Origin of the sequence: Agrobacterium vitis, assembly GCF_014926405.1 — a bacterium.
In the GTDB taxonomy this organism is placed as follows: domain Bacteria; phylum Pseudomonadota; class Alphaproteobacteria; order Rhizobiales; family Rhizobiaceae; genus Allorhizobium; species Allorhizobium vitis_H.
On record NZ_JACXXJ020000003.1, the window covers coordinates 170571 to 350000 of the forward strand.

The following is a 179430-nucleotide window of genomic DNA, read 5'->3' on the forward strand; positions in this document are numbered from 1 at the left end:
GCCGTTTACACCGACACCACGCTCGTCCAGCACCCGGCCATGCACCAGAATGCGCTGGCCAATCGCCATTTCACCTGGTTTGGCATAGTTGAGGATCAGATCGTTATCGGTCTCATTCAACAAGCCGTGCCCGAAGACCGGTCCGGTAATTTCGCTCTTGGTACCCTCAAGCGAAATCAACGCCCGCTGTGGCGAACGCAGCACACTGGTCTTGTACCAGGGGGCATAGGCTGGCGGATGCATATCCCGGTCACGGGCAAAAAATGGCCCGGTTTCCGGCAGGGAATTCTTCATATCTTTCCTCCTCAAGTTTCTCCGTTGCAGTCACCCTGATCCCGGTCAGGCTCAAACTGCTTCGGCATCCATCTGCGCGTAAACGGCCTTGGCAATCTTGAACGCATGGTTTGCGGCCGGAACGCCCGCATAGATCGCCACATGCATCAGCGCTTCGCGTATATCCTCGCGGGTTGCCCCGGTATTGACCGTGGCGCGAATATGCATGGCCACTTCCTCATCCTGGCCAAGGGCGGCCAGCAGCGCGATGGTCACCATCGACCGCTCGCGTTTCGTCCACTGTTCACCCGACCACACCGTTCCCCAGGCGCTTTCGGTAATCAGCGTCTGGAAGGGTTGATCGAAGGCGGTTGCCGCCGCTGTTGCCCTATCCACATGGGCGTCGCCAAGCACGGATCGCCTGGTTTTCATACCGCGCCGATGTGCCTCAGATGCTGTGTCTGTTTTATCCGTCATGTCCGCTCTGTCTCCGCGACGATCTCGTTTGTTGTTTTTTGGTTAGGCCAACTCATCCAAAAACGGCAGCAAGGCCGCCACATAGGCGTCCGGTTGCTCAACGCAGGGAATATGGCCCGCATCAGCCACCACAGAAAACCGGCTACCGGCAATCAAGGCGGCAAGCGATTGCACCAGAGCCGGCGGCGTAGACCCATCCTGGTCGCCAACGACACAAAGCGTCGGAACAGCGATAGCCGTTGCCTGCTCCGTGAAATCGGCATCGCGCAGCGCAGCGCAAGTGCCGCAATACCCTTCTGCTGACTGGCGCAGCAACATGGTGCAGCAGCCCGAATAGACCGAATTATCCGTCGTGCGGAACGGTGCCGTAAACCATCTCTCCATGATCGGTTCAAGCAAGGCTCCGATGCCGTTGTTTTGAATGGTCGCGATGCGGGTGTTCCACATTGCGGCAGAGCCGATCTTATGGGCGGTGTTGCTGAGGATAAGCGCCCGCACCAAATCAGGACGGCTGGCGTAAAGGCCTTGGGCAATCAGACCGCCGACAGAAAGACCGACGACAATCACCTGCTTCAACGAAAGATGATCCAGCAGTGTGGCCATGTCATCGACATGGGCGGCCATCGAATAGGGAGGATTTCCGAGATCCGAAAGGCCATGACCGCGCTTGTCATGCAGCACAAAGGCGAACCGATCCTTGAGGCGTTCGATCACCTCGTCCCAGATCCGGAAATCGGTGCCGAGTGAATTGGCAAACGCAATCACCGGCTTGCCACTCTCCAGGCCAATCGCGTGGTAATGAATAACTGCGTCCGTCGTCTTGAGAAATTTCATCACTTATCCTCCGAAAGCGATCTTGCAGCAGCCGATCGGTTAAGTAAAATGACATTATCGCCACTAATGATAACCTGTGGGTTATGGAAAATATGATCGATCAGCGCATTAAGTTTCGTCATCTTCAGACCTTTGTCGAGGTTGCGCGGCAGAAAAGCGTGGTGAAATCCGCCAATCTGCTGCATGTCAGCCAACCCGCTGTAACCAAAACGGTTCGTGAGCTGGAAGAAATCTTGGGCGTCAGCCTGTTTGAGCGCGAGGGCCGCGGCATCCGCATCACTCGCTATGGTGAGGTCTTTCTGCGTCATGCGGGCGCAACGCTGGCGGCTCTGCGTCATGCGGTTGATTCGGTTTCGCAGGAGGCCGCCAAAGCCGGGCCGCCGGTGCGGGTCGGCGCGCTACCAACTGTTGCCACCCGCATCATGCCCCAAGCCATGACGGCGTTCTTGGCGGAGAACACCGGAAGCCCGATCAAGATCGTCACCGGCGACAACTCGGTTCTGCTCGAACAATTGCGGATTGGGGAACTGGATCTCGTGGTCGGGCGGCTGGCCGCACCGGAGAAAATGGCAGGATTTTCCTTCGAGCATCTCTATTCAGAACCCGTGGTTTTCGTCGTCCGGTCGGGCCATCCATTGCTGACGGGAGAAAGGGCACCGTTTGAGCGGATGCGTGAGTTTCCGGTGCTGATGCCGACCCGCAACTCGATCATCCGTCCCTTGGTTGACTATTTCCTGATCGCCAACGGCGTCGCCACCCTGCCCAACCAGATCGAAACGGTCTCCGATTCCTTCGGTCGCGCCTTTCTGAAAATCAGCGATGCCGTCTGGGTGATTTCCGAGGGTGTCGTGGCGCGCGACATAGCAGAAGGGACGATTTGCGCCCTTCCGATAGACTGCTCCCCGACGCGCGGCCCGGTCGGATTGACCGTCCGCGCCGATGCCATGGCAACGCTGCCGCAATCACTGCTTATGCAAGCAATCCGTGATGCGGCAGCAGCCATTATGCCTTGATCCCCTGATCAGTAAGGCAGGCCGACATAGTTTTCTGCCAATGACGTAGACGCCGCACGAGAATGAACAAGATAATCCAGCTCGGCTTCCTGAATGCGCTGTCCGAAATCGCCGGTATCGGGAAAACGGTGCATCATGGTGGTCATCCACCACGAGAACCGCACAGCCTTCCACACGCGAGCCAGCGCCCGTACCGAATAATCATCAATCCCGGCACTCGACTTATCGCCGTAGAATTCAATCAGGCCTTCGCTGAGATAATGGATGTCACTGGCCGCAAGATTAAGCCCCTTGGCACCGGTCGGCGGCACGATATGCGCGGCGTCCCCAGCCAGGAACAGTCGGCCGAACCGCATGGGTTCGGTGACGAAAGAGCGTAGCGGCGCAATCGATTTCTCGAAGGATGGCCCAGTCACCATGGCTTCGGCATGTTCTGCGGGAAGCCGACGGCGCAACTCATCCCAGAACCGGTCGTCGCTCCAGTCTTCAACCTTGTCTTCCAGCGGGCACTGCACGTAGTAGCGGCTACGGGTGTTGGACCGCATGGAACACAGCGCAAAGCCACGCGGATGGTTGGCGTAGATCAGTTCATGGGCCACTGGTGGCACCTCGGCCATCACACCCAGCCAGCCGAAAGGATAGATCCGCTCGAATTCCTTGATGGCGCCCTGGGGCACGGATTTGCGGCTAACGCCATGGAACCCGTCACATCCAGCGATGAAATCGCAGTCGATCCGGTGGCTTACGCCATCTTTTTCATAGGTGACGTAGGGGCTTTCGCCCGAGAAATCGTGCGGTTCAACGTTTGCGGCATCGTAGATGGTCAAGGCACCGGCAGCGTCGCGCTGGTCCATCAGATCGCGGGTCACTTCGGTTTGGCCATATACCATAACCCGGTCGCCGCCGGTCAGATTGAAAAGATCGATGCGGTGATCACGCCCATCGAATGCCAGCGAAAAACCGTCATGCGGAAGGCCTTCCCGGTGGAGGCGGTCGGCAGCACCGGCCTTTTCCAGCATGCCCACCATGCCCTGCTCCAGCACGCCGGCGCGGACCCGACCAAGAATATAGTCGCGGCCAACACGGTCGATTATGACGGTCTCTATGCCTTTGAGATGCAACAATTGTCCCAGCAACAAGCCAGAGGGGCCTGAGCCAATAATGACGACTTGAGTACGCATGAATTCCTCCCGAATTTGCTCGTGGTCAAGAAATTGATCGTTTTGGGTCGTCAGCTCAATGGACTTTTCAATCCAAAACTTGCACTATTTGACCATCAACGAAGGATGCTGCGACCATGGCTGCCATACCGACTTACAAGCTATATGGCGAAAAAACCGAGATTTCCGGTGAGTTTTTGCTGCATTGCGAAACACTTTTTTCCCGCAGCAGCCTCTATCGCTTCGAGATCGACCTCCACCGCCATGAGAATTTTCTGCAAATTCTGTACATTTCAGAGGGTCAGGGAGATGCAACACTGGACGGAAAGGTGATAGCCATTACCCCACCCGCCGCCATCGTCGTTCCACCGCTTTTTAGCCATGGATTCCGGTTTTCGCGTAGCATTAAGGGCATGATCATCACCGTTTTGCCAGCCGCCCTGCCGCTTGCCGTTCGAACCAGCCTGAAACAGGCTTTGCCCCTGCCTCTCCATATGCCTTTGGAAGGCGAGCCGTGCGCAATCGAAATCGGCCTGTTGATGGAGCGGATCGCCGAAGAATATGCTGGCGCAAAGCCGGGCCGCAACGGATTGCTTGAGGCTTATCTTGCGACCGTCGTGCTTCTGCTGGCAAGGCAGGCCGCGCCGGACGCATCCCAAGACCTGATGACACTGACGGCCAATGACCGGCGGATGGAAAAGCTTGCTGCACTGATTGCTGCCAATTTTCGCAGCCACAAGACTGCTGCTTTCTATGCACGGGAAATGGGCCTTTCGCCGACCCATCTGAACAGGCTTGCCAAAGCGGGAACCGGCGCAACTCTGCAACAATTGATCGCTCGCAAGCAGTTGGAAATCGCCCAGCAGGAGTTGATCTTCAGTCAAACCAGTATTCAGGCTATCGCGCTCAACCACGGCTTTACCGATCCCGCCTATTTCACCCGTTTTTTCACCCGGGAAACCGGCCTCACACCACGGGCCTGGCGCCTCGCCGAACGGCAAAAACTCCAAAACCTGAGCGACCGCGCGCAGGCAGAGATCAGCGCAGCAACGGCTTCAGAATAGCTTGTGCCGCCAGCAGCGCTGGAAGGTAACGCTCAGCCATTTCCGATGCAGGGATAAGAGCGGCTGGCGCGCCGATATTGATCGCCGCTGCCATCTGGCCGCGACTGTCATAAACCGGTACGGCAATAGAGCACAGGCCGATTTCCAGCTCCTGATCGATGATTGCATAGCCTTGGCGCCGCACATGGGCGATTTCGGCAATAAGGTCTTTCGGGTCCGTTCGGGTGAACACCGTATTGGCCTTCAACACCGACGCCTCCAGAACGGCCCTGACCTCTGTATCGCTCATTCCGGCCAACAGAACCCGCCCCATGGAGGCGGAATAGGCTGGCAATCGGCTTCCCGGCATGAGGTTGATGGACATGACGCGCCGTTGTGACGCTCGGGCGATGTAGACGATCTCCGTCCCATCCAGAACGCTCGCCGACGCGCTTTGACCGACTTTCTCACTGAGCTGATCGAGATGCGGCTGTAGAATGGCAGGCAATGGGGTCGCCGAGAGCCAGGCATGACCGAGCCGCAGGATCTTTGGTGTCAGAGAGAAGAATTTCCCATCATAATCAGCATAGCCCAGTTGGGAAAGCGTCAGCAAACATCTGCGAGCTGTTGCCCGGTCCAGACCCGACAGCTTTGCTGCCTCTGCGATGGAAAGGCGTGGGGCTGCCTCCTCGAAAGCCTCGATGATCTTCAGGCCTTTGGCAAACCCGCCCATGATATCCGTTTCGCGCATCATGCCCTCCTCGTTGACATGCAGATTGTGCGTTATTCGAACAAATGTCAATTATCGCACAAACCTGTTGCGAGGTCATCGGTCCGGTCCTATCTTCCATGTCGGAGGCGCGCCTGACTTTTCTCTGGCGCAATCGCAAACGGGAGAATCCCATGGATAAGACTATCGCCAGCACGGCAGACGCCGTTGCCGGTATACATGATGGTGCCGTCGTCATGATCGGCGGCTTTGGCGGCTCCGGCGCGCCTATTGAACTCATTCACGCCCTGATCGACAAGGGGCCGAAGAACCTGACGGTCATCAACAACAATGCCGGTAATGGCCGGATTGGCATCGCCGCAATGATTGATGCGGGCATGGTCAAGAAGATGATCTGCTCCTTTCCGCGCTCTTCCGATCCACGCGCCTTTACCGACCGGTATCTGGCTGGCGAAATCGAGCTGGAACTGGTGCCACAAGGCACGCTCGCGGAGCGCATTCGGGCTGGCGGGGCTGGAATTCCGGCTTTCTATACGCCAACCGGTTACGGTACGGAACTGGCCGAGGGTAAGGTGATTGCCGAGTTCGATGGCCGCCATTACGTACAGGAACGCTGGCTGAAGGCGGATTTCGCCATTGTCAAAGCCCATCTTGGCGATTTGCATGGCAACCTCACCTACAGCAAGGCGGGTCGCAATTTCAATCCGCTGATGTGCATGGCTGCGACCAAAACCATCGTGCAGGTCTCCAAGATTGTTGCACCTGGCGAGATCGATCCCGAAATTATCGTCACACCCGGCATTTTCATCGATGGCGTCGTTGAAGTCGCCAATCCGCAACAGGAAGAAGCGCTGATCCGCGCCGGAGTGGCCTACGCATGACAATAGACACCCGCGAAGACATCAAGCTCTCCAATGCCCAGATCGCCTGGCGCGCCGCCCAGGACATTGCCGACGGCGCCTATGTCAATCTCGGCATCGGCTTTCCCGAAATGGTGGCGCAATACCAGCCGCCGGGCCGTCAGGCGATTTTCCACACGGAAAACGGCATCCTGAATTTCGGCGAAGCCCCTCCGGAAGGCGAGGAAGACTGGGACCTGATCAACGCAGGCAAAAAGGCGGTCACGCTGAAACCGGGCGCTGCGTTTTTCCACCATGCCGACAGCTTTGCCATGGTGCGCGGCGGCCATCTGGATGTCGCCATTCTCGGTGCCTATCAGGTCGCGCAAAATGGTGATCTCGCCAATTGGCGGGTCGGCAGCAAGGGTGTGCCTGCCGTGGGCGGCGCTATGGATCTGGTGCATGGCGCAAAACAGGTTTTTGTCATCACCGAACATGTCAGCAAAAAGGGCGAGTTCAAGCTTTTGGACAAATGCACCTTCCCGTTGACCGGCGTTGGCTGCATTACCCGTGTCTATACCAGCCACGCCGTGATCGATATCGCCAAGGGTCACTTCGTGGTACGCGAAATGCTCGCCGCCATGACGCTGGACGAATTGCAGGCAATGACTGGCGCAAAGCTACACGTGGATGGGCCGATTGCCGATCTCACTGTGCCAGCGCTTTGAGGAGATCCCGATGACCGAAGCTTTTATCTGCGATTATATCCGCACGCCCATCGGCCGATTTGGCGGCGCACTTTCCTCCGTTCGCGCCGATGACCTTGGCGCGGTACCACTCAAGGCTCTCCTTGCCAAACACACCAATCTGGATTGGGAAGCCGTCGATGACGTGATCTTCGGCTGCGCCAACCAGGCCGGTGAAGACAATCGCAATGTGGCGCGCATGTCGTTGCTGCTGGCAGGCCTACCGGTTTCAGTGACCGGCACGACCATCAACCGGCTTTGCGGCTCAGGCATGGATGCCGTGATCGCGGCGGCCCGCGCCGTCAAATCCGGCGAGTCAGAATTGATGATTGCCGGTGGCGTCGAAAGCATGAGCCGGGCGCCTTTCGTCATGCCAAAGGCAGAGACCGCCTTTTCCCGCAATGCCGAAATATATGACACGACCATCGGCTGGCGTTTCGTCAATCCGCTGATGAAAAAGCAATATGGCGTCGATTCCATGCCGGAAACCGGCGAAAATGTTGCCGAAGATTACAAGATCTCCCGCCAAGACCAGGATGCGTTTGCCGTCAGAAGCCAGAACAAGGCATCGGAAGCGCAGGCCAATGGTCGTTTGGGTCGGGAAATCACCCCAGTGACCATTCCCCAGCGCAAGGGCGATCCGGTCATCGTGGACAAGGATGAGCATCCCCGCGCCACGACAATTGAAACGCTGGCAAAGCTTGGCACACCTTTCAAGAAGGAAGGCGGCACAGTCACCGCTGGTAATGCCTCCGGTGTCAACGATGGAGCCGCCGCGCTGATCATCGCCTCTGAAGCTGCCGCTCGCAAATATGGCCTGACCCCGATTGCCCGCATTCTGGGCGGCGCTACCGCCGGTGTGCCACCCCGGGTGATGGGCATTGGCCCTGCCCCCGCCAGCCAGAAGCTGCTGGACCGGCTCGGCCTCACTCAACAACAGTTGGATGTGATTGAGTTGAACGAGGCCTTTGCCTCTCAAGGGTTGGCAACCTTGCGTCAACTGGGGATTGCCGATGACGATCCACGCGTCAATCGCAATGGCGGCGCCATCGCCCTTGGCCATCCGCTCGGCATGTCCGGCGCACGCATTACCGGCACGGCGGCGCTGGAATTGTCGCTGAGCGGTGGACGCTACTCGCTGTCCACCATGTGCATTGGCGTCGGCCAGGGCATCGCAGTGGCGCTGGAGCGGGTGTAATCCGGTTTCTAACCAGCAAGACGACAGATTAAGGTGGAGGAGGATTTCTCCACCTTTTTCGTCTTTAGCGTCGTTTGATCAGATGTTACGAATGCCTATCTGCGCGATGGTTGTTTGCATTTACACAACAGCACTTGACCTTGCTCGCATGGCTGGTAGTTAACATATGCTGCCGCATTGCCAGACATCGGTCTCTGCGGAGTGAACTTATGGTGCCGGGCCCCTCTGGCGAGAGTTTACGGCGCTCTCGTGATGTCGGTACCGCCAGCAATCATGGCCGGCGGATTATAACGCAATGACAATTTCATCCACGTGTTTTTCGCGTGATCGGTCCGGCATGGCCGGTGCTCGTTCACGCACCACCCCGCGTTTCCATCGTGTTTTGGAGGTGCGGGCATGAGCACGGCAACCCCTTCCAATTCCGTTCTCAGCTATTTCAAATGGGCCTTCATCGTCACCATCGCCGGTCTTGCTCTCGGCGCTTGGCTCGGCTGGAACATGACAGGCACGCTTGGCGGCATGGCCAGCGTGTTCTTCATCTGCACGGTGCTGGCCGTTCTGGAAATCTCGCTTTCGTTTGACAATGCTATTGTCAATGCGAACAAGCTGAAGGAAATGACCCCGGTTTGGCAGCAACGCTTTCTGACCTGGGGTATCCTGATCGCCGTGTTTGGTATGCGGATCATTTTTCCCTTGGCAATCGTCGCCATCGCGGCCAAGATTGGTCCGATCGAAGCCCTGAAACTGGCAGCCGCTGAACCGGCGGAATACGCCAGAATCATGAATGAAGCGCATCTGCCGATTGCAGCCTTTGGCGGCACATTCCTGATGATGGTTGGCCTTAATTACTTTTTCGATCAGGAAAAAGACGTCCATTGGATCGCCTTTATCGAAAAGCATATGGCAAGATATGCGAGCATCAAGGGTATCGAAGTGGCCTTCGTCCTGGTGCTGATCCTGCTGTTTTCGTCCTTCCTGGATGGAGCGGAAGCGATTACCTTCCTTTACAGCGCCATCTATGGCCTGTTGACCTTCCTGGCGGTCGAATTGGTCGGTGGCCTGCTCGACGCGTCGCAGCAGACGATGAGCGCTGCGGCCAAAGGAGGCCTAGGCGCTTTCATCTATCTCGAAGTGCTCGACGCCAGCTTCTCCTTCGACGGTGTGATTGGTGCGTTTGCGCTCACGCAAAACCTGTTCGTGATTGCCATCGGCCTTGGCATCGGTGCCATGTATGTCCGCTCGATGACGATCATGCTGGTCGAGAAAGGCACACTTGCGGAATATCGCTATCTGGAACACGGCGCTTTCTACGCGATCCTGATCCTCTCGGTGATCATGTATTGCCAGACGCTGGTGCATATTCCCGAAGTGGTTACCGGTCTCGGCGGTGCGGCACTGATCGGCATCTCGCTTTGGTCATCGATCCGTTACAATAAACGCGAACACCAGAACGACTGAAAAGCCTTTACGGAATAAATAAGAGCTTTTCACGAACCAAAAAGCCCGCCAGTTTGAACAACTGGCGGGCTTATACATGCGGATATGAAAAAATTCAGTCAGCGCGCTTGATATTGCGGAAGCTCAGGGGATCGATACCCAGAAGACGCAGGTCGCGGTCACGCGGCTGGCGATGCCCATCTACAGCCGCGGCAGCGGCGGTTGCTGCGCCGAACACGGCGATGGCACGACCGATAAAGCCTTTACGGGGGAGGGAAGCCATTTTCGTTCTCTTTCCTTGTTAAATCTTACAGACGAAAGATGGGCCTTCCATTAGCTTGCTTCAATGCACACAAACGCACTGTAGCCATGCAACCTGAACAGATCGAACTGATTTACCCCTCAGATTTTATGGGTATAGCCAATAGCATCGCTTCTTTCGCGCCTGGAAAAGCCTGAACTCGCCCATTTTGAGAGAGATTTGCAGAGAATTTGCCCGAATGAAACAGAACAGCCCCCTGCGCCATAATGGCGCAGGGGGCTGTTGGTTGTTCATTTTTGCCCGGACTGAAACTCAATCTTCGTTGGCAGCAAGCTGCGACAGAACCTGCCCACGCCCTCTGATTCTCATAATCAACGGAATGAAGAAGGCCGCCGCGGCCACGAGGAAAAGGCCAACAGCAATCGGTGACATGAAGAGCACCGTGAAGTCGCCCTGCCCTATTGCCAGCGCCCGGCGCAATTGCTGTTCTGCCAGTGGTCCAAGAATGAGGCCGATAACGACAGGCGCAATCGGATAACCGAAGATGCGCATGACATAGCCGAGAATTCCGAACGCCAGCAACATGCCAAGCTCAAACACCGACGGATTGGCGCCAATCGTGCCGAGTGTGGCAAACAGCAGGATGCCAGCGTAAAGCCAGGGCTTCGGGATGGTCAGCAGCTTTACCCAGAGACCAATCAACGGCAGGTTCAAAACCAACAGCATGAAATTGGCGATCAACAGGCTGGCAATCAGGCCCCAAACCAGCTGTGGATTGGTCGCAAATAGCAAGGGGCCGGGCTGAAGGCCGAACTGCTGGAAACCGGCCAGCATGATGGCCGCCGTCGCCGTGGTCGGCAAGCCCAGCGTCAGCAGAGGCACCAATGTTCCGGCAGCCGACGCATTGTTGGCCGCTTCAGGACCAGCCACACCCTCGATGGCACCATTGCCAAATTCCTCAGGATATTTGGTCAGCTTTTTCTCAGTGGCGTAAGACAGGAAGGTGCCAATCTCAGCGCCGCCAGCTGGCATGGCCCCAATTGGAAACCCGATAGCCGTGCCGCGCAACCAGGGCTTCCACGACCGTGCCCAATCCTGCGCACTCATCCACACGGAGCCTTTGACCGCTTCGACCTTATCGGGGCCAAGATTGCCCTGGGCGACAATGTACAAGGTCTCGCCAATGGCAAACATGGCAACCGCCAGCGTCGTGACCTCGACCCCATCCAAGAGATCCGGCACACCGAAACTCATCCGGGTCTGGCCCGTCAATTGGTCAATGCCGATAATCGCCAGCGTGAAGCCAATGAAAAGTGAGGTCAGTCCGCGCAATGCCGAGTCACCGAATGCAGAGGACACGGTTACGAAAGCCAGAACCATCAGCGCGAAATATTCGCGTGGGCCAAACACCAGTGCAAGCTTGACGATGGTCGTGGCAACAAGCGCCAAGGCAATTGTTGCCAGAAGCCCGGCCACGAACGATCCGATGGCAGCCGTTGCCAGAGCGGGGCCACCGCGCCCGGCCCGAGCCATCTTGTTGCCCTCCAATGCCGTGACAATCGAAGCGCTTTCTCCCGGCGTGTTGAGTAGGATCGACGTGGTTGAGCCGCCATACATGCCGCCGTAATAAATGCCAGCAAACATGATCAGCGAGCCAGCAGGATCCAGCTGATAGGTCACGGGCAGCAGCAGCGCCACGGTCAGGGCGGGTCCGATACCCGGCAACACGCCAACGGCGGTGCCAAGCGTCACCCCGATCAAGGCATAGAACAGGTTCATGGGTTGCATTGCAACGACAAGACCCTGCATCAGGAATTCGAAAGTACTCATGAAGTTAAGTCCCTGTCGGGTATCAGAAAAACAGATTTTCCAGCGGCCCGGCGGGCAGCGACAATTGCAACAGGCCAGCAAAGACCAGCCAAACAGCAAGGCTGAGCGCTATGCCTATTGGTATCGAGAACCACAATTTGCGTTTGCCGAAGGCCCTGGCGGTAGCAGCAAAAAGAAGACCGGTCGCAATAGAGAAGCCCGCAACATCGAGCAGAAGCATCTGCGCGGCCAAACCACCCACGACCCAGATCACCGGGGCGATTTCCTGCTTTACGCGTTCAGGAAACTCACCGCGCCATGCCTCAAACACGGTCCAGATCGCCAGTCCGATCAAACAGATCGCGATTGCATAGGGAACGGTCGCGGGGCCGACGGGCGAGTAGCCTGCCACAGCGCCAAGCCGGGCAGAGTCCCACAGAATGACACCGGCGATGGCAACGAGAAACACTGCGATTGCAAGCGCCGCCCAGTCAGGGCGGCGCTTCTCATTGGTCAAGGGGTTAGGGCCGGTGCTCATTTCACCAGACCGATATCTTTGAGGATTGTCGAGGTCGAGGCAATGTCCTTGTCGAGCTGCGCGTTGAAAGCATCGCCCGCCAGATAGGTATCCTGCCAGCCCTTGGTCTTCAGCAGGTCTTTCCAGCCTTCGGACTTGGCCAGTTTATCAATATCGGCCGAAACAGCCGCTTTCTGTTCGGCCGACAGCCCAGGAGCGGCAGCCACCATACGCCAGTTTTCGACCACGACGTCGAGACCGGATTCCTTCAACGTCGGCGCATCGATACCGGCGATCCGCTCCGCGCTCGAAATGGCGATCAGCCGCAGCGTTCCCGATTTGACCTGGGATTCGAATTCCCCGTAGCCGGAAATACCCGCCGTCACCTGCGCACCGAGAATAGCGGCCAATGCCTCACCACCACCGGAATAGGCGATATAGTTGATCTTGGTCGGATCGACCCCAGCAGCCTTGGCGATCAGGCCAACAGCGATATGATCGACACCACCGGCAGAACCACCTGCCCAGGAAACCTTGGCCGGATCTGCCTTCAGTGCAGCCACCAGATCCGCAGCATTCTTGATCGGCGAGGAAGCTGGCACAACGACCGCCTCATATTCGCCGGTCAGGCGGGCAATCGGCGTTACGTCCTTCAGCGTCACCGGCGCATTGTTGGTCAGGATTGCGCCCACCATGACATAGCCGCCGATGATCAGGGCATTGGATTTGCCCTTTTGCTGGCTTGCGAATTGCGCAAGACCGATGGTGCCGCCAGCACCTGGCACATTCTGAACCTGAACCCGCTTCGAAATGCCTTCCTTTTGCAGGACGGTCTGGAGCGAGCGGGCCGTCTGATCCCAGCCGCCGCCGGGATTGGCAGGAGCGATAATGGTGTAATCGGCCGCTGCGACCGGCAGCGCCATGGCCCCGGCCAGGATGGTTGCGAGAATGAACTGCTTCAAAATAATGTCCTCCTTCGAGTGCGCCTCTATGCGCAGTGTTCGTCGATGCCGAAGGAAGAGTGTGTCACGGGACCCTCCTGCAAGCCGCGGCAAGACACCGTGCTCGTCCATCCCTTGAGTATCCTCCCTCAAGCCGCAATCATCCGCCTCCACGGATAATCGAGACCTGGAACGCACCATACAAAGCTGTCATCGAGCTGACATTGCACTGCGTTTTATCAAGCGGCGGCGCACGCCCCACAATTCAATGGGTTATTGCAATCGCAAAACCTCGTTCCAGCGGGCGATGAGACGCATACGCTTGACCTGATCGAGATAGACCATCAATCCGGGACTGACGGGCACGGGCCGCAGCTGTGCGCCCAGCAGGGATTGCATGGTATTGGCGGTGTTTTCGCCGCCGACATCGGGACTGACCGCCGCAATATGCAGTTCGCGCGCCATGATGCCCTGTCCTTCCTTCGACATGAAGAATTCCAGATAGCGCCGACCAAGTTCCGGCGATGCGGCCGCCTGTGGCACAAGTCCGATTCGTGACATCACCACGGTATAATCCTTGGGCAGCACGATGCCGACATCGGGATGGCGCGACGCCCAGTCGGCAGCGTAGGAGCCCAGAATATTATAGCCAAGCACGAATCGCCCATCGGCGACGCGCTCCAGAATGGCCGAGCTGTTGGAGTAGAGCTTGACGCCCGCCGTGCCCATGCTGCGGATCACCGACCAGATATCGCCAAATTGTTCCTGGTCGCGGGCCATGAACAGAAAGCCGACCCCTGAACGCTCGATATCGTAGGTTCCAATCCGGCCATAGACGGCATTTCCCTGGCTTTTCAGGTAATCCACGAATTCCGCCCGCGTCGAGGGCGGCTTCTGATTGGCGAAACTCGGCTTGTGGTAGACGAAAACCGCAGGTTCGAATGTGAGAGCATAGGCGGTGTTGCGCCAATTTGCCCAGGCGGGCCAGCTTGCGCTCATCGGCAGGTCACTGCGCTGGGCATAGCCGTCATTGCTGAGCTTGACTTGCAGATCCATCGCCGATGAAAATGCAAAATCCGCTGTTGTCTTGCCCGCATCGGTTTCCTGAACGATCCGGTCGTAGATTTCGCTGGTCAGCATGTCCTCGTAGCGCACCGCGATATCGGGATTTTTCGCCTGGAAGCCCGCAATGATCTGCTTTGCCATCGGCTCATCAAGCGAAGAATAGACAAGCAGCTCGGGAGCTTTCGCATTACCCGACAAGGCAGGAAATAATACGGGGCTGGCAGCCGCTGTCCCGGCCACGTATGGCAAGGCAAGGCCCAGCAGGATTGAAATATACAAGATAAAACGCATAGACGGATCATGCCGCAGCCCAGCGTTGTTCACAAGCACCATGGACGGCACCATAGCATAAATGCTTCAAAAGTCCTCGAAGTGGAATGCGAAGTGTCATTTTCAGCGTTTCATCGTATTCCAGACCAAATATAAAATGCTAGAGCAGTGACTCAGGAGGCATTCCCCAGTGCGCATCTTGCTCGTTGAAGACAATAAGGCTCTGGCCGATGGCCTGTCTGCCATTCTGCGCGGCACCGGCTATGCGGTCGATACCGTCAGCGACGGCGCGTCTGCTGACGCCGCGATTGCGACTGAAAATTTCGATCTTGTCATTCTGGACCTCAACCTGCCGGAAATGGACGGCATAGAGGTGCTGCGCTGCGTACGCGCCCGCCATGACAAGGTGGCAATCCTGATCCTGACGGCGCGCGGCACACCGGAAGACAAGGTCAAAGGCCTGGATCTCGGCGCTGACGACTACATGATCAAGCCTTTCGATATTGGCGAATTCGAAGCACGGGTGCGCATGTTGTTGCGTCGGCAGGCCGGACTGCGGTCTTCGATGGTCAGCTACGGAGCGGTTTCGCTCGATTTGAATTCGCGCAGCTTTTCGGCAGCAGGCGTGCCCCTCGACATTCCCGCCCGGGAACTGGGACTGCTGGAAGTGCTTTTCATGCGGGCGGGCAAAGTCGTGGCGAAAGAAGCTATCATTCAGTCGTTGGCGGCCTTTGACGACGATCTCAGCGCCAATGCCATAGAACAATATGCCAGCCGGTTGCGCAAACGGCTTGCGCCTCACGGCCTCACCGTGCGCACTGCGCGCGGCATCGGTTACTACCTCGAAAAAACCCTGACCGAGACGGCATGACCGGGGTCGCCTACTCGCTCCGTCGCCGTTTGCTGGGCTGGTTGCTGCTATCAACCGCACTCATCGGTGCAGTCGCCCTGATCGATACCTATTACGAGGCCGTCAAAACTGCCGATACAGTCTCCGACCGGGTTCTGGCCGGGTCCGCATTGGCGATTGCCGAACGGGTCATCGTCTCGGAAAATGGAGAGTTGGCGGTCGATATCCCCTATGTCGCGCTGGAAATGCTGACATCAGGAGCGCAGGACCGGGTATTCTACCGCGTCGACGGCCCTGGTGGCCGCTTCATCACCGGTTACCAGAACTTACCGACAGTTTCCGATTTCAAGGGGCAATCGGCTGTGTATATGGACGCAGCTTTCCGCAACGAGCCGATCCGCATCGCGGCCCTGCAACGGTCTGCCTCGACCGGTATCGATTCGCTGCCCTTCGTGGTGACCGTGGCTGAGACGACGATTGCGCGCAATCAGCTCACCCAAGCCATTCTGTTGCGCTCGGCCTTGCGGTTGTTGCTTATGATTGCCGGTGCTGGCGCGATTGTCTGGGTCGCCGTCACCTATTCACTACGCCCGCTTTACCGGCTGGGAGAAGCCATTGCCGAGCGCAGTCCGAACGATCTGCATCCCATTGAGCAATCCGTTCCAAGCGAAGTCGAAAACCTCGTTGAAACCGTCAATTCCTTCATGGTGCGGCTGCAATCGGCGCTGGATGCGCTTCGCCATTTCACCGGCAATGCCAGCCATCAATTGCGCACCCCGCTGGCGATCATCCGGACACAGTTGGCGCTGTCTGCCCGCGCCACAAGTCTTGGTGATGCGCAATCGGCAGCGCGCAAAGGCGATGAGGCGCTCGCCCACGCTGAACACATTCTGGCGCAACTGCTGTTGATGGCCCGTGTCGACGCCGCCAGTTCCAACGAGCCACAAATATCGCCCCGGATCGATCTTGTCCAACTGTCTCAATCGATCACCGCTGATCATGTGCCACGCGCCGCCGATGCCGGTATCGATCTCGGGTTCGAGGGGCAGGATGGCCCTGCTTTCGTGCTGGCTGAACCCTTACTGATCGGAGAATTGCTCAGCAATCTGATCGCCAATGCCCTTGCCTATGCAGGGAATGGCGCGGAAGTCACTGTGCGCATCCGCCACGACATGCGAAACGTTTCCCTGATCGTCGAAGACAATGGTCCGGGTATTGCTCCCGAACGGCGCAGCATCGTGCGCCAACGGTTCGCCCGGGGGGAACACAACCCCTCCCCGGGTTTGGGCCTTGGCCTGCCGATCGTTGAGGAAATCGCCAATCTCTTCAATGCCAAACTCACGCTTCAAGACACATCCGAGGGGCGTGGCCTGACGGTATCGGTCACATTTCCCAATGCCGCAAAAGTAGCGCAGGCATAAGCCTTCCAAGGTCTTGCAGGAGCATCAAAGCACCCTGTCCGCCCTCGACTGCTTGCGGGTCTCTGCCAGTTTACTCGCTGTCCAGATGCAATCTGCAATCAGTCTTGGAGCCAGTTTAACTGGGACAGAGTGAATGACGCTGGCTGGAGCCATGGCGATCTCACCGACTTTCAGCAGGTCTTCCGCTGTGACCGTCTCCAGCCCGAGATCGCCAAGCATTGTCGGCAATTTCAGGTCCTGGCAGAAGTCGATGGCCTCGTTGATCTCATCCAACGGACGGTTTTCCAGCACCAGCAGGCCGATAATGCCGAAAGCAACCTTTTCGCCATGGAAGAAATGATGGGTCGGTTCCAGCACGGTCAGTGCATCATGGATGCCGTGCGCGCCGGAGACACCGCAATTTTCAAAGCCAAGACCGCTCAAAAGCGTATTGGCCTCGATGATATTTTCAACCGCCGGTGTCAGCTTGCCATCGATGGCGGCAGCGTAAGCGGCCCGGCCGTCGCGCATCAGCACCTCATGGCAACGCCGGGCAATGGCTGCCCCCGCCGCCGTGGTTCCATAGCCATCGCCGATATAATTGTTTGACTGGCTTTCAAAATTGGACCGCGCCTCATACCAGGTCGATAGCGCATCGCCCATGCCGGAAACCAGAAACCGAACGGGCGCCTTGATAATCAAGGCACTATCGACCAGAACCACATCCGGATTACGGCCACAACGCACCACCCGGTCATAGACGCCATCCTCGCTGTAAATTACGCCCAGCGCACTGGTCGGGGAATCGGTCGAAGCGATTGTTGGAACTGTTACCGTGCGTGCACCAATATGAAGCGCAGAAATCTTGGCCGTATCGAGCGCCTTGCCGCCGCCGATGCCAATCACAACGCCAGCACCAGCAGTTTTGCCAAGGCTGACGGCGCGCTCGACCTCTTTATCCGTCGATTCGCCTGAGAATTTCAGGAAATGGCTCTTCACTCCATGAGCCGCCAGGTTTTTCTCCACGTCGGGCCGCAAAGTATCCCAGAAAAACGCATCAATGACGATCAGTGCCGAGTTTGACAGCGGCGCGATATAAAGCCCGATCTCATCGATGACGCCCGGTCCCTGAACATATCGCAGCGGTCCGCCATAGCCTCTTGAAGTCATGGTTTTATCCTTTTTCTAAAAATGCAATGATCAACGCAGCGTCAAGCCGCCATCGATCGTGATGATTTCGCCTGTGGTGAAGGAACCGGCATCGCTGGCCAGATAGACGACCGAACCGGCCAGTTCCTCGACGGAACCGATTCTGTTTTGCACGGCACCTTTTGCCCAATGATCCCTGACCACATCGGGATGCTGCCGCAGCACGTCATCGGTCAGTTCCGTGCGGACATAGCCCGGCGCAATCGCGTTGACGCGGATATTGTGTTCAGCCCATTCCGTTGCCAGCGCCTTGGTCAACATATGGACGCCCGCCTTGGAGACGTTATAGGCGGCATGGCGGAAAGGCCAATTGACGATCCGCCCTGACATCGAACCAATATTGATGATTGAGCCACTTTTCTGCGCGATCATTTGCCGTCCAACATGTTTGGAGACAAGGAAAACGCCATCCAGATTGACCGCCATGGTCTGGCGCCACTGGTCGAGGCTGCAATCTTCCGCTGCTGCGGGCAGAACAATACCAGCGTTGTTGATGAGAATGTCGATACGCCCGAAGCGATCAACCACCGACTGGGTCATGCGCTCGACATCTGCCTCCTGTGCGACATCGGCCTGCAAGGCAAAACTTTCGCGCCCTTCCGCGCTCAGTCTGGCGGCCAGTTCTTCGGCGCGGTCCAGCGTCGAGCGCACAACGATGGCGACATCTGCGCCATGGGCCGCAAGCGCCTCGGCCAGCGCCTTGCCAATGCCCCGCGACCCACCGGTCACAATGGCCTTGCGTCCGGTCAGGTCGAACATTTGACGGTAATCTGATGCTGTGTTTGACATGTAGGCTCCTCCCTATCTGTCTTGTTTTTGCCGATCAGGCCACGGTTGGTGAAGCCTGTGGCGTAACGGTGGTTTCGCCCCATTGGGCCAGAATATGTTCGGCGGTCCGCTGCGCCTGCGCGACAATGGTCAGCGACGGATTGACGGCGGTGGAGGATGGCAGGAAGGACGCATCGACGACATAGAGATTATCGACATCCCAAACCTTGCAATGCGTGTCCAGAACCGAGGTTTCCGGTGCCTTTCCAAAGCGCGCGGTGCCGCATTGATGCATGGACACCTTGATATCCATCTTGTTGGTGATGATCAGCGGATAGCCCAACGCGCGCATATGACGTGACCAGACCTTCACCAATTCATTGTGCGATTTGAGATTGTTGGCCGTATAGCTCAGGCGAATGCGGCCATCCGGATCGACGGTGACGCGGTTTTCAGGATCGGGCAGATCCTCCGACATCAGCCACCAATCGACACTGCGGTCGGCGAAGATCGACATCAACCATTCAGGTGCCCAGGCCGCCCCAGCGGTCAGCATGCCGCCCTGCAATTTGCCAAGCCCCTGGATATTGCCGAGTGGGTAGGGTTTTTCGGTATTGGCGAGATAATAATCGTTGATCGCCATGGATTTCTGGAAGATGACCCGGTTCTTCTTGAAGGGCGAAATCGCCATCAACGCCGTATTGTTATGCGCCATGTAATTGCGGCCGAGCTGGTCGGACATGCTATTGCCGATGCCGCGCTTATGGACCTGATTGGCTGATCGCAAGAGAAGGGCAGCCGAATTGATCGCACCTGCACTGGAGACGAACAGGTCGGCTTCGATCCGCTTTTTCTCACCCGCATGGGTCAGTTCAACGCCCGTCACCATCTTGCCAGTCGGATCGGTCAGCAAGCGATGCACGAAAGCTTCTGTGACAAGCTCGATTTTACCTTTGCCACGGGCGAGCGCTGGATTGACGAGACGGACTTCCGCATCCCCCTTGGCGCCCAGCTTGCAGGCAAAACCATCACAGGTCCGACATCGGATACAGCTGCCGCCTTGGTGGTAATCGATAGCAATCGGCAGCGGAAAGGGATGAAGCCCCCTTTCCTTCAGTTTCTTTTCAAAGAAGGCAATTTCCGGTTCATGGCCAATGGCCGGATGCGGCATGGGGCCGGAGCGTGGCGGCTCGGTCGGGTCGATGCCCGCCGTTCCATGCGTCCCCATCAGCCGTTCTGCCACAGCATAATAGGGCTCAAACTCATCGTAGGAAACCGGCCAAGCCGGGGCAATGCCACCTTCATGCGGCAAATCCTCGAAATCCTCCCGGCGAAAGCGAAGTGTGGCGGCACCGAAGAATTTGCTGTTGCCGCCGACATAATAAAACGTGCTGGGCCTGAAGGACTGACCATCCTTGTCGCGCCATTCTTCCGTCGTTGCATATTTTTTCTGGTGGAAAACCGCATCGACGCTCCAGTTGTCGTCTTCGCGTGGCAGCCGTGGGCCACGTTCGACCATCAGGATATTGCGGCCCGACTCTGCTAACCGGTTTGCCAGCGCGCCGCCGCCGACACCTGATCCAATAATGATCACGTCGTAAAATCGCTTCAACTCACTCATGTCTCTCTCCCGTGCCTGCCCTTGGCTGCACCTGCGTCTGAATGAATGCCTTTCTCCTCCGAAAGGCGCTTTTCTACCAAGGCTTGAAGATGCTCCAATGCTCGTTGGTGTTACATGATCGCGCCGACCTGCCAGGGGACGAATTCGTTGTCGCCGTAATTGTAGATCTCGCTCACGGTCCGTTCTCCCGAGGCTGTAGCGATCACAGCCTCGAAAATCCGTTGCCCGACCGCCTCCACCGTCTCATCACCGGTGACGATGGTGCCGCAATTGAGGTCCATGTCTTCCTGCATCCGCTCATACATCGGTGTGTTGGTGGCAAGCTTCAGCGACGGCGCCGGTTTGAAGCCAGACACCGAACCGCGCCCGGTGGTGAAACAGATGACATTGCAGCCGCCCGCCACCTGGCCGGTCACGGCAATCGGGTCATAGCCAGGGGTATCCATGAAGACGAAGCCGGGTTCCACGATGCGCTCGGCATATTCATAGACGGCGTTGAGCCTGGTCGTGCCGCCTTTGGCCACCGCACCCAGCGACTTCTCCAGAATTGTGGTAAGCCCACCGGCTTTATTGCCATGGGATGGATTGTTGTTCAGCTCGGCCCTGCCCCGCGCCGCGTAATCACGCCACCATTCGATGCGCTCCAGCAGCTTTTGTGCCACATCAGGGCTTTTGGCCCGCCGGGTCAACAGATGTTCAGCGCCGTAGATTTCAGGTGTCTCGGCCAGACAGGCGGTTCCACCATGGCGCACCAGCAGATCGGCGGCATAACCAAGCGCCGGATTGGCGGAAATGCCGGAATACCCATCCGATCCGCCGCATTCGAGTGCCAATTTCAGCTTCGACACCGGTTGCGGCGCGCGCTCCAAGGCATTGACGGCGGGCAGCATTGAATCGATGGCCGCAATTGCGGCTTCAATGGATTTGCGGGTGCCGCCGGTCGCCTGGATGGTCAGCGTGTGAAATCTATCGCTCTCGGTGAGGCCATGAGCGGCAAGCAAAGCCGGAATCTGGTTGGTTTCGCAGCCAAGGCCGATCATCACCACGCCGCCGACATTGGCATGGGTGGCATATCCGGCCAGCGTGCGGGTGAGATAGAGATACCCCTCCGTCGCGGTATTGATGGCACAGCCACCTGCATGGGTGAGTGCAATCACACCATCGACATTGGCGAAATCGTCAAGCCTGCCCGGTTGTGCATAATGCTGCGCCACGGCCTTGGCCACGGTGGCGGAACAGTTCACGGAAGAGACGATGGCGATGTAATTGCGCGTACCAGCCTCGCCATTCTCTCGCAGATACCCCATAAACGTTGCGGGCTGTGGCACAAAAACCGGCTCCTGCGCATCCACGCAAAATTCATGGGCCAGTTCCACATCCCCCATCGCCATATTGTGGGTATGAACATGATCGCCAACGGCAATGGGCTGTGTGGCAAAGCCAATGATCTGGCCATATTTGATGATGGCCTGCCCCGGCTGAAGGGCCGTGATGGCAACCTTGTGTCCCTGGGTGATCCGGGTCGAGAGCTGCGCGCCGCCAAGTTCGGGCAGCGCCACCGGCTCCAGCGTCAGCCGGGCAACGGCAACATTGTCGCGCATATTGAGCCTAAGCAGCGGCGAAGAAACCGAAGTCACTGTCATGAGCCTTCCTTTCCATCAAAGAGCGCACCCTGGTCCTCATGCATTTTGGCCATGACCGCGAAGGATGAATCGAGGTGAATGCGCATGGCCAACTCGGCCTGATCGGCATTGCGGCTGGCCAGCGCCCGCACGATCGTGTCGTGCTGCTCGGTCACCACAGCCAGATGGCCCGGCACAGGTGCGCTGAGCTGGCGCATCCGGTCGAGATGAACCTTGGCGAGCGTTATGAACTTCCAGATACGCGGATAGCCGCTGATCGTGGCAATGGCACTGTGAAAGGCATCGTCACAATCCAGGTATTTGTCCAACTGGTCGCTATCGAGGATGGCCTGCATCTGCGTAATGATCGACTTCAGCTGCGCAACGTCGCGATCTGTTACATTGGCCACAGCCTTTCTGACACTTTCGATTTCCAACGCACGGCGAATGACAAAACCCTCTTCCGCGACGGTGAAGGAAATACGGCTGACATAGGTGCCGGAATGGGGAAACACATCCACCAGACCCTCATCCGCCAGCCGCTGCAACGCCTCTCTAACCGGGGTACGCGACACCCCGAACTCGGCGCAGAGGTCCTTTTCGGAGATAATCGCGCCCGGTTGCATCTCTAGATGGACGATGGCTTGCCGCAACAACCAATATATCTGTTCAGCCTTGGGAATTGTCTTCATTTTTTCCGTACGCATATCAATCTCGTTATTATCAGGGCTTTTAGCACGAGAAGAGAAGTTTTCGAAAGCCTGTTGACAGGCGAATAATCATCTGACTTAGATAACTCATATATTGGTTGAGGGCGCAAGTGAAATTTTCAGCCCGCAGCCAGGAGGACTAAACCGAGCTGGCGAGGAGGCCGGCAGGCGCTTTCAAAATTTGGGAATGACGATTCTGGCCGACACTGTTTGCGCGTTGCGTGATGCAATGGCGACGGGAGATCTGTGTCTCACCTCGGCTGACAAACAATGGATACAAGCGATCATGGCGACAATCAATTATTTGACGCGGATTGAATTCAACGAGGGCGCAATTTCCACATTGCCTGCGTTGCTGGCTGAACTTGGCGTGAAAAAGCCGCTGATTGCAACCGACAAGGGACTGGTTTCGACTGGCCTTGTTGCGAAAGTCCTCGACCTGTTTGATGAAACACCGGCGGTGTTTGGCGGCACTCCGGCCAATCCGACGGAAGAGGCTGTTACCCAAGCTTATGACCTCTATAAAAGCGCCGGATGCGACGGCATTGTCGGGCTCGGCGGCGGGTCATCGCTGGACCTGGCAAAAGCCGTCCGGCTTTTGACTGGCCACGCCGCACCACTGGCGCAATATACGGCGGTAGAAGGCGGTGCCTCAAAAATCCATGGGCGCATATGTCCGATGATAGCTGTACCGACCACCTCAGGCACCGGCTCGGAAGTCGGGCGCGCTGCCGTCATCATCACCAAGGAAGGCCGCAAACTTGGCATATTGAGCGGCCACATGCTGCCCTCTATTGCGCTCTGCGATCCTGAACTGACCTATGGCCTGCCGCCCTTCCTGACGGCGGCAACCGGCATGGATGCCCTCTCCCATTGCCTGGAAACCTATATGGGGCCATCCGTCAATCCTCCTGCCGATGCGATTGCGCTCGACGGATTGAAGCGGGGCTTTCCGGCCATTCGCAAGGTGGTTGCCAATGGAGGTGACCGGCAGGCGCGCTGGGACATGATGATGACTGCGCTCGAAGGGGCCATGGCCTTTCAGAAAGGTCTCGGTGCTGTCCATGCCCTGACCCATCCGCTGGGCGCCATCCGCGAGCTTAATCTGCACCATGGCACGCTGAATGCGGTGCTGATGCCCGCCGTGTTGCGCTTCAACCGTTCGGTCATCGGCGCGAAATGGGAGGTGATGGCAGACATCGTGGGTGGCGCGCCGGATGAGGTCACCGCAGCGCTGAACCAGGATATCGGCATGCCCTCCGGCCTGAAAGCCATGGGTGTGACGGACGCGATGATGGAAAAAATCGCCGGAGAAGCCCTGAAAGACCATTGCCATGCCACCAATCCCCGGCTCGCCAGCCGTGAGGATTACCTGGCGTTGCTCCAGGAATCGGCCTGAAAACCGAGGAAAACGACAACAATCGAGTGGGAGGAGAACACAATGTCTGACTTTGAGGAAACCAGGGATCGCGGCCGGTTTATGGGCGATCTGAAACTGAGCCGTCGTGGCGTGTTGAGCGCCGGTGCGGCACTCACCGTGGCCGCCGCCCTGAGCAGGCCACGGCTAGCCGGTGCAGAAGACCTGAAATTCTGCGCCTCGCTGGGCTGGACCGTCTGGGAATCCGGTCGCCATATCGTCAATGGCTATAAGGATGCCGTCTCGCGTCTGGGCGGAACCTTGACTATCGCCGATGCCAATTACGACATCAAGAAACAAGCCGATCAAATCGCCTCCTTCGTGGCGTCCAAGCCAGCGGCCATCTTCATAACACCAGCCGATGCCGCCGCGATCTCGCCTGCCGTACAGGCTGCGGTTGCCTCCGGCATTCCGATTTTCTGTGGTGACAGCTATGTGCCCAACACCACGGTAACATCCACGGCCATGTCGAATAATTTCGGCCTCGGGGCCGCTGGCGCGGAATATATTGCCAAACGGCTGAACGGCAAAGGACAGGTCGCGCTCGTCAGCCTGCCTTCCAACGAATCCTGGGACCAGCGCACCTTGGGCGCAAAATCGGTCTTCGTCCGCTTTCCGGATATCAAGGTCGTTTCAGAAATCGCCTTTGCCTTGGGCGGTACGACAACGCCCCGTCAGGTGGTGGACAATATCCTGACGGCCAATCCTGAATTAAATGCCATCTGGTGTGCCTGGGATGGCGCAGCCTCCGAAGGCACACTCGCCATTCGCGCCGCAGGCCGCAAGGTGTTCATCACCGGTATCGATGGTGGCCGCCAATCCTTTGAATATATCAAGGCCGGTTCGCCCTTTGCCATGACCATGGCCCAGAGCTTCTACGAAATGGCCTATATGAATGCCTTTTATGCCCATGAGGTCGTCGCAGGCCGCAAGGCACCACGCTTCGTCATCACCCCGTCCTATGCGGTGACCGAGGACAGTCTGAAGCCCCTCAAGGACATTCCCGACAATTACGACCAACCGGGCGAAGCCATCAAGCTTGGCTGGGCGCGCGCGCTTTAATCTGTCACTCCGGCAGGCCACCAGGCCTGCCGGCTCCATAAAGAAAGCCGGCCAGAAATACAGCCGGAAAGGCGTGGGTGCAGGATATGACAGCAATTCTCGACATGAAGGGAATCGAAAAGCGGTTCGGCGTCGTCAAGGCGCTGGACAACGTCGATTTCTCGCTGGACGCGGGCGAAATCCACGCGCTGCTGGGCATCAATGGCGCGGGCAAATCGACCTTGATCAAGATCCTTTCCGGCGTCTATTCCAAGGATGCTGGTACAATCGTCATCGCCGGGGAAACGGTGGAACTTGGCAGCCCGGCAACAGCAATTGCCTGCGGCATCGCGTCTGTGCAGCAACATCCGGAACTGGTCGATGATTTTACCGGGGTGGAAAACATTTTTCTTGGCCAGGAATCGAACAAGGCGGGTCTTGGCCGCCGTATAGATCGCAAAGCTCTGAAGACCGAAGCGGCCTTGCTGCTGAAACGCTTTCCCATCGACGTCGATCTTGACCGGCGTGTCGGAGAAATGCCCGCCGTTGACAGGGAAATTGTCGCCATTCTGCATGCGCTCCGGCGCGAGGATATCCGCATCCTCATTCTCGACGAGCCAACCTCGACACTGACCGAGCGCGAAAAGACCTCCCTGTTCCAATTGATGCGCCATCTGAAGGCGGCAGGCATCGCCATTATCTACATCACCCACCGGTTGGAAGAGGTTTTCGAGATCGGCGACCGCTTCACGGTGTTCCGGGCAGGCAAACGTGTCGCCACCTTCACCTGCCGTGAGGCGCGCGACAGCAATATATCCATCCCCGAACTGATGCTGGATGAAAAGCCGGGCAATATCTTTCCTCCCAAGGCCGTGAGCGCCGCAGGGGAAGCACTTCTGGAAGTCGAAGGTCTTGAACGGCCTGGCCTGTTTTCCGGCGTAAGCTTCACCCTGCGGCGCGGCGAGATCCTCGGTATTTTCGGCCTGGTCGGCTCCGGTGCCGATGAATTGTCAAAGGCGCTGTTCGGCGTCATCCGGCCAGACGCAGGCACGATCCGCATCAAGGGCAAGCCGGTGACGTTGAAAGACCCGCATGACGCCTTACGCAAGGGTATTTTCCTGGTTCCCGGTGATCGCCGCACGGAAGGCCTGACACTGTCACGCAACGTGATTTTCAACATGACGCTGGCCCATTTGAAAAAAGCCTCGTTTTTAGGCGGGCTCCTGAAATTCTCCTCCAGCCGCAAGGTTTCCGAACAATTGGCCCGGCGCGTCGCTCTTCATCCGCTGACGCTGGACCGCCCGGCCAGTGCCTTTTCCGGCGGAAACCAGCAGAAGATCGTGATCGCCAAGGGCCTCTACCGCGATGCTGACATCTATATTTTCGTCGAGCCGACGGTGGGCGTCGATATCGGCGCAAGAGCAACGCTCTATGCGCTGATGCGGGAATTGTCGCAGCATGCGGGCGTGCTGGTGATTTCATCTGACTGCGACGAAGTGCATGGCGTCGCCGACCGGATGATCGCCCTTTACAAGGGCCGCCCCGTCGCCGTCGCCGACCAACGCCCCAGCCGCGATCAGCTTCTGTCTGCCGGAATCATGGGAGCACGTACATGATTGCCTCGTTCAAATCCTCACCACTTGCCTTGCGGCTTTCCGCCTTCCTGATCCTGCTCTGCGTCATCGCTGCGGTCTTCCAGTCTTTTGCTCCCACCTATCTCAGTGAAAACAATCTGCATGCCCTGCTGCGCCATATGTCGGTCAATGGCCTGACGGCGATAGGTCTGACCTTCGTCATCGTCGTTCGCCATTTCGACCTCTCCTTTCCAGGTGTTGCCTCGTTGGGCGCGATGACACTCGGCTGGCTGCTTGCCAATGACTACAGCCTGTCTGCGAGCGTGCTGGGCGGCATCGGCGTCGGGCTGATGGCCGGGTTGATCAACGGCACGGTCATTTCCTATCTGCGCCTGCCCGATATTGTCACCACCATCGCCACCGGCGGCGTGGCAGTCGGATTGTCCTATTTCTACAGCAACGGCACATCGATTTCGGAAAACTTCTTCATGTCGGGCATTCTCGACCTGAACGATTCGAAATTCCTGGCGCTCGACATGCCCGTGGTCATCCTGCTGGCAACGGCGATCGTGGCTTTCGTTATCCTGCACTGCACCCGCTTTGGCAGGGCGTTTTATGCCACTGGCGAAAACCGGCGTTCAGCGGTGTTTTCCGGTATCAGGGTGAAGACCTATATCCTTGGGGCTTTCGGTATTTGCGGCGCGCTGAGCTGTCTTGCCATCACGCTGCTGGTTGCCTCATCGGGGGCGGCCAATGTCACAGCGGGCAACCAACTGATGATGCCAGCCTTTGCCGCCGTTTACCTGGGGGCTGCCCTGTTTGGTTCCCCCTCCATTTCGGCGACGCTTGCCGGAGCGCTCTTGATGTCGGCCATGCTGAACGGCTTCACCCTGCTTGCCATTCCCTACTACTATAGCGACGCCATTGTCAGCACCGTGCTGATCCTTGCCATTGGTATTTTCGATCCGAAGCTCACCACACTGCTTGGCGACATTTTTGGCCGCAAGACAGCGAGCAAAGACGGGAGATAGTGGATGAAAAACGCAACGGATATCACCATGACGACTGTGCAAAGCGCGGCAACTCCTGGCCGTTTAGACATTCAGGGATTTTTCCTGCGCTACGGACTGTTCCTTCTCTTAGTATTGCTCATCCTGCTATTTGCTTGGCTGCGGCCAAGCTTCGTCAGTGGTGGTAACATCAATGACATGCTGCGCTCGGCCAGCATCGCAGCACTGATGTTTTTGGGGCTGACCTGGATCATTGCGGCAGGTGAAATCGATGTCAGCTTCATGTCCGTTGCAGCGCTTGCCAATATGGTCGTGGCAGCGCTGGTTGCGGCAGGCCAAGGCTGGGCGGTGGCCTGTCTTGCGGGCCTGTTGGTTGGTCTTGTCTTTGGTCTCGTAAACGGATTGCTTGTAGCGATCTTCAAGCTTCCGGCCCTTGTCATCACCATTGCCACGGGCGGGCTGGCCGGATCGATTGCCGCCGCCATCGGGCTTGGCACATCGATTTCCCTCTCATCCACCGGCTTTGTCGGCTCTCTCCTGCATGTCAATTTCGGCATCATACCGCTGCTGACGGTGATCGTCGCGCTTCTCTATGCCGGTGCCTGGTTTATCCAGGAAAGGCTGACCTTCGGCCATTATCTCTATGCCATGGAACAGAACCGCGCCGCCGTGATCGAAGCGGGCGTGCCAGTCAACCGGTTATTGCTGATGCTCTATGTGCTGTCTGGCCTTGTGTCGGCGCTGGCGGGTATCCTGCTGACAGCCGATCTCTCGTCCGGCCAGCCCTATATCGGCAGTTCCTATTTCATTGACGGCCTGACCTCGGTTCTGCTGGGAGGCATGGCGCTGAAATACGGCAAACCCAATGTCATCGGCACCGTCACCGCCGTTCTCCTACTGGCCACGCTTTTAAGCGGTGCCGCCCTACTCGGCTGGACGGATGCGCAACGCCAGATCGTGCGCGGCCTGCTCCTGCTATGCGGTGTCGCCACGGTTGTCTGGGCAAGGCGCAAGACACGCGCCCACATTTAAAGCCAAGGAAAATAGTATGAAAGCGACTGAGAAACGCCCCATCGGCAAGACCGGCCTGACTGTCACTGCGCTTGGCGTCGGCACGGCCCCTCTTGGCGGACTATATGCAGCGGTCTCCAAGGACGATGCCACCGCCATGCTGGATCATGCCTGGGAAGCTGGTATCCGCTATTTCGATACCGCCCCCATGTATGGCAATGGCCGTTCCGAACATCTTGTTGGAGCGTTGTTGCGAGAGAAAAATCCCGAGCAACGAGACTGGACGATCAGCACAAAGGTCGGACGCTTGATGACAACGGAGCGCGCAGGCCGAAAGCTTCCCCCCGCCCCGCCGAAAAACCCGCTTGATCCCGGCTGGTGGAACGGCTTGGATTTCCGCGAGGTGTTCGATTACAGCTATGACGGCATCATGCGCAGCTTCGATGACAGCCAGCAGCGCCTAGGCTTTCCAAATCCCGACATTCTCTATGTGCATGACATCGGCAGAGTTACTCATGCCGATTTGCATGAGCATCACTGGTCGACCTTGACCAAGGGCGGCGGCTTCCGGGCATTGACGGAATTGCGCGATGCAGGTGACATCAAAGGCTTCGGCCTTGGCGTCAACGAATGGCAAATCATCCGAGATGCGCTGGAAGAAGCTGACCTCGATTGCTCCATGCTGGCGGGCCGCTATACGTTGCTCGACCAAGACGCGGAACAACAGTTCCTGCCAATCGCCCAAAAGCGCGGCATGGCGCTGGTGGTCGCAGGCGTCTTCAATTCCGGCATTCTTGCCTCCACGACCGGTCGCCGCAAGTTTAACTACGCCGATGCTCCGCAGGAGATTATCGATAAAGCGGAAAGGCTGAGGGCAATCTGCGACAGTTTCGCCGTGCCGCTGCCTGCCGCCGCCATCCAGTTTCCGTTGCGCCATCCGGCTGCGACCTGCGTGGTGATCGGCGCAAAAACCGCAGAGCAGATCTCCACCAATATTGGCTGGTTCGAACAGGACATTCCCGAGGATCTTTGGGCGCAACTGCGCGCCGAAGGCCTTATAAACTCCTAGCATATCCTGGAGGACGACCATGCTGAAAACCATCAACCCGCTTTTGACCGGCGATCTGCTCGCTATCCTCGCCGATATGGGCCATGGCGATGAAATCGTTATCGCCGACGCCAACTTCCCCGCCATCACCGCCGCCAACCGTCTGGTGCAAATGCCGGGCATCGATGCCTGTGCTGTGGTGGAGGCCATTCTCACGCTGATGCCGCTCGATGACTTTGTCGACTATCCAGCTGGCGTCATGGACGCGCCGGGCGAGCGGCCCTCCATCTATGCCGAGTTCGAGACACTGATTGAACGCGCCGAAAATCGGAAAATCGAACTGGATCTCATCGACCGCTTCGCTTTCTACGACCGGTCCAAAGCCGCCTTTGCGGTGGTCTCAACCGGCGAGCGTCGGCTGTACGGAAATATCATCCTGAAAAAGGGCGTGGTTCGTCCCGCATAAGCCAGAGTGGAAAGTTTCAGATGCTCGACAGTCATCAACATTTCTGGAAAGTTGAGCGTGGCGATTACGGCTGGCTGACGCCCGATCTCGGATCGATTTACCGCAATTTCCTGCCAAAGGATCTGGAACCCGAAATGCGCCGGGCCGGAATAACCCGGACCATTCTGGTCCAGGCGGCGGAAACCCAGGCAGAGACCGATTTTCTGCTGACGATTGCCGCGAAGACTGACTTCGTCGCAGGTGTTGTCGGCTGGCTCGATCTGGAAGCCGATGATTTTGCCACACGCCTGAAACACTATCGCGCAAATCCACACTTCATCGGCATCCGTCCCATGCTGCAAAGCTTGGCCGACGACGCCTATATCCTGCGCGCGAAGGTGATCGATAGCCTCAAAGCCATCGCTGACAGCGGTCTGCCTTTCGATATCCTGACCTTCCCACGCCATTTACGGCATGTGATCGCGGCATTGAAACAGGTGCCGGATCTGAAGGCTGTGGTCGATCATATTTCCAAGCCGGACATTGCCAAAGGCACACTTGATCCCTGGCGCGAGTATATGACGGAAATTGCCAGTTTCGACCAAGTTTACTGTAAGGTTTCCGGCATGGTCACAGAAGCCAGTGCCGATTGGACGCTTGACGATTTTCGTCCCTATGTGGACCATGTTATCAAATGTTTCGGTCCCAACCGGCTGATGTTTGGCAGCGATTGGCCGGTTTGCACGCTGGCCGCCAGCTATGGCGAAGTTGCCAATCTGGCCCGCACCTTGTTGTCCGCCCATTTCGGCCCTGATGATCTCACGCTGATTTTCGAGACCAATGCGCGCCGTTTTTACGGTGTCTGAATGGGATGTCTCAGCGAAGGGGCAAAACGTCCCTTAACGTCAAACGCCCACCTTGGTCTTATAAACAGACCGAGGTGAGCATTTGATTTTACGTATTAAAATCAGAACGGTGCATCAATATCAACGACATCGATCAACTTGTGGTTGACGAATTCCTTGATGCCGAGGCCCAGCAATTCGCGGCCATAGCCCGAACGTTTGACGCCACCGAACGGCAGGTCCGCCTTGACCATGGTCGGATGGTTGATGAACACCATGCCCGTGGTGATCCGGTGGGCAAGAGCAACCCCGCGCGCGGTGTCACGGGTAAAGATCGAGCCACCCAAACCATAGGGCGTATCATTGGCGATGCGGATCGCGTCATCGTCATCCTTGGCGCGAAACAGCATGGAGACCGGGCCGAAAAACTCCCAGTAACGGGCCGGATTGTCATCGGCCAGATCGGTCAGGATGGTTGGCTGCACGAAAGCGCCCTGGTTTGGCACCGGCGGCCCGACTTCCGTGGCCGTTGCCCCATAGGACACGGCTTCGGCAATCTTTTGACGGATCTCGTCGGCAGCACCTTGCGAGGACAGCGGCGCAAGCGTCGTTTGCGGATCGAACGGATCACCGGCTTTCAGCCCGGCCACGCCGGTTTTGTATTGTTCCAGAAAGGCATCGTAGACCGCATCAACGATAATCATCCGCTTGGACGAGACGCAGACCTGACCGCCATTCCAGTGGCGACCGAAGACTGCCCATTTCACGGTCTTTTCCATATCGGCATCGGCCAGAACCAAGAAGGCATCAGCACCTCCCAGTTCCATGGTGGATTTTTTCAGCGCCTGCCCTGCCTGCGCGGCAATGGTGGCGCCCGCGCCTTCCGAACCGGTCAAAGCCACGCCATGGACGCGCGGATCATTGAGGATCATTTCCACCTGGGTCCGCGTCGCATAAAGATTGGTGAAGGCACCCTTCGGCAGACCGGCCTCCAGCATCAACCGCTCAAAAGCGGCTGCGCATTGCGGCACATTCGACGCGTGTTTCAACAGCATGGTATTTCCGGCCGACAGCTGCGGCGCGATAATCCGGGCGATCTGGTAATAGGGGAAATTCCAGGGCTCGATGGCCAACAGCACACCGAGCGGCTCATGCACCAGGATCGCCTCACCTTCAGCCTTGTCGGCGACGGGAAGCTGTTCCGGCTTCAACAGGCGCTCGGCATTGACAGCGTAGTAATCGAGGATGTCGGCAGAAAGCCCCACCTCGGCGCGTGCTTCAGACATCAGCTTGCCCATTTCCAGGGTCAGCAGCTTGGCATAATCATCCGTCTGTCCGCGCAGGATTTCGGCGGCAGCATGCATGACCTTGGCGCGCTCGGCAAAGGATGTCTGTCGCCATTGCTGAAATGCGGCATCCGCCGCCGTGATGGCCGCCTGAACGGCCGCATCGGTTGCTTCGGGAAAAGTGATAAGAGTTTCGCCAGTATAGGGATTGGTTGTTGCGTAAGCCATGGAACCGTCCTTTGCAGTCATTGCTGCGGCGCGCATTAAACCGACATCGGTCGCGTCGATGAGGCAATGATAGCGCTAAAGGTGGTTCTGACTGTTGATCCTAATCAAGATCGTAAAAGTTGTAGATTATAGCATTTCCAGGATATGGTTCTCCCAAAACGCTAGTCTGCGAAAACATGCGCTGATGCCGGATCGAACCCCAGCGCCACCGGCGCACCGATCGTCAATCCATCCAGTGCGGCATGGCCGAAGGGCAGACGCACGGACAGGCCATGCCCGCCTTCGCTCAATAGCGCGATATGAATCGTGTTGCCGAGAAACGTAATGTCCTCAATCTTGGCAGCAAGCATTCCCGGCTCTTGAGCAGAAACCAGCGTCAACCGCTCCGGGCGCAGCATCAGCATGGCATTGCTTCCATTCTGCGCTTTCCCATGCAACGGAATATTTCCTATGGTCAAATCACTGCCGAGCCGAATTTCAGCCTTACCGTCCCTGGCACCCGTCACCACGCAGGGCAGAAAATCGCTGTCCCCGATAAACTCCGCCACAAACCGCGTCGCCGGATTGGCATAAAGCTCGGCACCGGTGCCGATCTGGTCGATCACCCCTTTGGAAAACACCGCAATCCGGTCGGAAAGCCGCAGCGCCTCTTCCTGGTCATGGGTGACGTAGAGGATGGTGACATCCGTCTGGTGATGGATGCGGCGGATTTCGTGCTGAATTTCCTCGCGCAGTTTCTTGTCCAGCGCCGAAAGCGGCTCGTCCATCAACAGCACAGGCGGATCGTAAGCCAGCGCCCGTGCCAGTGCGACACGCTGCTGCTGACCGCCCGACATTTGCGCCGGTTTGCGATCCTCATAGCCTTCCAGCCGCACCAATTGCAGCATCTTGCGGACGCGCTCGGTGATGTCAGCCTTCGACCAGCCGCGCATTTTCAGCGGAAAGGCGATGTTCTGACCAACAGACAAATGCGGAAACAACGTATAGCGCTGGAAGACCATGCCGATATTGCGTTGGTGCGATGGGGTCTGCAAGACACTCTTTCCCGACAGCAGCATATCGCCCGCACTCGGCTGCTCGAAACCGGCCAGAATATAAAGTGTCGTGCTCTTGCCGGACCCGGATGGGCCGAGAAAGGTCATGAACTCGCCCTTTGCCACCTCAAGATTGACATCCTGCACCGCGACCACCGGGCCATATTGCTTGCGGATACCGCGAATTTCCAGAAAAGGCGTCATGCTTTCAGTCCTTTGCGCACCAGGGCGGTGATCAGCATCAACGCGATGGTGACGACGATCAGAAGGGTGGAGGCCGCGGCAATCACCGGTGTCAGATCCTGACGCAGCGTTGCCCAGATCTTCACCGGCAGCGTTTGTAGGGTCGGGCTTGCCATGAAAATTGCCAGAACGACCTCATCCCAGGAAGTTAGGAAAGAAAACACCGCCGCCGAAAACAAGCCATGACCAATGCAGGGCAGCGTGATCAACAGCCGCGCCTTCAGCGGCGAGGCCCCGCACAGCACCGCCGCATCCTCGATGGATTTATCAAAACCTTCCAGCGCATTGGTCAGCGCCAGAATAGAGAACGGAAGCGCGACAACCAAATGGGCGATGACGAAACCGAGTGTCGTGCCGTTCAGACCGATGCGCAGGAAAAACGCATAGAGCGCCACGGCCAGCACCACAACGGGCAGGATCATCGGTGTCATGAACAGAGCCCGCAGCGCGTCCCGCCCCAGAAACCGTCCGCGCACCAGGCCGAACGACGCACAAAGCCCAATGAGCACCGACAGGATGGTGACGATGACAGCGATGCGAAAGCTGGTCCAGGCGGCATCCAGCCAGCGCGGATCGGCAAACAGCTGGCCATACCATTTGATGGTCCAGGTCGGTGGCGGAAAAATCAGCCATTGCGAGGAGCCGAAGGACAAGGCGGCGATGAACAGGATTGGCAGCAAGAGAAACGCCGCTGTCAGCAGCGTGATGACCAGCAAAATCCATTTCCAGGCACCAAGGCTGTTGAAATTCAAAAGCATGTCAGCGCCCTCCCTCACCGGCTGCACCGAACAGCTTCAATTGCAGGGCGTAGAGGCTCAGCGTCACCACCAGCAGCACCAGCGCCGCCGCACCGCCCATGCCCCAATTGACCAGGGATTGCACGAATTGGGCGATCAACTCGGCCAGCATCATATTGGATGTGCCGCCAAGCAGCGACGGCGTAACGAAATAACCAAGTGACATGACGAACACCATCAACCCGCCCGACACCATGCCCGGCATGGCGAGCGGCAGCAGTACCGTCACCAGCGCCTGCCAGCGCGTCGCGCCGCAAAGTGCTGCCGCCTGCAACAGCGCCGGATCGATCTTGCGGATCACCCCATAGAGCGGAATGATGATGAAGGGCAGCATGATATAGCTCATGCCAATAGTCACGCCGACGAGGTTGTTGACCATCACCAGCGGTGTATCGATTACGCCGAGACTGATCAGCGTCTTGTTGATGACCCCGGTGCGCTGTAACAGCACCATCCAGGCATAGGTGCGGGCCAGAAGGTTGGTCCACATCGACAGCAACACGATGGCAAAGATCACGGAGGCCAATCGTTGCGGCATGATCGCCAGCGCCCAGGCGACGGGAAAGCCGATCAGCAGCGAAATTACTGTGACCAAGGCCGAGACGAAGAACGTGTTGAAGAAGATTTTCAGATAAGTCGCACTTCCCAGCAATGCGGCATAATTGCCAAGGCCGAGAACCGGCTCCGTCACCGAGCGCGTCAGCAGAGCCAGCACCGGCAGGACGAAGAAAATCAGGATCAACACCAGCGCCGGCAGGGTCGCGGCTTTATTGCCGAAACCAAACCGGTTCCTACTGGGCTGCTCAATGGTCGAGGTCGGGGACGACATACCGTTTCCTTGCGAAACCAGTCCGGCATTTTGCATTGTAAACATGCATCATGCCGTAACGCTGAGGACGCTCCGGCACCGGATGTTTACGGTGCCGGAAATGCCTTACTTTAGAGTTTGTCAGGGAAAAGTAGAATCCGGTTTTCCCGAAAAGACAAACGAAAACAAGAGAATCTAGAGTCTGCCTGGTTCAATCTGAACCTGACAGACTCTAGAGTATGGCTTATTTCGACTGCCAAGCGTACCAACGCTCACCAATCTCGTCACGGTGCTTGGCCCAATAGGCCATGTCGGCATTGACCTGTGACGCGGTCTGCTGGTCCGGCAAGGTCTTGGCGATAGCGGGGTCCATCAGCGCTGGTGACTTGGTATTCACAGGCGCATAGCCTGTCCCTGCCGCCATCTCGGCCTGACCAGCAGGCGAGGTTGCGAAAGCGATGAACTTCATCGCTGCTTCCTTGTTCTTGGTGCCCTTCGGCACGACCAACGCATCGGCTGCCGTGATATTCTGCGCCCAGGAGGTTTCAACCGTAACCCCGGTCGCGGCCAACGCCGTCAACCGGCCATTCCAGAACGAGCCGAACGGGGCTTCGGCAGAGGCCAGCAATTGCTGCGACTGCGCACCTCCCGACCACCAGATGATGTCGGATTTGATCGTGTCGAGCTTCTTGAAGGCGCGGTCGAGATCGAGTGGATAGAGCTTGTCCGGGGTCACGCCATCCGCCAACAGCGCGGCTTCAATCACGCCCGGTGCAGACCATTTGTAGAAGGTTCGCTTGCCGGGAAATTTCTTGGTGTCGAACAGGTCCGTCCAGCTTTTCGGGCAAGCGGCGACAGCGTCCTTGTTGCAGCCGACCACGAAGGAATAATAGAAGCTGCCGACCGAATAATCCGTCACAAAACGCGGATCGAGTGTGGTCTTGTCGATGGTCTTGAAATCAAGCTTTTCCAGCAGGCCCTTGTCGCCAGCCTGAATGGCATAGTCGCCTTCGACATCGACGACGTCCCAGCTCACGCCCTTGGCCTCGACCATGGCTTTGATCTTGCCGTAATCGGTCGGGCCGTCCTGAAGAACGTTGATGCCTTCTTTAGCGGTGAATTTATCCGCCCAGGCGGATTTTTGCACGTCCTGCGTGGTGCCGCCCCAACTGGTGAATACCAGGTCGGCAGCGAGTGCCTGGCTGGAGACGCCTAAGAGCAAAGCCAGCGATGCGATAATGGTTGTGTTTTTCATGTTCCCTTGTCCTTGTTTGATTGTGCCTTACCCGGATGCCGGTTGCTTCTTTTGGGCCATCCATCCGGGGCATGTTCTTTTCACCGCATCACGAACGGATCGGGAAACGGGTCATCTGAGGTTTTCAACCAGACCGTCTTGGTGCGGGTATAATCCAGCACCGCAGCCATGCCGCCTTCCCGTCCATGGCCGGACAGACCAAAGCCGCCAAACGGTGCAATCGGCGAAACGGCACGGTAGGTATTGACCCAGACGACGCCAGCGCGAAGCCCGCGTATCATCCGATGCGCGCGTGCCAGGTTTTGAGTAAACACGCCGGATGCCAGGCCATAGGCTGTGTCATTGGCCAGATGCAGCGCTTCCGCCTCACTCTCAAAAGACACCACGGACAGAACCGGTCCAAAAAACTCCTGCGCCAGAGACGAAGAGTTGACGCCATCGCAATCGAGAATGGTCGGCGGATAGAAATTGCCCGGACCATCCGGGCGCTGCCCTCCCGTCACCAGCCGCGCACCTGCGGCGACCGAGGCCATGACCAACGCATCGACATGATCCTGCTGGCGACGGGTGGCCAGCGGTCCCACCTCTGTTGCCATATCCAGTGGACTGCCGATGCGGATTGCTTCGGCCTTGGCCTTCAACCGGGCCAGGAATTCATCCTTCACTGAGCGGTCGACAATCAGCCGTGATCCGGCAACGCAGGACTGGCCGGTCGCGGCAAATATGCCGGAGACCTGCGCATTGGCAGCACTTTCCAGATCCGCGTCGGCAAAGACGATGAACGGCGACTTGCCGCCAAGTTCCAACGAGGTGGAGGCCAGATTTTCCGCCGAATTGCGCACCACATGCCGCGCTGCTTCTGGCCCACCGGTAAAGGCAACATGAGCGACCCTGGGATGGCGGGTCAGCGCTGCACCGCAGGACGGCCCAAATCCGGTGATGATATTGATGACACCAGGCGGGAACCCCGCCTCATGCACCAGCCGGGCAAATTCCAGCATTGGGGCCGGACCGTCTTCCGAGGCTTTCACCACCATCGTGCAGCCAGCAGCCAGCGCCGGGCCGATTTTGACCGCCGAGAGAAACAGCTGGCTGTTCCACGGAATGACCATAGCAACCACACCGACCGGCTCACGCCGCAGCCAGACATCCATATCCGGCTTATCAATTGGCAGCGTCGAGCCTTCAATCTTGTCGGCGAGCCCCGCATAATAGCGATAGTAATCCGCAACATAGGCAATTTGCGAGCTTGTTTCGCGGATGATCTTGCCGGTATCGCGGGTTTCCAACTCCGCAAGTTTTGGTGCATTGGCGGCAATCAGGTCGGCCAGTCGGTAGATCAGCTTGCCACGCTGGGTGGCTGTCATTTTTGCCCATGGCCCGTCATAGAGTGCGGTATGGGCCGCCTCGACAGCGCGGTCCACATCGGCTTCGCGCGCTTCCGGCATATCCGCCCAGACCTCGCCAGTGGCCGGATCGAGGCTTTCAAACCGCGCCTCGCCGTCACTGAAGGTACCATTGATGTAAAGCTGGAAACGTTGCATCGCTTTACTCCGCAAACGCCGGCATGACATCAGCAATGAAGCGCTCCAGCGAGGCTTTCTTGCGCTCGAAGCTCATGCCTGTGTCGATCCAGAAGGAAAATTCGTCATAGCCCAGCGCCTCATAGCGTTTCAGCCGGGCGATGACCTCATCCGCCGTGCCAACAGCCATATTGGCCCGCATCACCTCGGGTGCCAGCATGGCATTGGCGTCGATATCCTCCTGGCTCAACCGCTCGATCAGGCCCTGGTGGATTGGACGCTCGTTTTTGAACCATGCGAAAAAGTAATTGTAATAGGTGCTCAATTCCTTTGCGGCCTGGGCAATATCGGCCTCATTGGAGCCGACATAGCTATGCAGCAGTAACATGATTTTCGGACGCGGCAGGTCAGGCGACTTCTCGCAGGCGGCATTGAACCGCTGCATCAGAGTTTCGATTTCGCCGTCACCATTCCACAGCGGCGTCACCTGCACGTTGCAGCCATTGGCCACGGCAAAATCATGGGAATTGGGATCACGCGCCGCCACCCAGAGCGGGATCGGTTCCTGCAAAGGTTTCGGTGCCGAGGTGGTCGCCGGGAAGGACCAGAATTCGCCCTCATGGGCATAGTCGCCAGCCCAGACGCCTTTGACGGCTGGAATAAGTTCGCGCATCCGCTGCCCGGCGGTCCAGGCATCAAGGCCCGGCATCAAACGCTCATATTCAAAGGAATAGGCACCCCGGGCGATGCCGATATCCAACCGGCCATTGGTGATCAGGTCGGTCATCGCCGCCTCGCCTGCCAGCTTGATCGGATGCCAGAAGGGCGCAATCACCGTTCCGGTTCCAAGGCGGACGTTTTTCACCCGGTTGGCCAGATCGGCAATGGTCACGAACGGGTTGGGCGCAATGGTGAAATCCATGCCATGGTGTTCGCCGGTCCAGATCGCATGCATGCCACCCTTATCAGCGATCTCACAGAGTTGCAGAAATTCCTCATAGAGGCTCTTGTGGCTCTGGCTGGCATCGAGCCGTTCCATATGGACGAAGAGAGAGAACTTCATGGATCAAGCCTTCCTGGCAATGGAGTGAACCCGGCCTGCCGCCTCGTTGCCAACATAGACGCCAAAATTGCCAATGGAGCTTTCCGCCGAGAACCGGTTGAGAATATCCGCCGTGGCCGAGCCGCCCGGACCAGCAAGCTGGTCAACCGGAACGAAATTGCCGTATTTTGGCGCGCCGGGACCCGCAAAAGCCCGGTAAACGATATGCTGGCATCCCTCGCTCTTGTCTTCGTAGACGGAATACAGAAACCCGATGGTAATGCTGAGCCCTGTCACGTGTTCGAGATGGGCTTTCAAATCCTGCAAAGGCTCACCGCTAATCGCATGGCAACCCGGCAGGTTGCGGCCACCCTCACCCACCACAAGAACCTCGCCGTCACGCTCAATGACGGCACTCAGATGCAGCGGGCCATCGCTAGCGGCGCTGACAGCTTTTTCGGCAAGAGCAGGCGTAAAGTAACCGCCGCGCACATAGCCAAGCCCGTTCAACTCGCTCTTATCAAATGCCTGTACCCGTCCCAGCAGCACGACATGATCACCTGCCTCGATCACCTGTTCCAGGCTGCAATCAAACCAGGCAGACGTGCCGGAAAACACCGGAAAACCATGTGGACCAGCCCGCCAGTCCACAGTTGCAAATCGGTCTTCGACCGGCCTTGCAAAGGTATTGGACACATCCTTCTGTGCATCCGACAATATATTGACGGCAAAGCCTTTGGCCTTGGTCATCACCTCAAAATTGCGCGAGGTTTTGGCGAGACAGACCAGCAGCAGAGGCGGATCGAGGGAGACCGAGGTGAAGGAATTGGCGGTAAAGCCGATGGGAGAACCATGAGGGTCAAGCGTGGTGACAACGGTGACGCCGGTGGCGAAAGCACCGAAGGCATCGCGCAGGCTGCGGGGGTCGATTATCGCTTCGCTCATCCGCGCACCTCACTATTGGTTTTCTCGGCACTCATGGATGTGCCTCCGGTAAAGCCAGCCACGCGGCCATGATGTCATGCACCTCTTGCGGTGCCGTAAGGTTGGCCATGTGGCGATGGCCGGGAACGATCCTCGCAACACCCTGCTGCGCCTGCCCCGCCATGGTCTGCGCCATTTCAGCCGTCGAGTTCGGATCACCGGCACCCGTCAGGAACAGCGCCGGACAGGAAACCTGCGGCCAGCAGTCGGCGTAGGTTTCATCCCCATTGGCAAAGGCACGATAAGCGGTGGCATAGGCATCGATATTCATCTGCCGCAGGCATTGCTCGGTCAGGGCGCGGGCGGCAAGGCTTACCGCATCAAGGTCAAACCAGCGCTTCAACGGCCCTTCAACATCAATACCATCAACGGCAATCGATTCTGCCCGGGCAAGAACCGCCGCCTTGGCCGACACATCACGCCGGTAGACGCCGTTGACCAACGCCACGCGCCGGATTTTTTGCGGAAAGCTGGCGACGGCACCGCCTGCAATCAACGCGCCCATCGAATGACCGGCCAGATTGACCGGCCCAAGGTTGATTTCCTCCAGGAACCGGTCAAGCCAGGCCACGAAATCCGGCAGCTCACTGCCTTTCGGCAAGGCAAGACTCTGGCCATGGCCTGGCATATCGACGGCGATCACCCGATGGCTAGCGGACAGGCTTTCTATCTGCGGCCACCATGCTTCCAACCGCATGCCGACCCCATGAACCAGCACCAGCGGCTCGCCGCTGCCTTGCTCCACATACGCGATTCCATCAGGGGTAATCTGGCGCTCAACCGCCGGAAATGGCGATGGTGCCGTGCCTCCCATTGCTACCATCTCCATCTCGCCGCCCCCCGTTTATACGCCGGCCGGGTTGGCGACATCCTGGCCCAGGTCTTTCAGGTCCTGATAGCGGTCACCAATCCGGTGATGGGGCCTTCCGCCGACAGACGCCCCAAGCCCGACGACAATTTCGTCAGCGGCTGGTGCATCGGCAATCGCCGCCTGGATCGTCAGGTAATGGGAGCGGCGGCCTTCGTCATTCTTGTCCATCAATGGGATCATGATTGGGGCATTGGCCGGACCGCGCGTATTGCAGAAGGCGAGATAGGATTTTGCCCCCACCGCCGTGCGGTAATGGTTGCCGAAACGCAACGTATGGATCAGCGCCGAAGCATGCTCGATCTCGCCATCAAGACCGACAACGGCAACTTTGCCATAGGCCTCGACCGCTTCGCCAGAGCCGACGGCTTCCAGAATCATGCCTGTCAGAAGCTCACCGAGAACCGGGGCGCATTGATGAATTTCCGGTTTCAGATCCTCGACAAAGCCGCGTCCAGCCCAGGGATTTTTAACGACAGCAAAAGCCGCGTAGAGCTTCAATGGTGTCGGCGCTGCCTTGCCGCCTTCCACCAAGGTGGTTTCCACATGGAGTAGGGTTTTGCGGATGTGCAGGGCCATGGCTTACCTCAAATATCAATCTTGGTATTATGGTATGCCAAGCTATTTCAGAGTCAAGTGACTTGTCGAGCAGGAATTATTTTTTCTTTTAAGGAATATACCTATTCGACCTCAACGGCGGATCGGGCCTGCTGCGCAAGCACCGCGACGGCAATAGAGGAGGCGCGCTGAACATGATCAATTGCCGCCTGCTCGGCAGCACGTCCATCGCCATTGCGGATCGCCTCGACAATCCGTTGCATCTGGGCTGGTCCCTCCGTCGCCCGGCCATCGGTCTTGATGGTCATAGAGCGCAAATGGTTGATCCGCACGGTCATTTGCCGCACCACGCCCCAGGCGACCTGCCTATCAATCCGGGTAAACAAGGTCTCGTAAAATCGCGTCGTTTCCCTCAAGACATCAGCCATGTCCTGGCGAGCATAGCCACCCTTGATCGCGTCGAGCGCCTCTGACAAGCCAGCCACAATAGCCGGATCCCCCCTCTCCGCACAAAGCCGCGCCGCCATGCCTTCCAAAGCCGCACGGATTTCATAGATCTGCCGGGCTTCATCGACATCCAGCAGCGCCACCATCGGCCCCTTGCTTTGGGGATTGCTGACCAGCCCCTCGGACTCCAGATGCCGCAGCACTTCGCGCACCACCGTTCGGCTGACCCCAAGCTGCGCGCAGAGATCACGCTCGACCAGCCGGTCGCCCGGCTTGAAATAACCGCTGATGATCGCATCGCGGACTTTCTCAAGCGCCAACTCTCTGAGCGTCTTGGTGGGGCGTTCCACCTTTATGGTCTCTGTCATTCCCTCAAGCCTTCCCGGCAACCAGACCGCTCATAAAGAGCAGGCAATTCACCCGTATTATGGTCTACCAGAAGCCAAAATGACAAGCAGGAATGACACCATCACGATTTCGGTTTGGCATGGCGGGTTTTCAGTACATTGCGAATGGAAAAGCTGGAGTGGATGCGCGCTACGCCCGGCAGTTTGGCCAGGATTTCCTTGTGGATGCGTTCAAAGTCATGGGCGCTTTCGACTTCCAGTTTCAAGAGGTAATCCGATCCGCCGGTCATCAGGAAACATTCCTGGATTTCCGGATATTTCCGGATCGCCGCCTCAAAGCGGTTGAGATGGTCCTCGGTCTGACGGTCCAGTGTGATGTTGATGATGACGGCAATACCATCGTCCTTATCAGACTTGCCGAGAATGGCGGTATAGCCGCTGATATAACCCTGCTTTTCAAGCAGCGCGACACGCCGCAGGCAGGCTGAGGCGGAAAGCCCGACAGCCGCCGCCAGACTGGCATTGCTGATGCGCGCATTCAGCTGCAATTGGCGCATAATGGCCCGGTCGATGGCGTCAATACCACTCACGCAACAATCCTCGTTTTCTTCGTATAAAATTGCGCAGAAATTCACAAAGCACAAGAGTTGCCGATAAACCGCCCGGAAATTTCGCGAATCTTTCAATATCATCGAGAAAAAACGGGGTGCAGTTATGGACATGTCTATCAGCCAGGATCTGAATGCCGATGCGTTTTCCGCCCGCCTCGTGATCGACCTCGACGCGCTTGCCGACAATTACCGCCAATTGGCCGCTGAGGCCACCCCGGCGGAAACCTCCGCAGTCGTCAAGGCCGATGCCTATGGCCTTGGAGCCGCCCGCGTCGGCCCCGCGCTCTACCGGGCTGGATGCCGGAAGTTCTTCGTGGCGCATGTGCAGGAAGCCGCCGGGCTAAGGCAGCATTTGCCTGGGGATGCCGAGCTATTCATTCTCAATGGCTTGCAGCCGGGCGCAGAACCCTTTGCCGCAGCAAATGGCTTCATACCGGTGCTGAATTCGTTGGAACAGCTTGCCAATTGGTCGAAAATGGCAAGCGAGTTCGGACGAACCCTGCCCGCGATCCTGCAATTTGATACCGGCATGTCGCGGCTAGGATTTTCACCGGAAGAAGCCAATGTTCTCGCTGGCGACCCCGCCCTGTTGTCCGGCACTTCCATCCGCTACATCATGAGCCATCTCGCCTCAGCCGATGACAGCGCCAGCCCCCAGAACGCCGCGCAATTTGCTGTCATGCGCGAGCGACTGGCGCAATTTCCAGGCATTGCCTTGTGCTTTTCCAATTCGGGCGGCATCTTTATCGACAAGCAGTTTCACGGCGCGCTGGTGCGCCCCGGCGTTGCCCTTTACGGTGCGGTCCCCAGCGATCTGGCGGGAGGCCGTATGAAGCCGGTGGTGCGGGTCGATGCGAAAGTCATCCAGACACGAACGGTGCCAGCCGGAGCCTGCGTCGGCTACGGCGCGACCTATGTGGCCACCAAGGAAACCAGGCTGGCCACAATCGCTATTGGCTATGCCGATGGTCTGCCGCGTTGCTTGAGCGACCGGGGTGCCGCTTACTATGGTGACATCCGTTTGCCGATTGTCGGGCGGGTGTCGATGGACAGCATGACACTCGATATATCGGCCTTGCCACCCGGCACGTTGAGGCTGGGAAGTCTGGTGGAGATGATTGGTCCGCACCAGAGTCTTGAGGATGTGGCGCAAGCGGCGGGCACCATCGCCTATGAAATTCTGACCAGCCTTGGTCATCGCTATCACCGCGACTATATTTCAGCATAAGAATATTGGGGAACGACATGAAAGTTACCATTCTGGGCGCGGGCGTCATCGGGGTCACCAGTGCTTACTATCTCGCCAAAGCTGGCCACGAGGTCACGGTCATCGACCGGCAGACGGGTCCGGCCCTGGAAACCAGCTTTGCCAATGCAGGCGAAGTGTCCTTCGGCTACTGCTCGCCCTGGGCAGCGCCCGGCATTCCGCAAAAAGCGTTGAAATGGCTGTTCATGGAACATGCCCCGCTGATCCTGCGGCCAAAAATCGATGCTGCCATGTTGGGTTGGATGCTGAGAATGCTCTCCAACTGCACCTCCGGGCGTTATGCGATCAACAAGAGCCGGATGCTGCGGCTGGCCGATTACAGCCGCATTGCGCTGGCGCAACTGCGCACAGAAACCAATATCGACTACGACCAGCGCATGCAGGGGACTTTGCAGCTGTTTCGCACTCAGGCGCAGCTGGATGCCTCGGCGAAGGATGTGAAAGCACTGGCGGCAGACGGTATTCCCTATGAAGTGCTGGACCGCGAAGCCTGCATCCGGGTCGAGCCTGCCTTGGCGGCAGCCCGCCACAAAATCGTCGGCGGCTTGCTGACGCCTAAGGACGAGACCGGCGACTGTTTCAAATTCACCAACCAGCTCGCTGAAAAGGCCGCCTCGCTTGGCGTGGTGTTCGACTATGGCCGCAGCATAGAGCGGCTGGTGGTATCGGGTGGCAAGGTGACCGGCGTTGTTACCGACAGGGGAACCGAAACCGCCAACGCCTATGTCGTTGCACTCGGCAGCTATTCGCCGCTGCTGCTGAAGCCGCTCGGCATCACGCTGCCGGTCTATCCGGTCAAGGGCTATTCGCTGACCATTCCGATTGTCGATCCGTCGAAATCCCCCGAATCCACCGTGATGGACGAAACCTACAAGATCGCCATCACCCGGTTGGGCGACCGGATCAGGGTGGGCGGCATGGCGGAAATTTCCGGCTATACCAATGATCTGGGTGCCGCGCGTCGCCGCACACTCGAACATTCCGTCACCGACCTGTTTCCCGGCGGCGATATGGCGCGGGCCGATTTCTGGTCCGGCCTTCGCCCGATGACGCCGGATGGCACGCCAGTAATCGGCGCAACCGGCATCAGCAATCTCTATATCAACAGCGGCCATGGAACATTGGGCTGGACAATGAGCTGCGGTTCAGGCCGTTTGCTCGGCGACATCGTCAGTGGTCGCCAGACCGAAATCGACAATGCCGATCTGGCGCTCAGCCGCTATGCTGCCGGTCGCGCCGGATAAACAAGGTGCTGGCCTATTTCAAGGGCCGGACATGTTCCGGCCTGAAGCCAAGGCCGATCAGCCGCCCGGCAATATGGGCAAGCAGCGGCCAGCGGGCAATGGTCTTCAGGAATGCGGGCGGGCCGGAGGGCTTGGCCGGTGCTTCGTTCGCAACCGTCTCATCCTCGGGCTTCGGCTTGCGGCGCATCATCAATTGCAGTTTCTGCGTCGCCTTGGTTGGGAACAGGCGTCGTTTCTCGATGGCGGCAAGATGGGCGTCCAAAGACTCGCCTGATAGTAGTGGTTTTGCCAGTCGGTTGGCCGCCGCCACGGCATCCTGAATGGCCAGATTGACGCCGACACCACCAATCGGCGACATGGCATGGGCCGCATCGCCAATGCAGATCAGTCCGGGCTTCCACCAGCGTTTCAGCCGGTCGATACGGATGCTGAGAAGATAGAGATCGTCAAAGGAGGTGATTTCCTCCATTCGCTTCGGCGGCAGGGGTGAAACCTCGGCAGCGGCCTGACGGAAAGCTTCGATCCCCCTGGCTTTGACCGTATCGAAACTGCCTTTGCGGACGATATAGCCGCATTGCCAATAGTCACCGCGATCAATCATCACGAAACCCTGCCTTGGGCCGCCATGGCCCATTGTATAGGGCGGATCTTGCGGTTGATGCGACAGCTTGAACCACAGCACATCGCTTGGGCTGCCGAAGCTTTCCACCTCTAGGCCCGCCTTGGCGCGGGTGACGGAATGACGGCCATCGGCACCGACGACCAGCCGGGATCGCAGTTTCACCAGCCCTTGCGGGGTGGAAGCCGTCAAGCCCGTCACCCCATTGGGATCTTCCAGCAATGTCTCCACCCTGGCATTCATCAACAGCCGAAAATTGGCGTATTTACCCGCTTCACGGGCGAGAAAGTCGAGAAAGTCCCATTGCAGCATGAAGGCGATGAACCGGCATCGGGTCGGCAGTCGGGAGAAATCAGCCATCGTCACGTCGCGCCCGCCGATTTCTGCATGTAGGGTGGGTGCCTGCACATGCGGCAATTTTAACAGATCTTCCAGCAGGCCGAGCTCATGCATCACTTCCAGTGTGGAGGGGTGAAGTGTGTCGCCGCGAAAATCGCGCAGGAAATCGCCGTGCTTTTCCACCACCGTGACATTAACCCCGGCGCGGGCCAGCAGCAGACCGAGCATCATCCCGGCAGGCCCGGCACCGACAATGGCGCAATCGCAGTCAATCGTTTCCTCGATGGGGAGAACAGAGGCGAGGTCTTCCTGTTCATTCATGATCCATGCCCCTCATCATCGCTCATGTGCCTGGATAACCTCCAGGAAAGCATCGCCATACCGTTCAAGCTTTGATTGGCCGACGCCAGAAATACCCAGCAGCGCCTCTCGGCTATCCGGCCTTTCCGTTGCAAAGGCAATCAGCGTCGTATCTGGAAAGACAACATAAGGCGGCACGGAAAGATCCTTGGCAATCGCCATTCGCGCCGCCCTGAGCGCCTCGAACAATTCCATATCGGCCCCCTCCAGCGCCGACTTCGCCCGTGCGGCTGCGGGAGAGGCGGTGCGTGCCGCCTTGCCCTTGGTCGGACGATCCTTGCGGAATCGCACTTCACGCTCCCGCTTGAAGACGGCGCGCGCGTCCGGCTCCAGTTTCAACGCGCCGAAAGCGTCATGATCGACCCGGACCAGACCGGCGGCCAGCAACTGCCGGAACACCGATTGCCAGGTTTTTAACGGCAGATCCTTGCCCGCACCGAAAACCGGCATATCAACATGGCCAAACTTTACTGTCTTGTCGTTCTCATTCCCCAATAGCACATCGATGAGATGGCCGGTGCCGAAACGCTCCCCGGTCCGGTAGATCGCCGCCAGCGCCTTGATCGCCGCGTCGGTCCCATCCCAGGTTTCCACCGGCTTCAGGCAGGTGTCGCAATTGCCGCAGGCACCGGGATGCACTTCGCCAAAATGCGCCAAGATTGACTGACGACGGCAGCCGGGGGTCTCGCAGATCGCCAGCAGCGCATTCAACTTGGCCCGCTCGACCCGCTTGACCTCCTCAGCCGAGGTGCCGCCATCGATCATCCGCCCGCGCTGGATGACATCCGCCATACCATAGGCCATCCACACATCCGACGGCAGCCCATCACGTCCGGCTCGCCCGGTTTCCTGGTAATAGGCCTCGACGGAACCAGGCAGATCAAGATGCGCAACATAGCGCACATTCGGCTTGTCGATGCCCATGCCGAAGGCGACGGTCGCGACCAGGCAAAGGTTTTCCTCCTTCAGGAACGCATCCTGATTGGCATCACGCAACACCCGGTCCATGCCAGCATGATAGGCGAGCGACCGCACCCCTTGCGTGTTGAGCCATTCCGCCGTTTCCTCGACCTTGGCACGCGACAGGCAATAGACAATGCCGCTCTCGCCTTCATGGCGGGCAAGAAACCGCAGCAGCTGCTGGCGCGGCTGGTCGCGCTCGACGATTTCATAGGCGATATTCGGACGGTCGAAGGAGGTGGTAAACACCTTGGCCGATTGCAGGCCGAGCTTGTCGATAATATCATCGCGCGTATGGGGATCGGCAGTTGCCGTCAGCGCCATGCGCGGCACGCCGGGATAGGCCTCGGCAAGCCTGCCCAGTTCACGATATTCCGGGCGGAAATCATGGCCCCATTGAGAGACACAATGGGCTTCATCGATGGCAAACAATGCAATTTTCGCAGAGCCGATCACATCCTTGAAGGCAGGCGTGACGATCCGCTCCGGCGTGACATACAGCAGATCGAGCGTGCCATCTGCAATGGCGCGCCGCACCTCGACAAACTCCTCCCGCGACAGCGAGGAATTCAACGCCGCCGCCCGCACCCCCACCTGCTTCAGCGCCTCCACCTGGTCGCGCATCAACGCAATCAGCGGCGACACCACAACGCCGACCCCATCGCGGCACAGAGCCGGGATCTGGAAGCACAGCGATTTGCCAGCACCGGTCGGAAACAGCACGACCGCGTCGCCGCCAGCCACCACCTGCTGAACCACCTCGGCCTGCTTGCCGCGAAAGGCCGGATAGCCATAGACCCGCTTCAGAATGGACAGCGGATGTCTTTCGCCATGCTCGAATGTCGGTTCGTGGCGGGGCTGGCTTGACGGCATGGCATTGCTTTCGAGACATTAAGGATGCCCAACAGGGCTGTTTAATTGGCTGCCGGATGGCAGCGAAAGCTAAGAGATAGAGTTATATCAGGCCCCGTGCAACCTGGATGACCTTAGGCAGCGTGGGATGAAAACAGCTAAGGTCAACAAACCCGAAACACAACCAAAACGAGATTCACCTTCACAACGCAAGCAAAACCTCTGAACACGGCAGCCAGACCGGCTTTGCGCGGTGCAGCAGACATCAGTCTTCGACACATGAGTCATGCAAACTCGCCTGAGGTATCGGGCGTCTGTCTTTGATACAATTTTCCATGAGCATGCATTTGGAAATGCTATCAGAAATGTTAAACGGGGCGACTAAAAATCGTGAAAACTGTCCTTGGCTTGGCGATGACATCAGATACTGAAACAGCACGCCGCCCTTCAGGACATTGGGTTCGCCGCATTGCGCGCTGGCTGGAACTGCGTGCAATCGGGTTGACGCCTGAACATCTCGACATCATCGATGGCCTGCGCTCGGCCTTTATCGTCGGCGTTCCCGTCCTCATCGTCGCGGCAGGGCAAAGCCAATTTGGCTGGTCGATTTTTGCGGCTTTCTGGACCTGCCTTGCCGATACCGGCGGCGAAAAACGGTTCCAGCGGCGGATGCTGGCGACCTTCGCGCTGCTTGGCAGCCTTACGGCTTTCCTCGCGTCCTGGCTTGCGGGTTTCGGGTCCATAGCAGGGCTTGCCGCCGGCTCAATTCTCGTCGGTTTGACCGCATTGCTGCCGCTACGCTGGCCTGTCGTGCCGCTTGTCGCCACACTCCTTGGCGTGGTTGGCGTTGTGGCGGCGGGTTATCCTCACACGGCACCACAGGCCGCCCTGCTCGCCTGTTCGTTTCTGGCTGGCAGCGCGTGGGCTGCCCTGGTGCTGACTGTCCTGTGGCCAACAGATGCCTGGCGCCCAGCACGGCGCGCCATTTCCGCCGTTTACGCCCGGCTGGCCGATATGGCACTTGAGCTCGACACCATATCTCAGCCCGCAGCCATGCAAGCCTGGACCTTCAAAAGCAGCCAACATCGGCGCGCCGTACGCAATGCGATGGAGCGCGCGCGGTCTCACCTTGCCCGCGCAGCTCGTCCCTCGGAGCAGAGCGACAAGACCGCCCTCCATATCGCGCTTTTGGCGGCAGATGATATTTTTCACGCGCTGCTGGCGCTTGACCATCTGCGTTCATCCGAGCGGCAGACAGATATTGGCCAGCTTTGCGCCGAGGTTATCCGGCCGAGCCTCATTGCGGCTGCCCAAAATCTCACCCTGCATACGGAGCCAGTGACCGAGCTGCAAAATCGGCTTTCAGTGCTGGAACAGAGCGTTTCGGACCGCCATGACGCTGTCGCGGGCGCGGTGCGGAACATTGCAACAGCGCTCCAATGGAAAGCCGCACCAGACGTTCCCGAAACGGCGGGACCGGAACAGGCCGCTTTGGACAAGATGGCACAGGCCCGGCAGCGGCAGCATTTTCTGCGTGGCGCGGTTCGCAGCGCCGTAGGCGTGACCGTTGTCACCGTCGTCGCCCATCTGCTGGACTTGAACTATCCCTATTGGGCAGCCATGGCCGTCGTCGTGGTTTTGCAGCCGGACCGGCGGATGAGCTGGAGCCGGGCGCTGGAGCGTATCATCGGTTCCGTTGTGGGCAGCGCCTTGGCTCTGGCGTTACTAACCGGCATACCGGCATCAGGACTGCTTACCGCCATCATCATTCCCCTGGCCGCAGCAACCATTGCCCTGCGCTCCGTCAGCTATACGCTGTTCGTCACCGTGCTGACGATGCTGTTCGTTCTGACCATGGACATGTTGCATCCAGGCGCTGGCATTGCATCGGCGCGAATGCTCGACAATATCATCGGCAGTCTCGCGGCAATCATTGTCACCTTCCTCGTCTGGCCCGACAAGGCGCCGTCCCTTTCAGAGCTGGCAGCCCGGGCGCTGGACGCCAATCGCGCTTACCGTGATGCCGCCGAACGCGGCGACGCGGCGCAGATCGCTCTCACGCGTCGCGCTGCCGGAATTGCCAGCACGGAGGCCGAAATTGCCTTCCATGCGCCGGACCGATACCTTGGGAAAACGCCCCCTGCCACCGATGTCGAGACACTGGCAAAGGCGCGGCAACTCGCTGGGGAAGCGGCGGTTCTGTGGCATAGCCGGTAGCGGCACAGGGGCCGGAGTCATTCAGACCCTGTTCCTGGAAACGCTCTCCTTTGCACAGCATCTTTATGAAATCCTTATCTCCCGCCATCGCATTCCCTATCGAGATTTAATGTCATTCGGGTGGATTGTGCATGTCTGACCATAGACAGGAGCACAATGTGACTGACTTGATATTCATCGCCATCGGACTGGGGAGCTTCGTGGCTCTCGCGGTCTATGCCCGCGCCTTAAACAGTTTGTGAGGCGACCATGTTCGAACCCCTGCTCGGTCTTGCCGCTGCCCTGTTCATCTGCATCTACCTGCTGATCACGCTGATCAGGCCCGAACGTTTCTGAAGCGACACCCGCTTCAACCATTATCGTCTCGTTTGTCTTTTCGGACATCGGACAACCCTCTTTCCTGCCAAGCACCAGACGTCCCGCACCGCGTCGCTTCATTCTCGTAGCGACGATGATGTGGGACGCAATCCCTCTTTCCGGAGAACATCATGTCTTCCAACGGTTGGCTGCAAATCGGCTTGCTGCTCGCTCTCGTCTTCCTCACCATCAAACCGCTTGGGCTTTACATCGCCTGCGTGTTCGAGGGGCAGCGGACGTTTCTCTCTCCCATTTTAGGCCCACTTGAGCGGCTGCTCCTGCGCATATCCGGCGTTGATGCGCGCCGCGAGCAAGGCTGGCTAGCCTATACGCTTGCCATGCTCGCCTTCAATGCCGCAGGCTTTCTGGCGCTTTATGGCATTTTGCGGCTTCAGGCCTATCTGCCCTACAATCCGCAGGGCTTTGCCGGAATGACGCCGGACCTCGCCTTCAATACCGCGATCAGCTTCGTCACCAATACCAATTGGCAGGCCTATTCCGGCGAACAGTCCGCCAGCCATTTCTCGCAGATGGCAGGCCTTGCGGTCCAGAACTTCCTGTCGGCGGCCACCGGTATTGCCATCGCGCTGGCCGTCACCCGGGCCTTTGCCCGCTCGGCTGCCAACACACTCGGGAATTTCTGGGTCGATATGACCCGCTCGACGCTGTATCTGCTGCTGCCAATGTCGATTGTGCTGGCCCTGGTTTTCGTCTGGATGGGCATTCCTCAAACCCTCGATGCATCTGTGACGGCCACGACACTGGACGGGGCCCAGCAGACCATCGCACTTGGCCCGATTGCCAGCCAGGAAGCCATCAAGCAGCTCGGCACCAATGGCGGCGGCTTCTTCAATGCCAATGCGGCCCATCCGTTTGAGAATCCTTCAGCCATCAGCGATTATTTCAACATCCTCGCAATGATGTCGATCACCATGGCGCTGATCTATGCCTTCGGTAAAATGGTCGGCGACCTGCGGCAAGGCTGGGCGCTGATTGCCAGTGTTGCCGTGCTGCTGATTGCCGGTATCGCCGCCGTCTACATCGCTGAAACCGCAGGCAACCCGATCCATCTGGCGCTTGGGCTCGATCCTTCGTTCGGCAATATGGAAGGCAAGGAAGTCCGCTTTGGTCAGGCGATGAGTGCGGCCTATACCGCGATCACCACAGGCATTTCCAATGGTGGCGTCAACACCATGCATGGCTCCCTCACCCCGCTTGGCGGTCTGGTGCCACTGTTCCTGATCCAACTGGGTGAAATCCTGCCGGGTGGCGTCGGCTCCGGCCTTTACGGGCTGATCGTCTTCTGTGTGCTGACTGTCTTCGTCGCTGGCCTGATGGTCGGGCGCACACCGGAATTCCTGGGCAAGAAGATCGAGGCCCGGGAAATGAAATATGCCATGCTGGCCGTACTGGTCCTGCCCTTTGCCATTCTGGGGTTCTCGGCGATTGCTGCCGTACTCCCCAATGCGCTGGCTTCGCTTGGCAATGCCGGACCGCATGGTCTGTCGGAAATACTCTATGCCTATACGTCTGCGGCTGGCAATAACGGCTCGGCATTTGCAGGGCTTTCGGCCAATACCGCCTGGTATAATTCCACGCTCGGTATTTCCATGGCGCTTGGCCGCTTCGCCTATGCGGTTCCCGTCCTCGCCATTGCCGGTTCTCTCGCTGCAAAGACAAAAGGCACGGCATCGGCAGGTACCTTCCCCACCCATACGCCGCTCTTCGTCGGCCTGCTCGTCGCCATCATCATCATCCTGGGCGGACTGCAATACTTCCCGGCCTTGGCGCTCGGCCCCATCGCAGAACATGTCGGCATGCTCGCCGGAACCCTTTATTGATTGAAAGAGGCTGTCATCATGACACAGTCACAATCCACCACAGAGACCCGGCCTGCCCAACGGCTGTTTGAACCGTCGATCCTCAAGGGCGCGTTCAAGGACGCCTTCGTGAAGCTCGATCCGCGGCAATTGATCCGCAATCCGGTGATGTTCGTCACCGAAATCGTCGCCATGGTCGTTACGATCCTTGCGGTCCGCGACCTGATTACTGGCAATTCAGCGGTATTTTCCGGCCAGATTGCCGCCTGGCTCTGGTTTACCGTGTTGTTTGCCACCTTCGCGGAAGCCGTTGCCGAAGGCCGGGGCAAGGCGCAGGCCGACAGCCTGCGCCGCACCAAGAGCGAGCTTTCCGCCCGCAAAGTGTCAGGCAATGCCGCCAACAGCCGGGAAACAACCACGGTTGCCGCCACCACGCTGAAGATTGGCGATGTGGTACTGGTCGCCGCTGGCGAACTCATCCCCGGCGATGGCGAAGTGATTGAAGGCGTTGCCTCAGTCAACGAAAGCGCCATTACCGGCGAATCCGCACCGGTCATCCGCGAGGCTGGCGGCGACCGCTCTGCTGTGACAGGCGGAACCCAGGTTCTGTCGGACGAAATCCGCATCAAGATCACCACAGCTCCCGGCTCGTCTTTCGTGGATCGGATGATCGCGCTGATCGAAGGCGCCGAACGTCAGAAGACACCGAATGAAATCGCTCTGTCGATCCTGCTTTCCGGGTTGACGCTGATCTTCGTGATCGCCGTCGTCACACTCTGGGGTCTTGCCAGCTATTCCGGCGTGGTGCTGACGGTTACGGTCATGGCCGCCCTTCTGGTGACGCTGATCCCGACCACGATCGGCGGCCTGCTATCGGCCATCGGCATTGCCGGTATGGACCGGCTAGTGCGTTTCAACGTCATCGCCACCTCGGGCCGCGCCGTGGAAGCGGCGGGTGACGTGGATACACTGCTGCTCGACAAGACCGGCACCATCACCTTCGGCAATCGCATGGCCAGCGATTTCATCGCCGTGCCTGGTGTCAGCGCTACCGAAATTGCCGAGGCTGCCCTTCTTGCTAGCCTTTCCGATGAAACACCTGAAGGTCGCTCCATCGTCGCCTTGGCCACCGGCGAATACGGCCAGTCCGCTCCCGATGCGGCACCGGATGCGGTCATCCCGTTCACCGCCGAAACCCGGCTTTCCGGCGTCGATATCAAGGGCAAACGTCTGCGCAAGGGTGCGGTGGATTCGGTCCTGGCCTTTACCGGTCTCGACGCGGCATCGGCACCCCGCGCCTTTACCGACGCCGTCACCCGGATCGCCCAATCGGGCGGCACGCCGCTGGCCGTTGCCGATGGCAGCCGGTTGCTGGGGGTCATTCATCTGAAGGACGTGGTCAAGCCTGGCATCAAGGAACGCTTCGCCGCCCTGCGCGCCATGGGTATCCGCACGGTGATGGTCACGGGTGACAACCCGATTACCGCCGCAGCGATTGCCTCTGAAGCCGGTGTGGATGATTTTCTGGCCCAAGCAACCCCGGAAGACAAGCTTGCCTATATCCGCAAGGCCCAGCAGGGCAGCCGGTTGATCGCCATGTGCGGCGATGGCACCAATGACGCCCCGGCACTGGCCCAGGCCGATGTCGGTGTCGCCATGCAGACCGGTACGCAAGCCGCCCGTGAAGCCGCCAATATGGTCGATCTGGATTCCAGCCCGACCAAGCTGATCGAGATTGTCGAAATCGGCAAACAGCTGTTGATGACGCGCGGCTCGCTGACGACGTTTTCGATTGCCAATGACGTCGCCAAATATTTCGCCATCATCCCGGCTCTGTTCGTCACCGCCTATCCGGGGCTTGCCGCGCTCAACATCATGCAGCTGGCCTCGCCGCAATCGGCCATCCTCTCGGCGGTGATCTTCAACGCGCTGATTATCGTCGCGCTGATCCCGCTTGCCCTCAAGGGGGTCGCCTACCGCCCGGTTGGGGCCGCAGCGCTGCTGCGCCGCAATCTCCTGGTCTATGGTGTGGGGGGCCTAATCCTTCCCTTCATCGGCATCAAGATTGTCGATCTCGCCATTACAACGCTGCATTGGGTGTAATCATGCTGTCCCATCTTCGTCCCGCCATCACCATGACCGTGCTGTTTACCGGTCTTTGCGGCCTCGCCTATCCGCTCGCCATCACCGGCATTGCGCAAGCGGTGCTTCCCGCCCAGGCCAATGGCAGCATTGTCACGAAAGGCGATGCCGTGGTCGGCTCGGCCCTGATCGGCCAAGCTTTCACGTCGCCACGCTATTTCGCCTCCCGCCCATCGGCCACCAGCAATTCGCCCTATAATCCGCTGGCCTCAGGCGGCACCAATCTTGGCGCCACCTCGCAAAAGCTGAAGGACCAGATTGCCGCCGCTGTCACCGCCTGGCAGGCAAACGGTCGCAGTGGGCTGGTGCCTGCCGATGCCGTCACCTCTTCAGCTTCGGGCCTCGATCCGGATATAACGCCTGAAAACGCCCGCCAGCAGGTGGCGCTGGTTGCCAAAGCCCGCAACATGCCGGAAAAGGAGGTGGCGGCGCTGGTGGAAGCCCTGGTGCAACCACGGCTTCTTGGCGTGATCGGTGAGCCAAGGGTCAATGTATTGCGGCTGAACATGGCGCTCGATGCGGCGGGTGCCACTCAATAAGGTCTACTCATGTCCGACGCCCAGCGCGACACCAACCGCCGTCCCGATCCTGACGCCCTGCTGGGGCTTGCCAACCGGGACGGACGGGGAAAACTGACGATTTTTCTGGGAGCAGCGCCCGGCGTCGGAAAAACCTATGCCATGCTGTCGCGTGCCCGTGGTCAAAAGACCGCGGGCATCGATATCGTTATCGGTCTGGTCGAGACCCATGGCCGCAGCGAAACGGAACTGCTGACGGACGGGCTCGAAATCCTGCCGCGCAAGCAGATTGCCTACAAGGATCGCGTGCTGGAGGAATTCGACATCGACGCAGCGCTTGCCCGTCGTCCTGCGATCATCATTGTCGATGAGCTTGCCCATAGCAATGTCCCGGAAAGCCGCCATCCCAAACGTCACCAGGATATCGAGGAGCTTCTGGCCGCCGGCATCGATGTCTGGACGGCGCTGAACATCCAGCATCTCGAAAGCCTCTCGGAAATCGTCACGCAAATCACCGGCGTCCAAGTGCGGGAAACCGTCCCGGACCGGGTGCTGAAGCAAGCCGATGTGGTCGTGCTGATTGACCTGCCACCGGAAGAATTGATCATCCGGCTGCGAGAGGGCAAGATCTATCTGCCCGATAATGCCCGCCGCGCCACCGACAGCTTCTTTCGGCTTGGCAATCTGACCGCGTTGCGCGAACTGGCCTTGCGCCGCACCGCCGACCGGGTCGATGACCAGATGGTCGATTACCTCAAGCAGAATGCCATTGAAGGACCATGGCGCACGGGGGAGCGGCTTCTCGTCTGTATCGGCCCGGATGCGCTCTCGGAAAAAGTAGTGCGCACCGCCAGCAACCTCGCCTCCGGCATGAATGCCCGCTGGCTGGTCGTTTCACTGGAACAGGCCGATCAGGCCGATGAAAATCCCGGCGATCAGACCCGGATCGAAGAGCTATTTCGGCTGGCGGAACGGTTTGGTGCAGAAACCCGGCGTGTGCAGGGCCGCGATTTCGTCCATGAGATCCTGCGTCTCGCCAAGAAGGAACACGTCACCCAGATCGTCATTGGCGCACCGAAGCGATCCCGTTGGCAAAGACTTTTCCGCCGCTCCCTGCCGGATGCCTTGCTGGACGTCAGATCCGGCATGGGCATTCACCTGGTCACTGGTGAAGCCGCACCAGAGAAAACAAAGCGCGCCGGGCTGACGAAAACCTTTTCACTGAAGAGCCTGCCCGTTCGCCCAAGAGATATCATCACCGCTCTCATCACGACCACGGTGGCGGTCATCGGCGCACGCGGCATCATCCATTTCGTGGCCCTGCCCAATGTGTCCATGCTGTTTCTGCTCGCGGTGCTGGTGTCGGCTCTGCGCGAGGGCTATGTCGCCGCCGTTCTGACCTCCGTTCTGTCGGCGCTGGCCTATAATTTCTTTTTCATCTCTCCGGTTTTCACCCTGACCATCGCCGCGCCGCATGAAGTCTTTGCCTTCGTCATGTTCATTGCGGCGGCGCTGATCGCCGGTGGCATTGCCGCACGGATACGCGCCCAGGGGCAGATCGCGGCCCGCCGCGCCACACAGACGCAGATCCTCTATGACGTCTCTTCAAAACTTGCAGGCACGGTGGATGCCGACGGCGTGGTCTGGACCGCCGTCAGCCAGTTGAACGGCATTATCAAGCGGCCCGTTGCCTTGCTCTCACCGCAAAACGGCACGCTCGCCCTACGCTCCTGCTGGCCGCCGGATACCGAGCTTGGCGTGGCGGAAATGGCCGCGGCCCGCTTTGCTCTCGAAAAAGGCGAGACAGCAGGTGCTGGCACCGGTACCCTGCCGAATTCGAAACTGCAATTTCGGCCCTTGCGCAGTCCTGCCGGTACACTGGCGGTCTGTGGCCATGAAATGACTGGGGAGCCACTCGATCCGATGGAGGAGCGGGCGCTGTCCGCCATTCTGGACCAGGTGACAATCGCTCTCGACCGCGCCAATCTGACGATCCGCAGTGTAGAGGACCAGGCGCGCTTGGAGCGGGAACGTTTCCAGTCAACGCTCCTGTCTTCCATCTCCCACGATCTGCGCACGCCGCTTGCCACGATTACCGGCGCCGTCACCAGCCTGAAGGAGTTTGGCGAGCGCATGCCCGTCGAAAGCCGCCGCGACCTGCTGCAATCCATCGAGGAAGAGGGTGAAAGGCTGTCGCGTTTTGTCGGCAATCTCCTGGACATGACCCGGATTGAGGCCGGGGCATTGGAAGCCAAGCACGATTGGGTGGATTTGAACGATGTGATTTCGGACAGCATCGCCCGTGCTCGCCGTGTCGCACCAGCCACAGAGATCAGCGCCAGCATTGCCAAGGACCTGCCCTTGCTGCGGGCGGATAGCCTGCTTCTGGGTCAGGTGTTGTTCAACCTGATCGACAATGCCTGTAAACATGGCGGCGGCGAGCCGGTCACCGTCTATGCCCGCGCCGATGATACAACGCTATCGCTTTCGGTAACGGACATGGGCAAAGGCATTTCGGAAAAAGACATCGACCGGATCTTTGAAAAGTTCTACCGTCGCGGCAAAGGAGCGGATGGCCGCAAGCCGGGGACCGGGCTTGGCCTTGCCATTGCCAAGGGCTTTGTCGAGGCGATGGGCGGCACGATCACCGTCGAAAGCCCGGCAGTGAAACGGATAGGCACGCGGTTCACCCTGCGTTTTCCGTTGGAGAATATGGAAAAGGACCGGACTGAGGCATGAAAGGGCAACGCATTCTCGTCGTCGATGATGAGCCACAGATCCTCCGGTTCCTGCGCCCTGCCCTTGCGGCGGCAGGCTACGAGGTGATTGAAGCTGATACTGGCAAGCAGGCATTGGCGCTGGTGGCAACCGCCGTGCCGGACCTGCTGATCCTCGATCTCGGCCTGCCTGATATGGATGGCAAAGAGGTGATCGCCCAATTGCGACACTGGAACCCGATCCCGATCATCGTGCTGTCTGCCCGCGACCGTGAGATCGAAAAAATCGCAGCCCTTGATCTCGGTGCCGACGACTATCTCGAAAAACCGTTCGGAATCGGCGAATTGACGGCCCGCATTCGCGTCGCCCTTCGCCATAAACCGCAAGCGGAGCCGGCCCCATCCATCATCCGCAGTGGTGAACTCGTCATCGACATCGAGCACCGCCTCGTCACAAGAGCGGATCAGCCGGTCAAGTTGACGCCGAAGGAATATGATCTGCTGCGCCTGCTCGCCACCCATGCGGGTCGCGTCTTGACCCATGGCGCCTTGCTGAAAGAGGTATGGGGCCCGGCCCATGCCCACGACCTTCAATATCTGCGCGTCTTTATTCGCCAGATCCGCGCCAAGATCGAAAAAGACGAAAGCCAACCGGCAATCATCCTCACCGAAGCCGGGGTTGGTTATCGCTTTGTGCTGGCGTAACCGCTTTGAGTTTCCGAGAGACTATGTTGGCATTGTGCGCTGACGCTGCGCCAAATGTGCAATTGCCAGGAAGGCGAGGACCGCAACGCCGCCAATGGCGGTGTTGATTGCAAGAGCCAGGTCCGTACCCATGTTTTCCATCATCCATGCGAAAGCGAAAGGGGCCGTCGAAGACACGACCAACCGAACGGCGGTGACGTGCCCCTGGCGCCTGCCATAGCCGGCGCTGCCGAACAATGCCAGCGGCAGGGTTCCCTGGACGATGCTGCCAAGGCCGGAGCCCAAGCCGAACAGGACCGCAAAAATCAATGCGCCTGAAAAGGATGGCGCCGTCAACAAAAGCACCGCAACTGCCCCCGGCATCAGCAGTGCCGAAACCAACGCCAATGTCAGTTGAGACAGATCGCGGCCAAACATCATATTGGTAAAGCGACTGAGGACTTGCGACGGACCAAACAGGGTTCCGACCAAGATAGCGGCGGAGCCAAGGCCGAGCGCCGTCAACAGCGGCACCATGTGCACGAGCAAAGCCGCATTCACGAAGCTTTCAAGCGCAAAACCTGTCACCATCAGGAGAAAGGCGATAGGTCGCAACCTGTCGGGCAGCCCTCCTTCCATGATATGATGTGACGTGGCGCTGGGAGCGACAACTGGTGCATGACGCCCACCCACCCGGCGTGCCAGCCACAGATGAAGCGGCAAGCAGATAGCAAGATGCAGAAGCGCGTAAACCAGATAGACTTGCCGCCAGCTGAGATTGGCATGAAGGGCCGAGGTCAGTGGCCAGAAAATCGTTGAAGCAAAACCGGCGATCAAAGTCAGATAAGCGATATTGCGTTGCGCACTCTGAGGCCGAAACTGGACAAGAAAGGCAAAAGCCGCCGTATATTGTACCAGGGTCGATGCCATCTCAATGACGATCAGCGCCATTACAAATGTAATCTTGCCCGGCGCAAACGCGCAGGCGGCCAGGGACAGCGCAGCGATCATCGATCCCACCGTCAGGACCCGACCTGCACCATGGTCATCAATGATGCGTCCTACCCAAGGTGCTACCAGTCCGCCTGCCAGCAGAGCAGCGGAAAGAGTTGCAAAAATCCATTCGTTCGACCAGCCAAGATCCGCAGCCATGGCAGGGGCGAGAATACTGAAACTATAATAGAGCGTGCCGTAACCGATGATTTGCGTCAGCCCCAAGGCGAAGATCACAAATATCTCGCTCCGGTTGTTCGACAGCGATAAGCGGCCACGACTGCTCCTATTCAGGCTCATAATGGTGTGTTGCCCGTGAGTGTCTCGAGCTTTTCAGCGGCTTCCTTCCGCTCGCTATAGCGGTCGGTCAGATAGCCGGATGCATCCCGTGTCAGGAGCGTAAACTTCACCAGTTCCTCGCAGACATCGACGACGCGGTCGTAATAGGAGGAGGGTTTCATGCGTCCCTCGGCGTCGAATTCCTGGAATGCCTTGGCAACGGAGGATTGGTTGGGAATGGTGATCATCCGCATCCAGCGGCCAAGAATGCGCATCTGGTTGACCGCATTAAACGACTGCGATCCGCCCGAAACCTGCATGACGGCCAGCGTCTTGCCCTGGGTCGGACGGACCGCACCGATGGAAAGCGGAATCCAGTCGACCTGGCTTTTCAGAATACCGGTCATCGCGCCATGGCGTTCCGGGCTGACCCAGACCTGGCCTTCCGACCATGCCGATAGCTCGCGCAATTCCTGGACCTTCGGATGATTGACCGGCTCCGCGTCGGGCAGTGGCAAACCCGCAGGATCGAATATCCTCACCTCGCACCCGAAATGCTCCAGCAGCCGACCCGCTTCCTGCGCCAATAACCGGCTATAAGACACCGCCCGCAAAGAACCATAGAGGATCAGGATGCGAGGCTTGTGCGTGGAGACAGGCGGCCTCAAGGCCGCCATGTCTGGATGGTTCAAATGCTGTTCGACAGCTGCTGGCAAATCAGACAAGGCGTTTACCCTCGCTGTCCAGCACCTTTTCACCGTCTTCCTTGGTGAACGCGCCCTGATGGGTATTGGGCAGGATATCAAGGACCCGTTCGGAAGGCCGGGCCAGGCGCGTCCCAAGCGGGGTGATCACGAACGGACGATTGATCAGGATCGGGTGTTCCAGCATGGCGTCCAGCAATTGCTCGTCGGTGAGATCAGGATTATCCAGCCCGAGCTGGGCATAGGGCGTACCCTTTTCCCGGATCGCTTCACGCACCGAAAGACCGGCATCGGCAATCATCCTGGCCAGTTCGCCTCGCGTTGGTGGGTTGCTCAGATATTCGATAACCAGCGGTTCGATGCCTGCATTGCGGATCATTGCCAGCGTGTTTCGGGACGTGCCGCAGTCGGGGTTGTGATAGATAGTGGCGTTCATGACCGGACCTTCTCCTGGGTATTTGTTTCATGACTATTGGCTTGGGAAAGACCGGCCGCCTGCACCGCCGTGCCGCGCTCGTACCAGCCCTTGCTGCGATTGACGATCCAGACGACCGACAGCATGACCGGCACTTCAATGAGAACGCCGACGACCGTGGCAAGGGCGGCACCGGAATTGAAGCCGAACAGGCTGATGGCAGCGGCAACCGCCAGTTCAAAGAAATTCGACGCGCCGATCAGGGCTGAAGGACCGGCAATGCAATGTTGCTCGCCCGTCACACGGTTGAGCAGGTAGGCCAGGCCCGAATTGAAATAGACCTGAATGAGGATCGGCACCGCCAACAGAGCGATAATGGTCGGCTGGGCAATGATCTGCTCGCCCTGGAACCCGAACAGCAATACCAGCGTGACCAGCAATGCCACAAGCGACATCGGTTGCAGCACCTTCAGCAAACGGTTGAGCGAGGCAGAAGAGCCGGACGAGGTCAGACTGCGCCGGAGGATTTGCGCCGCGATCACCGGAAGGATGATGTAGAGCACCACCGAAAACACCAGTGTATCCCAAGGCACGGTGATGGCCGACAGGCCAAGCAGCAGGCCGACGATGGGCGCAAAGGCCACGACCATGATCGCATCGTTCAATGCGACCTGCGAAAGAGTGAAATGCGGCTCGCCCTTCGTCAGGTTCGACCAGACGAACACCATCGCCGTGCAGGGCGCGGCGGCCAGGATGATCAATCCGGCAATATAGGAGTCGATCTGTACAGCCGGTAGCAGGGGCCGGAACAGGGTGCCGATGAACAGCCAGCCAAGCAGCGCCATGGAGAAGGGCTTGACCGCCCAATTGATGAACAGCGTGACGCCGATGCCGCGCCAATGGCGGCCAACCTGCCCAAGCGCTGCGAAATCGATCTTGATCAACATCGGGATGATCATCAGCCAGATCAGCACTGCGACCGGGATATTGACCTTGGCGATTTCGGCGGCCCCGATAACCTGAAACACGCCGGGCATGGCATGTCCGAGGACGATACCAATGATAATACACAGGAAAACCCAAACCGTCAGATAACGTTCGAATGTGGACATGATGTTTCTCCGGCTATGTCTTGGTAGCAACAACCGGGCCAGGCGTAGCGCCCTCGACGGTACCGATCTGGCGCAACTGGGTTTGCAGCGCCAATTTTTCGATTGAGGCGATTGGCAGGTTGATAAATAACGTGATCCGGTTTTTCAAATAGCGCGCCGCCAGCGAAAAGGCGCGACCGATTTCCACGTCGGAGCCGGTGGCAGCGGCTGGATCTTCGACACCCCAATGAGCGGTCATTGGATGCCCCGGCCAGACCGGACAGGATTCGCCAGCGGCTGCATCGCAAACGGTGAAGATGAAGTCCATTTGCGGCGCATCCGCCTCAGCAAACACGCCCCAGCTTTTCGAGCTAAACCCCGTGGCGGGATAGCCAAGCGCCTCCAGTGTCTTCAACGCCCATGGGTGAACCTCCCCTTTTGGATAACTACCGGCAGAAAAAGCGCGAAAGCGCCCGCCACCTTCGGCATTGAGTATGGATTCAGCAAGGATCGAGCGGGCAGAGTTGCCAGTGCAAAGAAAAAGCACATTATAAACTTGGTCGGTCGGCATGGCAGGTCCTTAATCGTTGACAGTACAGCAGGCGGCAAGTTCAATCGAGGGCGCACAAATTTCAGGATGTCCTGAGCAGCAATCCTCCATCAGAAACAGGACAAGTCCGCCAAGGGCGGCATAATTGGCGGTATAAATAATCGACCGTGATTGCCGTTGCGCGGCAATCAATCCGGAATGCTCAAGCTCCTTGAGATGGAAGGAGATATTGGAGGGCGACACGTCGATCTTTTCCGCAAGCGCACCGGCAGCCATGCCATCTGGCCCAGCCACAACAAGCATACGGACGATCAGCAGTCGGGTTTCCTGGGAAAGAGCGGCGAAGGCGGAGAGAGCCTGTTTTTGATCCATATTTCAATATTCCTTGAATAGTTGAATTTATTTATTCAAGATTCCCAATAAATGCAAGGGAGAAAAACCAAGAGCTGCACGGCTGCATTGTAAGGCTCTGAAGCGGCAAGACCCGTCTCATCCAAAGGTCTTTTTGAGCAAATTATTCCAACTGGCCTCCACCGGACAGCGCATATGACCTTTGATTTATTATCCACTATTTCTATCGTTTATAAATATTGCGCAATGCAGCCAGCGAGATCGCATGCAATGTTGCAGGTCACTTTTGAAACCCAATGGAGGAGACGGATATGCCCCACCAGAAAAGAGAGCCGCTGAAATTCGCCTATTGGGTTCCCAATGTCTCCGGCGGATTGGTCATCAGTTCCATCGAACAACGGACCCATTGGGGGATAGAGTATAACCGCAAACTGGCACAGATTGCCGAGCAGAGCGGCTTCGATTACGCCCTCAGCCAGATCCGCTTCACCGCCGGTTATGGCGCCGACAACCAGCACGAATCCGTGTCTTTCAGCCACGCCCTACTGGCGGCGACGGAAAAGCTGCGGGTCATCGCCGCCGTGCTCCCCGGCCCCTGGCACCCGGCCCTGCTTGCCAAACAGATCGCCACAATCAGCCACCTCACCAACGGGCGCGTCGATGTGAACATCGTCTCCGGCTGGTTCCGGGGTGAATTTACGTCGATTGGCGAACCGTGGCTGGACCATGACGAACGTTACCGCCGCTCAGAAGAATTCATCCGGGCCATTCGCGGCATCTGGACCGAGGACAGCTATAATCTGCGAGGCGATTTCTATCGCTTCAACGATTACTCCATGAAACCGAAGCCAGAAGGTGGGGTTCCACAGGTCTTCCAGGGTGGCTCCTCTCGCGCTGCACGCGACATGGCGGCCCGCGTGTCGGATTGGTATTTCACCAATGGCAACACGCCGGAAGGTCTGCAAGCCCAGGTCGATGACATCCGCGCCAAGGAAAAGCTGTTCGGCAAGACCTGGCGCACCAGGATTGGCATGAATGCCTTCGGCATTGTCCGCGACACCGAGCAGGAAGCTCAGGACACCCTGAAGGAAATCATCGACAAGGCCATTCCAGATGCCGTCAATGGCTTCAAGCATGAAGTTCAGAATGCCGGCAATGCCTCGCCGGAGCGCGAAGGCAATTGGGCAAAATCCACCTTCCAGGATCTGGTCCAATATAACGATGGCTTCAAATCCAACCTGATCGGCACGCCGCAACAGGTCGCCGAGCGGATCATCGAGCATAAACGCGCCGGTGCGGACCTGATCCTAATGGGCTTCCTGCATTTCCAGGAAGAGGTGGAGTTTTTTGGCAAAAAGGTCATTCCGTTGGTGCGCGAACTGGAAGCGCGGGAAGACGGCGCACTGCAAGCTGCCGAATAACCGATTGTAATACGCAGTTGCCCGCTAACCCAGGGAGATTTACATGAATATCATTGCCAAGCCGGAAACATCAGGAATACCCGCCATCCCGCGTCCCATTGAGCCCGCGCATGTGATCACAAGCGATGCGGAAGCCATCGAGATCGCCCATCGCCTCGCAGCAGATTTCGCCAAGGATGCAGCTCTCCGGGATCGCGACAGAATTTGGCCGGTTGCGGAACTCGACGCTTTTTCCCAAAGCGGCCTCTGGTCGATCAATGTCCCAAAGGAATTCGGTGGCCCCGAGCTTTCTTATGCCACGCTGGCGAAGGTCATCGAAATCATTTCGCAGGCCGATTCCTCCATCGGACAGGTGGCGCAGAACCATCTGGGCGTCGTGGCGGCAATTCGCACCGTGTCCGACAAAGCCCAACAGCAATTGATCTTCGGGGAAGTGCTGAAAGGCTTGCGGCTGGGCAATGCCTTTTCGGAATTCGGTTCGAAACGGGCCGCCGATTTCGAAACGAAATTTACCGATCACGGCGATCATGTCATCGTTAACGGCAAGAAATTCTATTCTTCCGGCGCGTTACTCGCCCACAAAGTGCCAATCGTCGCCCTGGATGAGGAAGGCCGCGCCTGGTATGCCATCGCCGACCGCGATGCCCCCGGCCTGACGGTCATTGATGACTGGTCCAGTTTCGGCCAGCGCACCACACTATCAGGCACGGTCATTCTGGAGAATGTCAAGGTGGACAAGGCCTGGCTGGTTCCGGGCTACAAGGGCTATGAAGTGCCGACTGCCGACGGCGCAATTTTCCAGATCATTCAGGTTGCCGTCGATACCGGCATCGCCCAGGCGGCGATTGTCGAAACCATCGATTTCGTCCGCACCAAATCCCGGCCCTGGGTGGATTCCGGCCTGGAGCGCGCCAGCGACGACCCCTACACGATCCAGGCTGTTGGCAGCCTGTCGCTACGCCTGCATGCCGCCCAGGCATTGCTTGAAAAAGCCGGTAGAGCCATTGATGTGGCTGTTTCCGACCCCAATGCCGACACCGTCGCCCAAGCGCAAATCATCACCGCCGAAGCGAAAATTCTATCGACCGAGATTGCCATTGAGGCGACCAATAAATTGTTCGAACTCGCAGGCACGAGATCGACCCTGGCCGAGCACAATCTGGACCGTCATTGGCGCAATGCCCGAACCCATACGCTGCATGACCCGGTGCGCTGGAAATATTCCATTCTCGGCAAATATTACCTGAATGGCGAGAACCCACCGCTCCATGCCTGGAGTTGAAAAAAGCATCGGCCGTTTCCGGTTTTCTGCACAATGCAGTAGTTTGGCAGTCGTTTGCTGTTGATGAAATCTCGTGGAGAAACTTCCATGCCTGCCGCCAACCTGTCTCAGGCCAAAAAACCGCCAACAATCGCCATCATTGGAGGCGGCTTTACAGGTGCGGCCGTCGCCTGGAATCTAGCCCGCAAGACACAGCCCGGCCATGTGCGCATCGTCATATACGAACCGCGGGCAAGACTTGGCGGCGGCCTTGCCTATGACACGGCTGACCCGGCTCATCGCATCAATGTCCCCGCAGACCGGATGAGCCTCGATCCGGACGAACCTCTCGACTTCCTCGATTGGGTCGGCAAGCACCGTCTGGGTGAGGAAGACAGGCAAGCGGCTTTGGACGATGGCAGGATATTTCCGCGCCGCCGCGATTTCGGTGCTTATATCGCCTCGAAGCTGGTACCTTATCTGGCCAATGGCCGGATAGAGCATGTCAAATCCGATGTCGTTTCGCTGGACCCGTCCACCCGAGGCTGGCGCTTGACACAAGCGGATGGAACAACACTGGAGGCAGATGATGTGGTGATTGCCACCAGTCATCCCTCCCCCAGCCCACCAAAGGCGCTTGCCGCCATTCTGGAAGGACACCCACGCTTCATTCCCGATGCGACCGTACCGGATGCGCTCAACGCCATTCGCCCGGAAGACAATGTATTGATTGTCGGTAATGGCCTGACGGGTGCCGATATCGCTGCGTCCTTGCTGGCGCGAAACCATCAAGGGCCGATCACCAGCATTTCAAGGCGCGGCCTGCGTTCCAGAGGCCATGCCGGAACGATGCAGGAGCCATACGGAGACTTCATCGACCCGCCCAGCCGGTCGATCCGGCAGCTGACCCGCCGCATCCGTGAACAGATCAACCATGCCGCAGCGGAAGGCATCAGTTGGCACGCTGTGCTGGACGCGGTCCGCGCCCAGGCGCAGGAGATCTGGGGCGCACTACCGCTCAATGAGAGGCGGCGCCTGGTGCGCCACCTGCGCCCCTTTTGGGATGTGCATCGGTTCCGCATCGCCCCGCAAGTGGAAGGGGCCATCAACCAGGCGATCGCCCGGGGCCAGATGGAGGTACTGGCAGCGTCGGTACAAATCGCCTCCTATGATGGCTCGAAAATTCGTGTCTCCCTGCGTCTGGCGCGTAGCACGGAAACGGTGTCGCGCGTTGTCGATGCCGTGGTCATTGCTACCGGTCCGGCGCATGGTGCCATCATCGACAACCAGCCCTACCTCCGCAACCTTGCGGCTCAGGGCTTGATCGGCTTTGACCCCACCGGTCTTGGGCTGCATTGCGACCGGCAATCGCGGCTTCTCGACCAGCATGGAGCAGTAACGCCGGGACTACTGGTCGCCGGACCGCTTGCCCGTGGTACCTTTGGGGAATTAATGGGTCTTCCCCAGGTCACGCTCCATGCCCGCGACATCGCCGATCATCTGTATGCGCGGCTTGAGGAAGCGCGTCACGATGCGACAGCAACCGCCGAAGACGCAGCATAAGCTGGAAAACCCGGCTGCCTTCCGTGGACGGCAGCCGGGATCTGTCGATCAAGCCTCGACGGAACCGGCTGGCTTTTCCGGAACTGCTGCCCGCTTGCGACGCCAATCGCCTAAGAACAGCAGGATCGGTGCGGCAATAAACACCGACGATGAGGCCGCAATGGCAATGCCGAAAATCATCGGCACGGCAAAGCTCTCAACCGCGCTACCGCCCCAGATGGCCATGGGCAACAGCGAAAGAAAGGCAGTGGCCGATGTATACAGGCTGCGGGCCAGCGTTTCGTTGATCGACAGATCGATCAGTTCACGCAGCGGCATCGTCTTGTAAAGCCGCATATTCTCCCGCATCCGGTCATAGACCACGACCTTATCGTTGACGGAGTAACCGACCAGGGTCAGCAGCGCCGCGATGGCCGTCAGGTTGAAATCAAGCCCGGTGAGCGCGAAGAAGCCAATCGTCTTGGTGACGTCGAGAATGAGTGTCGCGATGGCACCAACAGCGAAAGGCCATTCGAAACGCACCCAAATATAGGCCAGCATCGCCAAGCTGGCGAGCACGACCGAAAGGAAACCGGCCATCGCCAGTTCCCCCGACACCTTTGGTCCGACAACTTCAGTGCGCTCCACCGAGGCCGTTGCATCGATAACCTTTACCTCGGCTCTCAGCTTCTCCACCGCCGCGGTCTGCGCCTCTTCCCCGCCCGGCTGCCGTTCGACGCGCACCAGGAGGTGACGGACATCGCCGAATTCCTGAAGGGTGACATCGCCCAGCCCAAGTCCGTCCAGACCCGAGCGGAAGGCGGCGAGATCGGCGCGGTCCTGGGTCACAACTTCAAGCTGGATGCCGCCGCGAAAATCAACGCCGTAATTCAAGCCCGGCGTGAAGAACAGGATGACAGAGGCAATTGAAAGAAAGGCAGAAATGCCGATACCAATGAAACGCGCCTTCATGAACCGAATGCGTGTTCCGTCAGGGATGAGCTGAAGCGGAAGCAGAGGCTTGATATCGAGACGCTTCAGCTTGTAGCGCCTGATGATGGCGAGCATGACGACACGCACCACTGAAACCGCTGTAAACATCGATATGGCAATGCCCAGACCCATGGTGATAGCAAAACCACGCACCGGGCCAGAGCCGAACCAGAACAGCAGCAGCGTGGCGATCAGCGCCGTCACATTACTATCGATAATGGTGGAATAAGCCCGGCGGAAACCCGCATCCAGCGCCGCCATGGCACCTCGTCCCTTGCGGGTTTCTTCCCGAATTCGCTCGTTGATCAGCACGTTGGCATCAACCGCAAGGCCAATGCCAAGCACGATACCCGCGATACCCGGTAGGGTCAGCGTCGCGCCAATCAGCGACAGGCAGGCGAAAGTCAGGATGACATTGAGACCGAGGGCCAGATTGGCGACAATCCCCCAACCGCCGTAGAGCACGATCATAAAGCCGACGACCAGGGCAAAACCGATCAACCCGGTATAGACGCCCATCTTGATGGCGTCCGCGCCAAGGTCAGCACCAACCGTCCGCTCTTCAATGACCGTGAGCTTGACAGGCAACGCCCCGGCGCGCAGCAATGCAGCAAGGTCCGTTGCGCTTTCCACCGTGAAATTCCCGGAAATCTGGCCGGAACCACCAGTAATCGGCTCACGGATGACAGGGGCAGACAGAACCTTGTCGTCCAGAACAATGGCAAAAGGCTTGCCAACATTGGCGCGGGTGATGTCCGCAAAGCGCGCCGCACCCGCCGTATCGAAGCGGAAACTGACCAGCGGCTCATTGGTATTCGGGTCAAAGCCAACGCGGGCGTCGGTCAGGCGGTCGCCTGCCAGCTCCACCCGGTCATCAACCGGATAGGCGCGGCCCTCATCGTCCTTCAGCATGGTGACGCCGCGCGGAACGGCTGCACCATCCGTGGCACTGTCCGACAGCATGTGAAAGCTCATCTTGGCGGTAGAGCCAAGAAGTTCACGAATGCGCGCTGGGTCCTGCGTACCGGGAAGCTGCACAAGAATACGATCGCCGCCGATACGCTGGATCGTTGGCTCGGCAACGCCAACTTGGTCGATACGCTGGCGAATGATTTCCAGGCTCTGCTCCACCCCGGCATTGGCGCGGTCGGTAATTCCGGCCTCGGCAAGCGTTATGGATATAGTTCCACCCTCGCCCGTAAACGCCAGATCGGGCGCGCCCGTCAGGCCGACCGGATGGGCAAGCTTACCCAAGGCGGTCAAGGCTGCGGCTCTTTGCTCCGCCGACTGAAGGGTCACGACCAGCGAGGAGCCGCTCTTGCGCACTGTCGCCGCATCAACGCCATCGTCACGCAGCGCCCGGCGCGAATCTTGGATCAGGCTTTGCAGTCTTTCCTGCACCAGATCGGCGCTATCAACCTCAAGCACCAGATGAGAGCCGCCGCGAAGGTCAAGCCCGAGGGCAACCTTGTCCTTCGGGAACCAGGAGGGAAAGCCATTCAGAGCGGTTGGCGAGAGAATATTCGGCAATGCCGTTAGAATGCCAAAGGCGATGATGACCACATAGGTGGCCACAAGCCAGGGAGAGGTTTTCATAGAACAATATCCATGCCTGCGCCGCTGCTACCGATGCGTCTTCACATGCCAAACCCCGCGAAAAGGCTATAGGCTTAAATGATACGCTTGATGTCTGCGGCATAACCCTGGTCACAGGTATTGAACGGCAGACGGTCGGTGCGCGGTCGTGCGTTGATCGAAAAAACGGGATCAAGCCGACAAGGATGGGGGCGCCCTGGCCAGGTTAGCCCGAGAAATCCGCCCGGAAACCCAAGGCGAAGAACGCTCGACACGCTGGACGGAAGACCGCCCGACAAGCAGGAAATGCTCAGCCCCCAAGCTCAGTACAGCCACAGGCGGCGGCACTGGGACTCGTGGATCGGGCCGGGATGCAAGTGCAACAGCCCGGCTGCCATTTTCCCGTGCCGCCAGATGCTGCGTCTGCTGGGGCGCATGCAAAAGCGCTGACCCGTGTGCGCCAAGCGGCGCGGGTAACGGTGCCCCAAACAAGAAGCTGAGATAGGCAACCGCAAGCGCGATAATCGCAATCAGAACGCCGGGCTTCAGACCTTTTGAAAAAGTCTGCTCTTCGTTTGCCGACATCATATGTTGGTTAATCGCCATGGCCGTGATTAGCAGAGCAACACGATGCTGTCGACCCTTGCGCGGTTTGGGGATCGAACGCTACTGCCATCCGGCTGGGTCAAACGACAGTTCACCGCGATGCGTGCTCGACTTCGTAATGAAGCATCATGCCGATGACATGGCTGCGGACAACAGACGAATATCTGTTCTTCGTATTTCTCACAGCAGCCCCACTGTCTAACACAACGACGCGAAGATGCTGATGCATCCTCGCCTTGAAAGCATTCGGTGCAAACGAGATGCGAGAGCTCAAAATGTCAGAGGCGCTCGCCCACCAGGTAGGCATAGCGGAACTTGATCGAATTATTGGGACGTTGCGCATCGATCTTCGGACCATACATCAGGTCCGCCGTCAGTATCCGCCCCGCGTCAGAAGCCTTTGACACGGTACCAAGCAGATAAATATCGCGGCTGAGATAGGTTCGGGTCTCATTGGCGTCAGATTCCATGTAGTTCACTTGAACGACAAAGGCGCCATCGCCGGTTTCCAACAGTTTTGCGAGGATTTTGGTTTCGTTGTTTTCCAGCCACTTCTTTGCCCAATGGGTCAAGGCATAGCTGTTCAGGGCCTCCGATCCCATGCGCAGCGCAGATGCAGCAGCGCCTCCAACGGCGTTGCGAGAGGCAACCTCGCGCGGGCCTGGTGCATAGGTAATATAATCCAGTGACGGACCTCGCCCCATACGGCTCATGGGCTGGGATACATCATTGCTGTTAAACGGCTTCATCTTCAAACTTGAGGAAGACACATCGAAATCAGGCATAGCCTTCTCCTTGAATCACGATAGACGTGCTTGATACCGAAGGCCGAAGTTGCTCACGCACCCTCACCTTGAAGACGCTATCAAGGAACATTCGCTCAAACGGGCGCATCCGAAATATCGGCATCACAACAAATACGGCACCGCCCGAAGGCGGTGCCGCTGCAGGAGAAAGGCGGATTACGCAGCCTTTGTGGTCGACAGATCGTAAGATGCGATCATCGGCGACTTCGGGTTGTTCTGGTCGTCATAAGGCGTGTACTTCACTTCGATCTTGGTGAAGTTCAGCTTGATGGTTTCGACCGGACGGTCACCACTGGAATCGACGGAATAATTGGCGATCAGCGTGTTGGTGAGCGTGTATTCGATATAGGTATTGCCGGGATTGCCGGTGGTGACCATGTGGATCACCGCTTGCTTGCCGGTGCGGCCAGCGCAGGCTTCCTGGAACAATTTCGTGGAAGAGGAATCGCTGACCTTGGTCAGGATCACTTCGGAAATTGCGGGTTCAGAGGCTTCACGGTTGGCGGTAGAACCAGCCGTGGTGTTCATGGCACGGCTGACGTTCCAGTGGATAGCCTCAATGTCCATCCAGTTGCGGTGCTCTTCGTGGGTCGCATCGCCCTGGATACCATCGACCTTCAGATAAATCGGCATATAAATTCTCCTATATAAATTGAAATCACCTCGTTCACGGCGAGGTATGGTTCACCTTTCACTCACTGCCGCATGCGTCTGGATACCCCTTCCGACGCGGCATCCTTATCCACCGATGCACCCGAGGCATCGGCGAATTCCTCTTTTTTCCCAGCGGCCCCGGCGCGAACGCCGAACCCTTTTTCATCATGGGTTACCTCAGCTTCGGTAACCTTTCCGCCAGATGCGACCAGCTCAAGGAAGAAGCTGGAAAGCGGCGGCAACAGATCCCGGCCAATCATGATTTCGATGGCGCGGGCTCCGATCTCACTTGCAACGGCGCGTCCAATCAGCGCATTGCGGGCCTCTTCGGACAGAACAAGATCTGTTCCATAGGCCGAAGAAATCCGCTCCCGAATGCGGTTGATCTGGATATCGACGATCCGCGACAGGGCATCCTTGCCCAGCGGCATGAACGGCAACAGCAGCGTGCGCCCGAGGAAGGCCGGCTTGAACTGCTTTTGCAGTTCCGGCATCAACAATGCTTCCAACGCCTCACCTTCGGGCATGGTGTCTGGATCAAGGGCCAAGGAGGCCAGCAATTCCGAGCCGGTATTGGCCGTCATGAAAATCGTGGTATTGCGGAAGTCAACATCGCGGCCTTCGCCATCGCGCAACATACCCTTGTCGAAGACCTGGTAGAAAATATCCTGAACGCCGGGATGCGCCTTGTCGATTTCGTCGAGCAACAGCACGCCATAGGGCCGACGCCGCACGGCTTCGGTCAGCACGCCGCCTTCGCCATAGCCGACATAGCCTGGAGGAGCACCCAGCAGCATGGATACTTTGTGCTCTTCCTTGAACTCCGACATGTTGATCGTCGTCAGATGTTGGCTACCACCATACATCAGATCAGCCAGGGTCAGCGCGGTTTCGGTTTTACCGGTTCCCGACATGCCGACCAGCATGAACACGGCAGGCGGACGGCGTGGATCAGAAAGCCCGGCGCGCGCCGCGCGCATGGCGTCGCCAATCCGCTCCAGCGCGGCATCCTGGCCGATTACCTTTTCCTTCAACCTCATATCGAGGCTTTTTGCGCTTTCAATCTGGTCGGCCAGCAATTTGCCAAGAGGAATGCCGGTCCACCGCGCCAGGACGGCAGCAACAACATTGCGGTCTACCTCATGCGGCACAAGCTTTTCCTCGCCAGCGGACGTCGGCGCCAGCGACGCTGCGCGACGGGCAAGTCCGCGTGTCCGCAAGGGGGTGATATTGACATCCGGGGCATTTTCAGGCGCCCTAGTATCATTGTCCGCAGGAACTGCTTCATCACTCGCTGCCAGCGCTGCAATTTCAGCGTCATAGCGCGCTTGAAGGCTATCGATTTCCTTCGTCAGGCGCTCCATTTCAGCGGCAACGGCCTGCCTGCGCTCCAACACATCCGTACTTTCCGGCTCACGGGAAAGCCAGTCGGTCTCGACGGTGAGATGCGAAAGTTCGCTTTTAAGAAGCAGCAATTGTTCCGGCGCTGTCTGGCGCGCCAGCGAAACCGTGGCAGCAGCGGTATCGATCAGGCTGACCGCCTTATCAGGCAATTGGCGGGCTGGAAGAAAGCGGGCAGAAAGTTGCACGGCAGCGACGATAGCCTCGTCACGGATCTTTACCCCATGATGGGCCATGAAGGTCTCAGCTATTCCGCGTAACATGCGGATCGCGGTTTCCTCGTCCGGCTCACGCACATGCACAGGCTGGAAGCGTCTGGTCAGTGCGGCATCTTTTTCGAAATACTTCTTATATTCGCTCCAGGTCGTGGCAGCGATGGTCCGCACTTCGCCCCGCGCTAGCGCGGGCTTGAGAATATTGGCGGCATCGCCCTGCCCGCTTGCCCCACCGGCACCGATCAGGCCATGCGCTTCATCGATAAACAGGATGATAGGTTCCGGCGAACGTTTCACCGCTTCGATAACGCCGGTCAACCGCCGTTCGAACTCGCCCTTCACGCCAGCGCCCGCCTGCAACAACGTCAGATCGAGCATCAGCAACCGTACGGATTGCAATTTTTCCGGCACGCGTCCGGCAGCAATCTCCAGCGCCAGTGCTTCGGCCACCGCTGTCTTGCCAACGCCCGCTTCACCGACCAGGATCGGGTTATTCTGTCGCCTGCGCAACAAGATGTCGATCATCTGGCGAAGCTCGCCATCACGGCCGACGACCGGATCAAGCCGTCCCGCCCGCGCGTCCTCGGTAAGATCATGAGTGTAAAGCCGCAGGAACTCGTCTTCCCGGGCGGAGGCCGGAGACAGCGACGATTTTGGCGTCTCGGCTACAACATCCGCCTGCAAAAGAGTTTCTAGCGCCGTTCGATCCAGCATTCGCAGCGTCGGGAAGCGACCACGGGTCAAGGCTCGAAGCGATGGCTCATCGTCCATGGCCGCAAATATATCGGCAAGCGTAATGGCGCGTCGTCCAGACTGGAGCGAAGCGCAAATCCATGCTTCCCGACCTAGGGTCAGGATATTCTGGGACAAAGCGAGCTGACCAGACCCGGATACGACAGTGTCATCGAGTGCATCGCCCACTTCGCGGCGAAGCGCTGCAATGGGCAAGCCCAATTGTTCCAACACCGGTTGAAATGACGCCGCGTCCATGACGGCGGCAAGCAGATGAGCAATATCAACTTGTCCGTGTCCGCGCCCGGCTGCTGTGGATGCAGCCGTCTCAAGCGCGACACGCAAATTAGGCTCAAGCGATTCGATCAATCGATTGAGGTCAATATGCGACATGCAAAAAGCCTCCCCAGCAACGACCTTACCTTCGTTGGAATGAACAACTAAGGCGATTACCCCAGCCTGTCCAGAGCGCCAGATAAATTTTTTAAGATATGCAAAGCCAGGCATCACCCTCGACATCAAACAAATGACCTCAGGTTGACAAAAATATAACTGCGCTCCACATTAACAAGTAACATATATTAGTTAATTCAAAATGGGGCTAGTCTATCGTTGATCGACAATGAATTGGCTACAGCATTAGTAGAAAATGGACCGTGCGGAATAAATATTCGCGTGGATGCCAATTATCGTGAGGTATACTATAGAATTAAGGACGCGAGGAACCAAGCAAGGACGGAAGAAAGATCTACGACACCTGGAGAGGTTATCAAAGTTTCCCAAAGTTGGAACCTAGTGAGCAATCTTGGATTGCAGATTACTTCTTCCGTCAGCAAAGATCTCGAAGTATTGGCTTGGCTTGCAGAATCCCGTTTGCGACTTGAAGGGTTTCCTGGCCTGAGTGAAGTCTATGAAGCGACGGCGTCGCTTATAGAACGATATAGCGACGAGCTTCATTCGATCGACGATGAAGATATCGAGGAAAAGCTGGCGCCCTTCGCTGGATTGAACGGTTTTGGCGCCGAGGGAACATTGATTCAGCCCTTACGCCTGTCTTCGCTTTTGCCGCTGGGGAAATTCGGGGAATTTACGCTTTGGGATTATCAACTGGCCCAGCGCAGTGATGAAACGGGTTTGCGCGATAGCCTGCATCAGGCCGCAGCCGAGGCAGGAATAGCTGCTCTCTCCGCTCATCTGGCCGAGGTCAACACATGCCTCGCCGCCTTCAATAGCTTCAATGCGCTCGTCACCCAGCGCTACGGACAGTTTGCTCCACCGGCATCCAATATCCGCAATGTGCTCGAGGAAATCATTGCAGCGATTCGCAGTCTTGGCGGACGCGACGACGCGACCTTGCCTGCCAATCAGAATGGCACCCCTTCAGGTGAAGATGGACAGGCCGCCCAACAAAATCCTGCGGCTGGCGTCGTGCAGCCCGCCGCCCGCGCAGCCGAGGGCCCTGAAGGCATTGCTTCTCGTGAAGACGCCTTCGATCTCCTCATGAATGTCGCCCGCTATTTCCGCCGCACGGAACCGCATTCGCCGATTTCGCTTTCGATTGAAACCCTGGTGCGGCGCGGACGCATGGATTTTTCCGAATTGCTGACGGAGTTACTACCGGAAGCACAGACCAGAAATGCCATTCTCATCGCCGCCGGTATCAAGCCGGCCAAGGAGAGCGGAAACTAACACATATCGGCGGAGGCTTCGGCATTCCGCCTACAGTTTTTTCGATGCCCAGGGGGCACGCAAGGAGGGTCAGTGATGGCAAGTGTGCATGAAAAGCTCGAGCGGGTTCGCAAGCCCAGGGTCCACATCAAATACGAGGTGGAAACCGAAGGTGCGATGGTGGTCAAGGAACTGCCCTTCGTGGTGGGTGTACTCGGCGATTTCTCCGGCAACCCGACCCAGCCGCTGAAGCCGTTCAACGAGCGGAAATTCGTCCAGATCGACCGGGACAATTTCGACGATGTGATGCGCCGCATGACGCCGGGCCTGAATATCCAGGTGAAGAATACCATCGACAATGACGGCACCGACATTGGCGTCAATCTGAAGTTCGAAAGCATGGACGATTTCCTGCCGGGATCGGTGGTGCAGCAGGTGCCAGCGCTGAAAGCGCTTCTGGATGCCCGCAATGAATTGCGGGACCTGCTCAGCAAGGCGGACCGTTCCGAAGATCTTGAACGGCTTCTCGAAGACATTCTGCAAAACCGTGGTGATCTTTCAAAGCTCGTCGCCGAGCTGAAAGACCGGCCAGACAGCAACGGCCAGGGCTGACACCAGCCGGTCCAACCGAAAACTCTTTGACTGGCGGCCCTTGTGTGACGCCGCTTTGAAAGGATTGAAGAGATGAGCGCTGAAAGCGTTTTGAAGCCAAATGAAACGACCGCCGCCACCGAAGAACAGGGGCTGTTGTCGAAGGTCGTGGCCGCCACCCGTCAGACGGAGCCGGATCGCGCCCGCAACCTTTTGAGCACCCTGACGGATCAGGCGCTGAAAGGTACGGTCAAATACGACCGCAACCTGACGGTCACCTTGAACAATGCCATTGCTGAGCTGGACAAGGTGATCTCCACCCAGCTCGCCGCCATCATGCAATCGCCGGAATTTACCAAGCTGGAAGGCAGCTGGCGGGGGCTGAACTATCTGGTCAAGAATTCTGAAACCAGCGTCAACCTGAAAATCCGGGTGCTGAACGCCTCCAAGCGCGAACTGTCGAAAGATCTGGCCAAAGCGGTCGAATTCGACCAGTCGCGACTGTTCAAGTCGATTTACGAAGACGAATTCGGCACGCCTGGCGGTGAACCGATGGGTGCTGTGGTCGGTGATTACGAATTCGATAACTCCTTCGAGGACGTCCAATTGCTTCAGGGCGTGTCCTCGATTGCCGCCGCAGCCTTCGCGCCGTTTGTCTCGGCAGCAAGCCCGCGGATGTTCGGCTTTGACGACTTCCGGGAATTGTCGCGGCCCCGCGATCTCGAAAAAATCTTCGAGACCGTGGAATATGCCAAATGGCGCAGCTTCCGCGAAAGCGACGATTCGCGTTTCGTCACGCTGGCCCTTCCCCGGGTTTTGGCGCGTATGCCCTATAGCCCGAAAACCAGCCAGATCGACGAGTTCGGTTTTGATGAAACCCTGGGCGAGGCAAGCGGCGAGCTGCATCACGACAGCTATTGCTGGATGAATGCCGCCTACGTCATGGGGACACGCCTCACCGAAGCCTTTGCGAAGAACGGCTGGTGCACAGCCATCCGTGGCGCGGAAAACGGCGGCAAGGTGGAAAACCTGCCCATGCATGTGTTCTCCAGCGATGATGGCGACCTCGACCTGAAATGCCCGACAGAAGTCGGCATTACCGACCGGCGCGACGCCGAACTTGGCAAGCTGGGCTTCCTGCCACTCTGCCACTACAAGAACACCGACTACGCCGTGTTCTTCGGCGCGCAAACCGCCCATAAGCCAAAACTCTATGACAAGCCCGAGGCGACGGCCAATGCCGCCGTGTCCGCCCGCCTGCCCTATATGATGGCGACCTCACGGTTCGCCCATTATCTGAAGGTCATGGGCCGCGACAAGATCGGCTCCTTCATGGAAGCAGATGATTGCGAGGTCTGGCTCAACCGTTGGATCTCCAATTACGTCAATGCCAATGACGATGCGGGCGAAGATTCGCGCGCAAAATATCCGCTGCGCGATGCCAAGGTGACAGTACAGGAAATCCCCGGCAAACCGGGCTCCTACAATGCGGTCGCCTGGCTGCGTCCATGGTTGCAGATGGAAGAGCTGACGACTTCGCTGCGCATGGTTGCCCGTATTCCATCGAAAAACTGATCCATCAGCAAAGGTCTGCGCGGGAGTTTCGCGCAGACCTCTATCGTCAACGTCATCAGGCATGCGCGTCCACCGGGGGGTATTGTGAGGACATCGTCACGGATGCTGGCGGATCGGTTGATCGCGGAAATCGACGCGGTTTTGAACCGGCAGGTGAATGCAATTCTACATCATCCCGACTTCCAGGCGATGGAAGCGCGGTGGCTTGGCCTTGACTTGCTGGTCCGCGAAGCGGGCCGCAGCGCCGAGGTAAAAATCAAGCTGATCAGCGCCAGCTGGAAAGAATTGGCGCGCAGCATGGAACGCGCCACCGATTTCGACCAGAGCCACCTGTTCGAACTGGTCTATAACCGCGAATTCGGCATGCCGGGCGGCGAACCATTCGGACTTCTGGTAGGCGATTACGACCTCTCTCCCGCCGCTATCGACGGCGCCGATACGGTCAGTACGCTGGCGCGCCTTTCAACAGTAGCCGCAGCGGCCTTTTGTCCGTTCATAGCCGGTGCATCGCCGCAGGCCATCGGGCTTGAAACCTTCCGCGAACTGAACCGGGTTTCCGATTTTTCCTGGTTGCAACAGGACAAGACGCGGCTGCGCTGGAACAGCTTGCGCGGCAGTGACGATACCCGGTTCCTGGGCCTGGTAGCACCGCGCGTGCTGATGCGTCCGCCCCACAAGCCATTCTGGCGTAAGCGCAATGACGGTTTTCCGTTTCGTGAACATCTCGCCGAAACCGGGGAGACTTTGCTCTGGGGTAACAGTGCCTTCGCCTTTGCGGCGATTATTCTGCGCACCTTTATCGATTCCGGCTGGTTTGCCGATATGCGCGGCGTGACCCAGGACGAGATCGATGGCGGCATGCTGGCGCCCTGGCAATTGCCGGGCCTTGATATCGGCGTGGAAAGCGAGGGCCTGTCCGCCCAGCCGCCCGTCGAGGTCAAGTTGACCCGCTCCCAGGAATTGCAGCTATCCGATCTCGGCATCGTCCCCGTTGCCACGACCTATCTTTCATCATCCGCGATTTTCAACGCCAACCAGTCGCTGCACGCGCCGGGCCATTATTCCAGCGAAACCGCCCGGCAAAATGCCCGGCTGGCGGCCATGCTGCAATATGTGCTCTGCGCGTCACGCTTCTCGCATTACCTGAAGGTGATCATGCGCGACAATATTGGCCAGCTCAGCACCGCCAATGTCATTCAGCGGCGGCTGGAAGATTGGCTGTCGGGCTATACGCTTGGCAATGACGATGCGGATGTGTCGCTCAGAAGCCGTTATCCGCTGCGTTCCGCGGGCATCCACGTCACGGAAATTCCTGGAAAACCCGGCGCCTTTTCCTGCACGGTCAGATTGCAGCCGCATTTCCAGCTCGATGATATCTCCACCAGTTTTCATCTCGTCGCCGAAACCTCGGGCGCTGCCGCGATGGGCGCTAGCGCCGGGCAGACGTAACCGAAAAGGATAGTTGCATGAGTACCGCCTCCCGCCGCATTGCCAGCCTGCTCGATGATGCAGATCTTGCCCAGGCCATGGATTCCGTCAAAGCCGAATTGAAAACGGCGGCCAGCGATCATGACCTGCGCCATCTCTATATCGACCTGCTGATTCTGGCTGGCGATTATGAAAAAGCCGACAGCCAGTGCGAACTGGCTGTCCGCTTCCAGCCGCAGGATGCCGTCGGTTTTTCGATGCTGCGCCAGCAGATCCGTGGGATGGCAGCCCGCAAAGCCTGGTTTGAAACCGGTGCCCTGCCGGATTTTCCCAGTGGCCCCACCGCTACCGACCAGATCGCGTTAAAGCTCAACCTGGCCCTGAAGGAAGGAGCGGCAAGCGAGGCTGTGGCCCTGCTTGCCGAACTGGAAGAGAGCCGAAGCACTGTGCCAATGCTATGGAACCGCGGCGCCGTTGCCGATATCCGCGATCTCGACGACCGTATCCCTCATGCGCTTGAAGTGCTGACCACCGGCGGCGCCTATCTCTGGGTCGATTTTTCAAGGATCGCGTCTGTTACGCCTCAACCGATACGCCGCCCCCGGGACACGGCCTTCCGCCCGGCGGAACTGACACTGGAAAGCGGCGCCGAGGCGACCGTGCTTCTCCCCGCCATTTATTATGGCGCCGATTCCAGCCCTGCCCTGCAACTCGGCCATCAGACCGAGTGGGTGGATGCGGTGGACGGGATCGTCACCGGTCTTGGTCAGCGATGCCTACTGGCGGGCGACGAACTGGTGTCTTTCCACGATCTTGAAAGCTTGCAATCGGATGCGACCGGCGAAAGGCAGGCTGCCCATGGTTGATCCATTACAGCGGTTTCGCGCCTCTGAACGGGTATTGAACCGATCCGTCCTGGACCGGCTGCTGGACGATACGCCTGATATGGACAGTGATCCGCAAACCAGCGTCAGCGAACAGGTGCGTGAGATGCGCGAAGTGATCCGCCGCGACCTGGAAGCGCTGTTGAACACCCGCCGCTGCCCGCAGGCACCACCGGATGGACTTGTCGAGTTGCAGGACGCGCTGGTCTCCTATGGCGTCGATGGTGTTCTTTCGGCCAATCTTTCGACGGACGAATCCAAACTTCGGCTGGCAAGACTGGTGGAACGGCGCATTGCGCTGTTTGAGACCCGCCTCGCCGACGTCAAGGTCACGATCCTCAAAGGCAATACAGAGGGCGACCGCGCCTTGCGGATGCGCATCAACGGTACGTTCCGTCTTTATGACGGGATGCCGCCGGTCAGTTTCGAATCTCGCATCGACCCCTCCACCCAGGCTTTCCGCATCGAGGCGTCGAATGGCTGAGACCTTTCTGGAACGCTATAATGACGAATTGTTCGCGCTGCGCAGGCGCGCGGAAAAATTCGCCCGCGCCTTCCCGAAAATTGCCGGGCGGTTGCGTCTGTCGGGTGATGTGGCCGACGATCCGCATGTGGAGCGGATTATCCAGAGTTTCGCCTATTCCGCCGCCCGCGTTCGCCAGAAACTGGACGATGAATTTCCGGAACTGACCGACAGCCTGCTGGAAACCCTCTACCCGCATTATCTGGCACCGGTGCCGCCGATGAGCATCGTGCAATTTGCGCCAGGCGCAACGCTGGCCGGCATGCAATTGCTGCCGCGCCATACCGACATCGTCAGCGAGCCGGTCGGCGGCGATCCCTGCCAGTTCCGCACCACGCAGGATGTGGAAATTGTCCCGATGACGGTGAGCACAGCCAGCCTGACCGGCTTGCCACTCGATGCACCAGCGGCACCCTTTGCAGGTGCAGCAGGCGTGTTGCGTCTGTCCCTGCGCTCTACGGCCCCCAAGCAGGACAGCATGGCCGGGCTTGGCGTCAAGCGCCTGACTTTTTTCATTGCCTCCGCATGGGCGCAGGCCGCCGCCCTGTTCGAGCTTCTGGCCAATCATTGCATCGGCATGGCGCTGGCACGCCATTCGGAGGATCGCAATGCGGTCTTTCTGCCAGCGGAAAACCTGCGTCCGCTGGGGTTTGCGCCGGAGCAGGCGATGCTTCCAACGGCACCGGGCAGTTTTGCCGGATACCGACTGCTGACCGAGTTTTTCACGTTGCCGCAAAAATTTCTGTTCCTGGAAGTATCCGGCATGGATCGCTGGCAGGGCGATGATGTCGAGCTTTACATCTATCTGGACAGCAGTGACGCGCGACTGGAGCGGATGATTTCCGCCAGCGACATCGTCCTCAATGCCACCCCGGTCATCAATTTGTTCCGGCAAAGCTCTGAACCGCTGACATTGGATGGCAGCCGCACGGAATATTCGCTCCTGCCTGACAGCCGCCGCCAAACCACCCGGGAAATCTACATGGTCGAACAGGTCCGGCTTTCGGCGGCGTCCGGCGAAGAACAGGATGCCCGGCCATTTTTCGGGAGCAGCCAGCGCGGCGCCAATAGCAGTGTGTTCTGGCAGGCGGTTCGCCGGTTCGATGAGGATGACGGCTCCTCGGATACCCAGATCGCCTTCGTTGATCGCAATCGCGGTCCGCTTGAGCCGACCGGACTGACGGCCAGCGTCGATACCCTATGCCTGAACAGAGACCTGGCCAGCCAATTGCCTTTCGGCGGCGGTCACCCGCACCTTCAATTGGTCAAGCGCAGTGAAAGCGTGGCCGAGATCAAGGCGCTTTTACCGCCAACGCCCGCCATTCGTATCCATGAAAAACTGGCCCGCCAATGGCGGCTGGTCTCCCATCTGCTGCTCAATCATCTGTCACTGTTCGACAATGACGGTTCGGCACTGAAGGATATTCTTTCGCTCTATGCATTGCGCGATGCGCCGGAAACGCGACAGCTTGTCGAAGCTATCAGCCGCGTCGAGGCCAAGCACGCACTCGCCCGGCTTGGCCCCGCCATGGTACCAGGCACCGATGTCACGATCGAATTTGACCCGGCTATGATCGACCGGGCAGCCGCCTTCATCTTCGGCAGCATCATTGATCATTTCTGCGGGCTCTATACCTCGGTCAACAGTTTCACCCGGCTGACCCTGACCATGCGCGGCCAGTCCGAGCCAATTGTCCGCTGGCCCGCCCGGGCCGCCGAGCGGCCTTTGCTGTAGGGGTGGTGATGAATATCCAGATCAAACCCAATGAGGATAAGTTGGCCCGCCTGCTGGAGCAGGACCCCGGCCATTTTGAACCGACCACGGCATTTCGGGTGGCACAACATCTGTCGTCGGGAACGGAGCTGGACGTCGGTCCCCATTCCGGCATTCAGCCAGCCCCCCTTGCCGTCAGCGGTTTTCGCCGAAAATTGCAGGGCAATGTCGTCAAATCGGCTTTTGCGCCGCTGGTTGGACCGCTTGGCGCGCTGCCGCCGGAATATAACGAATTGCTGCTGCGCGAAGAGCGCCGCCGTTCCCGCGCCTTGATCAGCTTTCTCAACCTGTTCGCTATCCGGTTTTCGGAACTGTTTGTGGCGGCCTGCGAGAAATACCGGTTGGCGCGGCGGCTGCGATGGAGTGCCACCAAGGAACAAAACACCTTCCGCAAGGTGTTGCTATCGCTGACCGGATTCGGCACCGCCGGACTGGTGGAAAAAGCCGGCATCAATGAAGATGTGATCCTGCGGTTTTCCGGATTTTTTGCCGACCGTACCCGCAATGTCGCCAGTCTTCGAGCCATGCTGGAGGAGTTTACCGGCATGGCGGTGGCGATTGAGCAGTTTCGTCCGCGCTGGGTCTCCATTCCGTCGGCAGAGTTGAGCCAGATGGGCAAGGGGTCCGGCCCAAGGCTCGGCGTCAACGCCATGGCGGGTGCATCCGTCATGGACCGGAGCGGGGCGCTGAGGCTGGTCATCGGTCCGGTTGGCTATGACGATTATATCAGCCTATCGCCTGGCAAGCCGCGTCTTGCGGAAATCTTCGCCCTCGCCCGCCTGTTTATCGGCAACGGCTTCGATATCGATGCCCAGGTCGTCCTGAAAAAAGAAGACATTCCTTTTTGTCAGATGGGGTCTGCGACCATGCCTGCCCGGCTCGGCTGGAACAGCTGGGCGCGGCTGGCCCCAGCAAGCACTGACAGCCGCGATGCCGTGGTCACCGAATATCAGGCCATGCCGCAGGGAGGTCTGGCATGAAGCTGGAACTTCGCCCCGAAAAACCAGTTACCAAGGGCCAGACCACCTGGACGCTAGACTATGGTCGCCGGACCATTGGCCGCGCCCCTGCCTGCGATTGGCAAGTTACGGACAATGAATGCCGCGTCTCTAAACTGCATTGCACCATCAGCCGGGACCGGGACGGCTATATACTGAGCGACCAGAGCGCCAATGGCACATTGGTCGATGGCAAGCTGCTGCTGGAAGGCGATACGATCCGGCTCAAGCACGGCGCCAGTATTGATGTGCGCGGCTACCGGTTTACCGTTTCGATTACCGGTGAGGCGACGCCTGAGGCGGTCGATCCCGATCCAACCATGCCGGTTAGCAGTGAGACGCTGACGATTTCCTCGATCCTTGCCGATATCGCCCCGAATGGCACCACCGCCCGCGGCCTTCTGGGAGACCGGCAGGTGGAGGAACCGTGGAAGCAACCTCGGCCCTCAGAGCGAGGCATGTCTGGAGGAGCCACACAATCTGACCGTCGGGCGGACAAGGAAAAGAGCTTTACCCGTCATGTCGATATCGGCTGGAGCGGTCCGCCGCAGACCGATGGCATGAAACCCGTCTTGCCGGACAACTGGTTCGATGAGGATGCCGGTGGAAGCGCCATGGAACATCTGGCCGCGCCGAAAACCTTCGTTACCATCGCGCCACCCGTTCGCCGTCCGCCGCAGGACGTGCCCCCTCCGCAAGAGGAGCGGTCAAAACCGCAGGACGAATTTGACGCCGTGTTCGCCGATCCTGAGGATCAGGAGCCGGATGCGCGACAGAGCCCATCGGCTTCAGATCTGCAAGCGGAGCGGATGATGGCGGCGCTCTCCCGCGCCCAAGAGGCGCTGGCCGAAAGCATCGCGGCCTTCGACCTGCCGGGTGATGCTGTACCTGCCCTTTCGCCCAGCGGCGGAACCGATCTTGCCGCCCGACTTGAAGCCTTTGCCGGACAGCAGGAGGCCTTCGCGGCGATTTTGCAAACCATGATGCAGGCGGCAGGCCGGTCGCTGGACCCACGCCTGCTGGAGGCCAAGGTAGACGCAAACTCGCCGGTACGCCTGCCGTTCCTTGCTGAGCGTGACTACTGGGCGGCCTATCGGCAATTGTTTCAGGCCGAGGGCCGTATTCTTTCATTCAGGGATTTCATGCGTCGCGCCGCCATGGGCGAGCAGGCCGAAGAGCCAGCCGTACCGGTTCAAGCCGACAGAGTAATGGGGGTAGAAACAACCGATGAGACATGAAAACCGGGTTGCCTGGACCGAAGGCATGTTCCTTCGCGTCCAACATTTCCAGCAGTCCGACCGCTGGACGGAGCGTCTGGTGCGCTCGGTGGCGCGCAGCCTTACGCCTTATCCCTGGGGTATTCTGGAGATTGGCCTGGACCGCAGCGCCCTTGCCATCGGCCAGTTCGCCCTGTCGGGCCTGCGTGGCATGCTGCCGGATGGTACGCCCTTCGATGCGCCTGAGGATACCGACCTGCCAGCAGCCCTTGAGCTGGACGAATCCGTCAAGAACGCGGTAATCTATCTGGCCCTTCCCGCCCGCCAGCCCGGCAAGGCCGACATGGCCCAGACCGGCACCTCCTCGGTCAACAGTGTGCGGCTTGTCGCCTCGCCCTATGAAGCGCCCGATGCCAATGTGGAAACCGATTTCCTGGCGCCCATCGATGTCGGACGGCTGAACCTGAAGCTGTTGAAGACCGGCGACGATCTGGCTGGTTATGAACTGCTGGGCCTTGCCCGCGTGGTCGAGGTGCGCTCCGACAAGGCTGTTCTCCTCGACCCGGATTTCATTCCAGCCAGCTTGAACTGCACGGCGTCCTCAAGACTGCATGAATTGATGACCGAATTGCTGGGCATCGTCCGGCACCGGGCGGAAGCGATTGCCGAGCGGATCGGCGATCCTACCATTCGCGGCACCGCGGAAGTTGGTGATTATTTCCTGTTGCAGATCCTCAACCGCGCCGATCCGCTGTTGAAACATGCATTGTCCAACGCCACACGCCTGCATCCCATACAGTTTTACGAGCAATGCATTCAGCTGGCCGGCGAGCTTGCGACGTTCACCATGGAGAGCAAGCGGGCGACGGATTTCCCCGCTTATCGCCATGACGATCTGAAGGCGACGTTTGGTGCTGTCTTCGAGGATTTGCGCACCTCGCTGTCCTCGGTGCTGGCGCAATCGGCTGTTGCCATCGAGCTGGTGGAGCGTCGCCACGGCGTGCGGGTCGGCACGATCAACGACCGCAGCCTGCTGCGCGATGCCGGTTTTGTGCTGGCAGTGCGGGCGGACATGTCGGCGGAAGACGTGCGCCGCACCCTTCCCGCCCGTATCAAGGTCGGGCCGGTGGAGCGGATTGCCGAACTGGTCAATGTGGCCCTACCGGGCATTCCGGTGCGCCCGTTGCCAGTTCTGCCACGCCAGCTGCCTTACCGGGCCGGAACCATCTATTTCGAGCTGGATACCAAGACGCCGCTCTGGAAACAGCTTGAAACATCCGGGGCGATTGCCCTGCACCTGGCAGGCGACTTCCCTGGTCTTGAACTCGAAATGTGGGCCTTGAGAGAATGAGCAACGAACGGCCTCCTTCCTGGCAGGATCTGCCGACCGTGGTGGAAGTCACGGAGGAAAAACGCCTCCAGGACGACAACGCCCGCAAGGTCGCCGACCTGCTCGACGGCGAAACATCGCAACCGGCACCCGCCGATAGCGGGACGCGGATGCCTGTCGCACATCTGATCGACAATTTCCGCTTCGGCAGCAGCGAAATGCCGGTGCTGGTGCGCTCGGCGGCACCGTTGCTCAACCTTGCCCATGCGCTGCGCTACCGCTCTGAGCAGCCGGATATAGAGGAACTGCGCCAGGTCTGCATCAATGCGGTCAACCGCTATGAGCGTGACCTCGCCAGCGCCCGTATCAGCCCGGAACGGGCGCGCGCCGCCCATTATGTCGTCTGCGCCACGATCGACGATGTGGTTTTGTCTACGCCTTGGGGCGTGCGGGCCGGATGGGCGCGCTCGGGCCTTGTCTCCACCTTCCACAATGACGTGACGGGCGGCGACCGGGTGTTCGATATTCTCGATCATTTCCATCAATCGCCTGGGTCTGCCAAGGATCTGCTGCTGCTGATCTACCTGTCCCTGTCCCTGGCGTTCGAAGGCCGTACCCGTGTTTCTTCCAAGGGACCACTTGAGCTTTCCCGCATTCGCGACAGTCTCTACAAAACCCTGCTTGGCCAATATGGCGTGTTTGAACGGGAGCTTTCGCCCCATTGGCAGGGCGTCCATGCCCGCCACAAACCGCTTCGCACCATGGCGGCGCTATGGACCGTGCTATCGCTGCTGGCCCTGGCGCTTGGGCTTGGCTATCTGTTTTTCACCCTGACCCTGAACGACAGTTCCGACCGGACTTTCGAGCGGCTGGCTGGGCTTGGACCACATGAGGCGCCGGGCGTGATGATCACGGTTCCCGTACCGGAACCACAGCCCCAGCCAACCGTTGCGCAGCAGGAGCCGGAACCGCAGCCGGTCAAGCCCCCGGCACCGCCGCCGCCAAGCCGCTTGAAAAACCTCATTACCTTCCTTCAGCCGGAAGTCGAAAAGAAACTGGTCTCGCTGTCTGACGCCAATGGACGGCTGCGCGTCCGCATCAACAATTCCGGTCTGTTTGACACCGGCAGCGCCGATGTGAAGGGTCAGTTCCGCGATCTGCTGCAACGCATCGGCGGGGCGCTGGCGGCAGAAAAATTCAGGGCGGTGGTGATCGGCTATACAGATAATGTGCCAATCAAGACCGTGCAGTTTCCGTCCAACTGGCACCTGTCGGAGGCTCGCGCCAAAGCGGTGGGCGAAATCCTTTCCAGCTTTACCGGACCGGATGCCATCCTGACCGAAGGCCGCGCCGATAGCGATCCGATTGCCGGTAACGACACGCCGGAGGGGCGTGAAATGAACCGGCGCACGGAAATCCTCGTTCTGACCAATCCCGACGAGAAAATCACCGATGCCGGCATCCTGACCCCGCCCGTTGAAAGCATCGACAACGGTCCCAATAATCAAGTGCCGAACACAAGTATAAAGACGCAGCAGGGGGCCAAGCCGTGATCAATCCACTCAGCTGGTTTTACACCATACGCTCCTATGTCGATTCCTACGCGGGTGTCGTCGGGCGGCGCTTTATATCGCTGATCTGGGTCATCGCTCTTTGCGTGCTGATCTGGTTCTACGGCTATCTGGCCGCCTTCGGCAGCTTCAAGCCACTCGCCAGCGTTTCCGCCCGCATCTGGACCATGGTGGTGATCTTTGCCATCTGGACCGCCTATATGATTGTCACCATGGTCCGCGCCAAGCGCCAGGACAAGGAACTGGTCGACAGTATCGAGGCGCAGGCGCTGGCCAACCAGCAGGCCGAAGTCAGCGAAATCAGCAACCGGCTGAAAGAAGCGCTGGCCTTGCTGCGGCGGATTACCAAGAAACGCTTCGGCTATATCTATGAGCTGCCATGGTATGTGATTTTCGGGGCGCCCGGCTCCGGCAAAACGACAGCGCTGACCAATTCCGGCCTGCAATTTCCGCTTGGCGACGCCCTTGGCAGCGATGCCGTCAAGGGCATTGGCGGCACGCGCAATTGTAATTGGTGGTTTGCCGATCAGGCGATCATGATCGACACCGCCGGTCGCTATACGACCCAGGATGACCTCGATGGATCATCGAAAGCCGGATGGGAAGGGTTTCTCGGCCTGCTGCGCCGTTATCGCCGTTCGCAGCCGGTCAATGGCGCGCTTCTCACACTGTCCATCGGCGATCTGTTGACCCGCGACCCGGAAGCCCAGCGCGAAGAACTGCGGGCGATCCGCAAGCGGCTGGCGGAACTGGACGACCATCTCGGCGCCCGCGTTCCGGTCTATATCCTGCTGACCAAGGCCGATCTTCTCACCGGTTTCGTGGAATTCTACGATAGTTTCAACAAGAGCGACCGCGAACAGGTCTGGGGTACGACTTTCGGCCTGGAGGAAAGCTACGGCGCAAAGACATTGCCGGAGCGTTTTGCCGAGGAATTCGCGCTGTTGCAACAGCGTGTCGATGCCATGCTGATCGAGCGGCTGCAACAGGAACAAAGTGCCGACATCCGCGGCCGGATTTTCCGTTTTCCGGCCGAGCTTGCCAGTTTGCAGGAGAAGCTCGGTGAGGCGATCAGCGAGCTTTGCACCGGCTCGTCATTGGTCGAGGCTCCACTGATCCGTGGTATCTATTTCGTCTCCGCGACACAGCCGGATGAAACCCTGGCCCGCACCACGACAAACCGAACGCGGCGCAGTTATTTCCTGCCAAAACTGTTCAGCGAGGTTATCTTCAATGAAGCTGCCCTGGTTGCACGCGACAAGCGCCTTTCCTCTCGCCAGGTTCTGCTGCGCCAGGCTGTTTGGGGTTTGGCTGTGGCGGCGGTGGTCATTGTGTTTGCTGGATGGACCATGACGTTTTTCCAGAACCGGGCCGCTCTCGCCCAGGCCGAAGAACATCTGAACGCCTATGACAAGCTGATCCAGGATGTGCCGGTGCGCAATGTGTCGGATGCCGATTTTCTGCGCGTCCTGCCTGCGCTGGACAATCTGCGTGCGGTTCCAACCGGCTTTGACACCCGCTATGTCTGGGCCGCAAGTTTCGGTCTCAGCCAGCGCGACAAGATTGCCGGTCGCCAGCGCGACGCCTATCAGCGCGCACTGAACAGCCTTTTGTTGCCCCGTATGCTGGTGCAATTGCAAAAGGACCTGACCGGTGAAAGCGATGTAACGCGTACCTTCAATGCGCTGAAACTCTATGAAATGCTGGGCGGACTGGGGCGGCTCGACCGGGAATTTGTCTCGGCCCAGGCAACCCAGATGTTTAACGCCCTTTATCCGGGCGAAGGCCGGACAGCGGCCCGCAAAGCGCTGATACAACATGCCAGCGCGATGGCGGCAGGCGTATTGCCACCGGTCGAAATCGACAAGCGGCTTATTGAAAAGGCCCGCAACACCATCCGCAACCAGACCGTTGCCGAACGGGCTTTCGACATCCTGGCCGGATCGAAACAAGCGCAGGCGCTGATGCCGTGGCAGCCATCGCTTGCCTTTGGCGCGCTGGGTGAAAAAGCCTTCATCCGCAAGTCCGGCGCGCTGCTGACGGAAGGGGTCGAGGGATTATTTACCGCGACCGGCTACCGCACCGTCGTCCTGCCGCATATTGCCGACGCCGCCCGCGAAGCGCTGCAAGAAGAATGGGTGCGCGGCTCCAATGCGCAATTGCGCGGCCAGACGCTGGAATCGGTAGCCCAGGCGGCCTTGCAGATCTACTATGACCGGCTTGAACAGCGCTGGGCCTCCGTGCTGGGGGATCTCGCCGTCAGGCCGTCGCAAAGTCTTGGTGATGCGGTGGAAACCACGCGCATCCTCTCCAATGACCGCAATATCGTTGCCCAGGCCGCCCGCTCGATTGCCGATGCGACCGACTTGCGCCCGAAGGGTGACACGGCGGGCATGACCACGCTGGTGTCATCCGCCAGCGGCGACACGGTTGCTGCCATGCTGGCATCCTCCATGGCCGCCCCTGATCCCTATAGCCGCTTGCGCGAGGCGCTGGATACGCCTGCCGCAGACGATAGCCGCAAGGCAACAACAGATAAACAGGATAAACCCGCCTCCCAGGTCGAGGCGATATTGCCAGTTATCACGGCGCTGCATGACCAGCTGGCCCGCTCGGTTACGTCCTCAGCAGAGGTAGCAAAAGTGTTCGATGTCGATAGCCAATTGACACGAGCCAATCAGGACCTGCTCCAGGATGCCCGCCGTCTGCCTGGACCATTGGATGGCTGGATGGCCGGACTTGCCGCCGATACCGGCTCACTCGCCGTCAAATCGGCCCGCAGCCGGATTGGCGACCTGTGGTCGAGCGAAGGGGCAGGCCTGTGCAGCTCCATCGTCACGGGCCGCTATCCCTTCGACCGCGCCTCCAGCCGCGACGTGGCCATGAACGACTTCATCCGGCTTTTCGGTCCGAAGGGCCTGTTCCAGACCTTCTTCAAGCAAAGGATGGAACCCTTCGTCGATCAGTCGATCTCGCCCTGGGGCTGGAAAGGCACCTTCGGCGCGGCTGGCATTCCCAGCGAGGGCATAGCCGAGTTTGAAAGGGCCGACCAGATCTTCCGCGCTTTCTTCCCGAATGGCAGCGAGACACCGGCGATTGCCATCAATGTCAAGCCGGTGTCGCTTGGTGAGACCTCGACGGCGGTGATGCTGGAAATCCAGGGCGAACGGGTGGTATATTTCCACGGCCCGGTTCAGGCAAAAACCATAACCTGGCCATCGAAGGATGCCGCCAGCATGTCGCGGATTGCCTTCCAGCCCGGCGGCTGGCAACAGGCGAAGACTGAAAATGGCGACTGGTCGCCTTTCCGCCTGTTTGACGATGCAAATATCCAAAACCAAGGCGACGATCTGTTCCGGGCGAAATTCACCAACGATAACCAGGTGGCTGAATTCGATGTGCAGTTCGGTTCGGTGTTGAATGCCTTCAGGCTGAAGGCGCTGTCCGAATTTACCTGCCCGACCCAGTTCTGATCTGCAATCGTAGCACCCGGCATGATGGCCGGGTCCTACCTCCCTGTCAAAGGCACCCCGGATCACTCCGCCGGGATGCATCCTGAGGAAGAGGCAAGCCATGGCATTGCGACCTGCCCAGACAGAAAAGCCCGCCGGTCAGGACCGGATCGGGTTTTTCGGCAAATTACCAAGCCATGGGGATTTCCTCTCGGAAGGCCTGGAACGGGAAATGGTCGCCACACTCGATGGCTGGATCCGTGGCGGCTTGCATGCCTGTGAACAGGAATTCGGCGCGGCCTGGCCGGATCTGTTCAGCGCCTCCCCGCCTTGGCGGTTCATCGTCGAAAAAGGCGTTTGGGGCCAGGTTGCTCATGCGGGTGTCATGCTGGCCAGCCGTGACCGTGTCGGTCGCAGTTTTCCGCTGATCATCATGGCGCAGATGCACCGGTTCACACATCACCCCCGCACGCTGTTTCTGGACCACACCTGGTTCATGGCCGCCGAAGGACTGGCTGAATCAACGATGACGCGGGAATTTGACATTAACCGCTTCACTGAAACCCTGAAGCGCATGCGTATGCCCCGCCCCCAGGAGGAAGAGGGCACCGCCACCGCCAGCAAAGATGGCACTGCACTCTGGTGGTATATCGATCCGCAAACCTCAAAACCGCAGGGACTTCGCTTTTCAAGTCAGATGAAAGCCGAGGACTTCCTGCGGCTTTTCCGACAAAGCGCGGGTCTTATGTCCCGACCGCAAGACAATACCGCGTCCGCCCCTGCCCCAGCCCGGGCCCCAGCGTCAGTCCCGATACCAGCCGAGGCAAAACCTGCACCTCAACGGGCCGCTCCAAGCCCGGATAAGCCACCCAGAGACCCTAAAACAGCTGAGTCGCAAGCAGCTGGGCTGCGTTACAGTTACGCCACCCATGCCGGTACGCGGTTTTCGATCAATGCGGACGGGCTATTCATCTGCGAAAAACCGAGGATTTTCGCCATTGCCGACGGTGTCGGAGATGACACCGCGTCGCAGGAAGCCGCACGTTATACCGCAGGCCAGTTGACCGAAATCGGTGACACCGCCGATATTGATACCATGTTGCAGGAAATCAAAGGCAAGCTTGGCCGAGCCAATAGCCTGCTGCAAGCCCGCGCGCAACGCACAGACGGAACCCCACCCGCCGCCAGCGTTGTTGTCGCGGCTTTGGTAAGTGATCAACTTCTGCTGGTGTGGGCGGGCGACGCCCGAGCCTATCTGTTGCGTGACGGCACAATGGTACCGCTGACCCGCGACCATATTGCCATCGGCCTGCAAAAACGACTGCGGCGCGGGGTCGGATTGGATCAGCAATTCTTGCCGGAAACGCTGACCACCGACATATTACCGGGCGATCGTCTGTTGTTATGCAGTTTTCCGCTGATCCAGGTCCTGACGGAGCGAACCGTTGCGGAAATTCTGCACCAATGCACCGATACCGAAAGTGCCGAGCGGCTGATTCAGGAGGCCTTGATTGCCAATGTGCGCGAAAATGTGAGCGCTATCGTCGTTAGCCTGGCGCGTGCCGATGCCTCTGCCTGAAAGTTTCAGCGACGTCGCCGCCCGTTTCAACGCCCTGATGCAAGCTGTGCACGGGAATAGTGGGACACCCCATACTGACGGGGAACAGCGGCTCCTGATCGACCGATTGAGAAACGCTCTCGACCGACGGGCCGAAACATTGGCTCCCTCGGACCCCACCTTCATCGCAGGAACATTTGCCGTCGAAACCCTGCTTTACGAGGGTCGCCATAGCCGCGTTCTCAAGCTGCGTCACCGGGATCTGGGAACCGCCTATGTCCTGAAAACACTGACCAAGGATGGGGCTTCGTCAGCCAGCCAGGCGGAACTGCTGATCCGTGAAGCCCGGGTTAGCCTCGACCTGCACCATCCCAGTCTGGTTGGCACCTCAATGCTGTTGCGACTGGCCGATGGCAGCCCAGGCCTTATCCAGCCCTGGTCTGGGTATTCTCTGAGGGAGAGCCTGGAGAGGGAGGGAGGAACCGGCCTCGACGTAGCGCAAATCATGCATGATCTGCTGACCGCACTTGAGGCTTTGCATAACCGCGGCCTTGTCCACGGTGATGTTACCCCCAGCAATATCATTCTCGATCCGCTGCGGCGGATAGCAAGATTAGCCGACTTTGGTTTGACCATAGAATGCGGCGCTAGCTGGTCCGATCTCGGTCTTGCAGAAGCCGGCTCCCCGGACTATTGCGCACCGGAACAGAGTGCTTCTAGCAAGGCAGCGACAGCGATGGATCTCTACGGTGCAGGTCGAGTGCTCTTGCGAATGCTCGACACTGTGCCGCAAGGCCACAACGCCGATCTTGCACAGCTCGCGGAGCATCTCTGTAACATTGATCCTGGAAACAGGCCCAAAACCGCCAAAGAAGCCTTGGCGAACCTGTCGCAGATAGGGGCAAGGGAATGATATCAGGGCGTAACAACGCTTAGGTTTTCTCGCCTTCAAACCATTAAAGACATCTCAAATCTATCAAGAATTTGAGATGTCCAAGACCGAAATTTTGACGGTCACTTCAATCATAGAACCAGCACGCCGCAGGTTCAGCTTATCATGATCAATTGGAGGAGCCAGGGAGAGGTGCCGCCGATGTTGACGGCACTTTCTGGTAAACGGTCAGCAACTTGGCAGCATCAACCATGCCCGAATTGCTGGCATAGAGCACATCGCCCTTCTGCATCTGGAACAGTTGCATCAGCATGATGCTGGAGGCATCTTTCATATTCACATGATAGATTACCGGCTTGCTGCTGGTGGTCATGGCTACCGGTCCCTTGGCGCCACTTGCCGTCACCGTCGATGCCGGAACCTGGATCAACTGGTTGCGGAACACGTAGACATTTCGGGCATCGGCCCGGTCATCCAGCAATCCGCCAGCCCGGCCAACCGCCTGAGCCAGGGTAAGCTTGCCGGTTTCGAACTGGAATTCACCCGTGCTTTTGAAAGCACCAAGGGCCGTATAGCTGGCCGGTTCACCATCGACGATCACCTGGTCGCCGGGCAGCAGGACGATATTCTGTTTTTCATCGCTCATCACCCGATCCAGCGTCGTCGTTGCGCGTTCCCGACCGCGCACAACGGTAACCTTGGCGGCCTGCGGTGCAACGGACGCCCCGCCTGACTGCGAAATGATATCCAGAACCCGCTCACGCCGCGCTGTCAGCGCCACTTTTCCGGGGGTCTTGACACCACCGCTGACCAGAACGGCGCTGGACGGCTTATCCACAATCGTCACGACGGCCTGTGGGTTAACTGCCGAGCCTTTCATGCCCTGGACAATACGATTTTGGAGGCCTTCCGGGGTGGAATCCGTCACCCGCTGCTTGCCGACGAAAGGCATGGTGACGCTGCCCTGCGGATCGACAGTGAAGCGACCAAGATTAAGGGTACTACTATGGGTGGAGGAAAAAAGACCTTCTTCGCCGGTATCCAGCAAAGTCACGTCAAACACATCGCCCGGCCGCAGTCTCTGTTGATTATAGGCGCCGCGAAGCACCGACAAACCCGGCTCGGAGGCTGAATAACCAGACTGCGGTGCCGCAGCAGTGACAGCCGGCGCCTTGGAAAGCTCGATCACCGGCACTTTGCTTGAACTGCCCGGGAACGTCGCAGAGCGGATGGCCCCAGCACTTGGTCCATCCGATGGTTTTGCACAGCTCGACAAAATCGCAATCAAAAGAACTGGCAAAACCTTGCGCATTCGCTGCTCCAAAATCCAAGAATCAATAGAAAAAATAGATAGCAGCAGATGCCTAACTAACAATTGTAAAAAACGACAAATGCCGCAAAAACGACATTCAAAAAACACATGTTGCTTTTGCGCAACCCCAAGAGTGGAAATTAAAGATAGCTCGCCTCCAGCAATTGCTACGACGGCACGCATCAGCTCGAAGCCCTTGTTGATGTCTTCGACTGGCATGGTGTGGATGATCATCGGGTCGATCAGGATTGAATAGCCCTTAGATTTGTAGACACCTTCTTTCCTAATTTTGAGGCAAGAAGCTCATCATGAGCAAATCGAATTTCAGCGAAGAGTTTAAAAATCGACGCTGTGCGTCAGATCACCGAACGAGGCTATCCCGTTTCAGAGGTTTCGCAGCGGCTGGGTGTCAGCCAACATTCCCTCTACGAGTGGAAGAAGAAATTCTCCTCGCCGACGGGTGACCAGGGCAGTAACCAGGCCGAGGAGATCAGGCAGCTTAAAAAGGAACTGGCGCGCGTCACCGAGGAGCGCGACATATAAAAAAGCGACCGCGTATTTCGCCAGGAATGCAAAATGAAGTACGCGTTCGTTGCCCAGCATCAGAAGCTGTTTTCGGTCCGAACGATGTGCCGCCTGTTGCGTATTCATCCCAGCGGCTTTTACGCTTGGCTCCGGACACACTTGAGCAAGCGGGCTTGTAAAGACGACCGGCAAATCGGTCTTCTGCGGAAAGCCTAAGAGGAAAGCGGCAAGGTTTATGGCTACCGCAAGCTTCACGACGGCCTGCTCGACCACGGCAAGACTTGCTGCCTCAACAGGGTTGCCCGGCTTGCGCGGGCCGCCAGGATAAAGGCTCAGATCGGCTATAAGCGCCCTACTGGAATTTATGGCGGCAGACCCTCCATTGTCATCGATAACACGCTGAATCGACAACTCGACGTGGCGGCTCGGGACAAGGCCTGGGTGTGTTCCGGCGTGCAAAATTGACCCCATTAGCGGGGTAATCGGCGTCCAATTTTGACCCCCTTCGGATTTATCTGACCATCCGTCTTTTGACGGCGGATGGAGAGGGAGTTGAAGCGAGTGGATACGATTGCGCGCGTCCGGCGGGCCTTTCATGTTCAAGGTTGGTCGATGAAGAAGATCGCCCGTGAACTGCATGTTTCCCGCAACACGGTCCGCAAGATATTGCGCAGCGACGAGACCGACTTCTCCTACGAGCGCGAGCGGCAGCCTTTGCCAAAGACGGGGGCCTGGCAGGCGGAGATCGAGCGGTTTCTTGCGACGAACGAAGGCAGGCCATCGCGCGAACGGCTAACGCTGATCCGGATTTACGAGGAGCTTCGAGCGCTCGGATATGACGGCAGCTATGATGCGATCCGCCGTTACGCCAAGGGTTGGGCGAAGAACCGGGGATCAGCGACGGCGCAGGCCTATGTGCCGCTCTACTATGCACCCGGCGAAGCCTACCAGTTCGACTGGAGCCACGAGATCGTGCTGATCAACGGCACGACGACGACCGTGAAGGTTGCTCATGTCCGGCTCTGCCACAGCCGCATGATGTTTGCACGTGCCTATATGCGCGAGAGCCAGGAGATGGTGTTTGACGCCCACGACAAGGCGTTTGCCTTCTTCCGTGGTACCTGCACGCGTGGCATCTACGATAACATGAAGACGGCGGTGGAGGCGGTGTTCGTGGGCAAGGAGCGGCTATACAATCGCCGCTTTCTGCAGATGTGCAGCCACTACCTTGTTCAGCCTGTCGCCTGCACCCCGGCGTCTGGTTGGGAGAAGGGCCAGGTCGAGAACCAGGTTGGCCTGGTGCGCGAACGCTTCTTCACGCCGCGCCTGAGGGTTAAGAGCCTTGAGGAATTGAACGTTTGGCTGCTCGACAAATGCGTCGCCTATGCCAAAGCGCATAACCATCCGGAACAGGCCGACCAGACGATCTGGCAGATGTTCGAAGCCGAACGCAGCAGCCTCGTCCCCTATGTCGGTCCGTTCGACGGCTTTCACTGCGTTCCGGCCTCGGTCTCGAAGACCTGCACGGTCCGTTTCGACAATAACAAATACTCGGTCCTCTCAACGGCTGTCGGCCGCCCGGTCGAAGTCCACGCCTATGCCGACCGGATTGTGGTCAAGCAGGATGGCACGGTCATCGCCGAACATCGGCGCAGCTTCGGCCGCGGCGAGACGGTCTATGATCCCTGGCATTATGTGCCTGTCCTGGCCCGTAAACCCGGCGCTCTTCGCAATGGCGCGCCGTTCCGCGACTGGGTAATGCCGGCGGCGATGGAGAAGGTCCGCAAGCGATTGAAGACAGTCGATGACGGCGATCGGCAAATGGTCACCATTCTCGGATGCGTACCGGGCGACGGTATCACGACCGTTGAGGCCGCCTGCCAGGAGGCGCTTGATCAGGGCGTCTGCTCGGCTGCCGTCATCCTCAACATACTGGCGCGGCGTCGTGATCCTGCTCCGGCTGCGCCCCTGCAAATCCCCGATGCACTGCGGCTGACCCATGAGCCGGTCGCCGATTGCGCTCGCTATGACAGCCTCAGGAGGGCAAGCTGATGGAACGCACACAGGTTCTGGAATTGATGAGCACCTTGAAGCTCTACGGCATGCGCAGCGCCTATGACGAGGTCATGGGCAACGGCATCAAGCGCCAGCATGAGCCGCCGCGTATCGTTGGCGATCTTCTGCAGTCCGAGATCGCCGAGAAGCAGGCCCGCTCCATCCGCTACCAGCTCAGCATCGCCAAGCTGCCGCTCGCCAAGGATATCGACGACTTCGACTTCACCAACACGCCCGTCAATGAAGGCCTTGTCCGCGACCTGGCCACCGGAGCCTTTGTTGCCGATCAGCGCAATGTTGTTCTCGTCGGAGGCACGGGCACCGGCAAGAGCCACCTGGCCATCGCGATCGCCCGCGCGCTCATCCGCAACGGCACACGCGGGCGCTTCTACAATGTCGTCGACTTGGTCAATCGGCTGGAGACGGAGACGCGCAGCGGCAAGCAGGGCCGGACGGCGGACTATCTCAACCGCCTCGACTTCATCATCCTCGACGAACTCGGATACCTGCCATTCGCCCAGGCCGGCGGCCAGCTTCTGTTCCACCTGATCAGCAGGCTCTACGAGCGCACATCCATCATAGTCACCACCAACCTGGCATTCGGCGAATGGCCAACCGTCTTCGGCGACGCCAAGATGACCACCGCGCTCCTCGACAGGCTCACCCATCACTGCGAGATCGTCGAAACCGGCAACGAGTCCTGGCGCTTCAAAAACCGCTCTCAAAGCTAAAGCCGAAGAGCCCCATCACCCGCACCTGTTTCGCCCTCTGCAACCCCGGCCAGCGCCGGGCGATCCAGGTGCTGATCGTCAACACGGGGGTCAACATTGGACGCCGATATGGGGTCAACTTTCCGCGCCGATTGACACTGTCCAGAGTTCCCGAGCCAGCTCTAGCCGCATCGATCTCGTGCCCGATGGTAAGCAACTGGTGATCGTGCTGCGAGGCGATCTTGCCGCGATCCTCACCTTTGCATCCGGCAAGAAGAAGCCTGAGTTCCTCAACGAAAGGGCGATCCTGGAAGACCTCATGGGAAGACTCGCGTCGACTGAAGCCCAGAAACGCCAAAAGCCCTCCTTTTGGGAGGGCTTATCGTATTGATATTTTGTAAGTTATTGGTTGCGGGGGCTCACAACCAACCATTCCTGCGATTGGTCAAGCGTGAGATACCAAAACTGGCTGCATAACAATTATTGGTCGCCTTGGTAGGATTCGAACCTGCGACCACTGCAATTCTGAAGCTTGGATTGTCACTTATAGTCTTGAAGGACCGAAATTCGGTGCCCGACGGCGACGCTGTGCGCGGACCGGACTGGGCCTTTCTGATCGACAATCCTTAGACCGAGCGCGACAAAATCCTTGCTGCTGACCAGGGGGTTGTAGGCATTTCTTTATTACCCTCCAGCGCCCGATCGGCTAGCTGGGTACCGATGGATCACCTGCCGTCAATTCAGTTGCTAGCAAGTCGCCGCGTCATGAGTCAATTGATCGCAGAGACATGCTAGCGAAACGGCATAGAAATCGTACTAACTCACGGACAATCGACCCCTGATACCGTGTTTTGCAACTGATCACCGACAGGATCGACAGCCCGCTCACGGCAGAGCATGCCGCTTTGATCTGCGTCCAGAAGCATCGACTAGACTCAAGCCGGTCTACCCAGAGTATCAACGGCTACACCTGCGAAACACCACCATCTATCGCCAGTTCCGTTCCTGTGATGTAGCTGCTTTCCGACGACGCTAAGAATAGTACGGCGGCGGCTACCTCTTCTGCGCGGCGAGCGCTGTCCTTAACGGTGGTGGTGACTTCCTCTAGCGCTGCGGCTGTCTCTTCGACCGAGGCTGCCTGCTGCTTGGTGCGGCTCGCGAGGTGATCGGCGGAAGAGCGTATCTCGACCGCGCCACTGTCGATTGCCTTGGCGTTCTGACCGACGATAGCCAGCGCATCGTGGAGTTTTTTGACCGAAGCGTTGAAGTCTGTGCGCAAACGGTCGAGGTCGCCATTGGCAAGGCGACCGAGGCTATCTGCAAGCGAATTCACAGCGAATGCTATCTGCTCTGCCTCGCCGGTCTTCGCGGCTTCGCGGGCGCGACGCTCCTGCTCGGTCATGGCACGGGTCTCTTCTGCTTCGCGGGCGAGGCGCCCCCGCTCGACAATGTTGTCGCGGAAAACAGCGACAGCGGCAGCCATCTGGCCAACTTCGTCGTTGCGATCAGTACAGGGGATTTCAGTCAAGACATTACCGCGTGCAAGTTTCGCCATCACGCCGGTCATATTAACAACTGGTCGAACGACGAGTCGTGAGAGAAGTACTGCGAGGATAGCGATCATAGCAACTACACCTACAAGTGTTGCAACAGCAGCGGCCGTGCGAAACTCATTGATGCCTGCGTAGGCAAGATCACGATCAATCTGGACCGCAAGATACCAGTCGCCGCGCGGCAAGCCTCGGATCGGAAGGAAGGAAACCAGGACATTTGCATCGGCGAAAGTGGTTTCTGTGACGCTGGAGCCGACGGCGGGGGTATTAGTCGGATAGGCATCTTTAAGAGTTTTCGTGACGAGATTGCTGTTCCGGTGAACTAGGATTGTCCCATCCTGCTTTACCAAGAACGCAGAGCCTTTACCGCCCATATCGACTGAGTTAACCATGCTGACCAGCGATTCGATAGAGAAGCTTGAGGCAGCAACTCCCGTCAGCGAACCGTTTTTTTTCAATGGCGAAGCTACGCTGATTTGCAGTTTGCCGGTAGTTGCTAAAAACGGATCGGTGATGAACAGACCATCAGCACTTACCGCGCCTTTATACCAAGGTCGCATTCTTGGGTCGAAATCCGAAGCCATATTCTGGTTAGGGAATATGGTGAAATTCCCCTGTTGATCGCCGATGTAAGTCGACAAAAATTCGCGTACAAGCACATCGTTGTCGAGAGTTTTGAGCATTTCTGTTGCGTTAGCATCGTGCCGCAATGCACTACCAACCGCCTCCGTCAGCAAAATCCTAGCGTTTAGCCAGTTTGCGATACTCTGAGATGCTTGAAGCCCAGAACTCTAAATCTCGCTTTGGACAGCGGCGCTTGTTGCCTTGCGTTGGAGACTATCAATATAGAAGGAGAAGCCCGACATAGCGCGACGATCACCAGCGAAGCCACTGCTAGTATCTTAGTCATTAAGTTGAAACTCGTATTCATGCTACGGCCCTGCAAGGAACATCTACACCGCGTCAGCGGAATATGGTTAAGGGAAATTTTAAAACTGCCCGGCCGTCATGGCCAGGGATTTGGGAATTTCGTCAGTTGAGTGAAATGAACGCGGCGACGAGTTGAACATCGACCGGCTTGTGCCAAGAGAATTCAGGCCACTCCGCATTCCTAGTCTACTTGTTCGCCTTGCATGAGGAACCATATGTCGGCTCGCCGACACTCGCCAGGCTACTATTCAAAGACGAAGCGGTAGGTTTACGATGCCTTCACGTGCCAACCTTCAGCGTGTCCTTTAATCCGCGCAAGCATGCAATTACAGACAGTGGCGTCAACAGTCCGGTGCGGGGATTTTCGGGATTGGGGACGCCTTCAATGGTCATGGAGAAACGTGCGACGTCGGCCTCTACCTCAATCCGATGGGTATTGCGCTCAACATGCGGATCGGCGAAGAGGCGGATTTGTGTCCTTTCCGGTCCTATACCCGCCATTGCAAGCGCAGCGGCGACGTTAACGTTGGCCGGAAAACCGATCGCTGCCTCGAGCGCGTTGCCTTCAAAGATGCACAACGGCACCTCGAGATTATCAAGTGACATCGTACGCTCTGTAAGAAATGGCGCTCCAAGCCAGCCCCGTGGGGCTTTGCGGGTCTCTATCAGCACGGAGTGGATCGTGCCCTGTGCAGCTGCACGCACCGCGTCTAAACCGATCAATGCGCCGGTCGGAACGATGATCCGAGCCCCATGTTGATCTGCTTCGTCGACAAGATAAAAGTGCCGCAGCAAAGCGCCACCGGAGCAGGCGATCAGGGTGCGACCGGCAGCAATCGCTGGCCGGGCGATGTCGAGAAAGGTGGCTGCAGGTGCCGCTTCTACGACGATCTCGGCATCCACCAGTTCTTCCGCCGTCTCCCTAACGGGCGGCGGCGCGGCGAAATCGGAGAGAGCCGCCCGCGCCTTTGCTGTGTTGCCAGACGCGACGGAGACGAGCCTGAACCCGGGAACACGCCCCTGATCGATAGCACGGGCAACTGACAGACCGATGGCGCCCAGCCCGGCGATAGCCACAGTAGTTTGCGTCATTTCGAATCTCCTAACACTTCACGAAACAGATCGGCATCGACATTTGCCCCCGAGAGAAGCACTGCGACGGTTTGGTCAGCCACAGGGATCGCGCCCGTAAGAACAGCTGCAAGTGACGCTGCCCCCCCCGGCTCCACGACCAAGCCGAACTCACTGAATGCGAGACGCATCGCGTGTGCAACATGCTTGTCACTAACCGCAATGCTTCCTTTCAGACGCGGCGACAGAATATTGAAATTCATGGATCCGGTTGTCACGGCAAGCAGCGCGTCGCAGAATGATCGCCCCGAGAGGTCATTCTTCTCGCGCCGACCGCTCACCAGCCCGCGCCGCAGGTCATCGTACGCCTCAGGCTCGGCCGCCCAAACCTGGGCCTGCGGCAGCATTGTTTCAAACGCAAGCGCGCAGCCTGCGGCAAGTCCGCCACCGGAGCAGCTGACAGCCAGTGCGTCGATCATAAAACCCATATCTAAAGCCTGTTCGACAATTTCTTTGGCCACGGTAGCCGCACCCGCCACGATCCGCCGATCTTCGAAAGGTGGAATGAGCGTCAGCTGGCGCTCGCCAGACACGGCAGCGCCAATCGCTTCACGATCGTCATGAAGCCTGTCGTAAAGAATAACTTCCGCGCCCCATTCACGCGTTCTTTGGATTTTGACCGCAGGCGCGTCCTGCGGCATTATCACCACAGCCGGGACACCAAAGCGGTTGGCAGCCCAGGCAACAGCCTGGCCATGATTGCCCGAGGAAAAGGCGATCACGCCGCGCTGTCGCGCCTGCTGATCCATCAGCGACAGCGTATTCCATGCCCCACGTGCTTTGAAGCTTCCAGCACGCTGAAGACCTTCAGCCTTTACGAGCAGCCGTCCGCCGATCAAGCGGTTGACACGCTCACTTTCCAGAAGCGGTGTTTTGACCAGATGGCCGTCAATACGCCCGGCGGCGGCCTCGATTTCATCGAAGCCCGGGGGCTGAAGATGCCATGGCGTTGATGCAGCAGCTTGGCTGATGTTCATGATCGAGCGCTCCTTTCTGTCATTTTCAGTTTATGCGGCAATGTAACCGTGTGCGATATCGCGATCGATGTCCGCGGGAGCGCGGAAAGCCGGGTCGCCGTAGCCGCCGCCGCCGGATGTTTCCAGGCGAATGATGTCGCCTTTCAACAGTTGCAGGTTGTCGACCTTGGATGGCAATTCCTGCTGATCCTTGCCACGGATCAGGACAAGGCTTCCCGCACGCCCCGGCTCGCCGCCGTTTAGTCCATAAGGACGGAACCGGAAACGCTCGAGATTGGCTGTGAAAACAGCTCTTTCGCTGTCCACGCGCCACTCCCGGAACAAGCCGAGCCCGCCGCGCTGTCGACCCGCCCCCCCAGATCCCTGGACAAGGCCGTAGCTGACGATGGAGATCGGCAGCTCGCTTTCGATCATCTCTGCGGGAATGTTGGAGCAATTGTGCATGCCATAGGTGTAGGCACTCAGCCCGTCGATATCTGCATGGGCACCACTGCCACCGACCTCGATTTCTACAAGCACGCTGCGCTCATCATTCTCGCCGACTGTCTGGAAAGAGCATACATAGGATACGCCGTAATAGGCTGCAGGAACGCGTCCTGGGACCGCCTTATGCAAAGCGCCGAGAACGGTCGTTGCAAGCCGATGCCCTACGGCAATCCGGTTTGCAACCGGCGCTGGGTGGCGAGCATTGACGATCAATCCCTCGGGAGCAATAAGCTTAATGGGCCGGTAGCAGCCTGAATTTGCCGGTATCTCGGTGTCCGCGATTGCCATCATGGCATAGGAAGCGGCCGACTGCGACGAGGCAAGAGTGGCGTTGATCGGACCGGCAACTTGCTTGCTGCATCCGGAGAGATCGATTGTCACTTCCTCCCCTTGGATATGCACGATGACATGAATGCGGACGGGCTCATGTCCAATTCCGTCATCGTCAAGAAAATCTTCGAATTCGTAAACTCCGTCCGGAATACGCCCGATCATCATGCGCATGGCCCGTTCCGATCCGTCTAGCATTTGGTTGCATGCATCAACGAACATGTCAGCGCCCACGCGCGCCGCAAGCCGGCGCAGGTTGGCCTCGCCCACGGCAAGCGAGGCAAGCTGGGCTTGCAGATCGCCCCACAGCATGTCTGGACGGCGCACATTCTGCCGCATCATCGCTACCACGTCCGCGTTGATCTTGCCGGCCCGCACGAGTTTGAGCGGCGGGATACGTAGTCCTTCCTGAAAAATTTCCGTTGCAGCAGCTGAGTAGGAGCCGGCTGCCATCCCGCCCATATCGAGATGATGGCAAAGTGTTCCTACAATGCCGATCCGCTCGCCGTCGAGGAATACCGGGCGGAAGGCAAGAATGTCGGGTATATGCTGACCGCCGCAATAGGGGTCGTTGGTGATAACAACGTCGCCTTCCTCCCATTGATCAAGGGGCAGGAAATCGTGAACGATCGTCAATAGACCGCTGCCCATAGAATTTAGATGTTGTGGTATGCGGGCGGCCTGGGCGACGTTAAAGCCATCACGATCAAAGACGGCCGTGGAATAGTCCAGCAATTCGCGGATGACAGTGGAACGGCTGGTACGCCAGACGGTAACGTCCATTTCCGCCGCCGTTGCCGTCAGTGCATTGCGTAGAATTTCAAGCTCGATCGGGTTCAAACGTGTACTCTCGGTCATGTATCTCAGGCTCCTTTAACGGCACACGCCTTGCGCGCAATCATGCTGTCGGCTGGTCCGGGGCTACAGCTCCAGCCCGCGGCAATGAAAATTGTTGTGTATTCCTCTTCAATCAGCGCTGGCCCTGTGATCGTGCCGGTGACCTTTTCCCGCTGATGGACATCGACATTGGTCCATTGGCCGCCGCTCCAGATCCGCCGTGTGCCGGGTTCGCGTTCCGCGCCACGACCAGCGGCGCGCTGCGAGTTGAACCGAGGCAAAAGCCCGATGACGTTGAGTCGCAAGGTGACGATCTCGACGGCTGCCTCGCGATTGCAGTAGGAGAACCGCTCCGAATGAAGCGCATGGTAGTCGGAAAGAAGCCGCTCCAGCGCACCGGGTTCTGGTGCTGCATCCGGCCACGGAACAACCAGTTCGAAAGCCTGGCCATGATAGCGAAGATCGACGGATACTGAGAAACGACGGTCGACTTCCGGAACCCTGTCTGCCTCGAGAAGCGCGTTGCCTTGGGCGCGCAGTTCTTCAAGCGCTACCCCGAGTTGTGGAAGGACGGCATCCACGGCCGGCAGGACGCGCGAACGCGCAAGGTCATGGACGATGTCTGAGTGAAGGATACCAAAGGCCGAGAACGTGGAAGCGTCCGCCGGGAAGACAACTTCGGAAATGCCGAGTTCCTCTGCCACCGGAACCGCATGTAGCCCGCCCGCTCCGCCGAAGGACAAAAGGGAGAAATCGCGCGGATCAAGTCCTTTTTCAAAGAGGCTGAGGCGTGCGGCAACCGCGAGACTGGTATCGGTTACCTTGATGATACCTTCGGCTGCGTGTTCCATGGAGAGATCCAGCGGTTTTGCGATGCGTTCAGTGATCGCCATGCGCGCACCATCCACGTCCAAGGGCATTGCTCCACCGAGAAAATAGCGCGGGTCCAGCTTGCCGAGTGCGACATTGGCGTCGGTGACGGCAGGTTCTTCGCCACCACGACCGTAACAGACGGGGCCGGGCCAAGAGCGAGCGCTGCGCGGACCGACACGCAGACGACCCGCATCGTCCAGCGATGCGATTGATCCACCACCCGATCCGATCGTGCGGATTTCGACCATAGGCAGACGCACAGGAAGATTGTCGATCTCTCCTTGGGTCATCTGAGTGATCACGCCATCGCGTACAACGCAGATATCGTAACTGGTTCCTCCCATATCGACGCCGATCAGGTTAGGTCGTTCAAGAGCCTGTGCCAAACGCATCGTTGCAAGCGCTCCGCCGGATGGACCGGAAAGCAGCAGTCGTGCTGGCTGGCGTTCGGCGACGTCGGCACTGCAAACACCACCGTTAGACTGGACGAGAAGAAGCCGGGCATGAACGCCAGCTTCGGCCATGCGAACCGTAAGACGATCGAGATAGTTTCCCACCACCGGCATCAGCAGGGCATTCAGGACCGTCGTGGATGTTCGCTCATATTCCCTGATTTCCGGACTGATTGCGGAAGAGAGCGTGACGGGCGTTCCCGGCAGGTTGTTCGCAAGCGCTTCAGCCACCAACTCTTCGTGAAGGGGGTTCACATGAGCGTTAAGCAAGCACACGGCGACCGCTTCGGCGCCGAGAGCTTCAAGGCGCGGCAATATGGCATTAAATGTATCTGCTGTAAGCGGCCGCTCGATCGTGCCGTCAGCCCTGATCCGCTCGGCCAAACCAAGGCGTCGATCCCGGCCAACCAAGGGCGGCTCCTGGTGTGGTTTCAGCCCGTAAATGTCTCGGCGGGAATGACGGCCGATCTCCAGGACATCCTCGAATCCGGCTGTTGTCAGCAGAACGCCGCGGGCAAGCTGCCGCTCCAGGACGGCATTGGTCGCGATGGTCGTTCCATGCAAGAGGAAACGAATGTCGGCGAGTTCGAACCCGTAGCGTTCTGCCGCTCCCTTGAGGCCTGTCAGCAGACCGACAGAAGGATCCTCGGGCGTTGTTGGCGTTTTGAAGCTTCTGAGTGCGCCATTGCGCTCATCCAGGATCTGAAGATCGGTGAATGTTCCGCCGACATCGATTCCAATTCGAATAAAAGGTGCAGTGCTCAAGATAACTCCGAATAAGCTGGCGCGCGCAGGCAAATAATGGCGCTAATTTTCAGGTTGGGCTTGATACCGCTCGCTCGTTAACGCGAACAAATGAGCGGTATAAGCATTTGATTGTGGGAATGCGGTCGCTCCTAGCGCAGCATTTCGACCGGCCAGAGTGCGATCTCCGGGATAAACAAGAGCAGCGCGACGGCGAGGAGATAGGCCAAGAGAAAGGGCATCACGCCGGCGAAAACATCGGTAATGGGGCCGCCTTTGGGGCGCATGCCTTGCAGCACATACATCACCGTTCCGTCTGGCGGGCTGATTTGCGCTATTTCAACGAGCATCGTCACGACCACGCCAAACCAGATCGGATCATAACCAAGAGCAACGATGATCGGAAAGATTACCGGGACGGTAGTAATGATCATGGAGAAGCCCTCCATGAAAGTTCCGAGCGCGAAATACATGCCAATGATGGCAAGCATGATAGCCCATGGCGGAAGAGGCAGGTTGCCAATGATCTCTGCCAGTGCCTGCGGCACGTTGATCAGCGTCAGCACGTAGTTGAGGAGATAGGCACCGAGGATGATCAGCCCTAGAAGCGCAGTGTTGCGGGCTGTCGCCTCTGCGCACGCACTCAACATGCGAAGGTTGAGCTTGCCCTCACGCAGGGCAAATAGCGCAGCCCCGCTGACTCCAAGCGCAGCAGCTTCGGTTGGGGTAGCGAAACCGCCATAGATGGAGCCGAGAACGAGAACGATCAAAACAATCGTCGGGCCGAGACCAGCGAGGGAGCGGATCTTCTCCGAAAATGCCACCGCTGGCGGCCGGTCAATTGGGTGGCGCAGACCGTGCAGCACGATGACACCGGCAAACAACAGGGTAACGAGCACGCTGGGCAGCAGCGCTGCAAGGTAAAGATCCCCAACCGACGTTTCGGTAATCAGGCCATAGACGATGAACGTGATCCCGGGCGGGATAAGATTACCCATCGCGCCGCCGGCAGCCAGCGACCCGAGCACCATGCGCTCGTTATACTGACTATCCTTGAAATAGGGCAGGGCAACCGAGCCCATGGTCGCGGCGGTGGCAACAGAAGAGCCGGAAATGGCTGAAAACAAAGCACAGGAGGCGATGTTGGTATGCAACAGGCCGCCCGGCGTGCGGTTCAGCCAGACGTTCAGAGACTTGTAAAGACGGTCCGACAGTCCCGCCCGCAACAGGATCTCGCCCATGAGCAGGAATAGGGGTACGGCAATCAGAACGAAATTGCTGGACGGGCCCCAAAATGTCTGTCCGGCAAATAGCCAGAATGGTCTTTCGGAAAAGAGAAAGCCGGTTATCACCGCTAGCACGCCCAGGACAGTTGCCACATGGACACCCGCCCCGAAGAACAAACAGAAAATGGCGATCAGGCCCATGATCTCGGCGATCGGCAGTTGCACGCCTCCGGTTGCCGCCGTTACGACGACCACTCCGAGCAGGCCAAGTAGGAAAATGATAGCAATCATTGGACGTGCTCCCTTGCCGTCATGCCGACGGCTTCAAGTGCTTCTTCGGTCTCATCGTCGACGCTGCGTGAACTGAGGAGTGCTTCCACTTCGTCCAAGTGCCCCGATGCGAGCGCAAGTATGCTTTCCAGCGACAGCGCCAAGGCCATTGCGAAGAAGCCGAGCAGTCCGGCGAACCAAATTCCCTGCGGGATCCACATGGGAATATGGAGGGCACTATTATCGTGCGCTTGGAAAAGCAGCGATTCTTCTACCAGTGACCAGCCGCTCCAGGCGACAAAGCCGCTGAAAACTGCGAGCATCAGGATGCTGACAACGTGAAAGATGGCACGAACGCTTAAGGGCATTCGGTTTATCAGGACGTCAACGCGTATATGCGCCCGCATCGCCAGCGTATGGGCCAGAGACCAGGAAAGTCCGGCCGCCAGCATATAGCTTGTGACTTCCACAGTGGCTGCACTCGAAAAACCAAAGAGAGTGCGGCCAACGATATCCGCCGTGATGAACGCGGCACAGGCAATGTAATTCCAACCCGCAGCATAGGCCATGAAGGTGGCTAATCCCTTCACGCAGAGCCTCAGGACGCGCGACAGTCGCAGGGGGAGAGGATCCCCCTGCATCTCGGCGATCGGACGCACCCGGCTCATGGCTGAAACTCGACGCCGCTGATCGGAGCGATGGTTTTGTTGTAGATGTCACCGCAGCGTGTGCCGCAACGTCCGACCCAGCCCGGTAGAACGGTCTTGCTAAACACATCCTGCACCATTGCCCGATCGGCATCGCTCGCTTTGACTTCTGTCATCGGCTTCTTGGCAAGCGGATGGAGTTTGCAGTTAGCGGCGTTTCCGGTATTGCAAGCGAGACCGTCCAGTGTGGCAGCTTTGCCCAGTTCCCATTGCTTGACAGCCATTTCCTCGACCGTTCCCTGGAGAAAGGCCCGTACCTGCGGATCGAGCCCATTCCACCAGGCAACATTCACCATGTAGCCTGCGAGTGACCAGGAGAGCGGAAGGTCTGAGATGTGCGTCGTGACTTCCGGCCAGCGGGCAGAGGCCCCGCTCCCCGTCCCAGTCACAGCGCAATCGGCGACACCACGCTCGAGGGCGCTGTAGACTTCCGGGAAGCCCAGGCTAATGGGTTGGCCGCCGACCGCAGTAATGAGATCGACGAGCGAGTTTCCGAAGGTCCGGACCTTGCGACCCTTGAGATCTGCAAGGCTTTCGAAGGGTGAGCGGCAATAGATCACCTGTGCCGGGAACGGGTAGACTGCAAGGAGCTTGATGCCGAACCGATCCAATTCCTGGTTGGCCGCGGGGAGGATCGCATCCGCGATCTTCTGTGCCGCGTCGATATCCGGACTAAGGCCAGCAAGATCGATCCCATCAAGGAGTGGTACATCGCCAGACAGTGTCGACAAGGTTCCCGCGCCGATATCGGCCTGTCCGGAGCGGACGAGCCGAACGATCTCGCTGCCGGAAAGATTGAGCTCCGCGTGCGTGCTGAGTTGTACTTTAATCCGGCCGTTCGACCGCTGCGGCACCTGCTCACGTAAGTAAGGTATATCGACCCTGGTGAACTGCGGCATTGTCGGGAGCGGCTGTGTGACGGCTGATAGGTTTACGCTCGCGCCAGGCGCAATGCTCTGAGGCATTTCGGCATGAGCCGAGCAGGCTAGGAGGCTAAGCGCTGCAACGGCTATCGGTAATATAGTTCTATTCATCATAAGAAATTCCCCTTGTATTTTTTGTGGTGGCTGATGAATGCTGTTTACTCTTTTCAGGAAATCAGAACGTTTGGCTCCTTCCGTTTAGGGCATAGGGTTGGGTAGCGATTGGTGTGGTACGCCCGGCGATGAGATCGGCGACGAGACGACCCGTGCCGCAAGCTATAGTGAAGCCCAAACCGCCGTGGCCTACATTCAGCCAGAGGCCCGGAATGTCACTTTGTCCAAGTATCGGCTTCCAGTCCGGCGTTGCCGGACGCAAACCGCTCCAGGCGTCTGCTCGTGACCAGTCCGCAGCGCAGGGAAAGGCTTCCCTTGCTTGGCGTGTAAGTGTATCTGTCCTGCGCGTGACGATATCGTTCGCAAAACCGACCAGATCGACCATTCCAGCAACGCGCATCCGCCCCTCCGCACCAACGCGTGCCCCTTCAAGAGCCGCATAGACGACCTTGTTTTGCGCGTCAGTGATACTGACTGCCGGTGGGCGGTCAGTGACGCGAATCGGCGAGGTCAGGCTGTAGCCCTTCAAAGGATAGAGCGGCAGCGACAGACCGATCGGCTCGGCAAGCATCAGGGCGTCGATGCCGGAGGAAAGCACGAAGTGATCCGCCTCGATTAATCCCAGCCTTGTTCGGACGGCAGATGTTCTGCCGCCGCCGCATTCGAGCGCGGAAGCTTCCAGCCCGAAGTGAAAGGCGACGCCGTAGCGTTCTTCAAGGCAGGTGCGCAGCGACTGGCAAAACCGGTACGCATCGCCGACAGCTTCGTCAGGGGTGAAGACACCGCCTGCGATCCTTTGAGTACCGCCAGCAAGGGCGGGTTCAATCTCGATGCATTCCCGTTCATTCACAAGAGACTGGTGTGATCCATGCCTAGCTTGTAATGCCACCAGCTCGTGCGCCGACACTAACTCCGCTTCATCGCGGAAGACCACCAGCTTGCCGTTTTTTCGATAGGAGAAATCGAGCGTCTCCTCGGTCATCATGGTGGTAAGAACATCGCGGCTAAGAAAGGCAAGGGCGAGCATATCGCGGATGCCCGCCTCGAAGACAGAGCGTCTGCTTGCTCGGACAAAGGCCATTAGCCAGCGCCAAAGCCGGGTGTCCATCTGGGGACGAAGTCGCATGGGCGCGTCACCATCGAGCATCCAGGCAAAGCCCTTGCGAACGACGCCAGGCGCGGCTAGCGGCGTCACGTAGCTGTAGCTGAGCTGACCGCCATTGGCGCGGCTTGCACCTTCGCCTGGTCCGGGCGCCTTCTCTAGGACCACGACTTCGTGACCGTCCCGTGCCAAGTGCCAGGCGCAGGTCAGTCCAGCCAAGCCCGCGCCAATAACGCAGACCTTCACGGCTTTTTGCCTTTCGTCAACTTTGGGGCAGACCTGGACTTCATGGAGGTATCGCTCGCCATCGTTTCTGATGGGCAAGCGTAGTTCGACTGCGATTATAAAGTCCAATCGGATGATATGAAGGATTTCTATTAGATATCGTTATGCATACCTGCATGAAAACTGGACGTTTCGACTGCTATTTGTGCAAGCAGGGGAGCCAGGATGGTCCCGGGTCCAAGCCTGTAGCTGGCGGTGAACCGGAGTGGATTGAGGTTCAGCGGAGTGGAAAGGATGCGCAACTCTCCCCTTCTCAGTTCCGGTTCAACAGCGGCGGGAGGGATGACGGCAATCCCTAAACCGCTTAGGGTCATTCGGATGATGGTCGCCAGCGATGAACTTGCGTGGATACGCGGAGCCGAGCTTGTGGCGGTCCGGAACAACTGCTGGAGTTCGCGGTAGTTGGCCGTGTTCTTCTGATAGGTGATGAGCGCATATTTTTGAAGCATTTCGGCCGACACGACTTCATCGTTGAACTGTGTCTGACTGTTGCAGATGAACGCGAGAGCGAAGGGGTTGAGAGGGACATCAACGAAATCAGGCGCCGCGACCGGCCCCATCAAGAATGCCAGGTCAAGTTCGTGTTTGAGCAGACTTGCCTTCATTTTGGGCGTAACATCTACTTCGATGTCGAACGTGACCGCTGGATATACGCGACTTACCCTGTCGATGAAGTCGGGAAGCCAAGTCTGGACGATGGTTTCTGAAACTCCAAGCCGCAAGACACCGCTGAGATGATCGGCTGCGGCGACTTCTCGGATCATTTCCGAATGAAGCAGGAGTAATCTGTCTGCATAGGCGAGGAGATGGCGACCCTTGGGCGTGAGTTGAACGGTTCTGGCTGATCGTTCCAGCAAACGACAGCCAAACTCCTCTTCCAAAGTTGAAATGCGCTGAGATACAGCCGGCTGCGTCATGTAAAGTCTGGCAGCAGCCTGGCCGAAATTTTGGAGAGTCGATACCCAGTAGAAAACTTCGAGACTTCTAAGATTGATCATCATCTCCCTCCCTTTCGTTTCGCCAACGCTCACCAGTATTATTCTCTCTACTGCTTCTTTCGCAAAGTGAAGGGTAGAGCCATGGGACGGTATATTTGATCCTTGAAATATTGGAAGATCGGCGCACCTCATCACCAGAGAACATGCTTTATAGGCTGAACGGGTTTTGCTGTCGCTCCGTTACCCATCAACTGCTCAAGGTCAATTTGAATTGTCCGGCAGATTGACGTCAACGGCACGTCGTGGGCTCTGTTTTCAAAGGGATCTTGTAAATCCGCGCCGATGCGATCCATTGCCAAAAGCATGAAGCCGACGGCCGTGGATGCCAGCAGCGTGAAAATCGTCAAGCTGTCGACAAGACCGATTGGCAAAAGCAGGCAGAAGCCATGGACGAACAGGGTGGGGAAATAACCATACTCCCGCGGAAGGGGTGTATTCTTGATCCTCTCCATACCTCCCTGTGCATTGCTCATATCGACCATAATGCTTTCAATCTGAACGCGGCTACACGCCACAGAATATTCCGCAATGCAGCATATTTGAGATGCGGTGCGATATCGAACGAAACAGCAAATGGAAAACTCTGCCGCAGTTTGGCGTTCAGGCTAAGCCGCCCATTCTTGCGACCGGAGCCGCTTTGTCAGCCGCCTTCGCCAACTCAAGTTGGGTGGAGAGACTTCTATTAACTGTCTCACCAATTTTGCAGAGAGAGTACTTGTCTTTCGGTCAGCATAACGGCCAGAAGGTAATTCAGATCGTTTTCCTCCGTACCAAGAATGCTTACATGTCCGACCCGGTAAAGAAGAATTTCACAAAGACAAGCGTCGAGGTCCGTAAAATGAGGATTGTCCGGGCCGTGCGGGCAAATTCGCTTGAGGAAGCAGAATATCTCTTTCTCAAAAATGACGGTCGCATTCGGATTGTAATCGAAGACACCCTTGAAACACAGGGAGTTACCGTGACGAATGCTATTGAATATCCAGGCCTTAATTTTCCGGCCATTCATAGGGACCGGATCAGACGCGCCTTTGGTCCAAACGCCATGGATGAGATAGCGACGATCATGGGATACCTTGCAGACGTCACCTTCAAGGATAGCAACGGAACGCCGATTTTCGGCAACTACTCCGCAGCCACGGAAGCGATGAGGGGGTACTTGCTTCTACATAGCCTGATCGAGCGAGATGAAGATGAAGACTCAGCCAACGACGTTAGCGTTGACTGCGCTTGCTGTTCGAAAAACACCCGCGAGATCGGCGAGTACTATATGGTCACGGATGCTGTGTGGAAGGCCGCCGGCAGGGAGTTTGCAAAAAGAATGCTTTGCATTGAATGCCTGGAAGGCCGCATTCAGAGGGAACTTACGCAGGATGATTTTCCGGCGGATATTCCAATCAATATTTCAATGAGGAAGAAGTCAGACCTTTTGCAGCGTCGAATGGGAAGGTAGCCACCCGGGTGGATCCGTTGCAAACTGGCAGACGCCACTCCAATGCTGCCAGGCCAAAAACCAGTGTTGGCCTGATATGATATGAAGGTGCCGACCTAGTGTCCAGACCGGCTTAAGGTAAGGGCTTGCTCTGGCTCCCCGCTATACTTTTTGGTCTTGATGGGCTCGAACCGTCAACGGCACCCGGGAAAATACATTAGGATCACAGCTATTCCGCATTGCAACACTCGACGAGTTTGGTGTTGATACCAACATGGAACTCAACTCGGAAACCAAATGAGCCGCCCCCCAATATATCTCGATGGCTTCTCTACCACTCCCCTTGCGCCTGAGGCCAAGGAAGCCATTCTGCAATCTTGGATGGAGCCGGGAAACGCTGGGTCCTCCCATTTCGCCGGGGAACTAGCCGCCGCCAAGATTTTCCAAGCACGAACAGCCGTTGGCGCCTTGATAGGAGCTACGCCTGAAGAAATCGTTTTCACTTCCGGTGCAACCGAGTCGAACAATCTGGTCTTTTTGGGGGTCGGGAAATGGGCACTCGCTGGCGGAAGCCACCGACGCCGGATCGTGATTTCCGCGATCGAACATAAGGCGATCTTCGAACCTGCGAACGCCTTAAGCGAAATGGGCTTCGAAACAGTTATTGCGCCCGTTACACGACATGGGGTGGTTGATGTTGATAAGCTTACACAGCTTATTGATGAAACGACCCTGTTGGTTTCAGTCATGGCAGCAAATAATGAGACCGGCGCAATTCAACCCCTTTCTGAAGTCGTGGCAGTTGCGCACGCCGTCGGCGCTTACGTCCATAGCGACGCAGCACAGGCCGCGGGCAAAGTGCCCTTCAATGTCGATACGATAGGTGTCGATTACACAAGCTTATCTGGTCACAAAATTTACGGCCCTATGGGCGTTGGCGCCCTTTACGTTTCCCAATCCGCGCCAAGGCCGTTCCCAATTCAATATGGCGGAGGTCAACAGGGAGGGCTGCGCCCAGGTACCGAGCCAGTTGCTCTGATCGTAGGTTTCGGCAAAGCAGCTCAGGTGGCGATTGAGGCAATGGAAGAGGATGAACGCCATTGCCGGATGCTTGCGAGCCATTTCATGAAAAGGCTGAGCGAACATCAGGTCAGTTTCTCGAAAACTGTTGACCCTAATATATGCATTCCGGGCGGATTAAGTCTCATAATAGATTCCGTCGAAGCGGATGATATTGTTGCAATGATTGGGAAGCAAGTCTCAATTTCCACTGGATCCGCTTGCTCATCCGGGCAGGTATTGCCTTCACATGTATTGAAAGCAATGGGTATAGTTACAAACAAAGCAAGAAATATATTTCGTATATGCTTTGGAAGATACAATTCTATTGATGATGCCGAAGTTGCGGCATCAGTAATTGCCTCCGCAGTGCAAAAGCTCAATCGTCCCACTGGACCGATCCTCCAGTAGCAGTTAGACTGCGGGCATGATAAATGCTTTTACCGATTCCTTTGCACGTCCACAATTTGCAGGACACGAAACTTTCCCGTTACGCCTTCTTTGGCTGAAGAAGGCATTTGACGCCGTCGAAGGCGGTGCAGCAGCGGGAACATTTCAGGAACATGATGCTATCGCACGATTCGGTGTTGGTCGCAACATGGCTGTGGCGATGCGTTTTTGGGCGCTTGCCTCCGGTTTTGTCGAAGAGCGTGACCGCTTACTTCACCCGTCGTCGTTTGGCCGATTGATCCTGTCAGATGACGGGCATGATCCATACCTTGAAAGAACCGCGACTATTTGGCTGGCTCATTGGTCCGTGGCAAGTGAGCCCGTATACACAACCACTGCGTATTACGCATTCAATGCTCTGACAGGCATCGAGTTCGACCCTTCCAGTTTGCTTACGCAGATGGAGGCATTGGTTGAATCAAAAGGGTGGCGGGCGACAAGGGGGACATTAAAGCGGGATATCGAAGTCTTTCTTCGCAGTTATGTTCGGCGGTCCGAAGGGCAGACTGACGATGCTGCAGAGCCCCTTCTTGCTGAGCTGGGGCTCATTCGAGAAGCCCGCTTCGGCGGATGGTACGAATTTGTGCACGGACCCAAGCCAAGTCTGCCGGACGGGATATTTGCCTATGCTCTCTCACGATTTTGGGAAAAGCGAGGTGGCTCGACCGCAATTACAGCTGAGAGGATTTGCTACGAAGCTGGGTCGCCCGGCCGCGTTTTCAAGCTTGATGAGGACAGCATTGTGACCCGACTGATGGGGCTCGAAAGTCTAACCAAGGGCGCTTGGGTTTGGACGGACACCGCCGGGCTTCGACAAATTCAACGAGTACGCCAAGTAGACCCACTTTCCCTAATTTCAAGCGCGTATGCCCTTGGTGCCCAAGGGGTGTCCGCATAATGTCAAACCTCTCTTTTCAGGTCGAAATCAATCGGCGTTTTGCTCGGTCGGCACGCCTCGACGCTGACCTTAACGGCACACCTCCTCTTGTCGGCTACGTACTACAAGCGAGTGTGGAAAAGTCGCTCAAAACGATGGCGGCAAGTCAAATTGATGGCAAGCAAGGAGCGTTCACCTGGACCGGCCCGTATGGCGGCGGTAAATCAAGTGCTGCTCTTTTGCTCGCAAATCTCGTAGCGGGAAAACCCGAGAATCGGAAAATCGCTCGGAAAATCGTAGGCAAGGATCTTACTCGTCAGTTTGAGAAGGCTTTCCCGGGCGCCGACGGCGATTGGGCGATTGTGGCCGTAACGGGCACACGCATGGCTTTACGCCAAGCTGTGGCTGATGCTTGCGTGCCGGCTTTTTCTTGGACGGATCAGCAACATAACCATGCGTTATCGAGCGACGACGCACTCATCACAACGCTAATCGAGTCGGCGTCTACGGGCAGAGGCGGAGCCTTAGTTGTCTTGGACGAACTTGGAAAACTCCTCGAGCATCAGGCTCTGGACGGCGGCGACGTCCACCTTTTGCAGGATCTTGCGGAATGGAGCTCACGAAGCAAAGGCCGTTTGGTCGTTATTGGCATTCTCCATCAGGCATTTGACCAATATGCTGCAAAGGCTGGAAGAGGCGCTCGTGATGAATGGGCTAAGGTTCAGGGCCGATATCAAGACATTCCGTTTCTTGCCGGTGCAGATGAAACGGTAGCGTTACTCGGGAGAGCTATCACCTCGCTCAATGTTCCAGCCTCTGCTGGAATAGCTGCATCCGCCGTGGCGGACGCAGTCGCGACACGTAGGCCCACCGACATTGCCGTGCTGCGCGATGCACTTGAGGCAACCTGGCCATTAAACCCGGTTACGTCGCTCCTTTTAGGACCAGTATCTCGTCAACGATTTGCCCAGAATGAGCGGAGCGTTTTTGGCTTTCTGAGTTCCTCAGAACCGTTTGGCTTTCAAGAATTCCTGAATAGCGCCAAACTGGGTCAAACTTTCGATCCCGACCGCTTATGGGACTATTTGGCCACTAATTTTGGAATGTCCCTAGCCGGCGGTGCCGATGGCAACCGCTTTAGTCTAGCGTTTGAAGCCATAGAACGGGCTGCCGCAAAAGGCACTTCGCTCCACGTTTCGCTGACGAAGTGTGCGGCCGTGATCGAGTTCTTTCGAAACGGTTCTGGTCTGGCTTTGGCAGATGATATTTTAGCTGCGGCAACACCACATGCCAGCGATGCGTTGAGAAGGGCTGCGATTGAAGATTTGCTATCGTGGGCAATCCTTATTCGGCAACCCCGATTAAGAGGTTACGCGCTCTTTGCCGGAAGCGATTTTGATCTTGAAGATGCAATTGCCAAATCAACCTCGCCTATCGATGAAGCACAGCTGCGCGCGCTGACTCAACAAATCGGTCTCGGCTTTGCAACGGCCAAACGTCACTATTTCCGGACGGGTACGCTTCGGACCTTTGAAATTGCTGTCATCGTCGCGGGCCATGCGGACAAGGCCATCGATCTCGCAAACCGCATAAAATCGATGGGGCACAAGGGCGCTGGAATGCTCGCTTTGATTTTAGGCGATGGAAGCCTCGATACCGCAGAAGTAGAGACCCGTTGCAAATCCGTGACGAAGCAACTTCACAAAGACGGGCCCATTGTTGCCGTCGGAGGCGTGAAGGAAGGTTTTTCCCTGCGAGAGAATGCTGCTGAGCTTTTTGCAATTGACAGAGTCTTACGGGATCATCCCCAATTAGAAGGGGATAGAATTGCCCGACGAGAAATAGCAGCTCGGCGCTCAGGCACGATCGACAGTCTACATCGGGACCTCGACGCTGCCTTGAATTCTACGAGGTGGTGGATTTCTCCTGACCCCACTCGTACAATTAAAGAGCCTGTTGCGATTGTGGCCTCAGCGCTCGCAGATGCGGCCTTTGATGAGGCACCAATTTTACAGAGCGAGCTACTTCAACGCGACAAACCTTCATCCAGCGCAATGGCCGCTCTGCGAGATCTTTGCTACGCTATGGTGTCAAAAGCGAACCAAAGTGATTTAGGGTTTTCAGGCTTTCCCGCCGCGATGGGACTCTACATCACCGTTCTCAAGGCACTAGGTTTGCATGGAATGGTGCGGCCAGGCGTTTACGATTTCAAAGCCCCATCTGGAACCGAGCAAGCCATTACGCTGATGCCCGCTTGGCGTATCCTTGAAAACAACACTGATATCGTTGTCGGTGATGTTTATCAGAAATGGTCAGAAGCACCAATTGGGCTCAAATCCGGACCGATGCCTTTGTTGGTGCTCGCTTTCTTGTTAGCCAATCGTGATCGAACAGCTGTTTACATCGACGGAGTTTTTCAAACCGAGTTCAGCGAGATTTTTGTCGACAGGCTGCTACAGAAGCCCGCTGATATCCGGCTTCGCCGGATAGATAGATCATTACGACAGGCTGCGTTCATGAGTGGTCTCGCTCAAAAGCTCAACCTCCCCGATGGGGCGGCCTCGCTGCCAATCGCACAGAGCCTATTCAGACGTTACGAAGAATTGCCGCTATATGCGCAACGCACCGATAGTATCGGCGACACGGCCAAACGTCTGCGTAGCGTTACTTTGAAATCAAAGGATCCAGAGACGCTGCTGTTTGAGCATATTCCGGGCGTACTAAAAGACAACGACGGACCAGAAGTCGTCATTTCCGCTCTCGAAGAAGCCGAGGCTGCTTATCCTGCGCTCCTTACCCTATTGCACTCGTCACTAGCACGATCGCTAGCTGTGGATCCAGAGACTTTCGGTGGTCTTACCGAACGTTCTGCGTCGGTACGAAACCTGACCAATGATTATGCTTTCGAAGCCTTTGTGATGCGTGCGGCGGCCTTTGAGGCGGGAACGGGCGACATTGAAGGAATTGCGAGCTTGCTGCTTCATAAGCCATCAAGAAACTGGTCGGATCGCGACAAGGACCAGGCTCTGCTTCAACTCGCCCGTTTCGGCCGGCAATTCAGAGAGCTCGAAGCGCTTGCTGTCGTCCGCGACCGAGGTTCGAGCACAGAAGCTATGGCGCTCGTTGTTGGAGTTGATCCAAAAATCCCCCCACTTCTGCGGACGTTCGTGTTGACCGAAGCGGAAAAGCATCAAGCGACCTCTCTCGCGGATCGCCTTTTGAAACAACTTTTAGAAGACGACTCTTTGGCGCGTATTCAGTTTGCAGCTCTTGCACGCGCCGTCGCCAGTCTGGCAGCCAATACAAAGGTGGACAACAATGAAGTCTGATCGGCATATTCTTGGCGTGTCAGGTGGACGCGACAGCGCGGCACTTGCAGTTTTTATGCGGCAGCACCATCCCGAGCTGCCGCTGGAATATTTTTTCACAGATACAGGGAAGGAGCTTCCGGAAGTCTATAGTTTCTTAGATCGCCTTGAAGGATTCCTTGGCAAACCAATTCAACGCCTCAACCCAGATAGAGATTTCGATTTTTGGCTTGAGGAATATGGGAATTTTTTGCCATCCCCCCGTACCCGTTGGTGCACGCGTCAACTGAAGCTTCGCCCACTTGAGCAATGGATTAAATCGGATCTGGATTCCGGAACAACCATCCATTCATACGTGGCTATTCGGGCTGATGAGCCCAGCCGTGACGGATATCAGGCCACTCATCCCAACATGCGGGTACATCTACCTTTGAAGGAAGCTGGGATTGATCGCGCGAGCGTAATTGAAATGTTGCAGCAGGCTGCGGTCGGAGAACCGGAATACTACGATTGGCGCTCAAGATCAGGATGCACCTTCTGCTTCTTCCAACAGAAGATTGAATGGGTAAGGTTGGCAGAACATCATCCCGATCGTTTCCAAGAGGCCGTCGATTACGAAAAAACGGCCTTGAAAGATGGTTCGCCGTTTACCTGGAGTCAGGGCGAGAGTTTGAACGAACTCGTCGCTCCTCCTCGCGTGGCGCAAATCAAACTCGACTACGAAAAGCGAAAAGAACGACTTCGGAAAAACCGCGCGATCAATCCTCTTTCCGGCCGTTCCACTGATACCATTGACGACATTTATGGTATCGACGAAGCGGCCGGTGGGTGCGTCGTGTGTCACAAGTAACCCGTAGGGGCGCCGTTTTACATTCCAAGCCAAGGGGCTAATCGGTTCCAAGCTAGCTCAGCAAGAAGCCGTCCGCGGGCGTCAACAGCCTGCAAATTCCACTCATGGGGAAATGCTGCGATTGCTTTAACATGCGGCAGATAATGCTCGCCATGAATGCGACCAGCGACCTTCGAAACGTCCGCCCCCATACCTTTTAGCTCAGCTAATATCAATTCTGCCTCTTGGGTGGTGTCGGCAGCGAGCGCAGCGAAGAACTTCTTTTTATGAAGCCACGCTCGAGCACTCAGCGATTGATTTGCATTAAGCGGCACTAGGGTCAGATTTCCCAGTCGGTCATACTCGTCGTCAGCATAAAGATCAGCGGGCCAGTCACCCTGAGACTGCGGGGCAATATGTTCCACACTCGTATAAAGGTCCGTCGTCCAAGCTTCTATGGTGAGTGTGGGATGTGATCCAGCTTTCCCAGCAATCAAGATCCCGTCGGGTCCTTCCACGGTGTCATGAAACGCTGTCATCAGTAGGAAGCGGGCGAGCGCAACATTGACGAAGTAAATAGGCTGAACAACAGTCTTCTCGATCCATTCCTCCTTGCTGCCGATATTTGCTCCCCCATTGGTCCGGTCGGTTTTCAGCCGTGCCGCTAGAACCTGCTTTATGACGTCAGCCTTGGGTAGCACTCCGTCGTTCCGGAGACCCCTGGCAAGAGGTCCGACTCCACGCTCCGGTGCACCTTTACTCATAAGATCACGGTAGACTTGTTCAATCCTATCTGTCGTTGATCGAGAAGACCTCCACAACACAGCAAAGCTGGTAACGGCCCTTGCAACAGCTGCAAATTCGGCAACAGCGATTTTTTTCAATTCGGCATCTTGCCCTGCAGCTGTAATCGCGGCCGCATACTGCGCCAGTAGCGGCGCTGTAATTGTGTGACCTAGAGCAACTAAAAATCGAATGCACAACGCTGCATCGGCAGGAAGTTTAGTTGTGCCTACGGCTGGGATGCCATCTACCCAAACTTCGTCGAAGAAACGCGAGAGGTCTGCCAGATGTCGCACAAAACTTTTTTGGGCGGCGGCGCTGCCACAGCCATCAAAAGTATCTCGCATAAATCGTCTTTGATCGGCGAGGTTCTTGGACTGTTTCTCCCCGCGCTCAGCCAAAGCAAAAGCTATTAGTAATTCAGCTGATCGTTTTTGGCGGGCTTCCGCGTTTGTTGCCTTCTTGAGGTACGAGAAGGCGGCATCAAGTTGCTTCTTCTCCTCTGAAGCATTGTAGTGCTGCAAACCGATGGATTGTACGACTTTTGGCGTGAACGTTTCCAAAGCTGTGAGTGGCTGACCGGTCGTGTTCAGCGCCTCAAACACATCAAATGCGAAGTCTTCCGTGGTCGCGGTAACGACCACCAAGGTTATCCGCTCGAGAGCAAAGCGCGAAAAAAACAAGAGTGAGATAAGTGAAGTTGCTGATTGCCACCACTCTTGGGTCTTCTTGTCGTCGGCCTCGATTTCAAGATCGCCCGCTTCATCGACCATCAGCGCATGGGACTGTTTCGCCAGAATTTGCGTCAATGCAAGCGTCATAGGCTCAGGGAACTCTTCTCCGAAAAGCGCGTCTTGCTTTTCAGTATCGTGAACAATGTTCGCGAAATCAGGAAATTCATCGTCGGACGGAAGGGCTTTCAGCTTCGTCCTCATCACCTTCATCATTTTGACGAAGTGCTTACGCTCGGCCTCGTTATCTGCACCTACGCTGGTCTTTTGAAGCTCAACGAGAAACTTGCTCCAGTTCGGGTTTTCCTGCTTGGAGAACTTCACATATTCAAAAAGCATCCATGCAATAGGCGAGTCGTAATTTGCTTTGTCAGACTCATAGGACCATGTGTCTTTAAAGGCCCTGATCATTTTGGGGAAATGTCGGAATTCGGCCTCCCCGTTCCGCTGCTCTTCCGACAGCATCTGCGACAGGAGGCCGCGCATGTCGTTCACCCGCGTTTCGATCCAGTTTTTTGTCTCGTCGCTCACTATAGTCTTTGCTTTAATCAGCGACGCCCACTCCGTTTCAATCTCTATGAGCAGGGCTAGGCAGAGCATAAGCAGAGTCGTCAATCGTTGCTGACCGTCGATGATCGTCATGACCTGGCTGTAGACTTGGTTTTTGACCAACGGGCTGATTGTAAGCTTTTTCGCATCGTTCATCGCGATGATGGTACCGATGAATGTGATGGATTCATCTGGACGCTTCAACAGTGCACCTAACCCTTGCACGGTGTCGTCAATCAAGCGTTCGACGTTTGCCTTGTCCCAAGCATAGTCGCGCTGGTACGGCGGGATATAAAGCCCTCGCCCATTTTTCGAAACAAAATCATAAAGGCTTTCGGAATCGGCTTCAAAAATTTTCTGCGCTGGGCTAGCCAAGAATTTCGTCCTTTTTTAATTTCACGGGCAGTTCGATTACCATATTGTTCACGTAGTAGAGCTCAAACAGAATTTAGCATTTCATGAGCGTCTCCAACCACGGCTGTATTCCAATGAATGCAACATACGATGCACCCGCTAGGGAAATACAAAACGACGCCATCAAAAGGTGTTTAAAAGCACCGAGGGTCGACAGGCCAGTGTCTTCAATCGGGTCACGCTTCAGGGATACAGCATATTCTCTGTCAAAGGCGTTTATGCGGGCAATGTATATATTGAATGCCTTACGGAACCGCTCGGTCATAATACGAGAATACCAAGCGATAATGGCTGCAAACAGAAAAACTGCCACCGCTATGACAGGGTCGGCAGCCCGCGCAGAGACAGCAAAGTACCAGAGGCCGCCGATGAGCGTGGAGTATAATAAGGGCAACTTATAGATAAGATCATTCATTCTTCCAAAATGTGCGTAGTGTTGCTTATAGATTTCTATCGCTTCAATTTTTTCATTCAACTTACATCCCCCTCTCCGTCAAAATTAAATCTTTTCAATGAAACTGCGCAAGGTCGAGATGCGAATCGTTTTTGTTTGGGCCGAACTCAAGACCGACCGATGGTCTATTGAAATTGGTACAGAAACCTTCTTGACTTGCCTCGGATCCGGAACCGCTGCGTATTTCACCCATAGCTCAAAGTCGTGGTCGCCTAGTGGCCATAGGCCGTTGTCGAAACCTACTTTATCAACTGGTACAAACAGAACGCGGACCGCCTGCGCGTTACCTGGGTTCACGGCGAATTCAGAAAACGGTACCGACATCAGGCGGAAGTCTTCGCCTGCGCTATCGATGGACGGAAGCATCATCTCCGACCGATACAGCATTCTGCGATTAGCGGTGTTCACACGCAGGAGAAACCACTCGACGACGGCAACAGAGAGACCGCCGTTGATTACCGATAAAGGCAGGACAATATCGAATGCTTGGTTGCCGAGCATTTGAGGGCCGGCAATTTGAATATTGCTCCACAGAACGTCACAGTTAGCCGATAATCTTTGTTCCACGGCAGCGGGATATGCAACCAATATCCATTCCTGAAGCCATCCGTCAAAAACCTCGCGCGAAACTCTATCAGCTCGTATTGAACCGTCGATTAGTCGCGCAGCGATCAAGCTTACCATTGCCTCGCGCATGGGAAGAGGTATGAGGGGGAACGCCTTCGCCAACAGATATCGGTCAAGCTTTGTGACCGCTTGATCGATGAGCGCCAACGTGTCCATAGACGTGGGCGTGGGGACAGATACACCGTGAAAAGGTGAATGTTCCAGTACCGCAGCAGCGATAGGCCCCGCTAGTATAAGCTGATATCTGTCTGCTGAGCCCGATTGGCTCAGTTCCTCGCACCAAGTTTCGACCGCAGCGCGCCCAATCTGGTTCTTGGACGATTTTACCTGTTGGGCGAGTTTATCGTTGTCGTACTCCCAAAGAATATCAACCTTGTCTCCCGCAATGTCTGGTTCGATGGTGACAAAGCGCCACTCCGGCACGCCAATCCTCAGCGCGTCCAGCAAACAAATCAACGTCTGCACGGCGAAACCGCGTATTGCGTCCTGGCCACTCATTCATTCGCTCCAGTATCCGCAGTACCCTAATCTTCCTCAAGCTCGAAGAAGTCCATAGCCATACGGCCCCACTGCAGCCTCATATCCTCTATTGCTATCCGCATTTTGTCGGTTTGCGCTTCATCTTCAAGACGTGCCCAAGCTGCTATCAGTGACAAAACTTCCTTCGCGTATGAGTTACTAACAGCCTCCTCATCTCTGAGCACTTCAAACAGCTTTTCGTGGACCGGGTGACGCGTATTGAGAGTGATCAGTATCACCCCCCCGACAGTCGAAGTGTCGAAGATTGTTTGGCCGGAGACATCGGCGTGGCGAAATCGGAATTTGATTTTTTTGGCAACGTAGTCAATCGCGATCTGCTGCGCGACTTTGTCTTCCACGCCGTCATTCACGATCTCCATCATCAGAGCCTGAGCACGGGCTTCTGGTGATAATTTTTCGCCCTGGTCACTGCGGCCGGTATCTCCAATTCGCTCCCGGCGCCGATTGACAGCCTCTGTAGCAGCCTTCTCAGCCTTGTTTGCGTCAGTCTCCTGCCGCTTTGCCGTTCGTTCCCCTTCTTTCATTTTTGCGATCCGGGCACGCATTGCATCAAGAAGTTTGTCTATTTCCCGGCTGATTCGGTACATCGGAAGACGAGGATCACGATCAGCCTTCAGCATGTCGCGGTATTCGCTTTCTGACATACCTTCAGCCGCAGCATCGTCGCCGAGATCCATGAGGTAGAAGCCGGTCGCCGCCTGCTTGTTGTTTGTCACTCCAAACACATCGTCGAGAGCTGGCTCGAATTCGACTTCGATACCCCACCAGCGTTCTCGTGGATCATAAGAGTTTTCAAAGCTGCGGTTGAGCTCAAGTTCCCTGTCAGCGCGGACTACGGAAATACCCTGATTTTTTTTGGCATGCCTCCCAATTGGGCGGTTGCCGCCCTCGCGGCGAGTCTCCTTCTTTGAGATCGAGGCGCGGATCGTCACATCGTGTTCTTGACCATTGTATCCAACGGTCAATGAAACCGGTTCGCCGAAGAGTTCAAAAGCAGCGAGCTGATCGAACGGGGCTGGGGTATTGGTGCCTGCCATGAGATAGAGGGGATCATTTGGGCGTACGAAGCTCTCGTAAGTTGAATTGTAAGTGCCAGCAGCGAGTTCGTAGGCAGCCAAGCGAATTCGCACGGATTTTTTATTTATGAACCTTCGATAGACCCGCCCCGCGATGAACTCTGTATTGCGCAGCAATGTTGAACTTTGCTTCCAAGAGATGCGGTCGAGGTTGCTCCAAACGACCAATGTACCGTGAGGCGCAATCTCTCCAGCGATCAACTTCAACCATTCCGCTGGAATTGCGGAAACCGTCGGATCCGGAACCTCCGTCAGATTTCCATTTTGAATAGTGTCGATGTCAAGATAGGTGTGAAAGACGTTTCCACCCTGCCAGCTCCAAACGTCCACGCGTTTGCACTGCGAGATTGAAGAGTTTGGCAGGCCCATTCCAAACTTGCCGATACCTTTCTGGTTCTTGGGATCCAGTCTTGAACCGTTTCCGAACTGCAGAGCTTTTCTCAACGCGGCAGGATCCATTCCCACGGCGTTATCATAAACCGCGATTCGGGAGATTCGTTTTCGTACCGTACTGGACGGCGCCTCGTCGACACAGATCAGCTCTACTTGCGTCGTGCCTCCATGCTCTTGGCCAGCCTGAATAGCGTTGTCGATAAGCTCCGCAAGCGCGTGTGCGCTGTCCCGGTATCCCGAGCTTCGCATCGCCGTTATGGAGAGGTTCTGTGGAATAATCGGAAACGACATCTTGGCTCCTAAATGTTGAGGGCGTCCCAATTTTCTAGTCCTCGCGCCAGAACCAGATAATCGGGAATAGGGTCGCCAACCACAACGACCCTCAGGGGATTTTTCGGCTGGCCCCGGCCACTGGCCAGACGCCCCACCATTTCATAAATCAGGGCGCCGGACGTAGTGGGGCAGGCCAATATTGCGGTGGACACTGTGGGAATTTCCACCCCAGAAAGAAAGAAGCCGTGAACGCAGAGGATCTTGTCAGAACGTGAGACATACCTCTGCAAAGCCAAAGTTCTCTGCTGCCGTGACATGTCAGCGGTAATTGCGGCTGATCGCATCCCTCGCAGGCGAAGTAGACCGGCGAAGAGGCGGGCATGTTCGGCTGTAGGTGAGTATAGGACGATTGGTGCAGTCGTCGCCTTCGCCTCCGCCAATACAATCTCAAGAAGAGCGTGGTTGCGGTCAACGTCCCTGCTTAATTGCCCCATGTCCTCGTGGCTAAGATCAATCCCGGACAATAAGATTGGATCTGCCAATGCCAATGGCACGTCCTTTATTTCAACGGTTATATGGTCAACATCACCAGCGTCTCGCAACAATGCCGCCGGATCTTCGACCTCGATCGAAATGCAAGAACCTGAAAATTTTGCAATTAGCGCGGCCAGTGCCTGACGTGATTGGATAACGCTAGCTGGCGACGCCGATACACCAATTATAGAAAAATCGCCCTCCTGGGACATCACGTCTATCACCGCAACGACAGGAGAATGGATGAGTAGTTCAGCATCACCGACGACAAGAACGCGTGTTCGGCGCCCCAAGCTAACCAACCCTGCTTCTTTGTTGAAGAGCCTTTCCACATCTGCAACGACAATCCCGTTCCCGATGATATCGAGATCGGGTGTTGGATGATCGCCGTAAAGCCGGAAAGCGGTGACGTTGCGAGAACCTAGCTGTTGCCAAACACCGCTCAGCTCATCGAAAATCTCTTCGCATAGAGCCTCGCCGGACGCTAACCAGACGACAACTCGTCCGTCGGCCTCGCCTCGATATAGGTCCAAAATAGCAGTTGCGACAGTGCGGAGCTTACCAGCACCGAAGGGCATATGTACCAAGGCAGTGGCTGTCGGATCGTTAATCAGGCGTCGCAGTTTCCGGTAGGCATTGACCTGATGCGCACGCAGTTGATGGCTCGCAGTCGCATTCTGGGTCGCACTGACCACCGAGGCATCCAGATCGACAGTGACATTAAAAAACCGGCGGAGCAGGTCGCTATTGGTTTGGTCGTTGTCGAAATCGACACTCGCCAAGGTCGTAGCCGGAGCATAGGACGCGACCAACAGAAGCTCGCAAAGATGCTTTCCCTCATCCTGCGTAAGTTTTTCAAAGAGCAACCGTCTAACTACCGTATCCCGAAGTGCTCCATCCTCGCCGAGTACGTAAACAACCAGTTCAGCTAGACCGGTAGGAACAATCGCGTCATTACCGACCCGCGTCAGGAGGGCCATTGTAGCTTCACCCAGCAGCGCCGTGAGAGCGGTTGCGTCGCAACGCGCCAGATGCGCCACAAGTTTGGATTCCACTATGCCCCCGTCCGCTTCCGTCACAACTCTAGTTTCAATCGATTAGCAAATGTGCCTCGAGAGCCGAGAAAGCAACCTATGGGAGTTTATTCGATTCTGATAGCTGAATTTTACGCGTCTGCCTATCCGTTACAGCGTACGCAGATCAAGCAGTCCTGTGCTTCTTATTACCTTCGTCGGCCTGCATGAGGGTTTACGACAACCGAATGGCGCGATGTGCTTGCTACACATATTTTGGAGCAGCCAAGAGGCGTGGCCCAGACTAACCGGGCATGGTGTCGAAGCGCTGTAGGATATCCGCGAAGCGGCTCGGTACGGCGTGACCGCACCGAGCCGCCGGTCAATCAGTAAACATCACGCTTTGCTTTGCTGAACCCCCTGTCAGTTGCCATGAATCTCTGAAGCATCGGGGCAACGAGTTTGAATGGGTCGGGTGGAGTGTCTTCGCCAGCGGTGCGCGCAATAATCGCAGCATACGTCTGCAAATCCCGGAATACCGGAGCTGGCAACTCGATGGTGATCTTGACGGGCTTTTCGTCGGGAATAGCAGACAGCTTCAACTTGGTCATCCCGGCTCCTTTGTCGCTCCATAAGGCTTCATTATCAGATCTCGGTTGACAATTACGCGGACCGGGAAACCCGGCCGGATCGTCAGGGTCGGCTGAATATTGAGCTGGCGACCAACGATCTGCTGGCCGATGTCGGATGCACTGTCCTGGGCGCTTTCGCGGATGGCGCGAGCGATGTCGCTTTCGTCATCGAACGAGAGTTCCGTGCCGATGCCGAGAAGCGTCGAGAGCGCTGCGGCTTTGAACAGCTGTCCCCAGTGATAATCCACTTCGTCCTCGAGCCCGGAGAACCCTTGAGTGTCGGCGCCCTGCAGACGCTCCAAAACGATGGATGAGCCGTCCGGCATGATGAGGCGGTTCCAGACCAGCAGCACACGGCTCTGCCCGAAGGCAACCTGACTGTCGTATTGACCGATCAGACGGGCGCCTTGCGGAATGAGGAGATACGAGCCGGTCGGGCTGTCATAGACGTGTCCCGTCACCTGCGCGGTGATCTGGCCGGGCAGATCGGACTTGATGCCGGTAATGAGGGCCGCGGGGATGACGGTGCCCGCCTGCACGACATAGGGAGACACCTTCTCCTGCACGCGGTCGGTACTGACGGTTTGCTGGTCAGTCTCGCCATTGAGGAAGGCGAGCTTGCGGTCCTGCATGTTTTGCGCGGACCCGGCGTCCAGCGATGGTGTCTCGGATGGAATCGGCATACCGGTGGCGGGATCGACGGCAAAAGCAGGTGCAGTTGCCGATGCGATTGTCTGGCCTCCCATCGTTCGCTCCCCACGACTGTCAGTGAACAGCTTTGCTAGACGGGCGGCCTCGATCTCTGCAAGGCGGCGCTGTTCTTCTGGATCGACACGCGGCGTCTGGATGCTAGGTGTTAAGACCGGCTTGCCCGCCTCCTGCGCCCGAAGGATCGGCCGGCCGAGGTCTCCCGGCAGCGCCGGACCCAGTTTCGGAATGTTGGTGTAATCTCTCGGCAGGCCGGCCAGGCCATCGGCTGGTGTCGTGTTGTCGACATTATAGAGCTCCGTCGCGGACTGGTTGCCGCGCCGGTTGGTGTCGAGCGCCCAGAACAGCGCCGCTGAAATGGCGATACTGGCAACGCCGCCGAGACCGATCAACAACTTACGAGACAACCGCGTGACACGGCGCGGCTCAGGCCGCAGGCGTAGTTCCGCTCGGAGGCTCATGTCCGATGATTTTGCAGACCCAGTCATCGGCTGCGCTCCGACGAAAACAGCGTGGTCCGCTTCACCACTGATCGACCATCGGTACGGACGATGCGAACACGCTTTGCGCTGTCCTTGTCGCCAAGCCGCAATTCGGCCGCAGCGAACAGCCGATCGACGACATAATAGTTCTGACGGGCGCGGTAGTTGACCAGTTCGGAGTTGCCGGACGGTCCGATCACGAACAGCGGCGGCATTTCGCCCTGCCCTATGCCGGAGGGAAATTCGATATAGACTTTTGCTCCGTCATCGAACGCGCGCATCGGACGCCACGGTGCTGCATCACCCTCGACGCGGTAACGGAAGTTCAGCTTCGAGATGTCGATGCCGGTGGCGACGCCTTGCGTCTCTGTCGCTCTCGCATTCTGCCGCCGCAGCGCGATCAACTGATCCTGCGGATATTGCCACGAGACAGACGCCATATAGGTCGAGGGCGTGGAGCGCAGTTCCAGATGATAGGTGCGTCGATCGGTGTTGATGACCAGATTGGTCTGGAGATCGGGCCGCGTCGGCTTTACCAGGATATGCACCTGCTTTGAAGCCGCCGTGCCGCTTTCAGTATCGCCGATGATCCAGCGCACGGTGTCGCCTGCAGCCACTGGACCAGACCCGACCAGTTGCTCGCCTGGCTGAAGGGCGATGTCCGTCACTTGACCAGGTGCAGCATAGACCTGATAGAGCGCACCGCCGGAGAAAGGATAGATCTGCACGGCATTGATGAAGCCGTCACGGACCGGCTGGATGCGAGCGGCTTCGTTGGCCAACGTAATCCGTGTCTTCGGATCGTCAGGCTCCGCCTTTGCCTTCTCCCCGTTGATGGGCTTCAACTGGCCGGGTAGCGGCAGGGGTTTCGGCAGTTCGACCACCTTTACAGGCCCAACCGGATCGGCGGTCAGCACGGCGGGCGCCGCGTCATCGTAGTCGATCTCCGGCGGAATGTATTTCTTCGCGCAGCCGGCAAGCGCCGATGCCGACAATAATGTTGCCAGCAGCAGCGATGCACTTTTCCTGTATGCCCGCTTCATTGCGAAAGCTCCTTCGACCAGTTGATTGCGTTGACGTAGACGCCGAGTGGATTGGAGCGCAGCTTTTCAGCGGTGCGCGGCGGCTGGATCACGACGGTCAGAATGGCGGTCCAGCGTTCGGTGGTGGATAGCTGGCCGTTCTCGAACTGCCGTTCGGTCCAGGCGATACGGAAGCTGTCGGGCGAGGCACGGATGACGCTGGAGATCTCGACGGCGATCTGGTTCTTGCCGACCTTCGTGAACGGGTCATTGGCACGGGCATAGTCATTAAGCGCGATCGCCCCGCGATCGGTGGTGTACTCGTAGGCGCGAAGCCAGTTCTGCCGCACGATGACCGGATCGGCCGGAATGCTGCGAACCTGTTCGATGAAACGAGCGAGATGCCAGGCGATCTGTGGATCGGTCGGCCGATAGTCGGTCATGGCAGAGGCAACGGCCTGCGCCTCGCCAAACTTGTCGATCTGCACCACCCATGGCACCACAGTCCCACGCGTCGATTGCCAGACCAGCGCCGATGCAAAACCGCCAGCCAGAAACAGAGAGCCGAAGGCCATCAGCCGCCAGTTTTTCGCCTGCACGCGAGCGGAGCCTATGCGCTCGTCCCAGACCTGCGCTGCCTTCTGGTAGGGGGTTTCGGGTTCCGGGGTGCGTGCGTAGCGCACGGAAGGTCGCCTAAAAATGTTCATCAACGGTCATCCTGATTGAGAGAGACGGACATGGAGCCGCCGCCGTGGTCCGCAGAGCGGATCGTGTGGGCGGCTGTGCTGACACCGTGACTGACGGTGCTGCTCCGCTTCATGCGCTGCGCCCATTCGGGCGGCGTCGAGGGCGATATGTCGGGGCCGGACACGGCGGCGGAACTTGCGGACTGCGGCCCGGCAAACGATGGATCATTGGCGGCTTCGGGCATGCCGACGCCGACCTCGTTCTTGCCGCCGGTCGCCTTCCATGCGCCCGCCTGTCCGGAGCGATAGCTGGAGCTCATGGATTGGGATGCGCCGGACCCCATGGCCCTGCCCTTGGTCACGGCAAAACCGGCGGCTGCTTTTGCGACACCGGCAAAACCGGCAGCACCACCGCCAGTCCCGGTTGTGCCAACAGATGCTTCGCCAAGCCCGTAGGCGGTCCTGGCGCCGCCGGCGAGTGTTGCCCCTCCCCTCGCCACACCGCCGACAGCATTTGCGGCCGCACCCAGTCCAGCCTTGGCACCCATGTAACCGGCAGCTCCCAGACCGGCTGCGGCAAGACCGGTTCCGACGGCAGCGCCTGCTCCGAGTTGCGGGGCGCCGGACACCAAGCCCGAGGCGATACCGGGACCGAAGATCGACAGGCCCATCAACGAGAGCGCGCCGAGCACAAGCGATAGTGCCTCGGTGATGGTCGGCTGTTCAGAGAAACCGGATGTGAACTCGTCGAACAGCCCGGAGCCGATGCCGACGATGACGGCCAGCACCAGTATCTTGACCCCGGAGGCGACGATATTGCCGAGCACCTTCTCGGCGAGGAAGGATGTCTTGTTGAACAGCGCGAAGGGGATCAGGACGAAGCCCGCAAGCGTCGTCAGCTTGAACTCGATCAGCGTGATAAAGATCTGGATGGCGAGGATGAAGAAGGCAACGAGAACGATGACCCAGGCCACCATCAAGACGAAGATCTGCACGAAGTTTTCGAAGAAGGCGATATAGCCCATCAACTCGCCGGCGGCCTCCAGGATGGGATTGCCGGCATCGATACCGACCTGCGCCACGCGACCGGGCTGCAACAGTTCCGAGGCTGACAGGCTAGAGCCACCGGCCTTGAGACCGAGCCCGGAAAAGCTCTCGAAGACGATGCCCGCGAGCCGGTTGAAGTTGCCGATGATGAAGGCGAAAAAACCGATATAGAGCGTCTTCTTCACCAGCCGCTGCAGCACGTCCTCATCCGCGCCCCATGCCCAGAACAGACCGGCCAGCACGATATCGATGACGATCAGCGTCGAGGTCAGGAAAGCCACCTCCCCGCCGAGCAGACCGAAGCCGCTGTCGATGTAGGCGGTGAAGGTTTCGAGGAAACGGTCGATGATGCCGGTATTGTTCATGGCGACGGCACCTCGCCGGTCTTCGGTGCGACCGGTCGATCGGTTGCGAAGAAGCGGCGGCGATTTTCCGCCCAGGCCTTGTGGCAGGCAGCATCATCGGCCGCGGCCATGCCAAGGTCGCGGCAGCGCGAGAGCCCGGTGTTGACGGGCTCGCCGCCCGGACGCCCGATACTGGGGACTTTCGCATCGGTTGCGTCTTCATCTTGCAGGGCAACGATTGCGGCGGTCAGCCCTGCACCAAATGCGAAGACGGCAAGTATCCGGGCGGCGATCTTCAGGTCCATTTGTCTCCGTGCTCCTCAATCGTGGAACATGCGGACGCTGGACGGACTGTAGGCCGAGCCGGTCATGAAGCGGCTGAACTGCTCTCGGGCCTGTTCCTGTGCCGCTGCAGCCCTCGCCTGTTCCAGCGCACTGGCCCTGCCCTGCGCGGCGAGCATGGCGGTCAGATCAGAGATCTGTTTTGCCTGCACGGCCATGAGCTGGTTGCCGGCTTGGGTCGCCTGCAGCACACCGACTGCCGACTGGCTGGCATCGACCAGTTCGCTGGTCTGCCGTTGCGTGCCCTCGATATTGTCGACTGCCACGGCTCCTGCCTTGAGCGAATGCTCGAAAGCGGAAACCGATTGCTGCCAGCGCTGTTGCGCGGCCGAGACCAGCTGCGTTGCCGTTCGGTCTCCAGCGGCAAAATCGCGATAGGTGGCGTTGAATTGCTCGTCGATGTTCTGGACGTCGTAGGCAAGCTGGTCCGCTTCCCCGAGCAGGTTCTTCATCTCGGAAAAATTGTCCTCGATCTGCGACAGCATCGAGGTCGGCAGGCTGGTGAGGTTCTTCGCCTGATTGATGAGCATCTGGGCTTCGTTTTGAAGCGATGTGACCTGGTTTTTGATCTGTTCCAGTGCCCGGGCGGCCGAAAGCAGGTTCTGGCTGTAGTTGGTCGGGTCGTAGACAATCCGCCATGCAAAAGCCGGCGTCCCCAGGAATGGAACAGCGGCGCATGGCAAGACCAGAATGGCTGCGGCGCAGGCGAGTGCGCGGACGCGGCCTTTGAGGCCAGCACGGACAACGGTAGTCTTCATTGGGAAATCTCCTCTTCGGGTGACAGGGGGATGGGATTCGAGCCGCTCGTCTTTTCCGCCGACTGGTCGATGACGTTGGTTAGGTCGGGAACAAGATCGGAGGCCCAGCGCAGGCCGTTGGCCTCGAGCCAGGCTTCAAGAAAGTAAGGGCGCGCACCGTTGCGGATCAGTTCATCGATCAGCGCATGGTCGGCCTTGGTGGATGCAGCACAAAGCGTCAGCGCAACGGAGCCAAGGCCAAGCTCGAACAGCCGGTTGCCTCTGCGGCTCTGGCAGTAATAGTCCCGTTTCGGAGTCGCCCTTGCGATGATCTCGATCTGGCGCGCATTCAAACCGAAGCGTTCATAAATTGAGGTGATCTGCGGCTCGATGGCCCGCTCGTTGGCGAGAAAGATGCGCGTCGGGCAGCTTTCGACGATCACGGGCGCGATCGGCGAAGCCTCGATGTCGGCGAGCGACTGCGAAGAGAAGACGACGCTGACATTCTTCTTGCGCAGCGTCTTCAGCCATTCCTTGATTTTCTGGGCAAAGCCGCCGTCGTCCAGCGCCCGCCAGCCCTCGTCGATGATCAGCAGGCTCGGCCGACCGTCGAAGCGGGATTCAATCCGGTGGAACAGATAGGAAAGAACGGCGGGCGCCGCTCCCGTGCCGATCAATCCTTCGGTCTCGAAGGCCTGCACCTGCGCGTCCCCAAGCCATTCCATTTCCGCATCGAGGAGGCGACCATATGGGCCACCGATGCAGTAGGGCCGCAAAGCCTGCTTGAGCGCAGATGATTGCAGCAGTACCGTCAGGCCGGTGATGGTCCGCTCCACGACCGGCGCGGAAGCCAGGGACGTCAATGCCGTCCAGAGATATTCCTTGATATCAGGCGTGACGGTGACACCCTCACGGATCAGGATATCGACAAGCCAGTCGGCAGCCCATGCCCGCTCCGGAGTGTCCTCGATTCCGGCGAGCGGCTGGAGTGACACGGTATTGAGGAGCGATGTATCGTCGGAGAGCGAACCGCCCAAATCCTGCCAGTCGCCATTCATGGCGAGCGTTGCGGCCCTTATGCTTCCGCCGAAATCAAAGGCGAAGACCTGGGAGCGGAGATAGCGGCGGAACTGAAGGGCCATCATCGCCAACAGCACGGACTTTCCGGCACCGGTCGGGCCAACGATCATGGTGTGGCCGACATCGCCGACATGAAGAGAAAACCGGAACGGCGTCGATCCTTCGGTGCGGGCATAAAACAGCGGTGGCGCGTCGAAATGTTCGTCCTTCGCCGGACCCGCCCAGACTGCGGACAGCGGAATCATATGGGCGAGGTTCAACGTCGAGATCGGCGGCTGGCGGACATTGGCATAGGTCTGGCCAGGGATACTGCCGAGCCATGCTTCGATGGCGTTGACGCTTTCGATGATTGCCGTGAAGTCGCGTGACTGAATGACCTTTTCCGTCAGCCGCAGTTTCTCGTCGGCAATCGCCGGATCGGCATCCCAGACAGTGACGGTAGCGGTGACGTAAGCTTCCCCGACCTGATCGGAGCCGAGATCCTGCAGGGCTGCATCGGCATCGGCCGCCTTGTTGGCGGCATCGCTATCGACCAAGACCGATTGCTCGTTGGTCAGCACTTCCTTGAGGATCGCAGCGATGGATTTGCGTTTGGCGAACCACTGCCGCCTGATCTTCGTCACCAGCCGTGTCGCGTCGGTCTTGTCGAGCATGATCGCCCGGGTGCTCCACCGATAGGGAAAGGCCAGCCGGTTGAGATCGTCGAGGATGCCGGGAAAGGTGACCGTCGGAAACCCGATCACCGTCAGCGTACGCAGATGGAAATCGCCAAGCCTCGGCTCCAGGCCGCCGGCCAAAGGCTGATCGGCCAGCAACGCGTCAAGGTGGACAGGTGTTTCCGGAATACGGACACGATGGCGTTTGGTGGAAATGGTCGAATGCAGGTAGGTGAGCGTCTCCGCGTCATCCAGCCATCCGGCTTCCGGAACGAAGCCTTCCACGAGATGGAGGACACGATCCGTCCTGTCGATGAAACTGTTCAGCAGTTCCCATGGATCCACACCGCTTTTCTCCCGGCCCTCGTAGAGCCAGCTTTCCAGGCGTGAGGCTTCTTCCGCAGGCGGCAGCCACACGAAGGTCAGGAAATAGCTGCTCTCGTAGAGAAGGCCGGATTCATCGAATTGTTCGCGCCGCTCTATGTCGAGAAGCGCAGATGCGGAATCCGGAAACAGGCTTTCCGGATAGTCGGTGGCAGGGTTCCTCTGGGCTTCGACGAAGATCGCCCAACCGGAGCCAAGGCGACGCAGCGCGTTGTTAAGCCGTGCCGTGGTCCCCACCAGCTCGGCCGGCGTGGCGCTGTCGAGATCGGGACCCCGAAACCGCGCTGTGCGCTGGAACGAACCGTCCTTGTTCAGGACGGCGCCCGGTGCGACCAGAGCCGCCCATGGCAGGAAGTCGGAGAGGTGGGAAGCGCGTTTGCGGTATTCGGCAAGGTTCATCATCGGCAAATCCTCACACGCCCATATGCGCCGGATAGCGCAGGTGCCTGCGCCCGACGTCGACGAATTGCGCATCGCGTTTCGCAGCCCAGACGGCCGCGAAATGGCCGATGGCCCAGATCACCAGCCCGGCGATCCAGAGGCGAAGGCCGAGGCTGACGGCAGCGGCAAGCGTGCCGTTGGCAATGGCCACGGCACGGGGAGCGCCGCCGAGCAGGATCGGCTCGGCCAGCGACCGATGCACGGTCGCGAAGAAACCGCGCACTTCATCTTCTTGCTGGAAACTTGCTCCCATCAGACCAGCGCTCCGCCGCCGAAGGAAAAGAACGACAGGAAGAAGGAACTGGCGGCGAATGCGATGCTCAACCCGAAGACGATCTGGATCAGCTTGCGGAAGCCGCCGGACGTGTCGCCGAAGGCGAGCGCTAGGCCGGTGGCGATGATGATGATCACCGCGACGATCTTGGCGACCGGCCCTTCGATGGATTCCAGGATCTGCTGCAGCGGCTCCTCCCACGGCATGGACGAACCGGAGGCATGGGCGGGTGCCGCCATCAGCAGCGCGATCGAGGCAAGCGCCGTCGCGTGGACAAGGCAATTACGAGCACGACGAAGGACAAACGAGACAGACGTATTCATTGCTGGTCTCCTTTCGGGAGAAGTTGGTGAGCGGGAGGAGCTTGAGCGTTGAGGGTGCGGTAGTCGCCGGTGACGGGATCGAGCCCGTCGACAAGAGCGATTTCCACAAGGCGGCGGGCAGCGCCACGGCCGGACAGAACGGCGATGATGTCGATGGTTTCGGCGATAAGCGCGCGGGGAACCGTGACGACGGCTTCCTGCACGAGTTGCTCCAGCCGCCGCAGTGCCCCGATCGCCGTATTGGCGTGGATCGTGCCGATGCCACCTGGATGGCCGGTGCCCCACGCTTTCAGGAGGTCAAGGGCTTCCGCGCCGCGCACCTCTCCGACCGGAATACGGTCCGGCCGCAGACGTAGCGACGACTTCACCAGATCGGAGAGCGAGGCCACGCCATCTTTGGTCCGCAGCGCCACGAGATTAGGGGCGGCACATTGCAACTCTCTGGTATCTTCGATCAGCACCACGCGATCGGACGTCTTGGCGACTTCCGCCAGCAGAGCATTGGTGAGTGTCGTCTTGCCGGTGGATGTGCCGCCGGCGACAAGTATGTTCTTGCGCTTCTCCACCGCCAGCCGAAGCACCTCGGCCTGGCCCTGGGTCATGATGCCGGCGGCGACATAATCGGAAAGCGTGAAGACAGCGACAGCAGGCTTGCGGATGGCGAACGTCGCTGCGGCAACGACCGGCGGCAGCAATCCCTCGAAGCGTTCGCCGGTTTCCGGCAGTTCGGCCGAGACGCGTGGTGCGCCGGCGTGTACCTCGGCGCCAACGTGATGCGCAACCAGGCGCACGATGCGCTCGCCATCGGCCGGGATCAGTATGTCGTCTGTTGCGACAAGACCCTCCTTCAGACGATCGACCCAAAGGCGTCCGTCCGGGTTCAGCATTACTTCGACGACGTAGGGATCCTCGAGATAGGCGGCGATGGCCGGCCCCAGTGCCGTACGGAGCATGCGCGCGCCGCGTGAAACGGCTTGCCCTTCTTGACGATGATTGACCATGACGCCCCCGTTCGGGCCATCCGCAAAACGTCCGGATGGCGACAGGGACAATCAAGAAAGGCACAAATTAGGTGCCGGCAACACTATTCTTTCCGGGATCGTAGGCGCTCGTAGAGGAGCGAAAAAATACTTGCTAGGTGCGGGGCAGGCTTGCTCCACTACTTCGGTCATGCGGCCGTGCAGCCAAGTATCGGATAGCCAACGAGACCCAACAAAACTCGGTGGCACAAAAGCCGCATATCAGCGAAAATCACTGGTTTTCGTGGTCGGCTCGCTCGATATCCTCGGAAATTTCCTGCCTCAGCTTAGGACCCTTCGCGAGCCTGCGCCCCAACGCGGTGACGAACGCCTCGTAGCGTTCACTCGATTTGGCCCGTGCGGCCTGCGCGGCAGGCTCTGGCAGCGCTGGAGTTGTCGACAACCAGAAGCGCACAAATACAGCCAACGTCTCGACCGAAATACCGAGGTCGCGCTCCATTCGCGTCATGCGGCGGTCGAGTTGGTCGAGCCGCTTGGTGGTGGCAGCCTCCTGTCGCTCGGCTCCATCTGGCGACAGGAAGGACGCGATACCCGCTTCGGCGATCAGGGATAGAGATTGATCGCGCCGAGCAGCATACGCAGCGAGCGCCTTCATGACATCAGGATCAAGATAGACTGAGAGGCGCTGTTTCTTGGGAGCTTTTATCACAATCGTCTCCTACAGATCGATCCCATCGCCCGGATCGAGCGAGGCCTGACGTGCTACTTGGCGCATGGTCTGGTTCATACGGCTGAGGCGGGCGGCGTCCTCCTCCACATCGTCGCGGGGGTCGATCTCGAATTCGTTCTCGATCACATCCTTACGCTCGACCGTCCTGGTTCGGCTCAGTTCCGGCTGATGTCGGCGTTCAGAGTCCGTCGGATCGTCGTCCGTCTGCGCTTCTGCCGCGACCCGCGTGTCTAATACCGGCGGCTTCGGAGGTTCAATGTTGCTCCAGTCGTCGGCTTGTCCGCTCTTTGGCTTGGTCAGGGTAGGTGGCGTCAGGATTCGCTCCTGAAGGCGGCTATCCTCGTAGTATCGGGCTTTCTTAGCTCGGATCGGCGGGATGCCGGCGACCATGACGATCTCGTCCGAGGGCGGAAGCTGCATGATCTCGCCGGGGGTGAGGAGCTGCCGCGCCGTCTCGGAGCGGGAGACCATCAAATGCCCGAGCCATGGCGAGAGCCGGTGACCGGCATAGTTCTTCATCGCCTTCATCTCGGTGGCGGTGCCCAGCGCATCGGATACCCGTTTCGCGGTACGTTCGTCATTGGTCGCGAAGCTGACACGGACGTGGCAGTTGTCCAGGATCGAGTTGTTCGGACCATAAGCCTTCTCGATCTGGTTCAGCGACTGGGAAATCAGAAACGCCTTGAGGCCATATCCGGCCATAAAGGCGAGCGCACTCTCGAAGAAGTCGAGGCGGCCGAGTGCCGGAAATTCGTCGAGCATCAGGAGAAGCCGATGGCGGTTGCCTTTCGCTTGCAGGTCTTCGGTCAGGCGGCGTCCGACCTGATTGAGGATCAGGCGGATCAGCGGCTTGGTCCGGTTGATGTCGGACGGTGGCACCACGAGGTAGAGCGTAGTCGGATGCTTGCCGCCAACGATGTCGATGATGCGCCAATCGCAGCGGCGTGTGACTTCGGCGACGATGGGATCGCGATAGAGCCCAAGGAACGACATGGCGGTCGACAGCACGCCGGACCGCTCGTTGTCGGATTTGTTCAGCAACTCGCGCGCGGCGGACGCGATGACGGGATGCGGCCCGGCCTCGCACAGATGCGCCGTCTTCATCATGGCAGCCAACGTTGACTCGATTGGCCGCTTGGGATCAGACAGGAAGGCGCCTACGCCAGCGAGTGTCTTGTCGGCCTCGGCATAGAGAACATGGAGGATCGCTCCAACCAGCAACGCGTGACTGGTCTTCTCCCAGTGGTTTCGCTTTTCCAGCGAGCCTTCGGGATCCACGAGAATGTCGGCGATATTCTGTACGTCGCGAACCTCCCATTCCCCTTTCCGGACTTCCAGCAGCGGATTGTAGGCGGCAGACTTCGCGTTGGTCGGATCGAACAGCAAGACTTGACCATGGCGGGCGCGAAAGCCAGCGGTCAACGTCCAGTTCTCGCCCTTGATGTCGTGGACGATCGCCGACCCAGGCCAGGTCAGAAGCGACGGCACGACCAGGCCGACGCCCTTGCCGGACCGGGTCGGCGCGAAGCACAGCACATGCTCCGGCCCGTCATGGCGAAGGTAATCGCGATCGTGCTTACCGAGCACGACGCCGTCGGGGCCGAGCAAACCGGCCGCTTTGATCTCGTCGGGACCTGCCCAGCGGGCGGAGCCGTAGGTTTCGACATTCTTCGCCTCGCGCGCGCGCCAGACGGACATGCCGATCGCAGCGGCAATAGCGATGAAGCCCCCGGACGCTGCAATGAAACCACCTTCGATAAAGATTGGCGGTGCGTACGCATCGTAGAAGTACCACCACCAGAAGAAGGCCGGCGGATAGTAGATCGGCCAGCCCGCCAGTTCGAACCACGGGTCCCCGAGCTGCGGCTGGAATCCCAGCCGCCACGCGGTCCACTGTGTCGCCGCCCAGGTCGTCATGAGGACGATCAGGCAGACGGTGATGAGTTGCCCCCAGAGGATCTTGGTCGACGACATGGCTTGTTCCTTTCTTGATTGGATTACATCCCGAGCCCGCGCTTGCGCCCGAAGCTCCAGTCGACGCCGCCGTCGCCGCGCGAGACGCCGGAGACATGCTGGCCGATTTGCTTTTCGAGGGATGGCGTCCAAGGCACGAGCTGGAAGCCGAGGCCGTCGTCGATCATGGCAAAGCGGCCGGAGGCGAGCGCAAAGCGCTGTCGATACGTCCCGGCGACATACTCGCCGGTCCCTACCTTGGAGAAGGGTCGGCCGGTGTCTGTTGCCAGCTTCTGGCCGAGGGCCTCAATCTCGCGTTGCCGCAACGTGTCGATCAGGCCTGGCGAGAAGCTGACGCCGCGCGATTGCCGCTCGGCGAGACCCTGGCCAACGAGATGTTCGGCGCGCCTATCCATCGCCTGGCGCACCTCCGCGCCGAAGCCGCCACCGCCGAGCGCCACGGGATCTCGGGCGATTGCCTGCCGGTCGAGCCATGTGGCGCCGGTGGCACGAACCTGCCGTTCGATGTCGAGATCGGAGCGGACCGCGAGCGCGACGCGGCGGCGTCCCTGCGCGTCGTCGAACTTGCGCAGCTCGACGACCGAGCCCGGCGCGCCGTCGCCAGCAGCATCAAGGTCAGGCAGCTTGATGTGATGGGTGCGTCCGTCGGTGCCATCCACCACGGCATAGGCCGTGCCCTTCAACTCATCGTCGAGACCACGATCGACCAGCCGCCCAACGACAGGATCGTCGAGGCTTTCGCCGGCGAGCACATAGTTGGCCGCGCCGCGCACGATGCCGCGATCGGTCAGGCCGCGATGGATGCGCTTGATGATGTCGCCACGCTCGCCCAACTCGCGCAGCGTTCCCTCGGCATTCTCGGACACGACCCATTGGCCGGGACCGACCTGATCCGCGAGGCCGAGCGTCTCCAGCTTCCGCAATCGGCCGACTTTCATCGTGTGGAATTCGTCCGGCTGGCGATCTGGGTGCGGGGCGAGATCGACGACGCCGGTACGGTAGCTGTCCCTGGCAAGCTGCCGGTCGAGATTGGTCCAGCGCTCCGCCTCGATCTGCCGTTCGAGGTTGCGGCGAATCTCGTGATCAGTGCGCGGCCCCAGCTCCTGGGTGACGAGATCCTTTCCGCGGGCGCGCATGCCTTCCTTGATGTAGTCGCGGGAGATAACGAGGTCCTGGCCGTCGTCGGTGCGGCCGCGCAGGATGATATGGACGTGCGGATTGTCGGTGTTCCAGTGATCGACGCCGACCCAGTCGAGGCGGGTAGCCAAGTCCTTCTCCATCTGCCCCATCAGGTCGCGGGCATAGCTCTTGAGGTCAGACATCTCGGTCGCGTCCTCGGGCGAGACGATGAACCGGAAGTGATGCCGGTCGTCCTGGATCCGCTCCGCAAAGGCCTTGGGATCGGCGTCCTCGGTCCCCGGCCCGAACAGCCGCGCCTTCTCCCCATCCTGGGTAACGCCCTCACGCCGGAGATAGCTGAGGTGGGCGCTCAGGGGCGCCGAACGAGCATTGTGCCGTACGACGCGCGTTTTGATGACTGTATTACGCGAACGGCTTGTGAGCAGCCGATTGGCCTGCACGGTCGCGCGCTGGCCACGCCCGAAACGCGAGCGGCTCCCCGAGCTGATTTTGCCGGAGCGCGAGACCCTGCCGCCGGCGCGCTGAGCGGCCGCCAGTGCCTGGGCGATGAAGGGCCGCGCTTGTTGTGCGCGGGTGGAGCGGATGCGGCCTGGCCGTATGCGGACATCGTCCTCGCCGCTCATGGCTGAGGCCCCGCACATCGCGCAAAGCTGAGGCAATCCTTGCAAGAATGGCAAATGCGCAGGCTGTGCCGATCAGGCGCACATCGCGCAAATCCGCCATAAGCCCCTGAAAACACACGACCGAACACAGGCGCACATCGCCTGCTTTTATCTCGCCTTCCCTCGGTCGTGTCTCCCGCTGCCCCTCCCCACCCCGCAATCCCTACGATCCAGCCCCAAGCAGTAACAGAGACTACGACAATCATCGCATTAGCTCCTCTTCGACGTTGCGGCGCACAAACAGACCGTCGGACGACGGTGCGAGCGCCGACAGATCGACAATCGTACGGTCGTCAGAAGGCCGGCCGGAGGGGAGACTGAGCGTATTGTTACCATCACCATTTCCGGTGAGAGAACGCGCGATGAACAGCGGCGCAATCGACCATGAGGAGCGCAACGGCTGAACGACCGTGCGCTTGGGGGCGGCTGTATCCCCGTCGATCAGCAACATGATTTTCGCGATGTAATTGACGGTCTCGGCGGGAAGTGGTTCGTCGAAAACAAGGTGTTTTTCATAGCGACCGGGGCCGGCATTGTAGGCCGCGAGAAACCCCGGGGAGCCATAGAGATCATGCAGCTCTGCGAGATAGGCAGAACCAGCGAGAATGTTGTCACGCGGCTGATAAGGATCATCGCCAAGGTGATACCGTGTGCGTAGTTCCATCCATGTCGCCGGCATGATCTGCATCAGCCCCATCGCGCCTTTCGGCGAGACGGCAAGCGGATCATGATCGCTTTCAGCCTGCATGACGGCGCGTATCCATCGTTCGGGAATGGCGAAACGTCCGGCAGCTTCAGTGATGTGGTTTGCCCATGGATCAGACGCCTCCGCCGCCTCGACTGAGCTATCTGGCAGAGCAGCGGTTTTCATAGGATCAGCCAATGCTAGGCATGGCTGCGGCTGCGTGACGATCATGATGACCGCGACGAACATCGCCGTGATCGCTGGAACAGCAGCGTGAGCACCGCCATCCCGAAACGCCATCAGTCTGCCATCGTGCTCGCTTCGGTCAAGGGCGAGGCTTCGCCGTCGACCGACATTTTCCGTACGGTCGACGCCTGATGACGTGTCCACTTCCCGGAAAACAGGCCGCCGCCCCTGACCTCCGTTGCGCGCGACGGCCACCCGATAGGCGATCGGGTCGAGGGGATTGATCGGCGCTCGATCGATCAAGAGGATTACGCCTGAAGGTTCGCGGGAAGGACGGCAGCGCATGACGGTCACGCCTGTTCGTCGCGCCGCGCCTTGCGCGTCCAGTGAAGATTCCAGACATCCTTCCCGGTGTCTGACTCGAACATCCTTGCGCGGATCGGCTCGACGAAGGACGGATCATCTATGGTGACGGACAGATACGCCCCTGCCCTTTCTCCGGTGCGGTCCCATGCCGCGCCAACCTCAAGGCCATCGCCGAAGATGCGATGGTTCGGCGCATTTTCAGCGTCGGTTTCGTCGGCTGGCAGGATGGTCACTTCGGCATCGAGGGTGAGCGTGCGGATGCGGCCGAAAAAGCCGTCACTGTTGCGGGTGAAGGTACCAATCTGGGTCATGAAAAATCCTTTCGTTGGTGGAGGAACAAGCCGTCAAGGCTCGTCGGAAACCGGCTGGCGGAAGCTGTCTGCGGCCGGATGAGGATCGTCGGTCGTCAAGAGCGGGATCGCCCGACCGATGACGGTTGTGAGGGGAAGCGGCCCGAAATAGCGGCTGTCGAAACTGTCGGGTGCATCCCAGTTCATGAAAAAGGCTTCGCTCTCGGCGATCTGCCGGCATCCCTGCCAGACGGGCAACGGGCGGCCTTGGCTATCGCTCTCGCGGGCCTGTCCGTAACTCATGCCGTAGGCGATGATGTCGGTCCCGGAGCGGCAAACTTCGGTGCCATTGAGCGCCAGCACGCGCTTGAGAAGCGGCAAGCCTTTTGGCAGATAGCGGCGCTCGTCCAGGAAGCTTGCCAGTTCGTCGGGCGGCATGACCACAGCCAGATCGGTGACGTCGATGCGATCGACTGGAACAACTCGATAAAGCCCGACCGGCGCGCTGGCACTGGCGTTCCAGATCAGCTTCTTCGGTGGATCAACGAACGCCGCGACGCCGGTGGCGAGTGCGGAAAAGTATGTCACCATTACCCGTGCAAAGCGCGTCATGGTGTGCCTCCACCGCGATCGTTGCCGGTGGTGTTGTCTGCGATTGGGAAAATGCTCCGCCGTTTTAGCCAGGCACGATGCTGCTCGAGGCTGTAGGTCCGAAACGGCTCGTTGACGCTGACGCGATTGTGGACATGCCGCCAGTGGTCTGGCGCGACGTCAGCCGGATCGACACCAAGCGCTTCGATCGCGTCGATGGTGTTCAGGACCGTTTCAACCTTCGGCCAACCGTGGATGCGCAACAGGATGTCGCCGCCTGGACGCACGAATGGAAGCGTCTGGAACGCTTCGCCTGGCGCCACCGCGCGCAGGATATCGATACGGGAAACGACCGTGCCGTAGTCATTCGCGGCCCATCGGACGAAGGCGAACACGCTACCGGGAGTAAATCCGACAATGCGGCGGTGACGATCGATGCGCTGTTCTTCAGCGATCCGGCCGAAGCGGATCCAATGCTCGATCCGCTTCTCGCGCCATGTCAGTTCGACCAGGGTTCGACTGGGCGGAATGCTGTCAATGTGTATACCCGTTTTCATCGTCCCGCTCCCGAGGTGAATGACGAGAGGGGTGCAATGAGGGCGCAGACGTATGACGCTGCATGCGATCCACCGGCCGCCGATGCAGGACGGTCCGTTAGAAAGATACCGAAGGAATCTAGGTTAGGAATGTTAGGGGAGCGAATAACCAAAGAAGTACGGATGGTTAATTCCGATTTCGGTCCTTGATAGCACGGGAATCCGGTCCCCGATAGCACGGGCTTGGCGGTCCTCGATAGCACGGGTCTGTCCACAGCTTGCTCACAGTCTGATCATCCGGCGACGCGGCGCGCGGAACGCGGCAATGCCAGACAAATCGGTTGAGGTTGGTTGAAAGGTCAGGCGGACGCGACCGTCCGGATCGGTGACGAGCGCAAGCCGGTAGCCAGGCAGCGGCTGACGCTGGACGATACCGCGCAGGTCATAGACAAAGTGCTTGAGGGGCGAGAGGCTGCCGGACTTCAGGTGCAGGTGTTTGAGATCGAAGCTCCAGCCCCATGTCTGGCGACCGCCGTGCTTGCGCACGAGCCGGTAAAGCCAACGCTCAAATCCACCCTTGAGATCGAAATAATCCCTGTCGATGGTGAGGATCAGCGCATCGTCGATCACCCCGGCATAGAACCAGTCCGGGAGGATGAGCTCGATGCCGAGCGGCCGTCCATGAACGTCAAGCCGCTCCTTCCATTCGGCGATCCATGAGAAGCGATGTCTGCGCCGTTCGGACGGCTGGCGGATCGTGGTGGCGATCGTGGTGGATTGCAGCCTGTCGAGTGCTGCCTTCAGCCTTTCATAGCTGCGGGCGGAATCGTCCCGGTGGATGAAGGTGAGGATTTCATAGGGCGTGGCCGACATCAGCCGCGATGTCTGCAGACCGTTGTCGCGCGCTTCGACGATCTGCGATGCAGCCCAGATCAGGATGTCCGCGTCCCAGATCGTCGCCATGCCGTGTTCGGCGGTCGCCTCCACCCGAATTGCTACATCGCCCATGCGAAAGTCGATCGGCGCCACGCGGCGGGATTTGGCCAATGAGAAGAACGGCCAGGACATGAGGTCCTGTGCATCGCGGGCGGCGATATTGCCGCCGCTTGGCTGAAACAGCTCGAGCTGTTGTCCCTGATATGTCCTGTGTTCGGGCATCGGCGCCAATCCGGGCAATCAGCGCGTCATGCCAATGGCACGACCTGCCATCGACACTTGCGGCATGCGCGCGCTCGAAGCGGCCTCGGAGGTGGACTGGCGTGCGGATGCGTCAATCCACGCATGAAGGTCGGTGACTGCATAAACGACGCGACCGCCGAGCTTGTGATAAATCGGCCCGGTTCCGTCGCAGCGATGCTTTTCGAGCGTGCGGGGCGAAAGATCGAGAAGGCGGGCCGCTTCGGGGGTGCGCACGAAGCGCGGCCAATTACTGTCGGTTTTTTCCTGCATCGTCTGCCTCCATCGCGGCTACCGTCAAAGCGGCGGGTCGGCTGCGACAATGGAGAAAAAACTGCGGTTGGGAGGAGTGACAGAATTTGCCAACAAGTAACCTGTCCCCGGCAATCGGACGCGGGACTTTCGGCCGGTCAGGCGGACGTGACATCCTGATTGCCGGCGTTGCGAAAAAGCTGCCCCTTCGGTGCCCCACCCCGCAAGATGCGACGGTAGCCACCGCAGACATAGTCCTTGGCTTCAACGATGAGGCGAGCAAGGTGCCGTCGCTCAGAAGTATTTTGCCATTCGACAGCAGAGATGGTCCGAAAGTTACGATTGAACATGACGCTGGCGATTTCACGCCTGGAGGCACCGTCACGAAGGCCATCCAGAACCCTCAACATGAGAATGAACCGATGGCGATGGAATACTGAAATCTGTTGCTGGCGCATAACAGGCCCGGCCTGCCTGTGGCTCAACCAACGCCGCATCCGCTGCAAGCTGTGCAGACGAATATCCAGGTCGCCGTCCATTGGCAGGAGCGCCGCAGCTCTGGTGGGCAATGAGCCATCGGTAAACCAGATCCGCAAACTACCGTCCGGCCCTGACGCCGGGATGTAAACGGCCTGTTCCCGACCCACCCCTCTCACCATTGCCGGCAGATTTTCCGGATTGAATTCGAGGCATTCTGAATGACCGGCCGGCGCTTCCGCAACCAAAATGGCCTCCGGATCGATATCTGGATGCCACAGTGGCTGTGTCAACCAAGCGGGGACATCAGGATCCAGAGGGAAATACAAGCCCCCATCTGATCGCCAGCACATTCAAGGCGTTGCGTTTGGCCACCGCCGTTTTTCGTCTAGAAAACTCAACGTAGTCGAATCGATAGTCATCGTTTCTTCGCAGAAATTCGAAGGTGAATCCGCTGCGATCAAGCGGCGGAAAACTGTTCGGGAACTGCGGCGAAGACCAAACCGTCTCAGACACCATGGCGCACTCCTACGCGATACAACAAGAGTGGATGACCGCCAATGACGCGATCAGCAGAAGAGCCGCAAAAAATCAAGGCTCCGAACAGAGGAGCTCGGTCATAAGGTTACATATGGAGCAAAATCAGATCTTGATTTGATCTCGCCTCACTGCTTCAACGATCGTATGAACGATATTCGAGGTGTCGAGTTTGTCTTTCGAATTTCGAAGATGGGTATTCACCGTGTTCCTCGAAATGCTCAAGATGACGGAAACTTCCCAAGCAGTCTTGCCTTGCGAAGTCCACGTGAGAACTTCGATTTCCCTGGGGGTAAGCTTTCTGAACTGTGAAATAGATAGACCAATCATTCGTCATCTCACGAGTAAAAGGTATGGAAAGGCAATCACGAGCCTTGCCTGACTGACGCGGCCCATGTTGAATTTGCTTTCATGACCGCAACAAAATGCGGAAATCTGCGGAACACTTCGCAAAGGATCATCCGAAACGTTCAAATGAACAACAATCCTTGAGATGATTATCATCACCGAAAAACGGCTGCACAAGTCCCGGAATTTGCGAATGATGACTATAGTATGTCGCCATAAAAGTTGCATTCTGGATAGATTTCTTCATGAAATTGACGGCCATTTTCGCAAGGAATCTTCGGCTCTGCCGGCAGCAATGCGGCCTATCACAGGAACGCCTTGCTATGTTTGCCGGGCTTGACCGAAGTTACATCGGCAAGCTGGAAAGGGAGTTGAGCTCTCCGACACTCGACGCGGTCGAGGCCCTGTCATCCGCCTTACAGATCGAGCCCGAAGTTCTGATCCGGCGACAGTCACCGGAGCCTAAAAAAGGGAAATAATCCCGAAAAGATGGCCGGTACGATTGCAAATAAATAATTGAAATTTTTTACTTTTTTTTCATCTCCCAATCACCTTCGATCAGGAAACAAGATCCTTCACATCGACTCCCAAGGCCTCCGCCAGGCGACTGAGGGACACGATCGTCGGATTGCGCCTGCCCGCTTCGAAACCGCTGAGATAAGCCCGAGTGAGTCGAGAACGGTGCGACAACTCTTCCTGTGAAAGAGCTCGCTCACGCCGGATGCGCAAAACATTGAGACCGACAATCGCCCGTATATCCATCGGTCGATTTTTCGGTTCACGCACACTCTATGACGACACACTATAATGAACATTCGTCTTGACACGATAAATAGAGAGTGCGTTTAATGTGCATTATATGGAACACTGTTTCGATAATAGGAACACTCAATGTCTAACAGTCTTTCCCTCGAAAAGGGCCTTCACATTCTTGGCCTCCTGAAGAGCTCAAACGAACCTCTCGGCGTCAGAGAAGTCGCACGCCGGCTGGATCTAAGCCCATCCGTTGCTCAGCGCATGCTGAATACGCTCGCCTCGCAGGGTTATGTCGAGCAAGACGGAGATACCCGCCGCTATCAAATCGGTTACGCCGTCTTGGGACTAGCGCAGCATGTGTTTCAGCGCGGGCGACTGCTCTCGCTCACCGAAGCCGAGCTGCAGACCATGGCATCTGACAGCGGGTTCAACGGATTTTTGGGCGTTCGGCGAGGCGCCACGGGTGTCTACGTGCTCGCAGTTCAGTCCGACAGTCCGGTGGTGATCCGTGCGCAGCCGGGGGAAGTGATGCCGCTACATTCGACAGCACTGGGAAAGGCACTGTTGTTCAACTTGTCGGATGATGTTTTGACGAACCTGCTTGGGGAAGGACCTTTCGAGCCCCGTGCGTCAAGAACCCTGACGAACCTGCAAAGCTTGCTTGAACAGTTGCACCTCGCCAATTCGCTCGGTTACGCCACTGCAATCTCGGAGAATATCGAGGGTGTAATCTCCGTGGGGGCCCCGATCTACGATGCGGGCGGTGGCACTCTCGCCGCGATGAGCGTCGCCTTCCCCCGCGCGCTCCAACCCAAAATCAAGATCACTGACATTGCGCAGAAAGTGCTTGGCGCCGCGGCCCGCATTTCCAAAGCCATGGGGTTCGACGACGCGAATTCGAGTAAAAGGAGACCAGAAAGTGATGTTGCTTAATCACGAGCGGCTGCGAGCAGCGATGTCCGCACATCAAATCAACGCCATTGTCGCCACCGCGCCGGAGAACGTGCTCTACACCAGCGGGTTCTGGTCGCTGCCGCAATGGATAAGGCGTGGCCCGCAGGCTTTCGTCGTATGGACGGCAGATGATGTAGAGGAACAGCCTGTCGTCATCGCCGCCACATCGACGCTGGACCTGGTGGCGGATCAACGAGTGGCGGCGACAATACGCCGATATGGTGCCTTCCCCATCGATTGCGCGCCGTCGATCGAACTCGATCCGGTCAGCGCCCATCAGGCGGCGCTTCATGCTCTTGCCGATGACGGTGATCCGATCAGGACACTTGTGCTGGAAATCAGACAGGCCGGACTTGAGAAAGCCAGGATCGGCATCGACGAAATGGGGCTACTGCCCGGCGACAACGAACGACTACGTAGCGATCTGCCCGACGTGGTCTGGGTCATGGCGGCATCGATTTTTCGCAATATCCGTGCCGTCAAAACCCCTCTGGAAATCGACCGACTGAGAACAGTAGCCGCCATTACGGAACGGTCGGTCGCGGCGGCACTCGCTGTCGCAACGGAGGGCGTCACCGAGATCGAGCTCGCAAGGGCATTTCATACGCAAACGGTTCGCGAGGATGCTTTCCCTGTTCTCGGTTGTATCGGTTTTGGCGAACGTAGCGCCCTCATGAACGTCCAGCCTTCCGAACGACGGCTGCGTCATGGCGACATCATTCGGTTCGACGTGGGTGGTCACTATCGCAATTACCGCGCCGATATTGCCCGTATCGCGAGCCTGGGTTCACCCTCCATGGAGATCCAGGCGAAATATGATGCCCTGAACAAGGGCGTTCAACGCGGCATCGAGCTAATCCGGCCTGGCGTTGCAGCTCGCAATGTCTTCCAAGCTGTCGTCGAGACCGTCCGTAGGGAAGGGATTGCTCAGTATCAGCGCAGCCATGTCGGACACGGCATTGGCCTTGACGGCTATGACGCACCGCTCCTTTCGGGGACAAGCAATGACGTTATGGAAGAAGGCATGGTCGTCTGCATCGAGACGCCATATTACGAGCTTGGCCGGATCGGCCTGCAGGTCGAGGACATGCTTGTCGTCCGAGCCGATGGCGCAGAAATGCTCTCGAACAATGGCGACAGCATGATGGTGCTGGGCTGATGGGTCGCGCGTCGGCATATGCCTGCTACCGATGTGGGCAAGAATTCCCTCTCGATGTGTTGATCGATTCCAGGGGATGCCCGAACTGCTTCTCTGAGGCGCCTTCGAACCTCCACATGGTCTATCGAGGCGAAGATAGCAGTCCGCAGGTCGATCCGCATATCGCCCTGCCTTCGCTTTGGCGGTATGCGGATAGGCTGCCGTTCGACAGGCGGTATGCCATCTCGCTTGGCGAAGGTCTCACGCCGCTGCTGCCGACCACAAAGCTTGGTGCAGCAATCGGCGTCCCCAGTCTTCTTGTGAAGAACGAGGGTTGCAATCCGACCTGGTCACACAAGGATCGTTTTTCGACCGTCGCAATCACAGCAGCTGTACATGCGGGAGCGAAGATGGTGGCAACCAGTTCAACCGGCAATGCGGGGGCATCGCTTGCCGCCTATGCCGCGCGGGCAGGACTGCCCTGTATCGTCGCAACACTTGCCGGATCGGCAGGTCCGATGCTGACGCAAATCCACAAGTATGGCGCACGGGTCGTTCCCTTCAAAGACAAATCTGACCGCTGGGCTTTCCTCGCAGAAGGCGTCGAGCGGTTCGGATGGTTTGCGACTTCACCCTATCGCCACCCTGTCGTCGGCAGTCATCCGGTCGGCATAGAGGGTTACAAGACGATCGCTTTCGAAATCGTCGAACAGATGGGCGGCAAGCCGCCCGACTGGTGCGCCTTGCCTGTGTGTTATGGCGACGCGCTGACCGGAATCTGGCTTGGTTTTCGCGAAATGCTTGACCGTGGTGAGATAGACCGGATGCCGAAGATGCTGGCGGCCGAGGTTCACGGGTCTCTGGCGCAGGCCATCGCGCAACAGACGGATCGTATCCCGGATATGCCCGCGGGATTCGACGCGCTGGCAGTTTCGATCGGCGCGACCCGCAGCACCTTCCAGGCACTCAAGGCACTCCGCGACACAAAAGGCGCGGTGTTAGCGATATGCAATGCGGGGCTGGTGTCCTTGCAGGAGAAGGTCGCCGCAACTGAAGGCCTGTTTCTGGAACTGTCTTCGACCGTCCCCATTGCGGCGATCAGAGAGGCCAGACAGCACAACATCATTGGCCACGATGAAACTGTGGTCGCAGTGGTGACGGCGTCCGGCCTCAAGGACATTGACCGGTCCACATCGCCGGACACGGCATCGCCATTTGACAACGTCGAAACAGCACTGAGGCTGTTCGAGAATGGAGGGCGGCATTGAAATCGGCCGATTTAGGCCCTGCCACGCAGACGCTTTAATAATAAGGGGAACGTTTATGCCTATGAAAAGAAGAAGGTTTTTAACAGCAGCCGCATTTTTAACAACAATCGCGCCGGGAAGGTCATGGTCGCAGAAAAGCGGATATCCCGCCGCTAATCCCGATCTGATCGTCGGCTTTGCCGCCGGAGGAGCCGGCGATATCGCAACGCGCGTCGTTGCCAACTATGTCAAAGAAGCTCGTGGCGTCGTGGCAACCCCCGATTTCCGCCCAGGCGCGGGCGGCACGATCGCGACGGATCAGGTTCGCCGCGCACCCGCTGATGGATCGGTTCTGTCGCTATATTCGGTTAGCCCCCTTCTTGTTGCCCCGCACCTTCAGAAGGTCCCGTACGATTCTTCACGCGATTTCACCTATATCGCAGGCTATGCCGGGATTTCGGTGCCCTGCTTCGTGCGCAGCGACAGCCCTTTCCAATCATGGGACGAGCTTCTCGATTATGCGCGCAAGGAACCGTCAAAGCTGCGGTGGGCAACTGCTGCACCACGGGGGCTCGCCCATATCGCAACCGATGCGGCATTCCGCACCGAGAAGGTGACAGCAACCTTCGTGCCGTTCCGCGGCGGTGCCGATGCGGTGACGGCCCTGTTGGGCGGCCATATTGACATGGTCGCCTCCTCGGATTTCGGGCCTCATCTGGCAGCTGGCACCGTCCGCCTGCTGGCGGAAACCAGTCCCAATCCGAATGCGGGACATCCCGCCATTGTCAGCTTTGCCGAGCGGGGCTATCCGGTTGCCATTCCGGCATCCTACGGTCTGTTTGGGCCCGCGGGCTTACCGAAAGACGTCATCGCATGGTGGGAGGATGCCATCGGCGAAATGATCGCGAGCCCGATGTATGCCGACTTCATCCGGGTCATCAACGGCTATCCGCTGTTCCAGAAGAGCGATGAATTTACACACATGGCCGCGCAAGCCTATACTCGCATCGGGCAACAGATCGATGAGATGGGGATCCGTCTATGAGTATAGCCCGCCTTGCTCCTTACACACTGACGGTCATTGGCCTTGGCGCGGCAGTGAACGCCGCCAATCTCCAACTATGGGCCCATGGAGAACCGGCTGCGGGCCTGTTCCCCTTCCTTGCAGCACTTCTTCTGGTTTTCACAAGCCTTGGATGCACGCTGGAGAAAACGGCGGCAACTGAGCCCGTCGAGCTTACCCGTCTTCTCGCATATTGTGTTGCACTCGGGCTCTTTTGCCTGATCCTGCAAGTGATCGGCTTTGCACTCTCCGCATTCCTGTTTCTCGTAACCGTCTTCAGGTTGATCGAGCGAATGGACTGGAAGTGGTCGCTCATTCTGGCCTTCGTCTTTGCCTTTTCGACTTGGGGATTGTTCGAAGGGCTTCTTAACGTCCCGCTTCCCCGCAGTGACTGGAGGCTGTGATGCTCGATTCCTTTTCGCAACTGTTCATGGGCCTCGGTATCGTGCTCGAACCAACCAATCTCGCCATTGCGCTCCTCGGCGCAATCCTTGGAACAGCCGTTGGCGTTCTTCCAGGCCTCGGGCCCTCTGCCACTGTCAGCCTCCTGCTGCCCGTTACGATGATGCTCGACCAGACCGGCGCCATCATCCTACTGGCCGGTATCTATTACGGTTCGCTCTATGGTGGGTCCATCACCTCTGTCCTGATGCGGGTGCCGGGCGAGGCCGCCAGCCTCGTGAGTTGCTTCGACGGCTATCCGATGGCGAGGCAGGGCCGCGCTGGCGCCGCCCTTGGCATCAGCGCCTTCGGCAGTTTCATAGCCGGCCTCAGCGCGACACTCGCAATCACGATCGTCGGCCCGGCTTTCACCTCCGTCGCTCTCGCCTTCGGGCCGATCGAAAAGACATCGATCGTGGCGCTAGGTCTTGTGCTTGCCGCCAGTATCGGTGAAGGGCCACGCATCAGGGCCTGGACGATGGTCGCGCTCGGACTGCTTCTCTCGACCGTCGGCGTCGATCTGATCTCCGGCCAGGAGCGGTTTGCCTTCGGTGTCAGCTACCTTCGCGACGGATTCAATATTGCCGTTCTTGCCATGGGTCTGTTTGGCGTGAGCGAAATGCTAATGCTGATCGAGCGGAAGGCATCGCCCGAAACCGTACCAATGCCGTCCTATCGCCTGCGCGACCTGCTTCCAACGGCAAAAGACTGGAAGAATTCGACCGGGCCGATCGCACGAGGAACTGTGCTCGGCTTCTTTCTCGGGCTCATGCCAGGTGGTGGCGCACTCGTCGCTGGTTTCGCCAGCTACATGCTAGAAAAGAAGATTTCCCGATCGCCGGAACGTTTCGGTAAGGGCGCGATCGAGGGTGTCGCAGGACCGGAAAGCGCCAACAACGCCGCCGCCCAGGCAAGCTTCATTCCCATGCTCTGCCTCGGCATTCCGGCAAATGCGGTCATCGGCATCATCATGGGTGCGCTGCTGATGCAAAATGTCGTGCCGGGACCGCAGATCCTAACGGAACATCCCCAGCTTTTCTGGGGCATCGTGGCCAGCATGCTGGTCGGCAACGCCATGCTGATCATTCTCAACGTGCCGCTGATCCGGATCTTCGTCCTGCTTCTTAGGATACCGCAGGCGATGATGGCGCCACTCATTGTCCTCTTCTGCGTCATCGGCGCATTCAGCATGAACAATAGCCTGTTCGACGTCGGGGTGGTGATCGGATGCGGATTTGTCGCCTATGGGCTTCGCAAGGCAGGCTTCGATCTGGCTCCCCTGCTGCTGGCGTTCCTGCTAGGATCGTTATTTGAGGAAAATCTCCGGCAAGGGTTGATCCTAGGTCTCGGCAATCCGCTCGTCTTCCTCGATAGTCCTATCAGCCTGACGGTGATCCTCTTCACGATTGCCGTGTTGACAGCACCATTGGCAAAAGGACTGAAAACGTGGATGGCGCGCAAGCCCTGTTGACACAGAATGGCGCGATGTCAGGCTATCGCGTCATATTCTCACAGAGGGCTAGTCTTGACCACACCGAACGGTGCCAAAGTGCCCGCGCACTCACGGATTTCCTGAATGGGCGAGCCCAAATTGCACGAAGCCTATGACAGCTTGCCAAACCAGCCCTTCGATCCTATTGTAGTTTATATCACTACTTTCTGAGGTTCATTATGGAAGAAGCCGTTTCCGCAGCGGATGCCAATCGTCGTTTCTCCGTCATCCTGCGTGGGGTGCGGGACGGAAACACCTATGTGGTCACCAGCCACGGCAAGCCTGTCGCCCGTATCTTGCCGGCTGAAAGCCATGAGGAAACGACATCCGGCGCGCACTCTTCCCTTCTTTCGCGCCTCGCGAAACAGCCAGTCGTCAATGCGGGACGTTGGTCTCGCGATGAGCTTTACGAGGACTGAACGTGAAGGTTGCCTTCGACACCAATCTTCTCGTCTATGCCGAGGGCGTGAACAGCAGCGAGAAGCGTGATATCGCGCTTGATCTGCTGCAGCGTATTTCGCAGACATCTGTGGTTATTCCGGTTCAGACACTCGGCGAACTGTTCAACGTCCTGGTGCGCAAGGCGGGCAAAAGCCGCAGCGATGCGCGCGCTGCCGTCCTCGGCTGGCGCGATACGTTTCCGGTTGCGGCAACCACGGCCGAGACGATGGTGACAGCCATGGATCTCGTCAATGATCACCAATTCAGCATCTGGGATGCCGTCATCCTCACCGTCGCGTCGCAGAGCGGTTGCCGCATCCTGTTGTCGGAAGACATGCATGAGGGGTTTACCTGGGGAGGCGTGACGGTCGTCAATCCATTCGCAGAACGGAGACATGAACTGCTCACCATTCTCTTGGGTGAACGATCCGGTTAAAAGCGATCGGAATCAAGCGAATAGGTCCCATGTGTATGTTGGCCACATCAATGGCCATAATTCTGTATGGGAAACACCGTCCGCGGGTTGATCTAGGTGCAATACTTGTCAACGGCATGTCGCTGGCCGTTAATCCAAAACAATGAAGAGCATCGGAGCTTTCAGCATAGCGGCAGCCCTTCCCGAAGGGCCGAGAAAGCGGGAATTCTCGACACGCTTTTTGACGGAAAATGGGACGCCGCAAGAGGGTTAGCGTAGCCCCGCGAAGCAGAAACCGAGACCGACGTCCCCCGACAAAAGCGTTCCGTGAGTAGAGGTGACAATTGGTGGCTTGCATGAACTCGTCACGTGCGACCCAACTCCTATGGTCCAATACTCCTATTGGATCAACTCCTTCCCAGCCAGCGCCGCGACCATTCTATGTGCGTCCACACGTCTTCGCCGGCCGGAGCGATGTGCAGGAGCTTCGACGGTGCGTTTCTCCTCACCGAGGGCCATCCTTCAAGGCTCTTCAGCCAGTCATCAGAATAAACTGAGGACTGGTAGCGATACCCCTCGTCAGGCAGGATGACTGCGACAGTCTCCTCCGGATGGGTTCTGGCATACCAGTCCGCCACGAGGTAGGCCGCACCGCTGGTGGGACCGACAAACATCGCATGCTGGCGATAAAGGTCGCGGGTAGCCGCGAACGCCGGAAACGCGCCGATCCAATGCACCTCATCAATCAACGCATGTGCAAGGTTCTTCGGAACGATGCTGTTACCGAGTCCGCGCAGCAGACGGGGACCGGCCTTATGTCCGAACAGCACACTATTGTGCGTATCCACCGCGATCGTTCGAAGCGCTGGAAACAGGCCCCCTAGATAGGTCGCCGTGCCGCAAAGCGAGCCGCCCGATCCGACGCAACCAACCAGGCAGTCGATGCGGCCGATCTTCTCGGTCAGGATTTCCGCTAGGCGGGAATAGGCTGCCGGATTGTCGGGATTATCGTATTGTTGCGGCCAGAAAGCATCCGGGTTGCTGTCGAGAATGCGGTGAAGCTCGGCTAGGCGCCCGCCCTGATTGCCGGTTCGGCCCTCGTCTTCAACGAGGACAACGGATGCGCCGAGTTGCTCCAGTCTCTCCCGGAAGGACGCATCCATTAGGCTCTTGGCGCTGACGATTGTCAGCAAATAGCCACGCTCAACCGAAAGCATCGCGAGTGCCATGGCGAAAGTACCGGAACTCGTCTCGACTATATGACCGTCCCGCTTCAGCATGCCGCACTCTTCTGCGCGATCTAGCATGAAGCGTGCCGGAAGCAACTTCATCAGACGAAACTGAGCTGCGTGAAGGTTTGGTGAGAGTGGAACGATCCGGGGCGTTTCGTAATCAGCAAGGTAGCTTTCGATATTCATTCCACCACCCACATCGGCGCGCCGTCCGCATTCACCGCGAAGCGGATGATATCGGTGAACCCATCTTTTAGCGCGGCACGCGCAACGCTTTCGGCCCGATCGGCCGAATCGTCATCCCGGGCATCCAGGAGAATACCCATGCGGCTGCCACTATGGGCGACCTGCACGCCGCAGGCTCCGCCAGTCTCTGCCAGCCGGAGGAAGTCATCGAACCGGCGCTTCGGCAGATGGCGCTGATTGATCCGTGCACTCGCAGTTGCGACGCGGGCGATCGAATGCACATCCTGCTGCGCAATGGCATGGCGCAAGTGGCCCCGCAGTACCCTAAAGGTTTCGATCTCCGTGCCAGTATAATGTGCGGGCGGCATTTCCAGCGTGTCGACCGGCTCGTCATCCGATGAGGAGAACCCGACGACGCAAAGCGGCGGATAGTCGCCCGGCAAATATTCGAGCACCGCCCCTTCGCGCTGCGCGAACAGCACGGCCTGACCGTCGAAGGCTATGGCGTCTGTCGCCGTCTCGGCGGTGACGGCAAGGCGGCAGATGGTTGTCCGGCTGATCTGCGCGCGGGCCGCTGCCGCCACGGCGCAGATGCTGGCCACGACATCCGCCGTCGATGATCCGTAACCGCAGCCAAGCGGGATGGTGCTTTCGATCGTCAAACTGCCCTGGGCTTCCGGGTACCCAAGTTCATCGAGTGCGAGGCGTGCCGCCCGCGCCGCCTTGGTCCGGCCTTCAGGGCGAGTGCGTATGCCGCGTCCGTCATCAGGCCAGAAGGTGACATGCGATACCTTGCCTGGGAGTGGCAGCGTGAGAAGTCCGCGGTGAAGCTTGCCTTCACCATCTGAAAAGACGCCCTGGAGGATCTCACCGTGATGGGCCATAGCCTTGCCGTGGCCAACCTGCAGAAACCGAGATGCCATTATGCCGGGCTTGGCCGATGCAGCGGGATGGTTTGTATCTGATTGGGACATGCTGAATTCTCCTGGAAGAAGTCTTTGCTTCCGCTGACTTTCCTACAAGTCGGCCGATCCGTCCCTCACCACATATCAGTAGCTGTCACGGTCAATTTGTCGCACCCCAGTATGCATCACGACTGTTCATCGGGCTTGATCTATGGAAACTCAAAACGCTGCGTGCGTGACCTTGCGAGCCGGGCGGCGCCCGGCGAGCGGCCGACCCTGCGTTAAACGCGCGACCATAACCACCGATGTCGCTTTACCGTTCAACAGAGGATCGTAAAATCGGATGATCCGGCGGCGGACCGAGGGTATCGGGCGCGGTGGAATTGCTTCCGCCGCGCCCGGCCTCATTTATCCGGCCCGTTCAAGTAAGACCTTCGCCTTTGCCTCCAGTTCGAGACGGCTATCCTGATGCGCTTTCGTGCGGGCATGGGCAGTCATGCCTTGCACAAAATCAAAGATGCTTTCAGGCGGACGGCCTTCCTCCTGCAATACGGTTTCGATGATCTTGCCAGTTTCGGCCTTGGAGAAGCCACGCCTGCGCAGAAAGCTTTCGCGGTCCTCGTCCGTACGGGCGACGATCCTCTCCCGCGCCGCCTTGATCCCAGCCACGAACGGGGCGGGTGAGGAATTGGCGAAGCTCGACAACGCAGGGGCTGCCTCGTGGGCGAAACGCTGCGCGGCGAACTTGCTGTGCCGGATGGTGATTTCCTCGAAATTTTCTACGCCCCAAAGATTACGGTTCATGCAAACTGCCCGAAGATAGAAAGACGCGATGCCGAGCGTCTTGCTGCCGACTTCACTATTCCAGCAATAGAAACCCCGGAAATAAAGGTCCGGCTCTCCGTTCGGCAGGCGTCCGGCTTCGATGGGGTGCGTATCGTCCACGAGGAAAACGAAAACATCACGGTCACTGGCGTAAAGCGTCGTGGTGTCCTTGGTGATATTGACGAAAGGGTTATGCGTCATCGTCGCCCAATCCAAAACGCCCGGCACCTTCCACATGGTATCGCCCACGCCGTTGCCCGCGATCTTCATGACGGCTGCGATAAGTTCATGGTCAAAAATCCTGCCGTAGTCCGGTCCCGTCACCGCCCGCAGTTCGGTGCGGCCTTCATCTGCCTCATAGGTTTTCACAAGTTCGGCCCGGTGCGAAAGCAAACCATGCTGTAAATTGATACCCGCCAGAGGCGCGGGAAGCTGACGCATATAAGTTGCCGGCGCGCCGACAAGGCTGCAAACCTGACCAAAACTCCAATGCGTCGGCGCAATGGGTTCATCCTGTCCGGGGACGATAAGCGCCAACCGATCGGCATTGTCACGGCTGGCCTCAACGCGCACGGCTCGGGTTTCCACGGTGCGGGCGGTAGCGCGATCTGCCCGCCCCTTCACCGCGTCGTAAAGTTCTGTGAGCGACAAAAACCGCTCGTCGTCAGGGCGCGAAAACCATTCCGATGAAACCCTACCGTTATGCTCCCCACGGCTCACATCCACGTGGAAACCCTTGTTGACCTGATGGCCGCTCTGGCTGCTGGCGATGAAATTCATTGTCCTTGCTCCTTTTCTTTCCCGTAAATGCCGAAGGCATGTCCTCGACATGCTTTCCGGGGGCGCGTGAGCGCGCGGGGATGGAGGGGGCAAATGCCGGCGAGCATGGCCGGCCTGCCAGCGTGAGCGGAACGGAGTGAACAGAATCGGAAGAGTGGCTGCCTGGCCGTTCTGGAAACCAGCGGGCCTGACATGCGCAGGCGGCATTTGCGGGGAGCAAGGGGAAAAGTTTCCCTTGGCTCCCCCGCAATCGAAAAGCCTTCAGCCACAGCCGATAAGTATAATCAGTCGCGTTCTGATAAGATTCGTGATTAATCGACCACATCTGAAATCCGAAGAGATTTCCCTCGCGAAACTCGCTTGCAAAATCTAGAGTTTTGCGGCCAAGTCTGCGAAAATTGGAGGCAGCCAGTTTACGAAGTTCTTCATTGGCAACCCGAAGAGGGAGGACCCAAGTGAAGCGAACTGCGTCATGAGGTGAGGCACTTTCTATTGTAACCCGTGGGCAACCGAAAAAAATCTCTGTGTGCCATTGTAGTGCTTGTCAGCGCCGGACAGGATCCAGCTTTGGGGTGGCGGTCTTCTTTGCGTCAGAAGCAACTGCGGAAACCGGATCGGCCACGACATATAAGAGATCAGGTTTGACAGCGACCGCGTTCGGTTGTTTCGACGACAAGCGCGACTTAGAACCTACCCAGGCTGTTTGCGATTAAGAACGACATCCATGGGTATCAATCGATATTAATTATCGATCGACCTAATTTTATCCCTTTTCATTCAGAACTCAGGAATTTTGCGCCGCCAAGCCGAGCGAAGATCCGTATTTGGAACGCGGCTCTGCTTCATCAGTCCAGGTTTGTCTGGTTCGATTTGCCTTAACCGCATACATCGCCGCATCCGCCTGTGCAAAGGCCTCATCTACCGACATTACATGGTCATGCCGCCACAAGGCGGTGCCGATGCTGGCAGAAACATGCACCTGACGACCGTTCGCAAGCAGCGGGCTGGCGGCGAGTGTCGTGTTGATCGTGGCAGCAAGTTTCGCGCAGTCATGATCATCTGCACCCGGTACAAGAACAATAAACTCGTCGCCGCCTGATCGTACCAGCATATCTCGGTCTCCAATCAAAGTTGCCACGATGCGGGTAAAGTGAACCAGGATGTCATCGCCAGCTTTATGACCAAAGCGATCATTGATCTGCTTGAAGTCATTGAGGTCGAACAGCAGAATCCCATGGACGCTTGTGGCTTCCTGAACGCCTGAAGCAAGCCAGACCTCGAAGCCGCGTCGGTTTAGGACTCCCGTTAGCGGATCCGTGTTGGCGAGTTCTGTCAATTCGCCGCGCAGACGGTCGATCGTCATCACCGCCAGTCCGAAATTCAATAGAAGACCGCTGAACATCACGCCTAGCATGGTGAGCGCAGCGGCTGCCGACCAGTCCGGCACTGGGCCGGAACTGGACAGAATTGTCACGTTCATCGCCACGACGATGGCATGGCTCAAAATTGCGATGGTCAAGCCGACATTGGAGATCCAGGCTCCGACAGATCGGCGCTTCAGGCCAAGGAGAAACATGAGGATCGCTACCATTGGGGCCGACTGACCGAGCGCATAGAGAAGCGCGATCAACTCGTGGCTCGAATAGAGGGCGATAGTCAGCCCCGCACATAGTGCGCTGATGCCGATCGGCACAGCCAAGCCAGTCGTCTTGCCGTGAAAGCGCCGAACACCCGCCCAGAACAGCCAGAAGCCGAAGATGACGAACCCATTGGCGATCGCCGCAACAATCGGCGCCTGAGGACCTTGCTGGAAGAGGAGACAGATGCCGCCTGCTGCTTGCGCCAGACATCCGCAAAACCAAATCCGGGCAGCATCAAACCCGCGATGTTGCCAAGCGATAGCGCCCCAAATCGCCGTCAAAGCAAGCGACAATAATCCGATCACAACGAACAGAGTGATAAAATCCAGCTTTAGAATGTGATCGAGGCTGTCCATGCCCTTACTGTAGAGGGCATGGGGTTTTCAGTCATCTGTCCTAGCTGGGATCCGGCAAGGGATTGTTAATAGTGGTTGATCATTGGTAAACGTCGCCAAGCTCGGAACCTAGCAAGAGGTCCGATACCCGAATGTGTTCTCGAGGATCAGGCCGAGCAGCTACAGAAGGCGAACTCTTCCAAGGCACAATTCGATTTCGTCTTTCAGCATATCGGCGACAATTCTGCCGATGCGAGAGAGCGGCTTTCGCGCGTCGATCGCCAGACCCACCGTTTGGGGCTCTGCACCCTTGTCGCGAACCGGCAGAAAGAGGAGTGACCCGTCCATGATCTCCGGAGCAGCGTCGAGCTCAGACGTAAAAGCGATGTAGCGGCCGCTGCGCGCCAGCTGTTTGACGAGTTGCAATGAATTGGTCACGACCGCCTTCTGCGGGTCCGTGAACAGCCAACCATAACGGGCGTCGAGATAGCGGCGGATGAAGAGTGCCTTGCTCTGCAAAGCGATCGGATGGTGCACCGCTTCCTGCAGGCTCGTGGTTTTTCCTTTCGCTAGTTCGTGCCCGGGGGCGACGACACAGCCGAAGGGAAGGTCAGCGCTCCAAAGAACGTGGACATCGCGCCGGGGGGAGAGATTGAACACGGCGATGATGTCGGCATCGCCAGCCATCAGGGCCGAGAGCGCATCATCTGGGCTGGCAATCTCGACTTCGAGAGAAATCCGTGGGTGCTCTACCGCGAGCTTCTCGATGAAGAGCGGCAGAAAGCCGTTGGCATGACTGTCCATCGCCACCAGCCGCACATGCCCCTGGTGGATACCCTGTAACTGCCGGATATCGGCGGCGGTCTTTCGCTCGTCACTTTTCCAGCGCCGGGCCAGTGCCACCAAGGCGTCACCAGCGGCTGTCAGGCGCATGCCGCGCGGCATACGTTCAAACAGCTCAACACCCAGATCCGCCTCCAGCAACAGGATCTGCCGGTCGATCGCGGATGCGGCAACATTCAATTCCTTGGCCGCCTTCTGGATCGATCCCGAACGGGCGACTTGGTCCGCATAACGTAAGGACGCAGGCACCAGCGATCCACGCATAGCTTCACTCTCCCATCCATTCGAATTATTCGAATGGATGATTGCCTATTCTGCGATAGACGGCAACGGAAAATTCGCCGATTGTCGGAACATCGAACAAAGCGCACTGCACTTTGAGCAACCGTCCGACGAGGAACCCAGATGCAGACAGTGGAAAAAACGATACCGTTTGACACCGCTGCGCAAGTTGATGAGACGACCGACCGGCATGATGCGGGTATACTCTCCAGGCTCACCGAAAGGCTTTGGTCCGCGTTTTCATCGACCCGCCACACCGGTATCCTCCTGGTCGCGCCGGCGCTTCTGTTTCTCGCTGTCTGGTTTCTCTGGCCGGTGCTCGCGATGATCTTTTCCAGCCTTTCGGCGCACAGCGTCGACGGCGTCATGGTGCAGGGGTTTACCCTCGCGAACTACACCCGGCTGTTTTCTTCGGATCTGTATTTTCGGATCCTGCTGCGCACCATCCGCGTCGCATTGCTGACCAGTATTTGCGCCGCGGTCTTCGCCTACCCTCTCGCCATTGCCATCGCCCGCGGTGGGCCGTCGCTTGCAAGACTGGTCACCATCACCATCCTCGCCCCGCTTCTGGTCAATGTCGTGGTCCGCTCATACGGCTGGCAGACAATCCTCAACAAGACCGGCGCGCTGGCCTGGTTATTGAAACTGGTAGGCATCAGCAATCCGCCGGTTCTCCTCTATACCGAATGGGCAGTGCTGATCGCCTGCGTGCACGTCTACCTGCCTTTCATGGTAATGCCGCTCGCCTCGGCGATCGCGCGGATCGACCGGACAGTCGAGGAAGCTGCCCGCGTTGCCGGCGCCACCCGGCTGCGCGTCTTCCTGCGGGTGATCCTGCCGCTCAGCCTTCCGGGCCTTGCCGTCGGCGCATCGCTGGTCTTCTCGCTAAGCTCGGCCGCTTACGTCACGCCGCAGGTTCTCGGCGGCAATTTCTCGCCTCTGCTCGGCACGCTGATCGAACAGCAGATCCTGACGCTCAACGACTGGCCGTTCGGCGCGGCGATATCAACGCTGCTGATCGCCATGGTGCTGGGCGCCAACCTCGTCTTCCTCAAAATCGTCAATCGGCGCTTCGCCCGCTGGACGGAGGCTACACAATGACCGAGACCGTCAGTCCGTTCCTCAAGATTGTAGTCGGCATCATTCTGCTGATAGTCGTTGCCCCCCTGATCGTGCCGCTGCTGATGTCGATTTCCGACACAGCCTACATCGTCTTCCCACCGCAAGGCTTTACCCTCAAATGGTATGCGGCGGTGCTGACCAATCCGGAAGCCCAGGGCAGCTTCCTGTTCTCTCTGGAACTGGCCGCAATAGTCACGATCGTATCGCTGATCCTCGGAATTCCCTGCGCAGTCGGCCTCACCCGTTTCAAGGTGCCGAGGCAAGATATGGTGCTCGGCGTCATCCTGTCACCGCTCATTGTGCCGCTGATCGTCACCGGGGTCGCGCTACTGCAACTGTTCTCGATGATGGCGTCGCGAGCCACCATGCTGCAGCTTGTCATAGGCCATACGGTGATCTGCCTGCCCTATGTCATCCGCTCGGTGTCGGCGAGTTTCGTGCTGGTCAATCGAAACCTTGAGGATGCCGCCTCCGTTCTGGGTGCCGCACCGCATCTCGTTGCCACCAAAGTGATCTGGCCGCAGGTTCGGCCCGGCATCCTCGCCGGCGGCATCTTCTGCTTCATCGTCTCGTTCGACGATTACCCGATCTCGATGTGGCTTGCCGACGGCAACCATTTCCCGATCCCGCTTTACCTCTACACCATCATCGAGCGGTCCTTCGATCCGTCGATCGCCGCCATAGCATCGCTGATGATCTTCTTCGCCCTTCTTCTCGTGCTCGTCATCGAGAAGGTCTTCGGGATCAGCCTTGCCCGCCTGGCTAGTTGATCCGCCCAAGAAATTGACTGCATTCGCTCAACCATAAAAGGGGAAATAACATGACCAATATTTCGAGACGAACATTCGGAAAGCTTGCACTCGGCGCAACCGCGCTTGCAGCCCCCATGGGCTTCGTCCGCAACGGCTGGGCCGCGGGCAAGGAGATCCAGATCGGTATCTGGGGCGGCTCGCAGGGCGAGTTCGTCAAGAAAGAGATCATCCCGGTCTTCGAGAAAGATTTCGACTGCAAGGTCACTGCCGAAGAAGGCTTCACCCTTGCCAATGTCGGCAAGATGCGTGCCACCAAGGACAATCCGAAGTTCTCGGTCATGTTCATCGACGACGTGGCGATCCCGATCTGCAAGTCAGAAGGCCTGATCGAGCAAATGCCGAAGGGCGATATGCCAGCTCTCGCCAACCTCTACCCACGCTTCGGTTTCGACGGCTGGGCAAGCGCCTTAGCCATCTCGGTCGGCAGCATGTTCCACAATTCCTCTGTGACCCCGCCGACAAGCTATGCCGATCTTTGGAAGCCGGAGTATGCTGGCAAACTGAAGCTGGTCAGCCCGAAGAACACCCCGTCGGTCTTCTTCCTGATCGTCGCAGCAGCGGTAAAATCGGGCAAGCCTTTCGCCGAGGCGCAATATCTGATCGACGACAGCTTCGACAAGGTGGCCGAGCTGAAGCCGAATATCATGAACCTGTTCGATAACGGCCCGCAGGCCGCCAACGAAGTGGCACAGGGTCAGGCGGATATCGGCCTGCTGGAGCTGTCGAAATACATCTATCCCTATACAGCGAAGGGCGCTCCGGTGACCATGAGCTTCCCGAAGGAAGGTAGCTTTGCCGGTAACAATTGCCAAGTGCTCGTCAAGGGCGCGCCGAACAGGGATGTCGCGGTCGCCTTCATGAACCGCATGCTGGAGCAGAAAACCCAGAAGGCATTCAGCGAATTTGCCCTGACCGCGCCGCCGGTCAGCGGAATCGAGTTCTCACCCGAAACCCTGAAATACATCGCCTACCCGCTCGCCGAAATGGACAAGCGCGGCCTGTTTACGCCTGACTGGGAATTCATCAACGCCAAACGCTCGGCCTGGACCGAAAAGATGAACGGCATCTTCGCCGTCTGACCACCACAGACAGTGCGGTCGGCCTCAAGGGCCGCCCGCCAACAGCACAAGTCGATGGAGAAAGCCGATGGACAATCCTGTAATGACCTCGAAAAATGGCGGTGGCAGCGTCAAGCTCAGCGGCATCAGCCGCAGCTATGGCGCAAACCAGGTCGTCAGCGACGTCAATCTGGAAGCCCGCAGCGGCGAGATCCTTGCACTTCTCGGTCCTTCGGGCTGCGGCAAGACCACAACGCTGCGGATGATCGCCGGCCTCGTCCAGCCGACATCCGGCGACATCGCCATCGACGGAAAACCGATCACCGACCTTCCGGTCCATCGGCGCAATCTCGGCATGCTGTTCCAGAACTATGCGCTTTTCCCGCACATGACCGTGCTGGAAAACGTCGCCTTCGGCCTGACAATGCGGGGCATCGCAAAGGCCGAGATGAAACAGAGAGCCAGGCAGGCTCTGGCCCTTACGCATCTGACCGGCTTCGAGGACCGGATGCCGGCGGCCCTTTCGGGTGGCCAGCAGCAGCGTGTCGCGCTTGCCCGCGCCATCGTCTACCGGCCCAAGGTCCTGCTTCTCGACGAACCGTTCGGCGCGCTTGACAAGAAGCTCCGCGAGGCGATGCAGATCGAGTTGCGGCAGCTCTGCAACGAGCTGGGGCTGACTACCATCCTCGTCACCCACGACCAGGAGGAGGCGCTGGTCCTTGCAGACCAGATAGCTGTCATGCGTGGCGGCCGCATTGAGCAGGTCGCCCCGGCCCGCGAGATATACGAGCGTCCGACATCGCATTTTGTCGCCGATTTCATCGGCACGTCGAATTTCATGTCCGCAACCATTCTGGACAGGCAGGAAGACAAGACCACATTGCGAAGCGTGACAGGACAAGTGTTCGAAAGCCTTGTGCCAAGCGAACTCGGTGTCGGTCAAAAAGCCGTATTGGCTGTGCGTCCGGAAAGCGTTCGCCTCTCATCTGGCGCAACATCCGACCGCGCAGTCAATGCCGTCAGTGGTCAGATCATCAGAACTGTCTTCAAAGGACAGGCGCTTTCCATCTGGCTGGACATACAGGGCTCGGAATTCGTCTGCTCGCTGCCGATCGACAGCCTCGGAGCCACCCCACCTCAGTCGGGTGAGGTCTGGACCGCGAGCTGGTCGCCAGAACGTACGCTGATTGTCCGGGAGCAGTGATCGTCGATGATAATGCCTCATTCCCGGCCTGCTCCCGCAATCGGTGTCATCCTGCCGTCATCGAACCGTGTCGTCGAGCGGGTCACGAAGACCATTCTTGCCGACTATCCGGGTCTCGATGCCTGCTTTTCCCGCGTGCCCTACGAAGGCCATCCCCCGGACGGCTACACACTCGCCCATTTTCGGCAAGCAGCTGACATGCTCGCCCAGGCCAGACCTGAAGTCATCCTCTGGAATGCAACGCGTGGCGCCTTGCTGGGCTTTGAGCCTGATCGACAGTTGTGTCGGATGATTGAGGAACAGACTGGAATCACTGCCACCACGACGGCCCTGGCGACCTCCAGCTTTCTCAAGAAGCATCGCCTTCAAAGAATAGGATTGATTGCTCAAGGTGATAGACATGAAGGCAAACGTCTGGTGCAGACATTTGGCGACGAAGGCATCGACATCGTCGCTGGCCGCAATCTCGGCATCAAAGATAACTTTGAAGCATCGATGGTTTCGAACGAGACGCTGAAAGGACTTGTGAAGGAACTGGCTGGAGACCCGCTTGATGCCGTGCTGATCTGGAGCACAAACCTCTCAGGCGGGCGCCTCGCAGTAGACCTATCAAAAACCCTCGGGATCCAGGTTCTGGATTCAACGACGCTGGGAACCCAGGATGCAATCTCGTATGTCACAAGTGCTTCCAGCCATGTTAACGGATTGCACAAGTTAAAAGCATTTGGCCAGAAATTGTATGGCAATGCCCACCTGGATAATGGTTCGAAATCGTGATTTCGGCAAAATACGGCCTTTCGCAACCAGAACAATGTGCGCCATCACAGCGATCGCAGATCTCCGTAATTTCTAATGGCGGCGGTGCGCCAAGCATGGCGAAGCCCCGCTTTCGCGGGGCCAGGCCGGTATGGCCTGTTCAGTTGGTGGCGCGGCGGCGGGACCAGATGAGCGCTAGATCCTCGCCTTCCACTTCGACCAGGCTCGCATAGATTGGAGCGGGGAAGCTCGGATCGTCCAGCTTGACCGAGAGGTAGGGGTTACCCTTGTCGGACTGCTTCTTCCATGCGGCTCCGAATTCCGTGGCCGCCGCAAAGACGCGGAAGTCAGGTCCGTTTTCGTTCTCGCCCTCGGCGGGGACGAATTTCACTGACTTGACGTTGAGGGTGAGGGTCTTGACCGAGCCTGTGAAGCCGTTGTCGGTGCGGGAAAAAGTGCCAATCGTAGCCATCACGTGATTTCCTTTTGCTGATCGGGTCGCGCCCATCGCGATCTCGATGATGGTCGTTGGACCGGGGACGATCGGCCCGCACCCAAAGGGCCGGAATGCAATGGAGGGCGGCCGACGACAGCTTTTTTGATGATGTGGACACCCCCACCACTACCGCCGAGAATATCGGCAGGGACCAATCAAACGTTGGAAAGGAAACGGGATGTCCAGGCTGACAATCGGAATCGACCTTGCAAAGAATGTCTTCCAGGTTCACGGCATTGATGACAGCAGTCGTGTCGTGATCGCTCAGAAACTCCGGCGCACACACCTTCTTGCATTCTTTGCCAAGCTGGAGCCGAGTCTGATCGGCATGGAGGCGTGCGGCTCCGCGCATCACTGGGCTCGCGAACTGACAGGCATGGGCCATGAGGTCAAGCTGATGGCGCCGGCTTATGTGAAGCCGTACGTGAAGCGGGGGAAGAACGACATGGTGGATGCCGAGGCGATCTGCGAGGCTGTGACCCGGCCGACCATGCGGTTCGTTCCAATCAAAACCGCGTCGCAGCAGTCGATCCTGATGGTGCACAAGTCGCGTGCTCTCCTCATCCGGCAGAGGACCATGCTGGTGAACGCCTTACGAGGCCATCTCACCGAGATCGGCATCGTGGCGCCGGTCGGGATCGAAAGAACGGCAGAGCTCGTCGAGCGGGTGCTCGCACACGAGCCGACAGAGCTGGACGTTCCGCCGCTCGTGACTGACATTGTCGTATCCTTGGCCAGGCAAATCGACTCCCTGACCGCCGAGGTCAGGACACTTGAAGCCAAGATACGCGAATGGCAACGAACGAGCGAAGCAGGCCGCAGGCTTGCGACGATCCCGGGCGTCGGCGTCATCACTGCCACAGCACTGGCGGCGACGGTGCCTGATGCGTCAGTCTTCAGGTCGGGGCGAGAATTTGCCGCATGGCTCGGGCTGACGCCACGATCGAATTCGTCTGGAGGAAAAGAGCGCCTCGGCAGGATCACGAAGGCCGGGAACCGATATCTGCGAACGCTGCTGATCGTCGGCGCGACAGCCGTCCTCAGGCATGTCAGGCATAAGATGCACGGGCCGCTCATCGAGTGGGTCAGGAAATTGTTGTTAACGAAGCCCCCGCGCCTGACGACCGTGGCGCTGGCGAACAAGATGGCGCGGATCGCATGGGCCGTGATGACTCGGCAGACGGTATACACAAACGCCATCGCATAGAAACCGACGCACCAGCGTCACCGAGTTCGGAGGGCCTGCCAGACGATCGTGATGAATACCGGTTCCGCCGGGGATCAGGACAACCCGTTCGCGAGACTGCATCTGCAGAATGCGCTTTTTTGATTGGGACCATGATCCGCGGATTTCATCAAGGCCCGCGGCCGTTCGGCCGATCATCAGAGAGGCCGGACATATGCGAGCAGCCAGCCGGGTTCAAAAAGATCAGAAGAAAGGCTTGACCGAGGGGGTGTCCACATATGCTTCGCGATGTAAAGCCGTAGGCGGCGGAAAAAAGCTGACGGCGGACGTTGCGGGATCAAGATAGAGGCTGCGCTCGCGTTGCCGGTCTTCGGTCAGACCAGATCAATCGAGTTCGCGGTGGGCTTGATTTGTTCAGTCGGGAAAAGGAAATCATTGATGGCGTCTGTTGATCAGCACTTTCCCTTGAGCACCGACAACGGCTTTGCTGGCTCCCATGCGAACTTGACGATTACCTCAACGCCAAGTCGGTGAAACTACCCGCTTGCCATTCGGGAAAACAAAAACGGACGTGACTTTCGCCTTCGCATTTGCCCAGAGAAACGAGTTCGCCGCGCGTGGGTGCATGGTTCTGTCACAGCAGGGCCATCGCCTGTCTCTCGGTCAAGCTGGACTGTCGGGCCTTTCACTCGGATCATCGCGACGCAGGCATGGTCGAGGTGGTTGCCGAGAATTGATGCAGCCTCGTCCAACGCCGGACCATCACTCAACAGGCCACGGTCTGGTTTCGTGAACGTGGCTGGCTTCCTCGCGAGATACCCACCGCCGCCATCCCTTGCGTCAGCGATCGTTACCGAAGGCAAAGACCCGCAAGGGGCTTTGCGAGTTGCCACAGGCAGCGAGTAGAGCGCGGCCGATGGGGACGCGATACTCACCCTCTCGGCATACATCACCACCTTCCGAGAAAGGTAGAAATTGCCGTTACTCGATGGTCTCCACGATCTCGTAGCGTTTGATAAACGCACCAACGCCATCATTGAGGAATGCGAGCAGCGTGTCTTTCGACACGGGGAGCGTCTCGATCTTCTCGATATGCATGCGCGGCCACTCTCCGTCCGGATCTTCGATGATATCATTTCGAAGCTCCATGACGGCTGCTCGCGCTGAATGAACGTCGCCAAAAAAGTTATCCGGAATGCCTGTGTAGGCCCACCGTTGTTCCTCTGGCTCTGTGGCTGCTGAATAGGTGTAAAAAGTAAAAGACGGCTCCTGAGACACGATTTCCTCCAACATACCAAGCCCGGTTTCCCGGATTTCATGAACGACGACACCAACATAACCGACGAATTCCGGCTCTAAAACTGTAGGATTCTACAGGGCCGCTGTCGTTCCATGTGCTGGTAGCTTTCAACGTTCATGGGGCCGTGACGGATTGGCCAGCTTCGAAAGAGCGGACAGGCCGACGAATATGCCGCCAACGACACAGAAGATTTGTCGCCAGATTTCAGAGGGAATGGCTTCGTGGGTTATGCAATGCACGAGAGCATAGCCTGCGGTGGCGGCAGGGATCGCGAATATCAGAGCTATCGCAAGGCGTAGGCCCGGTGAGTGCAGCGTGGCAAAGAGGTAGGCCAGAAGGCCGTAAGCCGCCACACCTGCGAACAGCCCGACGATACCTGCGCCGACAAAACCGGCGCCAGTCGCGAAGGCAAGGCGCGTCATGGTGACGGCGAACAGGAACGGCAGCGCGTAGGTCGCCAGCGTATAGGCCAGCGCACACATTGCGCCGATCAGTACAACGGACAACATTGTCAGTGGCACCATCTCTGGACTCCCTAGATTTCTCTACATGGTCAATCCGTTGATCCGGTCGAGGTCTCCGGCCGCGCCAGTTCGGCGCGGCCGGAATTTTCCTCGGGGACGGTCGGGAACAGGCCGGAACCGCTTGCGCGGCTCCGGCCATGGCGGTTCACTCGGCGGCAATGTGGAAGGTTGTGCCATCCACCTCGACGCAGTTTTCTTCAACGCCGTGGTCTGCCGTGTCTGTTGCCGGTGTTTCCGGGTCAAGTTCGACAGCTTCCCGGGTTTCTGCAACTTCACCCGCTTCTGCCTGCGATGCGGGCCGCTCGGTGCGCAGCAGTGGCGGCAACCATCCGGTCCCGGCCAGCACCTGCTCTGCGGCTTCCGCCATAGGCTGCTTTTTCATGGCCGCGATGCGATCCGCTGCCTCGTCGCCCACGGCTTCCCGCACGGCTGCGAGAATATGCGCCTTGGTGACGCGCCCGAAGTAGGTGCGCACGGTTGGCGTCCACTGCTGGTTCATATCCAGCACAAGCGCCGTCGCCAGCTTATCGGCAGTCCGCTGCGCACGGGGCCGTTGTTCCCAGGGCAGCTTGAGGGCATTAACGGTCAGCGATGCGCAATGGGCGAACAACGCCATGATGCTCACGTGATCCAGCCCCACGATGAAGTCCCAGAGTTCGCCCACGTCCTGCGGCATATCTGCCGCCCATCCGCCATGACGATCCGCCAGCATCTTCGCCGCCGCCGTGTCCTCGATACCGTCCGCATGCCCGCCAAGCTGCGAACTGTTGGGGCGGATTTCGAGGGCGTTGGCATCTACGCTACGATAGAACATCTGTGCGGCAAGGGCGTGTGTGACAGCAATCAGGGCGATATCCGGCTGCTCACCAAGTGCGAGGCGAAGTCCAAGCGTCCGGTGCGCCGTAAGGTCGCGGGTAAGAAGATCGGTGAGCGGCTGACCCGCATCGCCCTCCTCTTCTTCCTGCGGCACGAGGCCGGATATGTGGTTGCTCTCCCCGTCACGCTCATCGTCTTCGATGAATTCCCCGTCCGCATTGACGCGGACACCATCGATAACGCCTCCGGCGTCGTCCTGTTCAGGTTCCGGCTTTTCGTCCTCTGTGCGGATAAAGCCGCGCTCGATGCGGGCCGTTCCGTCATGGTTCAGCGTCACGAAGACGCCGCCCCGGCTGATGTCTTCGGGATCATGTCCTTCGCGCATCGCGTCGATCCGCTCGATCTCGGCTTCAAGCTCGGCAAAACGTTCGTCCACATCGGGAGGCAAGTCGTCGTCCGTGTTCTCCCATTCCGCCGTCAGATCATCGAACTCGTGCTTCGCGGCTGCATAGGCGGCTTCGTCTGCCTCGGAAAGCTCCACCGTCTGCGGGTAGATACGCCGCATACCATGGGCGTGCGGGAAATCGATGAAGGCTTCCACCCATTTCCAGCCTTCGGCTTCTCTGAGGTCTGCGGCGATCCCTTCCAGCTTGGCGATGACAAGCTGGTCCAGAAGTGCGGGATCGTCATAGTATCCGCCGCGATCCTCGGTAAACAAATCGCGGATGATGGTGCCGCCCGCTTCCGTATAGGCCTCCGGACCGACAAATATTGCCTTGCGGTCGTTCGCCTGCACATGTGTCCGTGTCAGGTCGCGGCGGATCGTCCACGGTTCACGGTTATAGCCAAGCCCGGCATAAACCTGTTCCTGCCGCGCATGGTCGTCGGTGACGGCAAAGGCCATCAGCTGGTCCAGCGTCAGATCGCCATCGCGATAGACCTGCATCAGCTTCGGGTTGACTGCGCCAAGGCGCATCCGCTGCTTCACCACATGCGCCGTTACACCGAAGCGGGCAGCGATTTCCTCGGCTCCCCAACCGCGATGTTCGGCAAGCTCACGAAACGCCTCGAACTGGTCTGCCGGGTGCATCGCCTCGCGGGTGACGTTTTCGTCAAGGCTGATTTCCTGAGGATCGTTTGCGGTATCGAGAACGCACCGAACGTGTTCAGTCTTCCCGATCTGCTTGCGCTTGACGCGCAAAAGATGCGCCAGCCTGCGGCCTTCGCCAACCGTCACCAGATAGAAGCCGGTCGGTTCGCCTACATCGTCCGCCTCCGGTTCGACCACGAGGTTCTGCAGCATGCCCTTTGCGGCGATGCTGGCCGCAAGCGCCTCGATATGTGCCTCGCTGTGCGGGGTCTTCCTCGCATTGCGCGGCGACTTCTTGAGCTTGTCGAGGGGAATGAAGAGTTCTGCGCCGCTTATGGCTTTCGTTGCTGGCAGCAAAGCAACCACCTCTGCCACGGCGTCCCCGACGCTGCGGATATCCGCAGTCGCTGCTGTCGCCTCTACCGCCGTCGCAACGGTGACGGCCTTCTTCTGTGTCCTTGCCATTGTTCCAATCCTTTCCCGTTAATGCCGGAGGCATGTCCCCGACATGCCTCCCGGGGGCGCGTGAGCGCGCGGGGATGGAGGGGGCAAATGCCAGCGAGCATGGCCGGGCTGCGCGGTGAGCGGGACGGATCAGATCTGTTGGACAGTGCAAACCTATGCTCCGGCCTGCGAGCGGGCGGTACTGCCATGCGCAGGTGGCGTTTGCAGGGGAGAAAGGGGTAAGACCCCTTGGCGTCCCCCACGATCGGCAAGGCATCGTCCGCAGCCGATCAGGGAAAAGCGAGCGCAGCTCTCCTTATGTCCATTGGCGAGTGCTAGATCTACGATCACGCAATGACGCGGGTGGTCATGGAAACGAAGAACGCAAAATAATTCTACGCGCAGGGGGATTCGCCCGCCGCAAAATTCAAGTATTCTTACGCCAATGCCCTCTGTTTCCGCCGCATGGTCTACGATTGACTGCGAGCCGGAACGTGAAGGGACGGTACTCTACGATGGAGGTCGCTGTCATGCCCGCGATTTCGCATTCAAATCCGCCGGCCGCCGGCCCAGTCTTTGCCCGGAGCGGAATGGTCCGCTCAAGGTCGAGGATGGTCTTGTGGCAAAGCGGAAAGGGACAGCGGCAAACAGCGTGCGGGTCGTGCTCGCACCCGCCGACGACATGCCGGTCTACGACCCGTCAAAGCCCGATCCCCGCCTCCGGGAACTTGTCCGCTTGCTTGCGCGACAGGCTGCCCGTAAATTCGTCGAAGCCGAACAGGAGCGCGCCACCCGCGAACGCCTCCTCAAATAGGGAGGCCATCTCATGAAGGCTGCGCTTTACGCTCGCTATTCCTCCGACAACCAGCGTGATGCCTCCATCGAGGACCAACTTCGCATTTGCCGCACGCGTGCCGAGCGTGAAGGCTGGACAATCGTGGACAGTTATACCGATCGCGCCATTTCCGGTGCCTCTCTGATCCGGCCGGGTATTCAGGAACTGATCGCGGATGGGTTAAAGCGACGCTTCGACGTCATCCTGACGGAATCGCTCGACCGCCTTTCGCGCGATCAGGAAGATATTGCCGGGCTCTACAAGCGCATGCGCTTTGCCGGCGTCAGCATCTTTACGCTTTCCGAAGGAGAAGTCAGCGAACTCCATATCGGTCTCAAGGGCACGATGGGCGCGCTCTACCTGAAAGACCTTGCCGACAAGACACGCCGTGGCCTGCGCGGCCGGGTGGAAGAAGGCAAATCGGGCGGCGGCCTCTGCTACGGCTACGACGTCGTGCGGCACGTCGAACCATCAGGCGAAACGAACCGCGGCGAGCGCACCATCAACGAGCCGGAAGCCAATATCGTCCGGCGGATTTTTACGGAATATCTGGCTGGCAAGTCCTCGCGCACGATTGCCATGGTGCTGAACGGCGAAGGTGTGCCAGGTCCGCAAGGCAGCGAATGGGGACCATCCACCATTCATGGCAATCCGAAGCGTGGGACCGGCATTCTCAACAATGAGCTTTATGTCGGGAAACTGGTCTGGAACCGCCTGCGATACTTGAAGGACCCAGATACAGGCAAACGCGTATCCCGCCCCAATCCGGAAACCGATTGGGTCGTTAATGACGTGCCGGATCTGCGTATCGTCGATCAGAACCTCTGGGATGCGGTGAAGACGCGGCAGGAGCAGCTGGCGCTGGAACCCGGCACCCTGCCTGGCGACAACCGTATCCTGAACGAACGCCGCCGGCCAAAACACCTGTTCACCGGGCTCGTCAAATGTGGCTGCTGCGGTGGCGGTTATTCGATGATTTCGAAGGACATGCTCGGCTGCACCAACGCCCGGACCAAGGGGACTTGCGCCAACCGGATGAACATCCGCCGCGACACGCTCGAACAATCAGTTCTGAACGGACTCGACAAGCACCTGATGGAACCGGAGCTCTACAAGGAGTTTTGCGATGAGTTCACGCGTGAAGTGAACAAGGCGCGGATGGAGGCTCGCGCCTCACTTGATTCAACGGCCGCCGAGATCAAACGGATCGATCGCGAACTTGACACTCTCCTCGACCTTATTCTGAAGGGTGGTGCTGCCGACAGGATCAACGCGAAGATGGTGGCGCTCGAAGCGCGCAAGAAAGAGCTGGTCGGCTTCCTCGACGATGCGGAGGAGCCACCTCCCCTGCTGCATCCCAATCTGGCAAAATATTATCATGAGGAAATCGGTGCACTTCACCACCAGCTTGGCAATGAAGAAACGCGAGCACTGGCGGCCGACAAACTCCGCACGCTGGTCAGCCGTATCGATCTCGTGCCCGACGGCGCGGAATTGGTGATCGTGCTGCGGGGCGATCTGGCCGCGATCCTGACGTTTGCATCTGGCAAGAGGAAGCCGGAGTTTCTCAACGAGCGGGCAATTCTGGAAGATCTCATGGGCCGTGCTGATCAATCCGGTATCCAGAAACGCAAAAAACCCCACGAAGGGGCTTTGTTGGGATCGCAGGAATGGTTGGTTGCGGGGGCAGGATTTGAACCTGCGGCCTTCAGGTTATGAGCCTGACGAGCTACCGGGCTGCTCCACCCCGCGTTATATATTGTTATGCGTTAACGGAATAAGGGTCGCTTGAGCGACCCTTTATGTTTTCGGCGGGGCCGATGTTTGTGAGAGAAGATGATTGATTTGAGTATGAACATTGCGCTTAGCAGACCTGGCAGCGACCTACTCTCCCGCGTCTTAAGACGAAGTACCATTGGCGCAGGGGCGTTTCACGGCCGTGTTCGGAATGGGAACGGGTGCGGCCGCCCCGCCATGACCACCAGGTCAGCTAAGGGCAATGTTGATGCTTTGCATCAACATTGTTCCCTTTTCTTTGGCAAACCCATCTTCTTCGCTTGCGCTCAGAAGGGTGCCAAAGCGTTGATACGGAACCGTATTGATGCTTTGCATAATTGAGAAGCTGGTGGGCGTTGCCCGTTTTCTTATTGTGTGAACACGTCTTTTTTGTTTCCGTGGCCGTGACGAGCTCCGCTCGCAAGGCCAAGGGCCGTCGCACCTGATGGTGCGGGCCGTCCGCAGCGAAGGCTCAAAGAGCCGACAGCGTCAGGACAAAACAGATGGCATCATCAAAGCCGAAGGCTTTGATGAGCATGGTCAATGAGAACGATTAAGCCAATCGAGCTATTAGTAACGGTAAGCTTCGCAGGTTACCCTGCTTCCACACCCGTCCTATCAACGTGGTCGTCTTCCACGGCTCTGATAGGGAATACTCGTTTTCAGGTTGGTTTCCCGCTTAGATGCCTTCAGCGGTTATCCATTCCATATATAGCTACCCTGCTATGCCGTTGGCACGACAACAGGTCCACCAGAGATATGTCCATCCCGGTCCTCTCGTACTAGGGACAGATCCTGTCAATATTCCTACACCCACGGCAGATAGGGACCGAACTGTCTCACGACGTTCTGAACCCAGCTCACGTACCGCTTTAATTGGCGAACAGCCAAACCCTTGGGACCTGCTCCAGCCCCAGGATGCGATGAGCCGACATCGAGGTGCCAAACAACCCCGTCGATATGGACTCTTGGGGGTCATCAGCCTGTTATCCCCGGCGTACCTTTTATCCGTTGAGCGATGGCCCTTCCACGCGGGACCACCGGATCACTATGACCGACTTTCGTCTCTGCTCGACTTGTCAGTCTCGCAGTCAGGCGGGCTTATGCCATTGCACTCGACGACCGATTTCCGACCGGTCTGAGCCCACCATCGCGCGCCTCCGTTACTCTTTCGGAGGCGACCGCCCCAGTCAAACTACCCACCATACACTGTCCCGGATCCGGATAACGGACCGCGGTTAGACATCCATGACGATAAGGGTGGTATTTCAAGGATGGCTCCACTCGAACTGGCGTCCAAGCTTCAAAGCCTACCACCTATCCTACACATGCCGACACGAATGCCAGTGTAAAGCTATAGTAAAGGTGCACGGGGTCTTTCCGTCTGACCGCAGGAACCCCGCATCTTCACGGGGAATTCAATTTCACTGAGTCTATGTTGGAGACAGCGGGGAAGTCGTTACGCCATTCGTGCAGGTCGGAACTTACCCGACAAGGAATTTCGCTACCTTAGGACCGTTATAGTTACGGCCGCCGTTTACTGGGGCTTCAATTCAAAGCTTGCACCTCTCCTTTTAACCTTCCAGCACCGGGCAGGCGTCAGACCCTATACGTCGTCTTGCGACTTCGCAGAGCCCTGTGTTTTTGATAAACAGTCGCTACCCCCTGGTCTGTGCCACCCCTCTCCACTTGCGTAAAAAGGGGTCACGCTTCTTCCGAAGTTACGCGTGCAATTTGCCGAGTTCCTTCAACATAGTTCTCTCAAGCGCCTTGGTATACTCTACCTGACCACCTGTGTCGGTTTCGGGTACGGTCTATACGGTGGAGCTATTTCCTGGAACCACTCCACTGCACAATCAATCCAGTAAGACTGTACAATTTGTGTGATCCGTCACTACCACCAGGCCCACGAATATTAACGTGGTTCCCATCGACTACGCATTTCTGCCTCGCCTTAGGGGCCGGCTAACCCTGCTCAGATTAACTTTAAGCAGGAACCCTTGGTCTTTCGGCGAGGGGGTCTCTCACCCCCTTTATCGTTACTCATGTCAACATTCGCACTTCCGATACCTCCAGGATGTCTCACGACTGTCCCTTCACAGGCTTACGGAACGCTCCGCTACCACGTGCATTACTGCACATCCTCAGCTTCGGTGCATGGCTTTAGCCCCGTTACATTTTCGGCGCAAAGACCCTTATTTAGACCAGTGAGCTGTTACGCTTTCTTTAAATGATGGCTGCTTCTAAGCCAACATCCTGGTTGTTTTGGGATCCTCACATCCTTTCCCACTTAGCCATGACTTGGGGACCTTAGCTGGAGGTCAGGGTTGTTGCCCTCTTCACGACGGACGTTAGCACCCGCCGTGTGTCTGCCGATTAGTACTCTCAGGTATTCGGAGTTTGGTTAGGATCAGTAAGACGGTGAGTCCCCATAGCCCATCCAGTGCTCTACCCCCTGAGGTATTCGATCGACGCACTACCTAAATAGTTTTCGCGGAGAACCAGCTATTTCCGAGTTTGATTGGCCTTTCACCCCTAACCACAAGTCATCCCAATCTATTGCAACAGATGCGGGTTCGGTCCTCCAGTTGGTGTTACCCAACCTTCAACCTGCTCATGGCTAGATCACTCGGTTTCGGGTCTAATGCAACTAACTCAATCGCGCTATTAACACTCGCTTTCGCTGCGCCTACACCTACCGGCTTAA

At 58.2% G+C, this 179430-nt stretch carries 157 protein-coding genes, 1 tRNA gene, 2 rRNA genes and 4 pseudogenes (2 of these 164 running past the window's edge); 68 read left to right on the plus strand and 96 right to left on the minus strand.

The window, feature by feature from the left end:
• The 3 genes in view from pcaH to pcaD are tightly spaced (at most 51 nt apart) and all read right to left on the minus strand, a layout consistent with a single transcriptional unit that may run on beyond the window.
• Positions 1-294 carry the start of a protocatechuate 3,4-dioxygenase subunit beta gene (gene pcaH / locus IEI95_RS02390; protein ID WP_012654371.1) on the minus strand. The gene continues 447 nt to the left of window position 1, outside the view, so the window shows 294 of its 741 coding nt (coding positions 1-294); it begins with the start codon at positions 292-294; its stop codon lies beyond the left edge, outside the window.
• 51 nt (positions 295-345) lie between these two features.
• Complete coding sequence (gene pcaC / locus IEI95_RS02395; RefSeq protein ID WP_156533577.1) at positions 346-750, minus strand: 4-carboxymuconolactone decarboxylase; 405 nt, start codon at positions 748-750, stop codon at positions 346-348.
• A gap of 42 nt (positions 751-792) precedes the next feature.
• The gene (gene pcaD / locus IEI95_RS02400; protein WP_156533576.1) at positions 793-1584 is read right to left on the minus strand and encodes a 3-oxoadipate enol-lactonase; all 792 of its coding nucleotides are present in this window, start codon (positions 1582-1584) and stop codon (positions 793-795) included.
• Positions 1585-1676: 92 nt separating this feature from the next.
• On the opposite strand from pcaD, the gene pcaQ reads away from it, so the two are divergent.
• Complete coding sequence (pcaQ, locus tag IEI95_RS02405) at positions 1677-2597, plus strand: pca operon transcription factor PcaQ (protein ID WP_156533647.1); 921 nt, start codon at positions 1677-1679, stop codon at positions 2595-2597.
• Positions 2598-2605: 8 nt separating this feature from the next.
• Here pcaQ and pobA read toward each other — a convergent pair whose 3' ends face one another.
• Positions 2606-3778: a 4-hydroxybenzoate 3-monooxygenase gene (gene pobA / locus IEI95_RS02410; RefSeq protein WP_070148546.1), complete on the minus strand. Its 1173-nt coding sequence runs from the start codon at positions 3776-3778 to the stop codon at positions 2606-2608.
• A 116-nt stretch (positions 3779-3894) separates the two neighbouring features.
• Between pobA and IEI95_RS02415 the strand changes: the two genes are divergently transcribed.
• Positions 3895-4821 carry a helix-turn-helix domain-containing protein gene (locus tag IEI95_RS02415; protein ID WP_156533575.1) on the plus strand — a complete coding sequence of 309 codons (927 nt, stop codon included), beginning with the start codon at positions 3895-3897 and terminating at the stop codon, positions 4819-4821.
• Here IEI95_RS02415 and IEI95_RS02420 read toward each other — a convergent pair.
• Positions 4796-5551: an IclR family transcriptional regulator gene (locus IEI95_RS02420; RefSeq protein WP_156533574.1), complete on the minus strand. Its 756-nt coding sequence runs from the start codon at positions 5549-5551 to the stop codon at positions 4796-4798. The two genes, IEI95_RS02415 and IEI95_RS02420, sit on opposite strands and share 26 nt — an antisense overlap.
• Before the next feature lie 152 nt (positions 5552-5703).
• Here IEI95_RS02420 and IEI95_RS02425 point away from each other — a divergent pair, with 152 nt between their 5' ends.
• The 4 genes from IEI95_RS02425 to IEI95_RS02440 all read left to right on the plus strand — a co-directional run bounded on the left by IEI95_RS02425 (position 5704) and on the right by IEI95_RS02440 (position 9771).
• A complete protein-coding gene (locus tag IEI95_RS02425) occupies positions 5704-6411 on the plus strand; it encodes a 3-oxoacid CoA-transferase subunit A (protein ID WP_012654364.1) in 708 nt (235 codons plus the stop codon).
• Positions 6408-7097: a 3-oxoacid CoA-transferase subunit B gene (locus IEI95_RS02430; protein ID WP_070163286.1), complete on the plus strand. Its 690-nt coding sequence runs from the start codon at positions 6408-6410 to the stop codon at positions 7095-7097. The genes IEI95_RS02425 and IEI95_RS02430 overlap by 4 nt, the downstream gene beginning before the upstream one ends.
• A 10-nt stretch (positions 7098-7107) precedes the next feature.
• Positions 7108-8313 carry a 3-oxoadipyl-CoA thiolase gene (gene pcaF / locus IEI95_RS02435; protein WP_156533573.1) on the plus strand — a complete coding sequence of 402 codons (1206 nt, stop codon included), beginning with the start codon at positions 7108-7110 and terminating at the stop codon, positions 8311-8313.
• A gap of 396 nt (positions 8314-8709) precedes the next feature.
• Positions 8710-9771, plus strand: coding sequence for a DUF475 domain-containing protein (locus IEI95_RS02440; RefSeq protein WP_194415740.1), 1062 nt, complete (start codon positions 8710-8712; stop codon positions 9769-9771).
• A gap of 94 nt (positions 9772-9865) precedes the next feature.
• On the opposite strand, the gene IEI95_RS02445 is transcribed toward IEI95_RS02440, so the two are convergent.
• The 5 genes from IEI95_RS02445 to IEI95_RS02465 form a co-directional block, all read right to left on the minus strand.
• Positions 9866-10033, minus strand: a complete 168-nt coding sequence (locus tag IEI95_RS02445; protein WP_087729627.1) for a hypothetical protein — start codon at positions 10031-10033, stop codon at positions 9866-9868.
• Positions 10034-10324: 291 nt separating this feature from the next.
• Positions 10325-11842, minus strand: a complete 1518-nt coding sequence (locus IEI95_RS02450; RefSeq protein WP_156533571.1) for a tripartite tricarboxylate transporter permease — start codon at positions 11840-11842, stop codon at positions 10325-10327.
• A gap of 22 nt (positions 11843-11864) precedes the next feature.
• Positions 11865-12359: a tripartite tricarboxylate transporter TctB family protein gene (locus IEI95_RS02455; protein ID WP_194415742.1), complete on the minus strand. Its 495-nt coding sequence runs from the start codon at positions 12357-12359 to the stop codon at positions 11865-11867.
• A complete protein-coding gene (locus IEI95_RS02460; protein WP_087729625.1) occupies positions 12356-13300 on the minus strand; it encodes a Bug family tripartite tricarboxylate transporter substrate binding protein in 945 nt (314 codons plus the stop codon). Before IEI95_RS02460 ends, IEI95_RS02455 begins: the two co-directional genes overlap by 4 nt.
• 252 nt (positions 13301-13552) lie before the next feature.
• Positions 13553-14635, minus strand: a complete 1083-nt coding sequence (locus tag IEI95_RS02465; protein WP_087730020.1) for an ABC transporter substrate-binding protein — start codon at positions 14633-14635, stop codon at positions 13553-13555.
• Positions 14636-14804: 169 nt separating this feature from the next.
• On the opposite strand from IEI95_RS02465, the gene IEI95_RS02470 reads away from it, so the two are divergent.
• Together IEI95_RS02470 and IEI95_RS02475 are read left to right on the plus strand one after the other, a co-directional pair.
• Positions 14805-15485 (plus strand): response regulator, encoded by a 681-nt coding sequence (locus IEI95_RS02470; RefSeq protein WP_012654355.1) that lies wholly within the window; start codon positions 14805-14807, stop codon positions 15483-15485.
• The gene (locus IEI95_RS02475; protein ID WP_194415744.1) at positions 15482-16885 is read left to right on the plus strand and encodes a sensor histidine kinase; all 1404 of its coding nucleotides are present in this window, start codon (positions 15482-15484) and stop codon (positions 16883-16885) included. Before IEI95_RS02470 ends, IEI95_RS02475 begins: the two co-directional genes overlap by 4 nt.
• 24 nt (positions 16886-16909) lie before the next feature.
• Here the strand turns inward: IEI95_RS02475 and IEI95_RS02480 are convergent, their stop codons facing one another.
• The 5 genes from IEI95_RS02480 to IEI95_RS02500 form a co-directional block, all read right to left on the minus strand.
• Positions 16910-18034: a glycerol dehydrogenase gene (locus IEI95_RS02480; RefSeq protein ID WP_194415746.1), complete on the minus strand. Its 1125-nt coding sequence runs from the start codon at positions 18032-18034 to the stop codon at positions 16910-16912.
• Positions 18035-18064: 30 nt separating this feature from the next.
• Positions 18065-18862 (minus strand): glucose 1-dehydrogenase, encoded by a 798-nt coding sequence (locus IEI95_RS02485; RefSeq protein ID WP_194415748.1) that lies wholly within the window; start codon positions 18860-18862, stop codon positions 18065-18067.
• 34 nt (positions 18863-18896) lie between these two features.
• Positions 18897-20462 (minus strand): GMC family oxidoreductase, encoded by a 1566-nt coding sequence (locus IEI95_RS02490; RefSeq protein WP_156537964.1) that lies wholly within the window; start codon positions 20460-20462, stop codon positions 18897-18899.
• A 110-nt stretch (positions 20463-20572) separates the two neighbouring features.
• Positions 20573-22105 carry a D-arabinonate dehydratase gene (locus tag IEI95_RS02495; protein ID WP_156533566.1) on the minus strand — a complete coding sequence of 511 codons (1533 nt, stop codon included), beginning with the start codon at positions 22103-22105 and terminating at the stop codon, positions 20573-20575.
• Positions 22102-22791: a GntR family transcriptional regulator gene (locus IEI95_RS02500; RefSeq protein WP_012654349.1), complete on the minus strand. Its 690-nt coding sequence runs from the start codon at positions 22789-22791 to the stop codon at positions 22102-22104. Before IEI95_RS02500 ends, IEI95_RS02495 begins: the two co-directional genes overlap by 4 nt.
• A gap of 289 nt (positions 22792-23080) precedes the next feature.
• Between IEI95_RS02500 and gbd the strand changes: the two genes are divergently transcribed.
• The 8 genes from gbd to IEI95_RS02540 all read left to right on the plus strand — a co-directional run bounded on the left by gbd (position 23081) and on the right by IEI95_RS02540 (position 31206).
• Positions 23081-24193, plus strand: coding sequence for a 4-hydroxybutyrate dehydrogenase (gbd, locus tag IEI95_RS02505; protein WP_156533565.1), 1113 nt, complete (start codon positions 23081-23083; stop codon positions 24191-24193).
• Between the two features lie 42 nt (positions 24194-24235).
• Positions 24236-25273: a sugar ABC transporter substrate-binding protein gene (locus IEI95_RS02510; RefSeq protein ID WP_071207140.1), complete on the plus strand. Its 1038-nt coding sequence runs from the start codon at positions 24236-24238 to the stop codon at positions 25271-25273.
• An 86-nt stretch (positions 25274-25359) separates the two neighbouring features.
• Positions 25360-26868, plus strand: coding sequence for a sugar ABC transporter ATP-binding protein (locus IEI95_RS02515; protein WP_156533645.1), 1509 nt, complete (start codon positions 25360-25362; stop codon positions 26866-26868).
• Entirely contained in the window at positions 26865-27857 is a 993-nt protein-coding gene (locus IEI95_RS02520; RefSeq protein WP_156537965.1) for an ABC transporter permease, read from the plus strand. Before IEI95_RS02515 ends, IEI95_RS02520 begins: the two co-directional genes overlap by 4 nt.
• 3 nt (positions 27858-27860) lie before the next feature.
• Entirely contained in the window at positions 27861-28868 is a 1008-nt protein-coding gene (locus IEI95_RS02525; RefSeq protein WP_156537966.1) for an ABC transporter permease, read from the plus strand.
• Between the two features lie 16 nt (positions 28869-28884).
• Complete coding sequence (locus IEI95_RS02530; RefSeq protein ID WP_156537967.1) at positions 28885-29916, plus strand: aldo/keto reductase; 1032 nt, start codon at positions 28885-28887, stop codon at positions 29914-29916.
• Positions 29917-29935: 19 nt separating this feature from the next.
• Positions 29936-30361: an RbsD/FucU family protein gene (locus IEI95_RS02535; RefSeq protein WP_156537968.1), complete on the plus strand. Its 426-nt coding sequence runs from the start codon at positions 29936-29938 to the stop codon at positions 30359-30361.
• Positions 30362-30381: 20 nt separating this feature from the next.
• A complete protein-coding gene (locus IEI95_RS02540; RefSeq protein ID WP_156537969.1) occupies positions 30382-31206 on the plus strand; it encodes an amidohydrolase family protein in 825 nt (274 codons plus the stop codon).
• 101 nt (positions 31207-31307) lie between these two features.
• Here the strand turns inward: IEI95_RS02540 and IEI95_RS02545 are convergent, their stop codons facing one another.
• The 12 genes from IEI95_RS02545 to IEI95_RS02600 all read right to left on the minus strand — a co-directional run bounded on the left by IEI95_RS02545 (position 31308) and on the right by IEI95_RS02600 (position 43195).
• Positions 31308-32699 carry an NAD-dependent succinate-semialdehyde dehydrogenase gene (locus IEI95_RS02545; protein ID WP_156553036.1) on the minus strand — a complete coding sequence of 464 codons (1392 nt, stop codon included), beginning with the start codon at positions 32697-32699 and terminating at the stop codon, positions 31308-31310.
• 161 nt (positions 32700-32860) lie between these two features.
• Positions 32861-33937, minus strand: coding sequence for an ABC transporter ATP-binding protein (locus IEI95_RS02550; protein WP_156533558.1), 1077 nt, complete (start codon positions 33935-33937; stop codon positions 32861-32863).
• The gene (locus IEI95_RS02555; RefSeq protein ID WP_156533557.1) at positions 33934-34734 is read right to left on the minus strand and encodes an ABC transporter permease; all 801 of its coding nucleotides are present in this window, start codon (positions 34732-34734) and stop codon (positions 33934-33936) included. The genes IEI95_RS02550 and IEI95_RS02555 overlap by 4 nt, the downstream gene beginning before the upstream one ends.
• Position 34735: 1 nt before the next feature.
• Positions 34736-35638 carry an ABC transporter permease gene (locus IEI95_RS02560; protein WP_156533644.1) on the minus strand — a complete coding sequence of 301 codons (903 nt, stop codon included), beginning with the start codon at positions 35636-35638 and terminating at the stop codon, positions 34736-34738.
• Positions 35639-35825: 187 nt separating this feature from the next.
• Positions 35826-36836: an ABC transporter substrate-binding protein gene (locus IEI95_RS02565; RefSeq protein WP_156533556.1), complete on the minus strand. Its 1011-nt coding sequence runs from the start codon at positions 36834-36836 to the stop codon at positions 35826-35828.
• Positions 36837-36916: 80 nt separating this feature from the next.
• Positions 36917-38380, minus strand: a complete 1464-nt coding sequence (locus IEI95_RS02570; RefSeq protein WP_194415750.1) for an aldehyde dehydrogenase — start codon at positions 38378-38380, stop codon at positions 36917-36919.
• A gap of 4 nt (positions 38381-38384) precedes the next feature.
• On the minus strand, positions 38385-39422 hold the full coding sequence (locus tag IEI95_RS02575) for an LLM class flavin-dependent oxidoreductase (RefSeq protein ID WP_156533554.1): 1038 nt from the start codon (positions 39420-39422) through the stop codon (positions 38385-38387).
• A 3-nt stretch (positions 39423-39425) separates the two neighbouring features.
• Positions 39426-40346: a flavin reductase family protein gene (locus tag IEI95_RS02580; RefSeq protein ID WP_156533553.1), complete on the minus strand. Its 921-nt coding sequence runs from the start codon at positions 40344-40346 to the stop codon at positions 39426-39428.
• Positions 40347-40377: 31 nt separating this feature from the next.
• Positions 40378-41214, minus strand: a complete 837-nt coding sequence (locus tag IEI95_RS02585; protein WP_156533552.1) for an alpha/beta fold hydrolase — start codon at positions 41212-41214, stop codon at positions 40378-40380.
• Positions 41215-41229: 15 nt separating this feature from the next.
• Positions 41230-41832 (minus strand): amino acid synthesis family protein, encoded by a 603-nt coding sequence (locus IEI95_RS02590; RefSeq protein WP_156533551.1) that lies wholly within the window; start codon positions 41830-41832, stop codon positions 41230-41232.
• A 101-nt stretch (positions 41833-41933) separates the two neighbouring features.
• Positions 41934-42626 (minus strand): GntR family transcriptional regulator, encoded by a 693-nt coding sequence (locus IEI95_RS02595; RefSeq protein ID WP_156533550.1) that lies wholly within the window; start codon positions 42624-42626, stop codon positions 41934-41936.
• Between the two features lie 101 nt (positions 42627-42727).
• Positions 42728-43195, minus strand: a complete 468-nt coding sequence (locus IEI95_RS02600) for an Lrp/AsnC family transcriptional regulator (RefSeq protein ID WP_081363393.1) — start codon at positions 43193-43195, stop codon at positions 42728-42730.
• Between the two features lie 124 nt (positions 43196-43319).
• Here IEI95_RS02600 and alr point away from each other — a divergent pair, with 124 nt between their 5' ends.
• Together alr and IEI95_RS02610 are read left to right on the plus strand one after the other, a co-directional pair.
• Entirely contained in the window at positions 43320-44444 is a 1125-nt protein-coding gene (gene alr / locus IEI95_RS02605; protein ID WP_156533549.1) for an alanine racemase, read from the plus strand.
• Positions 44445-44461: 17 nt separating this feature from the next.
• A complete protein-coding gene (locus IEI95_RS02610; protein ID WP_156533548.1) occupies positions 44462-45727 on the plus strand; it encodes a D-amino acid dehydrogenase in 1266 nt (421 codons plus the stop codon).
• A gap of 13 nt (positions 45728-45740) precedes the next feature.
• On the opposite strand, the gene IEI95_RS02615 is transcribed toward IEI95_RS02610, so the two are convergent.
• Together IEI95_RS02615 and recQ are read right to left on the minus strand one after the other, a co-directional pair.
• Positions 45741-47006 (minus strand): FAD-dependent oxidoreductase, encoded by a 1266-nt coding sequence (locus tag IEI95_RS02615; RefSeq protein WP_194415753.1) that lies wholly within the window; start codon positions 47004-47006, stop codon positions 45741-45743.
• A 15-nt stretch (positions 47007-47021) separates the two neighbouring features.
• Positions 47022-48878, minus strand: a complete 1857-nt coding sequence (gene recQ, locus IEI95_RS02620) for a DNA helicase RecQ (RefSeq protein ID WP_156533546.1) — start codon at positions 48876-48878, stop codon at positions 47022-47024.
• 393 nt (positions 48879-49271) lie between these two features.
• Here recQ and IEI95_RS02625 point away from each other — a divergent pair, with 393 nt between their 5' ends.
• The 7 genes from IEI95_RS02625 (at position 49272) to IEI95_RS02655 (ending at position 59333) form a co-directional block, all read left to right on the plus strand.
• Positions 49272-51074, plus strand: a complete 1803-nt coding sequence (locus IEI95_RS02625) for an FUSC family protein (protein WP_156533545.1) — start codon at positions 49272-49274, stop codon at positions 51072-51074.
• A 249-nt stretch (positions 51075-51323) separates the two neighbouring features.
• Positions 51324-51410: a potassium-transporting ATPase subunit F gene (locus IEI95_RS29725; RefSeq protein WP_156533642.1), complete on the plus strand. Its 87-nt coding sequence runs from the start codon at positions 51324-51326 to the stop codon at positions 51408-51410.
• Between the two features lie 152 nt (positions 51411-51562).
• The gene (gene kdpA / locus IEI95_RS02635) at positions 51563-53272 is read left to right on the plus strand and encodes a potassium-transporting ATPase subunit KdpA (protein WP_194415755.1); all 1710 of its coding nucleotides are present in this window, start codon (positions 51563-51565) and stop codon (positions 53270-53272) included.
• Between the two features lie 18 nt (positions 53273-53290).
• Positions 53291-55354 (plus strand): potassium-transporting ATPase subunit KdpB, encoded by a 2064-nt coding sequence (kdpB, locus tag IEI95_RS02640; protein WP_194415757.1) that lies wholly within the window; start codon positions 53291-53293, stop codon positions 55352-55354.
• Between the two features lie 2 nt (positions 55355-55356).
• Positions 55357-55932 carry a potassium-transporting ATPase subunit KdpC gene (kdpC, locus tag IEI95_RS02645; RefSeq protein WP_194415759.1) on the plus strand — a complete coding sequence of 192 codons (576 nt, stop codon included), beginning with the start codon at positions 55357-55359 and terminating at the stop codon, positions 55930-55932.
• Positions 55933-55941: 9 nt separating this feature from the next.
• Positions 55942-58650: an ATP-binding protein gene (locus IEI95_RS02650; protein ID WP_194415761.1), complete on the plus strand. Its 2709-nt coding sequence runs from the start codon at positions 55942-55944 to the stop codon at positions 58648-58650.
• Positions 58647-59333 carry a response regulator gene (locus IEI95_RS02655; RefSeq protein WP_156533540.1) on the plus strand — a complete coding sequence of 229 codons (687 nt, stop codon included), beginning with the start codon at positions 58647-58649 and terminating at the stop codon, positions 59331-59333. Before IEI95_RS02650 ends, IEI95_RS02655 begins: the two co-directional genes overlap by 4 nt.
• 21 nt (positions 59334-59354) lie before the next feature.
• Here the strand turns inward: IEI95_RS02655 and arsK are convergent, their stop codons facing one another.
• The 6 genes from arsK to IEI95_RS02685 are packed head-to-tail and all read right to left on the minus strand — an operon-like array spanning position 59355 to position 63716.
• Complete coding sequence (gene arsK, locus IEI95_RS02660) at positions 59355-60605, minus strand: arsenite efflux MFS transporter ArsK (protein WP_156537980.1); 1251 nt, start codon at positions 60603-60605, stop codon at positions 59355-59357.
• On the minus strand, positions 60602-61309 hold the full coding sequence (gene arsH, locus IEI95_RS02665; RefSeq protein WP_156537981.1) for an arsenical resistance protein ArsH: 708 nt from the start codon (positions 61307-61309) through the stop codon (positions 60602-60604). The genes arsK and arsH overlap by 4 nt, the downstream gene beginning before the upstream one ends.
• A complete protein-coding gene (gene arsC / locus IEI95_RS02670; RefSeq protein ID WP_156537982.1) occupies positions 61302-61724 on the minus strand; it encodes an arsenate reductase (glutaredoxin) in 423 nt (140 codons plus the stop codon). Before arsC ends, arsH begins: the two co-directional genes overlap by 8 nt.
• The gene (arsB, locus tag IEI95_RS02675; protein ID WP_194415763.1) at positions 61721-62815 is read right to left on the minus strand and encodes an ACR3 family arsenite efflux transporter; all 1095 of its coding nucleotides are present in this window, start codon (positions 62813-62815) and stop codon (positions 61721-61723) included. Before arsB ends, arsC begins: the two co-directional genes overlap by 4 nt.
• 13 nt (positions 62816-62828) lie before the next feature.
• Positions 62829-63365, minus strand: a complete 537-nt coding sequence (locus IEI95_RS02680; RefSeq protein WP_156533535.1) for an arsenate reductase ArsC — start codon at positions 63363-63365, stop codon at positions 62829-62831.
• Between the two features lie 9 nt (positions 63366-63374).
• Positions 63375-63716, minus strand: coding sequence for an ArsR/SmtB family transcription factor (locus IEI95_RS02685; RefSeq protein WP_156533534.1), 342 nt, complete (start codon positions 63714-63716; stop codon positions 63375-63377).
• A gap of 290 nt (positions 63717-64006) precedes the next feature.
• Here IEI95_RS02685 and sfnG point away from each other — a divergent pair, with 290 nt between their 5' ends.
• From sfnG to IEI95_RS02700, 3 genes are all read left to right on the plus strand, one after another.
• Entirely contained in the window at positions 64007-65116 is a 1110-nt protein-coding gene (sfnG, locus tag IEI95_RS02690; protein WP_012654313.1) for a dimethylsulfone monooxygenase SfnG, read from the plus strand.
• Between the two features lie 43 nt (positions 65117-65159).
• Positions 65160-66398, plus strand: a complete 1239-nt coding sequence (locus IEI95_RS02695) for an SfnB family sulfur acquisition oxidoreductase (protein WP_156533533.1) — start codon at positions 65160-65162, stop codon at positions 66396-66398.
• Positions 66399-66485: 87 nt separating this feature from the next.
• The gene (locus IEI95_RS02700; protein ID WP_234934148.1) at positions 66486-67940 is read left to right on the plus strand and encodes an FAD/NAD(P)-binding protein; all 1455 of its coding nucleotides are present in this window, start codon (positions 66486-66488) and stop codon (positions 67938-67940) included.
• 48 nt (positions 67941-67988) lie between these two features.
• Here IEI95_RS02700 and secD read toward each other — a convergent pair whose 3' ends face one another.
• From secD to tssH, 5 genes are all read right to left on the minus strand, one after another.
• Complete coding sequence (secD, locus tag IEI95_RS02705) at positions 67989-70508, minus strand: protein translocase subunit SecD (protein WP_194415765.1); 2520 nt, start codon at positions 70506-70508, stop codon at positions 67989-67991.
• Positions 70509-70679: 171 nt separating this feature from the next.
• Positions 70680-71075: a hypothetical protein gene (locus IEI95_RS02710; protein WP_156533530.1), complete on the minus strand. Its 396-nt coding sequence runs from the start codon at positions 71073-71075 to the stop codon at positions 70680-70682.
• A 296-nt stretch (positions 71076-71371) separates the two neighbouring features.
• Positions 71372-71878, minus strand: coding sequence for a hypothetical protein (locus IEI95_RS02715; RefSeq protein WP_156533529.1), 507 nt, complete (start codon positions 71876-71878; stop codon positions 71372-71374).
• Positions 71879-72055: 177 nt separating this feature from the next.
• Complete coding sequence (locus IEI95_RS02720) at positions 72056-72532, minus strand: Hcp family type VI secretion system effector (RefSeq protein ID WP_012654308.1); 477 nt, start codon at positions 72530-72532, stop codon at positions 72056-72058.
• A 62-nt stretch (positions 72533-72594) separates the two neighbouring features.
• Complete coding sequence (tssH, locus tag IEI95_RS02725; protein ID WP_156533528.1) at positions 72595-75294, minus strand: type VI secretion system ATPase TssH; 2700 nt, start codon at positions 75292-75294, stop codon at positions 72595-72597.
• Positions 75295-75513: 219 nt separating this feature from the next.
• On the opposite strand from tssH, the gene tssA reads away from it, so the two are divergent.
• The 14 genes from tssA (at position 75514) to IEI95_RS02795 (ending at position 94383) form a co-directional block, all read left to right on the plus strand.
• Positions 75514-76590, plus strand: coding sequence for a type VI secretion system protein TssA (gene tssA, locus IEI95_RS02730; protein WP_156533527.1), 1077 nt, complete (start codon positions 75514-75516; stop codon positions 76588-76590).
• Between the two features lie 75 nt (positions 76591-76665).
• Positions 76666-77181, plus strand: a complete 516-nt coding sequence (gene tssB / locus IEI95_RS02735; RefSeq protein ID WP_156533526.1) for a type VI secretion system contractile sheath small subunit — start codon at positions 76666-76668, stop codon at positions 77179-77181.
• A gap of 72 nt (positions 77182-77253) precedes the next feature.
• On the plus strand, positions 77254-78735 hold the full coding sequence (gene tssC / locus IEI95_RS02740) for a type VI secretion system contractile sheath large subunit (RefSeq protein ID WP_070148435.1): 1482 nt from the start codon (positions 77254-77256) through the stop codon (positions 78733-78735).
• Positions 78736-78777: 42 nt separating this feature from the next.
• The gene (tssC, locus tag IEI95_RS02745; RefSeq protein WP_194416244.1) at positions 78778-80184 is read left to right on the plus strand and encodes a type VI secretion system contractile sheath large subunit; all 1407 of its coding nucleotides are present in this window, start codon (positions 78778-78780) and stop codon (positions 80182-80184) included.
• A gap of 17 nt (positions 80185-80201) precedes the next feature.
• On the plus strand, positions 80202-81029 hold the full coding sequence (locus IEI95_RS02750) for a type VI secretion system accessory protein TagJ (protein ID WP_156533524.1): 828 nt from the start codon (positions 80202-80204) through the stop codon (positions 81027-81029).
• Positions 81022-81531 (plus strand): type VI secretion system baseplate subunit TssE, encoded by a 510-nt coding sequence (gene tssE / locus IEI95_RS02755; RefSeq protein ID WP_156533523.1) that lies wholly within the window; start codon positions 81022-81024, stop codon positions 81529-81531. Before IEI95_RS02750 ends, tssE begins: the two co-directional genes overlap by 8 nt.
• Positions 81524-83305 carry a type VI secretion system baseplate subunit TssF gene (gene tssF, locus IEI95_RS02760; protein WP_156533522.1) on the plus strand — a complete coding sequence of 594 codons (1782 nt, stop codon included), beginning with the start codon at positions 81524-81526 and terminating at the stop codon, positions 83303-83305. The genes tssE and tssF overlap by 8 nt, the downstream gene beginning before the upstream one ends.
• An 8-nt stretch (positions 83306-83313) precedes the next feature.
• Positions 83314-84324: a type VI secretion system baseplate subunit TssG gene (gene tssG, locus IEI95_RS02765; protein WP_156533521.1), complete on the plus strand. Its 1011-nt coding sequence runs from the start codon at positions 83314-83316 to the stop codon at positions 84322-84324.
• Positions 84321-85580, plus strand: a complete 1260-nt coding sequence (locus tag IEI95_RS02770) for an FHA domain-containing protein (RefSeq protein ID WP_156537991.1) — start codon at positions 84321-84323, stop codon at positions 85578-85580. Before tssG ends, IEI95_RS02770 begins: the two co-directional genes overlap by 4 nt.
• Positions 85570-86910 carry a type VI secretion system baseplate subunit TssK gene (gene tssK, locus IEI95_RS02775; protein ID WP_087729581.1) on the plus strand — a complete coding sequence of 447 codons (1341 nt, stop codon included), beginning with the start codon at positions 85570-85572 and terminating at the stop codon, positions 86908-86910. Before IEI95_RS02770 ends, tssK begins: the two co-directional genes overlap by 11 nt.
• Positions 86907-88442, plus strand: a complete 1536-nt coding sequence (gene tssL, locus IEI95_RS02780) for a type VI secretion system protein TssL, long form (protein ID WP_156533519.1) — start codon at positions 86907-86909, stop codon at positions 88440-88442. The genes tssK and tssL overlap by 4 nt, the downstream gene beginning before the upstream one ends.
• A complete protein-coding gene (tssM, locus tag IEI95_RS02785; RefSeq protein WP_194416245.1) occupies positions 88442-91933 on the plus strand; it encodes a type VI secretion system membrane subunit TssM in 3492 nt (1163 codons plus the stop codon). The genes tssL and tssM overlap by 1 nt, the downstream gene beginning before the upstream one ends.
• 100 nt (positions 91934-92033) lie before the next feature.
• Positions 92034-93491, plus strand: coding sequence for a type VI secretion system-associated protein TagF (gene tagF, locus IEI95_RS02790; protein ID WP_194415767.1), 1458 nt, complete (start codon positions 92034-92036; stop codon positions 93489-93491).
• Complete coding sequence (locus IEI95_RS02795; RefSeq protein ID WP_156533517.1) at positions 93478-94383, plus strand: protein kinase domain-containing protein; 906 nt, start codon at positions 93478-93480, stop codon at positions 94381-94383. The genes tagF and IEI95_RS02795 overlap by 14 nt, the downstream gene beginning before the upstream one ends.
• 148 nt (positions 94384-94531) lie before the next feature.
• On the opposite strand, the gene IEI95_RS02800 is transcribed toward IEI95_RS02795, so the two are convergent.
• A complete protein-coding gene (locus tag IEI95_RS02800; protein ID WP_071207218.1) occupies positions 94532-95674 on the minus strand; it encodes a polysaccharide biosynthesis/export family protein in 1143 nt (380 codons plus the stop codon).
• 308 nt (positions 95675-95982) lie between these two features.
• On the opposite strand from IEI95_RS02800, the pseudogene IEI95_RS29240 reads away from it, so the two are divergent.
• The 3 genes and pseudogenes from IEI95_RS29240 to istB form a co-directional block, all read left to right on the plus strand.
• Positions 95983-96643 (plus strand): annotated as a pseudogene (locus tag IEI95_RS29240) (transposase); the annotation flags it as partial.
• A gap of 108 nt (positions 96644-96751) precedes the next feature.
• A pseudogene (gene istA / locus IEI95_RS02810) lies at positions 96752-98318 on the plus strand (IS21 family transposase).
• The gene (gene istB, locus IEI95_RS02815) at positions 98251-98985 is read left to right on the plus strand and encodes an IS21-like element helper ATPase IstB (protein ID WP_156543945.1); all 735 of its coding nucleotides are present in this window, start codon (positions 98251-98253) and stop codon (positions 98983-98985) included. The pseudogene istA and the gene istB overlap by 68 nt, the downstream one beginning before the upstream one ends.
• On the opposite strand, the gene IEI95_RS02820 is transcribed toward istB, so the two are convergent.
• The 13 genes and pseudogenes from IEI95_RS02820 to IEI95_RS02875 form a co-directional block, all read right to left on the minus strand.
• Positions 98963-99322: a hypothetical protein gene (locus tag IEI95_RS02820; RefSeq protein WP_194415771.1), complete on the minus strand. Its 360-nt coding sequence runs from the start codon at positions 99320-99322 to the stop codon at positions 98963-98965. The genes istB and IEI95_RS02820 overlap by 23 nt on opposite strands.
• Positions 99323-99928: 606 nt before the next feature.
• Positions 99929-101254, minus strand: coding sequence for a PDC sensor domain-containing protein (locus tag IEI95_RS02825; RefSeq protein ID WP_234934150.1), 1326 nt, complete (start codon positions 101252-101254; stop codon positions 99929-99931).
• 472 nt (positions 101255-101726) lie between these two features.
• The gene (locus IEI95_RS02830; protein ID WP_194415773.1) at positions 101727-102539 is read right to left on the minus strand and encodes an aspartate dehydrogenase; all 813 of its coding nucleotides are present in this window, start codon (positions 102537-102539) and stop codon (positions 101727-101729) included.
• Entirely contained in the window at positions 102536-103555 is a 1020-nt protein-coding gene (locus tag IEI95_RS02835; RefSeq protein WP_194415775.1) for a threonine ammonia-lyase, read from the minus strand. The genes IEI95_RS02830 and IEI95_RS02835 overlap by 4 nt, the downstream gene beginning before the upstream one ends.
• A gap of 30 nt (positions 103556-103585) precedes the next feature.
• Positions 103586-105229, minus strand: coding sequence for a hydantoinase B/oxoprolinase family protein (locus IEI95_RS02840; protein ID WP_194415777.1), 1644 nt, complete (start codon positions 105227-105229; stop codon positions 103586-103588).
• Positions 105230-105234: 5 nt separating this feature from the next.
• Positions 105235-106764 (minus strand): hydantoinase/oxoprolinase family protein, encoded by a 1530-nt coding sequence (locus IEI95_RS02845; protein WP_234934152.1) that lies wholly within the window; start codon positions 106762-106764, stop codon positions 105235-105237.
• Between the two features lie 39 nt (positions 106765-106803).
• Positions 106804-107331 (minus strand): annotated as a pseudogene (locus tag IEI95_RS29730) (hydantoinase/oxoprolinase N-terminal domain-containing protein); the annotation flags it as partial.
• A 98-nt stretch (positions 107332-107429) separates the two neighbouring features.
• Positions 107430-108794 carry a TRAP transporter large permease gene (locus tag IEI95_RS02850; RefSeq protein WP_194415781.1) on the minus strand — a complete coding sequence of 455 codons (1365 nt, stop codon included), beginning with the start codon at positions 108792-108794 and terminating at the stop codon, positions 107430-107432.
• The gene (locus IEI95_RS02855) at positions 108791-109441 is read right to left on the minus strand and encodes a TRAP transporter small permease (RefSeq protein ID WP_194415783.1); all 651 of its coding nucleotides are present in this window, start codon (positions 109439-109441) and stop codon (positions 108791-108793) included. Before IEI95_RS02855 ends, IEI95_RS02850 begins: the two co-directional genes overlap by 4 nt.
• Positions 109438-110379, minus strand: coding sequence for a TRAP transporter substrate-binding protein (locus tag IEI95_RS02860; RefSeq protein ID WP_194415786.1), 942 nt, complete (start codon positions 110377-110379; stop codon positions 109438-109440). The genes IEI95_RS02855 and IEI95_RS02860 overlap by 4 nt, the downstream gene beginning before the upstream one ends.
• Before the next feature lie 199 nt (positions 110380-110578).
• A complete protein-coding gene (locus tag IEI95_RS02865) occupies positions 110579-111865 on the minus strand; it encodes a D-amino acid dehydrogenase (RefSeq protein WP_194415788.1) in 1287 nt (428 codons plus the stop codon).
• 131 nt (positions 111866-111996) lie between these two features.
• Entirely contained in the window at positions 111997-112905 is a 909-nt protein-coding gene (locus IEI95_RS02870) for a LysR family transcriptional regulator (RefSeq protein ID WP_204166260.1), read from the minus strand.
• A gap of 128 nt (positions 112906-113033) precedes the next feature.
• On the minus strand, positions 113034-113417 hold the full coding sequence (locus IEI95_RS02875; protein WP_273545120.1) for a bestrophin family protein: 384 nt from the start codon (positions 113415-113417) through the stop codon (positions 113034-113036).
• A 29-nt stretch (positions 113418-113446) separates the two neighbouring features.
• Here IEI95_RS02875 and IEI95_RS02880 point away from each other — a divergent pair, with 29 nt between their 5' ends.
• The 5 genes from IEI95_RS02880 (at position 113447) to IEI95_RS02900 (ending at position 120875) form a co-directional block, all read left to right on the plus strand.
• The gene (locus IEI95_RS02880; RefSeq protein ID WP_194415790.1) at positions 113447-114352 is read left to right on the plus strand and encodes a hypothetical protein; all 906 of its coding nucleotides are present in this window, start codon (positions 113447-113449) and stop codon (positions 114350-114352) included.
• A 276-nt stretch (positions 114353-114628) separates the two neighbouring features.
• Positions 114629-115801 carry a cysteine desulfurase family protein gene (locus tag IEI95_RS02885; protein ID WP_194415792.1) on the plus strand — a complete coding sequence of 391 codons (1173 nt, stop codon included), beginning with the start codon at positions 114629-114631 and terminating at the stop codon, positions 115799-115801.
• Between the two features lie 16 nt (positions 115802-115817).
• On the plus strand, positions 115818-116738 hold the full coding sequence (locus tag IEI95_RS02890) for a DUF4007 family protein (protein WP_194415794.1): 921 nt from the start codon (positions 115818-115820) through the stop codon (positions 116736-116738).
• Positions 116738-120046: an ATP-binding protein gene (locus IEI95_RS02895; RefSeq protein WP_194415797.1), complete on the plus strand. Its 3309-nt coding sequence runs from the start codon at positions 116738-116740 to the stop codon at positions 120044-120046. The genes IEI95_RS02890 and IEI95_RS02895 overlap by 1 nt, the downstream gene beginning before the upstream one ends.
• Positions 120036-120875, plus strand: coding sequence for a phosphoadenosine phosphosulfate reductase domain-containing protein (locus IEI95_RS02900; protein ID WP_194415800.1), 840 nt, complete (start codon positions 120036-120038; stop codon positions 120873-120875). The genes IEI95_RS02895 and IEI95_RS02900 overlap by 11 nt, the downstream gene beginning before the upstream one ends.
• 17 nt (positions 120876-120892) lie before the next feature.
• On the opposite strand, the gene IEI95_RS02905 is transcribed toward IEI95_RS02900, so the two are convergent.
• The 28 genes from IEI95_RS02905 to IEI95_RS03040 form a co-directional block, all read right to left on the minus strand.
• Entirely contained in the window at positions 120893-123292 is a 2400-nt protein-coding gene (locus IEI95_RS02905; protein ID WP_194415802.1) for a DUF262 domain-containing protein, read from the minus strand.
• A 73-nt stretch (positions 123293-123365) separates the two neighbouring features.
• A complete protein-coding gene (locus tag IEI95_RS02910) occupies positions 123366-123806 on the minus strand; it encodes a hypothetical protein (RefSeq protein ID WP_194415803.1) in 441 nt (146 codons plus the stop codon).
• A gap of 24 nt (positions 123807-123830) precedes the next feature.
• On the minus strand, positions 123831-124910 hold the full coding sequence (locus IEI95_RS02915; RefSeq protein WP_194415805.1) for a hypothetical protein: 1080 nt from the start codon (positions 124908-124910) through the stop codon (positions 123831-123833).
• A 26-nt stretch (positions 124911-124936) separates the two neighbouring features.
• Positions 124937-126712: an ATP-binding protein gene (locus IEI95_RS02920; RefSeq protein WP_194415807.1), complete on the minus strand. Its 1776-nt coding sequence runs from the start codon at positions 126710-126712 to the stop codon at positions 124937-124939.
• Positions 126713-126720: 8 nt separating this feature from the next.
• Positions 126721-128283 carry a DEAD/DEAH box helicase gene (locus tag IEI95_RS02925; protein ID WP_194415809.1) on the minus strand — a complete coding sequence of 521 codons (1563 nt, stop codon included), beginning with the start codon at positions 128281-128283 and terminating at the stop codon, positions 126721-126723.
• Positions 128284-128627: 344 nt separating this feature from the next.
• The gene (locus tag IEI95_RS02930) at positions 128628-128852 is read right to left on the minus strand and encodes a DUF2274 domain-containing protein (RefSeq protein ID WP_194415811.1); all 225 of its coding nucleotides are present in this window, start codon (positions 128850-128852) and stop codon (positions 128628-128630) included.
• On the minus strand, positions 128849-130069 hold the full coding sequence (locus IEI95_RS02935) for a TraB/TrbI/VirB10 family type IV secretion system protein (RefSeq protein WP_194415813.1): 1221 nt from the start codon (positions 130067-130069) through the stop codon (positions 128849-128851). The genes IEI95_RS02930 and IEI95_RS02935 overlap by 4 nt, the downstream gene beginning before the upstream one ends.
• Positions 130066-131106 (minus strand): P-type conjugative transfer protein TrbG, encoded by a 1041-nt coding sequence (trbG, locus tag IEI95_RS02940; RefSeq protein ID WP_194415815.1) that lies wholly within the window; start codon positions 131104-131106, stop codon positions 130066-130068. The genes IEI95_RS02935 and trbG overlap by 4 nt, the downstream gene beginning before the upstream one ends.
• The gene (gene trbF, locus IEI95_RS02945) at positions 131103-131792 is read right to left on the minus strand and encodes a conjugal transfer protein TrbF (protein ID WP_194415817.1); all 690 of its coding nucleotides are present in this window, start codon (positions 131790-131792) and stop codon (positions 131103-131105) included. Before trbF ends, trbG begins: the two co-directional genes overlap by 4 nt.
• Complete coding sequence (gene trbL, locus IEI95_RS02950; protein ID WP_194415819.1) at positions 131792-133183, minus strand: P-type conjugative transfer protein TrbL; 1392 nt, start codon at positions 133181-133183, stop codon at positions 131792-131794. The genes trbF and trbL overlap by 1 nt, the downstream gene beginning before the upstream one ends.
• The gene (gene trbK-alt / locus IEI95_RS02955; protein WP_194415820.1) at positions 133180-133467 is read right to left on the minus strand and encodes a putative entry exclusion protein TrbK-alt; all 288 of its coding nucleotides are present in this window, start codon (positions 133465-133467) and stop codon (positions 133180-133182) included. The genes trbL and trbK-alt overlap by 4 nt, the downstream gene beginning before the upstream one ends.
• Positions 133468-133482: 15 nt before the next feature.
• Positions 133483-134262 carry a P-type conjugative transfer protein TrbJ gene (trbJ, locus tag IEI95_RS02960; protein WP_194415822.1) on the minus strand — a complete coding sequence of 260 codons (780 nt, stop codon included), beginning with the start codon at positions 134260-134262 and terminating at the stop codon, positions 133483-133485.
• On the minus strand, positions 134259-136763 hold the full coding sequence (trbE, locus tag IEI95_RS02965; RefSeq protein WP_194415823.1) for a conjugal transfer protein TrbE: 2505 nt from the start codon (positions 136761-136763) through the stop codon (positions 134259-134261). Before trbE ends, trbJ begins: the two co-directional genes overlap by 4 nt.
• Before the next feature lie 10 nt (positions 136764-136773).
• Entirely contained in the window at positions 136774-137055 is a 282-nt protein-coding gene (locus IEI95_RS02970; RefSeq protein ID WP_194415825.1) for a VirB3 family type IV secretion system protein, read from the minus strand.
• The gene (locus IEI95_RS02975; RefSeq protein ID WP_194415827.1) at positions 137055-137399 is read right to left on the minus strand and encodes a TrbC/VirB2 family type IV secretion system protein; all 345 of its coding nucleotides are present in this window, start codon (positions 137397-137399) and stop codon (positions 137055-137057) included. Before IEI95_RS02975 ends, IEI95_RS02970 begins: the two co-directional genes overlap by 1 nt.
• Positions 137396-138400 (minus strand): P-type conjugative transfer ATPase TrbB, encoded by a 1005-nt coding sequence (gene trbB, locus IEI95_RS02980; protein WP_194415829.1) that lies wholly within the window; start codon positions 138398-138400, stop codon positions 137396-137398. The genes IEI95_RS02975 and trbB overlap by 4 nt, the downstream gene beginning before the upstream one ends.
• 250 nt (positions 138401-138650) lie before the next feature.
• A complete protein-coding gene (locus tag IEI95_RS02985) occupies positions 138651-139088 on the minus strand; it encodes a CopG family transcriptional regulator (protein WP_194415831.1) in 438 nt (145 codons plus the stop codon).
• Positions 139089-139097: 9 nt separating this feature from the next.
• Positions 139098-141083 carry a conjugal transfer protein TraG gene (locus IEI95_RS02990; RefSeq protein ID WP_194415833.1) on the minus strand — a complete coding sequence of 662 codons (1986 nt, stop codon included), beginning with the start codon at positions 141081-141083 and terminating at the stop codon, positions 139098-139100.
• Between the two features lie 23 nt (positions 141084-141106).
• On the minus strand, positions 141107-142846 hold the full coding sequence (locus tag IEI95_RS02995; RefSeq protein ID WP_194415835.1) for a VirD2 family relaxase/mobilization nuclease: 1740 nt from the start codon (positions 142844-142846) through the stop codon (positions 141107-141109).
• 241 nt (positions 142847-143087) lie between these two features.
• Positions 143088-144059, minus strand: a complete 972-nt coding sequence (locus tag IEI95_RS03000; protein WP_234934155.1) for a lytic transglycosylase domain-containing protein — start codon at positions 144057-144059, stop codon at positions 143088-143090.
• 47 nt (positions 144060-144106) lie between these two features.
• The gene (locus IEI95_RS03005) at positions 144107-144433 is read right to left on the minus strand and encodes a DUF736 domain-containing protein (protein ID WP_194415839.1); all 327 of its coding nucleotides are present in this window, start codon (positions 144431-144433) and stop codon (positions 144107-144109) included.
• A gap of 33 nt (positions 144434-144466) precedes the next feature.
• On the minus strand, positions 144467-145024 hold the full coding sequence (locus IEI95_RS03010; RefSeq protein ID WP_194415841.1) for a S26 family signal peptidase: 558 nt from the start codon (positions 145022-145024) through the stop codon (positions 144467-144469).
• A complete protein-coding gene (locus IEI95_RS03015) occupies positions 145021-145560 on the minus strand; it encodes a DUF2840 domain-containing protein (RefSeq protein WP_194415843.1) in 540 nt (179 codons plus the stop codon). The genes IEI95_RS03010 and IEI95_RS03015 overlap by 4 nt, the downstream gene beginning before the upstream one ends.
• A gap of 261 nt (positions 145561-145821) precedes the next feature.
• A complete protein-coding gene (locus IEI95_RS03020) occupies positions 145822-146697 on the minus strand; it encodes a replication initiator protein A (protein WP_194415845.1) in 876 nt (291 codons plus the stop codon).
• Positions 146698-146715: 18 nt separating this feature from the next.
• Entirely contained in the window at positions 146716-146988 is a 273-nt protein-coding gene (locus IEI95_RS03025) for a helix-turn-helix transcriptional regulator (protein ID WP_045021534.1), read from the minus strand.
• 137 nt (positions 146989-147125) lie between these two features.
• On the minus strand, positions 147126-147773 hold the full coding sequence (locus IEI95_RS03030; RefSeq protein WP_234934156.1) for a DUF2285 domain-containing protein: 648 nt from the start codon (positions 147771-147773) through the stop codon (positions 147126-147128).
• Complete coding sequence (locus IEI95_RS03035; protein ID WP_194415847.1) at positions 147751-147963, minus strand: transcriptional regulator domain-containing protein; 213 nt, start codon at positions 147961-147963, stop codon at positions 147751-147753. The genes IEI95_RS03030 and IEI95_RS03035 overlap by 23 nt, the downstream gene beginning before the upstream one ends.
• Positions 147964-148086: 123 nt before the next feature.
• Complete coding sequence (locus IEI95_RS03040) at positions 148087-148311, minus strand: helix-turn-helix transcriptional regulator (protein ID WP_194415849.1); 225 nt, start codon at positions 148309-148311, stop codon at positions 148087-148089.
• 263 nt (positions 148312-148574) lie between these two features.
• Here IEI95_RS03040 and IEI95_RS03045 point away from each other — a divergent pair, with 263 nt between their 5' ends.
• Positions 148575-148808 carry a helix-turn-helix domain-containing protein gene (locus IEI95_RS03045; protein ID WP_194415850.1) on the plus strand — a complete coding sequence of 78 codons (234 nt, stop codon included), beginning with the start codon at positions 148575-148577 and terminating at the stop codon, positions 148806-148808.
• Positions 148809-148887: 79 nt separating this feature from the next.
• Here the strand turns inward: IEI95_RS03045 and IEI95_RS03050 are convergent, their stop codons facing one another.
• Positions 148888-149091 carry a helix-turn-helix domain-containing protein gene (locus IEI95_RS03050; protein WP_194415852.1) on the minus strand — a complete coding sequence of 68 codons (204 nt, stop codon included), beginning with the start codon at positions 149089-149091 and terminating at the stop codon, positions 148888-148890.
• A gap of 129 nt (positions 149092-149220) precedes the next feature.
• Between IEI95_RS03050 and IEI95_RS03055 the strand changes: the two genes are divergently transcribed.
• The 8 genes from IEI95_RS03055 (at position 149221) to IEI95_RS03090 (ending at position 156297) form a co-directional block, all read left to right on the plus strand.
• On the plus strand, positions 149221-150018 hold the full coding sequence (locus IEI95_RS03055) for an IclR family transcriptional regulator (RefSeq protein WP_194415854.1): 798 nt from the start codon (positions 149221-149223) through the stop codon (positions 150016-150018).
• Positions 150008-151198 (plus strand): M24 family metallopeptidase, encoded by a 1191-nt coding sequence (locus tag IEI95_RS03060; RefSeq protein ID WP_194416248.1) that lies wholly within the window; start codon positions 150008-150010, stop codon positions 151196-151198. The genes IEI95_RS03055 and IEI95_RS03060 overlap by 11 nt, the downstream gene beginning before the upstream one ends.
• 116 nt (positions 151199-151314) lie before the next feature.
• On the plus strand, positions 151315-152445 hold the full coding sequence (locus IEI95_RS03065) for a pyridoxal-phosphate dependent enzyme (RefSeq protein ID WP_234934157.1): 1131 nt from the start codon (positions 151315-151317) through the stop codon (positions 152443-152445).
• Between the two features lie 61 nt (positions 152446-152506).
• The gene (locus tag IEI95_RS03070; RefSeq protein WP_194416249.1) at positions 152507-153469 is read left to right on the plus strand and encodes a tripartite tricarboxylate transporter substrate binding protein; all 963 of its coding nucleotides are present in this window, start codon (positions 152507-152509) and stop codon (positions 153467-153469) included.
• On the plus strand, positions 153466-153891 hold the full coding sequence (locus IEI95_RS03075; RefSeq protein WP_194415858.1) for a tripartite tricarboxylate transporter TctB family protein: 426 nt from the start codon (positions 153466-153468) through the stop codon (positions 153889-153891). Before IEI95_RS03070 ends, IEI95_RS03075 begins: the two co-directional genes overlap by 4 nt.
• Complete coding sequence (locus IEI95_RS03080; protein ID WP_194415861.1) at positions 153891-155399, plus strand: tripartite tricarboxylate transporter permease; 1509 nt, start codon at positions 153891-153893, stop codon at positions 155397-155399. Before IEI95_RS03075 ends, IEI95_RS03080 begins: the two co-directional genes overlap by 1 nt.
• A 200-nt stretch (positions 155400-155599) precedes the next feature.
• Positions 155600-155839 carry a type II toxin-antitoxin system Phd/YefM family antitoxin gene (locus IEI95_RS03085; RefSeq protein ID WP_194415863.1) on the plus strand — a complete coding sequence of 80 codons (240 nt, stop codon included), beginning with the start codon at positions 155600-155602 and terminating at the stop codon, positions 155837-155839.
• Between the two features lie 2 nt (positions 155840-155841).
• The gene (locus tag IEI95_RS03090) at positions 155842-156297 is read left to right on the plus strand and encodes a PIN domain-containing protein (RefSeq protein WP_194415865.1); all 456 of its coding nucleotides are present in this window, start codon (positions 155842-155844) and stop codon (positions 156295-156297) included.
• Between the two features lie 386 nt (positions 156298-156683).
• On the opposite strand, the gene IEI95_RS03095 is transcribed toward IEI95_RS03090, so the two are convergent.
• The 3 genes from IEI95_RS03095 to IEI95_RS03105 form a co-directional block, all read right to left on the minus strand.
• Entirely contained in the window at positions 156684-157694 is a 1011-nt protein-coding gene (locus IEI95_RS03095; RefSeq protein ID WP_194415867.1) for a cysteine synthase family protein, read from the minus strand.
• Complete coding sequence (locus IEI95_RS03100; RefSeq protein ID WP_194415869.1) at positions 157691-158668, minus strand: PduX family protein; 978 nt, start codon at positions 158666-158668, stop codon at positions 157691-157693. The genes IEI95_RS03095 and IEI95_RS03100 overlap by 4 nt, the downstream gene beginning before the upstream one ends.
• A gap of 339 nt (positions 158669-159007) precedes the next feature.
• On the minus strand, positions 159008-160204 hold the full coding sequence (locus IEI95_RS03105) for a DUF932 domain-containing protein (RefSeq protein ID WP_194415871.1): 1197 nt from the start codon (positions 160202-160204) through the stop codon (positions 159008-159010).
• A 491-nt stretch (positions 160205-160695) separates the two neighbouring features.
• Here IEI95_RS03105 and IEI95_RS03110 point away from each other — a divergent pair, with 491 nt between their 5' ends.
• Positions 160696-160917, plus strand: a complete 222-nt coding sequence (locus tag IEI95_RS03110) for a GFA family protein (protein WP_194416250.1) — start codon at positions 160696-160698, stop codon at positions 160915-160917.
• 71 nt (positions 160918-160988) lie between these two features.
• Here the strand turns inward: IEI95_RS03110 and IEI95_RS03115 are convergent, their stop codons facing one another.
• Together IEI95_RS03115 and IEI95_RS03120 are read right to left on the minus strand one after the other, a co-directional pair.
• Positions 160989-162200, minus strand: coding sequence for a sensor domain-containing diguanylate cyclase (locus IEI95_RS03115; protein ID WP_194415879.1), 1212 nt, complete (start codon positions 162198-162200; stop codon positions 160989-160991).
• 159 nt (positions 162201-162359) lie between these two features.
• Positions 162360-163286 carry a LysR family transcriptional regulator gene (locus IEI95_RS03120; protein ID WP_194415881.1) on the minus strand — a complete coding sequence of 309 codons (927 nt, stop codon included), beginning with the start codon at positions 163284-163286 and terminating at the stop codon, positions 162360-162362.
• Positions 163287-163427: 141 nt separating this feature from the next.
• Here IEI95_RS03120 and IEI95_RS03125 point away from each other — a divergent pair, with 141 nt between their 5' ends.
• The 5 genes from IEI95_RS03125 (at position 163428) to IEI95_RS03145 (ending at position 168277) form a co-directional block, all read left to right on the plus strand.
• Positions 163428-164405, plus strand: coding sequence for an ABC transporter permease (locus IEI95_RS03125; protein ID WP_194415883.1), 978 nt, complete (start codon positions 163428-163430; stop codon positions 164403-164405).
• Positions 164402-165196, plus strand: a complete 795-nt coding sequence (locus IEI95_RS03130) for an ABC transporter permease (protein WP_194415885.1) — start codon at positions 164402-164404, stop codon at positions 165194-165196. The genes IEI95_RS03125 and IEI95_RS03130 overlap by 4 nt, the downstream gene beginning before the upstream one ends.
• A 50-nt stretch (positions 165197-165246) precedes the next feature.
• Positions 165247-166317 (plus strand): extracellular solute-binding protein, encoded by a 1071-nt coding sequence (locus tag IEI95_RS03135; protein WP_194415887.1) that lies wholly within the window; start codon positions 165247-165249, stop codon positions 166315-166317.
• Positions 166318-166384: 67 nt separating this feature from the next.
• Positions 166385-167500 (plus strand): ABC transporter ATP-binding protein, encoded by a 1116-nt coding sequence (locus tag IEI95_RS03140; protein WP_194415889.1) that lies wholly within the window; start codon positions 166385-166387, stop codon positions 167498-167500.
• Positions 167501-167698: 198 nt separating this feature from the next.
• Positions 167699-168277, plus strand: a complete 579-nt coding sequence (locus IEI95_RS03145; RefSeq protein WP_194415891.1) for an aspartate racemase/maleate isomerase family protein — start codon at positions 167699-167701, stop codon at positions 168275-168277.
• Positions 168278-168416: 139 nt separating this feature from the next.
• Here the strand turns inward: IEI95_RS03145 and IEI95_RS03150 are convergent, their stop codons facing one another.
• Positions 168417-168728: a DUF736 domain-containing protein gene (locus IEI95_RS03150; RefSeq protein WP_060718461.1), complete on the minus strand. Its 312-nt coding sequence runs from the start codon at positions 168726-168728 to the stop codon at positions 168417-168419.
• 202 nt (positions 168729-168930) lie between these two features.
• Between IEI95_RS03150 and IEI95_RS03155 the strand changes: the two genes are divergently transcribed.
• Positions 168931-169959 carry an IS110 family RNA-guided transposase gene (locus tag IEI95_RS03155; protein ID WP_060718548.1) on the plus strand — a complete coding sequence of 343 codons (1029 nt, stop codon included), beginning with the start codon at positions 168931-168933 and terminating at the stop codon, positions 169957-169959.
• A 960-nt stretch (positions 169960-170919) separates the two neighbouring features.
• Here IEI95_RS03155 and IEI95_RS03160 read toward each other — a convergent pair.
• The 3 genes from IEI95_RS03160 to IEI95_RS03170 form a co-directional block, all read right to left on the minus strand.
• Entirely contained in the window at positions 170920-171216 is a 297-nt protein-coding gene (locus IEI95_RS03160) for a hypothetical protein (protein ID WP_194415893.1), read from the minus strand.
• Positions 171217-171345: 129 nt separating this feature from the next.
• A complete protein-coding gene (locus IEI95_RS03165; protein ID WP_194415895.1) occupies positions 171346-171762 on the minus strand; it encodes a hypothetical protein in 417 nt (138 codons plus the stop codon).
• Positions 171763-171907: 145 nt separating this feature from the next.
• Entirely contained in the window at positions 171908-174133 is a 2226-nt protein-coding gene (locus IEI95_RS03170; protein ID WP_194415897.1) for a ParB/RepB/Spo0J family partition protein, read from the minus strand.
• Positions 174134-174731: 598 nt separating this feature from the next.
• On the opposite strand from IEI95_RS03170, the gene IEI95_RS03175 reads away from it, so the two are divergent.
• Positions 174732-174926: a hypothetical protein gene (locus tag IEI95_RS03175; RefSeq protein WP_168306884.1), complete on the plus strand. Its 195-nt coding sequence runs from the start codon at positions 174732-174734 to the stop codon at positions 174924-174926.
• A 12-nt stretch (positions 174927-174938) separates the two neighbouring features.
• Positions 174939-176018, plus strand: a pseudogene (locus IEI95_RS29250) (recombinase family protein); the annotation flags it as partial.
• A 111-nt stretch (positions 176019-176129) separates the two neighbouring features.
• Here IEI95_RS29250 and IEI95_RS29255 read toward each other — a convergent pair.
• The 4 genes from IEI95_RS29255 to IEI95_RS03195 form a co-directional block, all read right to left on the minus strand.
• Positions 176130-176561, minus strand: a complete 432-nt coding sequence (locus tag IEI95_RS29255; RefSeq protein ID WP_234934158.1) for a hypothetical protein — start codon at positions 176559-176561, stop codon at positions 176130-176132.
• 61 nt (positions 176562-176622) lie between these two features.
• Positions 176623-176699 (minus strand) — tRNA-Met (locus IEI95_RS03185).
• Between the two features lie 119 nt (positions 176700-176818).
• Positions 176819-176933, minus strand: a 5S ribosomal RNA gene (gene rrf / locus IEI95_RS03190).
• Positions 176934-177272: 339 nt separating this feature from the next.
• A 23S ribosomal RNA gene (locus IEI95_RS03195) occupies positions 177273-179430 on the minus strand; it runs 754 nt beyond the window's last position.

What these genes read in the sequence shown, in the direction of transcription:
- pcaC (WP_156533577.1), bottom strand. Translation starts at nt 750, where the DNA reads ATGACGGATAAAACAGACACAGCATCTGAGGCACATCGGCGCGGTATG.
- pcaD (WP_156533576.1), bottom strand. Translation starts at nt 1,584, where the DNA reads ATGAAATTTCTCAAGACGACGGACGCAGTTATTCATTACCACGCGATT.
- pcaQ (WP_156533647.1), top strand. Translation starts at nt 1,677, where the DNA reads ATGATCGATCAGCGCATTAAGTTTCGTCATCTTCAGACCTTTGTCGAG.
- pobA (WP_070148546.1), bottom strand. Translation starts at nt 3,778, where the DNA reads ATGCGTACTCAAGTCGTCATTATTGGCTCAGGCCCCTCTGGCTTGTTG.
- IEI95_RS02415 (WP_156533575.1), top strand. Translation starts at nt 3,895, where the DNA reads ATGGCTGCCATACCGACTTACAAGCTATATGGCGAAAAAACCGAGATT.
- IEI95_RS02420 (WP_156533574.1), bottom strand. Translation starts at nt 5,551, where the DNA reads ATGCGCGAAACGGATATCATGGGCGGGTTTGCCAAAGGCCTGAAGATC.
- IEI95_RS02425 (WP_012654364.1), top strand. Translation starts at nt 5,704, where the DNA reads ATGGATAAGACTATCGCCAGCACGGCAGACGCCGTTGCCGGTATACAT.
- IEI95_RS02430 (WP_070163286.1), top strand. Translation starts at nt 6,408, where the DNA reads ATGACAATAGACACCCGCGAAGACATCAAGCTCTCCAATGCCCAGATC.
- pcaF (WP_156533573.1), top strand. Translation starts at nt 7,108, where the DNA reads ATGACCGAAGCTTTTATCTGCGATTATATCCGCACGCCCATCGGCCGA.
- IEI95_RS02440 (WP_194415740.1), top strand. Translation starts at nt 8,710, where the DNA reads ATGAGCACGGCAACCCCTTCCAATTCCGTTCTCAGCTATTTCAAATGG.
- IEI95_RS02445 (WP_087729627.1), bottom strand. Translation starts at nt 10,033, where the DNA reads ATGGCTTCCCTCCCCCGTAAAGGCTTTATCGGTCGTGCCATCGCCGTG.
- IEI95_RS02450 (WP_156533571.1), bottom strand. Translation starts at nt 11,842, where the DNA reads ATGAGTACTTTCGAATTCCTGATGCAGGGTCTTGTCGTTGCAATGCAA.
- IEI95_RS02455 (WP_194415742.1), bottom strand. Translation starts at nt 12,359, where the DNA reads ATGAGCACCGGCCCTAACCCCTTGACCAATGAGAAGCGCCGCCCTGAC.
- IEI95_RS02465 (WP_087730020.1), bottom strand. Translation starts at nt 14,635, where the DNA reads ATGCGTTTTATCTTGTATATTTCAATCCTGCTGGGCCTTGCCTTGCCA.
- IEI95_RS02475 (WP_194415744.1), top strand. Translation starts at nt 15,482, where the DNA reads ATGACCGGGGTCGCCTACTCGCTCCGTCGCCGTTTGCTGGGCTGGTTG.
- IEI95_RS02480 (WP_194415746.1), bottom strand. Translation starts at nt 18,034, where the DNA reads ATGACTTCAAGAGGCTATGGCGGACCGCTGCGATATGTTCAGGGACCG.
- IEI95_RS02485 (WP_194415748.1), bottom strand. Translation starts at nt 18,862, where the DNA reads ATGTCAAACACAGCATCAGATTACCGTCAAATGTTCGACCTGACCGGA.
- IEI95_RS02490 (WP_156537964.1), bottom strand. Translation starts at nt 20,462, where the DNA reads ATGAGTGAGTTGAAGCGATTTTACGACGTGATCATTATTGGATCAGGT.
- IEI95_RS02495 (WP_156533566.1), bottom strand. Translation starts at nt 22,105, where the DNA reads ATGACAGTGACTTCGGTTTCTTCGCCGCTGCTTAGGCTCAATATGCGC.
- IEI95_RS02500 (WP_012654349.1), bottom strand. Translation starts at nt 22,791, where the DNA reads ATGCGTACGGAAAAAATGAAGACAATTCCCAAGGCTGAACAGATATAT.
- gbd (WP_156533565.1), top strand. Translation starts at nt 23,081, where the DNA reads ATGGCGACAATCAATTATTTGACGCGGATTGAATTCAACGAGGGCGCA.
- IEI95_RS02510 (WP_071207140.1), top strand. Translation starts at nt 24,236, where the DNA reads ATGTCTGACTTTGAGGAAACCAGGGATCGCGGCCGGTTTATGGGCGAT.
- IEI95_RS02515 (WP_156533645.1), top strand. Translation starts at nt 25,360, where the DNA reads ATGACAGCAATTCTCGACATGAAGGGAATCGAAAAGCGGTTCGGCGTC.
- IEI95_RS02520 (WP_156537965.1), top strand. Translation starts at nt 26,865, where the DNA reads ATGATTGCCTCGTTCAAATCCTCACCACTTGCCTTGCGGCTTTCCGCC.
- IEI95_RS02525 (WP_156537966.1), top strand. Translation starts at nt 27,861, where the DNA reads ATGAAAAACGCAACGGATATCACCATGACGACTGTGCAAAGCGCGGCA.
- IEI95_RS02530 (WP_156537967.1), top strand. Translation starts at nt 28,885, where the DNA reads ATGAAAGCGACTGAGAAACGCCCCATCGGCAAGACCGGCCTGACTGTC.
- IEI95_RS02535 (WP_156537968.1), top strand. Translation starts at nt 29,936, where the DNA reads ATGCTGAAAACCATCAACCCGCTTTTGACCGGCGATCTGCTCGCTATC.
- IEI95_RS02540 (WP_156537969.1), top strand. Translation starts at nt 30,382, where the DNA reads ATGCTCGACAGTCATCAACATTTCTGGAAAGTTGAGCGTGGCGATTAC.
- IEI95_RS02545 (WP_156553036.1), bottom strand. Translation starts at nt 32,699, where the DNA reads ATGGCTTACGCAACAACCAATCCCTATACTGGCGAAACTCTTATCACT.
- IEI95_RS02550 (WP_156533558.1), bottom strand. Translation starts at nt 33,937, where the DNA reads ATGACGCCTTTTCTGGAAATTCGCGGTATCCGCAAGCAATATGGCCCG.
- IEI95_RS02555 (WP_156533557.1), bottom strand. Translation starts at nt 34,734, where the DNA reads ATGCTTTTGAATTTCAACAGCCTTGGTGCCTGGAAATGGATTTTGCTG.
- IEI95_RS02560 (WP_156533644.1), bottom strand. Translation starts at nt 35,638, where the DNA reads ATGCAAAATGCCGGACTGGTTTCGCAAGGAAACGGTATGTCGTCCCCG.
- IEI95_RS02565 (WP_156533556.1), bottom strand. Translation starts at nt 36,836, where the DNA reads ATGAAAAACACAACCATTATCGCATCGCTGGCTTTGCTCTTAGGCGTC.
- IEI95_RS02570 (WP_194415750.1), bottom strand. Translation starts at nt 38,380, where the DNA reads ATGCAACGTTTCCAGCTTTACATCAATGGTACCTTCAGTGACGGCGAG.
- IEI95_RS02575 (WP_156533554.1), bottom strand. Translation starts at nt 39,422, where the DNA reads ATGAAGTTCTCTCTCTTCGTCCATATGGAACGGCTCGATGCCAGCCAG.
- IEI95_RS02580 (WP_156533553.1), bottom strand. Translation starts at nt 40,346, where the DNA reads ATGAGCGAAGCGATAATCGACCCCCGCAGCCTGCGCGATGCCTTCGGT.
- IEI95_RS02585 (WP_156533552.1), bottom strand. Translation starts at nt 41,214, where the DNA reads ATGGAGATGGTAGCAATGGGAGGCACGGCACCATCGCCATTTCCGGCG.
- IEI95_RS02590 (WP_156533551.1), bottom strand. Translation starts at nt 41,832, where the DNA reads ATGGCCCTGCACATCCGCAAAACCCTACTCCATGTGGAAACCACCTTG.
- IEI95_RS02595 (WP_156533550.1), bottom strand. Translation starts at nt 42,626, where the DNA reads ATGACAGAGACCATAAAGGTGGAACGCCCCACCAAGACGCTCAGAGAG.
- alr (WP_156533549.1), top strand. Translation starts at nt 43,320, where the DNA reads ATGGACATGTCTATCAGCCAGGATCTGAATGCCGATGCGTTTTCCGCC.
- IEI95_RS02610 (WP_156533548.1), top strand. Translation starts at nt 44,462, where the DNA reads ATGAAAGTTACCATTCTGGGCGCGGGCGTCATCGGGGTCACCAGTGCT.
- IEI95_RS02615 (WP_194415753.1), bottom strand. Translation starts at nt 47,006, where the DNA reads ATGAATGAACAGGAAGACCTCGCCTCTGTTCTCCCCATCGAGGAAACG.
- recQ (WP_156533546.1), bottom strand. Translation starts at nt 48,878, where the DNA reads ATGCCGTCAAGCCAGCCCCGCCACGAACCGACATTCGAGCATGGCGAA.
- IEI95_RS02625 (WP_156533545.1), top strand. Translation starts at nt 49,272, where the DNA reads ATGACATCAGATACTGAAACAGCACGCCGCCCTTCAGGACATTGGGTT.
- IEI95_RS29725 (WP_156533642.1), top strand. Translation starts at nt 51,324, where the DNA reads ATGTTCGAACCCCTGCTCGGTCTTGCCGCTGCCCTGTTCATCTGCATC.
- kdpA (WP_194415755.1), top strand. Translation starts at nt 51,563, where the DNA reads ATGTCTTCCAACGGTTGGCTGCAAATCGGCTTGCTGCTCGCTCTCGTC.
- kdpB (WP_194415757.1), top strand. Translation starts at nt 53,291, where the DNA reads ATGACACAGTCACAATCCACCACAGAGACCCGGCCTGCCCAACGGCTG.
- kdpC (WP_194415759.1), top strand. Translation starts at nt 55,357, where the DNA reads ATGCTGTCCCATCTTCGTCCCGCCATCACCATGACCGTGCTGTTTACC.
- IEI95_RS02650 (WP_194415761.1), top strand. Translation starts at nt 55,942, where the DNA reads ATGTCCGACGCCCAGCGCGACACCAACCGCCGTCCCGATCCTGACGCC.
- IEI95_RS02655 (WP_156533540.1), top strand. Translation starts at nt 58,647, where the DNA reads ATGAAAGGGCAACGCATTCTCGTCGTCGATGATGAGCCACAGATCCTC.
- arsK (WP_156537980.1), bottom strand. Translation starts at nt 60,605, where the DNA reads ATGAGCCTGAATAGGAGCAGTCGTGGCCGCTTATCGCTGTCGAACAAC.
- arsC (WP_156537982.1), bottom strand. Translation starts at nt 61,724, where the DNA reads ATGAACGCCACTATCTATCACAACCCCGACTGCGGCACGTCCCGAAAC.
- arsB (WP_194415763.1), bottom strand. Translation starts at nt 62,815, where the DNA reads ATGTCCACATTCGAACGTTATCTGACGGTTTGGGTTTTCCTGTGTATT.
- IEI95_RS02680 (WP_156533535.1), bottom strand. Translation starts at nt 63,365, where the DNA reads ATGCCGACCGACCAAGTTTATAATGTGCTTTTTCTTTGCACTGGCAAC.
- IEI95_RS02685 (WP_156533534.1), bottom strand. Translation starts at nt 63,716, where the DNA reads ATGGATCAAAAACAGGCTCTCTCCGCCTTCGCCGCTCTTTCCCAGGAA.
- sfnG (WP_012654313.1), top strand. Translation starts at nt 64,007, where the DNA reads ATGCCCCACCAGAAAAGAGAGCCGCTGAAATTCGCCTATTGGGTTCCC.
- IEI95_RS02695 (WP_156533533.1), top strand. Translation starts at nt 65,160, where the DNA reads ATGAATATCATTGCCAAGCCGGAAACATCAGGAATACCCGCCATCCCG.
- IEI95_RS02700 (WP_234934148.1), top strand. Translation starts at nt 66,486, where the DNA reads ATGCCTGCCGCCAACCTGTCTCAGGCCAAAAAACCGCCAACAATCGCC.
- secD (WP_194415765.1), bottom strand. Translation starts at nt 70,508, where the DNA reads ATGAAAACCTCTCCCTGGCTTGTGGCCACCTATGTGGTCATCATCGCC.
- IEI95_RS02710 (WP_156533530.1), bottom strand. Translation starts at nt 71,075, where the DNA reads ATGATGTCGGCAAACGAAGAGCAGACTTTTTCAAAAGGTCTGAAGCCC.
- IEI95_RS02715 (WP_156533529.1), bottom strand. Translation starts at nt 71,878, where the DNA reads ATGCCTGATTTCGATGTGTCTTCCTCAAGTTTGAAGATGAAGCCGTTT.
- IEI95_RS02720 (WP_012654308.1), bottom strand. Translation starts at nt 72,532, where the DNA reads ATGCCGATTTATCTGAAGGTCGATGGTATCCAGGGCGATGCGACCCAC.
- tssH (WP_156533528.1), bottom strand. Translation starts at nt 75,294, where the DNA reads ATGTCGCATATTGACCTCAATCGATTGATCGAATCGCTTGAGCCTAAT.
- tssB (WP_156533526.1), top strand. Translation starts at nt 76,666, where the DNA reads ATGGCAAGTGTGCATGAAAAGCTCGAGCGGGTTCGCAAGCCCAGGGTC.
- tssC (WP_070148435.1), top strand. Translation starts at nt 77,254, where the DNA reads ATGAGCGCTGAAAGCGTTTTGAAGCCAAATGAAACGACCGCCGCCACC.
- IEI95_RS02750 (WP_156533524.1), top strand. Translation starts at nt 80,202, where the DNA reads ATGAGTACCGCCTCCCGCCGCATTGCCAGCCTGCTCGATGATGCAGAT.
- tssE (WP_156533523.1), top strand. Translation starts at nt 81,022, where the DNA reads ATGGTTGATCCATTACAGCGGTTTCGCGCCTCTGAACGGGTATTGAAC.
- tssF (WP_156533522.1), top strand. Translation starts at nt 81,524, where the DNA reads ATGGCTGAGACCTTTCTGGAACGCTATAATGACGAATTGTTCGCGCTG.
- tssG (WP_156533521.1), top strand. Translation starts at nt 83,314, where the DNA reads ATGAATATCCAGATCAAACCCAATGAGGATAAGTTGGCCCGCCTGCTG.
- IEI95_RS02770 (WP_156537991.1), top strand. Translation starts at nt 84,321, where the DNA reads ATGAAGCTGGAACTTCGCCCCGAAAAACCAGTTACCAAGGGCCAGACC.
- tssK (WP_087729581.1), top strand. Translation starts at nt 85,570, where the DNA reads ATGAGACATGAAAACCGGGTTGCCTGGACCGAAGGCATGTTCCTTCGC.
- tssL (WP_156533519.1), top strand. Translation starts at nt 86,907, where the DNA reads ATGAGCAACGAACGGCCTCCTTCCTGGCAGGATCTGCCGACCGTGGTG.
- tagF (WP_194415767.1), top strand. Translation starts at nt 92,034, where the DNA reads ATGGCATTGCGACCTGCCCAGACAGAAAAGCCCGCCGGTCAGGACCGG.
- IEI95_RS02795 (WP_156533517.1), top strand. Translation starts at nt 93,478, where the DNA reads ATGCCTCTGCCTGAAAGTTTCAGCGACGTCGCCGCCCGTTTCAACGCC.
- IEI95_RS02800 (WP_071207218.1), bottom strand. Translation starts at nt 95,674, where the DNA reads ATGCGCAAGGTTTTGCCAGTTCTTTTGATTGCGATTTTGTCGAGCTGT.
- istB (WP_156543945.1), top strand. Translation starts at nt 98,251, where the DNA reads ATGGAACGCACACAGGTTCTGGAATTGATGAGCACCTTGAAGCTCTAC.
- IEI95_RS02830 (WP_194415773.1), bottom strand. Translation starts at nt 102,539, where the DNA reads ATGACGCAAACTACTGTGGCTATCGCCGGGCTGGGCGCCATCGGTCTG.
- IEI95_RS02835 (WP_194415775.1), bottom strand. Translation starts at nt 103,555, where the DNA reads ATGAACATCAGCCAAGCTGCTGCATCAACGCCATGGCATCTTCAGCCC.
- IEI95_RS02840 (WP_194415777.1), bottom strand. Translation starts at nt 105,229, where the DNA reads ATGACCGAGAGTACACGTTTGAACCCGATCGAGCTTGAAATTCTACGC.
- IEI95_RS02850 (WP_194415781.1), bottom strand. Translation starts at nt 108,794, where the DNA reads ATGATTGCTATCATTTTCCTACTTGGCCTGCTCGGAGTGGTCGTCGTA.
- IEI95_RS02855 (WP_194415783.1), bottom strand. Translation starts at nt 109,441, where the DNA reads ATGAGCCGGGTGCGTCCGATCGCCGAGATGCAGGGGGATCCTCTCCCC.
- IEI95_RS02860 (WP_194415786.1), bottom strand. Translation starts at nt 110,379, where the DNA reads ATGCCGCAGTTCACCAGGGTCGATATACCTTACTTACGTGAGCAGGTG.
- IEI95_RS02870 (WP_204166260.1), bottom strand. Translation starts at nt 112,905, where the DNA reads ATGATGATCAATCTTAGAAGTCTCGAAGTTTTCTACTGGGTATCGACT.
- IEI95_RS02880 (WP_194415790.1), top strand. Translation starts at nt 113,447, where the DNA reads ATGCGGTGCGATATCGAACGAAACAGCAAATGGAAAACTCTGCCGCAG.
- IEI95_RS02885 (WP_194415792.1), top strand. Translation starts at nt 114,629, where the DNA reads ATGAGCCGCCCCCCAATATATCTCGATGGCTTCTCTACCACTCCCCTT.
- IEI95_RS02890 (WP_194415794.1), top strand. Translation starts at nt 115,818, where the DNA reads ATGATAAATGCTTTTACCGATTCCTTTGCACGTCCACAATTTGCAGGA.
- IEI95_RS02895 (WP_194415797.1), top strand. Translation starts at nt 116,738, where the DNA reads ATGTCAAACCTCTCTTTTCAGGTCGAAATCAATCGGCGTTTTGCTCGG.
- IEI95_RS02900 (WP_194415800.1), top strand. Translation starts at nt 120,036, where the DNA reads ATGAAGTCTGATCGGCATATTCTTGGCGTGTCAGGTGGACGCGACAGC.
- IEI95_RS02915 (WP_194415805.1), bottom strand. Translation starts at nt 124,910, where the DNA reads ATGAGTGGCCAGGACGCAATACGCGGTTTCGCCGTGCAGACGTTGATT.
- IEI95_RS02920 (WP_194415807.1), bottom strand. Translation starts at nt 126,712, where the DNA reads ATGTCGTTTCCGATTATTCCACAGAACCTCTCCATAACGGCGATGCGA.
- IEI95_RS02930 (WP_194415811.1), bottom strand. Translation starts at nt 128,852, where the DNA reads ATGACCAAGTTGAAGCTGTCTGCTATTCCCGACGAAAAGCCCGTCAAG.
- IEI95_RS02935 (WP_194415813.1), bottom strand. Translation starts at nt 130,069, where the DNA reads ATGACTGGGTCTGCAAAATCATCGGACATGAGCCTCCGAGCGGAACTA.
- trbG (WP_194415815.1), bottom strand. Translation starts at nt 131,106, where the DNA reads ATGAAGCGGGCATACAGGAAAAGTGCATCGCTGCTGCTGGCAACATTA.
- trbF (WP_194415817.1), bottom strand. Translation starts at nt 131,792, where the DNA reads ATGAACATTTTTAGGCGACCTTCCGTGCGCTACGCACGCACCCCGGAA.
- trbL (WP_194415819.1), bottom strand. Translation starts at nt 133,183, where the DNA reads ATGAACAATACCGGCATCATCGACCGTTTCCTCGAAACCTTCACCGCC.
- trbK-alt (WP_194415820.1), bottom strand. Translation starts at nt 133,467, where the DNA reads ATGGACCTGAAGATCGCCGCCCGGATACTTGCCGTCTTCGCATTTGGT.
- trbJ (WP_194415822.1), bottom strand. Translation starts at nt 134,262, where the DNA reads ATGAAGACTACCGTTGTCCGTGCTGGCCTCAAAGGCCGCGTCCGCGCA.
- trbE (WP_194415823.1), bottom strand. Translation starts at nt 136,763, where the DNA reads ATGATGAACCTTGCCGAATACCGCAAACGCGCTTCCCACCTCTCCGAC.
- IEI95_RS02970 (WP_194415825.1), bottom strand. Translation starts at nt 137,055, where the DNA reads ATGGGAGCAAGTTTCCAGCAAGAAGATGAAGTGCGCGGTTTCTTCGCG.
- IEI95_RS02975 (WP_194415827.1), bottom strand. Translation starts at nt 137,399, where the DNA reads ATGAATACGTCTGTCTCGTTTGTCCTTCGTCGTGCTCGTAATTGCCTT.
- trbB (WP_194415829.1), bottom strand. Translation starts at nt 138,400, where the DNA reads ATGGTCAATCATCGTCAAGAAGGGCAAGCCGTTTCACGCGGCGCGCGC.
- IEI95_RS02990 (WP_194415833.1), bottom strand. Translation starts at nt 141,083, where the DNA reads ATGTCGTCGACCAAGATCCTCTGGGGGCAACTCATCACCGTCTGCCTG.
- IEI95_RS02995 (WP_194415835.1), bottom strand. Translation starts at nt 142,846, where the DNA reads ATGAGCGGCGAGGACGATGTCCGCATACGGCCAGGCCGCATCCGCTCC.
- IEI95_RS03005 (WP_194415839.1), bottom strand. Translation starts at nt 144,433, where the DNA reads ATGACCCAGATTGGTACCTTCACCCGCAACAGTGACGGCTTTTTCGGC.
- IEI95_RS03010 (WP_194415841.1), bottom strand. Translation starts at nt 145,024, where the DNA reads ATGACGCGCTTTGCACGGGTAATGGTGACATACTTTTCCGCACTCGCC.
- IEI95_RS03015 (WP_194415843.1), bottom strand. Translation starts at nt 145,560, where the DNA reads ATGAAAACGGGTATACACATTGACAGCATTCCGCCCAGTCGAACCCTG.
- IEI95_RS03020 (WP_194415845.1), bottom strand. Translation starts at nt 146,697, where the DNA reads ATGCCCGAACACAGGACATATCAGGGACAACAGCTCGAGCTGTTTCAG.
- IEI95_RS03025 (WP_045021534.1), bottom strand. Translation starts at nt 146,988, where the DNA reads ATGCAGGAAAAAACCGACAGTAATTGGCCGCGCTTCGTGCGCACCCCC.
- IEI95_RS03035 (WP_194415847.1), bottom strand. Translation starts at nt 147,963, where the DNA reads ATGGTGTCTGAGACGGTTTGGTCTTCGCCGCAGTTCCCGAACAGTTTT.
- IEI95_RS03040 (WP_194415849.1), bottom strand. Translation starts at nt 148,311, where the DNA reads ATGATTGGTCTATCTATTTCACAGTTCAGAAAGCTTACCCCCAGGGAA.
- IEI95_RS03045 (WP_194415850.1), top strand. Translation starts at nt 148,575, where the DNA reads ATGAAATTGACGGCCATTTTCGCAAGGAATCTTCGGCTCTGCCGGCAG.
- IEI95_RS03050 (WP_194415852.1), bottom strand. Translation starts at nt 149,091, where the DNA reads ATGGATATACGGGCGATTGTCGGTCTCAATGTTTTGCGCATCCGGCGT.
- IEI95_RS03055 (WP_194415854.1), top strand. Translation starts at nt 149,221, where the DNA reads ATGTCTAACAGTCTTTCCCTCGAAAAGGGCCTTCACATTCTTGGCCTC.
- IEI95_RS03060 (WP_194416248.1), top strand. Translation starts at nt 150,008, where the DNA reads ATGTTGCTTAATCACGAGCGGCTGCGAGCAGCGATGTCCGCACATCAA.
- IEI95_RS03065 (WP_234934157.1), top strand. Translation starts at nt 151,315, where the DNA reads ATGGTCTATCGAGGCGAAGATAGCAGTCCGCAGGTCGATCCGCATATC.
- IEI95_RS03070 (WP_194416249.1), top strand. Translation starts at nt 152,507, where the DNA reads ATGAAAAGAAGAAGGTTTTTAACAGCAGCCGCATTTTTAACAACAATC.
- IEI95_RS03075 (WP_194415858.1), top strand. Translation starts at nt 153,466, where the DNA reads ATGAGTATAGCCCGCCTTGCTCCTTACACACTGACGGTCATTGGCCTT.
- IEI95_RS03080 (WP_194415861.1), top strand. Translation starts at nt 153,891, where the DNA reads ATGCTCGATTCCTTTTCGCAACTGTTCATGGGCCTCGGTATCGTGCTC.
- IEI95_RS03085 (WP_194415863.1), top strand. Translation starts at nt 155,600, where the DNA reads ATGGAAGAAGCCGTTTCCGCAGCGGATGCCAATCGTCGTTTCTCCGTC.
- IEI95_RS03095 (WP_194415867.1), bottom strand. Translation starts at nt 157,694, where the DNA reads ATGAATATCGAAAGCTACCTTGCTGATTACGAAACGCCCCGGATCGTT.
- IEI95_RS03100 (WP_194415869.1), bottom strand. Translation starts at nt 158,668, where the DNA reads ATGTCCCAATCAGATACAAACCATCCCGCTGCATCGGCCAAGCCCGGC.
- IEI95_RS03105 (WP_194415871.1), bottom strand. Translation starts at nt 160,204, where the DNA reads ATGAATTTCATCGCCAGCAGCCAGAGCGGCCATCAGGTCAACAAGGGT.
- IEI95_RS03115 (WP_194415879.1), bottom strand. Translation starts at nt 162,200, where the DNA reads ATGGACAGCCTCGATCACATTCTAAAGCTGGATTTTATCACTCTGTTC.
- IEI95_RS03120 (WP_194415881.1), bottom strand. Translation starts at nt 163,286, where the DNA reads ATGCGTGGATCGCTGGTGCCTGCGTCCTTACGTTATGCGGACCAAGTC.
- IEI95_RS03125 (WP_194415883.1), top strand. Translation starts at nt 163,428, where the DNA reads ATGCAGACAGTGGAAAAAACGATACCGTTTGACACCGCTGCGCAAGTT.
- IEI95_RS03130 (WP_194415885.1), top strand. Translation starts at nt 164,402, where the DNA reads ATGACCGAGACCGTCAGTCCGTTCCTCAAGATTGTAGTCGGCATCATT.
- IEI95_RS03135 (WP_194415887.1), top strand. Translation starts at nt 165,247, where the DNA reads ATGACCAATATTTCGAGACGAACATTCGGAAAGCTTGCACTCGGCGCA.
- IEI95_RS03140 (WP_194415889.1), top strand. Translation starts at nt 166,385, where the DNA reads ATGGACAATCCTGTAATGACCTCGAAAAATGGCGGTGGCAGCGTCAAG.
- IEI95_RS03145 (WP_194415891.1), top strand. Translation starts at nt 167,699, where the DNA reads ATGCTCGCCCAGGCCAGACCTGAAGTCATCCTCTGGAATGCAACGCGT.
- IEI95_RS03150 (WP_060718461.1), bottom strand. Translation starts at nt 168,728, where the DNA reads ATGGCTACGATTGGCACTTTTTCCCGCACCGACAACGGCTTCACAGGC.
- IEI95_RS03155 (WP_060718548.1), top strand. Translation starts at nt 168,931, where the DNA reads ATGTCCAGGCTGACAATCGGAATCGACCTTGCAAAGAATGTCTTCCAG.
- IEI95_RS03165 (WP_194415895.1), bottom strand. Translation starts at nt 171,762, where the DNA reads ATGGTGCCACTGACAATGTTGTCCGTTGTACTGATCGGCGCAATGTGT.
- IEI95_RS03170 (WP_194415897.1), bottom strand. Translation starts at nt 174,133, where the DNA reads ATGGCAAGGACACAGAAGAAGGCCGTCACCGTTGCGACGGCGGTAGAG.